This window comes from Erythrobacter sp. HL-111, assembly GCF_900105095.1.
Classification (GTDB): domain Bacteria; phylum Pseudomonadota; class Alphaproteobacteria; order Sphingomonadales; family Sphingomonadaceae; genus Erythrobacter.
Genome location: NZ_LT629743.1, coordinates 2,907,501 through 3,133,483, shown reverse-complemented (window position 1 = coordinate 3,133,483; position 225,983 = coordinate 2,907,501). Strand labels below are relative to the sequence as shown.

Genomic DNA, 225,983 nt, shown 5'->3' with positions numbered 1-225,983 from the left:
TTGTTCTTGACGTAGCGCCCGCCCGCGTTCTTTTCCGCCGAACCGGTCTTGCCGCCGACGCGGTAGCCCTTGGCATCGGCGCTGCGCCCGGTGCCGTAGAGCGCGATCATCCGCAGCAGCTGGCGCATCCGGGCCGAGGTCGAGGCCTTGAACACCCGCTTGCCGCGCGGCACCTCGCCCGCCTCGAGCCGGTGCAGCGTCGGCGGACGCCACAGCCCGCCGTTCACCATCGCGGCATAGGCGCCCGCGAGATGCAGCGGCGTCACCGCGATGCCGTGGCCGTAGCCGACCGTCATCGTCCGGATCCGGCTCCATTCGCCGTTCGGCCAGAACGGCAGCGCGCGCGCGGGCAGTTCGATCGTCGGGCGCTCATGCATCTTGAGGTCCATCAGCATCCGCCGCATCCGCTCCGGGCCGAGCTGGTCGGCGACCCGCATCGTCACCGTGTTCGACGAATAGGCCAGCGCTTCGGGGATGTTGAGCGCATCGCCCTTGTCGGTGTAATCCGCCAGCCGCCGGCTCCCGATCTCCACGGGCCGCGCGTCCCAGTCGCGCGACAGGTCGCGCACGACGCCCGCATCGATCGCGGCGGCAATGGTCAGCGGCTTGAAGGTCGAACCCAGTTCGGAAACCTGGTTGGTCACCCGGTTGAGCATGTTGGGCACGTCGCCCTTCGCGATCCGGTTGGGATCGAAATCGGGCAGCGAGGCCAGCGCCATGACCTCGCCCGTGTCGACGTCCAGCACCACGCCCGCCGCCCCGATCGCATCGGTCGCGAGCATCCCCGAACGCAGTTCGTCCTCGAGCGCGCCCTGCACCCGCAAATCGATCGAGAGCGCGGCGGGCAGGCCGCGCAGGGCAGGATCGGCGAGCCGCGCGTCGAGCACCTGCTCCATCCCCACGCGCCCGCCGAGCCGCCCGTCCTCCTCCTCGACCACGTAGCCCAGCACGTGCGCGGCGAGCTTGCCCTGCGGATAGTGCCGGTCGGGTTCGCGCGGGGTTTCCAGCGCGACTTCGCCGAGGTCGAACACGCGGTTGGCCTCTTCGGGCAGGATGCGGCGCCGGAGATAGGCGGGCCTGCCGCTGGCAAGGAGGCGCGTGGTGCGCTCGGCGTCGAGGTCGGGGAAGATCGCCGCGAGCCCCGCTGCGACCTCGGCGGGCGGGCGCACCAGCGGCGCGCCGCCATCGTCCATTGCCGCGGGGTTGAACCACAGGGCATAGGCCTCGAACGCGCGCGCCAGCGGGATGCCGTTGCGGTCGGTGATCTCGCCGCGATCGGGCAGCAATGCCGCATCGAGACTGGTGCGGCGCGGGCCGTCCCCCTCGAGCCCGAGCGCAGCGAGGCGCAGCAGCGCGACGCACGCGACCAGCACGAACACGAAGGCGACGAAAAGCAGCCGCGCGCGCGCCGTGAGCAGCCATTGGCGGCGCAGGCTGATGAGCTGGCCGCGCGCGGTCGGCAGCGGCGGGCGCGCGCCCGGCGGTGGAGCGGGCGACGGGGCGGGTGAACGCGCCGGCTCTGCGGCGGGCGGTGCGGCGGGCGCGGGCGGCGGTCCGGCGGGGCGCGCGCGGCCGCCGGGCGCGGCGCGGTCGAACCCGAGCGGCAGCTGCGGCTGGGCGCCCCCTGCAAACGAGCCCGTCCGTTCCCGCATGATGCCGGGCGCGAACAAGGGCCCGAAGCCGGAGGCCTCGGCGGTCATTCGGGGCGCCCTGCGCGCTCTGTCTCGCGCGCGGCCTGCGCGCGCGCCGGGCGGATCGGAGAAGCGTCGATCAGGAAGTCCCCGAAGGCCTCGGCGAAACGGGTTGTGGCAGCGGCATCGGCCGCGTTGCGCGCGGAAGCGAGCGTGACCGGCTTGCCCGTGATCGGCGAGACCATCGCCCGCTCCGCCCCGTCGTCCCCCGGCGTTTCCGCCTGCGAGGCGTCGGCGAAATCGCCCCGCGCGACCCGGATCGGGGCGGGCGCACCCGGCCCGCGCGGTTCGCCGAGGCTCGCGAGCTGGCGTTCCCCTTCGAGATACTGGTCGGCGCGCGGCGCTTCGTAGCCGAATTCGACCCGGTTCCATTCGGCCAGCTGGCGCTGGTTGGCGCGCGCCTGGAACTCGGTTTCGAGCCGGCGCGTCTCGCGCTCCAGCCGGATGATCTCCCGTTCGGCAAGCAGGACCTCGCTCTTCACCGCGTGGACGCGCAGGCTGAGCAGCACGAACAGGCCGAGGCACAGCGCCAGCACCGCGGCCCAGCCGAGCGAACGCATCCGGGCATTGGTCATGATCATGGCGTTTCTCCCGGGTTGGAACGGTCCGGCGCGCGCGCCGGCGCGGCGGTCCGCGCGCCGTGGCGCAGGACCGCGGAGCGCGCGCGCGGGTTCGCCTCCAACTCCGCCTCGCCCGGGCGGATCGCCTTCGACAGGCGGGCGAAGGTCGGGGCGGCGCCGGGCATTTCGCCCGGCAGGTGGCGCGAAACCGCACGGCCCGCGCCCGATGCCTCGCGCAGGAAGCGCTTGACGATGCGGTCCTCGAGGCTGTGGAAGCTGACCACGGCGAGCACCCCGCCCTCGCGCAGCAGGATTTCCGCCGCGGCAAGACCGGCGCGCAGTTCGCCCAGTTCGTCGTTCACGTGGATCCGCACCGCCTGGAAGGTGCGGGTCGCGGGGTCCTTCTTCTCGTGCGGCTTGTGCCCGAGCGCGCGGCGCACCACGCGGGCGAGATCGCCGGTCGTCTCGAGCGGGCGGGCGGCGACGATCGCGCGGGCGACCCGGCGCGACTGGCGTTCCTCGCCATAGTGATAGAGCACGTCGGCGATTGCGGCTTCGTCGGCAGTGTTGAGAAAATCGGCGGCGCTTTCCCCGTCCCCTCCCATTCGCATGTCGAGCGGCCCGTCGGCGGAAAAGGCGAAGCCGCGCTCCGCCCGGTCGAGCTGCATCGAGGAAACGCCGATGTCCATGACGACCGCGTCGACCTTTTCTACGCCGAGCGTGGCGAGTTCGTCGGCCATTTCGGAAAAGCGCCGGGGGTGGAGCGACAGCTGGCCCGCGTAACGGGCGACCATCGCCTCACCTTCGCGGATCGCGTGCGGGTCGCGGTCGAAGGCGAAGACGCGCGCGCCCGCCTCCAGCAGCGCGCGTGAATAGCCGCCCGCGCCGAAGGTCGCATCGACGATGGTCATGCCGGGCGCGGGCCCGATGGCCGCGACCACTTCGTCGAGCAGGACGGGCAAGTGGGCAGGGGCGTGCGACGGGTTCACTTCGCCCCTCCCCTCGCCTTGGCCATCAGCGCGCGGCAGGTCGCCTGCGCGCCCTTGAAGCTCGCGTCCATCCGCGCAAGTTCGTCCGGGTTCCAGGCGAAGAAGAACCTGCCCGCCCCGTGGAAATAGAGCGCGTCCCCGATCTTGCCCAGGTCCTTGAGGTGTTCGGGCATGACGAAGCGGCCCGAATCGTCGAACGGGATCTGTTCGAAGCCGAAAAGCTGCTGGGCGCGCACGTCGGGGTCGAAATCGCCCTGTCCCAGGCGGATCGCGCGCTCCTCCTCCCTTTCGAGCTGCTGGTGGAGCTCCTCGATGCGCGAGAGGCCGAAGCCGACGAGGCAGTCATACTTGTCGTGGACCGCGAGGCAGAGCGTGCGCGCGCCCCCGGAGCTTTCCTTCACCGCCTTGCGGAAGGTCGGCGGCAGGACGAACCGGCCCTTGTCGCCGGCGGGCGAGAAGGCCTGTCCGTTATATCCCGAAAAAGCCGCCACGCCCCTGCCCGATCCCTCTTGCGCTTGCCGTCTCCCGACACGCCTTCCCCCTCGCCCCCCGAGCGCGCGTTCGGGCGGCGCGCCGCGCTCGAAGGCGGGACGCGGGACAATGCGGCATGTTTGATGGATCCCGGTAATATCCGGGAAGCAGGCGGGTGAAAAGGGGATTTTGCGGGATTTCGCGGGATTAGATGGTAAATATATGATTTATATATCTTTTCTTCGCACCCCTTGGTATTCGCACTGAGCCCGAAGCGATCGGACCAGGTCAACAAAACCCCGCAAGCACCCTGAAAACCGGGCACGATTCCCGTTCATTCCCCGCCCTTCCCGGCGCAGCGCGCGGGCTTTCCCGTGAAATCCCCGGCAGGGTCGCAGGCAAAGGCGTGGTCGAACAGCGCGAGGATCGCGGAACCGCCCTGCCCCGCCTCGGCGGCGAGCCCGGCGTGTTCGAACAGGGTCGCATCGGCGAGCAGGGTCACGCTGCCCTCGCCGACCCGGCAGCGCGCCAGGGCCCGGTCGGCCGCGAAGGTGCAGTCCGCCCCCGCGCCCTCGCGCTGCTGCACCCTCCCCGCGAGCGCGAGCGGCAGGGTTCCGCCCGCAAACTCGGCGAAGCGCGGCGCGGCGGCCTGCGTCTCGTCGAACATGACCTTCATCCCCCAGCGCTCCACCACCGGCGGGATCAGCGCGACCGCGTTCGGCCGGCGCGGATCGCCGAGCGGGAGGTCATAGTCCCCGGTGAGCATCGGATCGAGCACCAGCAGCAGCCGCCCCCCGGCGCGCACCCAGTCGTCGAGCGCGACGTTGTCGGCCGGCGAAAGGCCGCGCGGCTGGATCACGGCGAGGCGCGTCAGGGCGGCGAGGGGATCGCTCGCCGGGTCCTCGCCGGTGAGGCCGGGGACGGGGGCGAGCGTGTCGAGCGGGACGATGCGATAGCCGCGCTCGATCGCCCGCCTTTGCCAGGGCACCTCGCCTTCCCCGCGGGCGAGCGCCTCGATCCCGAGGTCGAGCGGGCGGTGGAGCGGCAGGCCGGTGTGGAGCCCGAGTTCAGGGCGCGGTCCCACGCCCGCGGCAGGGGCGGCGGGCGGCTGCGGGGAGGCGGCGGGCGCATCCCCCGGCAGCAGAAACCGCGGCAGCAGCAGGGCGAGCCCGACAACCAGAAGCGCGGCAAGGCCGCCCAAGAGGAGGGTGCTGGCACGCATCGCCGCCATCCGTGCGAGGGCTAGCCCGGCCTCGCGCGGTGCAGCGGGACCATCACTCGCCCTCGTCGCGGCGCGGCCGGTCGGGCGCGGCCCGGCCCTCGCCGACCGGCGGGGTGGCGGACCGGGACGGGCGCTCGCTGCGCGATTGCGGCCCCGGCGATGGCTCGGGCTCGGGCTTGGGCTTGGTCTCGGTCGGGGGGACGACTCCCGCGTCGGCCAGCGGATCGCGCTGCGCGGAGGGCGCGGTCGGCTCCGTCGTGGGGGCGGCGTCGGGCGCGGCGGTTTCCTCGACCCGGTCGGCCTGGCTGCCGATGATGCTGGCGAGGCCCACGAGCAGGACCATCGCGCAGATCCCGAACACGCCGATCTGGAGCCGCTGCAGCGCTTCGGACCGGGTCCCGCCGAGCGGTGCGCCCCGGGGCGGTTCCTCGCCCCGGTCGCCGGGGTCGGCCGCGAAGAGCCTGCGCGCCATCATGCGCCGCCTGCCAGCCAGTCGAACACCGGCAGGCCCTTCGCACGCAGCCATTCCGCGTTGTAAAGGGTCGAGAGATAGCGAAAACCCGTGTCGCACAGGATCGTCGCGACCTGGGGATTCTCGCGGCCCTCGGCGACGAGTTGCCGGCCGAGTTCGATCGCGCCCGCGACATTGATGCCGGAGGACAGGCCGAGGCACAGGCCCTCCTTGCGCAGCAGGCGTTCCACCCAGACGAGGCCTTCCTCGTCCGAGATGCGGAACTGGGTGTCGATCGGCGCGCCTTCGAGATTGGCGGTGATCCGGCCCTGCCCGATGCCTTCCGCGACCGAGGAGCCCTCGGCCTTCAATTCGCCGTGCGCGAAGTAGTTGTAGAGCGCCGCGCCATGCGGATCGGTCAGCGCGATGCGGATGTCGGGGTTCTTCTCCTTGAGCCCCATGCCGACCCCCGCGATCGTTCCGCCCGTGCCCGCGGCGCAGGTGAAGCCGTCGATCCGGCCGCCGGTCTGGTGCCACAGTTCCTGCGCGGTGCCCTCGATATGGGCCTTGCGGTTGGCGACGTTGTCGAACTGCCCGGCCCACACCGCGCCCGCGGTCTCCTCCGCCATCCGGCGCGATACGTGCTGGAAATGATTGGGGTCGGCGTATTTCGTCGGCGGAACGAGGACCAGCTCGGCGCCCAGTGCGCGCAGTGTGTCCATCTTCTCCTTCGACTGGTTGTCGGGCATGACGATGACCGTGCGGTAGCCGAGCGCATTGGCGACCAGCGCGATGCCGATGCCGGTGTTCCCCGCCGTCCCCTCGATCACCGTGCCGCCGGGCTTCAGTTCCCCGCGCGCCTCGGCATCGCGGATCATGTAGAGCGCCGCGCGGTCCTTCACCGAGGAGCCGGGATTGGCGAATTCGCACTTGCCCCAGATGTCGCAGCCCGCCGCCCCGCTCGGCCCGCGGAGCCGGACGAGCGGGGTGTTGCCGATGAGCGAAAGCGTGTCGCCGATGGGAGCGGTGATGTTCATGCCTGCCGACCTAGGCCTTCCCGGCCCCGCCCGCAATCGCCGTTCAGTCCTCGGGCGCGATCGTCACCTTGAGCCCGTCGAGCGCGTCGGTGAACGGAATCTGGCAGGACAGGCGCGAGGTTTCGGTGCGGTGGTCGGAGCTTTCGAGCAGGTCGTCCTCGTCCTCGCTCATCGCCGGGAGCCTGTCGGAAAAGGCCGCATCGACGTGGACATGACAGGTCGCGCAGGAGCAGCACCCGCCGCACAGCGCCAGCAGTTCGTCGAAGCCATTGTCGCGGATGGCCTCCATCACCGTCAGACCGTCCTCGACGTCGATCTCGCTCGTTTCGCCTTCGCGATTGGTCACGACCAGCTTGGGCATGGGCTTTCGTTCTCCTGCCGTTCGAAAGGTTGCGCGCGAAGGGCATCGCGCTGTTCGGGAAACAAGCGGGCTGCTAGGCCAGTTTGAAACGCTAGGCAAGTTAGGGGATTTGAGAGTGAGCGGCGCTCGATGGGGCTGAACGAAGGGCAATTGCGGGCCGCCCTGGACGCGGTCGCTGCGCGCGACGAACGGGTCGCGCGCGCATTGGCGCGGGTCGGCCATCCCGCCCCGCGCATCCGCGAACGCGGCTTTCGCACGCTGCTTCGCACCATCGTCGGCCAGCAGGTCTCGGTCGCGGCGGCAGCTTCGATGTGGGCGAAGCTGGAGGCCGAGCTGGGCGGGGATTTCGCTCCGGCGAGCCTGCTGGCGCGCGATTTCGACACGCTTCGCGCCTGCGGCCTGTCGCGCCAGAAACAGGGCTATGCCCGCTCCCTTTGCGAACTCGTCGAAGCGCGCGCGATCGACCTTCATGCCCTGCCCCAGGACGACGAGGAGGCGATCGCGCTGCTGACCGGGGTCAAGGGCATCGGGCGCTGGTCGGCGGAGATCTACCTCCTGTTCGCCGAGGGGCGCGGCGATATCTGGCCGGCGGGCGACCTTGCCGTGCAGGAAGGCGTAAGGCGGCTCGTCGGGATGGAGGAGCGCCCCGGGGAGAAGGACACCCGTGCCATCGGCGAGATATGGGCGCCCCATCGCGGGGCCATGGCGATCTTCACGTGGCACTATTACTCGAAAAGTCGTGAACCGGTCTGAGCTGGTGTCCGAAATCCGCATTTTCCGTCGGAAAGCGAAACTTCCGCTTGCGACCCCGACGCCGGCAAACCCCTTTGCCGGAAAAGGGTGAAGGGCAGTTCACCACCCAAATTCGGTCATTCAGCTGCCTTTCGGATACATCAAGAAACCGCTTTCCAGGCGCTGCCGGAATGTCGCAGTAGCGAGCTCGACTGAGTGAGCTCGACCGAGTGACCTCCACCAACCTCCTGAAATCGCAGCATTATGCTCAATTCCGCGCGGCAATCTCTTTTTCCCGCAATTGCGCCAATCCGGCGCTTTGACCTTGCCGAACCGCTTGATCGCAAACGGCAATGGCGTATTGTCGACACAACACACCGGCTTGAAGGGGAGAGGAAAGCCGCCATGTCGAACATCTCGAACACCGTCCGCCTGCTGGGCACCGCCGTCGCGGCAACGGCCCTGTGCCTGCCGGGCCTCGTCTCGGCGGACCCGGCGACAAACCACAAGACCACGATTTCCGGAGCATCGATGACCACCACGCAAGAGCAAGCCCCGATCATCCCGCGCGACCACCTGTTCGGCAATCCCACCCGCGCGCAGGGGCAAATCAGCCCGGACGGCAAATGGCTGTCCTGGCTCGCGCCGAGCAAGGGCGTGCTCAACATCTGGGTCGCGCCGGCGGACGATCCCGACGCGGCGAAGGTCGTCACGAATGCCGTCGAACGCCCGATCCGCCAGCATTTCTGGGCCGCGGACGCGAAGAGCATCGGCTACATCCAGGACAAGGGCGGGGACGAGAACTTCCTGCTCTACCGGATCGACATCGCGACCGGCGAGGAACGGCTCATGACGCCGTTCGAGAACACCCGCGTCCAGATCGTCGGCGCCTCCGAGACGATCAAGGACAAGATCCTCGTCGGCCTCAACAACCGCGACCCGCAATTCCACGATGTCCACCTGCTCGACATGAACACCGGCGAGATGGAACCGGTGTTCGAGAACACGTCCTATGCCGGGTTCATGGCCGACGACACGCTCACCCTGCGCATGGCGATGCGCCAGAACGAAGCGGGCGGGACCGATTATTTCCGGGTGACGGACGGCAAGGTCGAGGAAGAGCCGTTCGAAACCAGCGCGATGGAGGATTCGCTCACCACCTCGCCCGTCGGCTACACCACCGACGGATCCGTGCTCTACTGGCTCGACAGTCGCGGGCGCAACACCGCGGCGCTTTACGCGCAGGATACCGCGACCGGCGAGCGCCGCCTGATCGCCGAACACGACAAGGCCGATATCGGCGGCACGATGCGCGACCCGAAGACCGGCGAGGTCGAGGCGTGGTCGGTCAACTACCTCAAGACCGAATGGACCGCGACCGATCCCGACATCAGGGCCTCGCTCGACTGGCTTGGCGAGCGGCTCGACGGCGAATTCGGCATTTCCAGCCGGACCGACGACGACATGACTTGGATCGTCTGGAACGACCCGCTGACCGCGCCGACGGCTACCTACATCTATGATCGCAAGGCCCAGACTCTGACCCCGTTCTACGTCTCGCGGCCAGAACTGGAGGGCGCGCCGCTCCAGCCGATGCACACGATCGAGATCACGAGCCGGGACGGGCTGACCCTGCCCTCCTATCTCACCCTGCCGCCCGGTTCCGACGAGGACGGCGACGGCCGCCCGGAAAGCCCCGTGCCGATGGTGCTGCTGGTCCACGGCGGGCCGTGGGCACGCGACAGCTACGGGTTCGATGCGATCCACCAGATGCTCGCCAATCGCGGCTATGCCGTGCTCTCGGTGAACTTCCGCGGCTCGACCGGGTTCGGCAAGGACTTCCTCAATGCGGCGAACAAGCAGTGGGGGCTGAAGATGCACGACGACCTGATCGATGCGACCCGCTGGGCGATCGGCGAAGGCATCGCCGGCGAGGACCAGGTCGCGATCATGGGCGGGTCCTATGGCGGCTACGCGACGCTGGCCGGGCTCGCCTTCACGCCCGAGACCTTCGCCTGCGGGGTCGACATCGTGGGTCCCTCGAACCTCGAAACGCTGCTTTCGACCATCCCGCCCTACTGGGCGCCGATGGTGAAGATCTTCCACGAACGCATGGGCAATCCCGAAACCGAGGAAGGCCGCGCCCTGCTGCGCGCCGCAAGCCCGCTCTACAAGGCCGACCGGATCACCAAGCCGCTGCTGATCGCGCAAGGGGCGAACGATCCGCGCGTCAAGCAGGCCGAAAGCGACCAGATCGTCGGCGCGATGAAGGAGGCGGGCATCCCCGTCACCTATGTCCTCTATCCCGACGAGGGCCACGGTTTCGCCCGGCCCGAGAACTCCATCGCCTTCTTCGCCATCGCCGAGAACTTCCTCGCCGAATGCCTCGGCGGCCGCGCGGAACCGCTGGGCGACGTGCTGGCCCCGTCGAGCGCGCAGATCGTCGAAGGCGAGGAACACGTGAAGGGCCTTGCCGGCGTGGGGGGCTGAACCCTGCTGACAAGAAGGGCCGGTGCTTCTAGAGGGTTGCAAAACGCAATCCACGGGAGAGGGACCGATATGGCCGAGCAGCGGCGCAGCATCTTCATCAGCGGCGGGGCCTCCGGCATCGGCCGGGCGATCGCGCGCCATTTCGGCGAGCGGGACTGGTTCGTCGGGATCGGCGACATCAACCGGCAGGGCATGGAGGACACGCTCGGCCTGATCCCGGGCGGGTTCAAATACGCCCACCGGCTCGACGTGCGCGACCGGGAGATGTGGGACGAGGCGCTGAATGCCTTTCGCACCGCCGCCGGGGGCCGGATCGACGTGGTGGTGAACAATGCCGGGATCGGCACGGGCGGGCCGCTCGCCGAACTGGAAACCGACGAGATCGAGCGCTGCCTCGACATCAATCTCAAGGGCGTGCTGTTCGGCGCGCAGGCGGCCTATCCGCATCTCCTCGACACCGCCCCCGGCTCTGCGCTGGTCAACATCGCGAGCGCGGCGGGCATTTCGGGCGGGACCGGCATGAGCGTCTATTGCGCGACCAAGTTCGCGGTGCGCGGGATCGCCGAAAGCCTCGATGCCGAATGGGCGACGGACGGGATCAAGGTTTCCTCGATCTGCCCGAGCTTCATCGAGACGCCGCTGCTCGACGGGACCGGCAACCGCCGCTCGAACGAGATGGTGCGCGACAGGGTGAAGGCCGCCGGGCTCGAGATCACGCCGGTCGAGGAAGTCGCCGAGGCCGTCTGGAACGCGGTGCACGGCGAGGACCTGCACTACCTCGTCGGCAAGACCGCCCGCCGGCTCAATTTCGCCAAGCGCTGGTTCCCGAACAAGGTCCGCAGGCAGAACCGCACGGGCACCGCGCTGCTCGGGAAATGACGGACCGTCAGACCAACCGGTCGATCGCCTGCGCCATGGTCGCATCGCGCATCGACAGTCCGCCGGCATCGTGCGTGGTCAGCGTGATCTCGACCTTGGCGTAGACGTTGAACCATTCGGGATGGTGGTCCTGCGTCTCGGCAAGCAGGGCGACCCGGCTCATGAAGCCCCAGGCCTGCGAGAAATCGTCGAACTGGAAGGTGCGGCGGATCGCCTTGCCCTCGTTCACCAGTTCCCAGTCGGGATGGTCCTTTAAAAGCGCCTTGCGGTCGTTCTCGTCGAGTTCGGATACGGCCATTCTTCGGCTCCCTGTTGGATGTTTCGTCGCTTGTGAGGAGGGGCTCTTTTGCCTAACGCACAAGGTCAATGGAAGGTTCTGTCCGATTTTCCCCCGACATCCGCCTTGCCGCGCGCGGCCTTGCCTGCCGCAGGGGTGACCGCCTGCTGGTGCGCGGGCTGGCGCTGGACCTTGCTCCCGGCACGGCGCTGCACCTCGTTGGAGCCAACGGGACGGGCAAGACGACGCTGATCCGCACGCTGGCCGGGCTCATGCGGCCCTATGCGGGCGAGGTCGAGGCGGCGGGCGCGATCGGCCTCGTCGACGAACGCCCGGCGCTCGATCCCGACCTCCCGCTGGGCCGCGCGCTCGGGTTCTGGCAGCGGATCGACCGGTGCCCGCACGCAGGGGAGATCCACGCTCGGCTCGGCCTCGCGCGGCTGCTCGACGTGCCGGTGCGCTATCTTTCGACCGGCCAGAAGAAGCGCGCCGCGCTCGCCGCGCTGATGGGGCGGGAAGCCCCGATCTGGCTGCTCGACGAGCCGCTTTCGGGGCTCGATGCGGGGGCCATCGGGACGGTCACCGACCTCGTCGCCGAACACGTCGCGCGCGGCGGCATAGCGCTCGTCGCTTCGCACCAGAAGCTCGCCGTGCCTGGCCTTCAGAGCCTCGCCATAGAGGATTACGCGCCGCGGGAAGAGCCTGCGTGATCGGGGCGCTGCTCCGCCGCGACCTTGCGCGCTTCTTCCCCTTCGCGGGCGGAGGGGCGGCGCTGCCGCTGGTGTTCTTCGTCGCGGTCGCGATGCTCTATCCCTTCGCGGTGGGGCCGGATGCCAACCTGCTTGCGCGCACCGGCGGGGGCGTGGTGTGGATCGCCGCCCTGCTTGCCGCGATCCTGCCGCTGGACCGGCTGGTGGCGGAGGATATCGAGCTTGGCACCTTCGACCAGCTGCGCCTGCGGGGCGTGTCCGAAGAGGGGATGATGGCGGTCCGCCTCTTCGCCCACTGGCTCAGCTTCGGCCCGCCGCTGGTGCTCGCGACCTTTCCGGCGGCCGCGCTGCTGGCGCTGGAGGGGCCGGTGCTCGACCTTCTCCTGCTCGGCCTGCTGGCGGGCACGCCGGGCCTCGCGGCAATCGGCCTCATCATCGCCGCGCTCACCGCGAGCCTGCGGGCGGGCGCCGCGCTGTCGGGCCTGCTGCTGGTCCCGCTTGCCCTGCCCATCCTCATCTTCGGAGCGGGCGCTCTGGCGCGTCAGGACCCGGCGAGCCTCGGCTTCGTTGGTGCGGCAAGCCTGCTGCTGGTCGCCATCGCGCCCTTCGCGGCGGGCGCCGCCATCCGCGCCGCGAGGGAGAACTGATGCGCGCCCCCGAAAGCCATCGCAACTCGAACCTGCTGCTGAGCCGCATCGCGCAGGCGCTGCTGGGCTTCACCCTGCTCGCCTTCGCGGCCAGGGCGGTTGCCGATCCGGCGGTGCAGGCGCGCTACACGCCGATCGTGGTGCTGCACGCAGGCAGCATGGTGGCATGGCTCGGCCTCCTCGCCTCGCAGGCCTGGCTCGCGGCGGAGCACCGGCTGGACCTCCACCGCGCCTTGGGACGCGCCTCGATGGCGCTGGTGGGTGCGATGGCGGTGTCTGGCGGCATCATCTCGGTCAATATCGGGCTGGAACTGGGCCGCCCGGAGGTGACGGTGGTGAACCTCGCCGCGTTCGTGACCTTCTTGCCCCTCTATTTCGCCGCGCTGCATTTCGCCCGGAGGCGCGACATGCACGCGCATCGGCAGGCGATGCTGATCGCAACGCTCGCGCTGATGACCCCGGCCTATGCCCGCGTGGTGCAGGTGGCGGGCCTGCCCGATCCCGTCGCGATCGCGGCGCAGGTGCCGATCACGCTGGGAATCGCGCTCGGCTATGAATGGAAGGTGCTGGGGCGGGTGTCGAAGCCGGCGGCGTGGATGCTCGGCTTTTCGCTCGGCGTGATTGGGGTGATGGTGGGGGTGTTGTTCGTGTGGTTCTTGTGAGATGAGTGGCGCGAGTTCGGGATCTGCGAGCTAGCCGTAGGCAATCGATACTAATTTGCATGGGCTTGCCGACGAAGGCATCATGCCCTGCCGAAATGAGTATTTCAGTTGATCCATGCCGTTCGAGGAAAATCCTTTGAAATTCCAGCTAGAGCCTTACCATCGAGACGTTCCAGACTCTGATCTCCTCGAAGAGCTGCGTTCAGTTGCAAATCGGCTTGGAACAAAGACTGTCACGATTGATCAGTTCAACGAAATTGGTCTTTACCATAGCTCGACGCTCGCCCGTCGTTTCGGATCTTGGCGTAAGGCTCTTGATGCAGCCGGTCTAGGCTCAGGACCCATTAAATCGCTTGCGCGGGAGGCAATCGGTTGATTCAATGGCGGCACCAGGGAGGTGTTGCTGTTGTCCGAGCTGTGGTTGTTGAGCGAGGCGCAGATGCGCCGGATTGAGCCCTATTTCCCACTGTCGCACGGCATTCCGCGGGTTGATGATCGGCGGATCGTGAGCGGCATCGTCTTTGTGATCAGGAACGGGCTGCGCTGGCGTGATGCGCCGGTCGGTTATGGTCCGCACAAGACGATCTATAATCGCTTCATATGCTGGAGCCGCCTGGGCGTGTTCAACCGCATCTTCGCCGAGCTAGCCGCCAAGGGCGGGAAGCCCGATCAGCTGATGATCGATGCCACCCATCTGAAGGCGCATCGGACAGCAGCAAGCCTGCTAAAAAAGGGGCTCTATCCCGACGTATCGGGCGCACCAAAGGTGGCTTGAACTCAAAGCTCCACGCCGTCTGCGATGGCAAGGGCCGCCCGCTGATCATGCTGCTCAGTGAAGGGCAGATGAGCGACTACAAGGGCGCTGCACTGATGATCGATGCCTTTCCGAAGGCAAAGGCGTTGCTCGCCGACCGGGGCTATGATGCTGACTGGTTTCGCGCCGCTCTGGAGCAGCGCGGCATTGCTCCGTGCATCCCGTCAAAGGCGAACCGCAAGGTGCCCATCCCGCACGACACGACCCTCTATCGCCAACGCTACAAGGTCGAGAACATGTTCGGCAAACTCAAGGACTGGCGCCGGATCCACACCCGCTACGATCGCTGCGCGCACACCTTCATGTCCGCCATCTGCATCGCAGCAACCGTCATCTTCTGGCTGCCGCAATGAGTCCTGAGCCTAGAGCGCTCACGAAATCTAAACATCCCTGAGAACGAATTATTCGAAAATCTAGTCAACGTCTGGCTGAAGCTTGGCAGACAACCCAAATATACGGACATTGATGGCCCCCTGTCTACCTACTCAGCAGGAACATATGCGAACCGGTTCGGCGGCTGGAGGAAGGCCCTAGCCTCTCTTATTCACGGCGATGCGGTTGGGCGCCTCTCGGCGCGAGCTTGACGCCACTGCTGCGTGCGGCGGCGTAGAGCGGGCGTGCGGCACCGCTGGCGTCTGTTTCACCGCGCTGTGATCGATGGGCTTTTCTGGTTGAAGGACTTGGCTCGGGGTTTCTGCGGCACTGCCGCGCCCGCTACGTCGGCGCAGGCTTGAGCGCGAGAACGATGGCACGCATCAGATCGGCATCGGGGCACGCAGAGGCGAACGCTACGCGGATTCGGGTGGCGCTTTCCATGACGCGGGCAGCAACCTTGAGCAGCCGCAGGCGCAGGGTCGTAAACTCGGCTTTTGCCAGAGCGGTGGTCTTTGGGATCGCCTGCTGAACGCGCCACAGCAGCCAGTAGGCAGCGGTGTGCAGGATCAGGCGCATCTGGTTGGCGTTCGCCGACCGGCACGAGGTGCGGTCACTGGCCAGCTGGGTCTTGTGCAGCTTGATCAGGTTCTCGGCCTGCCCGCGCGCGCAGTAGAGCGTGTCATAGATGTGCTCGGCCGAGCTTTCGGTGAGCGATGTGACGACGTAGCGGATATCCATTCCCAGCGTGCTGGCCTCGATCCTGGCGACGACGCGGCGCTGGCGGTTCCAGCTCTTCGCGCCGTAGCGGGTCTCGGCATAGCTGCGCAGGACCGGGAGTTGGCACTCGGCGCGGCGGACCGCGCAGGCATCGGCGGCAGTGACGATAACCGGATCAGCGCGCAGCGCGGCGTTGGTCGGCAGACCGAACACGTAATCGACATGGGCCGCCTCGCAGAAGGCCATGACCTCGGGCCGTCCATAATGCCCGTCACCGCGGATGGTGATGTGGGTATCAGGCCAGTGGCGGCGAAGATGGCGCACCAGACGCCGGATATGCCCTGCCGCCTCCTTGCCAGAAGGCGTCTTGCCCGTGCGCAGCAGCATCGCCACCGGCCGGCCCGTTGCCGTGTCGTAGACATGGATCGGCAGGAAGCAGCGCTCCCCATGATGTCCGTTCCAGAAGGAGAGTTGCTGATAGCCGTGCACGACGTCGCAGGTGTCATCGATATCCAGCGTCACCGCCGCCGGCGGAGTGGGGTAGCTGGCGCAGTAGATGTCGATCATGATCCCCAGCATCTTTGCCAGCTCGCGCGTGCTCGGCGCATTCTCCCAGCGGCTCATCGTCGGTTGGCTGGCCAACCCCGCACCCGATCCCGGCAGCTTGCCCAGCGCAAGGCGGAAGCCCGGATCATCGCGCAGAGCGTCGAGATCATCGGCATCCTCATAGCCGCAGGCGATCGCGAACATCCGCGCGCGCAGGATATCTTCAAGCCGATGAACCACCCGAGCAGGATCGCGCGGATCGGCAATACACGCCGCAAGCCGCTGGCAGAGCCCCATCATGCGCTCGGCCTGAGCCAGCACCAGGACCCCGCCATCCGAGGTCAGCCTGCCGCCGTCAAACGCAGCTGTGACCTTCTTGCCGCGCACTGCTGGAAACGAAAATACGGACGCGCTATCATCGCATCCGGCGGGTGTGGTCTGTGGCATATTTTGCCCCGTTGCAGGTCTGGCTTAAGCAACCACATTCCTACAACAATGCAAATGCTTACGCCACTCCCGCCAACCCGTCAGACCACTGCCGGTGAATAATCCGGGCTAGATTGTTTCGTCGAGTGGGCGAATGGTGCGGAGATCGCCGGCCCGGAAACGATCGAACGAACACAACGACAAGGAAAGAGGACGACCCGAAATATCAACTGGAGGCTCAGAGCCTTGGTTTTGATGAGAGATGGGGCGCGTTGCCAACTGTGCGGGGCGGACGTGGCAAGCGGCGCGAAGCTCCACGTCGACCATATCGTCCCGTGGAGCAAGGGTGGCGAAACCGAGCTGGATAACCTCCAGATTCTTTGCGAGGCCTGCAACATCGGAAAGAGCGATCAGTCTATGCCCGACATTGTGTAAAAAGCGGCTGAGAGAGTAGACACGCTAAGGACTCGCTCGCACCTCTCAAGAATAAGGCGGCTTGTCCCTTCCGGTCGGGCTCTTCGTGAAAATCTCCACCCCGTCCTCGGTGATCGCGAGGGAATGTTCGAACTGCGCGGAGAGCGACTTGTCGCGCGTCACCGCCGTCCAGCCGTCGCCAAGCACCTTGGCCCAGGGCTTGCCCAGATTGATCATCGGCTCGATCGTGAAGAACATTCCGGGCTTCAGCTCCGGCCCCGTCCCGGCCTTCGCCGCATGGACGACTTCGGGCGCGTCGTGGAACAGGCGGCCGAGGCCGTGCCCGCAGAATTCGCGCACCACGCCGTAGCGGAACTGCCGGGCGTGGGCCTCGATCGCGGCGCCGATATCGCCGAGCCGGGCGCCCGGTTTCGAGGCCGCCTCGATCCCGAGCATCAGGCATTCATAGGTGACATCGACCAGCCGCTTCGCCTTGATCGCCGGTTCGCCCGCATAGAACATCCGGCTGGTGTCGCCGTGCCAGCCGTCGAGCAGCGGCGTCACGTCGATGTTGAGGATGTCGCCTTCCTTCAGCACCTTGTCGCCCGGGATGCCGTGGCAGATCACGTGGTTGATCGAGATGCAGGACGAATGCGTGTAGCCGCGATAGCCGAGCGTCGCCGGAACCGCGCCCGCATCGAGCATCATTTCGCGGATGCGCGTGTCGAGGCTTTCGGTCGTGACGCCCGGTTCGACGTAGTCGGCGATCTCGTCGAGGATGGTCGCGGCGAGCCTCCCGGCCCGGCGCATCCCTTCGAAACCTTCCTCGGTGTGGAGCTTGATCGTGCCGTCGCGGTAGACGGTGTCGGTGCTGTCGACGAGCTGGTATTCGGTCATTGGTCCTACATAGCGAGGGCAGGCGTCACTTGCGAGTCCCCGCGCCCGGTCGTCAGGGCGCGGCGAAGGCGGCGCGGTATTCGGGCCTTGCCGCGGCGCGCACCGCCTCGGTGACCGGCAGCCGGACCGTGTAGGGCCCCTCGGCATAGGGGCCGGCGACATAGGGCGCGGCGAGCAGGTGGAGCGTGTCGAACGCCCCGCCCCCGACGCTCGCCGGGGCGATCACCAGTTCATCGAGGGCCGGGCAGTCGGCGAAGGGATCGGCAGGTTCGGTCGATCCTTCGCCGCGCCGCTCGTTCTGCTGCGCGAGAAGCGCAAGGCAATAGGGCGCGCGCACCGCTTCGGCGAGCGCTTCGGGCGAGGTGAACAGCTCCATCGCGTCGAGCGCCGCGCCCGCCTCGCGGTCCCACACCAGCGCATCGAAGGCGAGATTGCCGTGCGCGCCGCCGCTGAACAGGCTCGCCTCGCCCTGGAGCGAGAGAAAGCGCGGGGTGTCGGCGACGACCTCCCAGCCCTTGAGGAACCCGCGCGCCTTGCACGCGGCACAATCCTCGCCCGCGAATTCGGCGAGCGCCTCCTCCCATTCCGCCTTCTGCTCCGCAAGCGCGGCCTCGCGACGGCGCGTCAGCAGTTCGGCGAGCGGGGGAATGGCGGACACCTCTGCGGGCCAGGCATAGGAGAAGTCGCGCGTCCCGCCGCCGCGTTCCTCGTTGTCCTCGAAATCGACGGGACGCGGGTTCTCGCCCGCCGCGACGGGGCGGATTTTGCCGCTTTCGCCGGCCACCGCTTCGGCGACATCCTCGGGCGAGGAACAGGCGGCGAGCGCAAGACACGTTCCCGCAAACCAGACCGGACGCATCACCCGTCTCCCTTTCGGACCGAATTGCGACGTGACATGCGCCGAAGCGCGGTTAAGTAGGCTTGCAATATGACCGATACCAAGGACCTGATCCAGCCCGATCGCGGCCAGGACGCGATCGCCATCCACCTCGTCAACAAGGACGGCTTCGACGATTTCGCGCGCTCGCTTTCCGCCGGCCAGCGGGCGGCCCTCGCAGCGCAGAAATTCGACGGGAGCGGCGGCCAGGTCGGGATCGTGCCCGATGGCGACACTTTCTTCGCGGTCGGCGGGGTCGCCGGCCCCGACAGCCTTTTGAGCTGGTGCATGGCCGCACTCGCCGAGGCGCTGCCCGAGGGGACCTATCGCCTCGAAGGGCGCGAGCCGGGCGCCGCGATGTTCGGCTGGATGACCGCGCAATACCGCTTCACCCGCTACCGCGCCGAGGAAAGGCCGACCGGCCCGCGCGTGCTGCTCACCACCGAGATCGCGCGGGCGGAGGCCCTGCGGGCGGAGGCCGAAGCCGAAATGAAGGTCCGCGACCTCGTCAACACGCCGGCCGAGGACATGGGGCCGGCCGCGCTCGAGGCGGAATGCGAAGCGCTGGCGAAGGCCTACGGAGCGAACCTCAAGGTGGTGCGCGGCGACACGCTCGAACAGGAATACCCGATGATCCACGCGGTCGGCCGCGCCGCCGCGCGCCATCACGCACCGCGCCTGATGCATCTCGACTGGGGGGACGAAAACGACCCGGTCCTCGCCATCGTCGGCAAGGGGGTGTGCTTCGATTCGGGCGGCCTCGACATCAAGCCCGCCTCGGGGATGCGCCTGATGAAGAAGGACATGGGCGGCGCGGCCCATGCGCTGGCGCTGGCGGGCCTCGTCATGGGAGCGGGTCTGAAGGTGCGGCTCCACCTCCTCATCCCGGCGGTCGAGAACGCGATCTCCGGTTCCGCCTTCCGCCCCGGCGACGTGCTGGCGAGCCGCAAGGGGCTGACGGTGGAAATCCACAACACCGATGCCGAAGGCCGGCTGATCCTCGGCGATGCCCTGACCCGCGCGAGCGAGGAGAAGCCCGACCTGATCGTCGATTTCGCGACGCTGACCGGCGCGGCGCGCGTCGCGCTCGGCCCCGATTTCGCCGCGATGATGGCCCGGCGCGACGCGACGGCGGAGGCCTTCCTCGAAGCGGGCAAGGCGAACGACGATGCGCCCTGGCGCCTGCCGCTGCCCGATTCCTACCGCGAATGGCTGGCGAGCGACATCGCCGACCTCGCCAACGCCCACCAGAACGCCTTCGCCGGGGCGAGCGTCGCGGGCCTCTTCCTCGACCGTTTCGTCGGCGAAGGGCTGGACTGGGTGCATTTCGACACCTTCGCCTGGCGGCCGGCGGCCAAGCCCGGCCGCGCCAAGGGCGGCGGGGCCTATGGCCTGAGGGCGAGCTGGCACGCGCTCCGGAAACGCTACGGCGGGTAATCCCCGGCGGCTTGCTTGCCCGCGGCGTACCTTGCGGCTAAGCGCGCGGCTTCACCCGGACCCCCGGCGAGCGAGGAAGAGCGACACAGGAATGGACGGCACGGCAGCCGACAGCGTGACGGACGAGACGGCCTATGACGTGCCAGACGGGGTGATCGGCCTGCGCGGCCCGGTCGCCCGGCCCGAGCCCGGCACGCTCCCGCTGCGCGGCGACCTGGCCCACATCGCGCTCGCGGGACAGCATCTCGCCGCGCATTACGTGATCCCTGAGGTCGCCGCGATCGGTCCGGCGGGTGCCGATCTGCGGCTCCACCCGCGCGAGGACAGCGAGGTGCTGCACCGCCTCCCGGCGGGCACGCGCTTCGAAGTGCTCGACCGGGCGGGCGAATGGGTCTGGGGCTGTGTCGGTCCGGCGGGGCCCAGCGGCTATTGCCGCGCGCGCGAGGTCGCGGAGGCGTGAGCGTGCGGGTCTTCATCGACGGTGCGGCGGGCACGACCGGGCTCGAGATCCGCGACCGGCTGAAGGACCGCGCCGAATTCGAGCTGATCGTGCTGGATGACGCACGGCGCAAGGACGACGGCGCACGCCGCGACGCGCTCCACGCCGCCGACATCGCGATCCTGTGCCTCCCGGACGAGGCGGCGAAGGAGGCGGTGAAGCTGGCCGAAGGGGCGGACACCCGCATCATCGACGCCTCGAGCGCGCACCGCGTCGCCGAGGGATGGATCTACGGCTTTCCCGAGATCGTCGGGCGCGAGGCGATCGCGAACGCCCGCTTCGTGAGCAATCCGGGGTGCTATCCCACCGGGTTTCTTGCTCTGCTCGCGCCGCTGGTGCGTGCCGGGATGCTGCCTGCCGACTGGCCCTACACCGTCAACGCGGTGAGCGGCTATTCGGGTGGTGGCAATGCGCTGATCGAACGGTTCGAGGCCGATCCCGCCGTCGCCTTTCGCGCCTATGGCCTGGCGCTGGGGCACAAGCACCTGCCCGAAATGCGGGCCTATGCCGGGCTTACCCATGCTCCGGTTTTCTCGCCGGCCGTTGTTCCCGCCCATCGCGGCATGGTGGTCGATGTGCCGCTCCCCGCCACGCTGCTGAGCGAGCGCAATTCAGCGCCGATGTTCGAGAGCGAACTTGCAACCCACTACGCGGCAAGCGAGGTCGTGACGGTCCGCCAATCGCCCGACCTGCCCGGAGAGATCCTGCTGCGGCGCGACGCCCTGCCGTGGGACGGGATGGAACTCGCCGTGTTCGATGGCGGTCCCGATAGCAATCAGGCCCGCCTGATCGCCCGGCTCGACAACCTCGGCAAGGGCGCATCCGGCGCGGCGATCCAGAATCTCAACCTGATGTGCGGCCTCCCCGAAACCGCGGGGTTGCGCCTGTGAGCGAGGGCGCTGCCCAAAATCTGGGCAGCCTTCGGGAAGGTCACGAGTCCTGTTGCGCCGCGCGTCACAATCTTGCTAATTCCTTGGGCACACCAAACGATTCCTTGCGCTATCGCTTGGGTCGGAAATCGGGCCGCGAGCGACAGGGGACGACGTGAAAAAGATCGAGGCGATCATCAAGCCTTTCAAGCTCGACGAGGTGAAGGAGGCGCTGCACGAAATCGGCGTGTCGGGCATCACCGTCACGGAAGTCCAGGGCTTCGGCCGGCAGAAGGGGCATACCGAACTCTATCGCGGCGCCGAATATGTCGTCGATTTCCTGCCCAAGAAAAAGCTCGAGGTGGTCGTCGCCGACGACCAGGCGGCGCGCGTGGTCGAAGCGATCGCGGCGGCCGCCAAGACCGGGCGCATCGGTGACGGCAAGATCTTCGTCAGCACGATCGAATCCGCCCTTCGCATCCGGACCGGGGAGACCGACGACGACGCGATCTGAAGCGCGATGCAAGGGCGGCAGGGCCGACGGAATGAACACAACCCCGCCCGCCGGGCAGGCTGGCACCTCTCCAATCACCAGTAACGAACAGTGGAGGCAGTGACACTATGGCAAGCGTGAATGACATCCTCAAACGGATCAAGGACGAGGAAATCGAATGGGTCGACCTGCGCTTCACCGATCCCAAGGGCAAGTGGCAGCACCTGACCATGGCGGCGAGCGCGATGGATGAGGACGCGCTCGAGGACGGGCTGATGTTCGACGGCTCCTCGATTGAAGGCTGGAAGGTCATCAACGAAAGCGACATGATCCTGCGTCCCGACATGGACGCGGTCTACACCGATCCCTTCTCGGCGACCCCGATGCTCGCGATCTTCTGCGACATCGTGGAACCGTCCGACGGGCAGGACTATGAGCGCGATCCGCGTTCGACCGCCAAGCGCGCCGAGGCCTACCTGAAGGCCTCCGGCATCGGCGACACGGTGTTCGTCGGGCCGGAACCCGAATTCTTCATGTTCGACGATGTCCGCTTCGAGGACGGCTATGCCGGCTCGGGCTACGCGATCGACGACATCGAACTGCCGACCAACACGGGCAAGGAATACGAATCCGGCAACATGGCCCACCGCCCGCGCGCCAAGGGCGGCTATTTCCCGGTCGCCCCGGTCGACAGCGCGGTCGATATCCGCGGCGAAATGGTCGCGACGATGATGGAAATGGGCCTCAACATGGACAAGCACCATCACGAGGTCGCCGCCGCCCAGCACGAGCTCGGCATCACCTTCTCGACGCTCACCAGGACCGCCGACCAGGTGCAGGTCTACAAGTATGTCGTGCAGCAGGTCGCCCATGCCTACGGCAAGACCGCGACCTTCATGCCCAAGCCGATCAAGGCGGACAATGGTTCGGGCATGCACACCCACATGTCGATCTGGAAGGACGGCGCGCCGACCTTCGCGGGCAATGAATATGCCGGCCTGTCGGAAACCTGCCTCCACTTCATCGGCGGCGTCATCAAGCACGCCAAGGCAGTCAACGCCTTCACCAACGCCACCACCAACAGCTACAAGCGGCTCGTCCCCGGCTTCGAGGCGCCGGTCCTGCTCGCCTATTCGGCGCGCAACCGCTCGGCCTCCTGCCGCATTCCCTACGGCGCGGGCGAGAAGGCCAAGCGGGTCGAGTTCCGCTTCCCCGATGCGATCTGCAATCCCTACCTCGCCTTCTCGGCGCTGCTGATGGCGGGGCTCGACGGGATCGAGAACAAGATCCACCCGGGCGAGGCGATGGACAAGAACCTCTACGACCTGCCGCCCGCCGAACTGGCCGAGGTGCCGACCGTGTGCGGGTCCCTGCGCGAGGCGCTCGAGGCGCTCGAGGCGGACCACGAATTCCTCCTCAAGGGCGGCGTGTTCTCGACCGACCAGATCGAGGCCTACGCCGAACTCAAGTGGGAAGAGCAGCTGCGCTGGGAAACCACTCCGAGCCCGGTCGAATTCGACATGTATTACAGCGCCTGACCGGCGACGCATCGCGCGCGAAGGGCCGCCCGGAGGCATTCCGGGCGGCCTTTTTCGTGGATTGCCTTGCGCGCCCGCCCTCGCCTATCGTCTCATCAAAAGGGGAGAGGGACATGAAGGCAGGCATTGTCAGCGCGGCGCTCGCCGCAAGCGTCTTCGCATCGTCGGTCGCGGCGCAGGAGGGGCCGAAGCCCGCCTCCCCCGCGACCATCGCCGCCCAGCGCGAATCGGCAGCTTCGCTTCCGCCCGACGGCACGCGGGATGCGGACTTCGCCCGGCGCGGCTTTCTCGCGACCCGCGCGGACCCGGTGATCCGCGATGCGAGCGGCCAGCCGGTCTGGAACCTCGATGCCTATGCCTTCGTCGAGGGCGAGGCCCCGCCGACCGTCCACCCCAGCCTGTGGCGCCACATGCGCTACCTCAGGCACCACGGGCTGTTCGAGGTGACGGACGGCATCTGGCAGGTGCGCGGCTTCGATCTTTCCAACATGACCGTGATCCGCGGGCAAGCCGGCTGGATCCTGATCGATCCGCTGACGACGAAGGAGGTCGCCGCCGCCGCGCTCGAGCTCGTCAACGCCACGCTCGGCGAACGCCCGGTCAGCGCGGTAATCTACAGCCACAGCCATGCCGACCATTTCGGCGGCGTGCGCGGGGTCGCCAGCGCCGAGGACGTGGCGGCGGGCCGGGTGGAGGTGATCGCGCCGGAGCATTTCATGGAAGAGGCCGCTTCGGAAACCGTTCTTGCCGGGGGCGCGATGCAGCGCCGCGCCGCCTACCAGTTCGGCGCGGGGCTCGGCCCTGGCAAGACGGGGCAGATGGGCAGCGGGATCGGCATGGCGGTTTCGCGCGGGACCATCACCCTGATCGAGCCGACCGACATCGTCCGCGCGACCGGCGAACGACGCATGGTCGACGGGGTCGAGCTCGAATTCCAGATCGTTTCGGGCAGCGAGGCGCCGTCCGAACTCAACGTCTATGTCGTGCCGCAGCGCGCCTTCCTCGCCGCCGAGATCGCGACCTGCACCATGCACAACATCCTCACGCCCAGAGGGGCCAAGGTGCGCGACGCGCGGGCATGGGCGGCCTTCCTCGACGAGGCGGTGACCGACTACGCGCCGAGGAGCGACGTGGTCCTTTCGAGCCATTGCTGGCCGCAATTCGGGCGCGAGGCGGGGACCGCCTGGCTGGCCGCGCACCGCGACAACTACCGCTACCTGCACGATCAGACCGTGCGCCGGATGAACCGCGGCGCGACCATGGCCGAGATCGCGGAGCAGGTGTTCCTGCCCCCGCAGCTTGCGGACGAATGGGCGAACCACGGCTATTACGGGACCTACGCCCACAATTCGATGGCGATCTACCAGCACTACCTCGGCTGGTACGACGCGGTGCCGGCCAATCTCCACGCCCACCCGCCGGTCGAGCGCGCGCGCCGCATGGTCGCCGCGCTGGGCGGGGCGGAAAGGGTGATCGCGCTCGCCGAGGGCGCGATGGCGCAGGGCGATTACCGCTGGTCGTCGGACCTTCTCCAGCAGCTCGTCTTCGCCGAACCGGGCAACGCGGCGGCGAAGGAGCTGCTCGCGGACAGTTACGAACAGCAGGGCTACCAGTCGGAAAGCGCGATCTGGCGCAACCAGTTCCTCGCCGCGGCGAGCGAACTGCGGAACGGCCCGGCCGAAAGTTTCAGCGCCCAGAGCAAGGACCTGATCGCCGCCGTGCCGACCGGCCTGCTGCTCGATTCCGCGGCGACGCGCTATGATCCGGACCGGCTCGGACGGGACAGGGTCACGGTGCGCCTCGATCTCGTCGATCGCGGCGAAAGCGCGCTCGTCGAAGCGAACGAGAGCGTGCTGATCGCGCGGATGGAGGATGATCGCACCGCGCCCGACGTGACCGTGACCGGGCCGCGCCAGCTCATGCTCGGGCTGCTGTTCCTTAAGCTTCCGCTGGACCGGATGAAGGCAGCGGGGCTGTCGGTCGAGGGGGACGAGGCGGCCCTCGCGGCGCTGCTCGATGCGCTCGATCCGATGCCGGACGGCTTCGGCATCGTCACGCCCTGACGGCGGACGGGGCGGCGCAGGCGTCCTGCGGCCCGTGCGGGACATCCCGTGACGCGCGGGGAGCGGGTCCGCTTTTCATTTTCCTACTCGGTCCTCCCGTGCCTAATTCCGCGGCCCTTGCTGACAGACAAGCGAAGGAGCCCCCTCATGACCGGTCCCGATCCCCGCCCCTGCCCCCGCAAGCCGATCTTCGACACCATCCGCAAGATGATCGGGCGGGGCCTGCGTCAAAGCGAGGTCGACAAGCTCGACAATGACATTGACGGGGCGATCGGCGGCGGCCTGGCCGGGGCGGACCGGCCTGTGCTCCGGGTCGGACCGGAAGGCATTGCCCTCATCAAGCGGTTCGAGGGCTGCGCGCGGCTCCGGCCCGACAAGCTCGTCGAAGCCTATCCGGACCCTGGCACCGGGGGCGAGCCGTGGACGATCGGCTGGGGCGCGACGGGGCACGATCATGTCCACGGCGGACGCATCGGCCCCGGCACACTGTGGACGCAGGCCCAGTGCGACGCCCGGCTCGAAGCCGATCTCGAGCGGTACGGCGCCGAGGTCGCGGCGGCCATCGGCAGCGCGCCCACGTCCCAACGCCAGTTCGATGCGCTGGTCAGCTTCCACTACAACACCGGCGCGATTGCCAGGGCGACCCTGACGCGCAGGCATCGCGCGGGCGACCATGAAGGCGCCGCGCGCGAATTCGCACGCTGGAACAAGGCGGGCGGCCGCGTGATCCGGGGACTGGTGAGACGGCGGGCCGCAGAGGCGGCGCTTTACCTGTCGTGAGCGCGGCGGCGCAGCGCCCGAGGGTCATGGGTCGGTGCGAGCGGGCGAGGCGTTAAGCGCGTCCCCGCCGTTCATCGCCCTGCCGTTTAGAGGCCGGCTATCGTTCAGCGGCACGATCCGGGCCGACCCGTGAACCCGCCGAGGGCGCGAGGGCGCCCGTTCCCGCATCACTCCGGCGAGGGAAAGCGCAGCGGCTGGCCATCCTTGCCCCGCCCGGCGGCGACATCGTCCTTGCCCGTCTTGCGCGGCGCGGTCGCCGCGGCGATCAGGCGACCCTGTTCGTCCGCGTCCATCACCTGCCAGCCTTCCCGCGTGAGGCGTTCGAGCGGGCGGTAGCGGACCTTGTACTGCATCCGCGGGGAGCCTTCGACCCAGTAGCCGAGATAGACATAGGGCAGGCCCTGTTCGGCCGCGCGGCGGATGTGGTCGAGAATGATGTAATTGCCGAGCCCGGCGCGGGTCGGGTGCGCGGGATCGTAGAAGGAATAGATCATCGACAGCCCGTCGCCCTGACGGTCTGTCAGGCAGGCCCCGACGAGCGCGCCGGGTTCGCCGTTCGAATCGGGTTCGCGATATTCGACGACATTGGTGGTGACGGGCGTGTGTTCGACCATGTCGGCATAGTCGAGCTCGTCCATCTGCGACATCCCGCCGTCCGGATGGCGCACGCCGAGATAGCGCGCGAGCAGGTCGAACTGTTCGTCGGTCGCCCAGGGCCGGCATTCGGTCGCGACGAGATCCGAATTGCGCTTGATATCCCGTTTCTGCGTGTTCGAGGGCCGGAATTCGCCCGCCACGACCCGCACCGAAACGCAGGCCTGGCAGTCGAGGCAGCTCGGGCGATAGGCGACCGTCTGGCTGCGCCGGAACCCGATCCGGCCGAGCGCCTCGTTCAGCTGGTCCGCATGGGCACCCTTGAGTTCCGTGAACACCTTCCGCTCCTGCCGGCCCGGCAGGTAGGGGCATGGAGCGGGACTGGTCACGAAGAAACGGGGAAAGCGGATGGGGGCCGTCACGGGTCTCGTCGGGTCCTGTGCTGCGGATGAATCGGCGGGGCTTCGTTAAGACAATCTTATGCCTCCTCCTTGGGTCCGGTAAAAGTCCCTTAACCACGAAACAGGGTGAATAATGGCTTAGTATGCACAACCCGGCGCAACAAACCCGACCATGGCGGATCGATCCGCGCCATGATCGCGCAAGGATCTTGCGGGGTTGGCGGGCGCTCGATCGGCGTCGCGGCGGGGTCAGTTCAGCTCGACGACCTGCACGGTGTAGCCCGCCTCCCTCAGCGCGGAGACGAGCTGATCGACCTGCGCCGCATCGCGCGCCTCGCATTCGATGTCGGTGATGAGGCCCTTCGCCGGGAGCGAGGTGAAGATGCGCTGGTGGTAGATCTCGATGATGTTGACATTGTGGGCATCGAACAGCCGCATCACCTTGAACAGCGCGCCGGGCCGGTCCTGCAGCGTCACCCGCAACCGGGCGAGCCGGCCCTGCCGGGCAAGGTCGCGCAGCAGGACATTGGCGAGCAGGCGCGTGTCGATGTTGCCGCCGCACAGGACGAGCCCGACCGACTTGCCCCGGAAGCGGTCGGGATAGCTCATCACCGCGGCAAGCCCGGCCGCGCCCGCGCCCTCGACCACGGTCTTCTCGATCTGCAGCAGCAGCGAAACCGCCTTCTCCAGCGCCGGTTCGTCGACCAGCACGATGTCGTCGACCCTCTCGGCGATGACCTGCGCGGTGAAGGCGCCCGGCTTCTTGACCGCGATCCCCTCGGCCAGGGTGTCGCCGCCGCAATCGTGCTCCTCGCCCTTGATCCGGGCGAACATGCTCGGGAACAGCGCCGATTGCACGCCGACGATCTCGATCGCCGGATTGAACGCGCGCGCCACGGTGGCCACGCCGGAAATCAGCCCGCCCCCGCCGATCGGCACGACGAGGCAGTCGAAATCATCCTTCTGCTCGAGCATTTCGAGCGCGACGGTCCCCTGACCCGAGGCGATCAGCGGATCGTCGAAGGGATGGATGAAGGTGAGGCCGAGCTCGGCCTCGATCTCGCGCGCACGGGCATAGGCCTCGTCATAGGTTTCTCCCTCGAGCACGACCTTGCCGCCGACGCTTTCGGTCTGCATCACCTTTACCGTCGGCGTGGTGCGCGGCATGACGATCGTCACCGGTACGCCCAACCGGGTACCGTGATAGGACAGGCCCTGCGAATGGTTGCCCGCCGAAGCCGCGATCACCCCGCGCGCGCGCTGTTCCTCGGACAGCGCCAGCAGTGCGTTCAGCGCCCCGCGCTCCTTGTAGGCGGCGGTGAACTGGAGGTTCTCGAACTTCAGCCAGATGTCCGCCCCGGTGATCTGCGACAGCGTGATCGAATGCATCATCGGCGTCCGCACCACCGCGCCGTCGATCGCGCGCGCAGCGGCACGGACCGATTCAAGGGTCAGGGCTTCGGGTCCGGGCGTCGCCGCAGAGGGCGCGGGATCGGGCAGGAGCTGAGCAGTCATGACCCGGCGATCCCTAGGCCCTGGGCTCAGGGAGGGCAATCGCTTCCTTGCCCAAACGCCCTCGCAGGGGCGTCCGCGCAATGCGTTGGCAAGCGCGCGGCGAGCGACTAGTCACCCGTTCATGAACCAGACCCTGCAGCTTGCCTTCATCGGGCTCGGCGTGATGGGCGGGCCGATGACCGGCCACCTCGCGCGCGCCGGACACCGCGTCACCGCCTACAACCGCTCGCGCGAACGCGCCGCCCGGTGGCGCGCGGCGTGGGCGGACGAAGGCCTTGCCGTCGCCTTCGCCGAAACGCCCGCCGAGGCGGCGCGCGGGGCGGATGTCGCCTTCACCTGCGTCGGCAACGACGCGGACCTCGCCGCGGTCACGCTGGGCGAGGACGGGGTGCTGGCCGGGCTCGGCGAAGGGGCGCTGCTGGTCGATCACACCACCACTTCGGCCGCCATGGCGCGCGAGCTCGCCGCGGAGTGCGCGGGGCGCGGCCTGGGCTTCGTCGATGCGCCGGTCAGCGGCGGGCAGGCGGGCGCCGAGAACGGCAGTCTCGCGGTGATGTGCGGCGGATCGGACGACGACGTGGCGCGCGCCCGGCCGGTGATGGAGTCCTATGGCAAGGCAATCGTCCATGTCGGCCCCGCCGGCGCGGGACAGACCGCCAAGATGGCGAACCAGATGTGCATAGCGGGCGTGCTCGCGGGCCTTAGCGAAGCCGTGCGGCTGGCCGAGGCGGCCGGGCTCGACCTCGAAAAGACCTACGAGGCGATTTCGGGCGGGGCGGCGCAGAGCTGGCAGATGGACAACCGCTGGCAGACCATGTGCGAGGGCCGCTTCGATTTCGGCTTCGCGATCGACTGGATGCGAAAGGACCTCGGCTACGCGCTCGACGAAGCGAAGCGGCTCGGCCTCGCTGCGCCCGTGACGGCGCTGGTTGACCAGTTCTATGCCGACGTGCAGGCCGCCGGCGGCAATCGTTACGACACCAGCGCGCTGATCACGCGCCTCCCCAAGGGTAATCCGACCAGGTGACCATGTTCCGCTCGCTTTTCGCTGCCACCGCCGTCACCGCCGCCGCCGCGCTGCTCGCCGCGCCCGCCGCCGCCGACACGCTCGTCCACAATGTCGACGGCGTCACGATCGGAGCGGAGGGCGAGGTCGTGCGCTTCACCGGGCTGGTCTTCGACGACGAGGGCGTCATCACCGATATCGTCACCCGCGGCGAGGAGCGTCCCGAGGTCGATTACGCCGTCGACGGCAGGGGCCAGGTGATGCTGCCGGGCATGATCGATGCCCATGTGCACGCGATGGACATCGGCTTTGCCGCCCTGACGCTCGATCTGTCGGAAACCGGTTCGCTCGAGGAAGCGCTCGATGAGATCCGCCGCTTCGCCGAGGAGAACCCGGGCCGCCCGTGGATCCTCGGGCGCGGCTGGAATCAGGAGAAATGGGGGCTCGGGCGCTTTCCCACCGCCGCCGAGCTCGACGCCGTCGTGCCCGACCGACCGGTCTGGCTCGAACGCGCGGACAACCACGCCAACTGGGCCAACAGCCTGGCCATCGAGCGGGCCGGGATCACCGCCGACACGCCCGATCCCGAAGGCGGGCGGATCGTGCGCGATGCAAGCGGCGCGCCTGCCGGCGTGTTCGTGGACAACGCGATACCGCTGGTCGGCAAGGTCGTGCCCGCCCCCCGCCCGGAAGACCGCGACACCGCCTTCGCGCAGGCGCAGCAGGTGCTGCTCGGCCACGGCGTCACCGCGGTCGCGGACATGGGGACGAGCGTGACCGACTGGATGACCTTTCGCCGCGCGGGCGACGCCGGGACGCTGCGGATCCGCATCATGGCCTATGCCCGCGGGGTCGAGGCGATGGAGCTGATCGCCGGCCCCGCCCCGACGCCCTGGCTCTACGACGACCGGCTGCGCCTCGCCGGCGTGAAGCTCTATCTCGACGGCGCGCTCGGTTCGCGCGGGGCCAACCTCAAGCAGCCCTACGCCGACGAACCCGACACCCATGGCCTGCCGCTGCTCACGCCCTCGCAGCTCAGGAACCTGATGAGCCGGGCCGCAATGGACGGCTTCCAGACCGCGGTCCACGCGATCGGCGATGCCGCGAACGAAGAGGTGCTGCTGGCGATCGAGGAGCTTTCGGCAAGCTACAGGGGCGACCGGCGCTGGCGGATCGAGCACGCCCAGATCGTCGATCCGGTCGATCTCGAGCGGTTCGGGCGGCACGGCGCGATCGCCTCGATGCAGCCGCTCCACCAGACCTCCGACATGATGATGGCCGAAGCCCGGCTGGGCGAGGACCGGCTCGAGGGCGCCTATGCCTGGCGCAGCATCCTGGAGGCGGGCGGGCGGCTCGCCTTCGGGTCCGATGCGCCGGTCGAGCCGGCCGACCCCTTCGCCGGGATCGCGGTCGCGATCAGCCGGACCGATGCGAACGGACGCCCCTTCGGCGGATGGCGCGCCAAGGAGACGGTGAGCCGCGAACAGGCGCTCGCCGGGTTCACCGCGGACGCGGCCCATGCAGGTTTTGCCGAGGGCCGTTTCGGGCGGCTGCTGCCGGGCGAGCGGGCCGACTTCCTGCTGGTCGATCGGGACCCGCTGCTCGCTTCGCCGTCCGAGATTCGCGAGACGCGGATCGCGCAGGTCTGGGTCGGGGGGAAACTGGTGCTCGAAAACTGAAGCACGGCTCATCCCGCCGCGCGGAGTGCACGCATTGCTGCACCGCGCCTGGGTATTGCCCCCTATACGGTTGATTCGCGTGCTTTCTTTCATCATTTGGTCACCACGCGCAGGCATAGGCTTGCGCGAAGGGTGCGGGCGGTTCGTTCGTTACCCCTGTGGCCGGAGCGGATTTCCCGGTCCGGCCGGGCGGGTGCCCTCGGCAAAGGAGTGGCTTTCGTGCCACGCCTTGCGGATAATATGGCCCCGCCCCGGTCGTGCCCGGTGCCAGGAAGGGCGCCAGTACGCAATATGTTGATAAGGAACCGTCATTCGATGACCCCGGCGGGACCCAGGTAGAATTTCGGGGTTGTCAAGCAGCTATCTCTGACGTAGGCCAAGCGTCGAGAAAGTACAGACGAGATCTCACAGGAGACGAATCGATGAAGTTTCGGAATATCGCTCTGGCTACCGCAGCGGTTTCGCTCGCAGCCTCGCCCGCCATCGCGGAAGCCGCCTTCGATCGCTCGATCGCTCCGATCGAGGGTGAAAGCGAAGTGGCCGGCGGTTCGGGCATCATCCTCGCCGTTCTCGCTGCCGCTGCCATCATCGGCGGCATCGTGATCGCCGCCGACGGCGACGACGACGACGCGGTCAGCCCGTAAGTCGCATCCTCTTCAGGATCAAAGAGAGGCCCTCGCTCGCGGGGGCCTTTTTTGTGCCCGGCCTTTCTTGTGCCCGGCCTTTCTTGTGCCCGGCCTTTCTTGTGCCCGGCCCGGCGCAGGGCCGCTGCGCCCGGTTCGGCAGCGCGGGGCGAAAGCAATTCGCATCGAGGCACGCGCTCAGCCGGGACAGGCGCCCGATGACCACCTGCGATGGCGCCCGGCGGATGGATCGAGCGACTCGCGCCGCTCTCGCCGAAAGGAATTTTCCCGGGCAGACAGCTTGCCCGTCAGACCCCGCGTGCCTCGCCGTTCCGGATCAATCGCGGCCCGCACCGCCCGCATCGGGTCCGGCGGGCGTCGCCTCGCCCTCGACACTCCCGCTCGCCGTCGCTGCCGCGGGCGTTTCCGCCTCGGCCTCGGGTTTCCCGCGCTTGCCCATGGCACGTTCCTGCACCAGCATGAGCAGCAGCGAGCCTTCGAACAGCAGCAGGAGCGGAATGGCGAGAATGATCTGGCTTCCCGGATCGGGCGGCGTCACGATCGCGGCCAGCGCGACCACCCCCACGATCACGTAGCGCCGCGACCCTGCGAGCTGCGCACGGGTGACGATGCCGGCGCGATGCAGCAGCATCAGCAGGACGGGCAGCAGGAAAGTCACCCCGAAGGCGAGGATGAACTGCATCACCAGGCTGAGATAGTCGCCCGCCGCCGGCAGCGCCTGCACCGCCAGCCCTCCGGCCTCGCCGCCGAAGCCGAGGAACCAGCGAAACGCCGTCGGCATGACCACGAAATAGGCCAGCGCCGCGCCGCTCGTGAACAGCACGGGCGTCGCGATCAGGAAGGGCAGGAAGGCCTTCTTCTCGCGCGCATAGAGACCCGGCGCGACGAAGGCCCAGAGCTGGTTGGCGATGATCGGGAAGCTGACCATGAAGCCCGCGAACAGCGCGACCTTGAGCTCGACGAAGAAGATCTCGGGCAGCTTGGTGAAGATCAACTGCCCCTCCCCCTCGGGAAAGGCATCCTTGAGCGGCTGCACGAGGAAGCCGAGGATCGGATCGGCGAAATAGAGGCACACCGCAAAGCCGATCACCAGCGCGATCACCGAGCGCACGAGCCGGGTCCTCAGCTCGATCAGGTGGTCGAGCAGCGGGGCGCGAGTCTCGTCGATGTCCTTGATCTGGAACGCCATGGCGCGCCTATTCGCCCTTCCGTCCGGCGCCTGCCCCGTCGCCCGGCACGCCCGATCCGGCGATGTCCTCGGCGGTGGGCGGCGGAGACGGAGACGGGGACGGCGGTGGGGGCGGGTCGTCGTGGGTCGGATGGTCGGCTGCCGGCCGCTCGCGGCCATCGTCGATCGGAGGCGGCCCGGTCATGACCGGCTCACCGGCGCGCGATTCGGCGGAAAGCGAGGTTCGGCGCATGATCTCCTCGTTCTGCGCCTTCCACTTCTTTTCCATGTCCTCAAGCTCGGCCTCGCGCACCATGGCATCGATGCCGGTGCGGAAATGGGCCGAAACGCGGCGGACCTTGCCGATCCAGCGCCCCGCCGTCCGCATCGCGCGCGGCATGTCCTTCGGGCCGATCACGATCACGGCCACGATGATGATCACCAGCAATTCTGCAGCGCCGATGTCGAACATGGGAAAGCTGAGCGCGCCTCCTTATCGCGGGCTCGTGGGTGCCGCGCCCGGTCCGGCCGGCACGCGGGCACGGGTTCCCGTCAGGAGCCGGTCTTCTCGCTCGGCTCGCCCGTGCGCGTCTCGCCCGCCGGGACTTCGTTCGCCGGGGCCTCGATCCGCTTGGCATTGGCGGGGTCGGACGGACTGTCCTCCTCGCTCATGCCCTTCTTGAAGCTCGAAATGCCCTTGCCGAAATCGCCCATCATTTCCGAGATGCGCCCGCGCCCGAACAGGACGAGGACGACCAGCGCGATGATGAGGATTTGCCAGATGCCGATACCGCCCATGATGCAATGCTCTCTTTCCGCCCGCCTGGGGCAATAGTGGCGCATATAGGTGCGATGATCCGCTTGTGCCAGTACCCGCTTGGCCCGCCCGCCAAGCCGCGCCGGTGCGTGGCCCTTACGCGTTCCCGTCTTGCGCCGGGTCCGCGTCCGCCGCGTCTTCACCGCCCCCGCCGCCGAAGGCCTGCATCGCTTCCTCAAAGGCTTCGTCGACGGGATCGAGCAGGCCGGCGGCGCGCAATTCGTCGATCCCGGGCAGGTCGCGGCGCGATTCGAGGCCGAAATGGTCGAGGAATTCGGGCGTCGTCGCATAGATCACCGGACGGCCCGGCACTTCGCGCCGCCCGGCCAGCTTCACCCAGCCTGCTTCCATCAGCACGTCCAATGTCCCCGCGCTGGTCTGGACGCCGCGAATCGATTCGATCTCGGCCCGGCTGACCGGCTCGTGATAGGCGATGATCGCGAGCACCTCGGTCGCCGCGCGGCTCAGGCGGCGAACCTGCTCCTGTTCGCGCCGCAGCAGGTGGGCGAGATCGGGCGCGGTCTCGAAATGCCAGCGCCTGCCGCGCTCGACGAGGTGGACGCCGCGGCCCGCATAATGCGCCGCCAGCGCGCGCAGCCCCTCGCGCACCAGCCCGGCCTCCAGCCCGCCGAGATGGGCCGCCAACCGTTCCACCGTCATCGGCTCCTCGGCCGCGAAGAGCGTCGCCTCGAGCGCGCGCTCGATCTCGCCCGCCGGCGGCGGACCGTCCCCCGCCTCCGCCTCCCCCTCGCTCACGCGGCGCCGTCCTTCACCCGGCGGATGCGAAGCGGGGCAAAGGCCTCCTCCTGCGCCAGTTCCGCGCGGCCCGTCCGGGCGAGTTCCAGCGCCGCGACGAAGCTCGACGCGAGCGCCGAGCGGCGCAGGGCCGGCCCGGCATGGGGCGGCAGAAAGTCACGGATCTCCATCCATTCGAGCGTCACGCCGAGCATCGCCGAAACCCGTTCGAGCGCGCTGTCCAGGGTCATCACCGGGCGATTGGCGACGTGGTAGATGCGCGGGGCGGTGCGGGCCTTGACCTGGCCATAGGCGGCGATCAGCGCATAGGCGTCGCACTTCCAGACGGTCCTGCGGTCGGTCCTGAGCCCTTCGGGCGCGCCGCGCAGGAAAATGTCGCGCCCGATCCGGTCGCGCGCCATCAGCCGCGCAGCCGCCTCCCGCATCGCCGAGAGGCGCTGGAGGCGCAATTGCAGGCGCAGCGCGAGTTCCTCGGGGCTCGGGTCCTCCTGCTCGTCCCTGGGCAGCAGCAGCGCGGACTTGAGATAGGCGAGCCACGCCGCCATCACGAGGTAATCCGCCGCGAGTTCGAGCCTGAGCTGGCCGGCGCGCTCGATATGGGAGAGATACTGGTCGACGAGGGCGAGGATCGAGATCTGGCGCAGGTCCACCTTCTGGCGCCGCGCGAGGTCGAGCAGCAGGTCGAGCGGTCCCTCCCACCCGTCGAGTTCGAGGATCAGCGGGACGTCCCCCGCCTTCGCCCCCTTCCGCGCGGCCTCGTCCTGCGGCCATTCGGCGGTCGGTTCCGCCGCGCCCGCGGCCTCCCCGGCGAGCATGAAGCCCGCGGGGCGCGCCTGCCCGGCGCGTTCGGGCGCGTCCTCGAGGCCGGGGAGCTCCCCGCTCATGCCGCGTGGCCTGCGAGCGCGAGCAGTTCGTCGCGCGCCGCGATCAGCTCCGCGTGCTCCGGCGCCATGGCGGCGGCGACGCGGGTTTCCGCGAGCGCGCGGTCGAGCCGGGCGAGCGCCTCCTCGCCCATCGCCGGCAGCGCCGCGCAGACGCCGGCCATGTCGTCCATCCTGGCCCAGCAGTTGAGCACCACGTCGCAGCCCGCCGCGATCGCCCGGGCCGAGCGTTCGGGGATCGTGTCGGTCAGCGCTTCCATGTCGATGTCGTCGGTCAGCAGCAGCCCGGTGAAACCGATTGCGCCGCGGATCACGTCGCGGATGATCGCGGGCGAGAGGGTGGCGGGGTTCTGCGCGTCCCAGGCGAGGAACAGCAGGTGCCCGGTCATGCCGATCCGCGCGGTCCCGGCCAGCGCCCGGAACGGGGCGAGATCGCGCTCCAGTTCCTCCGCGCTGGCGCGGATGGTCGGCATTTCGCGGTGGGAATCGACCATCGAGCGACCGTGGCCGGGCATGTGCTTGATGCAGCCCGCGACGCCGCCAAGGGCCAGCCCGTCGAGCACCGCGCGGCCGATCGCGGCGACCTGGACCGGGTCTTCGCCCAGCGCGCGGTCGCCGATGACGTCGTGTGCGCCCGGCCGGCGCAGGTCGAGCGGCGGGTGATAATCGACCGTGATCCCCATGGCAGACAGTTCGAGCGCCATCGCGCGCGCGCTCAGCCGGGCGGCCTCGATCGCGCTCGCCGGAGCGATCCGGTAGAGCCGGTCGAACGCCTCGCCCGCCGGGTAGTCCCCCCAGTGCGGCGGCCGCAGGCGGGCGACCCGCCCACCCTCCTGGTCGATCGAGATCAGCAGCCGTTCGCGCCCGTGGAGCGCGCGCAGTTCGTCGGTCAGGGCGCGAAGCTGGTCGCGGTCGACGCAGTTGCGTGCGAACAGGATGTAGCCCGCCGGGTCCGCATCGCGGAAGAAGGCGCGCTCATCGGCCGTGAGCCGGGGGCCGGAGCATCCGAAAATCGCCGGGATCATGGCTCGAGCCTTGCACCGGGAGCCCCGCCGCGCAAGCCGGGCCAGCTCCCGCCATGGGGAAAACGACGCGCTGCGGCGCGGCTGCGGGTCAGGGCTTGACCTGGCAGTCGAGCCCGTCGGCCTTGAGCGCGGCGCACAGCCTGTCGGCGCTCGCGCGGTCGGCGGCCAGCGCCTGGAGACGATAGACCGTGCCGATGTCGATCCGCCCCTCGACCACGCGGTAGCGCAGCCCGGACAGGACATCGGTGCGGCGCGACAGCTCGTTCCAGCCCTGTTCGGCGCGGGCGCGGCTCGAATAGGCGGCGAGCTGGACCGCGACCCCGTCCGCACCGGCGGCGGGCGCCTGCGGAGCGGCCGGTTCGGGCTTCGCTTCGGGCTTCGGTCGGGGCGCCGCGGCGTCTTCGGCGGATTCCCCGGGCAGCGGCGGCAGCTCGGCCTCCGGCGTCGCCACCCGGCCCTCGCGCGTGCCGCCCTCGCCGACGACCGGGGCGACATTGCCGGTCCCCTCGAACTGCTTGCCGCCCGGATCGTCGGGCCGCACCTTCACCGGGGTATCGGGCGCCGCGATCGTGCTGCCGTCGGCGACGAACTCGCCGTCCCCCGCCCGGTTGGTGAAATACCAGATGCCGCCCACCACCAGCACCAGCAGGGCGACGAGCACGGCGGCGAAACCGATCACCTGCGCGGTGTCAATGCCGCCCGCGTCCTCTTCCTCCTCGTCGGATTCGAGCCACGGCAGGCTGTCGTCGGCGGGCAGGGCGAGTTCCTCGCCGTCATCCCCGATCTCTTCGTATTCGGCCTCGACCACCATCACCTTGTCGCTCACCCTGATTGTCCGGTCCCCGATCGTCCCGATTCCGGAGGCCAGGGACGGCGCGTCACATGGACTCGACCGCTTCCACCCCCAGCACGTTCAGCCCGTTGCGGATGACTTGCCCGATCGCCGCGCCGAGGAAAAGCCTCGCGCCGGTCAGCTCTTGGTCCTGTTCCACGATGAACCGTTTTCCGGGCGAATCATTGCCGAGATTCCAGAAGGCGTGGAGTTCGGCGGCAAGGTCATAGAGATAGAAGGCGATCCGGTGCGGCTCGCGCGCGCGGGCGGCGGCCTCGACCTCGCGCGGGAAACGCGCCGCGAGCCTGACGAGCGCGAGCTCCTCCCCGCCCAGCCTGCCGAGCGCCTGCGGCGAGGGCGCAAGGCCCGCCTCGTCCGCCTTGCGCAGCGTCGAACGGATGCGGGCATGGGCGTATTGCACGTAGAAGACCGGGTTGTCCTTGGATGCCTCGACCACCTTGGCAAAGTCGAATTCCATCTGCGCCTCGGGCTTGCGGGTGAGCATGGTGAACCGCACCACGTCCCGGCCCACTTCCTCGACCATGTCGGCGATGGTGATGAAATTGCCCGAACGCTTGGACATCTTGACCGGCTCGCCGCCGCGCATGAGCTGGACCATCTGGACCAGCTTCACGTCGAACGGGATGGCGCGCCCCTGCCCTTGCGAAAGGGCGGTGACGGCGGCCTTGATCCGCTTGACCGTGCCCGCGTGGTCCGCGCCCCAGATGTCGATCAGCTCGTCCGCCCCGGCCGCCTTCTGCATGTGATAGGCAAGGTCGGCGCCGAAATAGGTCCAGGCGCCATTGCTTTTCCGGATCGGCCGGTCCTGGTCGTCGCCGAAGCGGGTCGAACGGAACAGCGGGAGTTCGACCGGTTCCCAGTCCTCGGGCGGCGCCTTGCCCTTGGGAGCCTCCAGGACGCCGTCATAGACGAGATCGTGTTCACGCAGCCAGGCCTCCGCCTCGGCGGGCTTGCCCGCAGCGTGGAGCGCGGCTTCGGAAGCGAAGACATCGTGGTGGATGCCGAGCAGGGCGAGGTCCGCCTTGATCAGGTCCATCATCCGCCCGGTGGCCTCGGCGCGGAAGACGGGGAGCCATTCCTCCTCTCCCGCATCGCGGAACCTGTCGCCGAGCTCGCGCGCGAGCGCCTCGCCGACGGGCTTCAGGTAGTCGCCGGGATAGAGCCCCTCGGGGATCGCGCCGATGTCCTCGCCCAGCGCCTCGCGGTAGCGCAGGTGCGCCGACCGGGCGAGCGTGTCGACCTGCCCGCCCGCGTCGTTGATGTAGTATTCGCGCGTGACCTCGTGCCCCGCCCATTCGAGCAGGCTCGCCAGCGCATCGCCCACCACCGCGCCGCGGCAATGGCCCATGTGCATCGGCCCCGTGGGATTGGCCGAGACATATTCGACATTGACCCGCCGGCCCGCGCCCATGACGGAGCGCCCGTAATCCGCACCCGCCCCGGCGATCGCGCCGAGCTCGCCGAGCCACGCGGCGGGATCGAGGCGCAGGTTGATGAAGCCCGGCCCGGCGATCTCGGCGCTGGTGACGGTGGGATCGGCCGCGATCTTCTCGACGATCCTTTCGGCGAGCGCGCGCGGATTGGTCTTGGCCGGTTTCGCCAGCACCATCGCGGCATTGGTCGCAAGGTCCCCGTGCGAGGGGTCGCGCGGCGGCTCGAGGGTGACGTTGGCGAAGGAGGTTTCGGGGGGCAGCGCGCCTTCCGCGACGAGCGCCTTCAGCGCGGCTTCGATCCGCGTCGCGTATTCGGCGTATAGAGTGGTGTGTTCCATGGATCCTGTGCGCTCGAAAAGGGGCGTCCCACCCGGAGGATGGAGGTCCCCGCCTTCGCGGGGACTCGCGAAAGTTTCAAGTGCGGAAAGCCGGGCGCCCGCAGGCGCGCCGTAACGGAGCGCAGGGGCAACACGCCGGGAATGCGGCCCGGATGGGCTGGCGAAGATGCTATCTCGTCGCGTTGTAGGCGAGCTGGTCCTCGGACAGCTGGAAACCGATCAGCATCTCGAACCGGGTCCGCGCGATCGCCGCCTTGACCTCGGGATCGGCCAGCGGGTCGAGCGCGGCTTCGGGATCGCCGGGCCGGCGGCGGCGCGTGATCCGCTCGCGGATGTCCTGGGGCAGCGAGGAGGCGGCGCGATCGACATAGCTCGCCGCCTGCCCGCTCGCGCTCGCGCGTTCCTCGCCTTCGGCGAAGTCCAGCGTTATCTCGCCCACCCGCTTGGAGACGACCGCGCTGCCGGCCCGCACCACGGTCACGAAATAGGGGATCGTGACCGTCCGGCTCCCGCGCGCGTCGGCGCGGCGGGCGACCACGTCGAAGGTCGCGGTGGTGTAGACCTTGTCCCCGCTGTCGTCGCAGGTCGCGCGCAGGTTGGTCATCGCCGCGGTCACGTCGAGATCGGCCGCGGTCTTGCCCCCGCCGGAAAACAGCGTCACGTCGCCGGTGTAGTCGGGAATGCCGACAGCCGGGCAGGAGCTCAGGACCGAGGTGATGCCGACCCCCTGGTCGACCACCAGCTCGCCCTCGCCGCGACAGCCCGCCAGCGCGGCGATGGCGACGAGCGCGGCAAGGACAGGTTTGCGTTGGAACATTGTGAAGAAGCCGTCCTCGAATCTGCCGTCCGGATCATGCGCGCAGGCCCGCCGCTCCCGCGGAAGGCCCCGTAAAGTCGCGTGAGCCCTAGCGATGCGCGCGACAAAACGCTAGAGGGAGGGTCATGAACGCGTCCTTGCCCGAAAGCACGCTCGCCGAGAGCGCCCCGCCCGCCGCCGACCACGCTGCCGATGCGGCCCCGCTCAACCTGCTGATCGCCGCCCCGCGCGGCTTCTGCGCCGGGGTCGACCGGGCGATCGAGATCGTCGAGCGCGCGCTCGAACGCTATGGCGCGCCGGTCTATGTCCGGCACGAGATCGTCCACAACAAATACGTCGTCGAAGGGCTCGAGGCGAAGGGCGCGGTGTTTGTCGAGGAACTCGACGAGGTGCCCGACGACGCGCCGGTCGTCTTCAGCGCGCACGGCGTGCCGAAATCGGTCCCGGCCGAGGCGCAGCGGCGCAAGCTGCTCTATGTCGATGCGACCTGCCCGCTCGTCTCCAAGGTCCACCGCCAGGCCGAACGCCAGATCGAAAAGGGCCGCCACATCATCTTCGTCGGTCACGAAGGCCACCCCGAGGTGATCGGCACGATGGGCCAGGTCGCGCCCGGCCAGATGACGCTGGTGGAGACGATCGAGGATGTCGACAAGCTCCCCTTCGACAGCGACGAACCGCTCGCCTACCTCACCCAGACCACGCTTTCGGTCGACGACACGCGCGAAGTGATCGAGGCGCTCGAATGGCGCTATCCCAATATCGAGGGGCCGAAGGCCGAGGACATCTGCTACGCCACTTCCAACCGGCAGGCCGCGGTCAAGGAGATCGCGCAGGACTGCGATTTCGTGCTGGTCATCGGCGCGCCCAATTCCTCCAATTCGCTGCGCCTCGTCGAGGTTGCCGAACGGCTCGGCACGCCTTCGAAGCTGATCCAGCGCGCCTCGGAAATCGACCCGGCCTGGCTCGAAGGCGTCACCACGCTCGGCATCACCGCGGGCGCCTCGGCCCCGGAAGTGCTGGTGCGCGAAGTGGTCGAGGCACTGGGCCGGATGCGCCCGATCGCCGAGGAGACGATCACCGCGGCCGAGGAAAAGATGGTGTTCAAGCTGCCCCGCCAGCTCACCGATTAACCCCGCGCGCGAGGGGCAACCGGGGGCAACATGGCGGTCTACACCCATCTCGGCGCGGAAGACCTCGCCCGGCTGACCGGCGAATACGATGTCGGTGCGCTGGTCTCGGCCAAGGGGATCGCGGAGGGCGTTTCCAATTCGAACTGGCTGGTCGAGACTTCGGGGACGGGGGACGGCACGCGGCGCTTCATCCTGACCATGTACGAACGCCGGATCGAGCTTGCCGACCTGCCCTATTTCCTCGGCCTGCTCGACCATCTCGCGGGACGCGCCTGCCCGGTCCCGCGCACGATCCACGACCGCGCGGGCGCCGCCTACCGGATGGAGCGGGGCAAGGCCGTCGCGCTGATCGAATACCTGCCCGGCGTCTCCCCCACCCGCCCTTCCCCCGCGCAGGCCGGCGCGGTGGGCGAAGCCCTCGCGCGGATGCATCTTGCCGGCCGCGACTTCCCGCTCAGCCGCGCCAACACGATGGGCTTTGCCGACAATCTCGCCATCCTCGAGCAATGCGGACGGGACGCGCTGGCCGCGATCCACCCGGAGCTTCCCGCACTCCTCGAACCCGCCCGCGCCGCCGCGGCGCTCGACCTTTCCGGCTTGCCGCGCGGCAATATCCATGCCGACCTGTTCCCCGACAACGTGCTGATGCTGGGCGAGGAGGTGACCGGGATGATCGACTTCTACTTCGCCTGCACCGATTGCCTCGCCCTCGACCTTGCGACGACCCATGCCGCGTGGTGCTTCGAGCCGGAGACGGGCGCCTATGATCCCGCGCGGGGCGAGGCGCTGCTTTCGGCCTACCGGGCGGTGCGCCCGCTCGAGGAGGGGGAGCGCCGCCTGTTCGGGCGAATCGCGCAAGGCGCGGCGCTGCGCTTCGTCGCGAGCCGGGCGGAGGACTGGCACGGCACGCCCGCCGGGGCGCTGGTCACCCGCAAGGACCCGATGGAATTCGCCCGCCGCTGGCGTTTCTATGCCGAACACGGGGAGAGCCTTCTCGCCTGATCCCCTTGCCCTCGCGCCCGATCCCGGCAAGGAAGCTACCGCGATGAAACGCCATATGAAACAGGTCGAAATCTTCACCGACGGCGCGTGCAAGGGCAATCCCGGCCCCGGCGGCTGGGGCGTGCTGCTGCGCCTGGGCGAGCACGAGAAGGAGCTTTCCGGCGGCGAGGCGGAGACGACCAACAACCGCATGGAACTGACCGCCGCGATCCGCGGGCTGAGCGCCCTGACCGAGCCGTGCCGGGTCGAGCTCTATTCGGACAGCAAATACGTCCTCGAAGGGATGACCAGGTGGGTCGAGGGCTGGAAGAAGCGCGGCTGGATCAATGCGAGCAAGAAGCCGGTCCGCAACGCCGACCTGTGGCACGAGCTGATCGAGGTCGCCGCGCGGCACGAGGTGACATGGCACTGGGTGCGCGGCCATTCGGGCCACCCGGAAAACGACCGGGTCGACCGCCTCGCAAGCGACGAGGCGGAGCGGATCGCGCGCGAAAACGGCGGGTAGGGCGCGAACGGGGGTTTCGTTCGGTCAGGTCACGCGCGCACACCCCGTTTCGAGCGACGGCGCGCCATGAAATGTCGTCCGTCAGCCCGCCCCCGCGCGCAACGTCCGGCAAGCGTCAGCTGTTGTCTTCGACCGGCGCGTCGGGGCCGTTCTTCTTGATCGAATCGATCGCGTTCTGCGCGCTCGATTTCGAGGAATAGCCCTGGGTCGAGAACATCACTTCGGAATTGTAGCTGAAACGCACCCGGAATTCGCCGGCCTTGTCCTTGTAGATCTCGAACTTGTGAGCCATCGGTCATCCCCTTCCCTAACCGTGTCGGAACCGGGACCACCATACAGATCGAAACCCCCTTGGCTAGCCGGTTCGGGCCGTTTTTTCCGTGTCGAAACGCGCCGGGCCATAGGCGGCGGGGTCGATCCCGGCGGTCATCGTGTCGGCCTCCTGCCCCAGCAGCAGCTGCGCCCCCAGCCGCGCGGCGGCGGGCGCGGTCTGGATGCCGAAGCCGCCCTGGCCCGCGAACCAGAAGAAGCCCGCGACCCGCGGGTCCGGCCCGTAGACCGGCAGGCGGTCGGGGGCGAAGCTCCTTAGGCCCGCCCAGCGGTGTTCGAGCGCTTCGATCCGCCAGTTGGTCACCGCCTCGAACCGGTCGATCGCGCGCGCGACGTCGATCTCTTCGGGCGCGGCGTCGCAGGGCTCGCTCGGCACCTCGTCATGGGGCGAGAGCCAGAGCCGCCCGTTGTCGGGCTTGAAATAGAACCTCCCGTTGATGTCGAGCACCAACGGCAGGTCGTCGGGCGCGGTGGGGGAGACGCGCAGCTGCACGACCGTGCGCCGCTTGGGATCTATGCCGAGCGGCCTTGCGCCCGCGAGCCGCGCGATCGTATCGGCCCACGCCCCGGCGGCGTTCACCACCCGCGCGGCGCGGAAGCTGCGCCCGTCCTCGCAGGCGATGCGCCAGCCGCCGTTTTCCGGCGCGAGGGACGCCACGCGCGCTCTCACGGCCAGCTCCACCCCGGCTTCCCGCAACGCCTTGAGATAGTGCTGGTGCAGCCCCGCCACGTCGATGTCGGCGCAGGCCGGTTCCCAGATAGCGTCGACCCATTCCTCGCGCATCAGCGGGACCCGCTCGACCAGCCCCGCGCGCCCCAGCCGCCCGATCGTCACGCCCGTCCCGGCAAAGCTCGCCATGAAGGCGTCCATCGTTTCGCCGTCCCCCGCCTTGCCGACATAGAGCGCGCCGCGGTCCTTCAGGAAACCGTGTTCGCGCAGGTAGCGGCCCGAGGGCAGGGTCAGCGGGACGACGCCCGGCCCGCCATAGCATTGTTCCCAGAACGCGGCCGAGCGGCCGGTCGAATGATAGCCCGGCGCGTCCTCCGCCTCGAGCAGCAGCACCCTGGCGTGGGGGCCGAGTTCGGCGGCGAGGCTCGCGCCCGCCATCCCGGCCCCGATCACCGCGAAATCATACGTGGTCCCGGTCATGGCGCCTCAATCCCGCGCTGGCGCGACCTCGTCAAGGAAAGCGGCGATGGCCTGCATCGCGCGGGCGCGGACCGGATCGACCTCGCGCAGGATTTCGTGCCGCGCTTCAGCGCCGAATTCGACCAGCCGCGCGTTCGGCAGGCGCTCGGCCGCGCGGCGGTTGGCGGCATGGCTGACGAGCTTGTCGATGCTGGTCGAAAGGATCAGCACCGGCGTGCGCACGGATTCGAGGGCGCCCGCGGCCTCCAGCCCGCGCCATGAGGCATAGGCGCGCTCGACCCAGCGCCAGCTCGCCGGGCCGATGACGAGTTCGGGCCGTTCGCGCCGCCACCAGATCTCGTCGGCATAGCGTTCGTCGTCATGGGTGAGGAGGGCATTGCGCGCCGCGGGCAGCGCGCCCGGCTTTTCCGACCATTTCCACGCCTGCCGCGCGGGATCGCCGATCCGGGTCATGGTCCGCGCGATCGCGTGGAGCGCGCCGAGCGGCAGCGGCGGCCCGTTGATGCCGAGCATGGGCGCGGACAGCACCAGCGCCGCGGGATCGACGCGGCGTTCGACCACGGCGCGCATGGCGAGGTGCCCGCCCATCGAATGCGCGGCGAGCACGTGGGGGCCCGGCGTCCCTGCCTTCCACGCGGCCCACAGCGCGGCGAGATCGTCTATCCAGTGGGCGAAATCCTCGACATGGCCGGTCACCGCGTCCCGCCCGAGCCGCCCGGAGCCGCCCTGCCCGCGCCAGTCGGAAGCCGTGACGCGCCAGCCCGCGCGGTGCCATTCCTCGAGCGTCTCGAGATATTTCTCGTAATGGTCGCCGCGCCCGGGCAGGAACAGGATCGAGCCGCGCGGCCGCGCGGGATCGGCGCCGGGCCAGTCGATCCGGCGCACTTCGTGCCCGTCGGGTGCCTGCCAGACGGTCTCGCGCGCATGGGGCGGGATCGCCCGGCGGTCGATCGGCGCCGGCCGTTCCGTGTCCCTGTCCCGAGAGGCCGCGCCCCTACCCATCGTGCCGATCCGTCGCCTCTGCGGTTTGGTTACTATTTGGTAAGCCCTGACCTGTAGCACAGCCTCGAGCGAAGGCCGCCCGGACCTGCCGGGCGCCCAGAATTCGGGGGCAAGATGCTTGATTTCATCCACTACGGGCTGCTCGCCGGCTTGGCAATCGCGCTGCTTTTCGCCGCCTTCACCGACATCAGGCGGCGGCAGATCGACAACTGGCTGAACGCCGCGATCGCGCTGGGCGCGCCGGTGTTCTGGTGGTCGCAGGGCCTTTCGCCGTGGCCGGACATCGCACTGCAATTCGGCGTCGCGCTGCTCGCCTTCGCGATCCTGGCGGGACTGTTCGCCCTGCGCGTGATGGGCGGGGGCGACGTCAAGCTCCTCACCGCGCTCGCGCTGTGGATCGAACCGGCGCTGTTCGTGCAGCTGCTCGTCATGATGGCGCTCGCCGGGGGCGTGCTGACCGTGGTGATGGGCAGCTGGCACCTGATGCGCCGCCGGCGCGAGCGACTCGCCATTCCCTACGGCGTCGCGATCGCGATCGGCGGGCTGTGGGTGCTGGGCGCGCATTACCTGCCCGAAGCGGGGCGCCAAGCCGCGCCGGCTGTCGTCGCGCACGGAGCAGCCGCGGTAAGCGCCGAAACCGCCGCGTCTTTTCCAACCGGAGCGGCTGCCGGGTCAACCCGATCTTAACCCTTCCGGGCTTACCCGTCGAAACCATACCCGCCCGGCGACCAACCCCGGGCAATTACTAGGGGGCTGACAAGCCATGGATAGGAAGAAGCTGGTTCTGCTGCTCGGTGCGCTGATCATCGCGGTCGGCACGGCATTCGCCGCGCGGAGCATGTTCGCGGGCACCGCGGCGCCGGAAGCGGTCGCTGCCGCGCCCGAACCGACGGGGCCCAAGGTGCTGGTGGCGCAGCGCGCCCTGCCCGCGGGCACGATCATCACCGCCGACGCGCTGGGCTACCAGCAGTGGCCCGAGGAACTGGTGCGGGAGGCCTATTTCCTCGACGGCGAAAGCGACGTGAACCAGCTGCTCGGCACGGTCGTGCGCTATCCCGTCACCGCGGGCGAGCCGGTCACCCAGGGCTCGCTGGTGAGCCCGGGCGACCGCGGCTTCCTCGCCGCGGCGCTGGGTCCGGGGATGCGCGCGGTGACCGTGCCCGTCTCGGCCCGCACGGGCGTTGCCGGCTTCGTCTTTCCGGGCGACCGGGTCGATCTCGTGCTGACCCAGACCGTCGAAGGCGACGGCCAGCCGCTGCGCGCCGCGGAAACGGTGCTGCGCAACCTGCGCGTGCTCGCCACCGACCAGTCGACCGAACAGGTGACCGACGAGAACGGCAAGACCATGGTCCGCGCCTTCCGCACGGTTACGCTCGAAGTCACGCCCAAGATCGCGGAGAAGATCGCGGTCGCCCAGACGGTCGGCACGCTGAGCCTCGTGCTGCGCTCGATCGCGGACAACGAGGCCGAGCTCGAACGCGCGATCGCTGCGGGCGAGGTGCGGATCCCGGACACCGCCACGCCCGAAGAGGAGGAGCGCATCCTGCGCGCCGCCCTGGGCCGCCCGATCGACACCGGCGCGACCTTTGCCACGGGCGGCGACGTCTCGCGCTTCCAGCGCTCCTCGATCCCGCCGAAGGATGGTGGCGGCAAGTCCGACTACACGCCGCCCGCGCCGGGCGTCTCGGCCAAGGTCGGCGGCGCGCCCGCCACCTCCGGCCCGAGCGTGCGCGTCACCCGCGGCCAGAACACCATCGAAGTCCCGGTCGAAGGCAAGATCACCGCCGCCCGCGCGATGCGCGGGCAGAGCAGCCGGGGCATCGGCGAGGCGGGCCGGACCGTCCCCGCCGCCGCCATGACGGTGCGCTGACGCGTGCCGCGAGGAGAAAGACGATGACCGGGGCACTCACGAACAAAACCACGGCGCGCGCAGGCCAGACCCCGCGCCCGAACCGGACCGATTTGGGGGGTCGAAAAATGACTAGCCGCCTGAGAAAGACTTTGCTGCTGGCGGGCCTTGCGCTGGTGCCGATGCTCGCTTCGACGATGTCCGCCACCACCGCGACCGCGCAGCAGGTCGAACGGCCCAGCCAGGAGATCGTGCTGTCGATCGGCCGCGGCGAACTCGTCACCGTGCCGGGCGCGATGACCGATGTCTTCGTCGCCAACGAGGCGATCGCCGATGTCCAGATCAAGGCGCAGAACCAGCTCTACGTCTTCGGCCGCGCCGGGGGCGAGACGACGATCTATGCCAGCAATGCCGGGGGCGACGTGATCTTCTCGGCCAACATTCGGGTCGGCAACAACATCTCGAGCATCGACCAGATGCTCGCGCTCGCCATGCCGGATGCCGAGGTGAACGTCGCGACCATGGGCGCCAACACGGTGCTGCTGACCGGCACCGTCTCCGCGCCCGAGGACGCCGCCGAGGCCGAACGCCTCGTCCAGGCCTTCCTCGGCGAGGAAGCCAACGTCATCAGCCGGATGAAGACGGCGACGCCCCTGCAGGTCAACCTGCAGGTCCGCTTCGCCGAAGTCAGCCGCAGCCTCGTGCGCGAGATCGGCGGCAACCTCACCCAGATCGACGGGTCGAGCGGCTTCCGCTTCGGCGTCGGCACGGGCCGCCAGCTCGGCGGGCGCGACCAGTGGCTGACGAACGGCCCGCTCGGCGTCGGCAACGACGTCGCGCAGTCGGCCTTCATCCTGCCCGACGGGACCGAGATCCCCGGCCCGGCGATCGATTCGAACGACGGCACCTCGATCGCGGGGCTCGGCCGGCTGTTCGGGATCGACACGCTCGGCGCGCTCGACCTGTCGGAACGGCTCGGCCTCATCACCACGATCTCGCAGCCCAACCTGACCGCGCTGTCGGGCGAGACCGCGACCTTCCTCGCGGGCGGCGAATTCCCGATCCCGGTCGCGCAGGGCCTCGGCCAGGTCACGGTGCAGTTCCGCCAGTTCGGCGTGAGCCTGTCCTACACCCCGACCGTGCTTTCGAACGGCCGCATTTCGATGCGCGTGCGTCCGGAAGTGTCCGAGCTGTCGACCCAGGGCTCGATCACGCTGAACGGTTTCCAGGTCCCCGCGCTCACCACCAGGCGGACCGAGACCACGGTCGAACTCGGCTCGGGCCAGAGCTTCATGATCGCGGGGCTGATGAGCACCAATTCGCAGAACGCGCTCGACAAGGCGCCGGGCCTCGGCGACGTGCCGATCCTCGGCAACCTCTTCCGCAGCCGCGAATTCCGCCGCGGGGAGAGCGAGCTGGTGATCGTCGTCACGCCCTACCTGGTGAAGCCGGTCGATGCGAAGGACATCGCCCTGCCGACCGACGGCTATCGTTCGGCGAACGAGCTCGAACAGCTGCTCGCCTACCAGAACCACGCCGGCCAGTCGGGGGCGAAGCGCCCCGGCCCGACCGCGGCGGGCGAGGACGCGCCGACGCCCGACGTCAGCGATGCCGACCCGGCCGCGATCGTGCCCGGCAAGGTGCCGCAACTGCCCAAGCCGGCGAAGCGCGCCGACGATCGCGGACGCGGCCGGACCGACCGGACCGCCGACGCCGCGGCCCCCGGCTTCAGCCTGTAACGCGAGAGGAAAGGTGAACCCCATGACCCTTCAACACCGCCGCAAACGGGCTTTCGCCCCCGGCCTTGCCATCGCCGTCTCGCTTGGCCTCGCGCTCGGCGGCTGTGCCGGGATGCCGACCAACCGCACGCTCTATTCGGTCAAGCAGCCGGTGGTCGAGCGGACCAATTTCACGCTCGACGTGGACACCGGCTCGGGCGGCCTGCCGATCTCCGAACAGCAGCGGCTCAACGGCTGGTTCGAGGCGATGGACCTCGGCTATGGCGACCGCGTCTCGATCGAGAACCCGGGCAAGAACCCCGCGGTCGCGGGCGCGGTGAGCGACCTTGCCGGACGCTATGGCCTGATCGTGAGCGAGACCGCGCCGACGACCGAAGGCTATCTCGAGCCCGGCCAGGCGCGCATCGTCATCACCCGTTCCGAGGCGCGCGTGCCCGGCTGCCCCGACTGGTCCGGGCCGGCCGATGCCAACTACATGAACGCGACGAGCCCCAATTTCGGCTGCGCGACCAACAGCAACCTCGCCGCGATGGTGGCCGACCCGCAGGACCTGCTCGAGGGCAAGAAGGGTGACAGCGAAACGGTCGTGCAGACCTCGAACAAGGCGATCGAGGCGCTGCGCGAAGCCCCGCCGACCGGCGCGCAGGGGCTCATGAATGCCACTGCGGGCGGTGCCGGCGGCGGCGGCGGCGGCGGCGGCGGCGGCGGCGGCGGTGCAGGAGGAAACTAAGCCATGAATGCTCCCTGGAAAAACGGTCTTCCCGGCAATCGCGATCCCTTCGCGGCCTATATCTGCGACGACACCGCGCTCGACGTGCTGCGCCCGGTCGTGATCGAGATGGGCTGGCAGCCGGAGAAGTGCAACAAGGGCGGCCTGAGGAACGCGATCCAGTCGCTCTCCGTCAGCGCGAGCCCGGCGATCCTGGTCGTCGACCTGTCGGAAAGCGGCGATCCCCTGAACGACATCAACGCGCTCGCCGAGGTGTGCGAGCCGGGGACGGTCGTGATCGCGATCGGCCAGGTCAACGACGTGCGGCTCTATCGCGACCTGCTTGCGAGCGGGATCCACGACTACCTGCTCAAGCCCCTGTCGGCGCAGCAGGTCCATGATGCGCTGGGCAATGCGCTGACCGTTTTCACCGCGCCGCGTTCGGGCGATGGCGACAGCGTGCGCCGGCACATCTCGACCGCGGTGGTCGGCACGCGCGGCGGGGTCGGCGCCTCGACGCTCGCGACCTCGCTCGCCTGGCTGTTCTCCGACCAGCACAAGGCGCCGACCGCGCTGCTCGACCTCGACGTTCATTTCGGGACCGGCGCGCTCGCGCTCGATCTCGAACCGGGCCGCGGGCTGACCGATGCGATCGACAATCCGAGCCGCATCGACGGGCTGTTCATCGAACGCGCGATGATCCGGGCGAACGACAACCTCTCGATCCTGTCGGCCGAAGCTCCGATCAACCAGCCCTTGATGACCGACGGGTCGGCCTTCGTCCAGCTGGAGGAGGAATTCCGCCAGGCCTTCGAGATGACGGTCATCGACATGCCGCGCAACATGCTGATCAACTTCCCGCAGCTGCTGGGCGACGTGAACCTCGTCCTCGTCACCTGCGAACTGACGCTCGCCTCGGCGCGCGACGCGATCCGCATCCTGTCCTGGCTCAAGACCAACGCCGCGCACGCGCACCCGATGATCGTCGCGAACAAGGTCCAGCCGGGCGTGGCGGAGATCTCGAAAAGCGATTTCGAGGCCTCGATCGAGCGCCGAATCGACTTTTCCGTGCCCTACGACATCAAGGCGGCGTCGAACGCGGCCAAGCTGGGGCAGGTCTTCGTCGATGCCAACCGCGCGAGCAAGGCGACCGCGGCGATCAGGCAGATCGCCGAACGCATCGTCGGCGCGAGCCAGGACGATCTAGAAAGCGTCGGCCAGGAGAAGAAGTCCCTGCTCGGCGGGTTCGACTTCAAGTCGCTGCTGGCGAAGAAGGACGCGAAGAAGGCCGAGGCGGAAGCGGCCGAATGATCCGCCGCGCCGGGGCCGCCGCCGCGCAAGCGCGCCGGCGCCCCGCCCCGCGGCCGGGCGGTCGAACGCCGGGTAGACACACGAGGCAGGAGCCGATGGCATGAGTTTTCTACAGACCCTGCTCGTCACGGGCGTGATCTTCAGCGTGCTGGTGGTGATCTACCTCGCCGTGCAGGGCGCGGGCGCCGGCAAGGCGCAGAAGCGCCGGCTGGAGGCGCTGCGCTACCGCCATTCCGAAAGCCTCGACGCCAAGGTCGAAAGCCAGTTCAAGCGCGCGGTCGCGGCGCGCAAGCCCAAGCTCTACCGCAAGGCCGGATCGGGTTCGCGGCTGGAAGCGCTCGCGATGCGGCTCGACCGGACCGGCAAGGGCTGGACCCTGTCGCAATATCTCTACGCCAGCCTCGGCCTGTGGCTCGCAGTGGCGGTGGTGATCTTCATCCAGAGCGGCGCGCTGCTGCTCTCGCTCGGGCTCGGCCTGCTGGTCGGCGCGGGGCTGCCGCACATGGTGGTCGGCTTCTTCATCAAGCAGCGCACCAATGCCTTCAACGCCAAGTTCCCCGACGGGATCGAGCTGCTCGTGCGCGGGCTCCGCTCGGGCCTCCCGGTGACCGAAACGCTCGCCGTGGTCGCGCAGGAAGTGCCCGGCCCGGTCGGGATCGAGTTCAAGGGCGTCACCGAACGGATCAAGATCGGCAAGACGATGGAGGATTCGCTCCAGGAAACCGCCGACCGGCTCGACATCCCCGAATTCAACTTCTTCTGCATCACGCTCGCGATCCAGCGGGAAACCGGGGGCAACCTCGCCGAAACCCTGTCGAACCTCGCCGACGTGCTGCGCAAGCGCGCCCAGATGAAGCTCAAGATCAAGGCGATGAGTTCGGAATCGAAGGCATCGGCCTACATCGTCGGCTCGCTGCCCTTCATCGTCTTCGCCATGATCTACTGGATCAACCCGGACTACATCGGCGGTTTCTTCGTCGATGAACGCCTGATGGTGGCCGGTCTGGGCGGGCTCATCTGGATGAGCATCGGCGTGTTCATCATGGCCAAGATGGTCAGCTTCGAAATCTGAGTTCGGGACGAAACACCATGATCGCACAACCTCCCGGACCCACCCTGCTCGGCTTCGACGTCATCCTCGTCGGTTCGATCCTGGCCGGGATCGCCGCCCTCGCCGTGCTTTTCGCGATCTACGCCGCGATCACGATCAAGGACCCGATGGCGAAGCGGGTGAAGTCGCTGAACGCCCGGCGCGAGGAGCTGAAGGCGGGGATCGTCAACTCGGGCGCGAAGAAGCGCACCAGCCTCGTGCGGCGGACCGACACGACCGACCGGGTCAAGGACCGCCTAAGCCGGATGAACGTCCTGCAGCAGAGCCAGGTCGCGGCGGTGCAGCAGAAGCTCGCCCATGCGGGCTACCGCAACAAGGAACTCGCGGTCGTCATCATCGGCCTGCGCGCGGTGCTGCCGATCGCCTTCGGCCTCGTTGCCGGGATGATGATCTACGTGGTCGAATACTGGCCCGACTGGAGCCCGATGACACGCTCGCTCGCCTTCGGGGCGTCGGTCTTCCTCGGCTACAAGGGGCCAGAACTCTATCTCTCCAACAAGGCGCAGAAGCGCACGAAGGAGATCCAGAAGGGCCTGCCCGACGCGCTCGACCTGCTCGTCATCTGCGCCGAGGCCGGCCTTACCGTCGACGCCGCGTTCAACCGCGTGGCGAAGGAACTGGGCCGGGCCTATCCCGAACTCGGCGACGAATTCGCGCTCACCGCGATCGAGCTGTCCTTCCTCAACGAACGCAAGATGGCGTTCAACAACCTCGCCTACCGGGTCAACCTGGAAGCGGTGAAGGGCGTTGTCACCACCATGATCCAGACCGAGCGTTACGGCACCCCGCTCGCCTCCGCGCTGCGCGTGCTGTCGGCCGAATTCCGCAACGAGCGCATGATGCGCGCCGAGGAAAAGGCCGCGCGCCTGCCCGCGATCATGACGGTGCCGCTGATCCTGTTCATCCTGCCGGTGCTGTTCGTGGTCATCCTCGGCCCGGCCGCCTGCTCGATCTCGGACGCGCTGATCAAGTAGCGCGCGCCGCACGCACACGAACCGGTCGGACCCGCCACGCGCGGATCCGGCCGGTTCGCGCGTCCGGGCGGCGGGCCTCAGCCTTCGGGCGGGTCTTCCGACAGGGCGATCGCGCGCTCGTAGATCCGCCTGAGCAGGCGCTTCATCTGCTCCTGTTCTGCGGGCGCCAGCCCTTCGAACAACTCGGCCTCGGTCGCGAGCGCGAGCGGCATGATCTCGGCATGGACCGCGCGGCCCTCGCCCGTCAGTTCGAGCAGGTGCGAGCGCCCGTCCGCCTCGTTCGCGGCGCGCGCGACGAGGCCGCGCTGCTCGAGCACCTTGCACGCCCGGTTGACCGCCACCTTGTCCATCAGCGTCGCGCGGGTGAGGTCGCGCTGCGTGCGGCCCACGGGTCCGCCCGCATCGCCGAGCACCGCCATCACCCGCCATTCGGGGATCTTGAGGCCGAAGCGCTTGCGATACCGCTCGGCGATCAGGCTGCTGACCGCGTTGGAGGCGATCGACAGGCGATAGGGCAGGAAACCGCCCAGTCCCCAGGGTTCTTCGCTGGCGAGGGCAGCGGGCGCATCGGCGGCAAGGGTTCTGGTCATCGAAGATGGTTTCTAATGAAACCACCACGTCATGCAAGCGTCACCTCGCCGCCGCCCGTGCCGAACCGCCCTCGATACGCCCGCCTATTCGTAGGCGCGTTGTTCCCACCACGGATAGAAATCGGGCATGTCCTCGCTCACCTTGCCGGGATAGGCCGGGGGGCGCTTTTCGAGGAAGCTCGCGATGCCCTCCTTCGCATCGGCCCCGCGCGAAAGCCGGTAGATCGCGCGCGAATCGATCTTGTGCGCCTCCATCGGGTGATCCGCGCTCATCAGGCGCCACATCATCGCCCGCGTCATGGCGACCGAAATGGCCGAGGTGTTCGCGGCGATCTCCCCCGCGAGGTCGCGCGCGGCGGACATGAGGTCACCGGGCGCGTGGACCGAGCGAACGAGGCCGCCGGCCTTCGCCTCGGCCGCATCGAACACCCGGCCCGAATAGCACCATTCCAGCGCCTGGCTGATCCCGACGATGCGCGGCAGGAACCAGCTCGAAGCGGCTTCGGGCACGATCCCGCGCCGCGCGAAGACGAAGCCGTAGCGCGCCGTCTCGCTGGCGAGGCGGATGTCCATGGCGAGCTGCATCGTCGCGCCGACCCCAACGGCGACCCCGTTGCAGGCCGCGATCAGCGGCTTCTTCGCTTCGAACAGGCGCAGCGTGAGGAGCCCCCCGCCGTCGCGGACCCGCTCGTCCGAAAGGTCGGCGACGTCATCGCCGCTCGCAAAGACCTGGCCGCCGTTCTCGGGCGTGAGGTCGGCGCCCGCGCAGAAGGCCCTTTCCCCGCTTCCCGTGAAGATCACCGCGCGCACGCCGTCGTCGGCATCGATATCGTCCATCGCCGCGATGATCTCCTCGCCCATGGTGCGGGTGTAGGCGTTCATCTTGTCGGGGCGGTCGAGGGTGATGGTGGCGATGCCGTCGGCCTTGCTGACGGTGATCTGGGTGTAGTCGGTCATGAATGCTGCTCTCCTTCCGCAGGCACGATGGCACGCCCCTTGCGAAAGGAAAACCTGCCAGATTGGCGAAGGGACGGAGGCGGGAGAAACGCCGCCCCAAGGATTGGGAAAAATCCCCGACCTTTTGCATCGCGGGCTCGGCAGCCTTCGCGCCGGGTTCCCCCGCAAGCACGGATTCGCGCGCTTCGGCAGGTTTGGCACGGGCCGTGCAAAGCGTCGGGCATCGAGCGGAGGCCCTCGCCGCCGCCGCAGACGAACGAGAAGCAAGGAGACCCGCCATGTTCACCCCCGATACCAGCCGCAACCTCATCGCCGCCGCCATCTCGCTTTGCATGAGCGCGATCCTCTTCGCCTATGCGATCGTCCCGGCAACGCCCGGCCTCGCCTGACCTCGCAAAGAGCCGCGCAAGCCCCCTTACTTCATGAAACCTCCCCCGGCCGGCCCCGCCGCCGCGCGCGGGGTGCGGCGGGGATCGGGACCTATTCCGCCGCCAGTCCGCCCTGCCCCTGCCGGACCTCCGCCTCGCCGCCGGGCAGCGCGATCCGCCACAGGCTGCCTGCCTGGATCGCGAACAGCGCCGCGATCAGGAATTCGAGCAATTCGTCGTCGTAATGCGGCAGGTGGTCCGACCAGTTGATCGGCAGTGGCGTCGGGGTGCCGAGCGCCAGCCCGGTCACCGCGTAACACGCGACCGCGAAGGCATAGAGCCCCGCCGCAAGCGGCGGCGCGACCGGGAATTCGAGCGCGTCGAGCAGCCGTCGCATCGTCGGCACATGGCGGTGGACCAGCGGCAGCACGAACAGCAGCACCGCCGTCACCGCTAGGCCGGGATAGACGAACAGCGAATTCGACCAGACGTTGTGGAGCGTGAATTCGCCCTGCACGTTGACCGCGGCGAGGGCGTCGGGCGTGCCGAAACCCACGATGCGTTGACCCCAGCTTATCTCTTCCCCGCCGACGAACACGAACATCGCGGCAAGCCCGACGAGCCACAGGGCCAGCCGCCCGCGGCCACCTCCGCGCGCACGCACGGCAAGCAGGAGGCAGGCCCAGGCGGCGAAAAGGTAGAGCAGCGCCGAGCCATATTCGAACGGCCCGTCCTCCACGAACAGACCGGTGAAAGTGGTCGCATCGACGAGCGCAAGCGCGGTGAGCGCCGCCCCACCGAGCGCGAACAGCACCCCGGCGGCGCGTTCGCCCCGCCCCGCGCGGGCGCGGCGGGCGAGCGGCGTTGCCTGCCGGGCCTCGAGCTGCACGGAAAGGCGGCGGGCCAGCGCGGCGAGCCTCCGGCGCGCGAGCCATGACACGCTCACCCCGATGACCGCGCTCCAGATCACGGCCTGACCGAACAACAGCTTGATCCCGCTCGCCCCGGTCAATCCCGCCACGACGTCCTGCAGCCAAAGCCCGGCCCCGATCCCGGCAAGGACCACCGCAAGATCGGTCACGTTATCACGCATCATCACCTCCTTCGACGCGGGCCGCAGCGCAGGGCCGAAAAGGTGAAGTGTTAGCCCCGTCAGGTAAACGCCGGGTAAAGGCGCGCTTGCACGTGGAAACGCTGCCTGCCTCGATCCGCTCAAAGCGGCGACTCGAGGGCCGGCGGGCGATCCGGCTCCGGCGGGGCCCGCTCCCGGCGTAAGGCAGCGACGCCTAATGCGCGACGAGCCGCGGCCGCCGCCATCCCGATCGATCGCGCGCCCGCGCCGCATCGCACCGGGCTGTCCGGGTGGCGCAGGCGAAAAGGCCCCCGCTGCCCGGCAGGCGGCGGGGGCCTTTTCCCATTGCCGACAAGCGGTCGGCAAATTCGTGTGGCCGACACGCGGTCGGCAAAGGGGGCCGTGCGGCCCTGTCGATCGCGCCGATCCTAGCGCGGCGCCATCCGGATCGCGCCGTCGAGGCGCACGTCCTCGCCGTTGAAATAGCCGGTTTCGATCATGCACATGGCGAGCTTGGCGTATTCCTCCGGCTGGCCGAGCCGCTTGGGGAACGGGACCGATGCGGCGAGCGCTTCCTTCACCTGCGGCGGGGCGGCGTTCATCAGCGGGGTGTCGAAGATGCCCGGAAGGATGGTGTTCACCCGGATGCCTTCCTTCATCAGGTCGCGCGCGATCGGCAGGGTCATGCCGACGACGCCGCCCTTGGACGCGGAATAGGCCGCCTGGCCCATCTGGCCGTCCTCGGCGGCGACCGACGCGGTGTTGACGATCGCGCCGCGATCGCCGTCCTCGGACAGCGGGTCGAGCGTCATCATGCCCGCCGCCGACTTGGCGATGCAGCGGAACGTCCCGATGAGGTTGACCTGGATCACGAAGTCGAAGGCGGAAATCGGGAAATGCTTGATCTCGCCGGTCTGCTTGTCGCGGCTGGCGGTCTTGATCGCGTTGCCGATCCCGGCGCAGTTGACCAGGATCCGCTCCTGCCCGTGGGCCTCGCGCGCCTTGGCGAAGGCGGCGTCGACTTCTTCGTCGCTGGTCACGTTGACTTTGCAGAACACGCCGCCCAGTTCGGCGGCGCGCTTCTCGCCCTCTTCCTCCTTGAGGTCGAAGATCGCGACCTTGGCGCCCTTCGCGGCGAGCGCGCGGGCGGTGGCGAGGCCGAGGCCGGAGGCGCCGCCGGTGACGACGGCAGGGGTGTTGGCAGATACTTCCATGGTGGTTTTCCTCTCAGATGAAACTTCGGCGAGGCCCCGCAAAGGCGGGGACCTCGTGCGATTTGGCGGGAGGTCCCTGCCTGCGCAGGGACCCGCGGGAGATCACACGGCCTCCACGATGGTGACGTTGGCGACGCCGCCGCCTTCGCACATCGTCTGCAGGCCGTATTTCTTGCCGTGGCGCTTCAGCGCGTGGACCAGCGTCGCCATCAGCTTGGTCCCCGATGCGCCGAGCGGGTGGCCGAGCGCGATCGCCCCGCCGTGGACGTTGAGCCTGTCCGGGTCGGCGCCGGTGTGCTTGAGCCAGGCGAGCGGCACGGGGGCGAAGGCCTCGTTCACCTCGTAGAGGTCGATGTCCTCGATCTTCAGACCGGCCCGCTCGAGCGCCCGGTCGGTCGCGAACAGCGGTTCCTCCAGCATGATGACCGGATCGCCCGCGGTGACGGTGAGGTTGTGGATGCGCGCGATCGGGGTGAGGCCGTATTTCTTGAGCGCCTCTTCGGAAACGACCAGCACCGCGCTCGACCCGTCGCAGATCTGGCTCGACGAAGCCGCAGTGATCTTGCCCTCGGGCGAGAGCAGCTTGACCCCCGCAATCCCTTCGAGGCTCGCATCGAAACGGATGCCTTCGTCGACCGTGTGCATTTCGGTGCCTTCGGGCGTTTCGATCTCCACCGGAACGATCTCGCTTTCGAAGGCGCCGCCCTGCGTCGCGGCGATCGCCTTTTCGTGGCTCGACAGGGCGAAGCGATCGAGATCGTCCTTGGTGAAGCCGTGCTTCTGCGCGATCATTTCCGCGCCCATGAACTGGCTGAACTGCACGCCGGGGAATTTCTCCTCCAGCCGCGGCGACTTGTAGTGGCCGAGCCCCTCCTTCATGTGCAGCGTCGCGTTGGAACCCATCGGCACGCGGCTCATGCTTTCGACGCCGCTCGCGATGACCACGTCCTGCGTCCCCGACATCACCGCCTGCGCGGCGAACTGGATCGCCTGCTGCGAGGAGCCGCATTGCCGGTCGATCGTCACCGCCGGGGTCGAATCCGGCAGGTTGGAGGCGAGCACGCCCATCCGCCCGACCTGCATCGCCTGTTCGCCCGCCTGCGTGACGCAGCCGGTCACCACGTCGTCGATCGCGTTCGGATCGATCCCGCTGCGCTCGACGATCGCGTCGAGCGACGCCGCGAGCAGGTCGACCGGGTGCACCCCCGCAAGACGCCCGCCGCGCCGCCCCCCGGCGGTGCGGACGGCTTCGACGATGTAAGCTGTGCTCATCTCTCTCTCCTTTGATCCCCTTCGAAAAACCGGTTTCGGTTTGGAACTCGCCTATGAGAGGCCTTCGCCGGAATCAAGCGGGCAAAACGGACCGGCACGGCGCGCGCGGCTTGCCAGCGCGGCGCACGGCTGGCAGGCACTCGCGCCGTGAGCACCATGGAGACGACGACGCCTCTCGCGGGGAATCCCGCGCTCGAGCGCACGCGCGCCACGACCGGCCGGCTGCGCCCGGCATGAGCGCGGCCCCTTCCCTGTCGGCGCCCGAGGCGATGGTGCGCGTCCGCATGGCGCTGCAGCGCGGCCAGCTGGCGCGCGCGCGGGCCATCGTCGAGGAGGCGCGGCGCGCCCATCCCGCCGATGCCGCGCTGGCCGATGCGGCAGGCGACATCGCGCTGAGATCGAACGACGCCGAGGCGGCCGCCGCGCATTTCGCCGCCGCCTGCACCAACGCGCCCGCGATGGTGGATTACGCGCTCAACCACGCGATCGCCCTGCAGCGGCTCGGCCGGCACGAGGAAGCGCTCGCCGCGATCCGCCCGCACGAGGGCGCGGGCCGCACGCTCGCGCGCTATGGCAGCGTTGCCGCGCTCTCGCACCGCGCCTGCGGGCGTCCGGCCGAGGCGGCACGCTGGTACGAGGCGGCGCTCGCCCGCGAGCCGCGCCATCCGCGGGCGCTCCATGGCCGCGCGCGGGTCGCGCTCGAACGGGGCGAAGCCGATGCGCTCGCCCGGTTCGACGCGGCGCTCGCGGTCAATCCGGGCGATGCGGACCTGTGGCTCGGCAAGGCGCAGGCGCTCGAACTCGCCGGCGACGTCGCGGGCGCGCGGATCGTGGCCGAACAGATCTGCGCGCAGGCCCCGGGCTTCATCGCCGCGCTGACCTTCCTCGCCGGGCTGAAGCACGCCGCGGGCGAGGCCGACTGGACCGCCCCCTTCGCCGAGGCCGCGAGGAAGGCGCCGCAGGATCCCAACATCGCGCACGCCCATGTCGAGGCGCTGGCCGGGCTCGATCGCGCCGAAGAGGCCGCCGCCATCGCCGCCGAGGCCCGCGCGCGCTTCCCGCGCGAGCCGCATTTCGCCCTGCTCGAGGCGGTGCATTGCGGCTCGGCGGGCGACTGGGACCGGGCCGAGGCGATCTTCGCGCGGCTTGCCGACTCCCGCCCGATCCGGTTCCGCAACGAGGCGCGCCACGCCCTGCGCGCGCGCGACCTGCCGCGCGCCCACGCCTGCCTCGACCGCGCGCTCGCCGCCGATCCGCGGGACATCGGGGCCTGGGCGCTGCGCGGGATCGCCTGGCGGCTGGGCGAGGACGCGGCATCGCGCGAACGGGCGGCCTGGCTGCACGGGCAGGCGGGGCTGGTGGGCTTTCGCGAACTGGCCGGGCGGGACGGGCTGGTGGCCGACGCGGCGCAGGCCTTGCGTGCGATCCATGCCCGTTCGACCATGCCGCTCGGCCAGAGCCTGCGCGGGGGCACGCAGACGCGCGGCATCCTGTTCCACCGGACCGAGCCGGTCCTTGCCGAACTGCACGAGGCGATCCGCGCGACGCTCGAGCTTCACCGCGCGGGCCTGCCGCCGCGCGACGCGGCGCACCCGCTGCTGCGCCACCGCGAGACGCCGTGGCAGCTGCTCGGTTCGTGGTCGGTCCGGCTGGCGGGCGGCGGAGCGGGGGGACAGGGCGATTACCACACCGCGCACATCCACCCGCAGGGGATCGTCTCGAGCGCGCTCTACCTCGTCGTGCCGGAGGAAGCCCACGCGCCCGTCGGCGAGGGCGAGCGCCCGCCCGGCTGGCTCGAAATCGGTTGTCCGCCGCCCGAGCTCGGGCTCGACCTGCCACCGCTCGCCACGATCGAGCCGCGCGAAGGCCGGCTCGCGCTGTTCCCCTCCACGCTCTATCACGGCACCACCCCGTTCGGATCGGCCGAGCGGATGACGATCGCCTTCGACGTGACATCCGCGGGCGGCCGCGAGACCTAACGCGCCCTACGGCAGGGACGCGGCAAGGAACGCGGCGAGGGACGCACCGCAAGCCACGTTGCAATGGTGCAGCAAACGCATTGCGCGATGCAGTTCGCGCAAGCACGTCACAGTGTTGCAACATGGCGACACCGGCGCCCGAAATTGGCGGTTTTCCCTTGCTGAGCTTTTCTTGGACACCCGGAACGTTCATTCCACTTCACAGGCGATTCCTGTTCGCTTGTTGCGCCGCTTCGTCGGCGCACCTTGCGTTGGAACCTTGCCCGACGTGAGAGGGGAGTCCGGGCGGTCCGTATACCGCCCTCCGCTCCATCGAGGAAATGGCCCGACCCCGGGATGGGGGGGCGGAAACGAAAGGGTACAGATTACATGAGAAAGTCCACGCTATTGCGTCTGAGCGCCGGCTCCTTTGCGGTCGGCCTCGCGCTGGCGGCCTCGCCGACCCTGGCGCAACAGACCGACCTCGAGGAAGAGGACGAAGCCGTCGCGCAGGATGCCGGCACCCGTCCGCAGCCTGCCGCGACCGATGCCCCGGCGATCATCGTCACGGGTTCGCGCGTCACCGACCCCAACCTGCGGCTGTCGAGCCCGGTTGCCGCGGTCGACGAAGCGGAACTGACCCTGCGCGGTACGAACGTCGCCGAACAGTTCCTGCGCGAACTGCCCGGCGCGGTGCCGAGCGTGGGCGCCCAGGTCAACAACGGCAACGGCGGCGCCAGCTTCGTCAACCTGCGCGGCATCGGTTCGCAGCGCAACCTCGTCCTGCTCGACGGTCGCCGCTTCGTCCCCGCGGACGAATCCGGCCGCGTCGACCTCAACAACATCCCGATCGCGGTGCTCGAACGGACCGACATCCTGACCGGCGGTGCGACCACCACCTATGGTGCGGACGCCGTTTCGGGTGTCGTCAACTTCATCACCAAGCGCGACTTCGCCGGCATCCAGCTCGACCTGACCAACCAGATCACCGAGCGCGGCGACGGCGAGATGTATCGCGCCGAAATGACGATCGGTGCCAATTTCGACGACGGTCGCGGCAACGCGGTCCTCAGCGTCGGCTACCAGGACCAGGCCGAAGTCTTCCAGGGCGACCGCGACTTCTCGATCTTCAACGTCGGTTCGTTCACCGGCACGGCGGGCGGTTCGTCGGCAACGGTCCCGTCCTACATCGTGTTCAACGGCCCGGAAGGCAGCGTGAACGGCCAGATCAACGACGAAGGCACGGACATCAAGCCGGGCGGTTTCAGCGGCGTCGACCTGTACAACTTCAACCCGCTCAACATCTTCCAGACGCCGTTCGAACGGTTCAACATGTACGGCGCGGCCAATTACGAGATCAGCCCGGCGATCGAACTCTATTCGCAGGCCGTGTTCTCGAAGCAGACCGTGTCGACCATCATCGCGCCGGGCGGTTCGTTCTTCAACACCTTCGAATACAACCTCAACAACCCGCTGATCCCCGATGCCATCGCGCAGCGTTTCGGCGATGCGCTGGGTCTCTCCGCGGCCGATTACGAGGCGGCGCGCAACACGCCGTTCGGTTCGACACTCCCCGACGGCACGTCGAACCCCGCCTACCGCACTTTCGACGCGCAGGTGCGTCGTCGTACGGTCGAAATCGGCACCCGCGATTCGGACTTCACCACCACGCTGTTCAACATGGTCGTGGGTGCGCGCGGTTCGATCACCGACAACATCGACTATGACCTGTTCGCCACCTACGGCGAATCCGAGCGTATTCAGCGCCAGTCGGGCTTCGCGCGCGCCGATCGCCTGCAGCAGTCGGTCCTTGCCATCCCCGATGGCGAGGGCGGCGTGCAGTGCATCGACACCTCGCGCGGCTGTGAACCGGTCAACCTGTTCGGCACACAGGGCAACCTCGGCAGCCAGGCCGCGCAGGACTTCGTGTTCAACCTGACCCAGCAGATCATCGACCAGTCGTCGATCGGCACGGTGCAGGGCTCGGTGTTCGGCGACCTGCCGATCACGCTGTTCGCCGACAGTCCGGTGAACTTCGCGGTCGGTGCGGAATATCGCGAATTCTCGACCAGCCAGGTTTCGGACGAAGCCTCGCAGACGCCGGGTGCGATCGTCGGCGCGGGCGGTGCGGACCCGAACTTCAGCGGTTCGTACGACGTGTTCGACGTCTACGGCGAACTCGTGGTCCCGATTCTCGAAGGGCTCCCCTTCGCCGAAAACCTGACGCTCGACCTGGGCGGCCGCTATTCGAACTACGAGCTTTCGAGCAACGAGTTCACCTGGAAGGCCGGCCTGACCTGGGAACCGGTGCTCGGCTTCTCGCTGCGCGGCAACTACCAGCGGGCGGCGCGGGCGCCGACCATCGGTGAGCTGTTCTTCCCGCAGGTCACGGGCCTCGACAACCTGTCGCAGGATCCGTGCGCGGGCAATGCGCCGACCACCGACGCCCAGCTTGCGGCGGTCTGTATCGCCCAGGGCGCACCGGCCTCGATCGTCAACAACGGCCTGATCGGTCAGCCTCCGGCGGGCCAGATCAACGTCACCACCGGCGGCAATCTCAACCTCGACACCGAACAGGCCGAAACCTGGACGGTCGGCTTCATCGCACAGCCCGATTTCGTTCCGGGCCTGACGCTGACGGTCGATTACTTCAACATCGCGATCGAGGATGCGATCACCTCGCCCGCCATCGGCGACATCATCCGGGGTTGCTACAATTCGGACAATCTCGATTTCGCGACCAACACCAACTGCCAGCTGATCGAACGCAGCGCCAGCACCGGTGAGATCGCGGGGGCCCAGAACGAAGTTCGCGGGGTCCTGCTCAACCTCACCAATCTGGGTCGCATCCAGACCGATGGTATCGACGTTCGCGTGAACTACGGCTCCGACCTGACCGACGACATCCGGCTCAACCTCAACTTCGAGGGCACCTGGACCAACGAAAACCGCTTCCAGGCGAATGCGGGCGACCCGAATTCGTTGTTCCGCGATTGCGTCGGCTTCTACTCGGTCAACTGCAACGTCCAGCCGGAATTCGTGTTCAACCAGCGCACGACGCTCAGCTTCATGGACGATTACTCGCTGTCGCTGCGGTGGCGTTACCTCAGCGGGGTCGAGCAGGAACCGGAAGACATCGCGGACCAGGGTCCGGCCTTCATCGGCGACTCCCCGGTCTTCGGCGAGGTCGATTTCACGCAGATCCCTGCGGAAAGCTATTTCGACCTGACCTTCCAGTGGGACGTGATGCAGAACGTGCTGTTCACCGCGACGGTAATCAACCTGTTCGACAACCAGCCCTCCGTGGTCGGTTCGGACATTGGTTCGACCTCGTTCAACTCGGGCAACGTCTTCCCGTCGACCTACGATCCGCTGGGTCGTCGCTACAGCGCGAACATCCGCTTCAGCTTCTAAGCCGAAGCCGGTTCGGCGCTGCCGGGCTAAAGGAAGGGGCGAGCCTCGCAAGGGCCCGCCCCTTTTCCTTTTCGCCGCCATTTCGCCCGGAGGCCCGCTGTGCTAGGGCCTTGCCCTTACCACGGAAGCCTGCCGATGTTCACGACACCCCTGTTCCTTGCCGCGCTCATCCTGTTCCAGGCCGCGCCCGCCACCATGGCCGAGCCCGCAACTCCACCCGAAACCGGCGCCGACCCCGCGACCGGACAGGTCGATGCGGCAGCCGAGGCCGCGCCGGACGAAGCTGCGAAGCCGGAAAAGATCACCGACCGTTCGCATCCCGATTTCGTGCGCTGCAGGACCGAAGCCGTCATCGGATCGCGCGCCCGGCGCAAACGGACCTGCATGACCAATCGCGAATGGGAACTGCTCGCGCGCCGGGGCAACGCCGCCGCGCGCGAATTCGTGGGCGACAACCAGCCCGGATTTCTGCCCGAATGACCGGATCGCGCAGGGACGCGGGGACGCTCGCCCAGGCGCCCTCGCCTTCCCGCCCCATCGAGGAAAAGACACGAGCATGACGACCTTTCCAAGGCTGCGCCCGCTGGCTGTCCTGGCCGCCGCCCTCCTCGCTGCGCCCTTGGCGTCGCTTCACGCGCAGGACGAACCCCGCGCGCGCGACCGCATCGCCGACAGCCCGCTCGTCGGCACGCTCGCCGCCTGCCGCGAGATCGCCGAGGATGCCGAACGCCTCGCCTGTTTCGACCGGGCGGCCGGCGCGCTGGTGGATGCGGCGGAAGGAGGCGAAGTGAAGGTCGTCGAGACCGAGGAGATCACCGAGGCCCGGCGCGCCCTGTTCGGCTTCTCGGTCCCCAGAGGCGGCATCCTCGCGGTGGACGAGGACGAAGAGGAAGAGGCCGACCGCCTGGTCTCGACCGTCGCCCGCGTGCAGCAGGCAGGCCGCAACGAATGGTTCATCTGGATCGCGGACGGCGGCGCGATGTGGCGGCTGAAAAGCAACTCGATCCGATTCCGCGCGCCCGAAGTCGGCGACACGGTCGAGTTCAAGCCCGCGGCGATGGGAACCTTCTGGGTCAGCTTCAACGGCCGCAAGGGCGTGCGCGGCAGCCGCGTCGAGTAGGCCTGCGCCCGCGAACGGGGTGCGAAACGGGAGCGCAACCGCTTGCGGCGCTGCGGCCTGGCGCTACCGTATCCAACGTCGTTGACCCGGGTGGCGCTGCGGAATCCCATCGGATCGGCGGCGAGCCTGCGCGACAGCCCGCTGAGGTCGTCGGCCTTGTGGACCCGGAACGGGCAGTCGCCTTCGCGGCCGGGATTGACGTGGACGAACAGGTGCTTATCGTCGCGCGAGACGGCCACTTGTTGACAACGTCGCGCAGCGCCCATACCCCGATCGGGACCGGCCGCGTGGTGCAATTCGTGCAAGCGCGTCACAGTGTTGCAACTCGGCGACACCAACTCCCGAAATTGCCGGCTCCCCCTTCCTGAGCTTTTCTTGGACGTTGTGAAGGTTCACTCAACCGCACAGGCGATTCCCGTTCGCTTGTTGCGCCGCTTCGCCGGTGCACCTTGCGTGGGAACTCTGCCCGACGTGAGAGCGGAAGCCGGGCGGCCCGAAGGCCGCGCCCTCCGCTCCATCGAGGAAATCGCCCCAACCCGGGATGGGAGGGCGGAAACGAAAGGGTGCAGATTAGCCTCTCTTATTCACGGCGATGCGGTTGGGCGCCTCTCGGCGCGAGCTTGACGCCACTGCTGCGTGCGGCGGCGTAGAGCGGGCGTGCGGCACCGCTGGCGTCTGTTTCACCGCGCTGTGATCGATGGGCTTTTCTGGTTGAAGGACTTGGCTCGGGGTTTCTGCGGCACTGCCGCGCCCGCTACGTCGGCGCAGGCTTGAGCGCGAGAACGATGGCACGCATCAGATCGGCATCGGGGCACGCAGAGGCGAACGCTACGCGGATTCGGGTGGCGCTTTCCATGACGCGGGCAGCAACCTTGAGCAGCCGCAGGCGCAGGGTCGTAAACTCGGCTTTTGCCAGAGCGGTGGTCTTTGGGATCGCCTGCTGAACGCGCCACAGCAGCCAGTAGGCAGCGGTGTGCAGGATCAGGCGCATCTGGTTGGCGTTCGCCGACCGGCACGAGGTGCGGTCACTGGCCAGCTGGGTCTTGTGCAGCTTGATCAGGTTCTCGGCCTGCCCGCGCGCGCAGTAGAGCGTGTCATAGATGTGCTCGGCCGAGCTTTCGGTGAGCGATGTGACGACGTAGCGGATATCCATGCCCAGCGTGCTGGCCTCGATCCTGGCGACGACGCGGCGCTGGCGGTTCCAGCTCTTCGCGCCGTAGCGGGTCTCGGCATAGCTGCGCAGGACCGGGAGTTGGCACTCGGCGCGGCGGACCGCGCAGGCATCGGCGGCAGTGACGATAACCGGATCAGCGCGCAGCGCGGCGTTGGTCGGCAGACCGAACACGTAATCGACATGGGCCGCCTCGCAGAAGGCCATGACCTCGGGCCGTCCATAATGCCCGTCACCGCGGATGGTGATGTGGGTATCGGGCCAGTGGCGGCGAAGATGGCGCACCAGACGCCGGATATGCCCTGCCGCCTCCTTGCCAGAAGGCGTCTTGCCCGTGCGCAGCAGCATCGCCACCGGCCGGCCCGTTGCCGTGTCGTAGACATGGATCGGCAGGAAGCAGCGCTCCCCATGATGTCCGTTCCAGAAGGAGAGTTGCTGATAGCCGTGCACGACGTCGCAGGTGTCATCGATATCCAGCGTCACCGCCGCCGGCGGAGTGGGGTAGCTGGCGCAGTAGATGTCGATCATGATCCCCAGCATCTTTGCCAGCTCGCGCGTGCTCGGCGCATTCTCCCAGCGGCTCATCGTCGGTTGGCTGGCCAACCCCGCACCCGATCCCGGCAGCTTGCCCAGCGCAAGGCGGAAGCCCGGATCATCGCGCAGAGCGTCGAGATCATCGGCATCCTCATAGCCGCAGGCGATCGCGAACATCCGCGCGCGCAGGATATCTTCAAGCCGATGAACCACCCGAGCAGGATCGCGCGGATCGGCAATACACGCCGCAAGCCGCTGGCAGAGCCCCATCATGCGCTCGGCCTGAGCCAGCACCAGGACCCCGCCATCCGAGGTCAGCCTGCCGCCGTCAAACGCAGCTGTGACCTTCTTGCCGCGCACTGCTGGAAACGAAAATACGGACGCGCTATCATCGCATCCGGCGGGTGTGGTCTGTGGCATATTTTGCCCCGTTGCAGGTCTGGCTTAAGCAACCACATTCCTACAACAATGCAAATGCTTACGCCACTCCCGCCAACCCGTCAGACCACCGCCGGTGAATAATCCGGGCTGGGCTTCCTCTCCGGCACGACGGATGGTTTCTTCGAGCTTCCGGGCGGGCCCGTCGGGTACGTGGTCGGTGGCGAATACCGCCGCGAAGATGCGTTCTTCCAGGCAGACCAGGTCATCGAAGACAACCTGACCTTCACGAACCCGTTGACGCAGTTCAATCCGGAGCGCCCCTTCGAGGTCAAGGAAGCCTTCGCCGAAGTTGATTTCCCCATTCTCTCGGGCGTCCCGTTCTTCGAAGAACTCTCGTTTAGCGCCGCAGGCCGTGTTTCGGACTACACCGGTCCGATCGGCACGACCTACGCTTACAATCTCGGTGCGCGCTGGTCGCCGACCCCTGACCTTTTGTTCCGGGCGAATTACGGCCGAGCGGTCCGAGCTCCGAATTACACCGACACCGCCGGTGAACCCAACGTGACCTTCATCTCCGTTACCGACCCTTGTGCCTCCACGCGCATCGACCAAGGATCGGAATTCCGGCGGGCGAACTGCGAGGCTGATCTCGGTGCCATCCTCGATGACCCGGGGTTCCAGCAGGTGGCGAATGCGACCGTCTCCACCAGAGGCCTGAACGGGAACAACCCCGATCTTTTCGAGGAAGCTTCGATTTCGTACACGATCGGCGGGGTCTATCAGCCGAGCTGGCTACCCGGCTTCGCGGTGACCTTCGATTACTACAACATCGAAGTGGAAGATGTCATCGCATCGGTGGCGGGTAACACGATCATCGCGACCTGCTACGATCTTCCTGATCTCGACAACCCTTTCTGCGGCAACTTCGAACGTAATGGGACGGGTATCGGTCCGGAAGGCGAAGAGCCGGGGCAAGTTCTGCAGGGCTCGATCCTGCAGTCGCCGCTGAACTTCGCCAGCCGGATCCGCGAAGGAATCGACGTCGATGTTTCCTATAGGAAGTCGCTTTCCGAAGATGTCTTCGTGAACGCGCGCCTTCTCTACACGCATGTGATGACGTCGAGCAACTTCCAGGATCCGACTAATCCAAACTTCGAGAACCGTATTCTCGGGGAACTCGGTGACCCACAGAATCAGTTTGTCTTCGACTTGGACCTGACCTTCGGTGCGGTTACTTTCGGCTATGGTGCACGGTATATCGGACCGCAGCTTACGACCTCGTTCGAGGCTCAGAACCCGCTCAACGGTCAACCTCCGCAGAACCCGGATGCGAGCTTCCCGCTGGAGTATCCCGAAACCCTGTACCACGACATTCGACTGGCGTTCCAAATCGAAGATGCGGAGGGCGAACCCTCGTTCGAGTTCTTCGGGGGCGTCGAGAATCTTCTTGGTACCAATCCGCCGCTCGGCCTCACCGGCACTGGCGACGGAAGCGCGATCTTCGAGGTCTTCGGTCGGCGTTACTTCGCCGGGGTTCGCGCCCTGTTCTAAGTTCTGCATCGCATAAACATATAAGGGCCGGATCAGCGATCCGGCCCTTCTTTTTTGCGGGTGTCCAGCTTCAGGCCGAACCACCGTTGCATTTGCAAACCAAACTAGGCTCAGGACTCATTGCGGCAGCCAGAAGATGACGGTTGCTGCGATGCAGATGGCGGACATGAAGGTGTGCGCGCAGCGATCGTAGCGGGTGTGGATCCGGCGCCAGTCCTTGAGTTTGCCGAACATGTTCTCGACCTTGTAGCGTTGGCGATAGAGGGTCGTGTCGTGCGGGATGGGCACCTTGCGGTTCGCCTTTGACGGGATGCACGGAGCAATGCCGCGCTGCTCCAGAGCGGCGCGAAACCAGTCAGCATCATAGCCCCGGTCGGCGAGCAACGCCTTTGCCTTCGGAAAGGCATCGATCATCAGTGCAGCGCCCTTGTAGTCGCTCATCTGCCCTTCACTGAGCAGCATGATCAGCGGGCGGCCCTTGCCATCGCAGACGGCGTGGAGCTTTGAGTTCAAGCCACCTTTGGTGCGCCCGATACGTCGGGATAGAGCCCCTTTTTTAGCAGGCTTGCTGCTGTCCGATGCGCCTTCAGATGGGTGGCATCGATCATCAGCTGATCGGGCTTCCCGCCCTTGGCGGCTAGCTCGGCGAAGATGCGGTTGAACACGCCCAGGCGGCTCCAGCATATGAAGCGATTATAGATCGTCTTGTGCGGACCATAACCGACCGGCGCATCACGCCAGCGCAGCCCGTTCCTGATCACAAAGACGATGCCGCTCACGATCCGCCGATCATCAACCCGCGGAATGCCGTGCGACAGTGGGAAATAGGGCTCAATCCGGCGCATCTGCGCCTCGCTCAACAACCACAGCTCGGACAACAGCAACACCTCCCTGGTGCCGCCATTGAATCAACCGATTGCCTCCCGCGCAAGCGATTTAATGGGTCCTGAGCCTAGGTTGCCCGGAATTTCATAGCGGCGTCATTCGCAAGGCCCCGTCGCCCTCGTCGATGGCGAGCACCATGCCGTCGGTCACCTTCCCTTCGAGCAGCATCTCGGCGAGGGGGTCCTGCAGGTAGCGCTGCACCGCCCGCTTCAGCGGGCGCGCGCCATAGACCGGATCGTAGCCGACCCGCCCGAGCCAGCGCAGCGCGGCGTCGGACAGTTCCAGCGTGATCTTGCGATCGGCGAGCAGCTTCTGCACCCGCCCCACCTGGATCGCGACGATCGGGGCCATGTCCTCCTGTCCCAGCCGATGGAACAGGATGATCTCGTCGAGCCGGTTGAGGAACTCGGGCCGGAAATGGCCCCGCACCACGTCCATCACCTGCGGCTCGACATCGGTCACGGTCTGGTCGTCGGTCATGTTGGAGAGATACTGGCTGCCGAGGTTCGAGGTCAGGATGATCAGCGTGTTGCTGAAATCCACCACCCTGCCCTGCCCGTCGGTCAGCCGCCCGTCGTCCAGCACCTGCAACAGCACGTTGAAGACATCGGAATGCGCCTTCTCGACCTCGTCGAACAGCACGACCTGATAGGGCCGGCGGCGCACCGCCTCGGTCAGCACGCCGCCCTCTTCGTAGCCGACATAGCCCGGGGGCGCACCGATCAGGCGGGCGACGGCGTGCTTCTCCATGAATTCGCTCATGTCGATGCGGACCATCGCCTGGTCGTCGTCGAACAGGAATTCGGCGAGCGCCTTGGTGAGTTCGGTCTTGCCGACCCCGGTCGGGCCGAGGAACAGGAAGGAGCCGAGCGGCCGGTTCGGGTCCTGCAATCCGGCGCGCGCGCGGCGCACTGCCTTGGACACCGCGGTGACGGCCTGTTCCTGCCCGATCACGCGCTGGCCGATGATGCTTTCCATCTGCAGCAGCTTGTCGCGCTCGCCCTCCAGCATCTTGTCGATCGGGATGCCGGTCCAGCGGCTGACGATGCCGGCGATGTCCTCCTCGGTCACCTCCTCGCGCAGCAGGGCGTTCTCGCTCATCGCCTCGGCCTCGGCGAGCTGCTTTTCGAGCTGCGGGATACGCCCGTAGGACAGCTCGCCCGCCTTGGCGAGATCGCCTTCGCGCTGGGCCTGTTCGAGTTCGAGCCGCGCCGCGTCGAGCTGTTCCTTGATCCGCCCTTCCGCCTCGATCTTGTCGCGCTCGTTCTGCCAGCGGGTGGTCAGTTCGCTGCTCTCCTGCTCGAGATTGGCGAGCTCCTCGCGCAGCACCTTGAGCCGCTCTTTCGAGGCGTCGTCGTCCTCCTTGGCGAGCGCGCTCTCCTCGATCTTGAGCTGGATGATCCGCCGATCGAGCGCCTCGATCTCCTCGGGCTTGGATTCGACCTCCATCCGGATGCGGCTTGCCGCCTCGTCCATCAGGTCGATCGCCTTGTCGGGGAGGAAGCGGTTCTGGATGTAGCGGTCCGACAGCTTCGCCGCGGCGACGATGCTGCCGTCGGTGATCCGCACGCCGTGGTGGAGTTCGTACTTGTCCTTGATCCCGCGCAGGATCGAGATCGTGTCCTCGACGCTCGGCTCCTCGATATAGACCGGCTGGAACCGCCGCTGGAGCGCGGGGTCCTTCTCGACATATTTCTGGTATTCGTCGAGCGTGGTCGCGCCGATGCAATGCAGCTCGCCGCGCGAGAGCGCGGGCTTGAGCAGGTTCGAGGCGTCCATCGAGCCTTCGGACGCGCCCGCCCCGATCAGCGTGTGCATCTCGTCGATGAACAGGATGATGTTGCCCTCGGCATTCTTGACCTCGTCGAGCACGGACTTGAGCCGCTCCTCGAACTCGCCGCGATATTTCGCGCCCGCGATCAGTGCGCCCATGTCCAAGGCCATCAGCGTGCGGCCCTTGAGGCTGTCGGGCACGTCGCCGTTGGCGATGCGCAGCGCGAGGCCTTCGGCGATCGCGGTCTTGCCGGTGCCGGGTTCGCCGATCAGGGCGGGGTTGTTCTTGGTCCGGCGGGCGAGGATCTGCACCGTGCGGCGGATTTCCTCGTCGCGGCCGATGACGGGATCGAGCTTGCCGTCGCGCGCGGCCTGGGTCAGGTCGCGGGCGTATTTCTCCATAGCGTCATAGGCGCTTTCGGCATTGGCGCTGTCGGCCCTGCGCCCGCCGCGCAGGTCCTCGATCGCGGCGTTGAGCGATTGCGGGGTGACGCTCGCCGCCTTGATCGCCGCGCCCGCATCGCCCGGTGCCATGGCGAGCGCGGTCAGCAGGCGTTCGACCGTGACGTAGCCGTCGCCCGCCTTGTCCGCGAGCTGTTCGGCGCTGTCGAGCACCCGCACCGCGTCGTTGTCGAGTCCGGGCTGCTGCTGCGCCCCGCCGCCCGTCACCTGCGGCACCTTGGCGAGCGCCGCATCGACCGCGCTCACCGCGAGCGCGGGCTGGCCCCCGGCGCGCTGGAGCAGGCCCGCCGCCATGCCTTCTTCGTCCTCGAGCAGGGCCTTGAGGATATGCGTCGGGGAAATCCGCTGGTGATTCATGCGGATCGCGATGGTCAGCGCGCTCTGGAGGAAACCCTTGGCGCGGTCGGTGAACTTTTCGAGATTCATGAGAGACCCCTCATTGGATAACCGGATTGCCCTTTCCAGATAATGTTGCATTTCTGCAACACAAGTGCCGTTCTCCTCTTGTCGTGCCGCGCCGCCGATCCCGCTTGCGATGCCGCCCGGTGTATCGCCCGGATAGGTGGGCCCGCCCGCGGCGCTCGGCAAGACCCTGTCCCCTTGACCCGCCGCGAACGCGCCCGCATTGACACGACGCAATCGATCTCATGCTCCGGGAACCTTCATGAAGTGGCTGAAAAGAGGCGGGCTCGCGCTCGCCGCCGTGCTCGTCCCGGCCTTCGTCGCGCTGGCAACCTGGGAGCCGTTCTTCGCGCGCGAGACCACCGTACCTGCGCAGCGCACCTACACTGCCGAGATCGTGCGCGACGAATACGGCGTGCCGCACATCTACGGCCAAACCGATGCCGATGTCGCCTATGGCGTCGCTGTCGCCCATGCGGAGGACGATTTCGCCACCCTGCAGGACGTCATCGCCATGTCGAAGGGCCGTTACGGCGCGATCGCGGGCGAGGAAGGCGCGCAGTTCGATTACATCTACCACCTGCTCGACGCGCGCGGGACGGCGGAGCGCGAATACCCGGAATTGCCGGCGGACACCCGCGCCCTGTTCGAAGCCTACGCCGCCGGGCTCAACCGCTTCGCCGAAGAACACGCCGAGGAGGTCAAGCTCGGCAATCTCTTCCCGGTCAACGGCGAGGACGTCGCCGCCGGTTTCGCGCTGCGCCAGCCGTTCTTCTTCGGGCTCGGCAACATCATCGAGCCGCTGGTTTCCGGAAAGCCGCTGCGGCGCGAATTCGGGCCGGACATTCCCGGCTTCCCGCGCGAGATCGCGCCGCGCCAGCCCGAGGGCGAGAGCGCGCGGGAAGTCGCGCGCACCGCCCGCACCGTCCTGCCGCTGGGCGACGATGCGGGGCTGCTCGGCTCCAACGCCTTCGCGGTCGCGCCGGAGAAATCGGGCGGGCCGACGGTCCTCGTCTCGAATTCGCACCAGCCGCTGCGCGGCGGGGTCGCGTGGTACGAATTCAGCGTCGAAAGCGAGGAAGGCTGGCACTTCACCGGCGCCAATTTCCCGGGATCGCCCTTCCCCTTCCTCGGCCACAACGAGCATCTGGGCTGGACCAACACGGTCAACCGGCCCGACATGGTCGACATCTACGAACTGGTGCTGAACGAGGACGCGAGCGCCTACCGGCTCGACGGCGAATGGCGCGATCTGGAAACGCAGTGGGTGACGCTGCCCGTGCGCATGGGGCCGGTCGTCCTGCCGATCCGCCGCGCGGTCCATCGCAGCGTGCACGGCCCCGTCATCCTGCGCGAAGGCGAGGACGGCAGGCAGGAGGGTTTCGCGATCCGTTATGGCGGGATCGGCAGGATCGACCAGCTCGACGCCTATTACCGCCTCAACAAGGCGACCTCGCTGGAGGAATGGGAGGGCGAGCTTTCCCGCATGGCGATCCCCTCGACCAATTTCATCTATGCCGACCGCGAGGGCAACATCGCCTATGTCTACAATGCCGCGATCCCCGACCGGCCCGAGGACGTGGAGGCGAACTGGCGCGGCGTGCTGCCGGGGGACCGTTCGGACCTGATCTGGCACGGTCCGGTCGGATACGAGGAACTGCCGCGGCTGGTGAACCCGGAAAGCGGGTGGATCTACAACGCCAACAACGAACCCTTCACCGCCGCGGGCGCGGGCAGCGATCTCGATCCCGAGGCGTTCTCCCCCGTGCTGGGGATCGAGCGCAAGCAGACCAACCGTTCGCGCCGCGCCTACAAGCTGATGAGCGAGGCCGAGGTGCTCGACCGCGCCACGCTCGAGGCGATCAAGTACGACCGCGCCTATGAACGCGAGGGCTATGTCGCCGTGCTGTGGGACGCGCTCGAGAACCTCGAGGCGGACGGCGAACTCGCCGAAGCGCGCGACCTGCTGCTCGGCTGGGATTTCACCGCCGACAACGACGGGCCTGCCGATGCGCTCGCGCTGCTGATGATCCGCGACTTCATGTCGGCCGAATACCAGAACAAGCATGAATGGCCCGACGCGGGCGAGGAACTGGCGAAGCACGTCGCCCACCTGAAACGGCATTTCGGCCGGATCGACCCCCCGATGAGCGAGCTTCTCCGCCTGAGGCAGGGCGACAGGGACCTTCCGCTGGACGGCGGCTCCGACACGCTGCGCGCCTCCACCACCTGGGAGGTCGAGGAGGACGGCCGGCTAAGCCTCGTCCATGGCGATAGCTTCATCCAGTGGGCCGAATGGCCCGCGGACGGAGGCCGGGTGCGCTCGCGCTCGATCCAGCCCTTCGGCTCGGCGACGACGCGGCCCGACAGCCCGCACCATACCGACCAGATGGAACTCTATGCGGCCAAGCGCCTCAAGCCGGTCCGTTTCTGGCGCGAGGACGTGCTGGCCAATGCCAGGAGCCGGCAGACCGTCACCAACGCGCCGTGAACGCCCCGCGGCGCCGCTCGGCGCTGGTCGAGGAAACCGGACGCTCCGTCGAACGCGGCGCAAGCGCGCTTGATCGCCCCCGGCGCGGTTGTAGGGTGCGCGCAGCTAAACTCATGATTGGGAAACAGGATTCATGAAACCCAGGCTTTTCACCGCCAGCCCGCTTGCCTTGGGCGCGGCGCTCGCCCTCGCCGCCACCGCGCCCGCTGCGCCCCTGTTCGCGCAGGCCGCAACGGAAACGCAGGCGCCCGGGATCGAGGCCGGCGCCGACCTCGAAACCCTCGTCGAACAGGTCGCCATTCCCTATGAGCGCTTCGAACTCGACAACGGCCTCACCGTCATCGTCCACGAGGACCGCAAGGCCCCGGTCGTGGGCGTTGCCGTGTGGTACAATGTCGGCTCCAAGGACGAGCCCGAGGGCAAGACCGGCTTTGCCCACCTGTTCGAGCACCTTATGTTCAACGGGTCGGAAAACGCGCCGGCCGACTATTTCCAGTACCTCCAGGAAATGGGCGCGACCGATTACAACGGCACGACCAATTTCGATCGGACCAACTATTTCCAGACCGTCCCGCGCCCCGCACTGGAACGCGCGCTGTGGCTCGAAAGCGACCGGATGGGCTACCTGCTCGGCGCGGTCACGCAGGAAAAGCTCGATAACCAGCGCGGCGTCGTCCAGAACGAGAAGCGCCAGGGCGACAACCAGCCGGGCGGGCTGGTCTTCTACGAGGTGCTCGAGACGCTGTTTCCCGAGGGCCACCCCTACCGCCATTCGGTGATCGGTTCGATGGCGGATCTCGACGCGGCCTCGATGGAGGACGTGCGAGACTGGTTCACCGACAAGTACGGGCCGAACAACGCGACGCTGGTGCTGGCGGGCGACATTTCCCCCGCAGAGGCGCGCCCGCTGGTCGAAAAATGGTTCGGCGCCATCGATCGCGGGCCGGTCAACACGCCCGCCGCGGCCGACATCCCGGTGCTGGAGGAGGACGTGCGCAAGGTCATGAAGGACCAGGTCGCCGCGGCGTCGATCACGCTTTACTGGCCCGCGCCGGGCATCACCAGCGAGGAGCTGACCGCGCTCGACGTGGGCACCCGCATCCTCGGCGGGCTCGCTTCCAGCCGCCTCGACGAGATCCTCGTGCGCGACGAACAGCTCGCGGTGGGCGTCGGGGCGCGCAATTACGACTATCAGCGGGTCGGCATCCTCAATGTCAGCGCGACGCTGAAGGACGGCGTGCCGCTCGACCGGCTCGAGGCGCGGCTGAAGCAGCTGATCGACTGGTTCATCGAGACCGGCCCGACCGAGGACGAGGTGCGGCGCGCGGCGACCAGCCGGCTTGCGGGCACGATCCGCGGGCTCGAACAGGTCGGCGGCTTCGGCGGCAAGGCGGTGACGCTGGCGCGCGGCGAAGTTCTCGCCGGAACGCCCGAGTTCTACGCGAAGCAGTTCGAAACGCTCGCCACGCTTACCCCGGCCGACGTCAAGGCGGCGATGGAGAAGTGGCTGACGCGGCCCGCCCTGACGCTGGTGCTCGAACCGGGCGAGCGCGAGGAGCAATACGAGGAAGCCGCCAGCGTCGCCTCGGACGAGGGCACCGCCGGCGAGCGCGAGGGCGCAGCCGAGGCGATCACCGTCTCCAAGGAGCGCCCCGCCCCGCCGATCGACGCGGTCGCGACGCTCGACTTTCCCGAGCTCGAGCGCGCCACCCTCGCGAACGGGATGGAGCTGACCTATGCCCGGCGCGACGCGGTCCCCGCGACCTATGTCACGATGAGCTTCGACGCGGGCGGCGCGGCCGATCCCGCGGCCATGCGCGGCCTCGAAAACCTCACCCTCAACCTGTTCGACGAAGGCACGAAGGAACTGACCGCCCAGGAAATCGCCGAGACGCGCGAACGGCTGGGGGTCGACATCACGACCGGCGGGGACGACGATCGGTCGACCTTCACCCTGTCGGCGCTGTCGGCCAACCTCGCGCCCTCGCTCGAACTCTTCAGCCAGGTCATCCGCGAACCGGCCTTCGGCGAGAAGGACATCGCCCGCCTCAAGTCTCAGACGATCACCGGCATCCGCCAGCAGATGAAATCGCCGCAGGGCCTCGCCGGCCGCGCGATCGGGGTCGAACTCTTCGGCACCGACACGCCCTATGGCGGCGTCACCACGGTGGAGAGCGTCGAACGCATCACCCGCGATGACATTCTCGGCTTCAAGGACCGCTGGATCAGGCCCGACAACGGGGAGGTCTTCGTCGTCTCCGACCGGCCGCTGGCCGAGATCGTCAGCCGTCTCGACGCGGCCTTCGGCGACTGGGTCGCGCCGGGCGTGCCGAGGGGCGAGAAGGAATTCTCCACCCTCGCCGAAACCGAGGTCGAGGGCGGCCGCATCGTTCTCATCGACCGGCCCAATTCGCCGCAGAGCTTCATCCTCGCCGCGCAGCGCACCGATCTTTCGGCGCGCGATCCGGACTGGGTCGATTTCACCAATGCGAACAATTCGCTGGGCGGCAATTTCCTCGCCCGGCTCAACATGAACCTGCGCGAGACGAAGGGTTGGAGCTACGGCGTCAGCGGCTTCCCGCAGGCGCGCGAGAACGCGGTGTCCTATCTCGTCGCGGGCGGCGTGCAGGCCGACCGGACCGGGGATTCGATCGCCGAGATGATCCGCGAGACGAGCGAGTTCCTGACCACGCGCGGCGTGACCGAGGACGAGCTCGTCCGCAACGTCGCCTCCGAAGTGGGCGCACTGCCGGGCCGCTTCGAAACCTCGCGCGCCGTGCTCGGCGCGATGCAGTCGCTGGCGCTCTACGATCGCCCGGACGATTACTACGAAACGCTGGTCGCCCGCTACGAGGCGCAGACTCCCGAACGCCTCGACGCGGCGGCGCGCGCCGCGCTCGATGTGGAGGACTTCGTCTGGGTCGTGGTCGGCGACGCGGCGAAAGTGAAGCCGCAGCTCGAATCGCTCGGCCGGCCGATCGAGGTCCGCCCGATGGAGGGAAGCTCGCCCGAGGGCGACTGACGCCAAGGCCCGCCAGTGACGCTACGGCCTGCGAAGGACGGGCCGCGAAGGGGCCGACAGGGGCGCCTTTCGCGCCCCGTTTCGCGCCCGTTTCCGGTTGAACGCGTCCCCGCGCCGTGTAAGGAATTGCCGCGAGCCAGCAGGGCCGGGAAGGCCGGCCAGTTCGACATTCATCGCGGCGGGCGAAGAGAGGCCCTCCGCCCGACCCAAGGAGAACGAGATGTCCGTTGCAGGAACCTACAAGACCGTCGTGAAGAGCCCCATGGGCGACCAGACCGGCACCTTCACCGTCGTGCCCGGCGATGACGACGACAGCTTCACCGGCACGATGGCCGGCGGCATGGGCCAGATGGAGGTCGAGGACGGCAAGATCGACGGCAACACGCTGACCTGGAAGATGAACATGACCGTGCCGATGCCGATGACGCTCGAATGCGAGGCGACGGTCGACGGCGACCAGATGACCGGCACCGTCAACGCCGGCGCCTTCGGTGCGATGCCGCTGACGGGCCAGAAGGAAGCCTGACTTCCGCCTTCCCTTTGCGATCGGTGAAAGGGCCGCCGGAGCATCGCTTCGGCGGCCTTTTTCCTTGCAGGAGGCCGGCGCAAAGCGCCCGCGCGCGGTGATCGATCGCCGCAAAGGCGCTCAGCCGCGCGGCGGTTCGGCCCTGACCACCACCACGTCGCACGGCGCATCGCGCACGATCGCGCCGGTCTGCGTGCCGAGGACCATCCGCCCCAAATCCATCCGGTGCGCGCCCACCAGGATCGCGTCGACACCGAGCCTTCGGGCCAGCGCGCCAACCTCGCGCGCGACACTCCCCGCCGGGGCGAAGACGCCCGCGACCCGCTCCCCGCAGCCCGCCGCGGCGGCGAGCCCCTCAAGCTCTCGCTCGGCCGCCTGCTGCTGCTGGAGGTCCCAGGTCTCGGGCAGCGCGCGGGCGTAGGAGACGGGAAGATCGGGCCGCACGTGGACCAGCGTCAGCCGCGCGCCCGCCTCCTGCGAAAGCGCGGCGGCGCGGCCCATCACCACCGCGCTGCCCGCCTCGTCCTCCAGATCGATCGCCACCAGCACGTGTGCATACATCGCCTCACACCTCCTCGCTCGGCCGCTCCAGCGCGATCCGGCGCTGGATCACCGCCTCGTCGGTCCCGAAATCGCGCAGCAGCACCTCGGCGAGGCGCAAGGACCCCTCGACCGTCTCGGGCACCGCGAAGCTCGCCCCGAGATCGAGCAGCCGTTCGGCATGGCCCGTGTCGCGCGCGCGGGCGAAGATCGGGAGCGAGGGCGCATGGCGCCGGATCTCGCGCGCCAGCGCCTCGGTCGCCTCCTCGTCGCCGATCGTGATGACCAGCGCGCTCGCCCGGTCGAGCGCGCTTTCGCGCAGCACGTCGAGCCGCGCCGCATCGCCCAGCCGCACCGGGCGGCCCTCCTTCTGCGCCTTGCGGGCGAGGCCCGCGTCGCGTTCGATCACGAGATAGCGGATGTCCTGCCGGTCGAGCACCGAGGCGATGATCCCCCCCACCCTGCCATAGCCCGCGACGATCACGTGCCCGGCGATCGCATCGTCGATCATGTCGAGTTCGTCCTCGCTCAGCCCCTCGGCCGGTTCCAGCCAGCGCGCCGCGCGGCGGGCCAGCCAGTCGAGCCCCGGCGTCGCCAGCATCGTCAGCCCGACCACGATCAGCATGAACTGGGCGATGTCCGGCGCGAGCAGGTCGACCGTCACCGCGAGCCCGATGACGAGGAAACCGAATTCGCCCGCCTGCCCGAGCATGATCGCGACCTCCCCCGCGCGGTGCCGCGGCAGGCGCCAGGCGAGGCAAAGCGCGAAATTGACGGCGATCTTGAGCAGCACGAGGCTAACCGCCGAGGAGAGGATGAGGAGCGGCTGGTCGAGCACCACGCGCCAGTCGATCCCCATGCCGACCGACAGGAAGAACAGGCCGAGCATGAGGCCCTTGAACGGCTCGATGTCGACCTTGACCTGGTGGCGGAACTCGGTCTCGGCGATCAGCAGGCCGGCGAGGAAGGCGCCCAGCGCCATCGACAGCCCGGCATAGCCCGTCACCGCCGCCGTCCCGACCGCGATCAGGAGCGAGATCGCGACGAAGCTCTCGCGGCTGTCGGCCCGCGCGACCATGTGCAGCAGCGGGCGCAGCAGCAACCGGCCCGCGACATAGATGATCGCGACCGTCAGCACCGCTTCGCCGAGCGCGATGCCGAGGCCGAGCGCGGCGTTCTCCATCGCGACCGAGCCCAGCACGCTGACCGCGAACAGGATCGGGACCACGGCGAGGTCCTGCATCAGCAGGATCGAGAACGTCGCCCGCCCCGCGCTCGTCCCGAGCCTCCCGCCCTCGACCAGCAGGGCGGTGACGATCGCGGTCGACGACAGCGCGAGGCACGACCCGAGGATGAGCGCGGTGGCGAGCGGGTTGCCCCAGGCGTAGGCAATGCCCGCGATCACCGCCCCGGTGACGAGGATCTGCGCGCTGCCGAGCCCGAAGACCAGCCGCCGCATGGTCCACAGCCGCTCGAACGACAGCTCGAGCCCGATCACGAAGAGGAGGAAGATGACCCCCAGTTCGCCCAGCGCCGCGACCCCTTCGAGATCGGTGATGACGAACCAGCCGATCGGCTCCCAGCTGTCCGCCAGCAGGCCGAGGCCATAGGGGCCGATGAGGCTGCCGAGAAGGAAATAGCCGAGCACCGGGCTGAGCCTGCGCTGGAGGATCGGCACCAGCACCCCCGCGGCGACGAGGAAGACCAGCGTTTCGCGGATGTAGGGGATGTGGATGTGGGATTCCATTGGACCCTGTCTCAGCGAAAGCGGCCGCGCTGGCAAGCGACGGATTGCGCCGCGCCGCCGGCGCGAGGCGGCGCCGCGCGCGTCCTGTCCCTTCGCTACGGCAGGCCCGCAGGGCTCCCCGCGCGGCAGGCGCGCGGGAGCGCGAACGCCCCCGCCCGCCGTCACCTCAGCGCACGATGTCCATTTCCTCGATCAGGCGCCCGGCGCCGTCGATCTTGTCCATCACCCACAGCATGTAGCGCGTGTCGACATGGATCGTGCGGGTCGTGCGCGGGTCGAAATCCCAGTCGGAATTGACGCTTTCGAAGGTCCCGTCGAACAGCAGCCCGACCAGTTCCGCGCGCGCGTTGAGAGTGGCCGAACCGGAATTGCCGCCCGTGCTGTCGAGGTCCGAGAGGAAATTGACCGGGACCGAGCCGATGCTTTCGAGGGCATAGGGTCCGTAATCCTTCGCCTCGACCGCGTTCAGCAGATCGGCGGGTGCGTTGAAGGGGTCTTCGCCCGTGTCCTTTTCGGTGATGCCTTCCAATGTGGTGAAGGGATAATAGGCCATCCCGTCCCGCGGCGATCCGCCCAGCACCTCGCCATAGGTGACGCGCAGGGTCGAATTCGCATCCGGGTAGGTCAGCACGCCGCTTTCGCGCTGCCAGGCGGTGATCGCTTCCATGTAGGCCGGACGCAGCGCGAGCGCGCGGCCCGCGCGGGTCTTGGCCTCGGTCTCGAGCTGGAAGCCGTAATCGTAGAGCGCGACCGCGAGTTCGAGGAAGGGATCGTCCGACGCCTCGATCTGCCCGGGGGTGGCCTCCATCAGGGCAAGGCGCGTCTCGGCATCGTCGAGCGATGTCCCGGCATAGAAACGATCGATCAGGCCCGGCAGGTCCTCCGGCGCGGTCGCCTGCGTGATCCCGAGCGCGGCGTCGAACGCGGCGACGCGCTCGGCGGCGGGCTGGGCGAGGTAGCCGCGCAGGAAGAGCAGCCATTCGGCCTTGTCCACCGCAGGGTCATAGCGCCGCTCGAGCGCCTGCAGGCCCTGGCGGAAGAAGCCCATGTCGCGTTCCTGGTAGCCGGGTTCGCGCTGGGCGTTGTCCTTCTGCCGCTCCTTCGACAGGCGATAGAGCCGCTCCGCCACGCCGAGCAGCGCGGGCCGGGTCGCGTTGTTGTACCAGAAATTCGTCCGGATCGCCGCCGCGCTTTCCTCGGACAATCGGGCGAGCTGCGCGATCGCCTCGCCGTATTCGGCGCGCGCCGGGTCGGCGTCGATCCACGCCGCCAGCGCTTCCTCGCGCGCGCGGCGCCGTTCGACCAGGCCGACGCGCCGCGCGCCCTCGATCTGGCCGCGCAGGTTCTTCTCGAAATTATTGAGCCCGGCAAGACGGCTTTCGTACTTCACCCGCGCGTCGCTGCCCTCGGGCGCGACCTGTTCGATCGTGGCGATCCATTCGGTCAGCAGCTGCTGGAAGGTGGGATAGGTCCAGCCGAACGTGTTCTCGACCTCGGCCATCAGGGTGTAACGGCTGGTCGAACCGGGATAGCCTGCCGCCATCACGAAATCGCCTTCGTCCAGCCCCGCCGCGCTCACTTTCAGGTGGTGTTCGGGCTCGTAGGGGACGTTCTCCTCGGCATAGTCGGCCGCCGAACCGTCAGGCGCGACATAGGCGCGGTAGAAGGCGAAGTCGCCGGTGTGGCGCGGCCACATCCAGTTGTCGATGTCGCCGCCGTATTTCCCGATGGAATCGGCGGGCGCATAGACGAGCCGCACGTCGCGCACCTCGAGCCGCTTGATCAGCTTGTATTCCGCCCCGCCATAGAAGCTCGCGACCTGGCAGCGGTGGCCGGGGTCTTCCTCGCATTCGGCGGTGATGTCCTTGGAGCGCTGCTGGACGAGTTCGTAGCGTTCGAGCGGCTCCATCCCTTCCGTGCCCTCGCGCACGCGGCCGGTCACGTCGGTGACCTGCGTCGTCACGTAGATGCGCGAACCCGGAGCGGCGGGCAGCTCCTCGCCCAGCGCGTTCGCGAGGAAGCCGTTTTCGAGGTAGTTGTTCTCGGCGGTCGAATTGTACTGCACCGATCCGCGCGCGCAGTGGTGGTTGGTGACGACCAGCCCGGTGGGCGAGACGAAGCTCGCCGAACAGCCGCCGAGCGAGACGATCGCGCCCATCGGAAAGCCGGTAAGGTCGGCGAGTTCTTCCGCGTCGATTTCCAGCCCGGCCTGCTCGAGCGAGCCGGCGATTTCCTGCAACTGGTCGGGGGTGAACATGCCTTCCTTGGCAGAGAGCGGCGAGGCTGCAACCGACGCGAGGAGCGTCGCGGCAAGAAGCTTGCGGGTCATGATGGGGTAAGTCTCTCTTTCGCTTGTCTGTCGGAGCCCGGAGGTCAGCCGAGCTTGTCCTTGAGGATCCGGTTCACCACCGCCGGGTTCGCCTTGCCCTGCATCGCCTTCATCGTCTGGCCGACGAAGAAGCCGAACAGCTTGTCCTTGCCGCCGCGATATTGTTCGACCTTGTCGGCATTGGCGGCGAGGATTTCGTCAACTGCGGCCTCGATCGCGCCGGTGTCGCTGACCTGCTTCAGGCCCTTTTCATCGGCGATGGTTTCGGGGTCGCCGCCTTCGCGCAGGACGATTTCGTAGATCTCCTTGGCCTGGCCGCCCGAAATCTCGCCCCTGTCCTGCATCGCGAGGATGCTGGCCTGCGCCTCGGCGGTGGCGTTCGCCATGTCGGCTTCCTCGCCCAGCCCCTTGACGACGCCCGGCGCGACCGAGAGCGCCCAGTTGGCGACCGGGGTCGCGACTTCGGCTTCCGGCTTGCCGATCTTCGCGGCGGTCGCGGCGAGCAGGGTTTCGAAGCGGGCGAAGGTTTCGACCTCGGCGGTGAGTTCGCGCGCATTGTAGGGGGTGAGGCCGAGCTGTTCCTCGTACCGCCGCCGCTTGGCATCGGGCAGTTCGGGCAGGCTCGCGCGGCATTCCTCGAGGAAGCTGTCGTCGAGCACCAGCGGCAACAGGTCCGGGTCGGGGAAGTAGCGGTAATCGTGCGCGTCTTCCTTGGACCGCATGGTGCGGGTCGTGCCGGTGTTCGGATCGAACAGGCGCGTTTCCTGAACCACGGTCCCTCCGCTCTCGATCACGTCGACCTGGCGGTTCGCCTCGTATTCGATGACCTGCATGACGAAGCGCACCGAATTGACGTTCTTCGTCTCGGTCCGTGTGCCGAAAGCTTCGCCGGGGCGGCGCACGCTGACATTGACGTCGGCGCGCATCGAGCCTTCCTCCATATTACCGTCGCACGAGCCGACATAGCGCAGGATGCTCCGCAGTTTGCGGACATAGGCCCCGGCCTCGGCGGGGGAGCGCATGTCGGGTTTCGAGACGATCTCCATCAGCGCGACGCCGCAGCGGTTGAGGTCGACATAGGACATGGTCGGGTGCTGGTCGTGCATCAGCTTGCCCGCGTCCTGTTCGACATGGATGCGCTCGATCCCGATGACCTTGTCTTCCGGTATCCCGGCCTTCTCGTCCGCCTCGATCAGCAGGCTGCCTTCGCCCACGATGGGGTGGTAAAGCTGACTGATCTGGTAGCCCTGCGGAAGGTCGGCATAGAAGTAGTTCTTGCGGTCGAACCGGCTCCACTTGTGGATTTCCGCCTCGATCGCCATCCCGGTGCGGACCGCCTGCCGGATGCATTCGCGGTTGGGCACGGGCAGCATTCCGGGCATGGCCGCGTCGATCAGGCTGACCTGCGTGTTCGGCTCCGCCCCGAAGGCGGTGGAGGCGCCCGAGAACAGCTTGGCGTTGGAGGTGACCTGGGCGTGGACCTCGAGGCCGATGACGACCTCCCATTCGCCGGTTGCGCCGTGGATGCGATAGTCACTCATGGTCATCTGCCTTGCGGGACGGGTCGGTTTCGGACAGGCGCTGCGCGGGGCGCGCGGCGTCCTGCGGGTCTTCGGGTTCGTCGCGGATTACCTTCCCGCTCGAATCGAATCGCGCTTCGCCATGCTCGATCGTGCGCGAGAGGTATATCACGACGCCCGCCAGCGCCACGAAGCACAACAGGAAGATCGTCGCGAAGAGCATTGCTCACGCATCCTCCTTCAGCGCGAGGAGATATTCCTCCGCCGCGCGGATTTCGCGCTTGGCGAGCTCGTTGAACTTGCCCGTGCCGCTGACGTTGATCTCTTCGAGGAAGAGCACGGTCAGGTCGCGGTGTTCGGGATAGTTCCTGAGCTCGCGCACGGCGGCGATGAAGGAGGCACCGCTCTGCCCCTCGGCCGGGCCCTTGCGGCAGGCGCGATGGAGATAGTCCATGATCGCGTTGTAGCGCAGCACCCGCTCGGACGCGGGAACCTCGCCCCGGCGCGGCTCCTTCGACGCGCGGCGCAGGGCGATGACGGTCAGCGTCCAGAAGGGCAGGACCATGCCGAACAGGATCAACCCGATGGCCGCCCATTCGAAATGGCTCACCACCACTTCTCCGGCGCATGGTCGAACCCGGCGCGCTGTTCGATCGCGAGCCCCGCATCGAGTACGCCCTGTTCGTCGAACGGCCGCCCGACCAGTTGCAGCCCCAGCGGCAGACCGTCGGGGTTGAGCCCGGCCGGAACGCTCATCGCGGGCAGCCCCGCAAGGCTGGCGGGAACCGCAAAGACATCGTTCAGGTACATGGTCAGCGGATCGTCGTTCATCGAGCCCAGCGGGAAGCTCGCGGTGGGCGTGGTCGGGGCGAGGATCAGGTCGACCTCGGCAAAGGCGCGCTCGAAATCGCGGGCGACGAGCGCGCGGACCTTCTGCGCCTGGTTGTAATAGGCGTCGTAAAAGCCCGCCGAGAGCACGTAGGTGCCGATCAGGATGCGCCGCTTGACCTCGTCGCCGAAACCCGCCTCGCGCGTTTCGGCATACATGTCCTGCAAACCTGCGCGCTCCCCGTCCTTCATGGCCGGCAGTTCGCGCAGGCCATAGCGCACGCCGTCATAGCGCGCGAGGTTGGACGAGGCTTCGGCAGGTGCGATGATGTAATAGGCGGGCAGCGCGTATTTCGTGTGCGGCAGGGAGACGTCGACGATCTCCGCGCCCGCGTCCTTCAGCCACGCCTTGCCCTGTTCCCAGCTGTCGAGGATGGCCTGGTCGGTCCCCTCCATCCGGTACTCCCGGGGGATGCCGACTTTCCTGCCGCGCAGGTCGGAGGACAGCGCGCCCTCCCAGTCGGGCACGGGCAGGTCGAGGCTGGTCGCGTCCTTGGGATCGAAGCCCGCCATCGCGCCCAGCATGATCGCGCAGTCCTCGACCGAGCGCGCCATCGGCCCGGCCTGGTCGAGGCTGGAGGCGAAGGCGACCACGCCCCAGCGCGAGCAGCGGCCATAGGTCGGCTTGATCCCGCAGATGCCGGTGAAGGCGGCAGGCTGACGGATCGATCCGCCGGTGTCGGTTCCGGTCGCCGCCGGGGCGATGCGTGCCGCCACCGCCGCCGAGGACCCGCCGGAGGAGCCGCCCGGGCTCATGGCGGCGTTGCTGTCGGCCTTGCGCCAGGGCGAAGCGACATTGCCGAAATAACTCGTCTCGTTCGACGAACCCATTGCGAACTGGTCGAGGTTGAGCTTGCCGAGCATCCCCGCGCCCGCCTTCCAGAGGTTCTGGCTGACGGTCGATTCGTATTCGGGCCTGAACCCTTCGAGGATGTGGCTCGCCGCGCTGGTCTGGACGCCGCGCGTCGCGAAGAGGTCCTTCATCCCGATCGGCACGCCCGCCATCGGCCCGAGCTCGTCCCCGGCGGCGCGCGCCTGGTCCGTCTCGTCCGCCGCGGCGAGCGCGTGTTCGGGCGTCGTCACGATGAAGGCGTTGAGGTCCGCCGCCCCGGCGACGGCGGCGTTGAAGGCTTCCGCCACCTCGCGCGCGGTGAAGTCGCCGGCGCGCACGCCGTCGCGGATCGCCTTGATGCCCAGTTGGGTGAGTTCAGTCATTACCGTTCCACCGTCATCCCCGCGAAAGCGGGGACCCAGAATTCCGAGGTGCCGTGCCCGCTGCCCCGGGCTCCCGCTTTCGCGGGAAGGACAAGGCGGTGCGCGGGGGCCTTCGATGCGAGGTGACGGGTCATTCGATCACCTTCGGCACGGCGAAAAACCCGTGCTCCGCGACCGGGGCGTTGGCGAGCACGTCGTCGCGGCGGTTGCCGCCGGTGAGCGGGTCGGCATCGACCTCGTCGGCGCGCAGGCGCAGCGTGTTGGGGATCACCGCACTCATCGGCTCGATCCCGCTGACGTCGACCTCGCCGAGCTGTTCGACCCAATCGAGGATCTGCGAGAGTTCGGGCGCCATGCGGTCCAGTTCCTCCTCGCTCATGCGGATGCGGGCGAGGCTGGCGATCTTGGCGACCTGTTCGCGTGTGACGGACATCCTCGTGCCCCCTTACTCGCCTTGGGGAAGGGTCGGCGGGGGACCCTGCGGCCCGCCAGCGCCCGGAGGACCGCCCATCTGCGACTGCATCAGCCGCTGCAGCACAGCCATGTCGCGCTCGTATTTCTCCTGGCTCATCACGCCGGTGACCTCGATCTCGAAGACGAGATCGGCCCCCGGCGGGATCGGCGAGCCTTCGGGCGGCTGGTCGCCATAGGCCTGGTCGGCGGGGATGAAGAGTTCGTAGGTCCCGCCCTCGCGCATCTGCAGGAGGCCGTCGAAGAAGCCGGGGATCATCGTCCCTTCCTGCATTTCCCAGGGCGAGCCTTCGGGAAAGATCGAACGGACGACCTGCGCGATCTGCGGCGGGAGTTCCTGCGTCTGGTCGAACACCTCGCCGGTCGAGGCGAGCTTGCCGGTGTATTTGACCCAGGCGACGTCGCCGGCTTCGATCGTGTCGCCCTCGCCTTCGACAAGGGTTTCGACGTTGAGCCCGCGGGTCATGGCGGCCCAGGCGAGCCCGCCGCCGACGAGCACGGCGAGGATCACGCCGAGCCACAGCTTGGTGAGCGAGCCCTTGGCGACGGGCTGGATGGGAACGCGGGTAACTTCGGCCATTGAACGGGTTTCCTGGTAGCGAAAGGCGTATCGAAAGGCGTGCCGTCAGGCGCGCCGCCCCAAGCAAAAGGGCGCGGGATCTGCCGCGCCCTGATGGCTCAATCGGTTTGTGGATTCAAGCGCAAGGCGATCAGGGAGCCCGCCGTTGAAACCGGGCTAATCCGTCACCTCACCCCGTCAGTTCACCGGGTCACTTCGCCCCGTCGCGTTCGGCCCGCTTGCGTTCGAGCTTGCGCGCGCGGCGCACGGCGGCGGCCTTTTCGCGGGCGCGCTTCTCGCTCGGCTTTTCGTAATGACGCCGCAGCTTCATCTCGCGATAAACGCCTTCGCGCTGGAGCTTCTTCTTCAGAGCACGAAGGGCCTGGTCGACATTGTTATCGCGGACGATGATTTGCATAAACGGCTTCTACCTCTTTTCGCAAAACACACAGAGCCCGCCGCGAGTCGGCGGGATTGCGCGCAAAATGGACGCTAAAACAGGCGCGAATCCGCAGGTTTTGCACCGGGACACGCGCTGGCGATGCAGCGTAATACCGCAGGAGCGGCGGAATTGCAAGGTTTCCTACAGGCTTGCCGCCCGCCGCGCTAGGCAGGCAGGCGCTCTCTCGCTAAGGGGGCGGGAGCGATGAGCGCGATTGCCCCCACCCCCCTGCTCGCCTCGCTGCTGGTCATGGCCGGCGGCGCGATCGGCGCGCTCGCGCGCTACCAGCTCGGCCGGGCGGTCGTCCAGGCGCTCGGCCCGGTGCAGGTCGCCGCCTTTCCCTGGGCGACGCTCGCCGCCAACGTGATCGGCTGCGGCCTCATGGGCCTGCTGTTCGGCTGGCTCGCGCGGCTCGGCGGAAGCGGGGAGACGCTGCGGCTCCTGCTCGGCGTCGGCCTGCTCGGCGGGTTCACCACCTTCAGCGCCTTCGGGCTGGAGATGCTCCAGCTGATCGAGCGCGGGGCGACCGGCGTCGCCCTGGTCTATGCCGGGTTCTCGATCGCGGCGGGACTGGCCGCGCTGTGGCTCGGCCTTGCGATCATGCGGGGGCTGGCATGAGCCTTGCCGGGGGTCCATCGGGCGACGTGCGCCAGTTCACGATCGCGCCGGACGACGACGGCATAAGGCTCGATCGCTGGTTCAAGCGCAATCTGCCGCGCGTCGGCTTCGCCACCGTCTCGCGCTGGGCGCGCACCGGCCAGCTGCGCCTCGACGGCAGGCGCGTGAAGCCCGAAGACCGGCTGGCGGCGGGACAGGTCCTGCGCGTGCCCCCGGGAGGCGAGGCGAAGGGCGGCAAGCCCCCGCCGAAGCGGCGCGAGCTGACCGAGGCCGAGATCGCCGAGGCGCGCGGCCTCGTTATCCGCGAAACGCCCTCTGCCATCGTGCTCAACAAGCCTCCCGGCCTCGCGACCCAGGGCGGGAGCAAGACGACGAGGCACGTCGACGGCCTGCTCGATGCCTTCGTCGAACCGGGCGAGCCCCGGCCGCGGCTCGTCCACCGGCTCGACAAGGACACGAGCGGGGTCCTGCTGGTCGCGAAGACGCCGGGCAGCGCGGCGAGCTATTCCAAGCGGTTTTCGGGGCGCAGCGCGCGCAAGATCTACTGGGCGCTCGTCGTCGGGGTGCCCGAGGTGCGCGAAGGCACGATCGACGCCCCGCTCGCCAAGCAGCCGGGCACGGGCGGCGAGAAGATGCACGTCGACGAGGAGAACGGGCAGGTCGCGCGGACCCGCTACCGCGTGGTCGAACGGGCCGGGCAGAAGGCCGCCTGGGTGGAACTCGAACCGCTCACCGGGCGCACCCACCAGCTGCGCGTCCACATGGCCGCGATCGGCCATCCCATCGTCGGCGACGGCAAGTATGGCGGGCAGGATGCCTTCCTCACCGGGGCGATCAGCCGCAAGATGCACCTCCACGCCCGCCGCCTGATCATCGGCACGCCCGAAAGCAGGGGCAATGCCAGGGAGACGGGAGGCGGCAAGCTCGACGTGACCGCGGACCTGCCCGATCATTTCGCCGCGAGCATGGAATCCCTCGGCTTCGACCCGGCGCTGTCCGACGCAGCGCCGATCCGCGACGAACCGCAGGAGCGCACGCCCGCCGAAAAGAAGCTGGCCGCGCGTCGCCACTTCAAGCAGGCGAGAAAGGAAACCCGCGCCCCCCGCCGCGCGCGCGGCGATGCGAACAGGGCCGACAAGGACAAGGGCAAGGGCAAGGACTGGGGCAAGGACAGGGGCAAGGGCAAGGGGGCGCCGAAAGGCCTCGGCAAGCCTTCGGGCAGGCCTTCGGGCAGGCCTTCGGGCAAGGGCAAGGGGCGCCCGCGCTGATGCATCCCGATCCCGCCTATCGCAGCGACGACCGCGCCCTGTTCGAAAGCCTGATCGAGGAAATCGCCTTCGGCATGATCTTCGCCGCCACCCCCGACGGCCCGCGCGTGGCGCACACGCCCCTGCTCACCACATGCGACGGGCCGGTGCAGTTCCACCTTTCGCGCGGCAATGCCCTTACGCGGCATCTCGCGGGCGGGCGGGCGCTGATCGTGGCCAACGGCCCGGACGCCTATGTCAGCCCGCGCTGGTACGACGATCGCGACACCGTGCCGACGTGGGATTACCTCGCGCTCGAACTGGAAGGCCGGGTGCGGCGCCTGTCGGACGAAGAGCTGGAGGCCTTCCTCCACGCCGCGATCCTCAGGCACGAGGGGCGGCTCGGCGGGGAGCCGTGGCGGGCCGGGGAAGCGTCCGAGCGGGTCTGGGCGAACCTGTTCCGCGGCATCGTCGGGTTCGAGATGGACGTGGAGGCGTGGCGGCCGACCGTGAAGCTATCGCAGAAGAAAAGCGCCGCGGAGCGCGCGCGGATCGCCGCCGGGCTCGAGGATGCGGGGGCCGCGGCGCTGGCGCATCTGGTGCGGAGCCTTCCGGCATGAGCGGGGCGCGGCTCGCCGTGTTCGATTGCGACGGCACGCTCGTCGACGGGCAGGCCGATGTCTGCTGGGCGATGGAGCGCGCCTTCACCCGCGCGCAGCTCGCCGCGCCCGATCCCGCGCTGGTGCGCCGCATGGTCGGCCTTTCCCTGCCGGTCGCGGTGCGCGAGCTTTCCCCGGGCATCGAGGAGGGCAAGGCGCGCGAGGTGACCGAGTTCTACAGGTCGAGCTTCCGCGCCCGGCGCGAGGAAGGCCTGCTCGACGAACCGCTCTATGACGGGATCGCGGACCTCCTCGCGCGGCTGCGCGCGTCCGGGTGGAGCCTTGCGGTCGCCACCGGCAAGTCGGACCGCGGGCTCGCCGCCTGCCTCGCGGTGCACGGGATCGCGGATTTCTTCGTTTCGGTCCAGACCGCCGACCGGCACCCCTCGAAACCGCATCCCGCGATGCTCGAGGCGGCGCTGTTCGAGGCGGGGGCGGACCCGGCCGAGGCGGTGATGATCGGGGACACCAGTTACGACATGCAGATGGCGGCGGCCGCGCGGGTGCCCGCGATCGGGGTCGCGTGGGGCTACCACAGCCCGGACGAACTGATCGCCACCGGCGCGCGCGCCGTCGCGCAGACGGTCGAGGACCTGGCCGCCATGCTGGCCGACGGACCGGAGCGCGGCGCGTGAACGGCGCGGAGGAAACCGCGCGGCGGCGCTATCTAGCCATGAACGCGGTGCGGATCGGCGGCATCGCGGTGCTGCTGGTCGGCCTCGCGATGGCGCGGCAGGTGATCCCCGGTCCGTGGTCGCTCGGCGCGGCGCTGGCGGTCGCGGGCCTGCTCGCCTTCTTCTTCCTTCCCACGCTGATGGTGCGCCGCTGGAAACGCGCGGAGCGCGAGCGGTGAAACGGTTCTGGGACCGGGTCGCGCTCGAACGGGCCGAGGGCGGGTGGCAGGTCACGCTCGATGCGCGCAGGGTCCGCACGCCGCAGGGCCGGCCGCAGGTCGTGCCTTCCGAGCCGCTCGCGCAGGCGCTCGCGGAGGAATGGGACAGGACGGGCGAGATGATCGACCCCGGGGCCTTCCCGATGCGCGACATGGCCGACTACGCGATCGACGTCGTCGCGCCGGCGCCCGAGGCGGTGGCCGACAAGCTCATCGCCTATGGCGAGACGGACACGCTGTGCTACCGCGCCGACCCGGACGAGCCGCTGTTCGAACGGCAGGAACAGGTCTGGGAGCCGCTGCTGTCCGCTTTCGAGGCGCGCGAAGGTGCGGCGCTGGTCCGGGTCAGCGGGATCGTCCACCGCCCGCAGGGCGCCCGCCAGATGGAACGCCTGCACGCGCGGATGCTCGCCGAAAACCCGTTCCGCCTCGCCGCGCTCGAAGCGATGACCGCGCTCGCCGCCTCGCTCGTCGTCGGGCTGTCGGCGCTGGCGCGGGAGACGGCGCAGGAGGATGCGGCGCGCGCGCTGTGGCGGGCGGCGAGCCTCGAGGAGGAATGGCAGGCCGAACTCTGGGGCCGCGATCACGAGGCCGAGGAACGGCGCGCCCGGCGCGAGCGCGATTTCCTCGCGGCGTGGCGGTTCGCCCGGTTGGCGGCGTCGCAGGGGTTCGCAGCGCAGGGAGGCGCGGCCGGACACGGGAGCGTCTAGGGCGCCTTTTTCCGGCTCGCGCGGCGATCCCGCTGCGAGGAAAACCGCTTCAACCCTCGGTCGCGACCCAGTCGGCAATGTCGGCGGCGACGCGGTTGGCGGCACGGTTGAGCGCGGGGCCGACCGCGGCCGCCTCGGCCTCGACGCCGCTCTCGATCGCCTCGAACCGGCGGGAGACGGCGCCCCCGTCGATGTCGGTGCGGACCGCGTCGAAGCGCACCACCGCCGCGCGCGCCGACGCGTCGTAGCCCATGTCGATCAGCGTGCCCCTCAGCTTCACGCGCGGTTCGGTCGGGGTGTCGTCGCTGTCGATCACCAGCGCGTCGGTCCGGGTCCGCAGCGTCTCGCCCAGCAGGCGGCGAAACAGGCGGGCAGGCTTTTCGACCCAGTAGGCTTCCCTGAGGTAGGCGATCTCGGTCTCGCTGACCGCCACCGGCACGCGCAGCACGTCGAGCTTTGCCGGGGCCTCGGGCGTCATCACCAGGATCGCTCCCGCGCCCGCCCCGGCCCCGGCGCGCGCGCCCGCGCCTTCGGGCGCGCTGGCGGTCGAATGGAGGGTGAGCAGGCTTTCGGGCGGTTCACCCCCGCCAAGGCTGACGCAGCCCGCCAGCGCGAGCACGAGCGCCGCGGCGGCAGCGGCGAGCAGCGGGGGGCGGGCGGGGGAAAGGGGTCGCAGCATCGCGCTCTAGTCCTCGTAATCCGGCAGGGTGCGCCCGTCGACCAGCGAGCCGAGCCCTTCGCTTTCGAGCTTTTCCGAAATCGTTCGCAGGGATCGGCTGGTCGAGCGCAGGTCCTGCAGGGTCGCCTCGGCCGCCGGCAGCGTGCCCTCGCGCAATTGCCGGGTTGCCGGGCGCACTTCCTCCAGCGTGACCGCGAGCGCGTCCGCCGCCTTGGACGCGGAATCCAGCGTGACGCGCAATTCGTCGGCGAGCGAGCCGCCCTCGTCCTGCACCATTCGGTCGGTCGAGCGGGCAAGCTCCTCGATCGCGCGCATCGTCTCGTTGAATTCCTGGATCGAGACGCGGAATTCCTCGAGATTGGCCTTCAGTTCCGGCGTCGCATCGGCCAGCCCCGCGGTCAGCCGGTCGGTGTTGTAGAGGATGTTGGTGATCTCCCGCTGGTTTTCCGGACCCAGCAGGAGGTTGAGGTTCTCCGTCAGGGTCGCGAGCCGTTCGAGCAGCACGGGCGCCGAATTGAGCAGCGCGTTGATGCCCCCGTCCTTGGGCGGGATGACCGGCCTGCCTTCGGGGCAGGCGGTGGTCTCGCAGGTGATCGGCGGCGCGTTCTTGCGCGCGCCGTCGAGCAGGATCGAGGAAACCCCGGTGAAGCTCGACTGGATCGTCGCCGTGGTCCCGAGCAGGATCGACACGTCCTCCTGCACCCGGATCCGCACGCGCACGAATTCGGGATCGTCCTTCGACAGGGAGATGTTCGAAACCTGCCCCACGGGCACGCCGGCATAGGAGACCTGGCTGCCCCGCGCGAGGCCCGAGACGGTCTGGCCGTAGAAGATGTCGTATTCCTTCTGGCTGCCCTCGCCCGCGCGGGTGAGCCAGACGATGAAGGCCGCCAGCGCCGCGAGCAGCAGCAGCGTGACCGCACCGACCCAGAGGTGGTTCGCCCGCGTTTCCATCTAGCAGCCCGCTTCCATGCGCGCCCCTATGGACGGGGCGACGGGGGCTTGTCCATGCCCGCACTCTCGCATTGCCTGCATTCGCCTATCCTCCCGCCGCGTCGGTGTTGCGCCGATGCGCGCCCTGCGCCGCGCGCCCGCGCGGGCCGTTGAAATATTCCTCGATCCACGGATGGCCCGTTTCGACCAGTTCGGGAATGGTGCCGACCGCGATGATCCTCTTCTCCGCGATCACCGCCACCCGGTCGCAGGCCTCGTAGAGCGTGTCGAGATCGTGGGTGATGAGAAACACCGTCAGCCCCAGCGTGTCGCGCAGCTCCACGGTCAGCCGGTCGAACTTGGCCGCGCCGATCGGGTCGAGCCCGGCGGTCGGCTCGTCGAGGAACAGCAATTCGGGATCGAGCGCCAGCGCACGGGCGAGCCCGGCGCGCTTCTTCATGCCGCCCGAAAGCTCGCTCGGATACTTGTTGACCGCCTCTTCCGGCAGCCCGGAAAGCAGCACCTTGTAGCGCGAGATTTCCCGCCTCAGCTCGTCCGAGAGGTCGGGGTAGAACTGCTTGAGCGGCGCCTCGACATTCTCCCCCACGGTGAGCGTCGAGAACAGGGCGCCGCCCTGGAACAGAACGCCCCAGCGCGAACGCACGCCGAAATTGGTGTCGGGATCGATCCCGGTGATGGTGTGGCCGAGCACCTCGATCCGGCCCTCGGTCGGCACCTGCAGCCCGATGATCGAGCGCATCAGCACCGACTTGCCCGAACCCGATCCCCCGACCACGCCCAGGATCTCGCCCGGCCGGATGGTGAGGTCGAGCCCGTCGTGGACGGTGAAGTCGCCGAAGCGGTTGACCAGCCCCTCGACCACGATCGGCGGCTTGTCCGAATGGCGCGCGTGGCCCTTGTCCTGCCTGCCCGCCACGTTCAGCCCCACCCGATCTCGGTGAAGAACACCGCGAAAAAGGCGTCGAGCACGATCACCGCGAAGATCGCCGAAACCACCGCCATCGTGGTGCGCGCGCCGACTTCCTCCGAATTGCCGCGCACCTGCAGCCCGTGATAGCACCCGGCCAGCGCGACGATCAGGCCGAACACCGGTGCCTTGATCAGGCTTACCCACAAATCGTGCGCGGGCACGACCTCCTGAATCCGTTCGAGGAAGGTGAAGAAGGGAATGCCGAGCGCGAACTGGCCCACCGCCGCCCCGCCGACGATCGCGACGATCGAGGCGTAGAAGCCGAGCAGGATCATCATGAAGGTAGCCGCCATGATGCGCGGCAGGACCAGCGCCTCGATCGGCGAGATGCCGATGGTCCGCATCGCGTCGATCTCCTCGGTCAGCTTCATCGTGCCGAGCTGCGCGGCAAAGGCGCTGCCTGATCGGCCGGCCACCATGATCGCGGTCATCAGCACGCCGAGCTCGCGCATGGTGATCCGCCCGACGAGGTTTATGGTGAGCGATTCGGCCCCGAACTGTTCGAGCTGCACCGCGCCCTGCTGGGCGATGACGACCCCGATGAGAAAGCTCATCAGCCCGATGATCGGAAGCGCGGCGACGCCGACCAGTTCCATCTGCCGCACCAGCGCGCGCAGGGGAAAGCGCGAGGGTCGCAGCAGCAGGCCGAAGAAGGCGATCAGGACCTGCCCGAAGAAGCCGACCACGCCGTAGACGCCCGAACGCGCGGCATAGACCTTTTCGCCGGTCGCGACCGGCACGCGTTCCCACACCGGCACGCGGTGCTGCTCGACCGGCTCGCCCCGCATTCCCTCGACCGCGTCGAGAAGGTGGCGCGCGCCCTCGCTCTCGCCCTCGATCCGGGCGGAATGCTGCGCCGCGAGGCGGCAGGCCACCCAGGCGCCGACCGTGTCGATCTCGCTCACGCCCGACAGGTCGATCACCGCGATGTCGTCCGACAGCCGCCGCAATGCAGGCTCGAGCGGGCCCATGGTCGACACCAGCAGCGGCCCCGAAAGCGCCAGCCGGAGGCCGCCTTCCCCGCCGTCCCGGAGCTCGTAATGCGCTGCGTCCACCATCTGCCCAGCCTATGCGGCCAAAGCGGGCGCTCCGCAACACCCCTGGCGGCGAAGCGCCGGAGAGGCTGCCGGGCCGAGACGTGTTGCGCCCCAACAGGGGCTTTGGCATGGGGTCGGGACATTTCGCACCACCGGACGGGGCACGGTCCGGGCAACGACACGGGAAACCATGACCCTACCGACCACCTTCAACCCCGCCGAGATCGAGGCGCGCTGGTACGAACACTGGGAAACGCACGGCTGCTTTCGCCCCGCACGCCCGGACGCCGAGCCCTTCACCATCGTCAACCCGCCGCCCAACGTGACCGGCTCGCTGCACATCGGCCACGCGCTCGACAACACGCTGCAGGACGTGGTGATCCGCTACGAGCGCCTGCGGGGCAAGGACGCGCTGTGGGTCGTGGGGACCGACCACGCGGGGATCGCGACGCAGATGGTGGTCGAACGCCAGCTCGAGGCGCGGGGCGACAGGCGCACCAACTACACCCGCGAGGAATTCGTCGAGAAGGTGTGGCAGTGGAAGGAGGAGAGCGGCGGCACGATCACCGGCCAGCTGCGGCGCCTGGGCTGTTCGATGGACTGGAGCCGCGAACAGTTCACGATGGACCCGCATTTCACGCGCGCCGTCACGAAAACCTTCGTCGATCTCTACCGCGACGGCCTCATCTACCGCGACAAGCGGCTGGTAAACTGGGATCCCAAGCTCAGGACCGCGATCAGCGATCTCGAGGTCGAGCAGAAGGTGATCGCGGGCAATTTCTGGCATTTCCGCTACCCGCTCGCCCCGGATGAAAACGGAAACGCCGTGACGCTCGATGACGGGCGCGATTTCATCGAGGTCGCCACCACCCGGCCCGAGACGATGCTCGCCGACATGGCGGTCGCGGTCCACCCTGATGACGAGCGCTACAGGAGCGTCGTCGGCAAGCACGTGATCCTGCCGATCACCGGGCGGCGCGTCCCCATCGTCGCGGACGAGCATGCCGATCCGGAACTGGGCAGCGGCGCGGTCAAGATCACGCCGGGCCACGACTTCAACGATTTCGAGGTGGGAAAACGCGCCGGGATCGCGCCTGCCGACATGCTCAACATGTTCGATGCCGAGGCGAACGTGGTCCAGACCGCCGATGGCCTCATCCCCGACGAATTCATCGGCCTCCACCGCTTCCGTTCGGACAAGGTCCTGGGCGAGGCCAAGGGCGCCCGCGAACTCGTGGTCGAACGGATGAAGGAACTGGGCTGTCTCATCCCGCACAAGGCCAGGACGAAGCAGGGCGAGGAGGTCGAGATGGACGCCGAGCCGCGCCAGATCGCGACCCCCTTCGGCGACCGCGGGGGCGTGGTGATCGAGCCGTGGCTGACCGATCAATGGTATGTCGACGCGGCGAAACTCGCCGAAAGGCCGATCGCGCAGGTCCGTTCGGGCGAGGTCGAGATCGTGCCCGCTTCGTGGGAGAAGACCTTCTTCAACTGGATGGAGAACATCCAGCCGTGGTGCGTCTCGCGCCAGTTGTGGTGGGGCCACCGCATCCCGGCGTGGTTCAGTCTCGATGGCGAGGTGTTCGTCGCGGAGACCCGCGAAGAGGCGCAGGCCATGGCCGGCGAAGGCGTCGCGATCCAGCAGGACGACGACGTGCTCGACACCTGGTTCTCTTCCGCCTTGTGGCCCTTCGCCACGCTCGGCTGGCCGGAGGAAAGCGCGCTGCTCGCCAAGCACTTCCCCAATTCGCTGCTCGTCTCGGGCTTCGACATCCTGTTCTTCTGGGATGCGCGGATGATGATGATGGGGAACTACAACATGGGGGCCGCCCCGTGGCCGCGGCTCTACCTCCACGGGCTGGTGCGCGCGCCCGACGGGCAGAAGATGTCGAAGTCCAAGGGCAATGTCGTCGATCCGCTCGGCCTCATCGACCGGTACGGCGCGGATGCGCTGCGCTTCTTCATGGCGGCGATGGAAAGCCAGGGCCGCGACATCAAGATGGATGAAAGGCGGGTCGAGGGATACCGCAACTTCGCCACGAAGCTGTGGAACGCGGCGCGGTTCTGCCAGTCGAACGGGATCGGCGCGTCCTCCGCGATCAAGGCCCCGACCGCGCGCCTCGCCGCGAACCAGTGGATCATCGGAGAGGTCGCCGAGACCGCCCGCGCCATCGAAAAGGCGATGGCGGACCTGCGCTTCGACGCGGCGGCGAACGCGATCTACCAGTTCACGTGGAGCAAGTTCTGCGACTGGTATCTCGAACTCATCAAGCCGGTTTTCGCGGGCGACCCGGACGCCATGCCCGCGGTCGAAACGCGCGCCGTCGCCGGCTGGGCGCTCGACCAGATCCTCGTCATGCTGCACCCCTTCATGCCCTTCATCACCGAGGAGCTGTGGCATTCGCAGGCCGAAATCTCGGGCGGGAAGCGCCCCTACGAACTGATCGTGGCGAAATGGCCCGAGCCCGAGGCCGAGGTGAGCAAGGCCGCGACCGACGCGATCGACTGGGTGATCGACCTCACCACGAACGTCCGCTCGGCCAAGAACGAGCTCGGCATTGCGCCCGGGGCAAAGCTGGCTGCCTTCGTCCCATCGCCTTCGGACCTTGCCGCGAGCACGATCGAACGCTCCAGCGCCGCGATCGAGCGCCTCGCGCGGCTCACCCCGGTGACCGTGGGCGAGGCTCCGCAGGGCCCCGCGATGCAGGTGACCGCGCAGGCAGGATCGGAAGGGGCCGACGTCTTCGTCATCCCGCTCGAGGGGATCATCGACATCGACGCGGAAAAGACCCGGCTGGCGAAGGCCCTGGAGGCGAGCCGCAAGGAGGCGAAATCGCTCGAAGGCCGGCTCTCCAACCCCGCCTTCGTCGAGAAGGCCAAGCCCGAGGCGGTCGAAAAGGCCCGCGAGGACCACGCCCACCACACGGCCGAAATCGAACGGCTGGAGGCGGCGCTGGCGCGCTTGGGCTAGGTCCCGCGCGCAAGGATCAGGCGGTGCGGCACGTCCGCTTGCAGGCGCAAACGGCCTGCCCTGCCATGGCCGGGATTGGGTGGTTAGCTGCCATTCACCCTTTCCCGTCGCCCCGTGCTTGACACGGGGCTTGGCTTCTCTTTGGCTGGGTCGATGCGAAAGGGTGGCTGGCTCTACATCATGGCGAACCGCTTTCGCGGCGGCATGTATGTGGGCGTGACATCCGATTTGCCGCAGCGGGTTTGGCAGCACCGCGAAGGCCGGGGTTCCGAGCATGTCCGCGACTTCGCCAAGACCCGGCTTGTCTATGCCGAGCGGCACGAGGACATCGAACGCGCCATCGCGCGCGAAAAGCTCGTCAAGAAATGGAAGCGGGAATGGAAGTTCGCCCTGATCGAGGCGGACAACCCGGACTGGCACGATCTTTGCGGCCGATGGTTCGCGATCGACGAAGAAGAAAAATAGCCAAGCCCCGTGTCAAGCACGGGGCGACGAAGGGGTTTGACGGCAACGGGGTCGCTTCCAAAAAGTCCGCTTCCGCAAAAATGCCTGCCGAAAGCCGCCCTCCCTCGCGCCTCCGCGGCTTCCGCAAATTTCCTACGAGCGCGTTTCGTGCCATAGGCGGCGCATGAGCCTTCGTGCCGATCCCGCTTTCCGCCCCGCGCCCGGTGTCCGTCCGCTTGCGATTTTCGCAGGCAAGTATCTGTTCTTACGAATTTTTGCGGGTGCTCGAAAAGTTTACAGGGTGTCACCTTTGTCAACTTTTCATGGGGTGTCCGCTTGAGCCTCGTCCTCGCCACCGACGATGCGGGCGGTCCGGAGATCTTCGCCTCGCTCCAGGGCGAAGGGCCGAGCATGGGCGTGCCGGTCGCCTTCGTGCGGCTGTCGCGCTGCAACCTCGCCTGCACCTGGTGCGACACGGCCTACACCTGGCGCTTTACGGGCGACAACCGGCCGCACCGGGACGAGGCCGTGTTCGACCGCAAGGCGAACCAGGTGACGCTCTCGCCTGCCGAAACCGCCGAGCGGATCGCGGCGCTGGGACAGGACCGGCTCGTCATCACCGGGGGGGAGCCGCTGCTGCAGGGGGGCAGGCTCGCCGAGATGCTCGAACACCTGCCCGACATGGCGGTGGAGATCGAGACCAACGGGACGGTCAAGGCCCCGCCCCGGCTCGACGTGCGGGTCGACCAGTACAATGTCAGCCCCAAACTTTCGCACAGCGGCAACCCCGCGGACCTAGCCCTGATCCCCGAACGGCTCGACGATTACGCGACCGACCCGCGCGCCTTCTTCAAGTTCGTGATCGCCTCGCCCGGCGATGTCGAGGAGGTGCTGGCGCTCCACCGGCGCTACCGCTTCCGGCCCGGCCACGTCTTCCTGATGGCCGAAGGGACCGACAGCGCCACGCTGCGCGCGCGGCAGGAATGGCTCGCCCCCCTGTGCCTGGAACACGGGTTCCGGATGAGCGACCGGATGCATATCCACCTCTACGGGGATACGCGGGGGACGTGAGGAGGGACGCGAAACCCAGCCTGGGCTCGGAGTCCGATCAAGCGTGAATCCCAGCGCAGGCTGGGACCTCGTGAGGTTGCAGCAGGACGCCTGAGGTCCCTGCCTGCGCAGGGACTCACGAAGAGAAATTGGAAAGGAGAGCGAATTACCCCTGACTTCTCCACCGCAGCACGACGCGCTGGACGAGTTCCTCCTCGCCGCCGCTCCTGCTCCACAGGTCGACGAAGCTGGGGTCTTCCGAAGCCGGGCGCTTGTGTTCTTCGAGGGTGTCGAAGGTCACGCGGATCGGGATCGCCACGCCCTCGCCGCAGATGATGCATTCGCGGTTGCGCAGCGCGGGGATCGAATCGAGGAAGCCGCGCGCGCCTTCGGGCATGGCGGCCTTGACGAAGGCCTGGTCGCGGTCGTTGTTGAGGCGCATCGAGATGATCGTGCCGCACTGCGACAGCACGCCTTCGGCGAGGTCGGACGGGCGCTGGGTGATGAGGCCGAGGCTGATGCCGTATTTGCGCCCTTCCTTGGCGATGCGGCCGAGGATCTTGGCGACCGAGGAGCCGTCGGCGTGCTTTTCGGACGGCACGTAGCGGTGGGCTTCCTCGCACACGAGCAGGATCGGGCGGGTCTTCTCCTCCCGCCCCCAGATCGCGAAGTCGAAGACGAGGCGGGAAAGGACGGCGACCACGGTCGAGGTGATGTCCGACGGCACGCCCGACACGTCGATGATCGAGATCGGCTTGCCCTCGCCCGGCATCCGGAAGACCTTGGAGATGAACTGCGTCATCGTGTCGCCGACCAGCATCCCGGAGAACATGAACTGGTAGCGCGGATCGCCCTTCAGCTCCTCGAGCTTGCCCTTGATCCGCATGTAGGGTGCGGAGGAGGTCGCCTTGTCGAGCCGGCCCATCTCGTCCTGGAGGATGTTGGAAAGGTCGGAGAGGAGATAGGGAATCGGCGAGTCGACCGTGATCTTGCCCATCGTCTCGGCCAGCCGGTTCTTCGAACGCGCGCCCAGCAGGCACTTGGCGAGGATGTCCATGTCGACCTGGCGTTCGTTGCCGTCGCTGGTGAGCAGGACCTCGCAATGTTCCTCGAAGTTCATCAGCCAGTAGGGCATCTGCAGGTTGGACACGTCGAGGATCTGGCCCGTCGTGCGGAAGGCGGCGGAATATTCGCCGTGCGGGTCGATCATCACGATGTGACCTTCGGGCGCGGCCTCGCAGATGCGGTGGAGGATGAGCGCGGCGCTGGTCGACTTGCCGGTGCCGGTCGAACCGAGCAGGGCGAAATGCTTGCCCAGCATCGCGTCGATGTAGAGCCCGGCGCGGATGTCGCGGGTCGGGAAGACCTTGCCGATCGTGATGTTGGCGCGCCCGTCGCTGGCGTAGATCTGTTCGAGGTCGCGGGTGGTCGCGGGATAGACCATCGCGCCCGGGATCGGATAGCGCGTGACGCCGCGCTTGAAGCCGTGGATGCGGCCCGTCAGCCGTTCCTCCGAACCTTCGCCGAGGAAGTCGATATGGGCGATGATGCCGCCTTCGGTGCGGCGGTCCTTGCGCTGGTCGCGCACGCTGGCGAGCAGCCAGGCGTCGCCGACGCGGATCTTGACCTGGCTGCCGACCTGCCCGGCAAGCGCGACGGAAGGATCATCGTCCTCCATGCATTCGTTGATGCGCTGGAGATCGAAGGCGATCTGCGAGCCGGAGCCGGAAATCTCGAGCACGACGCCGATCGGGGCAGTGGCGTTGTCGAAGCCATCGTCCTCGCCGTGGTGATCGGGCGCGTCCCCCGCGTCCCCCGCGCCGCCCGACCCGAGCGGCTGCGTCCCCGTGAAGCGCTCGAAATCGTGCTTGCCCATGTCTGCCATGACGGCGTGTCCCTGCCCCTTGCTGTGTGCGACGACCCGGCGCTGCCAGGCCCTGCCGGCCAGCCGCCGGCGCGCCCAGCGTTAAGGGGATCGGGGTTAAGAACGCGTCAACGAAGGCCCGCCAGGCCGCGCGGCGGGCCGTGTTCAGGTGCGCGAGAAGAGCCGGCCCGCGATCCAGCCCATCGCCACCGACAGCACGATCGCGCCCAGTCCGTAGAGCAGCGACCAGCGCTCAGCCGCGGCCACCACCCGGCCTTCGAGCCCGGCCTTGACGACCGTGATCTCCGCGGTCGCCGAGGCCAGCACGCGCCCGCCCGCGATGGCGAAGGTTTCGGCGGTGTATTGCCCGGTGGTGACGTTGGACGGCAGCGCGATGCGGGCCTGGTAGAGCACGCCCTCGCTGATGCGGACCCCGTCCGGGTCCTGCTTGTAAAGCCCGTCGCGCCGCCGCATCTCGACCAAGCCGCGGGCGAAGCGGCGCTGTTCCTCGGGATCGATCTCGCCCGTGGGGGAAAGCTGGATGAAATCCGTGCCGAGTTCGTAGATCGCGGCGGTGAGCGGATCGACGATCTCCTCCACGGGCCGCGAGGAGGCGACCGCGAAGAAGGACGGAGCGGAGCGGAAATCGGTCGAGCCCGCGTTCATCCATATGCCCGCGATCCGCTCCTTCTCGCGGATGCGGAGCGGTTCGGTCGGCCCCTTGAGCACGACGACGATGTCGTAGCCCGTGCCGGTGCCGGGTCCCTCGGGGTCGATGATCGCGCCATAGAGCAGCAGGTTCGCGCCGGTGAAACCCTGCCTCACCTCGATCCGCGACTGGCTCACCTCGGGCACCAGCACCGGTTCGCGCTGGCCCATCAGGAACGGCGCTGCGAGCGCGAGCAGGAGGGCCGCCGATGATCGCCTCACAGCGGGTCGACCGTGTAGATCTCGTCGGGCTGCACGCCAAGGCCGTAGAGCATCCTGAGCGCGATGAAGAGCACGATCCCCGCCAGCACCAGCCGCAGCAATTCGGGGCGCGCCTTCATCGCGATCTGGGTCCCGAACTGCGCGCCCATGACCGAGCCGACGAGCAGGAGCCCCGCGAGCACGATGTCGACCGCCTTGGTCGTCAGCGCATGGGTCATGGTGGTCACCATGGTCACGAACAGGATCTGGAACAGCGAGGTGCCGACCACGACATTCCCGCTCATGCCCAGGATGTAGAGCATCGCGGGGACCAGCATGAACCCCCCGCCGACGCCCATCAGCATGGTCAGGATGCCGACCAGCATGCCCAGGATCAACGGCGCGAGGGGGGAGATGTAGAGACCGGAGGCATAGAAGCGCCAGCGGAACGGCAGCCCCGCGACGAGCGGGTGATGGCGGCGCTTCCTCGGCTGGGTATCGGCCGCGTTCCTGCCCGGCCGCAGCGCGGAGATCGCCTCGCGCATCATCAGCCAGCCGATCGTGCCCAGCATGAGGACGTAGAGCATGTTGATGACCACGTCGATCTGCCCCAGCGCCTGCAGCAGGCGGAACAGCAGCGCCCCGATCAGCGCGCCGATCACCCCGCCGCCGACCATCACCGCGCCCATCCGGTAATCGACCCCGCCCCGCTTTCCGTGGGCAAGCACGCCCGACACGCTCGCCCCCGTCACCTGCGTCGCCGCCGATGCCGCCGCGACCGTGGGCGGGATGCCATAGAAGATCAGGAGCGGCGTCGTCAGGAACCCGCCACCGACCCCGAACAGGCCCGAAAGGATGCCCGTCAGCCCGCCCAGCAGCACGATGAAAAGACCGTTCACCGAAAGATTCGCGATGGGCAGGTAGACGTCCATGCGCTTCGCCCTAGCCCAGCGGGAAGACGGTTGAAAGATGCCGGGAGCGGCAGGGATTGCGCCGTTTCGGTGTCGTCCGGGCGGGTGCGCGTCAGAACCGGGTCGAAAGCGTCGCGGCGACCCCCGAAGCGGGCGCGGCATCGCCGCCGACGCGTTCGCGCCACCCGACCGAAAGGCGCGCGGGCACCTCGCCGACCCGCACGTCGAGCTGCATGGTCGGGCCGACATCGACCCGGCTCGCCCCCTCCTGCGCGCCGCCCCAGGCGCCTGCCCCGAGGCTGAGGCGCGAGCGCCCGAAAAGCGCGGAATCGAACGCGGCGACCTCAGCGGCCAGCACCGCCTGCCCATCGGCAAAGGCGGTCGCCGCCTCCCCGCCGACATAGCCGCCCTGGGCATAGGCCTCAAGCGTGAGGTCGAACGGCAGGCGCAGCGGCGCGAATTCGGTCACGGCGAAGGCGGCCGGGCGCAATTCGGTCGCGAAGGGCCCGTCGGTGACTCGGACTTCGCCCGCGGCGCGCACCGGCAGGCGCGGCAGCGGCCGGGCCGAGACCCCGAGCGCAAGCTCGCTTTCGCCCCGGCGCACGAGCGCGCGATAGGCCCGGGCATAGGCCCGCGGATCGTGCGGCGAGGACGGGCGCGCGCGCCATTGCAGGTTCGCGCCGAGCTGGCTCGCGCCGTAGATCGGCACGCGCCCCTGCGAGATCGGCGCGGCGTCCGACCCCTCGCGCCAGAACGCCCAGGCATCGAGCGACCAGCGATCAGCGCGCACCGGGCGCGCTTCGGTGAGGTGCGCCGCCGCCGGTTCGTCGGCGCGGCCCGGCACGGCGGAGGGCGGCGCGAAAGGTGGCGGATTGCCGGTGGAACCCGCCCGCACCGGTGCGGCGAAGAGTTCGCGGTGGGCCGCGGCGGGCGCGGCATCGGAGGGCGCGCCCCCTCCCCTCGCGTCCCGCCCGAAAATCGACCTCGCGCGAGCCTTGCCGGCGCGCGCGGCGAGCGCGGTCGGCGGCGGCGCGGTCGGCCCGGCCGCGGCGGGCTGCGGTGTGCGCTCGGGGGACGCGATGTCCGCCGAAACCAAGGCTGCTCCGGTCGCGCCGCGTTCGGCCAGCACGGCGGACGGCGGCGCGCCGGGCACGGCAAGCGGACTTTCCCACACCGCCGCGCGGCCCGCCACCCACACCGCCAGCAACCCGGTCAGCACCGCGAGCGGGCGCCCGCGCCGGCGCGGGCGCCGCGCCTCCCCTGCGAAAGGCGCGCCCGTCACGAGGCGGCCAGCCCCGACGCATCCCCGCCCGCCTGCCGCGCGCGCGGGTTCGGCATCCGGCGCGGGCTGCGGGTCGCGGTGAAATGAGGCGGCCGTCCCGGGGTGCGCACGCCGGGATAGAACGCCGGGTGGGCGGCATGGGGCGTCTTGTCCCATTCGATCGCGCGCCCGGCGAGGGTCCGCGCATAGGCGGTGACCGCCCGCCGGCCGGCGATGATCGCGACCGCATTGGCGAGCGGAATCCGCAGCACCGCGCGCAGCCCCTCGCCCGCCCCGTAGGCCCGCGCGGTGAAGGCGAAGCGCCACGCGCCGCGCCAGGCGAAGGTCGCGAGATTGGCGATCAGCAGCGCCTCGAGTAGAGGCGTAAGGGTCAGCGGCCCGGCAAGCCCCAACGCCTGCGCGGTCCACAGCACGCCGGTCAGCGCGAGCAGGGCATAGCCGAGCGCCAGCACCAGCGCGGTGAGCGGACCGCGGCGGTCGCGGCCGCGCATCCAGATCTCGAGCCAGCGGTCGGTCCAGCCGATCCGGTCCCAGCCCTGCAGCGCGATGCCGTGAATCCAGCGCGTCTTCTGGCGCACGACATGGTCGAGCCGGGCGGGAAACAGCGCGCGCGTCGCGATCAGCCGCCCGTCCTCGCCGCGCGCCCGCACGAAGCGGCAGTCCCCGCCGCATTCGGCGATGCCGAGGCCGAGCTCGTAATCCTCGGTCAGCGAATCCGCGTTGAAGGGCGCCGCCTCCTGCCCGCTCCCGGCGCGGCGTTCGCACAGCCGCTCGAGCGCGTCGCGCGACACCGCGCAGCCGACCCCGGCCGCGGGCAGCGCCGCCCCGATCGCGTCGCGCACCACCATCGCCTTGCCGTGGGATTCGGCGAATTCCTCGCAGTAGTGGCTGCCGAGATGGCGGGCGAGGAACCCGCCCTCGCGCTGGACCAGCGGTTCGACCGGCAATTGCGCGCAATCCGCGCCCCGCGCGATCGCGAGGTCGAGCAGGCCGAGCGCGGCGGGATCGACCATGTCCTCGGCATCGTGAAAGACGATCATGGCGAAGCTTTCGCCCAGGCGCTGTTCGTCCGCACACAGCGCGCGATACAGGCGGTTGAGGCAATCGGCCTTGGTCGAGGGGCCTTCGCGTTCGTGGAGCACGATCCGCAGCCGGTCGTCGCCGGGCGCGGCCCGCATCGCGGCGGCCATGGTCGCCGGGTCGTTGGGGTAGCACCCGAGATAGACCCGCAGGTCCGCCTGCGGCCAGGCGGCGAGGAGGTGGGCGAGCGTTTCGCGGATCACCGTGGCTTCGGACCAGGCCGGGATGAACACCGCCGCCCGCCCGTGCAGCCGGCGCGCGCGCAGATCGTCCCGATCGAGCCGCGGCGTCGTCGCCCGACCGCGCAGCTTGAGCCGGAGCCAGAGCGCATCGACCGCAATGTCGTCGAGCGCACCGATCAGGAAAAACACCGCGGCGAACAGCAGCAACTCGTGCTGGAGCAACGCCAGCACCTGCCAGAAACCCAGCTCATCCAACGTCAAGGCGACCCTCCCCAACTTAGGTTAACTTACCGCCGCAATCCCGTGCTTGCAACAGGTTGGGTGATTCGGGCCTTTCGACTTGACACGAATTGCGCGAGGCGGCCGGAACCCTGCAAGTGCGCGTTGCATTATTCCCGCCTGACGCCGCCGGCCGGAGCCGGGACCAGGCCGGGGAAAGCGGAATTTGACTTTGACGCGGCAGATGCGATGCGCGAAGGACCACCCGGCGGAGGCGCGCCCACGCTCTTCCCGTCGCCCGTCACCCGAAGCAACCGACCCGACACCCGGAGCGTCATCTTGGACCTGCTGACGATTGCCCTCCTCCCCTTTCTCGGCGCGCTCGGGGTTGCGCTCGCGGGGGGTGCGACGGGGGGCGGGGCGTCACGCCGGGTGAACGGGGCGATCGCGGGTGGCTTCGCGGCGCTGGCGCTCGCGCTGGTGCTGCTGCGTGCGCCCGGCGTGCTCGGCGGCGAGGTGATCGCCGAGCGTTACCGCTGGATCCCCGCGCTCGGGCTCGATGCGAGCTTCTTCCTCGACCCGCTCGGCCTGCTCTTTGCCGGGCTCATCCTCGGGATCGGCGTGCTGGTGATCGCCTATGCCAGCTTCTACCTTTCGGACCGGGAGGATTCGGGCCGGTTCTTTGCCTTCCTGATGCTGTTCCAGGGGGCGATGCTGGGCATCGTCCTGTCGGACAACATCCTGTTCATGCTCGTCTTCTGGGAGATGACCAGCCTCTCCTCCTTCCTCCTGATCGGGTTCTGGGGGCACAAGGCCGAAGGCCGGCAGGGCGCGCGCATGGCGCTCGCGGTGACGGGCGGCGGGGGGCTCGTGCTGATCGGGGGGATGGTCCTGCTCGGCACGATCGCGGGGACCTACGACCTCACCGCGATCCTCGGCCAGCGCGAGGCGGTGCAGGCCTCGCCGCTCTATCCCGTGGCGCTGGTGCTGATCCTGCTCGGATGTTTCACCAAGTCGGCGCAGTTCCCGTTCCATTTCTGGCTGCCCCACGCGATGGCCGCCCCGACGCCGGTCTCGGCCTATCTCCACAGCGCAACCATGGTGAAGGCGGGCGTGTTCCTGATGGCGCGGCTGTGGCCGGTGCTCGCGGGGACGGACCTGTGGTTCTACCTCGTCGCGACGACGGGGGTGGTGACGATGGTGGTCGCGGCGGCGATCGCGCTGTTCAAGGACGACCTCAAGGGCCTGCTCGCCTATTCGACGGTCAGCCACCTTGGCCTGCTCACGATGCTCCTGGGCTTCGGCACCAAAATGGCGGCGGTGGTCGCGGTGTTCCACATCGTCAACCATGCGACCTTCAAGGCGGCCTTGTTCATGAACGCGGGGATCGTCGATCACGATGCGGGCACGCGCGACCTGAAACGGCTCGGCGGGCTCATCGGCCTGATGCCGATCGCGGGCGTTTCGGGCACGATCGCGGGGCTTTCGATGGCGGGCATACCCCCGCTCAACGGTTTCATTTCCAAGGAGATGATGCTGGAGGAGGCGACGCACACCGCCTGGGCCGGGATACCGTGGCTGCTGCCCGTCGCGGTGACGCTGGGCTCGCTGCTGTCGGCGGCCTATTCCCTGCGCTATGTCCACGGCGTCTATTTCGGGCCGCGGCGCGAAGACTATCCCAGGTCCCCGCACGATCCCGGCATCGGGCTGTGGGGTCCGCCCGCGGTGCTGGTCGCGCTGGTGGCGCTGATCGGCCTGTTCCCAACGACCTTCGCCGGAAGCCTCGTCGAAAGCGTTTCGCGCGCCGTCGTGCAGGACGAGAACCTGCCCTACTACTATCTCAGCCTCTGGCACGGCTTCACGCTCGCGCTCCTGATGAGCGTCTTCGCCGTCGCGGGCGGCGCGGTGCTGCTGTGGCGGCACGGCCCGGCCGAGCGGGTCTGGCGCGGCCTTCCCCTCCCCGTCGCCAAGCGGCTGTTCGACACCGGGATCGAACGGCTGGTGGGCGCCAGCCGGTTCGTCACCGACGGCATCCACACGGGATCGCTGACGCGGACCCTGTTCGTCTTCTTCCTCGCCGCGCTGGCGCTCGGGATCGAGGGGATGGGCGCGGGCGAGCACGCCGCCGGCACGCGCGCGACGCTCCCGGCCTCGCCGGTCGCGGTGATCGCCTGGGCGATCCTGGTCGCGGGCGCGGTGGCGGTGGTCCTGTCCGAGACGCGCCGCTTCCTCTCGCTTATCTACATCAGCATCGTCGGGCTCGTCGTCGGCCTCGCCTTTGTCTACCTCTCCGCCCCCGACCTCGCGCTGACGCAGATTTCGGTCGAGGTGGTGACGATCCTGCTGCTGCTGCTCGCTCTCAACCTGCTGCCCAAGGCCCCGCGTTCGATCAGTTCCCTTCCGCGCCGCGTGCGCGACGGGACGCTGGCGGGCATGGTCGGAGCGGGCGTGGCGTGGCTTGCCTATGAAGTCATGACCCGGCCTGCGAACGATCCGATCTCGTCCTACCACTGGGCGCAGTCGAAGCCCGGCGGGGGCGGGACCAATGTCGTCAACGTCATCCTGGTCGATTTCCGCGGCTTCGACACCTTCGGCGAGATCATCGTGCTGGGGATCGCGGCGATCGGGATCTATGCGCTGCTCAAGACCGCCGTTCGCGGCGAATCCGGCCAGCGGCTGCTCGCCTGGATTCCCGACCAGGTCCGTTCGCCCGAACGCCACCCGATGATGCTGGTCGTGGCCGGGCGACTGATCCTGCCGCTTGCGCTGGTCGTCGCGCTCTACATCTTCCTGCGCGGGCACAACCTGCCGGGCGGGGGCTTCATCGGGGGGCTGGTGTTCTCGATCGCGCTGCTCATCCAGTACATGGCGTCCGGCTTCGAGTGGGCCGAGGATCGCCGCCGGACCGAACGCCATGCGCTGATTTCGTGGGGCGTGCTGATCGCGGCGGCGACGGGGCTCGGCTCGCTCGTGTTCGGCAAGCCCTTCCTCACCTCCGCCTTCGACTATTTCCAGCTCCCGCTGGTCGGCGAGGTCGAGCTTGCCACCGCGCTCCTGTTCGACATCGGCGTGGCGCTGACGGTCGTGGGCGCGGTGATGCTCGCGCTTGCCCAGCTGTCGGGCGCGGCGCAGCGCGCGGAAAAGCTCGAACCTACCGAGCACCCGATGGACATCGACCCCTCCCGGCCAAAGGGAGAGCACGCATGATCCTCTCCCTCAGCATCGAATTCCTCGTCGCCAGCGGGATCGGCGTGCTGACCGCGGCGGGGGTCTATCTTACCCTGCGCACGCGGACCTTCCCGGTCGTGCTCGGCATCGCGATGCTGTCCTATGCGATCAATGTCTTCCTGTTCGCGATGGGCCGGCTGACGGTCAACCGCCCGCCGATCTACGGCAAGGACGTCGCCGAATACACCGATCCGCTGCCGCAGGCCCTGGTGCTGACCGCGATCGTGATCAGCTTCGGCATGACCGCCTTCGTCGTGGTGCTGGCGCTCAGGGCCTATCTCGAAAGCGGTTCGGACCATGTCGATGACGGACCGGACGAGCCACCGCCCCGCGAAGACGGCCTCGCCCTCCCGCGCGAGGACCGGGAATGAGCGACATCGTCCTCGTGCCCGTGCTGCTGCCCGCGGTGATCGCGGCGCTGTGCCTGTTTCGCGGCGTGCGCCTGTCGCACTGGGCAAGGCTGCTGTCGGGCGGTTCGACCCTGCTGATCCTCGCCAGCGCGATCGCGCTGTTCGTCTCCGCGCGGGACGGGACGGTCTCGACCTACGAACTGGGCGACTGGCCGGCGCCTTTCGGCATCGTCATGGTGCTCGACCGGCTTTCCGCGCTGATGGTGCTGCTCTCCAGCGTGCTCGGCGTCGTCGTGCTGGCCCATGCCGTCCTCACCGGGCTCGACCGGCGCGGGGTGCATTTCCACCCGCTGTTCCAGTTCCAGCTGCTGGGCATCAACGGCTCCTTCCTGACCGGCGACCTGTTCAACCTGTTCGTCTTCTTCGAGGTGCTGCTGATCGCCTCCTACGGCCTCATGCTGCACGGGCAGGGGAAACGGCGGCTTCATGCCGGGGTGAAATACGTCATCGTCAATCTGGTCGGTTCGACGCTGTTCCTCGTCGCGGTCGGCCTGCTCTACGGGGTCACGGGGACGCTCAACATGGCGGACATGGCGCTGCGCGTGGCCGAAGCCCCGGCGGGCGACCAGGCGCTGATCCGGGTGGGGGCGCAATTGCTGATCGCGGTCTTCGCCCTGAAGGCTGCGCTGCTTCCGCTCCACCTGTGGCTGCCGCAGACCTATGGTTCGACCAGTCCCGCGGTCGCGGCGCTGTTCGCGATCCTGACCAAGGCGGGCGTCTATCCGATCATCCGCGTGACGGTCCTGATCTTCGGCGCGGAAGCGGGCGCGGCGAGTTTCGCCCCGGCGGGCTGGATGCTGCCCGCGGCCATGCTGACGATCCTCGCGGGCTATCTCGGCGTGCTCGCGGCGGGCAACCTGAGGCGCCTCGCCGCCTTCGGCGTGATCGGCTCGACCGGGACGCTGCTCCTCGCGGTCGCCCTGTTCACGCCCGAGGGGATCGCCGCGGCGCTCTATTACATGCCTCATTCGGTGCTGGCCGGGGGGCTCGTCTTCCTCGTCACCGACCTCGTGCGGCGCGGGCGGGGCGAGGACGAGGACCACCTGCGCGCCTCCCGCCCGTTTGCCGGGATCGGGCAGGTCTCGGCGCTGTTCATGCTCGCGGCCATCGCGCTCGCGGGCCTGCCGCCGCTTTCGGGCTTCATCGGCAAGGTGCTGATCCTCGCTGCGAGCGCCGGGGCGCCGCTTGCCCCGTGGATCTGGGGCGCGGTGCTGGGCGGGAGCTTCTTCGCCATTCTCGGCCTCGCCCGCGCCGGGAGCACGCTGTTCTGGAAGGTCGAGGGCGAGCCCGGCGCACCCCCCCTGCGCCGCCGCCGGGCCGAAACTGCGCCTGCCTGGGGCCTCCTGGCGCTGGTCGCCGCGCTCGCGCTGTTCGCCGGGCCGGTGACCGATTACGCCGCCGCCACGAGCGCGCAATTGTTCGAGCGCACCTCCTATATCGAGGCGGTGCTGGGCGCGGGCGAAGAACGGGGAGCGGGGTACCGGTGATGCAGCGGCTCTTCCCCCATCCCGGGCTTTCGGGCCTGCTCGCGGTGTTCTGGGTGCTTCTGTCGAACAGCCTCACCTGGGGTTCGGTCATCATGGCGGCGATCGTCGCCGTGGCGATCCCGCTCTTCACCTCGCCCTATTGGCGCGAGAAGCCGCGGCTGAGATTCGGCTGGGCGATGGTCGAATACCTGCTGGTGGTGCTGTGGGACATCGTGGTCGCCAATTTCGAGGTCGCCTGGATCATCCTGACCAAACGCGACCGGGACCTGAGGTCCGCCTGGCTCGTCATCCCGCTCGAGGTCGAACAGCCCGAGGCGATCACGGCGCTTGCGGGCACGATCAGCCTGACGCCCGGCACGGTCTCGACCGACGTGTCCGCCTGCGGGCGGATGCTGCTGGTTCACGCGCTCGACATCGATGACCACGAACAGGCCGTCGCGCGGATCAAGTCCCGCTACGAGGCCCGGCTGAGGAGGATCTTCCGATGATCGATTTCGCCGTCTCCGCGGGGTTCTTCATCATCGCGTTCGCGCTGGTGCTGAACCTGTGGCGCCTGCTGCTGGGTCCGACGCGCGGCGACCGCATTCTCGCGCTCGACACCATGCTGATCAATGCGATCGCGCTGATCGTGCTCTACGGCATCCACGAAAGATCGACCTACTATTTCGAAGCGAGCCTGCTGCTCGCCATGGTCGGTTTCGTCGGGACGGTCGCCTACACCAAGTTCCTGCTGCGGGGGGACATCGTCGAATGAGCCCGCTGGCAATCCAGATCGCCGATGCCGTCATCGCCGCGCTGATCCTGATCGGGGCCGCGTTCGCCCTGGTCGGAAGCTGGGGGCTGGTGCGCCTGCCTTCGCTGATGACGCGGCTGCACGGGCCGACCAAGGCGACGACCCTCGGCGTCGGCGGGATCCTGCTTGCCTCGATGGTCTATTGGCCGGTCCACGAAGGGCGCTACACCTTCCACGAACTGCTCATCACCATCTTCCTGTTCATCGCCGCACCGATCACGGCGAACATGATCGCCAAGGCGCATCTTCACCGGCAGGGGAACTGCATCGACCCCAACCCTGCCGACGACATCCGCGAAGGCCTGCCGAAACGCGACCGCTGGGCGACCTTCACGAGGGACGACTAGGCCGGGTCAGTCATCGTCGTCGACATGCTCCGGCTTGCCCTTGCGCGGGCCTTCGGCGAAGTCCTTGAGCTCCTCCTCGCTCATGCTGTCATACATTTCCTTCGAGGCGCCCTGGAGCTCGGAAACCTTGGTCTCGCCGCGCTTGGCGGACAGGGCGGCTCCGGCCGCTTTCTGCTGGGCTTTCGACTTGGCCGGCATGGCATTTCTCCTCTCGCTTCTCCCGCCCCCCGCGACCGGAACGGACCATGCGAAGCACAGGTTCCGGCGCGGGCCGGGAGCGGCGCAGGCTACCACGTGCCGACATTCTCCATGCTGGCCCAGGGTTCACGCGGTTCGAGCCGGCCGTCCTGCAGCAGTTCGACAGAGATCCCGTCGGGCGATTTGACGAAGGCCATGTAGCCGTCGCGCGGCGGGCGATGGATCGTGTGGCCCGCATCCATCAGGCGCTGGCAGGTCTCGTAGATGTTCTCCACCCGGTAGGCGAGATGGCCGAAATTGCGCCCGCCGTCATAGGTTTCGGGCTCGCTCCCGTCCTCGGGCGGCCAGTTCCAGGTGAGCTCGACCTCGGCCAGCCCCTCCTGCCCGGGCGCCGCGAGGAAGATCAGGGTGAAACGCCCCTGCTCGACATCGAACCGGCGCACTTCCTCGAGTCCGATCAGCTCGAAGAAGGCGACCGTCGCTTCGGGATCGGTCACGCGGATCATGGAATGGAGATATTTGGTCATCGGCATCCTCAACGGTTTCGTCGGCCCTTCTAGCACGCGTTCAAAAACGGTTCATCGGCGATTGCGCACATCTCGTCGCACAGGCAGGCGGAGGGCAGGATGGCTGGGGAAACGGGTGCGCAGGCGGCGAACATGCGCTGGTTCGGGACGGCGGCGATCGCGGCTTTCGGCATGATCGCGGGCGGATACCTGCTCGGCGACGGGCTGCTGCGCGCGAAGGAGGCGGACCGCGCGGTCACGGTGCGGGGCCTTGCCGAACGCGACGTGACCGCGGACCTCGCGACCTGGACGATTTCCTATTCTGCCTCCTCCACCAGCCTCGGCGAGGCGCAGGCCAAGGCGCGTTCGGACACCGAGGCGATCGAGGCCTTCTTCGCCGACCTAGGCTTTCCGGCCGGGGAATTGCAGCCAACCGGCGCGAACGTGTCGAGCTTCGTTCAGGACGGCCGCACCACCTACACCGTGCGCCAGCGCCTCGCCTTGCGGACGGAGGACATCGAACGCGCCCGGCAGGCGGTTGCGCGACAGTTCGATCTCGTGCGGCGCGGCGTGTTCCTCGAGGAAGGCTCGGGCATGAGCTATGCCTTCACCGGGCTCAACGACATCAAGCCCGAAATGGTCGCCGAGGCGACCCGCGACGCGCGCGCCGCCGCGCAGCAATTCGCCGAGGATTCGGGCGCGAAGGTCGGCTCGATCAGGGAGGCGACGCAGGGCTATTTCTCGATCGAGGCGCGCGACGGCGAAAGCGGCGGCTGGGGCCAGTCTGACAGCCCCTACAAGAAGGTGCGCGTGGTGACGACGGTCAGCTTCTCGCTCGAATGAACGGGCTTCAGAAATAGGCCGTCAGCGTGGCGAGAACGGTCCCCGAGGTCGGATTGAAGGCGCCCGGCGGCGCGACATCGTCGGCCGCGTCGACATAGGCGACGCCGAGCACCAGCGGCGTGTCCCGGATCGCCCAGTCCGCGCCCAGCGACCAGTCGAGCGACACGTTCTCGCCTGCGAAATCCACGGCCCCGTCGGTGTAGCCGAGATGCGCGTTGACCGTCACCGGCGTCCCCGGAACGCCCGCCGACAGGTCGGTGTAGAGATAAAGGTTGTCGCGCCGCACCCCGCCGAAGGCGAGCCCGTCGCGGCCGACGTCCCACGCCCCGCCCACGACCGCGCGCGCCGGGCCGAGCGTGAAGCCGAGCGAGCCGTAAAGCTCGACATAATCGAAGTCGCCCGCCGGCGCGTCGGGAAAGGTGTAGGCGATGACGCCGAGATTGGCGTCGAGCCCCTCCGCCACGTCGCCGCTCCAACCGGCGTAGAGGTCGAGTTCGAAGCCGCCATAGCCGGTCGTGTCGTCGTCGATCGTGGTGGCGAAGGTGCCGGCGTAGAAGCCCGAATCGTGCGCGATGTCGATGCCGCCCTGCAACGCCGGGTCGCCGCCCGACAGGTCGATCCCGCGAAAGCGGTATGCGCTCGCGATCGTCGCGTTGGCGCTGACGGTGAGGCCCCCGCCCGAGATGGCGCTTGCCGCGCGCCCTTCGCCCCCTCCCGCGCCCCATCCCCCGTCTTCGCCGCCGATCGGCGCGCGGGCCGGAGCGACGAGGACCGGCGCGGCGCGTTCGTCCTGCTCCCGCGGCACCTCCGCCACAGGCGATTCGCTCCCCGAAGCGCCCGCGGGAGCGGCGGCGAGCGCGGCGAATGCCGCCGGAATGGACCACGTGAAGGCGCGCCGGCGCCCGGCAGGCTTGCGGCCTTCCGGGCGCGCCGGTCGTTCCATCCCCGCTCTCGTCGCTGTCCTCACGATCGGCATTCCCTTCCTTTTCGTCCCGCATCCGGCGGCGCATTTCGCCGGAACGCCCGATTCCGTCGACGAAGCGTGTCGCACGACGGAGCGCCCGTGCCCCTTGCTCAGTTGCCGTTCAGTCGCAAGCCGCTTAATGGCCGCTCATGAACAGACGCTCCGATCCGGCTGCATCGCTCTCTAGCCCGGAACGGTCCCGAAGCCCAAGGGTTGCCCACCCGTCCGCGGCGGCGACGATCGATCGATCCTTGCCGCTTCGTGCGTCCCCGTCCCCCCTGCACCGTCTGCCGATTCCATGCTGAACGCGCTCAAGGACTTCTTTCGCCCCGCCCCGGCCGTTCCCGCCCCGCGGGTCCCGGCCGGCACGCGCTATTACGTCATCGGCGATATCCACGGCCGGCTCGACCTGTTCGAGACGATGGTCGACGCGATCGAGGCGGACCTTGCCCGGGCCGACATCGACGAAGCGCGCATCATCCTCCTGGGCGACCTTGTCGACCGCGGGCCAGACAGCGCGGGCGTGCTTGCCCTGACCCGGGATTGGCAGGCCCGGCGCAACGTCCGCGTGCTCGCCGGCAATCACGAGGAAATGTTCCTCCAGGCCTTCGAAAAGCCCGAAATCCTGCGCCATTTCCTCAAGCACGGCGGGCGCGAGACGATCCTGTCCTACGGCCTTTCGCGCAAGCGGTTCAACACGCTCGAGCTGGAGGAATTGTTCGAATTCCTGCCCGAACTCGTCTCCCGGAAGGAGCGCGACTACATCGCCTCCTTCGAAGAGATGATCGTCGCGGGCGATTACGTTTTCGTCCATGCCGGGGTCGATCCCGCCCGCCCGCTCGACGAGCAGAAGCGCAGCGACCTTTTGTGGATCCGCGACCGCTTCCTCGACCACGAGGGCCCGCTGGAAAAGGTGGTGGTGCACGGCCACACGATTTTCGACCGGGTGATGGATTGCGGCAACCGAATCGGAATCGACACTGGCGCTTTCCGCTCGGGTGTGCTTACGGCCCTCGTGCTCGAGGGCGACCAGCGGCGGGTCATCCAGACCTGCCGCGAGGATTCGGGGCCGGTGGAAATCTTCCACGGGGACAGGGCGCGATAGCCCCGCCGCGAAAGGTCGCCGCGTGACAAGGATGGCAGGCTGGCGGCGCCGCGCGCGCCCGGGGGAACGGTACTGATGAAGATCGCGATGGTGGGTTCGGGCTATGTCGGGCTCGTATCTGGCGCCTGTTTCGCCGATTTCGGGCATGACGTGGTCTGCATCGACAAGGACCAAGCCAAGATCGACCGCCTGCACGAAGGCGTGATGCCGATCTACGAGCCCGGGCTCGACGCGCTGGTCGAAAGCAACGTCAAGGCCGGGCGGCTCGCCTTCACCACCAGCCTCGCCGAGGGCATCAAGGGCGCCGACGCGATCTTCATCGCGGTCGGAACGCCCAGCCGCCGAGGCGATGGCCATGCCGACCTCACCTTCGTCCACGCCGTTGCGAAGGAAGTCGGCGAGAAGCTTGCGAACGATGCTGTCGTCGTCACTAAGTCCACAGTCCCGGTCGGCACCGGTGACGAGGTCGAGCGGATCATCGGCGAGACCGGGACGCCGCACAAGGTCTCGGTCGTCTCCAATCCCGAGTTCCTGCGCGAAGGCGCCGCGATCGGCGACTTCAAGCGGCCCGACCGCATCGTGATCGGGGCCGAGGACGAGTTCGGCAAGCAGGTGATGAGCGAGGTCTACCGCCCGCTGTTCCTGAACGAATCGCCGATCCTGTTCACTTCGCGGCGCACCAGCGAGCTGATCAAATACGCCGCCAACGCCTTCCTCGCGACCAAGATCACCTTCATCAACGAGATGGCGGATTTGTGCGAGAAGGTCGGCGCGAACGTGCAGGACGTCAGCCGCGGGATCGGGATGGATGGCCGCATCGGCCCGAAATTCCTCCACGCTGGCCCCGGCTATGGCGGATCGTGCTTCCCCAAGGACACGCTGGCCCTCCTCAAGACCTCCGAGGATTACGACAGCCCCACCCGCATCATCGAGGCGGTGGTCAAGACCAATGAAAGCCGCAAGCGCGCGATGGGCCGCAAGGTCGTCGACGCGCTCGGCGGGGCGGAGGCGGCGCGCGGCAGGAAGGTCGCCCTCCTTGGCCTGACCTTCAAGCCGAACACCGACGACATGAGGGACAGCCCCTCGATCGCGATCGCGCAGACGCTGCACGATGCCGGGGTCGAGGTCGCGGCCTATGATCCCGAAGGCATGGAACTCGCCCGCCCGCTGATGCCCGAGGTCACGATGTGCAAGGACCCCTACGAGGCGATCACCGGCGCCGATGCGACCGTGATCGTGACCGAGTGGGACGCCTTCCGCGCGCTCGATCTCAAGCGGATGAAGGAGCTGGCCAAGGCGCCGGTGCTGGTCGACCTCAGGAACATCTACAACCCCGAGGACGTGCGCGCGGCGGGGTTCGCCTATACCAGCGTCGGGCGGGTCTAGACGCCCAGCCAGTGGCGGCGATTGGCGGGCCGGGCCAGCCCGAACAGCGCGGCCGCCAGGACCAGCGCGCCGCTCGCGAAGCAGGCGATGGCGATGCTCTCCGCCTCCTGCCCGCCGCGCGCATGGATCGCCGCCAGGGCCCAGCAGAACACCAGCGCGTACCAAGGATTGCCCCGGCTGCGTGCGACCGCCAGCGCCGCGACGAGACCGCCCACGCCGACCATCGCCGCCGCGGCGAGCGGGTTGGCGGAGCCTCCGCCGATACCGTGATAGACGAGGCTCGCCGAGATGTTGACGATGCTGGCCGCGGTCAGCCAGGCCGCCAGCGCGCTCAGCACCAGCGCGGCGAACCAGCGTTCGCCCGCCGACAGCCTTTCCGCTGCCGACAGCGCACGCAGGCAGGCGAGCAGTCCGGCGAGCGAGACGAGGATGATGAGCGCCGAGACGAACGTGAGATTGGCGAACTGGGTGTAGAGCGCCCAGACCCCCTGCGCGGCGAGCGCGACGGCCGCTGGCCAGGCGATCCGCGCGAGCAGCGGATTGTCGCGCTGCGCCGGGAGCGCCTGCCACAGAGCGAACGCCGCGCTGCCGAGGAAGAGCGGCCCCCAGATCGCGAAGGCCCAGCCCGACGGCGTGATCAGCGTGCGGACGCTGGCCGAACGATCGCCGATCTCCTCGCCGAGGCCGAGATCGGGCAGGAAGGTCGCACCGACCTGCACCACCACCGCGAACACCACCGCGAGGCGCTGGACAAGGGAGCGGGCGGGCTGGCCGGGACTTCTCATAGCGCCGTCATGCCGCAAGCGCGCCCAGCCCTCAAGCAGCGGTTGCGAAGCACAGCCGCAGGCTGAACCGGCAGGGAAGCCAAAACCACCCGAAAGCAGCCAAGCAGGAAACGTCAGGGGGCCAATAAGCCGGGTTCTGTCCCGCGCGCGGTATCCCTTGCGGGACCGGCGCCGCGGGGGCAGCCATTCATCTGGGCCGCCCGTTGCCGGACGGCTCTAGCAGCCAACCCGGGCCTCTCGGGGCGAAACTCCCCTGCCCGCCGCGAAGGACGGACGCGAGGCCCCTATTTGGCCTTGCTCCGGGTGGGGTTTGCCATGCGGACGCCGTTGCCGGCAGCCCCGGTGCGCTCTTGCCGCACCCTTTCACCCTTGCCTGTGCCCCCTGGCTCCCGAAGGAGCGCGGGCCATCGGCGGTATGCTCTCTGTGGCACTTTCCCTGACCTCGGGGCGGACCCTTCGGCCGGCGGGCGTTACCCGCCACCCTCGTTTCGTGGAGCCCGGACTTTCCTCGCGCCCTGCGGCGCGCGGCTGCCTGGCCCCCTGACCGGGCGGATATAGGCGCGAGGGACGGCGAAGGGTAGCCCTATCGCGTCAGGCCGCGGTCGCGGTCGAGCAGGAGCTGGAACAGGATCGCGCCGATCTGTCCGTCGATCGCCCCGTCGATCAGTTCGGGCCGCCAGCGCCGCTGGAACGCCTCGACCGCCGCGGTCGCATCGGTGATGTCGTAACCGAACCGCTCCAGCGCGAGCATGAAGGCCCCGTCGTTCTGGAACGGGTCGCCGAGGTCGAGCTTTTCCGGCTTGGGCAGGCACAGCCCGTATTCGGCCAGCCGGTCCCACGGAAACAGCTCGCCCGGATCGATCTTGCGCGCGGGCGCGACGTCGGAATGGCCGACGACGTTGGCGCGCGGGATGTCGTGATCCTCCACGATCGCGGCCAGCAGCGGGACGAGCGCCCGGAACTGGGCCTCCCTGAATTCGCGGTAGCCCCCGGCGTGGCCCGGATGGTCGAGCTCGATCCCGATGCTCGCCGAATTGACGTCGGTGATCCCGCGCCAGCAGGACACCCCGGCGTGCCAGGCGCGTTTCCTTTCGGGCACGAGCTGGGTGACGGTGCCGGTCTCGCTGATGAGGTAATGCGCCGAAACGCCGGATTCGGGATTGATGAGCTTGCCCAGGGCCTGTTCGACCGGCTGCATCTCGGTGTAGTGCAGCACCACCATCGTGATCGGCAGCGCGCGCTCGTTGAAATTGGGCGAGGGAACGATGGCATGGACCAGCTCGCCCCCGCGCATGCCTTCGGGCGGGATCCCGCGCGGGGCCGGTACCGGGCCGCCCGGGGGGACGCTCGGCGGGGCGGTCACCCGATCATTCCGTCGGGTTCGGGGATCACCGCGCCCAGCACCAGCGCCTCTTCGGTGAGGCGGTATTGCAGCCCGCCGCCGAGCTCGTCGGCGAGCAGCGCGATCATGTGCGCCGCCGCGGTGCGGCTGGTCAGCTCGCCCGGTTGCAGTTCGTCCTGCAATGCGCGGCCGATCGCCTCGTCGAAGGCGATGCGCGGGCCGGTGGCGCGGGCCACGATCTCGATATTGCCTTCCAGCCGTTCCGTCCCGATGTCGAGCCGGCCGCCGCGCACCAGCGCATCGAGCGCGATCTGGGAAAGGTTGAGCAGCACCTTGATCGCGGGCTTGGGCAGGCTGCTTGTCGCCATGGCCCACTGGATCTCCACCTTCCGCGCCTCGCCCGCGAGCGCGCCGATTACCTGCTGCGCCTCCTCGATCGGGACGCTTTCGCCAAAGCCCCCGGCGGCGCCGAAAGCGAGGCGGAAGAACTTGAGCTTGTCGGTGCTGATCTTCGCGCTCGCCTCGAGCAGTTCGATGCAGCGTTCGCGCATTTCCGGGTCCTGCTCGTCGGCGAGCAGTTCGAGCCCGTTCGAGAGCGCGCCGACCGGAGAGAGCAAGTCATGGCACAGGCGCGAACACAAAAGCGCCGCGAGATCGGTCTGCGAGGTCATGCGGGCGACCTTAGCCTTCGATTATCGCGCTGCAAAGCGTCTCGAAACCGTCTTGCGCGGCGCGGAAGAAGGCGAGGTCGCACACCCCCGCGTCCCCTCCCGCGATGGCCCAGATCCGCCCGTCCCCAGCCGCCATCGCGCGGTCGGTGGCGGACGGCGCGGCCGGGCCTTGCGGGTGCGAGTGGAAATAGCCGACGAGGGCGGGCCCGCCGGCGCGCGCGGCACGGTGGGCATCGATCAGGGCCTGGGGGTCGATCTCGAAACGGCGCGCGGGGTCGGGGTGGACATTGGCCGCAGGGACGAAGGCGTCGATCCGCGAGCCCGCACCGAGCAGGATCCCGCAGGCCTCGAACGGATGCGCCGCGCGCGCCGCCGCCAGCATCGCGTCCGCCGCCCGTCTTGTCACCTCACATCGCATGGCGCATGGCCCTACCCGTGTCAGAGCGCGAAATCATCACCGGCACCATTGCCGCTCCCGACCGGCTCGACAAGGCGCTGGCCGAAGCGAGCGGGCTCAGCCGCGCGCGGGTGCAGGCGCTGATCGGCCAGGGCGCGGTCGAGGTCGGCGCCGCAACGGCGAGCGGCGCCTCGGCCAAGGTCGCGGCGGGCACGCCCTTCCGCATCACGCTTCCCCCGGCGGCCCGGCCCGAGGCCCGCCCGCAGGCGATCCCGCTCGCCATCGCCTACGAGGACGAGCACCTCCTCGTGGTCGACAAGCCCGCCGGCATGGTCGTCCACCCGGCGGCGGGCAATCTGGACGGCACGCTCGTCAACGCGCTGCTGCACCATTGCGGGCCGGGTCTTTCGGGGATCGGCGGGGTCGCGCGGCCCGGCATCGTCCACCGGATCGACAAGGACACCTCGGGCCTTGTCGTGGTCGCCAAGACCGACGCCGCGCACGAAGGCCTTGCCGCGCAATTCGCCGAACATTCGGTCCATCGCCGCTATCTTGCCGTGACCGGAGGCGTGCCGCGCCCGGTCGAGGGCACGATCGCGGGCCGGATCGGCCGCTCGGACGCGAACCGCAAGAAGATGGCGGTGCTCGCCGAGGGCAGTTCGCGCGGCAAGCACGCGGTCACGCATTACCGTGTCCTGCGCGCGTTCGCCCACGCCGCGCTGGCCGAATGCCGGCTGGAGACCGGCCGCACTCACCAGGTGCGCGTTCACTGTGCGTCAATCGGCCACGCGCTATTGGGGGATCCGCTCTACGGGAGCACTCCGAAACCCCTCAGGCCCCTGATCGCCCGGCTCGGCTTCGCCCGCCAGGCGCTCCATGCGGCCGAGTTGGGTTTCATGCACCCGATCTTGCGCAAAAGGGTCCGTTTCGAGAGCATTCTGCCGCCCGACATGCAGGAACTGATCGACGAACTGGATCGTTTTGATCGATGAAAAGCGCACACGGATGCGCGCCCATCATGTATAAGCCAACCTGTGACCCGAACGGCCGGATGCCCATCAGGGGTCCGGCAAAAGCGGTCGACAACAGAAAGGTCCGTTGAAAGTGAGCATTACCAAGACCCCCTCGGTCCCGGCGCTCAGCGGAGAGCAGAGCCTCAACCGCTACCTGTCCGAGATCAAGAAATATCCCGTCCTCACGGCCGAGCAGGAATACATGCTGGCCAAGCGTTACCAGGAACATGAGGATCCCGAAGCCGCCGCGCAACTGGTCTCCAGCCACCTGCGGCTCGTGGCCAAGATCGCGATGGGCTATCGCGGCTACGGCCTGCCCGTGTCCGACCTCATTTCCGAAGGCAACGTGGGCCTGATGCAGGGCGTCAAGAAATTCGAACCCGATCGCGGCTTCCGCCTCGCGACCTACGCGATGTGGTGGATCAAGGCGTCGATCCAGGAATTCATCCTGCGCTCGTGGAGCCTCGTGAAAATGGGCACGACCGCCGCGCAGAAGAAGCTGTTCTTCAACCTCAGGCGGATGAAGAAGCAGCTCGAAGCCTACGAGGACACCGACCTCAGCCCTCAAGACGTGAAAAAGATCGCGACCGATCTCGGCGTGCCCGAACAGGAAGTGATCAACATGAACCGCCGGATGATGATGGGCGGGGACGGCTCGCTCAACACGCCGATGCGCGGGGGCGAAGAAGGCTCGGGCGAATGGCAGGACTGGCTGACCGACGACCGCCCGCTGCAGGACGAACTCGTCGCCGAGGCCGAGGAAGCCGACGTGCGCCACGAAATGCTGATCGAGGCGATGGAAGCCCTCAACGAGCGCGAGAAGCACATCCTCACCGAACGGCGCCTGACGGACAAGCCGCAGACGCTCGAGGAGCTGTCGCAGGTCTACGACGTGTCGCGCGAACGCATCCGCCAGATCGAGGTGCGCGCCTTCGAGAAACTGCAGAAGGCGATGCAGCGGATCGCGGGCGAAAGGCTGCTGCCGGGCGTCGCGTAAGCGTCAGAACGCAGAATCAATCGGAAGGGTCGGATGCCTCGGTGTCCGGCCCTTCTTCGTTTGTGTCCTCGACCCGTTCGAGTGTGCCGAGCGGCTTTTCGCGCAGCATCCGCTTGGCGAGCGCGAGCAATTCCGCCCGGCTTTCGACAGCGCAATAGCGAGTGGTCCAGACATCCATCCCGCTCGCCTCGCGCACGCTTCCGCGCGGGCAGCGGCGTTGCAGGATGGTGAAGCGCCGCACAAGATCGCCCCCCTCGGCCTCCCGAGCGAGCAGCACGTAGGCGCTGCCGGGCACGAAGCCCTTCTGCAGCACCCACAATTCCCATGCGCGCCCGTCCGTGCTGCCCTCGCCGATCATGGCGAACAGGCCGCGCGAAAATTCGCCTTCTCCGAGCTCCTCGCGCTCGTCCGCCTCCAGCAGGTTCGCCGCGCAATGGAACACGCCGTAGTTCCTTACCCTCAGCCACCACGGATCAGCGTATTCGTCCTCAAGGTTCGGCGTGAAGCGCCAGTCGCCGAAGGCGACCCGGCTGGCACAGCCGGCAATGGTATCGGCGTCCGGGACCATCCCGCGCGGCCAGACCTGCTTCCAGTCGAATGTGTAGAGCGGAACCGGCGCGTGGATAAGCTCGGCCTCGAACACGTATTTTTCGTCCTCCGCCAGCGCGGGCGCGGCAAGGAGCATCGCAGCGAGGACGAACATACGCCGCATCGCACATGGCATAGCCCGCCGCGCCGCACTCGCAAAGATCGCCGTTCCCCGCGCCGTGCCGCCGCGCTAAGGAAGCCCCATGCTCCTCACCCTCGCGCGCATTGCCGCGAAGATCATCGTCGGCTTCGTCGCGCTCACGGTGCTGCTGGTGCTGGTTTTCAAGTGGATTCCCGTCCCCGTCACCGCGACCATGGTGATGGACGAGAACGGCATCACGAAGGATTGGGAAAGCCTCGCGGGCATCGACCCGAACCTCGTCTATGCCGTCATCGCCGCGGAGGATTCGAAGTTCTGCGAACATTCCGGCTTCGACACCGAGGCGATCGAACAGGCGCTGCGCGAGCGCGAGGAAACCGGCCGCGTGCGCGGGGCCTCCACGATCAGCCAGCAGACCGCCAAGAACGTCTTCCTGTGGCAGGGCGGCGGCTGGTTCCGAAAGGGCCTCGAAGCGTGGTTCACCTTCTGGATCGAGCTTGTCTGGGGCAAGGCCCGCATCATGGAAGTCTATCTCAACGTCGCCGAAACCGGCATCGGAACCTACGGCGCCGAAGCCGGGGCGCAGCGCTATTTCGGCCATTCCGCCGCCCGCCTCACCCCCGACGAGGCGAGCCGCATGGCCGCCGCGCTGCCAGCTCCGAAAAAGCGCGAGGTGCGCTCCCCCTCCGGCTGGCTTGCCCGGCACGGCAACAGCATCGAACGGCGCATCGGGATCGTCAGGCGTGACGGGCTCGCCGCCTGCGTCTATGGATAGGCGCGATGGGTTTCGCGCATTCACATGACCATTCGCACGGCCACGCCGGCCCTGCCCATTCGCACGGGCACGGGCATGGGCACGGGCATTCCCATGCGCCGAAGGATTTCGGACCGGCCTTTGCGATCGGCGTCGCGCTCAACACGGTCTTCGTCGTGGTCGAGGCGGCGGCGGGCTGGCTCTACGATTCCATGGCGCTGCTCGCCGATGCGGGGCACAACCTGTCCGACGTGCTCGCCCTGCTGCTCGCCTGGGCCGCGTCCGAAGCCGCCAAGCGCCCGCCGCAGGGCCGCTTCACCTATGGTTTCAAGAGCTCGACCATCCTCGCCGCGCTCGCCAACGCGCTCCTCCTCGCCATCGCGGTCGGGGCGATCCTGCTCGAGACCGCGCATCGGCTGTTCGAACCGTCCGAACCGCAGGGCGCGGTCATGGCGATCGTCGCCGGGATCGGAGTCGCGATCAACTCGTTGACAGCCTTGCTGTTCATGCGCGGCCAGGAGGATCTGAACATCAAGGGGGCCTATCTTCACATGGCGGCCGATGCGCTCGTCTCGCTGGGCGTGGTCGTCGCGGGGCTCGCGATCTGGTGGAGCGGCATCGCCCTGATCGATCCGCTCGCCAGCCTCGCCATCCTCGCGGTGATCGCCTGGGCGACCTGGGGTCTCGCGCGCGACAGCGTGAAGCTCGGGCTCAACGCGGCGCCCGCGGGGATCGACGTCGAGGAAGTGCGTCGCCACCTCGGCGCGCTCGACGGGGTGACGGCGGTGCACGATCTGCACGTCTGGCCCATGTCCACCACCGAAACCGCGCTCACCGCCCACCTCGTCATGCCGCGGGGCGAAGGCTCGGACGCCTTCCTGCGCGACGCCGCCCGTTCGCTGCGCGCGCGGTTCGGCATCGGCCATTCGACCATCCAGGTCGAGCGCGACGAAACCGCGGCCTGCGAGCACCCCTGCTGATGGCCCGGCGCAACCCTTCCGAGGACGCGGCGAGCCAGGCCGCGATCGCCCGCGACCATCTGCGCGCGGCGATGGTGCGGCTGGCACGCGGCGACAGCGCCGCGCTGGAGGAGATTTACGCCGCCACGCACGTGAAGCTATACGGCATATGCCTGCGTATCTTGGGCGACAGGAAGGAGGCCGAGGACGCCTTGCAGGATGTCTATGTCAATCTCTGGCAGCGGGCCGACCGCTACGATCCCGACCGCGCGAGCCCGATCTCGTGGCTGGCGACCTTCGCGCGCAACCGCGCGGTGGACCGCCTGCGCGTGGGCCGCGTGCGGGGGGGCGCTGTCGGGATTGAGGAGGCCGCGCCCCTGCCCGACGAGGCGCCGCTCGCCGACGACCTGCTGATCGATGCCGAGCGCGCGGCGCGGGTCCATACCTGCCTCGGCACGCTCGACGACAACGCCGCGACCAATATCCGCGCGGCCTTCTTCGACGGGTTCACCTATGCCGAACTGGCGAGCCGCGCCGACGTGCCGCTGGGCACGATGAAAAGCTGGATCCGGCGCGGCCTGCTCAGGCTGCGCGAATGCCTGGACAAGGGCGAATGAGCGCCGGGCAGGACATGGCGAAAGGCGAACCGGGCGGCGGCCCGGTGCTGGCGGCCGAATATGCGCTGGGCCTGCTCGAAGGCGAGGCGCTGCTGACGGCGCGCGGTCGCATGGCGAGCGATCCCGCCTTCGCCGCAGAGGTGCGGCAATGGGAACAGCGGCTCGCCCCACTGCTCGACGAAGTGCCCCCCGCCATGCCGTCGAGCGAGGTGTGGCAGCGGATCGAGGCGCGGGTCAACGCGATCAGGGCCACCCGGGCCGAGGCGGACCGCCCCGGCGGCAGCGCATCGGACGTGAACGTCGTCGAACTGAAGGACAGCCTGCGCCGCTGGCAATGGACTGCCGGGCTGACCTCGCTCGCGGCGGCGGTGGCGCTCGCGCTGATGGTGTTCTCGCCCGAGAACACGCCTGCCCCCGCGCCGGGCGGCGCGGTCGAGACGCCGCCAGTCGCGCAGGCCGATCCGCTGGTCGCGACCGTGCCGATCGGCGACACCGGGCTGCGGCTCGACGTGACCTGGATCCCCGAAAGCGAGCGCATGGTGATCGCCGCGATCGGGCTCACCCCCGACGGCGTGCATGACCACGAGTTGTGGCTCGCCCCGCCGGGCGGCGGCGACCTGCTATCGCTCGGCGTGGTCGAACCGGGCGAGATCCGCAGCATGAAGCTCCCGCAGGAAATCGGTCGCAACCTCGCCGAAGGGGCGGGCCTGCTGCTCACCCGCGAACCGCTGGGCGGCAAGCCCGAAGGCGTCGATGCCGGCCCGGTCGTGGCCGAAGGCTCCTTCACCGAAGTCTGAGGCCCCGCGCCCCGCCCGAGGCCGCACGCCTCGACGTGGCTGAGGCACGAGGCATCGCGCAAAGCCGCAATCTCCCCCGATAAACGCCTTGGCGCCGCATCCGACCCTGCCCCCCGTGCGTAGTTTCGCGGCAAGATCGGGAGAGCTTGCGTCATCAAGGAGAGTTTGCACATGCGCCTGACCCCGAACAGTTTCAAAGCCGCCCTTCTCGCCGGGATCGCCTCGGCGACCGGCTTCGCCGCGCTGACCGCTGCCCCGGCCGCCGCCGATCAGCACAAGGTCGCCCAGATGGAAACCGGCACGATCGTCGACATCGCCAAGAGCACCGGGATGCACGACACGCTGGTCGAGGCGGTCGTTGCCGCCGAACTCGCCGAAACGCTGTCCGGCCCCGGCCCGATCACCGTCTTCGCGCCGGTCGACGACGCTTTCGCGGCGCTGCCCGAAGGAACCGTGGAAGCCCTGCTCAAGCCCGAGAACAAGGGCGCCCTGCAGGCAGTGCTGACCTATCACGCGGTGCCCGGCAAGGTGACCAGCGCCGATCTCATGAACCTCGTCCGTCAGGGCGGGGGCTCGGCCACGCTCGAGACCGTCCAGGGCGGCACGCTCACCGCCATGGCGATGGACGACGAGATCGTGATCACCGACGCCGCCGGGCGCCAGACCAGAGTCGTGAAGGCCGATGTCGAAGCCTCGAACGGCATGGTCCACGCGACCGATGGCGTGTTCCTGCCGGGCTGATCCCCGGTCTGGCGACAAGCTCGCGTCGGCCCCCATCCGCCTCCCACACGGGACGATGCGTCACGCGCCCCGTCCGGCTCCTCCTCCAGGCCGGGCGGGGCCTTTTCCTTCTCGCCAAGGGCGTCCTGCGCGTGCAGGCGGGGCGAATGGTGGTAGGTTCGCGGCAGGCCGCAGAGCGGCGCTGAACCCGAGCGGCAGGTCCGTGCATTGGTGAACTGAAGGGCGGCGCGAAGGCCGCCGGTCCGAAACACTGACAAGGGAACGCAACCGACTTGCTGCCCATCGCCGTCAAAACACTCTTCAATGCCGCGACCGTGGGCACGGTGTATCTCGTCGTCGATGCGATCTTCTGATCCGCGCGGCAGGCAATCGAACAAGGAACAGGCCAAAGGCGTCGTCCTGTTCCCCCCCTCCCCCCTGAGGGCGGCGCCGAATGCAGCCCCGTCCGGCCATCATGGCCCGGGCGGGGTTGTCTTTTGGGAGAGTTGCGAAAGCGCGCGATTCACGGCGGCCTCGGCATGGAGCGCGGTGGTGTCGAACAGCGGGAGCGCGCTGTCTTCCGGAGCGACCAGCAGCCCGATCTCCGTGCAGCCGAGCACCACGCCTTCGGCCCCGCGCTCCGCCAGCCGCGCGATCACGCCGCGATAGGCCGCGCGCGACGTTTCGAGGAAGCGCCCGGCGACGAGTTCCTCGTAGATCACCCGGTGGATTTCAGCCCGGTCGGCGGCCTCGGGCACGATCACCGCAAGACCCTCCGCCTCGAGCCGTTCGCGGTAGAAGGCCTGTTCCATCGTGAAGGCGGTGCCGAGAAGACCGACCCGCGCATGGCCCGCTCGCCGTATCGCCTCGGCCGCGGGGTCGCAGATATGCAGCAGGTCGAGCGAGGTGGCCGCCTCGATCCGGTCGGCGAGCTTGTGCATCGTGTTCGTGGCGAGGACGAGGAAATCGGCCCCGGCCGCCTCCAGCCGCCGCGCGCTCGCCGCCAGCATGTCGCCGAGCGCGTCCCACTCGCCCGCCCGCTGGAGCGGTTCGACCTCCCCGAAATCCACGCTGTCCATGACGATCCGCGCCGAATGCGGCGGGCCAAGGGCATCACGGATGCCGCGGTTGATGAGCGCGTAATAATGCGCCGAGCTTTCCCAGCTCATCCCGCCGATGATGCCGATCGTTCGCATGGTCGCTCTCCTAGGGCGCGATCCTGAAGCCTGCCAGCCGCTCGCGCCTTTCCCGCGTTTCGTAAAGCGCGATTGCCGTCGTGCTCGGCAAGGCGATGCAGGCCGATAGAGGCGCTCGTTGGTCGGCGGGCGAGCGGGCCGCTCCCCGCGCGCCCGGCGTTCGGCCAGCCACGGGACGAAGTCCTGCGCGCCGAGCAAGGTGAGACTGTCGATGTTCAACGAGACACGGCGAAGACCGCAGGCGTCGGCCGGAGACCGGACAGGACCATCCGCGCGGTCGGGGCGGCGGGGAGCGTCAGCGCGCCGCCCGCGAAAACCTCACGCAGCGGCTTCCTTCTTCTCGCCGCCGTGGACGAGGATCGGGGCCTTTTCGCCCTTCACCACTTCGGCGTCGATCACGACTTCGCTGACGCCTTCCATGTCGGGCAGGTCGAACATGGTGTCGAGCAGGATCGCCTCGACGATCGAACGCAGGCCGCGCGCGCCGGTCTTGCGCTTGATTGCCCGCTCGGCGATTTCGCGCAGCGCGTCGTCGGTGAAGGTGAGGTCGACATCCTCGAGCTCGAACAGCTTGCTGTACTGCTTGACGATGGCGTTCTTCGGCTCGGTCAGGATCGTGACCAGCGCATCGACATCGAGATCGTGCAGGGTCGCGATCACCGGCAGGCGACCGACGAATTCGGGGATCAGGCCGAACTTGAGCAGGTCCTCGGGCTCGCTCTTCTCGAGCAGTTCGCCGACCTTGCGCTTGTCCGGGTCGGCGACGTGCGCGCCGAAACCGATCGAGCGCTTCTGGAGCCTGTCGGCGATGATCTTGTCCAGACCGGCGAAGGCGCCGCCGCAGATGAACAGGATGTTGGTCGTGTCGACCTGGAGGAATTCCTGCTGCGGATGCTTGCGCCCGCCCTGCGGCGGGACGGAGGCGGTCGTGCCTTCCATCAGCTTGAGCAGGGCCTGCTGCACGCCTTCGCCCGACACGTCGCGGGTGATCGAGGGGTTTTCGGCCTTGCGCGTGATCTTGTCGATCTCGTCGATGTAGACGATCCCGTGCTGCGCCTTCTCGACATTGTAGTCGGACGCCTGCAGCAGCTTGAGGATGATGTTCTCCACGTCTTCGCCGACATAGCCCGCTTCGGTCAGGGTCGTCGCGTCGGCCATGGTGAAGGGCACGTCGAAAGTGCGCGCCAGCGTCTGCGCGAGGAGCGTCTTGCCGGTCCCGGTCGGGCCGACGAGCAGGATGTTCGACTTGGCGAGTTCGACCTCGCCCGCCTTGCCGGAATGCTTCAGCCGCTTGTAGTGGTTGTGCACCGCGACCGCGAGGTTCCGCTTCGCGGAGTTCTGCCCGATCACGTAATCGTTCAGCGTCTCGAAGATTTCCTTGGGCGTCGGGACCTCGCCCTCCTTCTTTCCGGCGATCCCGGCCTTGGTCTCTTCACGGATGATGTCGTTGCACAGTTCCACGCATTCGTCGCAGATGAACACGGTGGGTCCGGCGATAAGCTTGCGCACTTCGTGCTGCGACTTCCCGCAGAAGCTGCAATACAGGGTGCTCTTGCTGTCAGATCCGCTCAATTTGGTCATTCCTGTCGTCCTGGGCGCCGCACGCGAAAGCGTTTCTTTCCGCGAGGATTCGCCAACTGTATCTGTCCGCGCGGATGAATCAACACATGCGCCGACGATTTTGCATCCGCACAGGTTCGGTTGTTCCGCCTGAACCCGTGCTGAAACCGGAAGTTTCGCCCGCGCGTGCCGGGCCGGAACGCGCGGGTGGCCCTTCGTTCATGCCGACGCGTTTCACGCGGCCGGCCGGTTCCCGGGGCCGCGGCGCCGGTTCATTCCGGGGCGCCGCCCGATCCCTTTTCCGTCTCGTCTTCCGCGCCGCTTTCGGGGCGGGTTTCGAAGACCTTGTCGACAATCCCGAACGCCTTCGCCTCGCCCGCGTCGAGGAAGGTGTCGCGGTCCAGCGCCCGTTCGATGTCGGTCAGGCTCTGGCCGGTGTATTTCACGTAAAGGTCGTTCATCCTCTGGCGGATGCGAAGGATTTCGCGCGCCTGGATCTCGATGTCGGAGGCCATGCCGCGCGCCCCGCCCGAAGGCTGGTGCACCATGATCCGCGCATTGGGCAGCGCGACGCGCATCCCCGGCTCGCCCGCGGCGAGGAGGAAGCTCCCCATGCTCGCCGCCTGGCCGATGCAGACCGTCGAGACGCGCGGCTTGATGTACTGCATCGTGTCGTGGATCGCCATGCCGGCAGTCACCACGCCGCCGGGCGAATTGATGTACATGCTGATCGGCTTCGAGGGATTCTCGCTTTCGAGGAACAGCAGCTGGGCGACGATCAGCGAGGCCATCGTGTCCTCGACCTGGCCGGTCACGAAGACGATGCGTTCGCGCAGCAGGCGGCTGAAGATGTCGAAGGCGCGTTCGCCCCGGCTCGACTGTTCGACCACGGTGGGCACCAGCGCCCCCGTCAGCGGGTCGTGCGTGAACCGGCCCTGAGTGCCGAAGCCTTCGCCCGTGTCGCCGAACAGATCGATCATGGTCGTGAAATCCTTCCCTTGGTTCTGGCCCCGCTATGTCGGAGGGCGGGGGGCAATTTCAAGGGGCTTTACCGGGCCGCCTGCGACGATGCCACCGAAATGGTCTTGCCCGCCCGGCCGTTCCCGGCAATCAATGGGTCATGCGCTCCCGGACAACCCTCGCCATCGCCGCGCTCTGCGCGCTTCTCGCCGCACCCGCCGCCACCGCCGGGCGCGGTCCCGCGCCTGCCGATTTCGACGCGCTCGCGGACATCGGCGCGCGGGTCGAGCGGATCGAGCAGTACGACGACGGGACCGGGGGCATCCACGCGGTCATCGCCCATTCGCACACGGCGGGCTTCGCGGCGCGCGAGCAGGTCGGCGTCGGCATCCTCAAGGGCCGCAGCGTGCTGGTGAAGGACAATATCGAAACCGAGGAATGGCCCACCACCGCGGGCAGCCTCGCGCTCGCGGAGAACTTCACCCGCCGCGACGCGCCGCTCATCGCGCGGCTGCGGCGCAATGGCGGGGTGGTGCTCGGCAAGACGAACCTCTCGGAATGGGCCAACATCCGCTCGAACGATTCGACCAGCGGGTGGAGCGCGGTGGGCGGGCTCACGCGCAATCCGCACGCGATCGACCGCAATGCCTGCGGCTCCTCCTCGGGCAGCGGGGCGGCCGTGGCGGCGGGCATGGCCTGGGGCGCCATCGGGACCGAGACCAATGGTTCGATCACCTGCCCGGCCTCGGTCAACGGGATCGTCGGCTTCAAGCCGAGCGTGGGGATCGTCAGCCGCACGCACATCGTGCCGATCTCGGTATCGCAGGACACCGCCGGGCCGATGACGCGCACCGTTCACGACGCCGCGCTGCTGCTGTCGGCGATCGCGGGCGAGGATCCGGCGGACCCCGCGACGCTGGGCGCGGAGCGGGTCGCCGACTATGCCGAGGGGCTGGACGAAGCCTCGCTCGAAGGCGTGCGCATCGGCGTGCTGCGCCGGCAGGCGGGCGAGCGCGCCGATGTGCGTGCGCTGTTCGATGCCGCGCTCGCCGACCTGGAGCGCGCGGGCGCGGTGCTGGTCGAGGTGGATTACGAGACGCCGGACGATTTCTGGGCGAGCACGCTGCCGGTCCTGCTCCACGAACTGCGCGAGGGGATGGATGCCTATCTTGCCGGCCTTCCCGGCGAGCGCGGTCCGCGCAGCCTGGCCGATGTCGTCGCCTTCAACCGCGCCGAGCGGGAGCGCGAATTGCGCTGGTTCGGGCAGGACCTGTTCGAGCGGGCGCTAGAGACGACCGACCGCGCTCAATACGAAGGCCACCTCGAAAAGATCCGCCGCATGACGCGCGAGGAGGGGATCGACCGCCTGCTGGCCGAGCATGACGTGCGCTTCCTCGTCGCGCCGACCACCGGCCCGGCCTGGACCACCGATCTCGTCAACGGGGACAGTTTCGCGGGGCGCATCGGCGCGGGCTATCTCGCGGCCATCGCGGGCTATCCGCACCTCACCGTGCCGATGGGAGCGGTCGAACGGCTGCCGGTGGGCCTCAGCATCATGGGCGCGCGCTGGACCGACCACGCGGTGCTGAAGGCCGGCGCGGCCTATGAAAGGGCGCGCACGGCGGTGCTGCCGGAGCCTTCTTTCAAGCGGTGGAAGGCGGATTAAACCCCTTCCATTGAGGGAGGGGGGTCGGGAGCGGGCCCCGGGCCGATCGACGCCGACCCCCCGCCCCTCACCGAGGGAAGGGCGGGAGGGCGGTAAGAAAAGCGCCTTACTGGCGGTCGGCGGCCTTTTTCGCAGGCGCTTTCTTGGCGGCGGGCTTCTTCGTGGCGGCGGTCTTCTTCGGCGCGGCCTTCTTGGCGACGGGCTTGTCGCCCTCTTCCTTGGCCGCGGCCTTCTTCGCGGGCGCTTCCCCGGCTTCGGCTTCCGCCCCGCCCTCGTCCGCGGGCTTCTTCTTCGCGCCGGTCTTCTTGGCAGCCGCCTTCTTCGCGGGCGCCTTCTTCTTCGCCGGCTCGGCCTTGACCTTTTCCTTCTCGGCCTCGACGTTCTCGTCAGCCTCGATCGCGGCCTGGAGTTCCTCCTGCGTCACCTCGCGCTCGGTCACCTCGGCCTTGTCGAACAGGAAGTCGACCACCTTGTCCTCATAGAGCGGCGCGCGCAGCTGGGCGGCCGCCATCGGTTCGGACTGGATGTACTGGACGAAACGCTCGCGGTCCACCTGCCGGTACTGCGATGCCGCCTGCTGGATCAGCATCGACATTTCCTGGCTGGTGATCTCGACGCCGTTGGCCTGGCCGATCTCGGACAGCAGCAGGCCCAGGCGCACGCGGCGTTCGGCGATCGCCCGATAATCGTCCTTCTCGTCCTCGATCTGCTTCAGGGCGGCCTCGGGATCCTCCTCCTTCGCCGCTTCCTGCTGGAGCTGGGTCCAGATCTGCTCGAACTCGGCCTCGACCATGCCCTGTGGCACGGGGAAATCGTGGTTGGCGGCAAGCTGGTCGAGCAGGGCGCGCTTCATCTGGGTGCGGGTGAGCCCGGCGGTCTGCTGCTCGAGCTGGCCGCGCATGATCTCCTTCAGCATGTCGAGGTCGTCGAGGCCGAGGTTCCTGGCGAACTCGTCGTCGACCTTGGTCTCGCTCTCGACCTTCACCGCCTTCACGGTGACGTCGAAGGTCGCTTCCTTCCCGGCGAGGTGTTCGGCCTGGTATTCCTCGGGGAAGGTGACGGTGATCGTCCTTTCCTCGCCCGTCTTCACGCCGACGAGCTGCTCCTCGAAGCCGGGGATGAACGTGCCCGAGCCGAGCACCAGCGGGGCATCCTCGGCCGCGCCGCCCTCGAAGGGTTCGCCGTCGAGCTTGCCGACGAAATCGATCACGATCTGGTCGCCCTCGGCCGCCTTCCTGGTCTTGGCCGCGTCCTTGTAGCTCTTGTTCTGGCCCGCGATCCCCTCGATCGCTTCCATCACCTGTTCGTCGGTCACGGGCACGACCAGCTTTTCGAGCTTGAGCCCGTCGATGCTGGGCGCCTCGATCTCGGGCAGGACTTCGAGCTCGACCGTGATTTCGGCGTCTTTGCCCTCGTCATACCCTTCGCCGAGCGCGATCGCCGGCTGCATCGCTGGGCGCAGGTCTTCGGTGCGGAGGAGCTGGTCGACCGAATCGCGGATCGTGTCGTTGACGACCTGCGCGTGGAGCTGTTCGCCATGCATCTTCTTGACGAGATTGGCCGGCACCTTGCCCGGACGGAAGCCGTGCATCCGCACCTGCGGGGCGATCTTCCTGATTTCGGCGTCGATCCTGGCCGCGATGTCGGCGGCGGGAATCGTGATCACATAGCCGCGCTTGAGGCCTTCACTGGTGGTCTGCTTGGTCTGCATGGGGTCGGTATCGAAGCCTTCTTGAGCAAAACGTGACGGCTGCGGGCGATGGGCGAACTGGTGCGGGCGAAGGGACTCGAACCCCCACATCTTGCGATACCAGAACCTAAATCTGGCGCGTCTACCAGTTCCGCCACGCCCGCGAGCCTGAACGAAGCCGCGCGGGAAACCGTCCGGTCCCCCGCGCGTATCAGCGCGCCTCTATCCCTTGCCGGTCAAAAGGGCAAGCACTGGCTGGCGTGCGACCGGCGGCCGTGCCGCGCCGGAACGATCGGGCCGGGCTTCCGGTTGATCGGATGAAGGAGAAATGCCGCATGACCGATAGCGACAGCCAACCGCGATCCGATCGCCCCGCGCGCGGGCATCCGCGCGACTACGACACGCCCGAAACGCCGGAGGGCACGCCGCCCGTGATCCGGCCCGACCGGGAGGAGGAGCGTATCGAGCAGGCGCAGGGCACCGACCGGGAAGCGCGCGAGAAACTCGAGAAGCGCCAGCGCCGGCGCGCCGACCGCGAAGGCGCGGGCGAGCAGGAGCTCGATTCGATGCGGCCCGAAACCCTCTTCCCGCCTGACTGACCGCGCCCTTTGCATATTGTCAGCGCCCCCGCACCCGATTACGGGCGGGCACCGACATGACAGACGAAACCACCCCCGACAGCGGCGCCGACCAGGCCCGCGACGTTCCGCCCGACCACCTCTCGGTCCACCCGCACAGCCCCCATTTCGATGCCGAGGTGCTCCAGCGCGGCGTCGGCATCCGGTTCAAGGACCGGGTCCGCACCGACATCGAGGAATATTCGATCTCCGAAGGATGGGTCCGGGTGCAGGCCGGCAAGACCGTCGACCGCAAGGGCAATCCGCTGACGATCAAGCTGTCCGGCCCGGTCGAAGCATGGTTCGAGGATCTCGGCGAGAACCCGCCGGTCGCCCGCAAGGACGGCTGAGCCACCTTGCCAAGCCCGGGCCGAGCGGCCACTTGGGGCTGCAGGCATGGAACGCGCACAAACCCCCCCGGGAAAACCGACGGTCGTCATCATCGGCCGGCCCAATGTCGGCAAGTCCACCTTGTTCAACCGGCTGGTGGGCAAGAAGCTGGCGCTGGTAGACGATCAGCCCGGCGTCACACGCGACCGGCGGATGGGCGATGCCGAGATCGCGGGGCTGCGCTTTACCGTGGTCGACACCGCCGGGTGGGAGGACGAGGACGACCTCACCCTTCCCGGACGGATGCGCAAGCAGACGGAGGCGAGCCTCGAAGGCGCGGATGCGGCGCTGTTCGCGGTGGATGCGCGCGCCGGGATCACCCCGCTCGACACCGAGATCGCACGCTACCTGCGCGAACACGCGGTCCCGATCGTCCTCGTCGCCAACAAGGCCGAAGGCGCCGCCGGGGAGGCGGGCGTGCTCGAGGCCTATTCGCTTGGCCTTGGCGAACCGGTCGGGCTTTCCGCGGAACATGGCGAGGGAATCGCCGACCTGTTCGGCGGGCTGTGGCCGATCATCGGCGCCAAGGCCGAGGCGGCGGACGAGGCGGTCGAGCAGGCCGCTGACGCGGAGGACGCGCCCCTCGGCCCGCTCAAGCTGGCCATCGTCGGGCGGCCCAATGCGGGCAAGTCGACGCTGATCAACCGCCTGCTGGGCGAGGATCGCCTGCTGACCGGGCCGGAAGCCGGCATCACGCGGGATTCGATCGCGGTCGACTGGCGCTGGACCGATCCCAAGACCGGCGACGTCCGCGACGTGCGCCTGATCGACACGGCGGGAATGCGGAAAAAACGCAATGTCACCGAAAAGCTGGAAAGGCTCTCGGTCGCCGATGCCCGCCGCGCGGTCGATTTCGCCGAGGTCGTGATCCTGCTGCTCGACGCGACGCAGGGGCTCGAACACCAGGACCTCAAGATCGCCTCCGCCGTGCTCGAGGAAGGCCGCGCGCTGATGGTCGCGATCAACAAGTGGGACGTCGCCGAGGATGCGAGCAGCCTGTTCAACGGCGTGCGCCAGGCACTGGACGATGGGCTCGCCCAGGTCCGCGGCCTGCCGCTGCTGGCGGTCAGCGCGAAGACCGGCAAGGGGCTCGACCAGATGATCGGCGCCGCCTTCGACCTGCGCGACAGCTGGTCGAAGCGCGTATCGACCGCCGCGCTCAACCGCTGGTTCGACGATGCGCTCGCCGCCAATCCCCCGCCCGCGCCCGGCGGCCGGCGGATCAAGCTGCGCTACATCACCCAGGCAGGGACGCGCCCGCCGCGCTTCGTGATCTTCGGCACGCGGCTCGACGATCTGCCCAAGAGCTACGAACGCTATCTCGTCAATTCGATCCGCGAGCACCTGGGGTTCGATGCGGTCCCGGTGCGCGTGAACCTGCGAAGCCCGAAAAACCCGTTCGGCGGGGGCAAGGACAGGTGAACGCGTTCGGCATCCTCGTCGCCGCCCAGCCCTTCGCCTTCGACATTCTCGAGCGCACCGCCTCGACCCCGCAGGTGCAGGCGGTGGTGCAGCAGAGCCTCGCCCCGGCGTTTCTTCTGGGGGCGATCGGGGCGATCATGAACGTCATCATGAGCCGGATGATCTGGATCGCCGGGCGGATCGAGCGGATCGAGGAGATGCACGCCGAAACCCAGACCGAACGTGCCGCGCGCGAGCTCGCCTGGCTCGAACGGCGGCGCCGCGCGGCGCAGCGGGCGATCAGCTTCGCGACGGCGGCGGCGGTCAATATCAGCCTCGTCATCGGGCTCGTCTTCCTCGCCGCCTACATCAAGGCGAAGATCGGCAGCCTGATCGCCTTTCTGTGGGTGCTGACCATGGTGCTGCTGGTGACGGGCCTCGTCCATTTCCTCCACGAGACGCGGCTGGCGGCGAGAGGCTTCACAAGGGACGGATGAGACGAGAGTTTCCGGACATATGCTGGCAGCGGGGACGGCTGCGCTGCTCTGCTGCGCTCCGGCCATGGCTCAGGAACCGGAAGCAGAGGTCGCGGCCGAGGCCGATGCAGCGCAGGAAGGCCCGCTCGGTCCCGATCCCGCGCCGGACGAGGTGATCGAATTCTTCACCCTGTTCAGCGCCTCCGAACGGATCGGGGAAGCGCTTGCCCCGGTGTTCTCCGAAATCATGGAACCGGGCGCGGTCCGCGAGGGCCGGGAGGAAAGCGGCATCGACATTCTCGCCGAACTGGCTGCGAGGGAAGGGGCTGCGGAGGCCTTCCTTATGCGCGACACCGACCGGACAGCGAACCTAGAAACATGCATGGTCTACGAGCGCGCGGGCGATGGCGCCTTCCGGGTCCGCAGCTACCTTCCGACGGGCGAGACCCTGCCGGGGCTCGACGCCGATGGCACGCCGCTCGTTCCGATGCCCGCGAGCGACCTCGACGTCTTCCTGCAGGAGACCCCAGAGCCGGCTCCGGAAGAATAGGGCAGCGCAAAGGCGACCGGATGCGAAAAGGCCCGCCGCCGCTCGCGCGGCGCGGGCCTTTCATCGCGCCGCGGGCGGTCAATTGCCCGCGCCGGCCTCGCCCTCGCCCGCAGGCTTGCTCTGGAGCTGGCAGTAATTCTGCAGGCCCATCCGCTCGATCAGGTCGAACTGCGTTTCGAGGAAGTCGACGTGCTCCTCCTCGTTGCGCAGGATGTCCTCGAAGATCTGACCCGATGTGAAGTCCTTCGCCTCCTGGCAATAGGCCGCGGCCTCGCGCAGGAGCGGGATCGCCTCGTGCTCCAGCGCGAGATCGGCCTTGAGGATCTCCTCGACCGTCTCGCCGACCTTGAGCTTGTGGATCGCCTGGAAATTGGGCAGCGCATTAAAGAACAGGATCCGTTCGGCCAGCCGGTCGGCGTGCTGCATTTCCTCGATCGATTCGTGGCGCTCGTATTCGGCGAGCCTGGTGAGACCCCAGTCGGCCAGCACGCGGTAGTGCAGCCAGTACTGATTGATGGCGGTGAGTTCGTTGGTGAGCGCCTTGTTCAGGAACTCGACGATTTTCGGATCGCCCTGCATGGCGCGTCTTCCCCTTTGCATGGGCCGAGCGCCTGGCACGGCCCGTCAAAACGACGGGACGTTATATGGGGCGGAAAACCGCGGTTTGCAAGCCGAAGGGTTCAGAGTTTTTGTTGTGAAATCAGGGCCTTGAAAGCCACTCGCAATAGCGGCGCGGCAATTCAGACCGCGACTTTCTCGCAAGCGGACAGCGAACGCTCCTGTTCGATGATCTTGCCCGCTTCGCCGAGACACTGGCCGCAATTGGGGCGTTTGCCCAGCGTCGCATAGGTTGCCTCGGCATCGCCCGCGCAGCCGAGCGCCGCGCGCCGCAGCTCGTCTTCGCGGATTGCGTTGCAGATGCAGATATACATGCGAAGAACCTCTCCTGCGAGTCGTTTGCAGGCCAAAGATATGCGAGCCGTTCTCAATAGCAAGGAAAAACGTCACCGCTTCATCGCGAAGAGGCGTCCGTAGGTCAGGCTGCGCCACAGCCATTCGAGCGGCCCGTAGCGATAGCGTTCGAGCCAGGGCTTCGACCAGAGCAGCATCGCCGCCCAGGCAAGGACCACGACGACATAGAGCTGCGGGCGATCGAGCGCCCCGAACAGGCCGAGCCCCCAGCCGTGGAAGAGGAACAGCATGACGAGCGAGGTGCCGAGGTAATTGGTGAAGGCAACCCGCCCCGCCGCGCGCACCCTTTCGGCGAGTTCCCCGGTCCAGCGCGGCGAATATTCGACCATCAGCGCGGCGAGGCCGAGCACCATCGCGAGCCGCGGCAGCGGGCTCCAGCCGATGAAGGCCGCCTGCACGGTGTAGAAGGCGAACCCTCCCTCGCGCACGAACAGGCCGATGCCGAAGTGCATCAGCCCGCCCGCGATCACCCCCGTCCAGCCCCAGAACCGCATCCGCCGCGCATCGAACGCGCCCGAGAAGAACCCGAGCCTGTAGAGCGCGACGCCTAGGAACATCAGCGGCAGGGTCTCGAAGACGAACACCGCGAGGTTCGCCAGCGGCACGAACCATTCCTCGCGCACACGGTAAGCGACAAGGCCCGCGTAATCGCCCGAAAGCTTGAATTCGCTGATGACCGCATCATCGGCCAGCTGGCGCTCCTGGTCGGCCAGCATCTCCTCGCGCAGCTCGGCGAGGTCGCCGGTCTCGCCCGCCGCGGTTTCGACCACGGCAAAGGGAAAGGACAGCGCCGCCGCATACAGCAGAGCGCCGAAGACATAGCCGACAAGCCCGGTCCACAGCTGGGCCTTCACCCCCCACCTGAGGCAGGGCACGACGAGAAAGCCGATCGCGGCGTAATAGAACAGGATGTCGCCTGCCCACATCAGGAAGAAGTGGACGAGCCCGAACACCAGCAGCACGGCGAGCCGCCACATCTGCCGCCAGCGCGTGCCACCGCGCGCCCACACGCGCTCCATGAAGAGATAGAGCCCCGCGCCGAACAGCAGGGTGAAAAGCCCGCGCATCTTCCCGTCGACGAGCACGAACTGCGCGATCCACATCCATTCGGACGCCGCGCCGTGCTCGGTCAGGAAGGCGGCCGGGTAGAGGTAGGCGAGGAAAGGCTGGCCGAAGCCGACGATGTTCGCCGCGAGGATGCCCATGACCGCGATGCCGCGGATGAAATCGAGGCTTTCGATCCGTTCGTTCGCGGCGACGGGGGCGATCGCCCCGTCGCCCAGCCGCGCGTCCCCCGCACCGTCCGGTGTCGCATCGCCCCGCGCGCCGGACATCCCGCCCCGCCCCGCGCCGCTTTCCGCATAAGTGCCGCTCACCCTTCGATCCCCATCCCGTTGGCGTCCGGGAAGGGACACTAGCACCATGGCGACAGGGCGATAGCCCCGCGACCTGCGCGAACGAAAGGAGCGCGGGCGATGATGCCGGCGCGCGACACCCACCCTGCCCCGGCAGCCTGCGCCGCAAGGGGGAGGCCGGACACGGGCGAAACGCGGTTCGACCTCGCGCCGGCAGGAGGGAAGGGAGAGCGGCCGCGCGCGCTAGGAGCCGGGCGCGGCAACGATACAGGCCTGCCCTTCGCGCGCCAGCGCGGAGCAGGCGGCCCGGGCGTCCGACCGGCGGGCGAAGCCGACCGCCTGCAGCTTGGTCACCCGCCCGGCGGGCACGAGTGCGCGTTCGGTCCCGGCGAGCGCGGGATTGTCGGCAAGCTTCCTCCACAGCCGTTCGGCATTGCCCGGCACGCCGAACGCGCCGAGCTGGACCCGCCATTTCCCGCGCGGGCGGGCCGCCGCCTCGACCCGGACGGGTTGCGGGCGAGCCCGCGCCGCCGAAGGGGCGGCCTGCGCGCCCGCCCCGGAAGCCAGACCCGAAGCCGAAGCCGAAACCGCCGCCGGAACCGGCGCGGGCGGGGTGCGCGGCGGCGCGGCCTCGCGCGGTTCGGGCAGGGCCGCGACCAGCACGGGCGCGGGATCGGGCCGGGCCGATCGCTGCGGGCCGGGCTGCGGTTCGCGCCCGGTCTGCGGCTGGGATTGCGGCAGGGCCTCCGCCATCTGTGCGGGCGTGCCCGCCGCGGCCGCGACCGGGGCGGGCGCGTCCTTCGCCGCGCTCATCCGGCCGAGATCGGCTGCGGCCAGCTGCGCGGAGCGCCTGCGGGCCGATTCCTCTTCGAGCTGGCGGGCGAGCGATTGCGCCGCGCTTTTCTGGGCATCGGGCACGTAGCGATCCATCTGGGCCAGCGCCTCGGTCGCCTGCGGCAGTCCCTGCGACCGGGCGAGGGTGAGCAGGGCATAGGCGCGCACCCAGTCCTTCGGCGCATAGTCGGCGTTGAAATGGGCGAGGCCGAGCACGTATTGCGCGCGCGGGTCGCCGCGGTCGGCGGCGTCGCGGATCAGCGGCATCGCGCTTTCCTGTGCGCCCTGCTGGAACAGCAGCAGGCCGTAATTGTCGGCTGCTTTCGCATGGCCTTTCTGCGCCGCTTCGGCATAGAGTTCGCGCGCGCGGGCGATATCCGCCTCGACCCCGCGACCAAGGCGATAGGCCTGGGCGAGGTTGAAGAGGGCATCGGGATCGCCATTGGTCGCCGGTCCCTGCCATTCGGCGACCGCGCGGCCATAGTCACCCGCGCTCCAGGCGTCGACACCGTCCTTGACATTGGCGAGCCCGGGCGTCGCGGCCAGCGCCAGCAGGAGCGCCGCCGGGCCGGCAGGGGACCGCGCGAAGGCGCGAGCGAGCCGGCAGGGCGCCGGGCGCGCGGAAAGGCTGGTGTCGCTGGGCATCGCTGATCCTCGAACTCCTGACCGGTTGGGAAACATATCACGCTTCGCCCTCGGCGAGGGCTCACAAAAGCAAGTCTCGCGCGGGCACGTCCGCGCGTCCATCGGGGAAAGAACCATAGTGAATGAAGCGTTAGGATTTCCTTTCCGCTCCGGCCGCGTCGCGGGCGCCAAAGGGACCGCCCCTGCCGAGCGGATGGCTGCGGGTCGCGGGGCGGCGTCTTAACCCAAAATTAGGGGTATCCTGCGAAGCCTCGTTTCAACCCGCCGCAGACGCGCGGCATCACACGGTTCAATCCAGGGGGACCCTAGCGTTGCGTGTACTCGCTTTGGCATCGCAGAAAGGCGGATCGGGGAAGACCACCCTCTCCGGCCACCTCGCCGTCCAGGCCCAGCGCGCAGGCGCCGGCCCGGTCGTGCTCATCGACATCGACCCGCAGGGATCGCTCGCCGACTGGTGGAACGAGCGCGAGGCGGAATATCCCGCCTTCGCCCAGACCACCGTCTCGCGGCTCGCCAACGATCTCCAGGTGCTGCGCCAGCAGGGCTTCAAGCTGGCGGTAATCGACACCCCGCCCGCGATCACCATGGCGATCCAGTCGGTGATTTCGGTCGCCGAACTGATCGTGGTGCCGACCCGCCCCAGCCCGCACGACCTGCGCGCCGTGGGCGCCACGGTCGACCTGTGCGAACGCGCGGGCAAGCCGCTGGTCTTCGTCGTCAACGCCGCCACCCCCAAGGCCAAGATCACCTCGGAAGCCGCCGTCGCGCTGTCGCAGCACGGCACGGTCGCGCCGATCACGCTCCACCATCGCACCGATTTCGCCGCCTCGATGATCGACGGGCGCACGGTGATGGAAGTCGATCCCGAAAGCCGCAGCGCGGCCGAGATCACGGCGCTGTGGAAATACATCAACGACCGGCTGGAAAAGAACTTCCGCCGCACCGTCTTCGCTGCCGCCCCCAACGGGCAGGTCGCGGCGAACGGCGTCCACCGCCCGGCGGGCGGATTCGGCCGCCGGGTCGCGCAGTAAGGGAGCGGGAGAGGGGTATGCCCGAAGCCGGTTTCGCCTCGCTCGGTCCGACCCTGCTCGCGCGCAAGGGCGGGGCCAAGCCCGCCATGCGCCCGCAACTCGCGCCGCTCACCCAGAGCCCGGAGGAAATGGCCGCGCTCGCCGACGAACAGCTTGAGGATCTGGGCTGGAATGACATGGGTGACGATCGCGGCGACGACGCGGACAATGCCTGGGCTGGCCCCAACGCAGCGGGCGCGGGCGCGCAGGTCGTGCCGATCCTCCCGACCCTTCCCGAAGCCGCGGGCGACAGCCCCGCCCAGGCCCGCAGCCCCGTCGTCAGGCGCCAGCAGAAACAGCTCGCCGAGCGCGTCCTTGCCGATGCCGCGATGGACGGTTCGGAAGGCGAACTGGGCGACGAGGAGGAGGAAGACCTCTCCGCGCGCTATTTCGAGGACGACGAAAGCGAGGGGCACGAGGCCTTCGAGGCCCCCGCCCCGCCGCCGCCGCCGCCGCCGTCGCCGCGCAAGCCGGTCCGCCGGCCCGCGGCCCGCCCCGCCGCCCGAACCGCCGCCCGGCCTTCGGGCAAGCGCGCCGCCTTCACCCTGCGGCTCGACACCGAACGCCATCTCAAGCTGCGCCTTGCCGCGACCATGCAGGGGGTGAGCGCACAGGCCCTCGTGACCGAGGCGCTCGACGCGTTGCTCGCCGAATTCGAGGAACTCGACGCGCTCGCCGCCCGGATGCGCCGCAACTGAGCCGCGCCCTCGCCCGCACCGAACCAGAGCAACGACCAGCGAACCGCACCAAAAGGACCGACAGGGGAAACATCATGGATCGCACTGCCTTCATCCGCACCGGGGGTCCGAGAGTCGGGCTCTTCGTCACCACCGCGCTCGCCAGCGTGGTGCTGGCCGGTTGCAGCACGACCGGCGCCCCGCCCGCCGAAACCTCCTTCGCCAAGGCGCAGACCGCGCTGGAAAAGGGCAGGACCGACGAGGCGATCGCCCATGCCGAGGCCACCGTCCTCGCCGAACCGCGCAATCCCGCCTACCGCGCGATGCTGGGCGCGACCTATCTCGAGAACGGCCGTTTCGAGAGCGCGGCGACCAGCTTCGGCGATGCGCTCGCGCTCGGCCACGAGGACCCGCGCACCGTCCTGAGCTTCGCGCTCGCCAGCATCGCGATCGGCGATGCGAAGACCGCGGTCGCCACCCTGCGCGAATGGGAGAACGCCATTCCGGGCGACGATCTCGGCCTTGCCTATGCGCTTGCCGGGGAGCCGGAACGCGGCGTCCACGTGCTCACCAACGCGGTGCGTTCCGGGCTCGCCACCCCCAAGGCGCGGCAGAACCTCGCCTACACCTATGCGCTCGCCGGGAACTGGCGCGCGGCGCGGGTGATGGCGGCCGAGGACGTTTCCGCCGACCAGCTCGACGCGCGCCTGTCCGAATGGGCCGCGACCGCTTCGCCGGAGGACTACCGCGCCCGCGTGGCGAGCCTCCTGCGGGTGACACCGGTGGCCGACGGCGGCCTCCCCGCGATGCTCGCGCTCTCCAATTTCCCGAGCCAGGAGCAGATGGTGGCCGAAGCCGCCGCGGCGATCCCGGCCGAGGACAAGGTAGCGGAGCCGAAACTCGCCGAAGCCGCCGCGAGTATCCCTGCCGAGGTCAAGTCGGCGGAGCCGAAACGGGCCGAAGCCCCGGCCGAGCCGCGCGAGAGCGAACGGCCTGCCATGGCGCGCGGCGAATCGCGGATGGAACGGATCGATCCGACGCCCAGCCGCCTCGCTGCCGATGCGCCCGCCAAGCCCGCCGCGAAGCCCGCCGCGAAGCCAGCACCGCGCATCTCGGACAAGGCGCCCGCCGCCGCGATCGCCGCCGCCCCGGCAGCGAAGCCCGCGCCGGGTGCCCCGCGCTTCGTCTCGAACCCGGTGGTGCAGAACGTCGCCGCCGCGAAGCCCGGGCCGACCCGCGTCGCGGCGAACGCCTCGCAAGCCCGCATGGCCGCCACTGCCACCGCCACCGCCACCGCCGCCGCAGCGGCGCGCGGCGATGCCGCCCCCAGGCCTGCCGCACCGGCGCCGGCCCGCTCCTCCGCCGACACTCACCTCGTCCAGCTCGGCAGCTGGGACAGCCACGAACTCGCCAAGGCCGGCTGGGAAAACCTCAAGCGCAAGCACCCGAGCCTCAAGGATCACGACGTCGTCATCACCGAGGCGCTGGTCAACGGGAAGACCTATTTCCGCGTCGCCGCGGCGGGTTTCGACCTGCCCCGCGCGCGTTCGATGTGCCGCACCGTCAAGCAGGGCGGCGGCGGCTGCTTCGCCTATGCCAAGACCAACCCGCCCGCGGGCGCGGTCGATCGCGGCGTGCGGATCGCGGCGCGCACCGAATAGGCGCGGATCACGATTTCAGCGAGACTGCCCCCGGGAGCGAGCCGCTTCCGGGGGCATTTTTTCGTCACCGTCCAACGGCTGGCGCCTCAGCCCTTCGCACCGACCCGGATGCCACCCTTCAGCAGCGCCCTGACCCGACCCTGGGCGCCCTGCCGGTCGAACGGCGTGTTGTCGGCGGTCGCTTCCATCTTGCGGCGGTCGATCACCCAGGGCGCATCGGGATCGATCAGCGCGATGTCGCCTTCCAGCCCCGGCTCGAGCCGGCCTGCCGGCACGCCGAGCAGGCGCGCCGGGTTTTCCGCGAGCAGAGCGAAGGCGCGCGCGGTGTCGATCACCCCGTCCCGCACGAGGGTAAGGGTCATGGCGAGCAGCGTCTCCGCCCCGGCCATGCCGGGCGCGGCGTCAGCGAAGGGCAGGCGCTTTTCCTCCGGCCCGCGCGGGTCGTGCCCGCTCGCGATCACGTCCACCGTCCCGTCCGCGATGGCGGCGAGGGCGGCCTGACGGTCCGCCTCGCTCCGCAGCGGGGGGGAGAGGCGGGTGAAGGTGCGGAAATCGGCGGTGGCGAGGTCGGACAGCATGAAATGCGCCGGGCTGATCCCGCAGGACACGGCAAGCCCGCGCTGCTTCGCCTGCCGGACAAGGTCGAAGCCGCGCGCGGTCGTCACCTGCCGGATGTGGAGCCGCGCCCCCGCCATCTCGGCCAGCATGACGTCGCGCGCGATGGCGAGCGCCTCGGCCTCGGCCGGGGCGGCGGGCAGGCCGAGCCGGGTCGCGATCTCGCCCGCGGTGGCCGCCGCGTCCCCTGCCAGCCCCGCATCCTCGGCATGGGCCACCACGACGAGGTCGAGCATGGCGGCATATTGCAGGAGGCGCAGCATCACGCCGCTGTCCGCGATCCAGCGCCGGCCCGTGGCGACGCCGCGCGCGCCCGCCTCCCGCATCAGCGCGATCTCGGCGAGTTCGCGCCCTTCCAGCCCCCGGGTCGCGGCGGCGAGCGGGTGGACCCACAGGTCGGGCTTGCCGCTCTTGGCGATGTAGCCGACCCGGCTCGGGAAATCGAGCGGCGGGGACTGGTCGGGCATCAGCGCGGCGCGGGTGATGCCGCCGAAATGGAACGCCGGCTTGTCGACCGCGAAGACGCCGAAGTCAACGAGGCCGGGCGCGACGAGCAGCCCGCGCGCGTCGATCACCTCGTCGCCCTCCTGCGGACGCAGCCCGGCCCCGAGCGCCGCGATCACCCCGTCCGCGAGCCGCAGCGCACCTTCGACCACGCCCGATGGCGTGACCAGCCTGCCGCCGGTGATGGTGATGGGCCGGGCCTGCTTCATCGCTCGCCCTCCCACCCTTCGACCCCGCGCGCGGTCCGCGTGAGGATGTCGAGGCAGGCCATGCGGATCGCGACTCCCATCTCGACCTGCCGCGTGATCAGCGAACGCCCGGCAAGGTCGGCAACCTCGCTGTCGATCTCGACCCCGCGATTCATCGGGCCGGGATGCATCACGAGCAGATCGGGCGAGGCCCGTTCCAGCCGCCGCGCCGTCAGCCCGTAGAGATGGCGGTATTCGCGGGCCGAGGGGATGAACTGCCCCGCCATCCGCTCCGACTGGAGACGCAGCATCATGACGACGTCGCAGCCCTTCAGCGCGGCGTCGAAATCGTGGAACGGCTCCGCCCCCATCGCCTCGATCCCTTCCGGCATCAACGCGGGCGGCGCGCACAGGCGCACGGTCGCGCCCAGCGCCTGCAGGCACAGGAGCGAGGAGCGCGCGACCCGGCTGTGGCGGATGTCGCCGCAGATCGCGATGGTGCGGCCGGTGAAATCCTCCGCGCCCTCGCCCCGCTCCGCCAGCGCGTGCCGCAGCGCGAGCGCGTCGAGCAGGGCCTGCGTGGGGTGCTCGTGGCTGCCGTCGCCCGCGTTGAGGGCCGGGCAATCGACCTTGTCCGCGATCAGCTGCGTCGCCCCCGACGAGGCATGGCGGATGACGATCGCATCGGCCCGCATCGCGTTCAGCGTGATCGCGGTATCGATCAGCGTCTCGCCCTTCTTGAGGCTCGAGGTCGCGGCAGCCATGTTGACCACGTCCGCGCCGAGCCGCTTGCCGGCGATCTCGAAGGACAGCAGCGTGCGGGTCGAATTCTCGAAGAAGGCGTTGATGATGGTGAGCCCGGACAGAAGCTCGGCATGTTTCGAACGCTGCCGGTTCAGTTCCACCCACTGTTCCGCCTCGGCGAGCAGGTAGAGGATCTCGTGCCGCTCGAGCTGGCCGATGCCGGTGAGGTCGCGGTGCGGGAAAGCCGCCCTGCCCGCCGGAAAGCGGCTTTCGGACGGCGAAGGCGGCGGGCTGGTCATCGCGGCAACGCCCTTAGTCGAGCGCCATGCGCCGCTCAACCCATGGACCTTCGCTTTCCCGGGGAATCCCGACCATGGAAAGACCGGGCGATGCTTCCTATCTCGGGGCGAAGCACTCCAAGACAACCGGCCTGTTCGCTCTCCCGATGCCGTCGGGGCGTGCAAGGCCCAAACGCGCTGCCGCCGCAGCAAAGGGCTGAATATGAGTTTCGTGGGCAAGATCTGGAAGGTTCTGGTCGGGATCAAGGACGGGCTGGTGCTCGTCTTCATGCTGCTGTTCTTCATCGCCCTGTTCGGCCTGCTTTCGGCGAGCCCCGATCCGGGCAAGGTGCGCGAGGGCGCGCTCTACATCGAACTCGACGGGTTCGTGGTCGAGGAACGCGCCCCGCTCGACCCCTTCACGGCGATCCTGAGCGGCGAGGCGCCGGTGCAGGAATTCCAGGCCCGCGACCTGGTGCGCGCGCTGGACGCGGCGGCGACGGACGAACGGGTCAAGGCGGTGGTGTTCGACCTCACGCTGTTCGCCGGGGGCGGCCAGGTCCACCTGCAGGAAATCGGCGAAGCGATCGAGCGGGTCAGGCAGGCGGACAAGCCGGTCCTCACCTATGCCCTCGCCTATGCCGACGATCACCTCCAGCTCGCCTCCCACGCGAGCGAGGTGTGGGTCGATCCGATGGGCGGCGCGCTGGTAAGCGGGCCGGGCGGAACGAATCTCTATTACGCCGACCTCCTCGAAAAGCTCAGCATCAACGCCCGGATCTACCGCGTCGGCGAATTCAAGTCGGCGGTCGAACCCTATGAGCGCAATTCCATGTCGGCCGAGGCGCGCGAGAACCTCGAGTCGCTTTACGGCGCGTTGTGGGAGGAATGGCAGGCCAACGTCAAACGCGCGCGCCCCGCAGCCGAGATCGACCGCGTGACGAGCGATCCGGTCGCCTGGGTCGAGGCTTCAGCGGGCGACCTCGCCGAGGCGGCGCTCGATGCGAAGCTGGTCGACCGGCTCGGCAGCCGCGCCGAATTCGGCACGCGCGTCGCCGAGCTCGCGGGCGAGGACCGCTGGGACGAACGGCCCGGCGCCTTCGCCAGGAGCGATTATGCCCCCTATCTCGCCGATACCGCACCGGACGAGCCGGGCAAGGCGATTGGCGTCGTCACCATCGCGGGCACCATCGTCGATGGCGATGCCGGTCCGGGCACGGCCGGGGAGGGGCGGATCGTCGATCTGCTCGACCGCGCGCTCGACGATGATCTCGCCGGGCTGGTCGTGCGGGTCAATTCGCCCGGCGGCTCGGCGATCGCCTCGGAGAAGATCCGCATCGCCGTTCAGCGCTACCGCGACAAGGGCCTGCCGGTGGCCGTCTCCTTCGGCAATATCGCCGCGAGCGGGGGCTACTGGATCGCGACCGCGGGCGACCGCATCTTCGCCCAGCCCGAAACGATCACAGGCTCGATCGGGGTCTTCGCTGTGCTGCCGACCTTCGAGGACGCGGCGGAGCGGATCGGAGTCACTGCCGACGGTTTCCGCACCACCCCGCTGTCGGGCCAACCCGATCTCATCGCCGGGCTGACGCCGGAGGTCGACACGATCCTCCAGGCTTCGGTCGGCAACAGCTACAGCGACTTCATCGAGCTGGTCGCGAAATCGCGCGGCCTGTCGGTGGATCGCGTCGACACGATCGCGCAGGGGCGCGTCTGGGACGGCGGCACGGCGCGCCAGATCGGGCTCGTCGACCAGTTCGGCGGGCTCGACGACGCGCTCCGGTGGACCGCGGCGCAGGCCGAGCTTGATGAGGGCGACTGGCACCCGCGCTTCCTCGGCGAGGCCGCGCCGCGCTACGATTCGCTGATCCGCCAGATCGTGACCGAAGCCGCCGCACCTGCGCCCTCTGCGGCCGGCGGCGACCTTTTCGCGCAGGCCGCGCGCCAGCGCGAGGGCGTGCTCGCGCGGGTCGCAGGGGATGTCGAGCGGCTCTCGGGCGCGCGCGGGGTGCAGGCCTATTGCCTCGCCTGCCCGGGCGAGGACCGTCCGCAGGCCGCCCGCGCGGCGCGCGGCTGGGTCGAAACGCTCGCGCAGCTCTTCGCGAAGTAGGCGCGAGGACGCCGACACGGCGCTTGCCAAGCGCGCGGGCGCGCGGTAATGGCGCGCCCCTGTCCGACACGCTCCGGACGGGCGCGTAGCTCAGTGGTAGAGCACACCCTTCACACGGGTGGGGTCGCAAGTTCAATCCTTGCCGCGCCCACCATTTTCCCGGCCCATTTTCCCGGCCTATCTTCCAGGCGAGCCGGCACCTGTTCTCCATCGACATGGCCGGGGCACCGGCCCGGATGTCCGATCCCGGTGACGGAGGCTTGGGCAGCGGTATCGATGGCGGCCTAATCCAGCGCCACCGGCTTGGCGCTCATCATCTCTTCCATGACGAAATGCCCGGTGACGACCGAGAGGTCGAAGCCGTCGACGAGGCTCTGGTAGAACCGGTCGTAACCCGCGATGCCGCGGGTGACGACCTTGATGAGGTAATCCCATTCCCCGCCGATCCGGTAGAGGTCGACGACACCCGGCAGGCGCTCGACATGGTTTCTGAACCCTTCGGCCCATTCTTTCGAATGATGCGGGGTCTTGATCATCACCACGACGACGAGATCGAGGCCGAGCCGCGCCAGGTCGAGCTCGGCGCGCTGGCCGAGGATGACGCCTTCGGACTGCAGGCGGTTGAGCCGCCGCCAGCAGGCGTTCTGCGACAGCCCGACCTTATCGGCGAGCGCGCGCTGGCTGAGCGAGGAATCGGCCTGAAGGGCGGCGAGGAGCTTTCGATCGATTCGGTCGATTTCGATTGTCTGGGTGGTCATATGACACGCTCCATAGCCCAAATCGCCCGAAAGAGGTGCTGATAATCGATTCCGCCCGCGCGAATATTGTCGCATGACAACCGCCCCTGCCCGCTCCAAGGCGCCGCCTGCACCCGCTTCTCCCTTCGCCGCCTTCCGCGCGGCGATCGAAACGGCCCTGCATCACGGCACGCTGGCCAGGGATATCATCGGCAAGGGCCTCGTCTTCGACGGGCCGTTCGGGCCGGTCAGGCTGATCTATGCGGACTACGCCGCATCGGGCCGGGCGCTGATGCAGGTGGAACGCTTCGTGATGGAGGAGGTCCTGCCGGTCTATGCGAACCCGCATACGCAGGCTTCCTTCTGCGGGCGCTCGATCAACCGCCTGCGCCGCGAGGCGCGCGCGGAAATCGGGGCGTTCTGCAGCGCGGGGGCCGGGGATGCGGTGATCTTCGCCGGCAACGGCGCCACGGCGGGCATCCAGAAACTCGTCCGCCTGTTCGCAGCCGACCGGCGCGACGCGAAGGGCGAACGGCCGGTGGTGCTGGTCGGGCCGTACGAGCATCATTCCAACCTCCTCCCATGGCGCGAGAGCATGGCCGAGGTGGTCGAGCTTCCCGAAAGCGCTTCGGGCGGGCCGGACATGGGGGCGCTCGCAGCGCGGCTTGGCGAATTTTCCGGCCGGCATATCATCGGCGCCTTCTCGGCCGGCTCCAACGTGACCGGGGCGCTGACCGACATTGCCGCCGTCTCGCGGCTGGTGAAGGCGCATGGCGGGCGCGTGATCTGGGACCATGCCGGGGCCGGCCCCTATCTTTCGATGACCATGCGCCCGGCAGCGGACGTGCATGTCGATGCGCTGGTCACCTCCCCGCACAAGTTCGTAGGCGGGCCGGGAGCCTCGGGTATCCTCGTCGTGCGGCGCGAGGCGGTGATGCTCGACACACCCTCCGCCCCCGGCGGCGGCACGGTCAGCTTCGTCACGCCCGATGCGCACGACTATCTCGGCGATCTCGCGGCGCGCGAGGAAGCGGGCACGCCCAACGCGATCGCCGACATCCGCGCCGCGCTCGCGGTCATCGTGCGCGGCTGCATGATGCGCGCCGGGCTGGACGCGCGCGCCGAAGCGATGCGGCGCGCGGCGCTCGCCCGGTGGCGGGCGAACCCGCGGATCGAGATCCTAGGCCCCGACCATGGGGCGATGCTGCCGATCGTGTCCTTCCGCGTGCGCGGCGAGGACGGCGCGCCGGTCCATCACCAGCTCGTCACGCGCATCCTGTCCGACCGCTTCGGCGTGCAGGCGCGCGGCGGCTGCGCCTGCGCGGGGCCTTATGTCCACCGCCTGCTGGACATCGATGCCGCCCGTTCGGACGCGATCCGCGCGGCGGTGAGGGCGGGCGCGGAGCTGGAGAAGCCCGGCTTCGTGCGGGTCAATTTCTCGCCGCTGATGGACGAGGAGGAATTCGCCGCGCTGGTCGACGCGGTCGACGAGGTGGCACGCGGCGCCGCGCATTACGCGGCTCGATACGCGGCCGACCCCGCTACCGCCGTGTTCGAGCCGGTCGCGACCCCGGCGCCCTGACATCGACCCGTCCCGCAAGCGGCGCGGGATTGACCCGGGCATCCGGAACCGGCCAGGCGACTTTTCCCCGGGCCGAACCGCTCACGATGCCGCCCCCGCCGTGGCGGCGTGGACCACTTCGACCTCGTCGGCGCGCTTGCCCTTGAGGCGGCTCTTGATCGCCACCAGCGCATCGGCGTGCGCCTTCGCCAGCGCGGTCACCACGACCATCTGCACGAAGGTCGCGAACAGCACGCCGAAGGCGACGCTCGCCGCCAGGGGCACGAGAAAGCGCGCCTGCACGCTCTGCGCCGCGATCAGCGGGAGGATGCCGAAGAAGGTCGTCATCGAAGTCAGCAGGATCGGACGCCAGCGGCTCTTCGCCGCCTCGACGATGGCGGTTCCGATCTCCTCGCCTTCGATCCGGCGCTCGTTCATGAAATCGACCAGCAGCAGCGCGTCGTTGACCACCACGCCCGCAAGCCCGACGATCCCGATCAGGCTGAGGATTGTGAGGTCGAGCCCGAGCAGGAGGTGGCCGAACACCGCGCCGACCAGCCCCAGCGGCACGGCGGACAGGATCACCAGCGGCTGGGTGTAGGAACGCAGCGGCACCGCCAGCAGCGCATAGATCGCGAACAGCGCAAGCGCGAGATTGCGCAGCAGCGCCGGGACGACCTCGCCCTGTTCGCGCTGCTCCCCGCCGAAGCTCCAGTCGAGGCTCGGGATGTCCTCCCGCAGGGTGGGGAGCACGTCGCGCCGGAGCTTTTCGGTGACATCCGACCCGGTCGTCACGCCGGATACCACGTCGGCGCGCACGGTGATGATCCGCCGCCCGTCGCGCCGGTCGATGGTCGAAGGCGCGGAGCCGTATTCGACATCCGCGACTTCGCCGAAGGGAATGCTGGCCGGGCTGTCGGGCGGGCGGATGCGGTAATCGGCGAGGTCCTCGAGCGCGTCGCGTTCGTCCTCCGGCAGGCGGACATAGACCCTCACCTCCTCGCGCCCGCGCTGGATCCGGACCGCCTCCGCGCCGAAGGTCGCCGCGCGCACCTGCTGCGCGAGATCCTGCCGGGCGAGGCCGAAATTGCGCGCCTGCGGGAGGAGTTCGAGCTCGAGCTCGCGCTGGCCTTCGGACAGGTCGTCGCGGATTTCGACCACGCCCGGCTGTTCGTTCAGCGCGGCCCGCACCCGTTCGACCGCACGCTGCAATTCCTCCTCGGTGTCGGCGGAGAGTTCCGCGACCACCGGGTCGCCGACCGAGACGAGGCTCGCCGAATAGGACAGGCTGCGCACGCCCGCGAGATCGCCCACTTCCTCGCGCAGCTTCTCCCGGAAGCGCCGCGCGGAGATGTCCCGCTCGTCGGGCTCCGACAGCTTGAAGCGTATCGTGGCGACGCTCGGCTGGATGAAGGGGGTTTCCCCGCCGCCCGGCCCGCGGCCGCTCTGGGGCAGGCGGCCGATGGTGGTGTAGGTGCCTTCGAGCAGGGGCGGCGCCTCGCTCTCGTCGTTCCCGCGCTCCTCCTCGAACTGCGCGGCGACGCGCTGCCCCGTGTCGCGCACGTGATCGGCCACCGCCAGCGTCACCGGGGCGGGCGTGCCCTGCGGCATCTCGAGCTCGGCGGTGACGAACTGCCCCTCGATCTGCGGGAAGAACACGAACTTGATGTAACCGGCCGAAAACAGCACCGCGACGATCGCGAGCAGCCCCGCGAGCCCGGCCATGACGACCATGTAATGCGCGACCGCGAAGCGCACCGACTTGTCGAGCGGGCCGTCGCGGAACCGGGCGAGCCGCTCGTCGAACCAGGCGCGCAGCCGGCCATGCGGGCGCAGCACCGGGTTATCCGGCTCCCCCTCCTTCATACCCGACAGGTGATGCGGCAGGATCAGGAGCGATTCGACGAGCGAGAGGCCGAGCGCGATGATGACGATGACGGGGATGGCATAGAGGAACTTGCCCGTCGTGCCCGGCAGGAAGACGAGCAGCGAGAAGGCGGTCATTGTCGTCAGGACCGCGAAGACCACCGGGCGCACCACGCGCTGCGTGCCCTTGACCGCCGCATCGATCCCGCTCGCGCCCTTTTCCCGCGCGGCATAGATGTTCTCGCCCACCACCACCGCGTCGTCGACGAGGATGCCGAGTGCGAGGATGAAGCCGAACAGCGAGAGCTGGTTGATCGAAAGATCGGCAAGGCCCATCACCGCGAAGGTCCCGACGAAGGACACCACGATCCCGAAGGACACCCAGAAGGCGACGCGCAGGTCGAGGAACAGGGCCAGCGTGACGATGACGAGGATCGCGCCCAGCACCGCGCTCTCGATCAGCAGCGATAGCCGGCTGCGAAGCTCGTTCGCCTCGTTCTGCCAGATCATGACCGAAACGCCGGGGGGCAGGCTGTCCTCCTGCTCGTCGATGTAGCGTTCGACCTCGGCTGCAACGGCGAGCGCCTGTTCGTCGCCGACGCGGAAGACCTGCACCGCGGCGGCGGGCCTGCCCTCGAAGCGGGTGACGAGGCCGCTGTCGCGAAACCCGTCGGTGACGGTCGCAATGTCGCCGAGCCGGACCTGCGCGCCCCCTTCGCCCGCGACGAGCACGATGTCCTCGAACTCGCTGCGCGAATAGTTCTGTGCCTCGACCCGCAGCTGGATGTCCTCGCCCCGGGTCTCGACGCCGCCGGCGGGCAGGTCGACGCTGTTCTGCCCGATCAGCCGGGCGATCTCGGGGAGCGAGAGATCATAGGCGCGCAGCTGCTCCTTCGACACCTCGACCGAGATCTCGTCGTCGCGCACGCCCGCGACCTCGACCAGCGAGATCGCGTCGCGCGCGGCAAGCTCGTCCTCGAAACGGTAGGCGATCTCCTTTAGGCTGGCAGGCGGGACGTCTCCGTAGATGACGAGCTCGATGACGCGCTGGCGATTGTCGATTTCGCTGACCTGCGGGCGTTCCGCGCGGTCGGGCAGGTTGGTGATCCGGTTCACCTCGGCCTGGACCTCGTCGACCTTGCGCGAGACCGAGACGCCCTCCTTCAGCTCGGCTGTGACGATGCCGAGCCCCTCCGCAGCGGTCGCGGTGATCGCATCGACCCCTTCGACCGCCTCGATCGCCTCCTCGATCGGCTGGATCACCGAATCCTCGATTTCCTCGGGCGAGGCGCCGCGGTATTCGACTTCGACCTGCACCGCGCTCAGGGTGAATTCGGGGAAGACCTTGGTCGGGATCTGCTGCACGCTGACCGCGCCCGCGACCAGCAGGAGCATCATCAGCAAGTTCGCCGCGACCCCGTTCCTCGCCATCCAGGCGATCATGCCGTTCATGCGCCGCCCTCGTCTATCGCGGGCTCGACGCCCCCGCTTTCGCGCGCGTCGAGCGCGGGGGCGGAGCGGCCCTCGTCGGTGCGGACCTCCATGCCCTCGGTGGCGGAGGGAACCTCGCCGGTGACGATCCGCTCGCCATCGGCAAGCTCTTCGCCGGTGACGAAAACGCTCGCCCCCTCGCGCGCGACGACGGTGACGGGGACGAAGGCAAGGGCGCCGTCGCGCACCGCCCAGACGCGGTCCTCGGCGCGCAGCGCATCGCGCGGGATTTCGAAATAGGCAGGCGGGGTCCGGGCGAGGAATTCGACATCGGCGAAGAAGCCGGGAAGGAGCGGCGGGGGATCGCCGGCCTCTCCGCCATCCCGGACCGCGCGCGCGCCGGTCAGGGGACGGGCGACCCGCACCACCACGTCGAGCGTGCGGGTGGCGGGATCGATCGCGCCCTCTGCTCCCTCGACCATCGCTTCCCACGCCCAGCGCGTGCCGCCGAAATCGACCCGCACCGTCGCGGGGCCGCCCGCGGCCGTGCCGCTGGTGACGGGCGCGAAGACGCGCGGGATCAGTGCGGCCTTGCGCTGGATGAGGGGGACGGCGACCTCGATCGAGCCTGCATCGTAAAGCCCGGCCAAGACCTCGCCCGGGCGCACGAACTGGCCGCGCTCGACCGATTTGGAACGCACCACCGCATCGAAGGGCGCGGTCAGCCGGGTGCGCGCGACATCGCGCCGCGCGCTTTCGAGCCTTGCGCGCGCCCCGGCGAGCGCGGCCCTGGCGGCATCGACCTGCGGTTGGCCGAGCGCGAGCGGAGAGGGTTCCTCCGCCAGTTCGGCGGTCGCCTGCTCGCCTTCGCCGGGGCGGAGGAAATCGCTTTCTATCCCGTCCGGCGGACCAGCGCTTTCGCCCTCGATCCGATCGCGCAGGCGTTCGAATTCCTCCTCGCGCGTGGCGCCCGACTCCTCGGCCTCAGCCAGTTCGACGCGCGCGCGCTCGACTTCGGCGCGGGCCTCCTCGACGCGCACCGTGTAATCGCCCGGATCGACCCGCAGGAGCGTTTCGCCGCGCCGCACGCGCTCGCCTTCGCGCAGGCGCGGATTGACCCAGACCACTTCGCCCGAAACCTGCAGCGACAGGCCGACCTCGCTCGCCGGGCGCACGTCGCCCCGCCCGCTCACGCGCAGCGGTTCGCTTTCCCGTTCGATCCGGGTGACGCTGACCAGCGGCGGGCGATCGGGCGGTTCCTCCTCCTGCTGCTGCGGGCGCAGGAACCACAGGGCGGCCGCGCCGGCCAGCCCGACGAGCAGCACGGCGAGCGCGATCAGCCGCCACTTGCGCTTGTCCGGCGCGTCCTCGCGGGTGCCTGCCTCCTCAGCCATCGCGGTCGGCCCGCGCGAGCCATTCGCGCTTCCATGCGCCGCCCAGCGCGCGATGGACGCCGAGCCGCGCCTCGGCGACGGCGCGCTCGGCCTCGACCATCAGGCGGCGCGAATTCAGCACGTTGAGCCGGGCGTCGAGCCAGTCCGAATAGTTCCCCGTCCCGCGCTCGAACCGGCGCAGCTGGAGATCGGCGGCATCGCGCGCGCTGGCGAGATCGGCCTCGATCAGCCGCACCCGCTGCGCCGCCGCCGCGTGCCGGGCGAGCGCGGCCTCGACCTCGGCGACCGCGTCGAGCACGGTGCGGCCATAGGCGAGCGCGCGCTGGCGCATCTGCGCCTCGCTGATGTCGATCTGCGCCCCGATCCGTCCGGCATCGAATATCGGCGCGGTGAGCGCGCCCAGCAGGTTCACGAACCAGTTCTGGGGCTCGAAGGCGCCGGAAGGCTCGTTCCCCTCGAGCCCGCCGCTCGCGCTGAGGGTCAGTTGCGGCAGGCGCGCCGCCTCGGCCGCCGCGACTCCGAAACGCGCCGCGTCGAGCTGCGCGCGTGCCGCGACGATGTCGGGCCTTCCTGCGAGCAGGCGCGCCGGAAGCCCCGCCGGGACCGCCTCCATCGGCAGCGTGACCGCGAGCCGGCCGGCCTCGGCGAGATAGGCGTCCACCTCGCGCGGATAGCTGCCGAGGAGCACGCCGAGCCGCGCTTTCGACCGGGCGAGGTTCGCCTCGAGCAGCGGGACGTTCGCCTCCGCCTCGCGCCGGCTTTCGCGCAGGGTGATGAGTTCGAAGGAGGACCCGATCCCGCGCAGGAAGGCGCGTTCGGCAAGACCGACCCGCTCGGTCAGGATCGCCGCCTGCCGCTCGCTGAGCTCGCGCAACTGCTCGGTCTCGACGAGGTCGAAATAGTTTCGCATCACCTCGCTCGCGATGCGGATGCGGACCGCCTGCAGTTCGGCGCGGCTCGCCCGGTAGTTCGCGTCGGCTGCGCGGGCGCGGTTCCTGAGCCGCCCCCAGATGTCGGCCTCCCACGAGGCCTCGAGCTGGGCGGTGTAGGTCGAGAAGGAGAACCGCCTGGGGTCCGATTCGGGCGGAGGGGTTCCGCCGTCCGTCCCGTCCGCGGGAGGGTCCGCGCTCCCGTCCTCCCCCGGCTCGCCCTGCCCCAACTCGCCCAGCGCCGCGCCGAGCCCGGTCGCGGGCTGGTTCGCGTAATTCGCCTCGGCCCCGGCATTGACCTGCGGGAACCGGCCCGCCCGCTCGAGCGCGTAGCGCGCCTCGACCTCCTCGATCCGCGCGACCGCCTCGGCGATGTCGAGATTGCGGCGCAGCGCGCGCTCTACGAGGCCGTCGAGCGCCGGGTCCTCGTAGCTCTGCCACCATTTGACGGAGCGGTAGGCGCGGGGCGCTGCCGCGGCCTCGCCATAGGCTTCGGGAAGACTCGTCGCGGCGGCGGGGACGGGGGCGTCGGGAGGGCCGATGGCGCAGCCGGCGAGCATCGCCGGCGCGCCCAGCGCAAGGGCTGCCCGCATCAGCGCGCCGGGGCCCGCTCGTCGAATTCCCCGCTCGCCACGCGGGCGGGCTCGAACCCTTCCTCGGCGCTGCGGCGGAGCGCGACCTGCGACAGGATCACGCCGAACACCAGTTTGGAGGAGACATCGGCGACGGTGTAGATCACCTGCCGTACCACCACGCCATCGGCCGTGGGCGCGAACAGCGGCATGGCGTAGGCGAACGGGTAGATCGACCAGGTCGCCAGCAGGAACCAGAAGCAGAACTTGAGCCGCGAACGCACCTCGTCCGAGGGCGCGCCTTGCGGGTTGCGCACCGCATTGGCGAGGATCAGCAGCATCCAGACGAAGAACGCGGTCGAGATGATGCCCCAGATCCAGAACTGTTCGGCCCCCTCGTAGCCGGGGACGCCCGCCACCGCGGGCTCGAAATACTGGCCGACATAGCCGGTGAGGATCATCAGCACGCCCGCGATGGTCAGCTTCGCCCAGCGATTGCGCAGCTCGGTCCCCACGAAACCGCACACGACGACGAGCTGCGTCGCCAGCATCGGCACGTCGATCAGCCAGTTCATGTAGCGATAGCCGTTGGAGAACCGCTCGCCCGCGACCGGCACGAAGCTTCCTTGCAGCTCCGCCCATTGGAAACTCTCGTTCCACAGCAGCCAGAGCTGGCCGAGCTCCAGCGCGGCGGAGACCATGACGACGGCGGAGATATTGGCCGAGAGACGATAATTGGGCGCGGTCGTGCGCGCAGTCATCGCGAAATAGACGAGCCCGGCGAGAAAGACCGCGGTCGAGAACGCGAAAAGATGGCGGATGACGTCGTATTGCCAGAAGTCATAGGCAAGGAAATTCTCGATCGAGGGCATGGGTGCTCTCCGAAACGTGGATGCGGGGTTCAGGCGGGGATACCTGCACCCAACGTCGCCGGAGATTTTTCGGTTCCGAAATTTCTCATCTGGCAGCGCGGGCTTGTTGCAAATTTCTTTCACCCGAACTTTCGGCGGGACGAAAACAATATATGTTATTCTTCCGGCCCCGTTTCGGCACCGCGCGGCGGGCCTGTTTCGCCCTGTCCCTCTTCCGCGAGTTCGGCATCGATCGCATCGGCCCTTTCGGCGATCGCCTGTTCGGCCTCGTCATAGCGGGTGTCGAAATCGGGTTCCTCCGCACACCCCGCGGCGAAGATGGACAAGCCCAGCGAAACCGCGCGGAGCATCAGTAATCCCTGCTGTATTGGACGTTGACATTGGTCGCGCCCGAACCGCCCGCCTGGCTGAGGACCGACAGTGCCCGGGTGAGGCTGATCTCGATCTGGGTGGCGGTGAAGCCGCGCGCGTCGGTGATGAATTCGACGTAGATGTCATCGGTCAGGTACTGGCCCGCCGCGATCGCCGTGCCGCGCCCGGTCGCCTCGTCCGAGCCGAGCACGCGCAGGCGGTCGATGCCCGTCGCCGAGCGCAGCGTGCCGAGCGGATTGAACCCGCCGCCGGTCGCGCGCAGCGAATTGAGCGAGGCAGCAAGCTGCACCGCCTGGATCGCCGACAGGTTGGCGATCGAGGAGCCGAACAGGATGCGGCTGAGCACCTCGTCCTGCGGCAGCGAGGGCGTGCTGCCGAAGGTGATCTGCGGATCGAAGGCCCGTCCCTCGATGTTCACGTTGACGTTGAGATCGTCGATCTGCTCGGTCGCGGTCATCGAAATGGTCGGATTGATCTCGCGTCCGCCGACGAAGCCGAGCCGGCCTTCGCTGAGATTGAACGAGCGCCCGGCGAAACCGAGCGTCCCGCGAATGAGGTTGATCGTCCCCGACACCCGCGGATCGGCGCTCGTCCCGGCGAGCGAGAGGTCCGCGCCCCATTCGCTTTCGAGTCCCATGCCCGAGACATAGAGCTCGTCGGGTGCCCTCAACGCCACGTCGAGCCGGACCTTGCCGAACAGGCCCGGTCCCGGGCTTGCCCGTTCCTCGCCGGTGATGCGCGCGGGACCGCCGCGTTCCCGGAAACGGACGCCTTCGAGCGCGGGCACCTCCGCCGCGCTCTGGCGGACGATGCGATAGCGCGTTTCGCCGAGCCGGATCTCGCCCGCGAGGAGCGCGGTCTCGCCCGCCTGCTTGGTCAGGCGCAGGTCGCCGGTCGCGCGGGCGGAGACCGAATCGCTGCGGGCGAGGCGGGCGTTGCGCAATTCGGCCCTGAGGTCGATCGGATAGCCGCTTTCGGCCGACAGGCTGACGAAGCCGCTCGCCGAGACCGTCCCGTCGCCGGCATCGGCCGTCAGCCGCTCGATCTCGAGCCGCGAGCCGTCGAAGCGTGCCGAAACCGCCATGTCCGACAGGCGCGTGCCGTAGATCTGGTTGCGATAGTCGAGCGACTGCGCCCGCACGAGCCCGGAGATCCGCGGGTTGTCGACCCGCCCGTCGAAATCGGCCGCGATGCCGATCGTCCCCTCGAGCGTCTGGTCGGGCTGGCCGGCGAAGGAAAACAGCGTCGCGGACGGCCCGTTATAGCGCACCCCGCCGCCGAGCGGGGCTTCGATCAGGCGTTCGGTCCACGGCCCCGCGCCCGGCCCCAGCGGACGCAGCGAGGCGATCATGCGCCCGATCACCGACCCGCGCTGGCGCACCACCGCCCGCGCCTCGCCCCCGTCGGCGAGCAGTGCGCCGACGAAATTGATGTCGATCGGCTCGCTCACCGCGGCGGCGGTCGAGCGGCTGAAATCGTCGATCTTCAGGCGCGCATCGGCGCGCGGGAACGCCTCGGCGGAGCTTTGCGTGAAGTCGAGGCTGCCGCTCGCCGTCCCGGCAAGGCCGAGGCCGGGCACGAAGGCGTTGACGAGCGCGACGTCGAGCTCGTCGAGCCGGCTCCGCACGCGCAACCCCTCGCCATAGCGCCCGGCCAGCCGCAGGCTGCCCGATCCGACCTCGATCCGGGTCGGGAGCAGTTCGTAGCCCTCCTCGCCCGGCACGATCCGCGCCGGCGAGGCGGTGCTGAGCGCGATGCCGCGCATCCTGCCGGTGATCGCGGCGCGCCACAGGTCCGGCGCGAGTTCGGCGTTGGCGGCGATGCGGAAGGGCGCGCCTCTCGTCCCCTCGGCAAGGATGCGGGCGCTGCCGGTGCCGTCGCGGTAATCGATCCTGGCCTTGGCCGCGTTGATGCTGACCGGGCCGAAACCGGCGCGCGCGATGTCGGCATCGGCGACCACGCGCGGGCTGTCTTCGAGGACGATCCGAGCGTCGATGCGCGCCGCGCCGATCGAAAGGTCGAGCGGGCCGCCGAGATTGCTGTTCCGGGCGCGCAGGTTGACGAGCGCCTCCTGGTATTCGCCCCGCGCATCGAGCCGCACGACCCCGCCGATCCCGCGGCCTTTTGCATCGAGCCGCCCGACGAAGGGCCCCGCCGCGCTCTGTTCGAGCGCGCCCGAAAGCGCGATGCCCGCAAAGTCGGCTCGCGCGATGTCGAGGCTGAGGGTCTCGCCCGTGCCCAGCACGAAATCGGCATCGACCGGCCCGTAATCGGTCTCTCCGGTCGCGACGACGCGGTAGCCCCCCGGCGCGCCCTCGATCCCGGCGGTGAGGTTCACCAGGCCGACGCCGAGGCCCGGCCTTTCGGCGGTGAGGGTCGCATCGGGATCGGCGATGGTGCCGTCGACCGCGAGCGCGAAGGGACCGTAGGCCGCGCTTTGCCCGCTCGTATCGAGCGCGACCCGCCCGTCGAGCGCGTAGAGGCCGCTGCCGCCCGTCACCTCGAATTCCGGCGCGCGGACCCGCAGGTTGGCGAAGCGGAGCCGCCCGTCGGACGTGTAGACGATGTCGCTCGCCGCGACCGCCTGCCCGCCGAGGAAGTCGCGCACGCCGTCGCTGGCGATGCGCTGCGAGCGGGTGCGGACCCGGCCGCTTATGGTGAAATCGCCCTCGCCGGTCGCGGCCAGTTCGAGATTGGTGCCGATAGCGAAGATACCGACGCTTTCGATCCGGTAATCGTCGAGCGTGCCGTCGATCGAGCCCGAATAGCGCCCTTGGGCAAGGTTCGCGAGGACGGTCCCGCGCGCGTCGATCCGTCGCGAGGTGAGGCGCAGGTTGTCGGACAGCAGCCGGTCGCCCTCGAGCGCGAAGGAGCCGGTGAGGCGCAGGTCCGTGAGCGGACCTCCCGCGGCGGTGTCGATCCCCGTCGCCCGCGCCGCGCGGGCCTCGACGGGGATGGTCAGCACGCCCCCGTCGCGCCGCGACACGCCGGCCGCGGCGAAATCGACGAAGGTGACGGCCGCGATGCCGAGCCGCTCGGCGGTGACGCGGTAATCGATCGCGGGCGCGGCGAAGGCCCCGTCGAGCACGAGGTCGGCGGCGATCCCGCGGCCCGAGAAGACATCGGTCAGCGCCGCGGGTTCAAGCAGGCGGAAATCGAGCGCCAGCTGCTCGAACGTGCTCGCGCCGATGTCGATACCGCCCGCCGCCTCGAGCCGGAAGGCCCCGCTCGACAGCGTTCCCGCGATCTCGGCGAGGGAATCCTCCAGCTCGGCGGTCAGGTCGATCGCGAGCTCTGGCGCAAGCAGGCTCGCCGGACTGCCCTCGAACAGCCGCGCGGCCTGCGCCGTGCCCTCGATCCCGAACGTCCCGTCGCGGGCGGAAAGATCGAGCCGCGCGAGGTCTTCCCCCGCGAGGGTCGCGGCGAGCCGTCCGTCCCATGCGGTCCAGTCGCCCTCGCCCGTCAGCTCGGCGGTGAGCGGCTGTTCGATGCCCGCGATCGCGGCGATCACCCCGTCCTCGGGGGCGGCAAGGTCGAGTTCGATGGCAAGCCGGTCCTCCTCCGGCACGGCGTCGAGCAGCAGGGCGAGCCGGTCGCCCGCCACTGCTCCGCCCGGTGCCGTTTCACCCGGCTCCGCTTCGACCGGAAGCGTCGCGAGGTCGGCCATCACCTCGGCGCGCCCCTCCTCGACGTGGGCCTCGCCCTTCAGCGTCAGCACCCGCCGCGCGCCCGTCACCGCCTCGCCGACCAGGATGCGGTCGATCACCAGCCGGTCGACCTTGATGTCGAAGGAGGGCAGGAGCGGCGCGTCGTCGGGCGGGGTCTCGGCGAATTCGGGCAGGCGTTCGAGCCGCACCTCGGGGCTGGAGAGCGAGCGGATGTCGAGCCGGTTGCCGATGAAGGCGAAGGGCCGCCAGTCGAGCGTCACCCGCGACGCGGTGGCGAAGACGCCTTCCGGGTCGCTCAGCGCGAGGTCGCGGATGACGAGATTGCCGTAGAGCGAGCCCTCGATCCGTCCGATACCGATCTCCAGCCCGTTCTCGAATTCCAGCCCCTCGATCTGCCGCTTGACGAAATCCTTGCCCGGCGGCGTGTTGATGCCGATCAGAGCCAGCGCGGCCAGCGCCACCACCACGCCGAGCGCGATCGCGAGCCCGCGCAGGATCCGCACCGGCCAGCTGCGGTGCCCAGGCCGCTCGCCGGTCTCTTCGGCCATGTCGGCCTCGTGCGGGGGGGCGCCCTCTGCCATCAGAACGCCTGCCCGATGGAGACATAGACCGCGAAGGAACTTTCGCCGCGACGCCGGTCGATCGGCATGGCGATGTCGACCCGCACGGGTCCGAAATTGGTGTAGTAGCGCCCGCCGATCCCGACCCCGAACCGGATGTCGTCGAATTGCGGCATCGTCTCTTCATAGACCTGCCCCGCATCGACGAAGGCGGCGACGCCGTAATCGCCGAAGCGATAGCGCACCTCGCCCGCGGCCTCGAACAGGCCGCGCCCGCCGATCGGTCGTGAGCGGAAGGGATCGGGCAGGTCCTCGGGATCGGTGTCCGGTTCGATGTCCTCGGGATCGGGAAAATCCGGGTTGGGTTCGAGCACGCGGGGGCCGAGCTCCTGGAAACCGAAGCCGCGCACCGACCCGCCGCCGCCAGCGTAGAAACGCCGCGAGGGGGCGAGGTCGAAGCGGTCGAGACCCTGGATTGTCCCGAGCCGCACGCGCCCGGCAAGCACGATCGATTCCGTCGCCGGGAAATAGGCCGACCCGTCGATCTGGGCGCGGACATAGGGCTCGAACCCCTTGTTGAGCGAGGCCTCGGGCTCGACCAGCGCGGTCAGGCGGAAGCCTTCGGTGGGGTTCAGCAGGCTGTCGGTCGTGTCGAACCCGACTTCGCCCTTGACCCCCGCGACCATGAAGGTCCGCCGGTCGCGCCGGTTCCGGGCGATGTCGAAATCCTGCTCGTCCGAGACGAAGAACTGCACGCCATAGGCATAGGTCAGCCGCTTCTGCCAGATCGGGGTCGAGATGTAGCGCACCATCGCGGCGACGCGTCCGGTGAAGGCCTCGAACGCCTCGAAATCGGACCGCAGGACATCCGCGCCGAGTTCGAAGGAACGGTCGCGCCGCCCCGCGTTGGAGCGGCGGAAGGTCACGCCCAGCGCCTGTTCCTGCGTCCCGGCAAGGGCGCGGGCCGAGAGCGCGCCCTCGGGCGGGAAGAGGTTGCGGTGGGTCCAGCTGCCCTCGACGCTGAAGCCGCGCCCCGTGCCGAACCCGGCATTGCCCGCGATGGTGCGCGGCGGCCCGGCGTCCTGGGTGACCACGACGCGGGCATATTCGCGGCCCTCGCCGGTGTCCTCGCCGGTGGGCTGCGGATAGACCGCGACCGTGTCGAACAACCCGGTCGCCACCAGCGCCTTGCGAAGGTCGTCGAGCATCCGGCTGTCATAGGGCTCGCCGCGCTCGAAGCGGGCGATCTCGGCGATGTGATCGGCGTCGAAGGCGAGGTCGCCATCGGTCGTGATCTCGCCGAAGGCCGAGCGCGGTCCGGGATCGACCGGAAGGGTGTAGACCCCGCCGCCGGTGTCGCGGTCGAGCAGGATGTCGCGCTCCCCGACCTCGACGAAGGGATAGCCTTCCTGCGGCAGCACCACGGCGATGCGCGCCTCGGCCCCCTGCACCCGGGTCGCGACGATCGGCTCCCCGATCTCGAGGTCGAGGGTATCGCGGATCAGGTCCGGCGGGTCGATCGGCGGAGCCTCGACGATGATCTCGTCGAAGACGTAGCGCTGGCCCGGCACCACCTCGATCCGCGCCGTCAGCGGGCCGTCGTCCCGGTCGCGGTCCGGGCGGACCAGCCGTTCGCGCACGCTCGCACCGAACCAGCCCTGCGCGGCGAGCAGTCGCTTTGCCAGTTCCGCGTCCTCGGCCAGCCGGGCGTTCAGCTGGGCGAGGTTGGCGGCATCGCCATCGCCCGCCTCGAGCGAGGAAAGGTCGAAGAAGCGATCCCTGAAATCCGGCGGGACCTGCGCGTCCGCGTCATCGAGGCCGACCAGCTCGATCTCGTAGGCGATCTCCTCCGGATCGGCGGGCGGCGGCGCGTCGTCGTCGTCGAAGGTGACGGCTTCGAGTTCGAAGCTCTCGATCGGCGTGAGCGGATCGGTCAGCGCTGTGTCCTCGATCGGTTCGCCGTCGGCCGTCGCGGCCCCGGCGAGCGGCGCATCCCCGCTCGTCCCGCGCGACGCCCGCTCCTGCGCCCCGGCCATGCGGCGGTCGAATTCCTCGATCGTCTCGAGCGGCTCGTCGAGCGCGGGATCCTCCCCGGGGGCAAGTTCGGGCACTTCGCGCTCGAATTCCTCTTCGGTGATGATCGTTTCGGCTTCGGGCAGGTCGGCATCGGCGGGCGGTTCGGGTATGTCGAGGTCGGTTTCCCCCGCGTCTTCCGCCGCGGCCTCCTCCCGCTCGTCCGCCGCATCCTGCGCGGCGAGGGGCGCCGCGTGGCCGGCCAGGCCGAACAGCAGCACGGGCACGAGCTTGGCGGCCAGCGCCCGGCGGCGATCGCCCCGCCTGCGGGCGAGCGCTTCGGGCTTCATGCATGGTGACCCTCTCGGGTTCATTCCGGATCGTTCCCCTCGGCCTTGGCCCTGTCCCGCCGCGTGTCTTGCCCGGCGCGCAGCTCGCCGCAAGGAAGATAAGGTGCCGGGCGGTGCCAAGGTTCCGAGACGCCGCCAGCGCGCGGCGGGACGTGGCTGGCATGGGTTGCAAGGCCCCGGTTCAGCGCCGCCCCCACATCCGCAGGAGATTGGCGATCGTCTTGTCGAGGGTCAGCAATTCGGCCGACTGGCGCGGCAGCCGCGCGCGCAGCGAGACGCGCAGGTTCTCGAGATCGAACAGCATCTCGCGCTGAGCCCCGTCGGCGATCCAGCTTTCGATCCAGCCGACGCAAGCGATCCGCGCGCCGCCGGTAACGGGCCGCACTTCGTGGATGCTGGAGGAGGGATAGAGCACGAGGTCGCCCGCCTCGGGCTTGACCCATTGCGTCATCCCGGCGGCGTGGATGACGAGTTCGCCGCCCGCATATTCCTCCGGCGGGGAAAGGAACAGGGTGAAGGAAACGTCGGTCCGCAGGCGGTCCTCGCCCTTGCCCATCAGCGCGTTGTCGACATGGGCGCCGTAATGCCCCTCGCCCTCGGTCCGGCTGACGAGCAGGCGGGAGAAGCGGCGCGGCTGAGCGGCGGCCCGCACCACCGGGTTGTCGGAAATAATGGCGAGCAGGTCGCGGTGCAGTGCCTCCCCCGCGCTGCCGGAAAGCACCGCCTGGAGGTTGCGCTTGACCGCCTTCGCCGTCGCTCCGGCGGTTGTCCGGCCGTCACGCCATTCGAGCCGGTCGATGCGGCCCCTCAGAGCGTCGAGGACGGCGGCATCGTCGAGCGCGCGGATGGTGAGGATCATGCCGGGCGTGTCCGCGGGCGAATGGGGCAGGTGACGATGCGCAAAGGCCGACCTTCGATGGTTCTCCCTGTCGCGACTAGAGCCTGGCGAGGCAAAATGAAAGTCGCCCGGCGGCAACAGGCGGCAAGCCGGAACGAAACGGGCGGGATGCGGACCCTTGCCGCATCCCGCCCTGTTCGCCGGAGCCGGCGCCCGCCGGGCCGATCAGCCGCCGCTGCGCATGGTGCCCCGGTCGATCAGCGCTACGGCCTTGGCGCTCGCCTCTTCGGAGGCCATCTCGCCCTTCAGGAGCGCGTCGGCCATCTTCAGCAGCTCGCTCGCGATCGTGGTGCCGACCTCTGCGTTCTGCGGGATGCGGATGCCGCCGTTCTCGAGCGCGACGCGGTCCCACTTAGTGCGGATCGCTTCCCAGTAATCCTTGGTCTTCGACCAGTATTCCTCCGCCGCCGCGACTTCGTAGCCGTCATAGCGTTCATAGGTGTTGAGCACGTATTCCTGCACCACCGGGACCAGTTCGGCCTCGCCTTCGCCGGCGGGCTTCAGCTTGGTGTTGTCCTGCCAGTGGATCCAGCCGTCGGGCGTGAGCTGGTGGCGATTGACGCCGACATAGCGATCATAGACCGGGTTTCGCACCGCATCGCGCCGGGCGAGCGGGCGGGCGGTCGCGTTCGAGGTCCAGCTCTTCACGCCGTTCTTCGTCTCCCACCGGCCGTAGCCGGCGTAGCGCGGGCTGTCGTCGACCTGATAGACCGTCTGCGACCACGCGCCCTCGCGCTCCTCGGCGGACACGGGTTCGAGCTGCCAGGTGTCGCCGCCCTTGAAGTCGAGGATCGCCTCGGGCTCGTATTCCCAGTCCTGGCGCCAGTGCTTGACGACATAGGGGCCGTTGTCCGTGTCGACCACGAGGAGGTGCTGGAGCACGATCTTGTCGCCCGTGTCCTCGATCACGCGGACCGATTCGTACCCGCTCGACACCTTGCGTTCGAGCGGTTCGTAGCCTTCCATCCAGGGGGTCGATTCCTGCATGTCGAAGACGACGGCATAATCGCCCGCCATCGACAGGATGGTTTCGCGATCGGCCGTGAAGGCCGGGTCCTCGGCGGCTTCGCTGCGGACGGACGGTTCGTCGGCGAACGCCGGGACCGCAGGGATCGCGGCCAGCGCGAGGGCGGCGAAACCGCTGGCGAAAATGGTCCTGGTAAGTTTCTGCATCGAAAATCTCCGATTCACGTGACGGCATGTTATCGCAAACGATAATCAGAATTGGAAGCTTGCAGACACGCTGAAATTGCGGCCAGGCCGGGTGAACGCCCCCGCGATGTTCGAATCCGCCACCGAAAGCCCGCGCACGTCGGACCAGTAGATGTACCGCTCGTCGGTGACGTTGAAGAGGCCGGCGCGCAGCTTCACCGCATCGCTCAGCGCGACGAAGGCGGTGAGGTCGACGATGGTGAAGGCGTCGGGCCGGAAGAGGCCGTCCGGGGTGTCCTCGGCGTCCTTGCGGGCGTTGTGGGTCACGATGACCTCGCCCCCGAAGCGGCCGGCCGGATCGCGGTAGCCGAGCCCTGCGACGAGGTTGTAGGGATCGATCGTGTCGAGCGGGGTCTGGCTGCCGTCGGGCTCGATGATGTCGCCCTTGGCATAGGCCATGGCGAAACGCCCGGTGATGCCGTTGTCGAGCCTGAGGTCGGCGCGCGCCTCGAGCCCCTCGATCTCGACCGCGTTGAAGTTGACGAACTGGAACACCGCCGGGTCCTGCGGGGTGAAGGAACCGCTGATGACCTGCTGGCTGATGAAGTTGTCGTAGTCGCCCTTGAACCCGACCACCTGGACCGAGAAGATATCGGCCGTATAGCGCGCGCCCGCTTCGAAGCTTTCGCTGGTTTCAGGCTCGAGGTCGGGGTTGGGCGCGGAGATGTAGCCGCCAGCGGGGAACTGGTAGAAGTTGTTCACCTGGCTCGGCGTGGGCGCGAGGAACCCTTGCGCGTAATTGCCGAAAAGCAGGAATTCGTCGGTCAGGTTCACCGTCACGCCGAGCTTGGGCGAAAGCCGGCTGTCGCTCTGTCCCTCGGGCTGGAAGCCGACCAGCAGCGGGTCGTCGGTCGGGTCGAGGTCGTAGAAATCGAACCGCAGCGCCGGGAACAGCTTCACCGCCCCGTCCGCGAAGGTGATCTCGTCCGACAGGAACAGCCCGCCGAGCGTGAAGTCGGTCACCGGGAAGGCGCGCGTCGGGAAGGTTTCGCTGCTCGGCGGGAAGGTCCCGTCGCGCAGGCCTTCCTGCCGGGTGAAGCTGACATCGCCGCCGAATGCGACCTGGTGCCGCATACCGCCGAGGCCGAAGGAGGAGCGCGCCTCGCCGACCGCGCCGTAGACCCGGTTCTCGAAGGTGTTGAGCCGTTCGCGGTCGGGTGCGGGAATGAAGCCGAGCGGCGTGCGCTCCTCGAGGGCGAACTGGCGGTCCTCCGCGTCCTGCCAATAGGCCGAGAGGAAGGCGTATTCGATCGCGTCGTCCGCATCGCCGTCAAAGGTCCAGTCGAGCGAGACGCGCCCGCGCCGGTTGGTGTCGCGGGCGGTGACCGCATCGACGTTCCAGGCCGGCGAAGGGCCGAACAGGAAGGCCGGGCCGATCGCGGTCAGCACGTCGGTGCGGACTTCGGAATCGAGATATTCGCCGGTCAGGCGGATGCGGTGCGCGCCGCTGTTCCACACCAGCTTGCCGAGCACCGCGTCGCTCCGCCCGATCTGCGGGTTGGGCGCGGTGCGGTCCTCGCCCACGCCGTCGTTCTCGCCCCGGTTCTCGAGCTCCTCGAAATCGCGGCTGGTGTAGGCGATCATGGCCGACAGGTTGCCGCCGATCCGGCCCGCCATCGTCGCGGTGAGGGCGAATTCGTCGTCCTCGCTCGAATATTGGGAGGAGACGAAGCCGCCGAAATCGTCGGTCCCGACGAGGTCGACGGGGTCGGAGGTCACGAAACTGACCGCGCCCGCGAGCCCGTCGCTGCCGTAGAGCGCCGAAGCCGGGCCGCGCAGGATCTCGACCGACTTGACCAGGCTGACATCGGTGAAGCCGCCGCGCCCGGCGTCCTGCGCGCCGAAGGCGAAGCCCTGCGGCGAGCGGATGCCGTCGACCTGGATGAGCACGCGGTTGCCGCCGATCCCGCGGATGACGAAATCCTCGTTGCGCGCGCGGCCGGTCGAACCGAAGGCGGCCCCGAAGCGCGCCGGCGCGCGGCGCACGGTGACGCCGGGTTCGAAGCGCACCAGGTCCTTGATGTCGGTGGCGAGCTGGTCGGCGATCTCCTCGTCGGTGAGGACGGTGACGGTGGCGGGCACCTCCTGGATCTTCACCGGCGTGCGGGTGGCGGTAACGACGATCGTGGGGTCGTCCCTGACCTGCGGCGCGGCCTCTGCCTCTGCCTCGGCGGTTTCGGCGGAGGCGGGCATCGCGGCGAACGAGGCGGCGAACAGGGCGGCGGCGAGCGCCGCGAGAGAAGGCGATGCGTGTGGAGCTTTCACGGTCGATCCCATGTCACAATGTTACGAGAAACCTGCTGCCGAATGCCCTTGCTGCGAATGAGAGTCAATAGATTTGCGAATGAGAGTGCGAATAGTTCGCAGTGGGTCGCCGCGAACACGGCTTCGGCCCTGGCGGGAAGGGAGCCGAACGGCCCCGGTGGCGGGCTGGTGGGTGAGGCTGGCAGAGCGCCTGCGGGAAGGGCGGAACACGCGCAGGGGAGCGGGACCGGCCCCGGCCGGGTCTCAGCGGCGCGCGATGCCTTCGGCGATCAACCGGTTGACCGCCGCGGCGAGTTCGTCCGGATCGCGGGCGGCCCCGTCCTTCTCGCCCCACACGACATAGCGCAGCCCGACAAACACGTTCATTCCCATGATCGCCCATGCTTCGAGTTCGCCCAGCCCCTCGCGCAGTTCGCCCGCGGCGGCCCCGGCCTCGAGCCGCCCGCGGATGCGCTCGGCGATCGTCTCGTAATGGGCGCGGTAACTGTCCGGGTCGACGAATTCGGCCTCGTCGATGATGCGGTAGATTTCCTTGTGCTCTCGGGCGAAGGCGAGGAAGGCGGCGAGCGCGGCGCGTTCGATCTCGAGCGCGCCCATGCCCTCCTTCAGCGCCGAACGCGCCGAGGTGCGGACATTCTCGCTCATGTCGGCGACCAGCGCGCGGAACAGCGCGTCCTTGCTGTCGAAATAGGTGTAGAAACTGCCCAGCGCGACGCCCGCGCGGCGGGTGATCGAGCTGACCGAGGCTTCGTGAAAGCCCTTCTCGCCGAATTCGACCGCCGATGCGTCGAGCAGTTTTCGCAGGGTCTTGCGCCCGCGCTCGGTGCGGGGCGCCTTGCCCTCGCCCGCCGCGCCGTCGACCTGCGACGCGCTCTTCCCGCCCGCTCGCGAAGTTCCGCTACCTGCCATGACCATCTCCCGTGGACGCATCGGTAAGCATGGCGAAGGACCGGCACAAGAACAAACTTGAAAGCTGGTTCACCTTTCAATATTGAACCGGGAAACAACTGGAACCGGAGAGGACATATGAGGAATGACGTGATCGCGTGCCGCACGCTGCTGCTTGCGGGTGCAGCGGGGCTCGCCATGCTGGCGGCGCCCGCCGCCGCGCAGGACGGCGCCATCGACACCGCCGCCGAGGCCGACGCCGAAGCGGAACAGGATGGGGGCAACACCATCGTCGTCACCGCGCGGCGGCGCGAGGAGCGCCTGATCGACGTTCCGATCTCGGTGACCGCGCTGACCGGCGAAACCCTGCAGGAACAGGGCATCCTCGAGCTGACCCAGATCGGCCAGCAGGTGCCCAACATCACGCTCGAGGTGAGCCGCGGGACCAACACAACCCTCACCGCCTTCATCCGCGGGGTCGGCCAGCAGGACCCGGTCGCGGGCTTCGAAGCGGGCGTCGGGCTCTACATCGACGACGTCTATCTCAACCGCCCGCAGGCCGCGGTGCTCGACATCTACAACGTCGAACGGATCGAGGTGCTGCGCGGGCCGCAGGGCACGCTCTACGGTCGCAACACGATCGGCGGGGCGATCAAGTATGTCACCGCCCGGCTGCCCGACGATCCCAGCCTGCAGATCCGCGGCGCCTACGGCAGCTACGACCAGGCCGACCTCATCGTCACCGGATCGACCCCGATCACCGACAATCTCAGGATCGGCGCGAGCGGCGCGCGCCTGTCACGCGGCGGCTTCGGCGAGAATCTCACGCTCGGCACGGAGAACTACAACAAGGACGTGTGGGCCGCGCGCGGGACGATCGAGTTCGACAGCGGGCCGGTCTTCGTCCGCCTGTCGGGCGACTACATCAAGGACGACAGCGAGGCCCGCCAGGGGCATCGCCTGATCCCCGGCCTGGTTTCGGGCGCGCCGGTGCTCGACGACGTGTTCGACACCCGCGCCGGGCTCGACATCGTCGATCAGGAGGTCGAGGCCTATGGCGGCGCGCTCAACATCGAGGTGGAGGTTTCCGACAGGATCACGCTCAAGTCGATCACGGGTTACCGGGAGGACCGGTCCACCACCCCGATCGATTTCGACAGCCTGCCCGCGGTCGACGTCGACGTTCCGGCGATCTACGAGAACGACCAGTTCAGCCAGGAATTCCAGCTCCTCTACGAAGGCGACCGGCTGTCGGGCGTGGTCGGGTTCTACTATCTCAACGCCAACGCCTTCACCGCCTTCGACGTCGCGCTCTTCACCACGCTGGACGGCCTCACCGCGCAAACGCTGGGCGACGTGGACACCGACACCTGGTCGGTCTTCGCCGATTTCACCTACGACCTGACCGACACGATCAGCGTTTCGCTCGGCGGGCGCTACACCAACGACAAGCGGAGCAGCCGGGTGCTGCGGACGACCTTTCTCGGCGGGTTCTCCGACCTGTTCGGCGGGGCCGGCGCGCCGATCGCGGTCACGTCCGATTTCGAGGGCAGCGAAACCTTCGAGGACTTCAACCCGCGCGCCTCGATCAGCTGGCAGCCCAACCGCGACCACAACGTCTATTTCACCTATTCGCAGGGGTTCAAGGGCGGCGGCTTCGACCCGCGCGGCCAGACCACCGCGGCGCCCGATCTCGACGGCGACGGGGACGTGGATTTCGACGACCAGTTCGAATTCCTCCGCTTCGCGCCCGAGACGGTCGACAGTTTCGAGCTGGGCTGGAAGGCCTCGCTGCTCGACAACCGGCTCAACATCAGCCTCGCGGGGTTCCTCAGCCAGTACAGCGACGTGCAGATCCCCGGCTCGGTCGGGTTCGACAGCGACGGCGACGGGGTGAACGAAAGTTTCATCGGGATCACCTCGAACGCGGCGAGCGCGGACGTCAACGGGATCGAGTTCGAGGGCAATGCGCTGGTCGGCGAAAATTTCGCGGGCGACGGCAGCCGGTTTTCGGTCAACTGGTCGCTGGGCGTGCTCGATGCGGCCTTCAACACCTTCATCGACGCCTTCGGCAACGACGTGGCGGACGAACGGGTGTTCCAGAACACGCCCGACATCACCGGGCACATGGGCTTCAACCTCGGCATCCCGGCCGGCGGCGGGATGTTCGATTTCATCGGCCTTGCCTCGCTGCGTTCGGATGCGAGCCAGTTCGAAGTGCCCAATCCCTTCCTCGACCAGGACGGTTTCGTGCTGGTCGATGCGAGCGTGGTTTACACTTCGGACGACGGTTTCTATTCGATCGGCCTGCACGGCAAGAACCTGTTCGACAAGGAATATATCGTCGCGGGCTACAATTTCGTCGCGGGCGGGACGCCGCCGGGCACGCCCTTCGTCCCGACGCTGGGCCAGGAGGGCACGCTGACCGGCTTCTACGGCGATCCGCGCCGGATCTACGTCACCGCACAGGTCAATTTCTAGCTCGGCCCCTTGGACGGGAGCTGACACGGAAAAGCCCGGAAGGCCTGTGCGCTCTTCCGGGCTTTTCTCGCGGCGCTTCGGGCGCGGTCAGTTGACGGTGGGCGGGGTCTTGTCGGTCTTCTGCAGCGCGCCGCCCGGCGGGTTGTCGATGATCGTGCCGGTGTCGCTGTCCGGCCCGTCGGTCGGGCGCGCTTTCATGCCGCCGTTCCCGGCGCGGCTCTGGCCGCTTTCGGCGCCGTCCTGCTTGTCGAAATAGCGTTTCGCCAGGTAGCCGCCCGCGCCCATCGCGAGCATGGCGGGGATGCTGATGCGCTTGAGTATGAAGGGCGCCGCGCGCGCCACGACAACCCCGGTCGCCCCGCCGAGAACGGGATAGCGCTTCGCCATTTTCGAGCCGACGGTGGCTCCGATGAGTGATCTGAGCATTGGTGTCCTCCTTCACCCGACCAATCGTCGCACCGGCCCGGCGGTTCCTGCGCTTGTCGCGCGGACGGGGCGAATGGGCGGAGCGGGCGCCTGAGCACAAAACGGGTTTTCTTGGGGTGCGCGAGCGGGCATAGGCGCGGGCCATGCACGATATCCGCCTGATCAGGGAAGATCCCGAAGGCTTCGACGCGGCTCTCGCCCGGCGCGGCGCGGACCCCGTGGCCAGCGCCATCCTATCGCTCGACGAGGAGCGCCGCGCGCTCACCACCCGCCTGCAGGAAGCGCAAAGCCGCCGCAACGAGGCTTCGAAGGCGATCGGCAAGGCGATGGGCCAGGGCAATTCCGCAGAGGCAGAGACGCTCAAGGCCGAAGTGGCCGAGCTGAAACAGGCGATGCCCGAAATCGAGGAACGGCTGGCCAAGGTTTCGGACGAACTCGACCATGCGCTCGCCGTGATCCCGAACATCCCCGCCCCCGATGTGCCCGACGGCGCGGACGAGGAAGCGAATGTCGAGGTTTCGCGCTGGGGGACCCCGCGCGAGTTCGCCTTCGAGCCGAAGGAACACGCCGACATCGCCCCGGCGCTGGGCATGGAGTTCGAGACGGGCGCGAAGCTGTCGGGCGCGCGCTTCACTTTCCTGCGCGGGGACATGGCACGCCTGCACCGTGCGCTGGGCCAGTTCATGCTCGACCGGCAGGTGAGCGAAAACGGCTATATCGAGTGCAACCCGCCCGTGCTGGTCAGGGACGAGGCGATGTACGGCACCGACAAGCTGCCCAAGTTCGCTGAGGACAGTTTCCGCACGACGGACGAGCGCTGGCTCATCCCCACCTCCGAAGTCTCCCTCACCGCGAGCGTCATGGGCGATATTCTCGACGCCGCCTCCCTCCCCATCCGCCTGACCGCGCTCACTCAGTGCTTCCGCTCCGAAGCGGGGGCGGCGGGGCGCGACACGCGCGGCTTCATCCGCCAGCACCAGTTCGAGAAGTGCGAGCTGGTCAGCATCGTCAGGCCCGAGGATTCCGAGGCCGAACACGAACGCATGACGAAATGCGCGCAAGGAATCCTCGAAGCGCTCGGCCTGCCCTATCGCACCATGCTTTTATGCACCGGCGACATGGGCTTCGGCGCGCGCAAGACCTATGACCTCGAAGTCTGGCTTCCCGGACAGGGCGCGTTCCGCGAGATCAGCTCCTGCTCGAACACGGGCGATTTCCAGGCCCGGCGGATGAAGACCCGCTACCGCCCCGAAGGCGACGCGAAAAAGACCGAATTCGTCCATACGCTCAACGGATCGGGCCTTGCCGTGGGCCGCACGCTGGTCGCGGTGATCGAGAACTACCAGGAGGAAGACGGCAGCGTCACCGTTCCCGAAGCCCTCCACCCCTACATGGCGGGCACGACCAGGCTGGAGCCGACCGAGTAATGCGAATCCTTGTCACCAATGACGACGGCTACCACGCCCCCGGTCTTGCCGTGCTGGAAGAGATCGCGGCGCATTTCTCCGACGATGTCTGGGTCTGCGCCCCGTCCGAGGAGCAATCGGGCGCGGGCCATTCGCTCACCCTCAACCGCCCGGTGCGGCTCCAGGAATTCGGCGAGCGGCGCTTCGCCGTCACGGGCACGCCGACCGACGCCGTGATGATGGCCCTGCGCGAAGTGCTGGACGAGCCGCCCGACCTGGTGCTGTCGGGCGTCAACCGGGGCGCGAACCTCGGCGACGACATCACCTATTCGGGCACGGTGTCCGCCGCGATCGAAGGCGCGCTTTCGGGCGTCCGGGCGATCGCGCTTTCCCAAGTCTACAGCGGCGAGACGCGCGGGACCGACAGCGAATTCGCCGCGGCGCGGCACTGGGGGCCGAAAGTGATCGAGCCGCTGCTCGACGCCCCCTTCGCCGAGCGCACGCTGGTCAACGTCAATTTCCCGCCCCGCGCGCCCGGGGATGTCAGGGGCATCCGCGTCGCGCGGCAGGGATTCCACGATTACAAGCGGGGCACCGTCGTCGAGGGCCGCGATCCGCGCGGGCTTCGCTATTTCTGGTTCGGCCTCGACCCGATCGAGCACACCCTCGACCATGGCACCGACCTGGAGGCGATCGACGACGGCTATGTCTCGGTCACCCCGCTCCAGCTCGATTTCACCCATTACCCCACCATCGGCAACCTCGCCGAGCGGTTCGGGGACTGAGCCGGGCGGGCGCCAAAGGGGGCACGATGGCGAAAGACAGACCGCAGACGCTGACCACGGCGCAGTCGCAATCCGAGCCCAAGGCGCGTGCGAGAGAGCGATTTCAGCCACTAAGGCGCGCGGTCCGCATCCCGGTCTGGGGCGACCTGTTCATACGGGTCGGTTTCGCACTGGGCCTTATCTTCATCGTCATCCTGATCCACTGGTTCGACCGTGACGGGCTGGTCGATAATGTCGACGGCCATGTCAGTTTCCTCGACGTTATCTATTTCACCATGATTTCCGTCACCACGACGGGTTTCGGAGACATCGCTCCGGTCACGGACCGCGCCCGCTTCATCGAAGCGGTGATCGTGACCCCGGTTCGGGTCGCCGTGATCTTCATCTTTGTCGGCACAGCCTACAATTTCGTCATTCAGCGCAGCTGGGAGAAGTTTCGCATGGCTCGCATTCAGGAGAAGCTTTCCGACCATGTCGTCGTGCTGGGCTATGGCGTGTCGGGCTCGCAGAGCGTCGAGGAACTGATCGCACGCGGAACCGATGCAAGCTGCATCGTCGTGGTCGATCCGAGCAAGGACCGGCTCGCCGAAGCCGAGAAACTCGGCGTCAACGTCATGGCCGCCGATGCCACCCGCGACGAAACGCTGAAGGCGGTGCGGATCGGCAATGCCCGGACCGTCCTGGTTTCCGCAGGGCGCGACGATACCTCGATCCTGATCGTGCTGACCGTCCGCCACATGGCCCCCAAGGTGCCGATCAGCGTGGTCATCAGGGCCGAGGACAACGAGATCCTCGCGCGGCAGGCGGGCGCCAACAACGTCATCAACCCGGTGCGCTTCACCGGCCTGCTGCTCGCCGGCAGCGCCAAGGGCGCGCATATCTCGGACTATCTCGCCGACCTCGCCTCGGTCACGGGCCGGGTCCAGCTGGTCGAACGGGTCATCGACGAGGAGGAATGCGGCCGCCCGATCACCGATCTCGCCAGCGGGGGCAAGGGCCTCAGGATCTACCGCAATGGCCGCGCGATCGGCTATTGGGAGGAGGAATGCGAGAACCTTCAGAAGGGCGACGTCGTGGTCGAGATCGTCCCGACCGAGAACGGCTCGGCCAAGGGCGACGGGCACGGCGACAGGAACGCCTAGCCTCTCTTATTCACGGCGATGCGGTTGGGCGCCTCTCGGCGCGAGCTTGACGCCACTGCTGCGTGCGGCGGCGTAGAGCGGGCGTGCGGCACCGCTGGCGTCTGTTTCACCGCGCTGTGATCGATGGGCTTTTCTGGTTGAAGGACTTGGCTCGGGGTTTCTGCGGCACTGCCGCGCCCGCTACGTCGGCGCAGGCTTGAGCGCGAGAACGATGGCACGCATCAGATCGGCATCGGGGCACGCAGAGGCGAACGCTACGCGGATTCGGGTGGCGCTTTCCATGACGCGGGCAGCAACCTTGAGCAGCCGCAGGCGCAGGGTCGTAAACTCGGCTTTTGCCAGAGCGGTGGTCTTTGGGATCGCCTGCTGAACGCGCCACAGCAGCCAGTAGGCAGCGGTGTGCAGGATCAGGCGCATCTGGTTGGCGTTCGCCGACCGGCACGAGGTGCGGTCACTGGCCAGCTGGGTCTTGTGCAGCTTGATCAAGTTCTCGGCCTGCCCGCGCGCACAGTAGAGCGTGTCATAGATGTATTCAGCCGAGCCTTGGGTTAGCGATGTGACGACATAGCGGATATCCATGCCCAGCGTGCTGGCCTCGATCCTGGCGACGACGCGGCGCTGGCGGTTCCAGCTCTTCGCGCCGTAGCGGGTCTCGGCATAGCTGCGCAGGACCGGGAGTTGGCACTCGGCGCGGCGGACCGCGCAGGCATCGGCGGCAGTGACGATAACCGGATCAGCGCGCAGCGCGGCGTTGGTCGGCAGACCGAACACGTAATCGACATGGGCCGCCTCGCAGAAGGCCATGACCTCAGGGCGCCCATAATGCCCGTCACCGCGGATGGTGATGTGGGTATCAGGCCAGTGGCGGCGAAGATGGCGCACCAGACGCCGGATATGCCCTGCCGCCTCCTTGCCAGAAGGCGTCTTGCCCGTGCGCAGCAGCATCGCCACCGGCCGGCCCGTTGCCGTGTCGTAGACATGGATCGGCAGGAAGCAGCGCTCCCCATGATGTCCGTTCCAGAAGGAGAGTTGCTGATAGCCGTGCACGACGTCGCAGGTGTCATCGATATCCAGCGTCACCGCCGCCGGCGGAGTGGGGTAGCTGGCGCAGTAGATGTCGATCATGATCCCCAGCATCTTTGCCAGCTCGCGCGTGCTCGGCGCATTCTCCCAGCGGCTCATCGTCGGTTGGCTGGCCAACCCCGCACCCGATCCCGGCAGCTTGCCCAGCGCAAGGCGGAAGCCCGGATCATCGCGCAGAGCGTCGAGATCATCGGCATCCTCATAGCCGCAGGCGATCGCGAACATCCGCGCGCGCAGGATATCTTCAAGCCGATGAACCACCCGAGCAGGATCGCGCGGATCGGCAATACACGCCGCAAGCCGCTGGCAGAGCCCCATCATGCGCTCGGCCTGAGCCAGCACCAGGACCCCGCCATCCGAGGTCAGCCTGCCGCCGTCAAACGCAGCTGTGACCTTCTTGCCGCGCACTGCTGGAAACGAAAATACGGACGCGCTATCATCGCATCCGGCGGGTGTGGTCTGTGGCATATTTTGCCCCGTTGCAGGTCTGGCTTAAGCAACCACATTCCTACAACAATGCAAATGCTTACGCCACTCCCGCCAACCCGTCAGACCACTGCCGGTGAATAATCCGGGCTAGCGCGTCACCGGAACAGCAGGAACACCCCGCCCATCGCCGCCATCCCGACGAGGAAATGGCCCGCGTCGATCGCAAACAGCAGCCCGCTCCTGCGCTGGAAGAGATAGTTGATCCCCACCGCCGGGATCATCACCCCGACCGCGAAGCCGAGAGCCATCATCATCACCACGTGCGGGGCCGGGTTGGTGCGGGCAAGCAGGTGCCACAGGACCATCGCGACCAGCATCTCGAACAGGAAGACGAGCCCGAAGATCAGCGCCATGTTGCGCCCGCGCAGGGCCTCGTCCGACAGGCCGGCGGCGCGCTGCCACGCCTTCCCGAACAGCACCCCGTACCAGATCGCGCCAACGACGAAGAAGGCGGCGGTTCCGGCGAGCACCGGCCACAAGGCGAAATCATTCATGAATCGGCTCCGTATGGGTTTCGCATCCTGCTAGCGCATCCTCCGCTTTGCGTGTAGAGCGCCGCGCCAAATGAGCACCCTCGCCCCCTCCCCTCCCCGCAGCCTGCCCGACCAGAAGCGCGTCGGCATGGTCAGCCTCGGCTGTCCCAAGGCGCTGGTCGATTCCGAGCGCATCCTTACCCGCCTGCGCGCCGACGGCTACGCGATCAGCCCCGATTACGCCGGGGCCGACGTGGTGCTGGTCAACACCTGCGGCTTTCTCGACAGCGCGAAGGAGGAAAGCCTCGCCGCGATCGGAGAGGCGATCTCGCTCAACGGGCGCGTGATCGTGACCGGCTGCATGGGCGAGGAAGCCGACGCGATCCGCGCCGCCCATCCGCGGGTTCTGGCGGTGACGGGAGCGCACCAGTACGAACAGGTGGTCGAAGCGGTCCACACCCACGCCCCGCCTTCGCAGGGGCCGTTCGTGGACCTGATCCCGCAGCCGGACGTGAAGCTCACCCCGCGCCATTACAGCTACCTCAAGATTTCGGAGGGCTGCAATCATTCCTGCGCCTTCTGCATCATCCCGCAGCTGCGCGGGAAGCTCGCCAGCCGCCGGATCGACGCGGTGCTGCGCGAGGCGGAGAAACTGGTCGCGGCGGGAACGCGCGAACTCCTCGTCATCTCGCAGGACACCAGCGCCTACGGCCTCGACCTGCGCCACGAGAGCCGCCGGTGGAAGGGCCGGGAGGTGCGCGCGCACATGACCGACCTTGCGCGCGAGCTTGGGGGGCTGCGAACCGACGAAGGCCGCGCGCCCTGGGTGCGGCTGCACTACGTCTACCCCTACCCCCATGTCGACCAGGTCCTGCCTTTGATGGCTGACGGCCTGCTCACCCCCTATCTCGACATCCCCTTCCAGCACGCGAGCCCGAAGGTGCTGAAACTGATGAAGCGCCCCGCCAACGAGGCCAAGGTGCTCGATCGTCTGCGGAACTGGCGCGAGACCTGCCCCGATATCGCGGTGCGCTCCTCCTTCGTCGTCGGCTTTCCCGGCGAAAGCGAGGAGGATTTCGAATACCTGCTCGACTGGCTGGCCGAGGCGCGGCTCGACCGGGTCGGCGCGTTCCGCTTCGAACCGGTCGAGGGCGCGGCGGCCAATGCCCTGCCCGATCCCGTGCCCGAAGAGGTCAAGGAGGAACGTTACGCCCGGCTGATGGAACTCACCGCCCGCATCAGCGCGGAAAAGCTCGCCGCCAAGGTCGGCCGCACGCTTCCCGTCATCATCGACGAGGTGGGCGAGGCGGACGAGGACGGGGATATCGGCGCGACCGGCCGCAGCGAGGCCGACGCGCCCGAGATCGACGGCGCGGTGCACCTGCGCGATGTTCCTGCGGACCTTCGGCCGGGGGCGATCGTTGATGTCAGGATCGAGGATGCCGACGAACACGACCTGTTCGGCGTGATCGCCTCCTGAGCGGCCGAGGGGCCGAACGGCGGAGCGGCCACGTTGCCGCTTCCGGGGCGATCGGTTAGCATCCGCCACGCACGGCGCCTGCATGGCGCCCGCAAGGAGAGATGCGATTGACCCAGTTCGCTGCCGACCGGCTGCTCCTGTTCGGGGCCACCGGCGACCTCTCGCGGCGCAAGCTGCTGCCTTCGCTGTGCGCGCTCGATGCCGACGGGCTGCTGCCCGAACAGCTTTCGATCATCGGCACCGCCCGTTCCGGGATGGACGATGCGGGCTTTCGCGACATGGCCCGCCAGGCGCTCGAGGAACACCTGCCGGCCGAACGGCGCGGCGGAATGGCGGGCTTTCTCAACCGGCTGCATTACCAGCCGCTCGACGCGGCGACGCTCGAAGGGTTCGAACACCTCGCCGCGAAGGTCGGCCCGATCGGCGAGGGCGCGAACACGGGCGTCGCGATCTTCCTCTCGACCGCGCCGAGCCTGTTCGGCCCCACCATCGCCGGGCTCAAGCATTCGGGCCTGGTCGGGGAAAACGTGCGGCTGTGCCTCGAAAAACCGCTGGGCGACGATCTCGAATCGAGCCGCGCGATCAACGACGCGGTGGCCGAGGCCTTCCCGGAGGAGCGCATCTTCCGGATCGACCACTATCTCGGCAAGGAGACGGTGCAGAACCTCCTCGCCCTGCGCTTCGCCAACATCCTGTTCGAACCGATCTGGAACGCGACCTATATCGACCATGTCCAGATCACGGTCGCCGAAACGGTGGGCCTCGAAGGGCGGATCGATTTCTACGACGGCGCGGGTGCGCTGCGCGACATGGTGCAGAACCACATGCTCCAACTGCTCAGCCTCGTCGCGATGGAGCCGCCGACCGGGTTCGGCCCGACCGCGATCCGCGACGAGAAGGTCAAGGTCCTGCGTGCCCTGCGCCCGGCCAGGGCGGGCGAGACCGTCACCGGCCAGTACCGCGCGGGCGCCATCGCGGGCAAGGCCGTGCCCGGCTACGACGAGGAACTGGCCCGCCCTTCGGACACCGAAACCTTCGTCGCGATCAAGGCCCATGTCGACAACTGGCGCTGGAAAGGCGTGCCTTTCTACCTCAGGACCGGCAAACGCCTGCCCGAGCGCGTGACCGAGATCCTCGTGCAGTTCCGCTGCGTGCCGCATTCGATCTTCGACAGCGCGGGCGGGGGGAGCACGGTCGCGACCCATCCCAACCACCTGCTCATCGGCATCCAGCCGGAAGAGAACATCACGCTTGCCCTGATGGCGAAGGTCCCGGGTCTCGACGAGAACGGGGTGAGCCTGCGCGAGGTCCCGCTCGAGATCGCCATGCCCGACGCCTTCGTCGGCCGGTTCCGGCGGATCGCCTACGAACGCCTGCTGCTCGACCTGATCAAGGGCGACCAGACCCTGTTCGTGCGCCGCGACGAGGTCGAGGCACAATGGCATTGGATCGATGCGATCCGGGCCGAATGGGCGGCGAGCGGCATGGCGCCGCGCACCTACACCGCAGGAAGCTGGGGGCCGAGCGCGGCGATCGGCCTCGTCGAACGCGACGGAGTGAGCTGGCATGAATAAGCTCGACGACACGATCCACCGGGTCACGCAGCGCGTGATCGCCAATTCGCGGGACAGCCGCGCAGCCTATCTCGATCTGATGCGCCGCGAGGCCGACCGGCGGCCCGATCACAAGGACATCGCCTGCTCCAACCTCGCCCACGCCTTTGCGGGCGCGATGGAGGACCAGGAGGCGATGAAGCACCGGCGCGGGCCGAACATCGGCATCGTCACCGCCTACAACGATATGCTTTCGGCCCATGCGCCCTATTACCGCTATCCCGAACGGCTCAAGATCCACGCCCGCGAGGTCGGCGCGACGGCGCAGGTCGCGGGCGGCACGCCGGCGATGTGCGACGGCGTGACGCAGGGCGAGGACGGGATGGAGCTTTCGCTGTTCAGCCGCGACAGCATCGCGCTCGCGACCGGCGTCGCGCTCTCGCACCAGATGTTCGACGGCGTCGCGGCGCTCGGCATCTGCGACAAGATCGTGCCCGGCCTCGTCATCGGGAGCCTGCGTTTCGGCCACCTGCCCGCGGTCTTCGTGCCCGGCGGCCCGATGCCTTCGGGCATCTCGAACGCGCAGAAGCAGGAAACCCGCCAGAAATACGCCGCCGGGGAGCTCGGGCGCGACGAACTGCTCGAAAGCGAGCTGGGCAGCTACCATTCGCCGGGCACCTGCACCTTCTACGGCACGGCCAATTCGAACCAGATGATGATGGAGATGATGGGCCTCCACGTCCCGGGCGCCGCCTTCGTCCAGCCGGGCACCAGGCTGCGCCAGGCGTTCGACCGGGCGGCGATCCACCGCCTCGCCGCGCTCGCCGGGACCACGACCCGGACCCTCGCGCAGGTGGTCGACGAAAAGGCGATCGTCAACGCGGTGATCGGCCTTCTCGCCACCGGCGGATCGACCAACCACGCGATCCACATCCCCGCCATGGCGCGGGCGGCGGGGATCGTCATCGACTGGTCCGACATGGCCGAAATCAGCCGGGTCGTGCCGCTCATCGCGCGGGTCTATCCCAACGGCGCGGGCGACGTGAACCAGTTCCACGCGGCAGGCGGCATGGGTTACGTCATCGGCGAACTGCTCGATGCCGGACTGGCCCACGGCGACATCCCGACCATCTGGGAAGAAGGCTTCGCTGCCTATGCGAAGGAGCCCGTGCTCGAAGCGGACACGCTCGGCTGGGCGGCGATCGAGGCGAGCCGCGACGACACCATGCTGCGCCCCGTCTCCGACCCGTTCCAGCCCGATGGCGGGATGCGCCTGCTCACCGGCAATCTCGGGCGCGCCTGCTTCAAGAGCTCGGCGGTGGAGCGCGAGCGCTGGACGATCGAGGCGCCAGCGCGCGTGTTCGACGACCAGTCTGACGTGCTCGCCGCGTTCAAGGCGGGGGAACTCGACCGCGACGTGGTCGTGGTGATGCGCTTCCAGGGCCCGCGCGCCAACGGGATGCCCGAACTCCACGCGCTCACCCCCTCGCTCGCGGTGCTGCAGAACCGCGGCCACCGCGTCGCACTCGTCACCGACGGGCGCATGTCGGGGGCGAGCGGCAAGGTGCCGGCCGCGATCCACCTCACCCCCGAGGCGAAGGGGGGTGGGCCGCTGGCGAAAGTGCGCGACGGGGACGTCATCAGGCTCTGCGCCGAAACCGGCGAACTCACCGCCCGGGCCGATCTCGACGCGCGCGAACCCGCCCCCGACCGCGAGCCCGAATGGGGCGTGGGCCGCGAATTGTTCCGCATCATGCAGGCCCATGCCGACGGGGCCGAACGCGGCGCGTCCGCGATGCTCGCCGCAGCCGGCCTGTGAACCCGCCCGCGCGCGAAATCGCGGTCGCCGATATCGGCGGGACCAACGCCCGCTTTGCCCGTGCCCGCAGGGGCGCGGACGGGCGGGCGGTGCTGTCGGAACCGGTCGTGCTCGCCACCGGCGACTATCCCGACCTGCCGTCTGCCTGGCGCGCCTTCCGCGAGCGCGAGCCGGGCTTCGCCCCCGCCGGGGCCGCCTTCGCGCTTGCCGGGCCGGTCGGCGAAGGCCCGTTCAAGCTCACCAATGCCGACTGGCGCTTCGATCCCGACACCCTGCCGGACGAACTGGGGGTCGAACACGTCACCCTGCTCAACGATTTCGCCGCCATCGCCCATGCCGTCGCCGGGCTGGGGCCGGACCATCTCGCCCACCTCGCCGGGCCGCAGGGCGTGCTGCCCGAAAGCGGCACCGTGACCGTGATCGGTCCGGGCACGGGGCTCGGCATCGCGCATTTCCGCTGGCACGAGGGCCGCGCGCTGGTGCAGGCGACCGAGGGTTCGCACATCGACTTCGCCCCGGTCTCGCCGCTCGACGACGCGATCCTCGCCGCGCTGCGGCGGCGGTTCGGGCGCGTCTCGGTCGAGCGGGTGCTATCGGGCGAAGGGATCGTCCCGATCCAGTCCGCCCTTGCCGAGCGCGACGGCCTGAAGCCCGCCCACCGCGAAAGCCTTGCCATCTGGAAGGCGGGCATGGCGGGCGAGGACCCGCTCGCCCAGCGGGCGGTCGCGCATTTCATAGCGACGCTCGGCCGGATCGCAGGGGATTATGCCCTGGCCCACGGGGCGGGCGCGGTGGTGATTGCCGGCGGGCTCGGCCAGCGGCTCGAGCGGCACTTGTGCGAACCCGCCTTCCACGAGGCGTTCATCGACAAGGGGCGCTATGCCGCCATGATGAAAGCCATTCCCCTCGCCCTGGTGAAGCATCCCCAGCCGGGATTGCTCGGCGCGGCGCTCGCGCATGATGCACGATAGCCTGCAGGACTTCCCGCGGGGCGCCCATACGGGTCGGTGCCGTTAAGCATTGCGCTTAAGCATTGGCCGGGCGTCGTCCCCTGGGGGGACGCGGCCGCACAAGCCACTGGCGAACACGCGGTTAACGCGGCATAACCGGGGCCATGACCAAGCCTGCCCGTCCGCTCCTCCTTGCCCTCGCCGCTCTCGCCGTCCCCGCCGCGCTCGTCGCAGCGGCGGGCCACGCCGCCGCGCAGGACGCCGCCGCCGACCGGGCAGCAGCCGCCGCCGACCGGGCAGCCGCCACCGCGGACGAAGTGCGCGCCGAACTCGGGGAGATCCGCGCGATCGACCCGACGACGGGCGGTCCCTCGGTCGTCGTCGATCCTTCGCTTCCGATGCCCTTCGGAGCCGACTTCGCGCCGGAGGAGGAACCGGCGGTGGAGCTTCCGCCGCTTCCCGCGCCCGCCCTTTCCCCCGTCGCCCAGCGCGGCCCGGCGGCGCGCAGCATCGCCCGCAGCGTGGTGCAGCCGATCCCCGCGCCCGGCCCCGCACCGGAGGAGGAACCGGAACCGCGGGCCGAACCCGCGAACATCGCCTCGGACGATCCCTTCGTCATTCGCAGCATCCTGCCGATCGAGGGCACGATCCGCTACGGCGAATGGTTCTGGGACGAAAGCGCCGCGCCCGACGACGGCCCGCTGGTCATCACCGTCGATCTCGACGCGCGCGTCATCAGCGTGTTTCGCGGCGGGCACGAAATCGGCACCGCGGTCGCCCTGCTCGGCACCAGGCGCCACCCGACCCCGCTCGGCACCTTCCCGATCCTGACCAAGGAGAAGGACAACATCTCCGAGAAATACAACAACGCGCCGATGCCCTGGACGCTGCGGCTGACCTGGGACGGGATCGCGATCCACGGCTCCCCGGTGATCAACGGCTATGCCAGCCATGGCTGCATCGGCGTGCCCGACCCCTTCGCCGAAAAGCTGTTCGCGGCGGCGAAGCGCGGCGACAAGGTGGTGATCACCCGCGGCCGATATGTCGACGTGGGCGACAAGCTGCTGTCGTAAAGTCGGATTTGCGGGGGATCGGAACTCCCGCAGTCAATGGACCCGCCGCGCGGGCTCCGCCCGGAAGCGCCAGACGCGCATCTCGACCCCGATCTTCTCGACCCGCTCGATCCCCGGCACCGCCAGCACGCCGCCGAGCGAGGCGTTCTCGCCCCGCCACAGCCGGTCCGCTGCCCGTCCCGCTTCGGCGCGGGTGACCTGCCCGCCCAGTTCGGCGACGATCCGGCGCACCGTCTCGACCTGGATCGCGCGCGGGACATTGGCGTAATAACGCCACACCGGGCCGTCCGGACCTTCGCCCTCCCTGAGGACCATCTCCTCCCAGTCGATCTGGGCATACCATTCGATCGCGCGCCACGCCTCGGCAAGATGGCCCGCACTCGCTGCGAGCGCCGCTGCGTCGAGCCAGTCGTGCTTGGCCAGGTGGCGGCGCACCCGCGCCCGGTCGAAGGCCGCGTCCTCGTTGGTCGGATCGCGCGCGGGCTCGATCCCCGCCGCGAGGACAAGCGCCTCGAGCTCGGCTTTGCGCCAGCCGAGCAGCGGGCGGACGAGCGGGAGGTCGGTTTCGGGGACGAAGCCATGGTCGCGCACTCCGGCGAGGCCGGCCAGCCCGCTCCCCCGCGCAAGGCGCATCAGCAGCGTCTCGGCCTGGTCGTCGGCGTGGTGCGCGGTCGCGAGCGCGCCGCAGCCCGCCGCGTGCGCCCAGCGGGCGAGTGCGGCATAGCGCGCATCACGCGCGCGGGACTGAAGGTTGCCGGGGGGCACGCGCACGCGAAGCGCGGCGAAGGGGATGGCGCGCGCGCGGCAGGTCGCCTCGACCAGCGCGACCTCGCCCGCCGCCTCGGCGCGCAGGCCGTGATCGACGCTGGCGACCGCGATGCCGCCGGGCAGCGTTTCGTGGGCGAGCAGCAGGAGGGCGAGGCTGTCGGGTCCGCCGGACACGGCAAGGCCGAGCGGCCCTTCGCGCTCCTCCTCGGGCCAGAGCCGGGCAAGCTCCTCGGCGAAGCGGGTCACGCTGTCGGGATCGGGTGTCCTGGCAATCGCGCGCCTCCCCCACAATTATCCGGACCGATCCGGCCCGGGCCGCCTATTCGCAGGTCACCTTGCGGCGATTGCTTTCATACTGGTCGGCGAGCCGCCCGGTCGCGACCGCGGCATACGCCTCCCCGAATTCGGCGAGCGCGATGCAGGCGCGGCGATCGTCGCCCATGGCAATCATGCTTTCGGCGAGATAGAGCAGGCTGTCGGGCGCACGCCGGGCGGTGCGGTCGGCCTGGTAGTTCCTGAGGAACCAGCGCGCCGCTTCCTCGGCCATGCCATCGTCGAGGAAGGCGCGGCCGAGCAGGTTGCGCCCGAAGCTGATCAGCCGGTGATCGGGATAGGCTTCGACGAAGCTGGTGAGCTGCTGGCGCGCCTCGGGATAGAAGCCCGCGTTCCACAGGCGGAAGCCGTATGTGTATTCGTCCTCGCCCGGATCGCCGGTGTCGGGCTTGGTGATCGCCTGCACCGCGGCGAGCCTTTCGGGGCTGGGTCCGGTGGTGCTGTCGGCGTCGGCGTCGGCATCATCTTCGTCGGCGGCGGCGGTGCTGGCCGATGCGGTCTCGATCCGCTCTTCGCCTCCGCCGGGGATATCGACCGCGGCCCGGTCCGCGCGGTCCGTCAACCCGGCGGGTGCGGAAGCGGCGGGCGGCGCGGCTTCGAGAGCGGCGACCCGTTCGTCGAGCCGCGAGAGCGCGTTGTCGTTCTCTTCGGTCAGCGCGGTCAGCCGCTGGATCTGCAGTTCGAGCGCGTCGAGCCGGGCGAGGATGTCGGTGATGGCGCTGGTCGGGGGACTGGCCGGCTGCGGCGGCGCCGCGGCATCGCCGTCGCCTTCGCGCGTGATCTGCGGTTCGAAGAAGCGCCCGTCGCCGCCGGGAAAGACGTTGCGCTGGAGCGCGCGGATCTCGGCCTCGATCTTGCGAAGCCGCGCCTCGTTCCCCGAGTCCTGCGCCATCGCGGGCGCGGGCGAGGCCGCGAGCACGCAGGCTGCTCCAAGCGCGCCGATCAGGCTCCTGCCGGATTTCGGGAGGGGGCGCAAAACGCGGGATACGGGGGCGGTCGTCATGGGGCTCGGGCTCCCTTCCTGGTTTCGGTGGCGCGCCCGTCAGGAAAGGGGCGCGGGGTTGACGCTCGGGTCGCCCCTTGCGCGAAAGTTCATGAACGAGAGCCGAATCTCTGCCCGCTCGCTCGCCCCAAGTCGAGGGGCGAATAGGGCGAAAGTGGTGGGTAATCGGGCCGGAACCCGCCCCCGGCGGCGCGCTCAGTTGCTGGAGGGGCCGGCGCTCCCGCCGCGGGCGAGCAGGGCGCTCGCGGAGACCGGCTCGCCGCCAATCGTCGCGGGCCCTTCGGCGAGCGGGGGAACCTCGCGCCCGCCGACGGTGATCGCGAAGGCATCCGGCCGGCCGGTGTTTATCAGCGGCTCCTGCGCGCCCGCGGGCACGGTGAAGCTTTCCCCGCTTTCCATCCGCGCCTCGTAGAGCCGTTCGCCGCCGCGTTCGTAGAGCCGCACCCACACCCCGTCCTCGAGCGCGGTGAAGACCACCTCGCCCGACGGGTCGGCGCCGCCTTCGGGGTCGGGCGCGGTTTCGTTCGCGGCGACCGCGGGTGAAGGCGCGGGGGAGGCGGGCGCGGTGGTTGCGGCGGGCGCGGTGTCCTCGCGGGTGAGGGCGGGCAGGTCCGCGCCCTGCCCGAAATAGGAGCTCGAAAAGGCGATCACGCCGACCGCGAGGATGATCGCGGCGAGCGCGCCGAACCAGGCGAGGCCGGAGGAGGGAAGCTTGGCCGGATCGCCCGGTTCCATCGCGCCCGCCCCGTGATGGCGCCGCTCGCCCTCGTCCGACAGTTCCGCGCGGACCGCCTCGGCGATCGCCCCCTCGTCGAGGCCGACCACCCGGGCATAGGTGCGCGCGAAACCGATCGCGTAGGTGCGCGAGGGCAGTGCCTCGAATTCGCCCGCCTCGATCACCTCGAGATGGTGCATCGGGATGCGCGTCACCGCGGCGATGTGGGCGAGGTCCAGCCGCTGACTTTCGCGCGCGGCGCGAAGCGTCGCGCCGACCCCCTGGGGATGCCCGCCGAACCCGCCTTCGGGCCCCTCGGCGAGCGTCTCGCTCCCGATGTGAGTATCGCTTTTCATGATCCGGTCCACGTGTTTGCGGTGTTCTTGTCGAAAATGGTGCCTTCCCTTCTTCCAATCGGGGTTGATGTGCGCTGTCAAGCACGTGCCGCAGGCCAATGGCGCAGGCTGCCGCAGACGCGCGGCAGGTTGCCGGGCCCCTTGCGAAATCCGAAGGCCTCAGTCGGTTTCGATGTCCCGCGCCGTCGCCCAGGCGGAAAGCTCGGCGCGGATGTCGGTCGACGGGTCGGCGAGCCACCCGGTGAGCGCGGCGGACAATTCGTCGAGGTCGATCTTGCGGACCAGTTCCTTGATCGGGCCGACCGCGGCCGGGGTGATGGAAAGGCGGCGGAACCCGATGCCGAGCAGGGCCAGCGCCTCGAGCCGGCGCCCGCCCATCTCGCCGCACACGCCGACATCGACCCCGCTGCCGAGGCTGGTCTGGATCACCCGCCGCAGGAACCGCAGGATCGACGGGCTGAGCCAGTCGTAGCGCTGGGCGAGCTTGGGATTGGCGCGGTCGGCGGCGAACAGGAACTGGGTGAGATCGTTCGTGCCTACCGACAGGAAGCTGAGCCGCGGCAGGAGCAGGTCGAGCACTTCGGCCAGCGCGGGCACTTCGAGCATCGCGCCGTAATGGATGCGCTCCGGCGCGACGCGCTTCTTGGTCCGCAGGAAGGCGAGCTGTTCGTCGAACACCGCCTTCGCGGCGTCGAATTCCCAGACCTCGCAGACCATCGGGAACATGACGTAGAGCGCCCGCCCGCTCGCCGCTTCGAGCAGGGCGCGCGCCTGCGCCTTCATCAACCCCTCGCGTTCGAGCGCGAGCCTGAGCGCGCGCCAGCCCATCGCCGGATTCTCGTCGTTCCTGGCGATGTCCGAGGCGAGATAGGGCACCGACTTGTCGCCGCCGATATCGACCGTGCGGAAGATCACCGGCTTGTCGCCCGCCGCATCGAGCACGTCGCGGTAGAGCCGGGTCTGGCGCTCGCGCTGCGGCAATGTCGCGGAGACGAGGAACTGGAACTCGGTGCGGAACAGGCCGACCCCGTCCGCACCGGTCATGGCGAGGTTGCTCATGTCGTCCCTGAGCCCGGCATTCATCATCACCTGGATGCGGGTCCCGCAGCGGGTGAAGGGTTCGACATCGCGCAGCGAGGCATAGGCGGCCTGCCGCTCCTTCGACTTGGCGAAGCGCGCGTGGAAGGCGTCGGCGACCTGCTGGACCGGGCGCACGATCGCGTTGCCCGCGGTCGCATCGAGCAGGATCTCGTCGCCCTCGCGGATGACGCCGCGCACGCTCTGCGCGCGGCCCAGCACGGGGACGCCCATCGCGCGCGCGACGATCACGACATGGGCGGTGAGCGAGCCCTCCTCGAGGATGACGCCCTTCAGCCGCCGCTTGTCGTATTCGAGCAGTTCGGCCGGCCCGAGGTTGCGCGCAATCAGGATCGTGTCGCGCCGCAGCCCCTGCGAGGCCGCCGTGCCCAACTGCCCGGCGACGATGCGGATCAGGCGGTTCGCCAGATCCTCCAGATCGTGCATCCGGTCGGCGAGCAGGGGATCGTCGATCTCGCGCATCCGCATCCGCGTGTGCTGCTGCACCCGCTCGATCGCGGCTTCCGCCGTGAGCCCCGAATCGATCGCCTCGTTGATCCGGCGCGACCAGCCTTCGTCATAGGCGAACATCTTGTAGGTCTCGAGCACCTCCTCGTGTTCGCCGCCGACGCCGAATTCGGCCTGGTTCGCGAGGCTGTCGATCTGCTCGCGCATCTTGTCGAAGGCGCGGTAGACGCGCTGGCGCTCGGCCTCGATGTCCTCGGCCATGACCTGCGTGATCTGGACGCGCGGCTGGTGGAACACGGCCTGGCCCGCGCCCAGCCCCTTGACCATCGGCAGGCCGGTGATCGTGGCCGGCGCGGTCTGCTCCTCGGTCAGGCCGCGCGCCTCCTCCTCGTCGACCAGTTCGGCATTGGCGATGAGTTCGGACAGCACCATGGCGGTGGTCTGCAGCGCCTCGATCTCGACATCCTCGTAACGGCGCGGGTCGAGGTGCTGGACGCACAGCACGCCGACCGCGCGCTCGCGATAGACGATCGGCACCCCGGCGAAGGAGTGGAACTTCTCCTCGCCCGTTTCCGGGCGGTAGAGGAAGTCGGGATGGGCCTTGGCCTCGGCGAGGTTCAGCGTTTCGACATTGGCGGCGATGGTGCCGGTCAGCCCTTCGCCCACCGCCATGCGGGTGACGTGGACCGCGCTCTGGTTGAGGCCGCGCGTCGCGAAGAGTTCGAGCATTCCTTCGCGCAGGAGGTAGATAGAACAGACCTCGCTCGACAGGCATTCGGCGATGATCTCGACCACGCGATCGAGCTTGCCCTGCGCGTGGAGGCGCGAGGCCATGACCTCGGTCAGGCGGGTAAGGATCTGGCGGGCGGATGCGGCGGCAGTCATGGGCTCGGCCACGTCTACTGCGGACGGCGGGCAAAAGCAAAGCGCCCTCGCCCGAGCGTCCCCCGTGCCTGCCGGGCGCAGCAAGGGGCTCCGCCTGCACGTCCGGGAACGCCGCCGGGCGAGGCGCGAGCTGCAACGGCCCAGGCCGGCAATGGGCGCGCAGGGCGGGCTTCCTCGCCCTCCGCAACGCGCCCTGCGTAGCCCAGCCTTGCCGGTCAGTTCGGCTCGGGGATCGTTCGCGCCACGAGCCCCGCGCTCGCGTGCCTGGCTATCCGCGCGCGATTTCCTCCTTCAGGAGGAGCTTGCGCTTCTTGAGGTCCTGGACAATCGCAGCATCGGGCGCGGGCCGGGCCATTTCGTCGCGCAGGCGGGCTTCGAGGCCGGCGTGCTTGGACTGAAGAGCCTGGACGTGCGAGGTGGAAGCTGCAGTTGCCATAGTCGTTACCTCCTTCAAGTCGGGGGGCTGCCCCCAGGGAAGCGACTCGGGCATTTGCGGCCGAGCCGCAGGTTTGAAGCAAACCACAGGTAAGCTATCTTGCAAAGTCGTGAGAATCGGTGAATCGATGGCCGCGTAGCCATCCGCGGTGAAACGTTGGCGTGCTGGCGACGACGAGAGCCTGGCAGGGTAGCCCGCCGGTGCGGCAACGGGTTGGGACAGGCAGGCAGGCGGAATGACCGAGGCGGAGCTACGCAAGAAGCTCGAATTGCTGCGCACGGAGCATCGCGACCTCGACGCGGCCATCGCCGCGTTGACCGAGGCCGGGGAACGCACGGGCTTTGCCGACCAGTTGCAGATCGCGCGCCTGAAAAAGCGCAAGCTTCGCCTCAAGGACCAGATCGCGATAATCGAGGACGAATTGCTGCCCGATATCATCGCGTGATTCTTGCACAGCCCGGATGGGCTGCCGTATCCTCGCGCCTGCGGCGCTGCGGGCGCGCGGTCGCGCTTGCGGCGGACCAGTCCAGACCCCGCATAGGAGCGCCGGACCAATTTCAACCTCAAAAGGGAGCGCCAGCCCGGCCCGCGCAGCGGGTCGCAAGGCCGACCGGCCGCCCGCAGGCCCGCCAGGGCCGAGGATGCCGCAACCCCGATGGGCTGCGCCCAAAAAAACGTCCCGCCTAGGGACACTCCGATCTTTTGCCGGGAAAGTAACCATAGTTGAGTGGAGCATTCCGCAACCCCGGCCTAGCCCGGTGCCCGACTATGGCACGCACCAGCGATCTTTCCCGCCCGATCATCGAGGCGCTCTACACCGAGGCTCTGGTCCTCGCCGACGAGGTGCGCGCGGTCTTCGCCGCGGGGATACGGCCCACCGAGGATCTGCGCGCCGTACCTCCCGGCGCGCATGGCGCGATGCTCCGCCTCGCGCTCTCGACCGAGGGTTTGAAGACCACCACCCGCATGATGCACATCCTCGCATGGCTGCTGAACCAGCGCGCGTACTTTTCCGGCGAACTGACCGCGAGCCAGGTCCGGCGGCACGGCACGCTCCCGCCCGACCGCGAAGCGGACGCGGCGGCGCTCGCCCGGCTCGAACCGGAAACACGCGCGCTGATCGAGGAGACGGTCCAGCTCCATCGCCGCATCGCGCGGCTGGACGAAGCGTGGCGGCAGGGGTTCGCGATGCATTCCCCCGCGCGCGCCTTCCAGCAGCGCATCGGGCGCGAGCTCGGCGGCTGACGCCCGCGCCGCCAGCCGGGGTCAGGCTACCGGGTTCAGGCTGCCGCGAGCGCCCGCCGCCAGCGCGCCAGCCGTTCCTCGCGCACGTCGTCGCCCATCGCCGGCTCGAAACGGGTGAGCCTGCCCTGCATCGCCGCCGCCGCCGCCGCGAGATCGGGGTATAGCCCCGCCCCGGCCGCCGCCAGCATCGCCGCACCCAGCGCCGTCGTCTCGACGAAGCCGGGCCGCTCGACCGGGATCGCCAGCACATCGGCAAGATCCTGCGCCATCCAGTCGTTCGCCGCCATGCCGCCGTCGATCCTCAGCCCCGCCCAGGGCGTCCCGTCGGCGGCGAAGGCCTGCGCGAGGTCCCAGGTCTGGTGCGCCATCGCCTCGAGAGCGGCGCGGGCGAGCTGGGCCTTGCCGCTGGCGAAGCTCAGCCCCGCGATCACCCCGCGCGCCTCGGCCCGCCAATGCGGCGCGCCCAGTCCGGCGAGCGCGGGCACGATCGTCACCCCTGCGCTGTCGGGGATCGAGCGGGCGAGCGCCTCGGTCTCGTCCGCCACCTCGACGATGCCGAGCGAATCCCTCAGCCACTGCACGAGGCTGCCCGCGACGAAGACCGAGCCTTCGATGGCATAGGTGCGGCTCCCGCCGATCTGGGTCAGCACGGTCGAAAGCAGGCGGTGGGTCGAGCGCGGCACGGCGCTGCCCTGACTGGTCAGGATGAAGGCCCCGGTGCCGTAGGTCGCCTTGGTCTGGCCGGGCGCAAGGCAGGCCTGCCCGATCGTCGCCGCCTGCTGGTCCCCGGCGCAGCCGGTGATCGGGATCGGCCCGCCGAACAGGCGCGGATCGGTCCGGCCGATCTCGCCCGCCATGTCGATCACCTGCGGCAGGGCCGCACGGGGCACGCCGAAGAGGTCGCAGAGGCCTTCGTCGAAGCCGGGCGCCTCGAGATCCATCAGCAGCGTGCGGCTCGCATTGCTCGCATCGGTGACGTGCGCCCCGCCGGTGAGCCTGAACAGGAGCCAGCTGTCGACCGTGCCGAACGCCAGCGTCCCGGCCCCGGCCGCCGCCTTCACCGCGGGCACGTGGTCGAGCATCCAGCGCATCTTGGTGCCCGCGAAATAGGGGTCGAGCACGAGCCCGGTGCGGCGCTGCACCTCCTCCTCGTGGCCGGCTTCGCGCAGTTCCATGCAAAGCGGTTCGGTCCGCCGGTCCTGCCACACGATCGCGCGGGTCAGGGGCTCGCCTGTCGTGCGATCCCACGCCACCACGGTTTCGCGCTGGTTGGTGATGCCGAGCCCGGCGATCATCGCCGCCCCGCCCGCCTTCGGCACGACCTCGCGCGCGCAGGCCAGCGTCTTGTCCCAGATCTCCTGCGGATCGTGTTCGACCCAGCCGCTCTGCGGGTAATGCTGCGCCAGTTCCGCCTGGGCGCTCGCGACCAGCACGCCGTCGCTCGCGAAGAGCATGGCGCGCGTCGAGGTCGTCCCTTCGTCGAGCACGAGGATATGGTCGGACATCGGCGCTCCCTCTCTTCCTGCGCCCCGCTCCTAACGCGGGGCGCATCCCCAAGTCGAGGGGCCTGCCCGCACCCCTCGACAGGCCGGGCGCGCCCCGCCATATCCCTGGACATGGCAGAAATCCCCCCCAAGCCCTGGCCGACCGGCGAGGCCGAACAGGTCGAAGAGCTGGTCCGCCGCGTGCTCGCGCCGAACCCGTCGCCCTACACCTACACCGGCACGCAGACCTACGTGGTGGGCGAAAGCCACGGGCCGGACTGCGCGGTGATCGATCCGGGTCCGGCGGACGAGGCGCATATCGCGGCGATCCTGCGCGCCGTCGCGGGCCGCAAGGTCGCGGCGATCATGTGCACCCACACCCACCGCGACCACTCGCCCGCCGCCGCGCCCCTGTCCGAACGCACCGGCGCGCCGATCGCGGGCTGCGCGCCGCTGGTGCTGTCCACCGACCTGCCGCGCTCGGACGAGAGCTTCGATACGACCTATGCCCCCGACCGCGTGCTCGAGGAGGGCGAGGCGATGCGCGGGACCGGCTGGACGCTCACCGCCGTCGCGACGCCCGGCCACACCTCGAACCACCTGTGCTTCGCGCTGGAGGAATCGGGCGCGCTGTTCACCGGGGACCACGTCATGGGCTGGTCGACCAGCGTCGTCGTCCCGCCCGACGGCGACATGGGTGCCTACATGACGAGCCTCGAGAAGCTGCTCGCGCGCGAGGACACGGTCTACCACTCCGCCCACGGCGCGGCGATCACCAGGCCGCGCCAGCTCGTGCGCGGCATGATCGGCCACCGCCGCCAGCGCGAGAACCAGATCCTGCGCCTCTTGGGCGAAGAGGCCCGCGCGGTCGGCGAGTTCATCCCGGCCATGTACAAGGGCCTCGACGAGCGCCTCGTGCCGGCAGCGCAGATGAGCGTGACGGCGCACCTCATCGACCTCGAGAAGCGCGGCCTCGTGGCGCGCGAGGACGAGGCGGGGGTCGAAATCTGGCGCGGCGCCTGAAAAGCCTGTAAAATCGGTCGCCGGGTCGTGACTACACGCGAGTCGCGCGCTCCGCTGCGCGCGCGGAGGGGGAGCGATGGCAACCACGGCACCGCGCGCCGCGCCGGTCGAAGGCACGCGCTTTTTCACGATCATGGCTTTCGTCATGTCGGCAATCATCGTCACCGGGTTCACCGTGCAGGTCGCGCTCGGCCGTTCGACCTTCGCGGTGCCGTGGCCCTACCACCTTCACGGCGTGATCTTCATGGGCTGGATCGCGCTCTACCTGGCCCAGCACGTCACGATTTCCTCGGGCCAGCGCGAACTGCACGCCAGGATCGGCCAGCTCGCCCATGCCTGGGTCCCGGTGATGGTGATGGCGGGCGTTCTCGTCATGGTGACGGTGGCGCGGCGCACGGGCGGTCCATTCTTCTTCGCGGTCAACGAATTCCTCGTCAGCAACCTTGCGCTGCTGCTGTGCTTCGGCGGGCTGGCATGGTGGGCGCTCAGGGCGCGGCGCCATACCGGCTGGCACCGGCGGCTGATGCTGGTGGCGATGGCCGTGCTGACCGGGCCGGGGCTCGGGCGGCTGCTTCCGCTGCCGCTGATGATCCCCGACGCCTGGGTCATCACGACCTGCGCGACCTTCGCCTTCCCGGTGATCGGCATGATCGCGGACCTGCGGTCCTCTGGCCGGGTCCATCCCGCCTATTGGTGGGGGCTCGGCATCTATGCCGGGGTATTCGCGGCATCGATGGCGCTCGCCTACAGCCCGCTGGGCTATGCCTTCACCGACTGGGTGATCGCCGGGACCGCGGGGGCAGAACGCCCGATGGAGGCGTTCCTGCCGCCCGGCTTCACGATGTAGCGCGGCTCCTGCCGAAAACCGCTCGAAAATCGCGCGCTGCAACCTATATCGGCGGCAACGCACACAACAGGGTTTCGAGAATGAGCATCGCCACCAAAGTCCCGACCGGCAAGGATCTGCTCGGCGAGATCGACCGGCTGCGGAAGGAACGCAATGCCGTCATCCTCGCGCATTACTACCAGACCGCCGATATCCAGGACATCGCGGACTTCGTCGGCGACAGCCTCGAACTCAGCCGCAAGGCGGCGGACACCGACGCGGACGTCATCGCTTTCTGCGGGGTCAAGTTCATGGCCGACACGGCCAAGATCCTCTCGCCGGAAAAGACCGTGATCCTGCCCGACATGGACGCGGGCTGCTCGCTCGAAGACAGCTGCCCGCCCGAAAAGTTCAAGGCCTTCCGCGAGGCGCATCCCGATCACATCGCTCTGACCTACATCAACTGCTCGACCGAGGTGAAGGCGCTGTCCGACATCATCGTCACCTCCTCCAGCGCGGAGACGATCCTGCAGCAGATCCCGAGGGACCAGCCGATCATCTTCGGCCCCGACCGTCACCTCGGCGGCTGGCTGTCACGCAAGTTCGACCGCGAAATGCTGCTGTGGCCGGGCGTGTGCATCGTCCACGAGGCCTTCAACGAGACCGAGCTTCTGAAGCTCAAGGAACAACACCCCGGCGCGCCGGTCGCGGCGCACCCGGAATGCCCGCCGACCATCCTCGACCACGCCGACCACGTCGGCTCGACCTCGTCGATCCTCAAATACGCGCAGGAATTCGAGGGCGACACGCTGATCGTCGCGACCGAACCGCACATCATCCACCAGATGGAAAAGGCGCTGCCGGAAAAGAACTTCATCGGCGCGCCCGGCGCGGACGGGAACTGCGCGTGCAACATCTGCCCCTACATGGCGCTCAACACCATGGAAAAGCTCTACGTCGCCCTGCGCGACCTCGAGCCCCGGATCGAGATCGACGAGGACATCCGCCTGAAGGCGAAGCGCAGCCTCGACCGGATGCTGGAGATGGCAAGCGGTACGGTGGGCAAGGGCGACCTCGGCAGGGTCGAGATCGAGGACATGCCCAAGAGCGAGGTTCCGAGCGGGGACTAACCGTCCCCGGCAGCGGGCGCGGCCCTTCCCGCGCTCGCCCGCGCCACCGCCAGCGCGCTGCCCAGCAGCACCATCCCCGCCACGTCGAGCGGCGTGAGAACCTCGCCGAACACGCTCCAGCCGATCAGCGCCGCGACCGCCGGCTGGGTCAGCAGGGCGAGGCCGATGACGAGCGGCGGGAAATGGCCTAGCGAAAAGACCAGCAGGCCCTGCCCGACGAGCTGGCTCGAGACGAACAGGATCAGGATCGGGGTCCAGTCGGTCGGCCACACCGGCTCGCCCAGCACCAGCGCGAGCGCCAGCAGGACCGGGCAGGCGAAGACGCTCACCCAGACGAGCAGGCTCCACCCGCCGAAGCCGCCCCGCGCGCCCTGGAGGTTCAGCAGATAGACCGCGTAGAGCAGCCCCGCGGCAAGGCAGAACAGGTCGCCCACGAAGGTCTCCTGCGAGATTTCGAGGCTGCGCCCGAGCAATATCACCGCCCCGCCCAGCGCGCAGGCGATCGCGAGCCACTCCGCCCCGCGCGGCAGGCTGCGCGCGGCGATGAAACCCCAGAACAGCAGCACGATGCTGCCCGAATTGCCGAACAGGGTGGCGTTGGCGAGCCGGGTCATGCCGATGCCGGTGTGCCAGCTTGCAAGGTCGAGGGCAAAAGCGGTTGCCCCGATCGCCACCGCGATCATCGTCCGCCGCGGCATTCCGCCCAGCCGCTGGCCCGCCACCCGCGCGAACACCGCGAGGAAGGGAAGCGCCAGCAGCAGCCGCCAGAACGCCGCGGAGACCGGCCCGGTGTCGGCCAGCCGCACCAGCCACGGCCCTGTCGCCAGCGCAACATTGCCCGCCAGCAGCGCGGCGAGCAGCAGCCAGCCGCGCGCCCGCCCGGGCTGCCGCTTTCCAAGATATTCCGTCCCAGCCCCCTCTTTTTCCATGCTTGCGCCCTAGCTTCATCGCCTCCAAGTGAACAGCCAAGCGACAAGGCAACAGGAGAAATACGCCGATGCACGACGCCCTTTTCCAGCCGCTCACCATGGGCGCGCTCGAAGCGAAGAACCGCATCCTCATGGCCCCGCTCACCCGCGGGCGCGCGGCCGAACCGATGTTCGTGCCGAACGAGCTGATGGCGACCTATTACCGCCAGCGTGCCGGGGCGGGCATGATCCTGACCGAGGCGACCGGCATCAGCCGCGAAGGCCTCGGCTGGCCCAGCGCGCCCGGCATCTGGAGCGACGAGCAGGTCGAGGGCTGGAAGCTGACGACGAAAGCGGTGCACGAGGAAGGCGGGCTCATCGTCATGCAGCTCTGGCACATGGGCCGGCTCGTGCATCCCTGTTTCCTCGACGGCGAAGCGCCCGTCTCGGCGAGCGCGACGCAGGCGCCCGGGCAGGCGCATACCCCGGCCGGAAAGCAGGATTACGCCACGGCGCGCGCGCTTTCGAAGGAGGACATCGCGCGGGTCGTCGCCGACTATCGCCACGCGGCGGAGAACGCGAAGAAGGCGGGTTTCGACGGGGTCCAGCTGCACGGTGCGAACGGATACCTGGTGGACCAGTTCCTGCGCGATTCCTCGAACCTTCGGACCGACGAATATGGTGGCAGCCCGCAGAACCGCACCCGTTTCATGCGCGAGGTGCTCGAGGCGCTGGTCGATGTCTGGGGGGCGGACCGCGTCGGCATCCGCCTGTCGCCCAATGGGGAGACGCAAGGGGTGGACGACAGCGACCCGGCGGCGACTTTCGGCGCGGCGGCGCGGGTGTGCGAGGAGCTCGGCCTTGCCTTCGTCGAACTGCGCGAGCCCGGCCCCGACGGGACCTTCGGCGCGACCGACGTGCCGAAACAGAACCCCGTCATCCGCAAGGCCTATTCGGGGGCGCTGATCCTCAATTCGGACTACACCGCCGAGGCCGCCGAGGAAGCCGTCACCTCCGGCACCTGCGATGCGGTGAGCTTCGGGCGGCCCTATATCTCGAACCCCGATCTCGAAACGCGGATCGCGCGCGGGGCGCACTGGAACCCGAACAGGGACGTGCCCAAGAGCTGGTATTTCCCGATTCCGGAAGGCTACATCGATTACCCGACACTCGCCGAGGAAGAGGCCGAAAGCGCTCCTGCCTGAAGCCTAGTCGGGGGCGGGCGGGGCCACCGGCAGGGCGGTCGAAGCGGGCGCGGGCGCGGGGGTGTCGTCGCCCTCGCCTTCGCCTTCCGCCGCATCGTCCCCGGCCCTCGCGTCGGCATCGCCCCCGGGCGCGGCTCCGTTGCCGCCCTCACCCTCGCCCGGTTCGGGTTCGAGCGGCGGGGACTGCGAGCGCAGACGTTCGAGCGGCACCATCTCGTCGCTGATCGTCCCGCCCAGCACCTCGCCCGCGGCCTCGCCGCCCTGCCCGGTCTCGCGCGGGGCCTCGACCGCTTCGTCCTCGCAGGCGGCGAGCAGCAGGGCTGCCGCCAGCGCGCAGGCGGCGTGTCTCGAAAAGCTCAGCGGCATGAATTGCGTCCCGTCCTGTCCAGCGTGTCGAGAAATTCCCGCGCCCGCGCGATCAGCGCCGCGTCCCAGTCCTCGAGGCTCACCGGCCGGCCGAGCCGGGCGAGGCTGGTCACCCCGAATTCCTCGATCCCGCACGGCACGATCCCCGAAAAGTGCGAAAGGTCGGGGTCGAGATTGACCGAAAATCCGTGCATCGTGACCCAGCGCCGCACGCGCACCCCGATCGCGCCGATCTTCGCCTCGCGCCCGTCGATGTCGCGCGTCCAGATGCCGACGCGGCCCTCGCTGCGCCAGGCATCGACCCCGAAATCGGACAAGGTGGCGATCACCCAGCCCTCGATCGCATGGACGAAACAGCGCACGTCCTTGCCGCGGGTATTGAGGTCGAGCATCAGGTAGCCGACCCGCTGGCCCGGCCCGTGATAGGTGTAGCGCCCGCCGCGCCCGGCCTCGACCACCTCGAAGCGCGGATCGACCAGTTCGGCCGGGTCCGCGCTGGTCCCGGCGGTGTAGACCGGCGGGTGTTCGAGCAGCCAGACCAGCTCGCGTGCCCTGCCCGCGGCGATGGCGGCGTTGCGGGCCTCCATCCCGGCGAGCGCTTCCGCATAGGGAACTGCGGCCTGCGACACCCGCCACTCGATCGCCGGATCGGGTGCGAAACGGGCCGCGGAATCGGGAGCCGTGCTTGCCATGGGGCCTGCGTGGGGGCATTAGCGGCGCATATCAAGAGGCAAGCGGCGCGACCGGAGCGTGCCGGTTTCAGGTGAACGGGGATCGACATGACACGCACGGCGAGGAAACTCGACATGGGCAAGGCCTGGAACGACGCCATGGCGCTCCTCTCGGCCAATTTCGGGGTGATCGCGACCGTGGTCGGCCTGTTCTATTTCCTGCCCCAGTTCGCGGTCGCCATCCTCGCCCCCGGAACGATGGAACAGGGCGAGGTCGACCTGCCCGACGACGCCACGCCCGAGATGGTGATCGAGGCCATGAGCGCCGCGTTCCAGGAAGCCTATACCGAAAACTGGCCCTTCCTCCTGCTCACCGTGCTGCTCGGCTATGTCGGGGCGCTGGCGGTCCTCGCGCTGCTGCGGCGGGGCGGCAATCCGACCGTGGGCGAGGCGCTCAGGGCGGGGGCGATCGGCACGCCGAGCTATTTCGCCACCCAGATCCTGTTCGCGATCGGTGCCGGCCTCGTCTTCGGGCTGCCGGTCGCGCTGGTCGCGGCGGTCGCGCCGATCGGGGCGGCGTTTCTCGCCCTGCTGCTGCTGGTGGTGCTGGTCTATGCCGCGTTCAAGCTGATCCTCGTCCCAGCCGTGATCGGGATCGAGAGCGAGCTCAACCCCTTTGCCGTCATCGCCCGGTCGTGGCGCCTGACCAAGGGCAACACATTGCGAATCTTCGTCTTTCTCGTCCTGCTGTTCATCGTAATCACGCTCATCACGGTGATCGTGACGCTCGTCTTCACCCTCGTCTTCTCGGCGATGGGAGACGAGGTCGAAAGGATCGGGAACGGCTTCGTCGGCGCGCTCGCCAATGCAGCGACCGGCGCGATCTTCCTCACCGTGTTGGCGGCGATCCACCGCCAGCTTTCGGGCGACGGCGAGCGGGTGGCCGAAACCTTCGAATAGGGCCGCACGCGCCAGGGAGGGGGCAGGCCAAGCCCGATTGCGCGAATCCGCGCCCTCGCCTAGCGCAAGCGGCGATGGCCGATCCCGATCCCGCAGTCCTGAAAATGAGGCAGAGCTCGATCTCGCGCGGGCGGATGGCGCTGCTTTTCACCGTCATGCTGGTGACGGCGGCGGGCAACACCGCGATGCAATCGGTCATGCCCTCGATCGGCACGGCGCTGGGCGTTGCGGACGTGTGGATCAGCCTCGCCTATTCGTGGTCGGCGCTGCTGTGGGTGGTATGCGCGCCGATCTGGGCGCGGCGTTCGGACCGGCGCGGGCGCAAGGCGATGATGGCGCTCGGCCTGATGGGCTTCGTCGTGTCGATGACCTTGTGCGGTCTCGCCCTGTTCGCCGGCCTTTCGGGCTGGCTGGGGGCGCTGTGGACGCTGATCGCCTTCGCCGCGGCGCGCAGCCTCTATGGCGGTTTCGGCAGCGCGGCGCCGCCCGCGGTGCAGGCCTATGTCGCGTCGCGCACGCCCCGGGCCGAGCGCACGCAGGCCCTGTCGCTGATCGCCTCGAGCTTCGGGCTCGGCACGGTGATCGGCCCCGCGCTCGCCCCGTTGATGGTGCTGCCCTTCCTCGGGCTCGGCCTTGTCGGGCCGTTCCTGTGCTTCGCCGCGATCGGGCTGGCGGCGCTGATCGTGCTGCGCCTGCGCCTGCCCAATGACGAACCGCAATTCGCCGCGCGCGGGTTTGCCGCGCCCTATTCGAGCGGATCGGGCGCACCGAGCGATCCCGATGCGAGTTTCGAGGCGGAGGAGACGGGCGAGCCGGGGCGGCTCAGCTGGTTCGACGCGCGGCTCAGGCCGTGGGTGATCGCGGGCTTCTTCGGCGGTCACGCGCAGGCCATGGTGCTCGGCATTTCGGGTTTCCTCGTGCTCGACCGGCTGGGCCTGCGCGACACGCCGGCCGAGGGCGCGGGGCCGGTCGGCCTCGTCCTGATGAGCGGGGCGATCGCGACCCTGCTCGCGCAATGGGGCCTGATCCCGCGGTTCGATCTCGGCCCGCGCGCGGCGACGCTGTGGGGCCTCGCGATCGCCGCCTTCGGGACGAGCGTGCTCGCCGCGGGCGAGACGATCCACACCATTGCGCTGGGCTATGCCATCGCCTCTCTGGGCTTCGGCCTGTTCCGGCCGGGCACGACTTCGGGAACTTCGCTCGCCGTCACGCGGGCCGAGCAGGGGCAGGCTTCGGGCATCGTCGCGAGCCTTGCGGGGGCGAGCTACATCTACGCCCCGGCGTTGGGCGTGTGGCTCTACAACCATTCGGACTGGCTCGGCTTCGGCCTGATCGTCGCGCTGTGCCTCGGCGTGCTGGTGCACGGGTGGTTCGCGCTGCAATCGGACCGCGACCTTACAGGCGCGAGCGGGGACTGAGCCTCACAATATCTCCAGCACCTTGTCCTGCGGCCGGCACAGGCGCACGCCCTTCTCGGTTTCGACGAGCGGGCGTTCGATCAGGATCGGGTCGGCGACCATCGCATCGAGGATCGTGTCGATGTCCGCATCTGGCAGGCCGCGCGCGGCTGCATCGGTGCCGCGCAGGCGCAATCCGTCTTTCGGGCTGATCCCGGCATCGAGATAGAGCTGCACCAGCTTTTCGCGCGTCGGCGGGTCCTTGAGATATTCGACCACCGTGAGCTCGACCTCCGACAGGTTCTCGAGGATGGCGAGCGTCTTGCGGGAGGTGCCGCAATTGGGATTGTGCCAGATCGTCGCCTTCATGCCCGTTCTCCTGCCGCGTTTCGCCGATTCCGCATAGCCACGTCGCGGCGCAAAAGCCACCGGCGCGCGCCGCGGTGCGGGAGAAGGTCCGTTCCCTAGCGCGGCCCGACGGCGGGCCTCAGGGCCGGGACCGCTTCGGCCGCATCATCGGCGCTGATGCCGGGCGGCGGGGCGGCGCTGATGGTCTCGCGCCGCTGCTGCACGCGCCCCGCGCGCTGCACCGCCCGCACCAGCCGCGGATAGACCCCGCAGCGGCAGATATTGGGGATCGCCTCCTCGATCTCCTCCTTCGAGGGCGCGGGATTGCGCTGGATGAGGGCCGCGGCGGCGATCACGATGCCGGGGGTGCAATAGCCGCACTGGATCGCCTGTTCGGCGACCATCGCCTGCTGCACCGGGTGCGCGCGATCGCCCGACAATCCTTCGATCGTGGTGATGAAGCGCCCCTCGGCCTCGGCCAGCGTGATCCGGCACGAGCGCAGCGCCACCCCGTCGACCAGCACCATGCACGCGCCGACACAATCGCCGCCACAGGCCTTGGTGCCGGTCAGGTTCATCGCATCGCGCAGCGCGTGGACGAGCGGCATTTGCGGGTCGAGGTCGAACCGCACGGGGCGGTCGTTGACCGTCATGCTCGACATGGCGGGCTGTCCTCAGGTGCGCGGGGCCGCGCCGGGGGTCATTGGCGCCAGCTGTCGTCGATCCGGTCGATCCGGCGCTTCCACGCCTCGAAATCGAACACGCCAGCGCCGCCCTGACCCGCCATCACCGACAGGTCGCGCTGGTGGACGTCGATCACCTCCTGCGGGACAAGCTGCGGATCGCCCATGCCGAGCGTCGCGACCTGGATCTCGCAGGCGCGCTGCAGCGCCCACATCTTCACGAACATGCCGGCAATGGTCCTGTCCATCACCACCGGGCCATGGTTGCGCAGCATCAGGATCGAATGCTGCCCGAGATTCTCGACCAGCCGCTCGCCCTCCTCGGCGCGCACGGTGATGCCTTCGAAATCGTGGTAGCCGATCTGGCCCTGGAAATTGCAGGCGTAGAAATTGGTCGGCAGCAGGCCGTCCTTGTGGCTGCACACCGCCATGGTCGCGGTGGTGTGGACGTGGCAGATCGCCGCCGCCCGCTCGCCGAGGTGCCGGTGGAAATGGGCGTGCTGGGTGAAGCCCGCCTTGTTCACCATGTAGGGCGAACCGCCGACATTATTGCCCTCGACATCGATCTTGACGAGGTTCGACGCCGTCACCTCGTCGTAGAGCAGGCCGAAGGGGTTGATGAGAAAGGTGTTCTCCTCCCCCGGCACCTTGAGCGAGATGTGGTTGTAGATCGATTCCGACCAGCCGAGATGGTCGAAGATGCGATAGCAGGCGGCAAGGTCGAGCCGCGCCTGCCATTCCTCCTTGCTGCATTCGATCCCCGGTTTGAGCTGGGTTGCCATGGCGTCCTCCTCCGTCGCGTTTCGGGCATTGCCGCGCTTATCGCACGGCTTCGCGGATCACCGCAAGCGCGGCCACGGGGGCGAGTTGCACGCTTTGCCTTTGCCAAGCGGCACCCCCGCCATTACCTCGCTTGTCGCATGAGCGCGGCGAGCAAGGCGGAAACGGGAGAATTCGAGGCGGCGGCCGGCGGGCCGAGCGCGCCGGCCAAGCTCGTCACGGGGAGCATTGCGCGCCACCTCGTGACGCAGACCCTGCCGATGATCGTGGGCGTCGCGGCGATCATGTCGATCGGCCTCGTCGATGCCTATTTCGTCGGCAAGCTGGGGCCGGACGCGCTCGCCGCGGTTTCCTTCATCTTCCCGATCTCGGTCGCGCTCACCTCGCTTGGCGTGGGGCTGATGGTGGGGATCAATTCCGTGGTCGCGCGGGCATTGGGCGAAGGGGACGCCCACAAGGCCGCGCGGCGAGCCAATTTCGGCATCGCCTTTGCCAGCGGGGCGGGGATCGTGATGGGGCTCGGCCTGTTCCTGCTGCTCGACCCGATCTTCGCGCTGATGAACGCGGGCGCCGACACGCTTCCGCTGATCCGCACCTATATGCAGCCCTTCGCGCTGGGCTTTCCGCTGCTGTTCGCGATCATGGGCTTCAACGGCGTGCTGCGCGGGCAGGGCGAGGCGCAGAAGACCAGCCTCGTCTCGATCACCTATGCCGCGGTGAACTGGGTGCTCGATCCGATCCTGATCACGGGCGCCTTCGGGTTCGAGGGGCTCGGCATCGTCGGCGCTGCCTATGCGACGGTGGCGGGCTGGGCCTGCGGGGTGGCGGTCGCGGCGATGCTGGTGAGGCGCTGCGCGGTCCCGCTCGACCTGCGGGTGATCTTCGAGGGGCGGGTGCTCGACCCGGCGCAGGCGATCCTGCGGGTCGGCCTGCCCGCCGCCTTCTCCAACGCGATCAACCCCTTCGGCCTTGCCATCCTGACCGCGCTGGTCGCGCTCGAAAGCGAGGCGGCGGTCGCGGGCTTCGGCGCCGCGGGACGGCTGCAGAGCTTCGCCACGGTGCCGCTGCTCGGCCTGTCCGCCAGCATCGGCGCGATCGTCGGCCAGAACTGGGGGGCGAAGCAGTTCGACCGCGCGCGCGAGGCGGCGCTGCTGGCGGGCGGATTCTGCATCGCCTGGGGCCTGTTCATCGCTGTCGGCATGATCACGGCGGGGGACTGGTTCGCGGACCTCTTCACCGACGATCCGCCGGTGATCGAGGAATTCAAGACCTATCTCGAGATCGCCGCCTGGGGCTATGCCGGGTTCGGCCTGCTGATCGTCGGCAACGGCATCATGAACGCGATCGACAAGGCCGGCTACGCCCTCGTCCAGTCGATCGGGCGCGTCTTCGTCGTCATGCTGCCGGTCGCCTGGCTGCTGCAGGACAGCTGGGCGAGCGAGGCGGTCTATGCCGCCGAGCTCGCCGCCAACGTCTTCGGCGCGGTTTCGGCGATCGGGCTCGTCTGGTGGCTGTTCGACCGCGGCCAGGGGCGGACGCGGGACCGGCAGCGCTAGGCCTTCGTTAACCATCGCCCGTCATAAAGCGCGGACCGATGCAACTGGGGCGCGCAGGATGGACGATCTGCTGGCGGACTTCGTCGCCGAAACCCGCGAGATGCTGGAGGCGAGCGAGGGCGAGATCATCGCCTGGGAAGCCGATCCGGCCGACCGCGCGCGGCTCGACGCGATCTTCCGCTTCGTCCACACGGTCAAGGGCAATTGCGGCTTCTTCGACTTCCCGCGCCTCGCCGAACTCAGCCACGCCGCCGAGGACGCGCTCGCCGATTGCCGGGCCGGGCGACGCGTCGCCGACAGCGCGCTGGTCTCCGCCGTGCTCGCGATCATCGACCGGATCGCCGCCATGGTCGACGCGATCGAGGCGGGCGAGGATTTCCCCGAGGGCGGGGACGAGGCGCTGATCGCCGCCCTCGCCGAGGAACCCGAGATCGAGATCGACGCGCGCGAGGAAGCCGCCCCCGCCGGCGCAGCGGACCCGGCGGAAGAAGACGGCGCAGCAGAACGCAGCGAGACCCGCTCCGCCTCCGCCCACACCGCGACACAGCGCTCGATCCGCCTGCCGGTCGAACTGCTCGACCGGGTGATGAGCGGCGTGTCCGACATGGTGCTCGCCCGCAACGACCTCGCCCACCGCTTACGGCAGGCGGGCAACCAGCCGACCATCGACGGACCGTTCGAACGGCTGACCACGATCCTGTCCGACGTGCGCGACGCGATCACGCGGATGCGGATGCAGCGCATCGAGACCCTGTTCGCCTCGCTCCCCCGGCTCGTGCGCGACCTGTCGGGCGAACTCGGCAAGCAGGTCATGATCGATCTCGAGGGCGGCGATGTCGAACTCGACCGCGAGATGATCGAGGTGGTGCGCGACCCGCTCACCCACATCATCCGGAACGCGATCGACCACGGGGTCGAACCCCCGTCCGACCGGCTCGCGGCGGGCAAGCGCGAGATCGCGCTGCTCTCGATCGCCGCGCGCCAGTCGGGCAACACGATCTCGATCGTGGTCAGCGACGACGGGCGCGGGCTGGACGAGGCACGGATCGCGACCAAGGCCGTCGCCACCGGGCTCATCAGCGAAGCCGAGCGGCGCGAGATGGGCCGCGACAAGATCCTCCAGCTGATCTTCGAACCCGGCTTCTCCACCGCCGAGAAGGTCACCGGCGTATCCGGGCGCGGGGTCGGGCTCGACGTGGTGCGGCAGAATCTCGAACGCGTCGGCGGCTCCATCAAGGTGTCGAGCCAGCCGGGCGTCGGCACGCTCTTCACGCTCCAGATCCCGCTCACCCTGTCGATCATCGCGGGGCTGACGGTCGAGACCGGCGAGCAGCGCTTCGCGATCCCCCAAAGCTATGTCGAGGAGATCGTCCATTCCTCGGCCAAGGCGCTCGACTACACCCGCATGGGCGAAACCGCGCTCATCACCTTCCGCGGCCAGCGCGTGCCGTGCCTTCTCGCATCCGACGTGCTCGGGCTCGATTGCGGCGACATCGCAGAGGGCGACCACACCATGGTCATGCTGCGGCTTGCGAGCGGCGACCTCTTCGCGCTCGCGGTCGACCGGATCCACAGCCACGGGGACCTCGTCGTGAAACCGCTCGCACCCGCGGTAATGAAGAGCGGCTATTACGCCGGCTCGACCCTGCTCGACGACGGGCGGCCCGTCCTGCTGCTCGACGTGACGAACATCGCGGCCATGCACCACTTCGTCTCGGACGCGCGCACCCGCGTGCTCAAGGGGACGCCCGACAACGCCGGCCGCGGCGCGAACGAAGCGATGCGGGCGATGCTCTTCACCGATTTCGCCGGACGGCGCAGCGGCATCCGGCTCGAACTGGTCAAGCGGATCGAGACCGCGCCCGCATCCGCGGTCGACCGCAGCACGGGGCGCGCGCGGGCGGTGATCGACGGGGTGATCCTGCCGCTGGTCGGCCTGCCGGACGGGCCGCTTCCTGCCGACAAGGTGCGCCTGCTGCGCCTGTCGGACGGGGCGTGCGAACTCCTCCACGCGGTGGCCGAGGTCGACGACGCGGTCGAACTGACCGAACCGCTGATACCCGTCGCCGACGATCCGCTGATCGAGGCGGTGACGCTGGTCGCGGGGCGGACCGTGACCCTCATCGACGGGCACGATCTCTTCGCCCGGCACGGCGAACCGCCCGAACCCGCCGCGCGCCCGCTTGCCCGCCTGCCCGAAAGCGAATGGGCGCGCACCATCCTCGCCCCGCTCGTCGTCTCGGCCGGATACGAGATCGCCGAGCCGAACAGTGGCGGGGACGAGGTCGCCCTGACGATCATGTTCGAGGATGTCTACGAAGTCGCCGCCGCGCTCGACCGACCGGTCGCGGGGCCGGTGCTCCGCCTGAGCGACCAGCCCGACCGAGGCGGTGCGGAGACGATCTACCGCTATGACCGGGCGGCGCTGGTCGACGCGCTGCACCGGGCGCGCAACCGCCAGAACCGGGGAGACGCCGCGTGAACGACCTCCTCGTGATGACCCAGATCGCCGGGCGGCGCTGCGCGCTGCACGCGCATTACGTGAGTTCGGTGATCGAGATCGGCGCGGTCACGCCGGTCCCGCGCACCCCCGCTTTCATCGCCGGGATCACCGCCATGCGGAGCCAGGCGCTGACCGTCATCGACTGCCGCCTCGCGCTCGGCTTCGGGCGCGAGGGCTGGGCGACCGATCACCGCGCCGCGGTGGTCGCCGTGGCGGGCCATTCCTATGCCCTCAGGGTCGATGCGATCGTCGACATCACCACGGGTTCGGCCGAAGCGGGGCAGGTCCCCGGCGGGTTCGGCCCCGAATGGTCGCGCGTTGCGACCGGCATGATCGAGACCGCGATCGGCCCCGCCCTCCTGCTCGACCTGCCCGCCCTGATCGCGGGCCCGGCCGGCGGGCAAGAGCCTTTCGGTGCAGCGGCTTAATCCAAAACTTACCTCTTGTCCTTACGCTCGCCTGACGAAACCACGACCGGGGGTCCCATGAAAACGTGCCTGATCGTCGATGATTCGCGGGTGATCCGTAAGGTGTCGCGGCACATCCTCGAGACGCTCGGTTTCACCGTGAGCGAGGCGGAAAACGGCAAGGAAGGGCTGGAGGCCTGCGAGGCGGCGATGCCCGACGTGATCCTGCTCGACTGGAACATGCCGGTGATGACCGGCATCGAGTTCATCACCCGGCTGCGCCAGCGCCCCGGCGGCGATGCGCCCAAGGTCGTGTTCTGCACCACCGAGAACGACGTTGCCCACATCCGCGAGGCGATTTCGGCCGGGGCGGACGAATACGTGATGAAGCCGTTCGATCACGAAACGCTCCAGATCAAGCTCCAGCTGGTCGGCTTTGCATGAACCGGGTGCCGAAACCGGGTGATCGCAAGGCTCCCGAGCGGGCCGCCGAGATGCGCGGCGCGATCCGGGTGATGATCGTCGATGATTCGCTTACCGTGCGCACGATCTTCAAGCGGATGGTGGAAAGCGACCGCTCGATGGTCGTCACCGGCACCGCGAGCAGCGCCGAACGCGCGATCGTCCAGCTCGAAAGCACGCCCGCCGACGTGGTCCTGCTCGACCTCGAAATGCCCGGCATGGGCGGGCTCGAGGCACTGCCCCGGATCCTCGCGACCGCCGACGGCGTGCAGGTGCTGGTGGTCTCCTCGCTCACGCAGGACGGGGCCGAGCACACGCTTGCCGCGCTTTCGACCGGCGCGGCCGACACCATGCTCAAGCCGCGCCCGGGCGGTTTCAACGAGGATTACCGCAACCAGCTCCTCGCCAAGATCCGCGCGCTGGGCGGCAGCGCGGCCGAAGCGATCGCGCTCGAGGAGGCGCTCGTGCGCCCCGCGGCGGGCACTGGCGGCGGCCTGCCCAAGGGCGAGCGCCTGCTGCGCGCCAAGCGGCCCGAAGTGCTTGCCGTGGGCGCCTCGACCGGGGGCATCCACGCGCTCAACCTGATGCTGCGCGGCCTGACGGCGGAATTCGACCTGCCGATCTGCGTCACGCAGCACCTGCCCTCCTCCTTCATGCCGGTCTTCGCCCGCCAGATCGAGGTCGCAAGCGGGCGCCGCGCCCTCATCGCCGAGGACGGCACGCCGATCCGCCCGGGCGAGATCGCCGTCGCCACCGGCCACGGCCACATGGTCGTCGAACGGCGCGGCGAAGACCTCGTCGCGCGCGTCTGCGGAGAGCCCATGCCGAGCGGCTGCCTGCCCTCGGTCGACCCGATGCTCGCCAGCCTTGCCGAGGCCTGCGACGGCCGCGCGCTCGGCGTGATCCTCTCGGGGATGGGCCGCGACGGGGCCGAGGGCGCCGCCGCGCTGCACCGCGCCGGGGGCACGATCTTCGCGCAGGATGCCGAAACGAGCGCGGTGTGGGGTATGCCCGGCGCGGTCGCCAAGGCCGATCTTGCGACTCTCATCGCCCCGCCCGAGACGCTGGCCGAGGCAATCATGGGCCTGGTTCCCGCCACGCTTGCCCGCTAGGCCGGGACACGGCGGACGCATGATCGATTCCAGCAGGGCCTCGCACCAGATCGTCGCCGACCTGCTTGCCGAACGCACCGGCCAGCAGCTCACCGAAAGCCGCCGCTGGCGCGTCGCGAGCGCGCTTGCCGGCGTGTTCCGCGAATACGGCATCAGCAATGTCGACCAGCTCGTCTGCCTGCTCGACGAACCGCGCCGCCGGTCCTCCGACCGCGACCTCGCGACCGAAGTGGTCGAGGCGCTGCTCAACAACGAGACCTATTTCTTCCGCGACAAGGCGACCTTTGACCAGCTGCCGGCCGACATCCTCCCCCTGCTCGCCGAGCGGCGCCGCGAGACACGGCGGCTGACGATCTGGTCGGCGGGCTGCTCGACCGGGCAGGAAGTCCTCTCGCTCGCCATGCTGTTCGCCGAACAGAAGGAACGCTGGGCGGGGTGGACCATCGACATCCTCGGCACGGATGTCTCGCACAAGGCGATCGGCGCCGCGCGCACCGGCCTGTTCAGCCAGTTCGAGATCCAGCGCGGGCTCGGCGTCGCCCAGATGCTGCGCCATTTCGAGGAAACGCCGGCGGGCTGGCAGATCCACGAGGAGGTGCGCCGCATCACCCGCTTCCAGCAGCACAACATCCTGTCGGAGCCGCCGCTGCGCCAGCCGGTCGATCTCATCCTATGCCGCAACGTGCTGCTCTATTTCGACCAGGCGACGCGCCGCCGCGCCTTCGCGCGGCTTGCGGGCGCGCTGGCCCCGGACGGGTTCCTGATGCTCGGCGCGGGCGAAACCGTGGTCGGCCAGACCGAGGCCTTCGTCCCCGCCGACCGCCGGGCGAGCATCTACCGCCCCGCCCTGCCCGCCTCGCGTGCCGACTGCCCCGGCCCGGCCGCGACATCCCGCACGGGCTGGGTGGTTTCGCCGGGCTGAGGCAGCATGGTTTACGCTTCCTTAGCCCTTGGCTTCTAGGAAATTCCCCGTGCCCCGGCAAGATCGGGCCGCGGACACGAAGGCCTGACGGGGATGAACCAGTGCCTGTGAAGAGCAAACCCCTGCGACTGACCCCGGCGGGCCTCGTTCTCGTCCCCTTGGCGGTGTTGAGCCTGGTGTTCGGGCTCATCACCATGGTCGTCATCGCGAGCGACCGGATCGAGTTCCTGGGCGGCGGTTCGCTGCTCGTTTCCGGTCTCCTGGTCTATGCCGCGACGCTGGTCCTGCTCGGCAGCACGGGGATCGCCAATGTCCGCGAGCTCGAATCGCTCTCCTTCACCGACAGCCTGACCGGCCTTGCCAATCGCCGCGCGCTGCTGCGCGACATCGAGCAATCCGCGCGCGGGGACGAGGAAGTCGCACTCGCGCTGATCGATCTCGACAGCTTCAAGGAAGTCAACGACCATTACGGCCACGCGGTCGGCGACGAGCTGATCCGGCAATGCGCCGCCGCGCTGATGCGGGCCTGCGGGCGCGAGGCGACCTGCTACCGGCTGGGCGGCGACGAATTCGCGGCCCTGATGCGCGGCCGGGTCGCGGGCACCATCCTCGAAGGCATCTGCCGCGGCCTGCTCGAAACGCTGGCGAGCCCGATCACGCTCGATTTCCCGTTCGGCGGGCCTTCCGAAGGGCCTGCGGCGCGGCGGCAGATCTCGGTAGGGGCGAGCATCGGCCTCGCCCGTTCCGCGCCCGGGGAACGCCTCGAGTCGTCGGAGATGCTGCGCCGCGCGGATGTCGCGATGTCGGCATCGAAGCGCGGCGGCAAGATGCGCTGCACCTGGTTCAACCGCGCCTTCGACCAGCACCGCGAGGCAGTGCGCGAGATCGAGGACGACCTCCACCGCGCGCTGCTCGCGGAGGAATTCGAGCTCGCCTACCAGCCGCTCGTCTCGGCGCGCGACGGACGGATCGTGGCGGTGGAATCGCTGCTGCGCTGGAACCGCACGACCGGCCCCGTGATCGGTCCGAATACCTTCATCCCGGTGGCCGAGGAATCCGGCCTCATCAACCCGATCGGCCTGTGGGTCCTGCGCCAGGCGGTGACGGATGCCCTGGGCTGGGACGAGATCACCTTGTCGGTGAACATTTCCGCGGCCCAGCTGCGCAATCCCGAATTCCCGATCAAGCTCGGCGAGATACTCGAGGAGACCGGCTTTCCGCCGCACCGGCTGGAACTCGAGGTGACCGAGACCTGCCTCGTGCTCGATCCCGTTGTCGCCGAGCGCACGCTCGACGTGATCCGCGGCTTCGGTGTGCACATCAGCCTCGACGATTTCGGCACCGGCTATGCCTCGATCGGCTTCCTGCGCCAGTTCCGGTTCGAGAAACTGAAGCTCGACCGCAGCCTCGTGGTGAAGGCGGGCGAGGACGAGGGCAGCCGGGCGATGATGCTTTCGAGCATCGCGGTTGCCCGCGCGCTCGGCATGGGGGTGACGGCGGAGGGGGTCGAGACCGAACCCCAGGCCGACCTCGCCCGGGCCGCCGGGTGCGACCAGATCCAGGGCTGGCTCTATTACAGGGCCATGCCGGCCCATGAAATCGACCGGCTGGTCGAAACGCAGAACGCCTCGACGGGCATCACAGCAGCAAAGGGTGGTAACGCGGCATGAGCGCGCTCCAGGAACTCGCAGTCGATCTCGCAGCCGAACGATCGGGGGCCGAAAGGCGCCGCGGTGCCGGCCCGGTCCTGTCCGGTCTCCCGGCATGGTTCGGCGCGCTTTCGATCGGGCGCAAGATCTCGCTGTTCTTCTTCGTCAACCTCGGCTTCGCGCTGATCGCGGGCGTGTTCATCGTGTTCGGCTTCATGCGCCTCAGCGACCGGGCAGAAAGCATCAACACGATCCACGACCACGCGATCGCGGCCGAACGCCTGGTGGTCGACCTGTCCGAAGCTCAGCGCCACACCGAAATGCTCGTCGCCCGGGGCGAGGCCGACCGCGGCGAGGCCGCGCTGCGCCGCCTTGCCGATGCCGACAAGAAAGCCGGGGACTTGCGCGAAATGGTCCGCGACAGCAATCCCGCCGCGTTCGAGAAACTCGCGCTGGTCGAGGAAGGTATCGCCGATTTCCGCCGCCAGCTCGGCTCGCTCGGCTCCGTCGCGAACGACGCCCGCCGGGCGAGCCGCGCCGCCGAAGTCACCGCGACCGGCGGGCTGGTGCTCGAGGAAGCGGCCGGGATGGCCGCGCTGCTCGGAGTGGATGCCGACGCGATGTCGGATTCGGGCGCGGCGCTCTTGTCCTCGCTGTTCTTCATCGTCCTTGCGCTCGCCGGCGTCCTCACCGTGCTGACGCTGGCGGTTCAGCGCTATTTCGACCACAATATCGGCGGCACGCTCAAGCACATCACCGAACAGATGACCAAGCTCGCGCGCGGCGACCAGGACGTGTCCATCCCCGCCAAGGACCGCCGCGACGAGATCGGCGAGATGGCGCGCGCGCTCGAGATCTTCCACCGCGCGGGCAAGCGGCTCGAGAAGCTGAGCCGCGAACGGGCCGAGCGGGCGAAGCAGGAACTCGACGAACAGGCCCGGCTCCAGCTCCAGCAGGAGGAGGCGCGGCTCGAACGCGAGCGGGTGCTGCGCGACATCGCGGACCAGTTCGAACGCACCGTGGGAGACGTGGTGAGCGGGGTCGCCGCCGCTTCGACCCAGCTGCAATCGACCTCGCGCGAGATGGCCACCACCGCCGAGGAGACCAGCCGCCGCACGAGCGAGGTCGCCGTGTCGATGGAGGAAGCCAATGCCGGCGCGACCGCGGCCGCCGCCGCGAGCGACGAATTCGCCATGTCGATCGGCGAGATCAGCCGCCAGGCTGCCTCCAGCGCCGAACTCGCGCGGCAGGCCACGAATTCCGCGACCGAGGCGGACGCGACCATTTCCGCGCTGGCCGACAGCGCGCAGCAGGTCGGCCAGATCGTCGAACTGATCCAGACCATCGCCCAGCGCACCAACCTGCTCGCCCTGAACGCGAGCATCGAGGCGGCCCGCGGAGGCGAGGCCGGACGTGGCTTCGCGGTGGTCGCAAGCGAGGTCAAGGAGCTCGCCATGCAGACCAGCCGCGCGACCGAACAGGTCGCCGAACAGATCCGCGCCATGCAGGACACGACCGGGGCGAGCGTTTCGGCCCTGCGCGCGATCGCCACGCAGGTGCAGGAGCTCGAAAGCACGGCGGTTTCCATCGCCACCGCGGTCGACCAGCAATCGGTCGCGGGACAGGACCTCGCGCGCAGCATCGACCTTGCCGCCCGCGGGACCGAGAAGGTCGCCGGCCATATCGAGGACGTGCGCGACCTCGCGCTGTCCACCGGATCGGCCGCGAGCCAGGTGCTCTCGAGCGCGACCAGCCTCGAGGAACAGGCTTCCACCCTGCGCGCACAGGTCAATTCCTTCCTCGTCAAGGTGCGCGCCGGCTGACCCCGTGATCGCGCGGCACGTTGCGGGGACAAGGTTTTGGAAAGGGTTTTCCTTTAGGAATTGCACGTAGTCGCGCCCCTCGGGGGGACCGCCACGGGCTTTGGGGAAGCGCCATGAACATGATGTCTTTGCAGGAGCAGCGCGAGGAGAAGGCGGTGCCCGACCGGCTCGATCCCGCATTCCTCGACGGCGAGGACGACGTGTTCGACGAGGACCTGCTCGCCGACACCGATGCGGCGGGCACGGCCCGCGCGCCGCGCCGCACCCTGCTCGAACGAATCGGCTGGTTCCGCAACCTCAGCCTGTCGGCCAAGATCCACTCCGTCTTCGGCACCTTCTTCGCCGCCGGTTTCGCGATGGCGCTGGTGCTGGGCGCGGGGCTTACCGAATTGTGGTTCCGCTACAACACCTCGGCCGAGGTCCAGAACGCCGTCATCGCCTCGACCGAGCTTCGCAGCACCACCGGCGAACTGCGCTACAACACCGCCCGCTTCCTGTTCGAATCCGAACCCGAAATGCTGGTCCGCCAGCGCGAAAGCTACGAGGCCGCGATCGCGCAGGTCGATGCGATCGAGGCCGTCCTCGCCGAGCACGCCCCCTCGATCGAGGGCGAAGCCGACGCGATCCGCGAGGACATCGTCGATTACAACCGCACCTTCGAGCGCACCGTCGCCGTGCTCGGCAGCGAGGGGCGCAGCGAACGCGCGATCGCGCTCGCCTATGAAATCTCGGACAAGGGCGATGCGCTGTTCGACGCCTCGCGCGAATTCGCCGGCGACATCGAGGAATACGGCCAGAACCTGCAACGCACGGGGATCGACTATTTCTTCAGCATGATCGGCATCGTCGCCACGCTCGGCATGTTCGCGGCGGTCGTGCTGCTGTTCGGCCTCGCCTATCTCTCGCGCGATTTCTCGCGCAAGATCACCGAGATCACCCACGGCATGTCGCGCCTCGCGAAGGGGGACCGCCGCTTCGAGATCGAGGGCGCCGAGCGCCGCGACGAGATCGGCGAAATGCTCCGCGCGCTCGGCAAGTTCAAGCGTGCCAGCCGCCAGATGGAGCTGTGGGCACGCGAACGCGCCGAACGCGCCGACGAAGAAGTCCGCCTCCAGCAGGAACGCGCCCGCGAACGCGAGGAGGCCGAACAGCGCAAGGCCGCCCTGCTCGCGGAAGTCGCCAAGCAGTTCGAGCGCACCGTCGGCGAAGTCGTCACCGGCGTCGCCAGCGCGTCGAGCGAGCTGCAGACCACCGCCGCGCGCATGGCCGAGACCGCCGAGGAGGCGAGCGCGCGCTCGACCGACCTCGCGGCCAACATGGAAGAAGCCAACACCGGTGCGACCGCGGCCGCCGCGGCGAGCGACGAATTCGCCCTCTCGATCGAGGAAATCAGCCGCCAGGCGACCTCCTCCTCCGAACTCGCCCGGCTTGCGGCGGACGCCACGACCGAGGCGGACACGACCATTTCCGCGCTGTCGAGCTCGGCCGAACAGGTCGGCCAGATCGTCGAGCTGATCCAGACCATCGCCCAGCGCACCAACCTCCTCGCCCTGAACGCCTCGATCGAGGCAGCGCGCGGGGGCGAGGCCGGGCGCGGGTTTGCCGTGGTGGCGAGCGAGGTCAAGGAACTCGCCATGCAGACCAGCCGCGCGACCGAACAGGTCGCCGAACAGATCCGCGCGATGCAGGACACGACCGGGGCAAGCGTTTCGGCCCTGCGTTCGATTGCGGGCCAGGTGCGCGAACTCGAAGCCACCGCCGTCTCGATTGCCACCGCGGTCGACCAGCAATCGGTCGCCGGACAGGACCTTGCGCGCAGCATCGACCTCGCCGCCCGCGGGACCGAGAAGGTCGCCGGCAATATCGAGGACGTGCGCGCCCTGTCGCTTTCGACCGGCGCGGCGGCGAGCCAGGTGCTCTCGAGCGCGACCAGCCTCGAAAGACAGGCCTCGACGCTCAACGAACAGGTCCGCGCCTTCCTCGCCCGCGTGCGCGAGGCCTGATCGCGCGAGCCGTGGCCACCGGCAAAGTGCAAGAAAAGACGTGACATTCCGGCCGATCGTGAAACAATCGCGACGGACCGGGCGCGGCCATCGACAGGGCGCCCGGCAGGCAGGGAAAGGACACTTCTTGGCAATCGCGCGGCCCCGCACCGACACGTTCCCCAAACGCAGTTCCCTCGCGGCGCTGAAGGGCGCGCTCGCCGCGTCGAGCGGGCTCGCGCTCGCCGCGCCCGCGCTGGCCGGGGACGAGGTGGTCTACGCCCCCGCGCCCGACTGGGTCGAACCGGTCGATCTCGACGAGGTGGAACGCGACCCCGCGAATGCCATGGTGGTGCAGGACAAGCAGGTCCGCATAGAGAGCGGCCGCCTCTGGGAATATTTCGACAATGTCTACCGCGTTTCCTCGCTCCAGGAGATGACGCGGATCGGCACGATCACCGCCGAATGGCTGCCCGACAAGGGCGATCTCATCGTTCATGAAATCGCCATCCTGCGCGATGGCGAGACGATCGACGTGATCGCCGCGGGCGAGGAGATGGAGGTCCTGCGGCGCGAACAGATGCTCGAACAGCAGATCCTCGACGGCTCGCTCACCGCGACCCTGTCCGTCCCCGGCCTGCAGGTCGGCGACGAGCTGCGCGTGCGCTCTTCGGTGACCAATTCCGATCAGGCGCTGGGCGAGGAGGTGCAGTCCCAGACCATGCTCTGGCGCGAGCCGAACAAGTTCGCCGACTTCGGCCGGGTGCTGGTCTCGTGGGAGGACGGCCTGCCGGTCGAATACCGCGCCGGGCCGGATTTCGACCTGCCGCCGGTGGAGCGGCGGGAAGGCTTCGCCCGGCTCGACGTGAGGCTGCCCCTGCCCGAGGCGGAGGAATATCCCGCCGACGCGCCGGTGCGCTATCGCCAGCCGCCGATCCTCCAGCTCGGCACCTTCGCCGGCTGGAGCGAGGTTTCGAGCGTGATGGCCCCCTTGTACCGGGTCGAGGGCGCGCTCGCCGGGCTCGACGACCTTTCGGCGAGGATCGAGGCGATCCGCCGGGACGAAAGCGACGAACTCGGCCGGGCGGTCGCCGCGCTCAAGCTCGTGCAGGAGGATATCCGCTACCTCATGAACGGGCTCGACGGGGGCAATTACATCCCGCAGGACGTGGCGACGACGTGGGAGAGGAAATACGGCGACTGCAAGGCCAAGACGCTCATCCTGCTCGCCCTTCTCGATGAACTCGGGATCGCGGCCGAACCGGTTCTTGCCTCGATTTCGCGCGGCGCGGTGGTCGAAAGCTCGCTCCCCCTGCCCGGCGCGTTCGATCACGTGCTGGTGCGCGCCACGATAGATGGAAAACGCTACTATCTCGACGGGACCGGGATCGGCGCCAATGCCGCGATCGCGGGCAATGTCCCGCCCTTCCTCTACGCGCTGCCGATCCGGCCCGAAGGCGCGCAGCTGGAAGAGATCGTGCAGGACGTGCCGCGCGTTGCCGACGCGACGCTCGAATTCGCGCTCGACGCGCGCCTCGGCGGGGACCTGCCCATGCCCGGGACGATCACGATGACGCTGCTCGGCCCGGCGGCGGCGCAGATGAACGTTTCGGCGGAAAAGCTGACCGACGACAACCGGCGGGCGCTCGGCACGCGGATCGCGAATTTCGCCGGCAGCAACGTAAGCGTCGTCGACCTGCGGATCGAACCGGGCGCGGACGACAGCGAGGCGACGGTGATCGTCGAGGCGCTGTTCCCGAGCCTCGTCAGCTATGACGGGTCGGTCGGCCAGATCGAGCCGCGCCTCGCCTCGGGCTCGTTCCGTTTCCGCCCCGACCGCTCGCGCCGCGCGTGGCGCGACCTTCCGGCGAGCGTCCCGCCGCCGGGGGCCTCGCTCGGGACCTATCGCATCACCCTGCCCGAGACGCGCGGCGCGTTCGAGATCCGCGGCGAGCGGGAGCTCGACGTGACCGTCGCGAACCAGCGGTTCGAACGCGAGGTGAAGCTGGGGGACGGCGAATTGGTCGTGTCGGAAAAGCAGACCAGCCTCGGCGGCGAGATCGCGCCCGAGGATATTCGCGTCGAACGCCGCAAGGCGCTCGGCCTCGCGCGGGAAAAGCTCAAGGTGATCGTGCCAGAGGACATGCCGCGGCGCTGGCGGTTCGCGGGCGGCGGGGACCGCAGCGAGCTGGCCGGGATCGAGGCCATGTTCGCCCGGATGATCGCGGAGCAGCCCGACGACACCGACCCGCTGCTGCGCCGCGCGAATTTCCGGTTCATCACCTATGATTTCGAAGGCGCGCTCGCCGACATGGACGCGGCGATCGATATAGAGGCGACCGCGAAGCTGTTCCAGGACCGGGCCTTCGTCCATGCCGAACTGCGCGACCCGGAAAGCGCGGCGGCGGATCTCGAGGAAGCCTGGCTGCTCGACCCCACGCCGGAACGCGCGCTCGCGCTCGCCCGGACGCTGACCGAGCTCGGCCGGACCGACGAGGCGCGCGAGCTGCTGGCCGAGGTCGACGGCGACGAGGAGGTCCAGCGCCTGCTCGCCTATGCCCTCGCCGATGTCGAGGCGCTGGAAGGCGACGGGCTCGCCGGGCTCGACCGGTTCGCGGAATTGCTGCTCGATACGCCGAACGACGGCTCGGTGCTCAACGCCAAGTGCTGGTACATGGGAACCTGGCAGGTCGAGATCGCGGACGCCCTGCCGACCTGCACGCGGGCGGTCGAGAACAGCGCGAACACGGCCATGGCGCTCGACAGCCGGGCGCTGATCTTCCTTCGCAACGGCCGCTTGGACGAGGCGCTGGCCGATGCCGAGACGGCGCTCGACCTATCGCCGGACCAGACCGAAACGCTGCTGCTGCGCGGGCTGATCCGGCGGGCGATGGGGCGGGACGACGCCGAAGACGACATCGCCGCCGCTCTCGCCCGCAGCCCGCGGATCCGTGCGGATTACCGGCGCTGGGGCTTCGAGCTCTAGCGCGGCTTTCGACGCAGCGGGTTCGCTGCCTGACCCGGAGAATCGCGGGAAGGCGGGAGAATGGGCGCGTGGGGGTGCGGAAAGCGTGTCCCGCCATTTCATCGATTTTCGTGCAGGTTGCGGGCGCCGGCCATGCCGGGCAAGCCGCGTGCGAAGGTGGGCGAAGGTGCGCGACGATACCGGGGCGTCCGGTCTTTGTCGCCGGAGAGGCAACTCCTCGGCTCGCAGCCGCAGGGCCGAAGGTCGACGTTGATCGCGACTGAAGCGGCCCCCAAAATGACCGGACAGGACCTCACACTTATGTAAGAGTGAGGCATATGACCGACAGTAATCCCAGGAACTATGTGCATGCGGAGGTTCTCGGAGGGGTTCAGCGCCGTAGGCGCTGGACCCCGGAAGAGAAGCTCCGCATGGTCGAAGAGACCTTCCTGCCCGGCAACAGCGTGTCGCTTGTGGCGCGCATGCACGGGGTCGCGCCGAACCAGCTTTTTGGCTGGCGCCGGCAGGCGGCAAGCGGCGCCCTGTCCGCCACCCGCGCTGGCGGCGAGGTGGTTCCGGCGAGCGAGTATCGCGCGCTGGAGAACCAGGTGCGCGAGCTGCAGCGCATGCTCGGTAAGAAGACCATGGAGAACGAGATCCTGCGCGAGGCGATCTCGCGCGTGGCCGGACCCAAAAAAACAGCGTTGCGCACGCTCTCGTTGCCGGAGGGCGACCTGTGAGCGCGGTTGCGAGAGCGCTTGGCGTCTCCCGGCAGCATCTCTCGTCAGCCAGACGCAAGGCTCCTGCACGCCGCCGCGGCCGGCCTCCACTGCCTGAGGAGGAGCTCGTCGCGCGTATCCAGGCCCTGATCGCCGAACTGCCGACCTATGGCTACCGCCGGATCCATGCGCTCCTGCGGCGGCAGGCGCGCAATGGCGGGCCATCTGCGCCCAATGCCAAGCGGGTCTACCGAGTGATGAAGGTGCATGGCCTGCTGCTCCAGCGCCATAGCGGAAAGGGTGACGAGCGCCGCCACGATGGGCGGGTCGCGGTCGATACCCGCAACACCCGCTGGTGCTCCGACGGCTTCGAGATCGGCTGCGATAACGGCGAGAAGGTGCGGGTCGCCTTCTCGCTCGACTGCTGCGATCGCGAGGCGATGGGCTTTGTTGCCACCACCGCAGGCATATCCGCCGAGGACGTGCGCGATCTCATGACCGCCACCGTCGAGCACCGCTTCGGCCGCGTGAACAGGCTCCCTACTACCATCGAATGGCTGACCGATAACGGCAGTTGCTACACCGCCAGGGAGACCCGTCGCTTCGCCCGCGAGATCAACCTCAGGCCGCGCACGACACCCATCGAAAGCCCGCAGTCCAACGGCATGGCCGAAGCGTTCGTGCGCACCATGAAGCGCGACTACGTCCGCGTCGCCGAAAAGCCCAACGCCAGAGCCGTGATCAACCAGCTGCCCAGCTGGTTCCACCACTACAACACCGTCCACCCGCATCGCGCACTTGGCTACCTCGCCCCGCGAGAATACATCACCCAATCAACCAGTGAGGAACTGTCCGGGAATTAAGGGGCAACGACAGCGACGATGCAACGGGTCCTGTCGGCACGGCCTCCTTCGAGCAGGGAGAGCGCCTTCACCGTGAGGACGGCAAGGCACACCCCGGCACGCAAGCGTCCGACCGGAAACAGCCGGTTCGCCCGAGTGTTCAGGTGTCAAGATGCGCGCTGGTTGCGGGAGTTGGATTTGAACCAACGACCTTCAGGTTATGAGCCTGACGAGCTACCGGACTGCTCCATCCCGCGTCAGCATTTGTGTCGCCGATCCGAGTATGCGACGTTTCGTCGCATCGCTGCGGATGGCCTGCCCAAGGCATTTACCCTGGAGGTCTGACCCTCCGGGCCATGACCCCGGAGAGGCGGCATCAACGGGCACGTGCCCAGAGACGCCAAAAGGGCCGACCCGAAGGCCAGCCCTTTGACTTGCGAATGGGTTTCCCGCGCGCTCGCCGGCTGCAATGCCTGGCGGCGACCTACTCTTCCGTGCCTTAGGACACAGTACCATCGGCGCAGTCCGGTTTCACGGCCGAGTTCGAGATGGGATCGGGTGGGTCACGGACGCTATGGCCACCAAGCAATGAAGCCGGCGAAGCGCGGGTCTAAATCGATGGGCCCGCCGTCAATCCGGCAAGCCTGGTGCAAAGGGCGTATCTGGCCTCGACAATTCTCGTCATCGGCGAGCGGCCATTGCAGGCCTCTCGTTGACAGTGCGAATTCTCAAGCGCGATCAGAACTATTAGGACCGGTTAGCTCCACACATTACTGCGCTTCCACACCCGGCCTATCAACGTCATGGTCTATGACGGTTCGAAGATACCTAATCTCAAGGGAGGCTTCCCGCTTAGATGCTTTCAGCGGTTATCCCGTCCGTGCATAGCTACCCTGCGGCACCCTTGGCAGGATGACAGGTACACCAGAGGCACGTTCACCCCGGTCCTCTCGTACTAGGGGCAACTCCTTTCAAGTATCGACGCCCACGGCAGATAGGGACCAAACTGTCTCGCGACGTTCTGAACCCAGCTCACGTACCACTTTAATTGGCGAACAGCCAAACCCTTGGGACCTGCTCCAGCCCCAGGATGTGATGAGCCGACATCGAGGTGCCAAACGATTCCGTCGATATGAGCTCTTGGGAATCATCAGCCTGTTATCCCCGGCGTACCTTTTATCCGTTGAGCGATGGCCCTTCCACGAGGGACCACCGGATCACTATGACCGACTTTCGTCTCTGCTCGACTTGTCAGTCTCGCAGTCAGGCAGGCTTATGCCATTGCACTCTCGCAGACGGTTTCCAACCGTCCTGAGCCTACCATCGCGCGCCTCCGTTACTCTTTAGGAGGCGACCGCCCCAGTCAAACTACCCGCCACAGAGGGTCCCACTACCGGATAACGGTAGCTGGTTAGACATCAGAAAACAGCAGGGTGGTATTTCACCTATGGCTCCACGACAGCTGGCGCCGTCGCTTCAAAGCCTCCCACCTATGCTACACAACTCTTTCCTAATGCCACTCTGAAGCTGCAGTAAAGGTGCACGGGGTCTTTCCGTCTAACCGCGGGTACTCCGCATCTTCACGGAGAATTCAATTTCGCTGAGCATATCCTGGAGACAGTGGGGAAGTCGTTACGCCATTCGTGCAGGTCGGAACTTACCCGACAAGGAATTTCGCTACCTTAGGACCGTTATAGTTACGGCCGCCGTTTACTGGGGCTTCAATTCGGAGCTTGCACTCCTCCTCTTAACCTTCCAGCACCGGGCAGGCGTCAGACCCTATACGTCGTCTTGAAGCCGACTTAGCAGAGTCCTGTGTTTTTGATAAACAGTCGCTACCCCCTGGCCTGTGCCCCCCGTCAAGAGTTGCCTCGAGACGGGGCCTCCTTCTTCCGAAGGTACGGAGGCAATTTGCCGAGTTCCTTCAGGATACTTCTCTCAAGCGCCTTGGTATACTCTACCTGACCACCTGTGTCGGTTTCGGGTACGGTCTATATGGAGAGGCTATTTCCCGGGACGACTTGGCTGCATGCCCAATCCAATAAGGACACACAACTTCCGCAATCCGTCACACATCTCCAGGCCCACGAATATTAACGTGGTTCCCATCGACTACCCCCTTCGGGCTCGTCTTAGGGGCCGGCTCACCCTGCGCCGATTAGCGTTGCGCAGGAACCCTTGGTCTTTCGGCGAGAGGGCATCTCACCCTCTTTGTCGCTACTCATGTCAGCATTCGCACTTCCGATATGTCCAGAGTCGGTTACCCTTCTCCTTCATCCACTTACGGAACGCTCCGCTACCGCTGCAGTAAACTGCAACCCTAAGCTTCGGTGCGTATCTTTAGCCCCGTTACATCTTCGCCGCAGGAAGCCTTATTTAGACCAGTGAGCTGTTACGCTTTCTTTAAAGGATGGCTGCTTCTAAGCCAACCTCCTGGTTGTTTTGGGCTTCCCACATGCTTTCCCACTTAGATACGACTTGGGGACCTTAGCTGTAGGTTAGGGCTGTTTCCCTTTTGACGACGGACCTTAGCACCCGCCGTCTGTCTGCCAGACAAGACTCGATGGTATTCGGAGTTTGGTTAGGTTTGGTACCGCTCGCGCAGCCCTAGCCCATCCAGTGCTCTACCCCCATCGGCATACATCTGACGCTCTACCTCAATAGATTTCGCGGAGAACCAGCTATTTCCCGGCTTGATTGGCCTTTCACCCCTAAACACAAGTCATCCGAGCATTTTTCAACATGCAACGGTTCGGCCCTCCAGTGCGTGTTACCGCACCTTCAGCCTGCTCATGCCTAGATCGCCGGGGTTCGGGTCTAATCCAACATACTCGGTCGCCCTATTCAGACTCGCTTTCGCTTCGCCTACACCTAACGGCTTAAGCTCGCATGCTAGATTAAGTCACTGACCCATTATGCAAGAGGTACGCTGTCACCCCCTATGGGGCTCCAACTGATTGTAAGCATTCGGTTTCAGGTACTGTTTCACTCCCCTAATCGGGGTGCTTTTCACCTTTCCCTCACGGTACTGTGTTCGCTATCGGTCATGTACGAGTATTTAGGCTTGGAGGGTGGTCCCCCCATGTTCAGACAGGATTTCACGTGTCCCGCCCTACTCGAGGCCTTCATCATCACTTTCGCATACGGGGCTGTCACCCGCTATGGCCACACTTTCCAGAGTGTTCTGCTAGTTGAAATGAAGGCACTGGCCTGGTCCCGGTTCGCTCGCCACTACTACGGGAATCTCGGTTGATGTCTTTTCCTCCGGGTACTGAGATGTTTCAGTTCCCCGGGTTCGCTTCACCAAGCCTATATATTCAGCTCGGTGATACCTTATCCACCTCTCACCGACCATCACGAGTGATGACCGATAAGAAATGGTGAAGGTGGGTTTCCCCATTCGGAAATCGCCGGATCAAAGTTTGCTCACAACTCCCCGACGCTTATCGCAGCGTGCCACGTCCTTCATCGCCTGTACATGCCAAGGCATCCACCAAATGCTCTTACCTCACGCTTGAGAATCCACACCATCAACGACAGGCCTGCATAAAAGCCCGAACGCTTGAAGATGGTGGGAGAATTATCTCAGCCAGATAATCAATTTGATTGATTTGTGATGATATCGATCGCGTCGGACCGCGAGCCACAAGGCCCCGACCTTCACGACGATACCGCCACGGCATCGATTTAAAAACCCATTCACAATGTCAAAGAACGGCGGCAAATCCGCCTGACCCGTCCGAAGACGGGATCTGTTTTCGTTTCATCATCAGATGCTTGCCTGGTGGAGCCTATCGGGATCGAACCGATGACCCCCTGCTTGCAAAGCAGGTGCTCTCCCAGCT

At 68.5% G+C, this 225,983-nt stretch carries 201 protein-coding genes, 4 tRNA genes, 2 rRNA genes and 1 other RNA gene (2 of these 208 cut by a window edge); 104 read left to right on the top strand and 104 right to left on the bottom strand.

Translation table 11 applies throughout. The features are described from left to right. The 8 genes from BLU08_RS14735 to BLU08_RS14700 all read right to left on the bottom strand — a co-directional run. On the bottom strand, positions 1-1,700 hold the 5' portion of the coding sequence (locus tag BLU08_RS14735; RefSeq protein WP_233996013.1) for a penicillin-binding protein 2. The gene continues 241 nt to the left of window position 1, outside the view; 1,700 of the gene's 1,941 nt are visible here — the first part of the coding sequence; its start codon is at positions 1,698-1,700; the stop codon falls past the left edge of the window. Then, entirely contained in the window at positions 1,697-2,272 is a 576-nt protein-coding gene (locus tag BLU08_RS14730; protein WP_090200711.1) for a hypothetical protein, read from the bottom strand. The genes BLU08_RS14735 and BLU08_RS14730 overlap by 4 nt, the downstream gene beginning before the upstream one ends. Further along, a complete protein-coding gene (gene rsmH, locus BLU08_RS14725; RefSeq protein ID WP_090200709.1) occupies positions 2,269-3,240 on the bottom strand; it encodes a 16S rRNA (cytosine(1402)-N(4))-methyltransferase RsmH in 972 nt (323 codons plus the stop codon). Before rsmH ends, BLU08_RS14730 begins: the two co-directional genes overlap by 4 nt. Then, positions 3,237-3,731: a division/cell wall cluster transcriptional repressor MraZ gene (locus tag BLU08_RS14720; RefSeq protein WP_090200707.1), complete on the bottom strand. Its 495-nt coding sequence runs from the start codon at positions 3,729-3,731 to the stop codon at positions 3,237-3,239. The genes rsmH and BLU08_RS14720 overlap by 4 nt, the downstream gene beginning before the upstream one ends. Positions 3,732-4,045: 314 nt before the next feature. Next, a complete protein-coding gene (locus tag BLU08_RS14715; protein WP_157674579.1) occupies positions 4,046-4,933 on the bottom strand; it encodes a hypothetical protein in 888 nt (295 codons plus the stop codon). 52 nt (positions 4,934-4,985) lie between these two features. Next, on the bottom strand, positions 4,986-5,405 hold the full coding sequence (locus BLU08_RS14710) for a hypothetical protein (RefSeq protein ID WP_090200702.1): 420 nt from the start codon (positions 5,403-5,405) through the stop codon (positions 4,986-4,988). Then, positions 5,405-6,421: a cysteine synthase A gene (locus BLU08_RS14705; protein ID WP_090200700.1), complete on the bottom strand. Its 1,017-nt coding sequence runs from the start codon at positions 6,419-6,421 to the stop codon at positions 5,405-5,407. Before BLU08_RS14705 ends, BLU08_RS14710 begins: the two co-directional genes overlap by 1 nt. Positions 6,422-6,464: 43 nt before the next feature. Further along, positions 6,465-6,782, bottom strand: coding sequence for a 2Fe-2S iron-sulfur cluster-binding protein (locus tag BLU08_RS14700; RefSeq protein WP_090200698.1), 318 nt, complete (start codon positions 6,780-6,782; stop codon positions 6,465-6,467). Between the two features lie 129 nt (positions 6,783-6,911). Between BLU08_RS14700 and BLU08_RS14695 the strand changes: the two genes are divergently transcribed. From BLU08_RS14695 to BLU08_RS14685, 3 genes are all read left to right on the top strand, one after another. Further along, complete coding sequence (locus tag BLU08_RS14695) at positions 6,912-7,535, top strand: DNA-3-methyladenine glycosylase (RefSeq protein WP_090200695.1); 624 nt, start codon at positions 6,912-6,914, stop codon at positions 7,533-7,535. 384 nt (positions 7,536-7,919) lie between these two features. Further along, complete coding sequence (locus tag BLU08_RS14690) at positions 7,920-10,004, top strand: S9 family peptidase (RefSeq protein WP_090200694.1); 2,085 nt, start codon at positions 7,920-7,922, stop codon at positions 10,002-10,004. Positions 10,005-10,073: 69 nt separating this feature from the next. Further along, positions 10,074-10,883: an SDR family oxidoreductase gene (locus BLU08_RS14685; protein ID WP_090200692.1), complete on the top strand. Its 810-nt coding sequence runs from the start codon at positions 10,074-10,076 to the stop codon at positions 10,881-10,883. A 7-nt stretch (positions 10,884-10,890) separates the two neighbouring features. Here BLU08_RS14685 and BLU08_RS14680 read toward each other — a convergent pair whose 3' ends face one another. Continuing rightward, positions 10,891-11,181 (bottom strand): 4a-hydroxytetrahydrobiopterin dehydratase, encoded by a 291-nt coding sequence (locus BLU08_RS14680; protein WP_090200690.1) that lies wholly within the window; start codon positions 11,179-11,181, stop codon positions 10,891-10,893. Between the two features lie 68 nt (positions 11,182-11,249). On the opposite strand from BLU08_RS14680, the gene ccmA reads away from it, so the two are divergent. The 6 genes from ccmA to BLU08_RS15675 all read left to right on the top strand — a co-directional run bounded on the left by ccmA (position 11,250) and on the right by BLU08_RS15675 (position 14,577). After that, on the top strand, positions 11,250-11,870 hold the full coding sequence (ccmA, locus tag BLU08_RS14675; protein WP_090200688.1) for a heme ABC exporter ATP-binding protein CcmA: 621 nt from the start codon (positions 11,250-11,252) through the stop codon (positions 11,868-11,870). After that, positions 11,867-12,517 (top strand): heme exporter protein CcmB, encoded by a 651-nt coding sequence (locus tag BLU08_RS14670; protein ID WP_090200684.1) that lies wholly within the window; start codon positions 11,867-11,869, stop codon positions 12,515-12,517. The genes ccmA and BLU08_RS14670 overlap by 4 nt, the downstream gene beginning before the upstream one ends. Continuing rightward, positions 12,517-13,179 (top strand): hypothetical protein, encoded by a 663-nt coding sequence (locus tag BLU08_RS14665; RefSeq protein ID WP_233996012.1) that lies wholly within the window; start codon positions 12,517-12,519, stop codon positions 13,177-13,179. Before BLU08_RS14670 ends, BLU08_RS14665 begins: the two co-directional genes overlap by 1 nt. 115 nt (positions 13,180-13,294) lie before the next feature. After that, positions 13,295-13,555 (top strand): homing endonuclease associated repeat-containing protein, encoded by a 261-nt coding sequence (locus tag BLU08_RS15680; protein WP_157674578.1) that lies wholly within the window; start codon positions 13,295-13,297, stop codon positions 13,553-13,555. Positions 13,556-13,585: 30 nt separating this feature from the next. Next, a protein-coding gene (locus BLU08_RS14660; RefSeq protein ID WP_090201484.1) for an IS5 family transposase occupies positions 13,586-14,346 on the top strand; the annotation gives its coding sequence in 2 pieces (ribosomal slippage) (positions 13,586-13,925 and positions 13,925-14,346; 762 coding nt in all). A gap of 3 nt (positions 14,347-14,349) precedes the next feature. Further along, positions 14,350-14,577 carry a homing endonuclease associated repeat-containing protein gene (locus BLU08_RS15675; RefSeq protein ID WP_369816845.1) on the top strand — a complete coding sequence of 76 codons (228 nt, stop codon included), beginning with the start codon at positions 14,350-14,352 and terminating at the stop codon, positions 14,575-14,577. Between the two features lie 130 nt (positions 14,578-14,707). On the opposite strand, the gene BLU08_RS14655 is transcribed toward BLU08_RS15675, so the two are convergent. Next, on the bottom strand, positions 14,708-16,078 hold the full coding sequence (locus BLU08_RS14655; protein ID WP_090193782.1) for an IS1380 family transposase: 1,371 nt from the start codon (positions 16,076-16,078) through the stop codon (positions 14,708-14,710). 234 nt (positions 16,079-16,312) lie between these two features. Here BLU08_RS14655 and BLU08_RS15670 point away from each other — a divergent pair, with 234 nt between their 5' ends. Next, positions 16,313-16,492 (top strand): HNH endonuclease, encoded by a 180-nt coding sequence (locus tag BLU08_RS15670; RefSeq protein WP_090200682.1) that lies wholly within the window; start codon positions 16,313-16,315, stop codon positions 16,490-16,492. Positions 16,493-16,537: 45 nt separating this feature from the next. On the opposite strand, the gene map is transcribed toward BLU08_RS15670, so the two are convergent. Both map and BLU08_RS14640 read right to left on the bottom strand, forming a co-directional pair. Beyond that, positions 16,538-17,368 (bottom strand): type I methionyl aminopeptidase, encoded by an 831-nt coding sequence (gene map, locus BLU08_RS14645; protein WP_090200679.1) that lies wholly within the window; start codon positions 17,366-17,368, stop codon positions 16,538-16,540. Between the two features lie 52 nt (positions 17,369-17,420). Next, entirely contained in the window at positions 17,421-18,227 is an 807-nt protein-coding gene (locus BLU08_RS14640; protein ID WP_090200676.1) for a hypothetical protein, read from the bottom strand. A 69-nt stretch (positions 18,228-18,296) separates the two neighbouring features. On the opposite strand from BLU08_RS14640, the gene BLU08_RS14635 reads away from it, so the two are divergent. The 7 genes from BLU08_RS14635 to BLU08_RS14605 all read left to right on the top strand — a co-directional run bounded on the left by BLU08_RS14635 (position 18,297) and on the right by BLU08_RS14605 (position 25,924). Beyond that, positions 18,297-19,682, top strand: coding sequence for a M17 family metallopeptidase (locus tag BLU08_RS14635; RefSeq protein ID WP_090200673.1), 1,386 nt, complete (start codon positions 18,297-18,299; stop codon positions 19,680-19,682). Between the two features lie 91 nt (positions 19,683-19,773). Continuing rightward, a complete protein-coding gene (locus tag BLU08_RS14630) occupies positions 19,774-20,142 on the top strand; it encodes an SH3 domain-containing protein (RefSeq protein WP_090200671.1) in 369 nt (122 codons plus the stop codon). After that, entirely contained in the window at positions 20,139-21,071 is a 933-nt protein-coding gene (gene argC / locus BLU08_RS14625) for an N-acetyl-gamma-glutamyl-phosphate reductase (RefSeq protein WP_090200668.1), read from the top strand. The genes BLU08_RS14630 and argC overlap by 4 nt, the downstream gene beginning before the upstream one ends. A 154-nt stretch (positions 21,072-21,225) precedes the next feature. Continuing rightward, complete coding sequence (locus BLU08_RS14620) at positions 21,226-21,564, top strand: P-II family nitrogen regulator (RefSeq protein WP_090200665.1); 339 nt, start codon at positions 21,226-21,228, stop codon at positions 21,562-21,564. Positions 21,565-21,671: 107 nt separating this feature from the next. After that, positions 21,672-23,081, top strand: a complete 1,410-nt coding sequence (glnA, locus tag BLU08_RS14615) for a type I glutamate--ammonia ligase (protein WP_090200662.1) — start codon at positions 21,672-21,674, stop codon at positions 23,079-23,081. Between the two features lie 113 nt (positions 23,082-23,194). Further along, a complete protein-coding gene (locus BLU08_RS14610; RefSeq protein WP_090200660.1) occupies positions 23,195-25,144 on the top strand; it encodes an alkyl/aryl-sulfatase in 1,950 nt (649 codons plus the stop codon). Positions 25,145-25,291: 147 nt separating this feature from the next. Then, a complete protein-coding gene (locus BLU08_RS14605; protein WP_090200658.1) occupies positions 25,292-25,924 on the top strand; it encodes a lysozyme in 633 nt (210 codons plus the stop codon). A gap of 167 nt (positions 25,925-26,091) precedes the next feature. Here BLU08_RS14605 and BLU08_RS14600 read toward each other — a convergent pair whose 3' ends face one another. Then, positions 26,092-26,940 (bottom strand): arginyltransferase, encoded by an 849-nt coding sequence (locus BLU08_RS14600; protein WP_090200656.1) that lies wholly within the window; start codon positions 26,938-26,940, stop codon positions 26,092-26,094. Between the two features lie 228 nt (positions 26,941-27,168). Beyond that, the gene (locus tag BLU08_RS14595) at positions 27,169-28,434 is read right to left on the bottom strand and encodes a threonine ammonia-lyase (RefSeq protein ID WP_090200654.1); all 1,266 of its coding nucleotides are present in this window, start codon (positions 28,432-28,434) and stop codon (positions 27,169-27,171) included. 121 nt (positions 28,435-28,555) lie between these two features. Between BLU08_RS14595 and BLU08_RS14590 the strand changes: the two genes are divergently transcribed. From BLU08_RS14590 to BLU08_RS14580, 3 genes are all read left to right on the top strand, one after another. Continuing rightward, positions 28,556-29,461, top strand: coding sequence for an NAD(P)-dependent oxidoreductase (locus BLU08_RS14590; protein ID WP_090200651.1), 906 nt, complete (start codon positions 28,556-28,558; stop codon positions 29,459-29,461). Positions 29,462-29,463: 2 nt separating this feature from the next. Then, the gene (locus tag BLU08_RS14585) at positions 29,464-31,119 is read left to right on the top strand and encodes an amidohydrolase (protein WP_090200648.1); all 1,656 of its coding nucleotides are present in this window, start codon (positions 29,464-29,466) and stop codon (positions 31,117-31,119) included. A 422-nt stretch (positions 31,120-31,541) separates the two neighbouring features. Further along, complete coding sequence (locus tag BLU08_RS14580; RefSeq protein WP_090200646.1) at positions 31,542-31,763, top strand: hypothetical protein; 222 nt, start codon at positions 31,542-31,544, stop codon at positions 31,761-31,763. Between the two features lie 316 nt (positions 31,764-32,079). Here the strand turns inward: BLU08_RS14580 and tatC are convergent, their stop codons facing one another. The 9 genes from tatC to BLU08_RS14535 form a co-directional block, all read right to left on the bottom strand. Next, on the bottom strand, positions 32,080-32,952 hold the full coding sequence (gene tatC, locus BLU08_RS14575) for a twin-arginine translocase subunit TatC (protein ID WP_090200643.1): 873 nt from the start codon (positions 32,950-32,952) through the stop codon (positions 32,080-32,082). Positions 32,953-32,959: 7 nt separating this feature from the next. After that, complete coding sequence (gene tatB, locus BLU08_RS14570) at positions 32,960-33,403, bottom strand: Sec-independent protein translocase protein TatB (protein WP_090200641.1); 444 nt, start codon at positions 33,401-33,403, stop codon at positions 32,960-32,962. An 80-nt stretch (positions 33,404-33,483) separates the two neighbouring features. Next, positions 33,484-33,729: a twin-arginine translocase TatA/TatE family subunit gene (locus BLU08_RS14565; protein WP_090200637.1), complete on the bottom strand. Its 246-nt coding sequence runs from the start codon at positions 33,727-33,729 to the stop codon at positions 33,484-33,486. Positions 33,730-33,844: 115 nt separating this feature from the next. After that, on the bottom strand, positions 33,845-34,408 hold the full coding sequence (scpB, locus tag BLU08_RS14560; RefSeq protein ID WP_090201490.1) for an SMC-Scp complex subunit ScpB: 564 nt from the start codon (positions 34,406-34,408) through the stop codon (positions 33,845-33,847). 92 nt (positions 34,409-34,500) lie between these two features. Beyond that, positions 34,501-35,319, bottom strand: coding sequence for a ScpA family protein (locus tag BLU08_RS14555; RefSeq protein WP_090201488.1), 819 nt, complete (start codon positions 35,317-35,319; stop codon positions 34,501-34,503). Positions 35,320-35,384: 65 nt separating this feature from the next. Then, on the bottom strand, positions 35,385-36,410 hold the full coding sequence (gene nagZ / locus BLU08_RS14550) for a beta-N-acetylhexosaminidase (protein ID WP_090200636.1): 1,026 nt from the start codon (positions 36,408-36,410) through the stop codon (positions 35,385-35,387). An 88-nt stretch (positions 36,411-36,498) separates the two neighbouring features. After that, on the bottom strand, positions 36,499-37,236 hold the full coding sequence (locus BLU08_RS14545) for an SPOR domain-containing protein (protein WP_233996010.1): 738 nt from the start codon (positions 37,234-37,236) through the stop codon (positions 36,499-36,501). A 52-nt stretch (positions 37,237-37,288) separates the two neighbouring features. Next, a complete protein-coding gene (argS, locus tag BLU08_RS14540; protein WP_090200635.1) occupies positions 37,289-39,034 on the bottom strand; it encodes an arginine--tRNA ligase in 1,746 nt (581 codons plus the stop codon). 169 nt (positions 39,035-39,203) lie between these two features. Then, positions 39,204-39,851 (bottom strand): hypothetical protein, encoded by a 648-nt coding sequence (locus tag BLU08_RS14535; protein ID WP_090200634.1) that lies wholly within the window; start codon positions 39,849-39,851, stop codon positions 39,204-39,206. 125 nt (positions 39,852-39,976) lie between these two features. On the opposite strand from BLU08_RS14535, the gene ispH reads away from it, so the two are divergent. From ispH to rnhA, 3 genes are read left to right on the top strand one after another with little or no spacing between them, the layout of a single operon-like run. Further along, positions 39,977-40,981 carry a 4-hydroxy-3-methylbut-2-enyl diphosphate reductase gene (gene ispH / locus BLU08_RS14530; RefSeq protein ID WP_090200633.1) on the top strand — a complete coding sequence of 335 codons (1,005 nt, stop codon included), beginning with the start codon at positions 39,977-39,979 and terminating at the stop codon, positions 40,979-40,981. A gap of 30 nt (positions 40,982-41,011) precedes the next feature. Next, the gene (locus BLU08_RS14525) at positions 41,012-41,983 is read left to right on the top strand and encodes a homoserine kinase (RefSeq protein ID WP_090200632.1); all 972 of its coding nucleotides are present in this window, start codon (positions 41,012-41,014) and stop codon (positions 41,981-41,983) included. Positions 41,984-42,038: 55 nt separating this feature from the next. Further along, positions 42,039-42,488, top strand: coding sequence for a ribonuclease HI (gene rnhA, locus BLU08_RS14520; RefSeq protein ID WP_090200631.1), 450 nt, complete (start codon positions 42,039-42,041; stop codon positions 42,486-42,488). Positions 42,489-42,603: 115 nt separating this feature from the next. Here the strand turns inward: rnhA and BLU08_RS14515 are convergent, their stop codons facing one another. The 3 genes from BLU08_RS14515 to BLU08_RS14505 all read right to left on the bottom strand — a co-directional run bounded on the left by BLU08_RS14515 (position 42,604) and on the right by BLU08_RS14505 (position 44,970). Further along, entirely contained in the window at positions 42,604-42,780 is a 177-nt protein-coding gene (locus BLU08_RS14515) for a YegP family protein (protein ID WP_090200630.1), read from the bottom strand. A 63-nt stretch (positions 42,781-42,843) separates the two neighbouring features. Further along, positions 42,844-43,968: an FAD-binding oxidoreductase gene (locus tag BLU08_RS14510; RefSeq protein WP_090200627.1), complete on the bottom strand. Its 1,125-nt coding sequence runs from the start codon at positions 43,966-43,968 to the stop codon at positions 42,844-42,846. A gap of 6 nt (positions 43,969-43,974) precedes the next feature. After that, positions 43,975-44,970, bottom strand: coding sequence for an alpha/beta fold hydrolase (locus BLU08_RS14505; protein WP_090200625.1), 996 nt, complete (start codon positions 44,968-44,970; stop codon positions 43,975-43,977). A 114-nt stretch (positions 44,971-45,084) separates the two neighbouring features. On the opposite strand from BLU08_RS14505, the gene BLU08_RS14500 reads away from it, so the two are divergent. From BLU08_RS14500 to BLU08_RS14470, 7 genes are all read left to right on the top strand, one after another. Beyond that, positions 45,085-45,657, top strand: a complete 573-nt coding sequence (locus BLU08_RS14500; RefSeq protein WP_090200623.1) for a prepilin peptidase — start codon at positions 45,085-45,087, stop codon at positions 45,655-45,657. 76 nt (positions 45,658-45,733) lie between these two features. After that, positions 45,734-46,840, top strand: a complete 1,107-nt coding sequence (cpaB, locus tag BLU08_RS14495) for a Flp pilus assembly protein CpaB (protein ID WP_090200620.1) — start codon at positions 45,734-45,736, stop codon at positions 46,838-46,840. A gap of 107 nt (positions 46,841-46,947) precedes the next feature. Then, entirely contained in the window at positions 46,948-48,558 is a 1,611-nt protein-coding gene (locus BLU08_RS14490; protein ID WP_090200618.1) for a type II and III secretion system protein family protein, read from the top strand. 22 nt (positions 48,559-48,580) lie between these two features. Further along, positions 48,581-49,288, top strand: a complete 708-nt coding sequence (locus BLU08_RS14485; RefSeq protein ID WP_090200616.1) for a CpaD family pilus assembly protein — start codon at positions 48,581-48,583, stop codon at positions 49,286-49,288. A 3-nt stretch (positions 49,289-49,291) separates the two neighbouring features. Continuing rightward, complete coding sequence (locus tag BLU08_RS14480; RefSeq protein ID WP_090200614.1) at positions 49,292-50,578, top strand: pilus assembly protein CpaE; 1,287 nt, start codon at positions 49,292-49,294, stop codon at positions 50,576-50,578. Positions 50,579-50,678: 100 nt separating this feature from the next. Continuing rightward, entirely contained in the window at positions 50,679-51,650 is a 972-nt protein-coding gene (locus BLU08_RS14475; protein WP_090200611.1) for a type II secretion system F family protein, read from the top strand. A 17-nt stretch (positions 51,651-51,667) separates the two neighbouring features. Then, a complete protein-coding gene (locus tag BLU08_RS14470) occupies positions 51,668-52,663 on the top strand; it encodes a type II secretion system F family protein (protein ID WP_090200609.1) in 996 nt (331 codons plus the stop codon). Between the two features lie 77 nt (positions 52,664-52,740). Here the strand turns inward: BLU08_RS14470 and BLU08_RS14465 are convergent, their stop codons facing one another. Further along, positions 52,741-53,253, bottom strand: coding sequence for a MarR family winged helix-turn-helix transcriptional regulator (locus tag BLU08_RS14465; protein WP_090200607.1), 513 nt, complete (start codon positions 53,251-53,253; stop codon positions 52,741-52,743). A gap of 84 nt (positions 53,254-53,337) precedes the next feature. Then, positions 53,338-54,210: a crotonase/enoyl-CoA hydratase family protein gene (locus BLU08_RS14460; protein ID WP_090200605.1), complete on the bottom strand. Its 873-nt coding sequence runs from the start codon at positions 54,208-54,210 to the stop codon at positions 53,338-53,340. A 278-nt stretch (positions 54,211-54,488) separates the two neighbouring features. Between BLU08_RS14460 and BLU08_RS14455 the strand changes: the two genes are divergently transcribed. Next, the gene (locus BLU08_RS14455) at positions 54,489-54,599 is read left to right on the top strand and encodes an enoyl-CoA hydratase (RefSeq protein ID WP_090200604.1); all 111 of its coding nucleotides are present in this window, start codon (positions 54,489-54,491) and stop codon (positions 54,597-54,599) included. A gap of 91 nt (positions 54,600-54,690) precedes the next feature. On the opposite strand, the gene BLU08_RS14450 is transcribed toward BLU08_RS14455, so the two are convergent. The 3 genes from BLU08_RS14450 to BLU08_RS14440 all read right to left on the bottom strand — a co-directional run bounded on the left by BLU08_RS14450 (position 54,691) and on the right by BLU08_RS14440 (position 58,136). Beyond that, positions 54,691-55,674 carry a hypothetical protein gene (locus tag BLU08_RS14450; RefSeq protein WP_090200602.1) on the bottom strand — a complete coding sequence of 328 codons (984 nt, stop codon included), beginning with the start codon at positions 55,672-55,674 and terminating at the stop codon, positions 54,691-54,693. A 404-nt stretch (positions 55,675-56,078) separates the two neighbouring features. Then, the gene (locus BLU08_RS14445; protein ID WP_090200600.1) at positions 56,079-56,864 is read right to left on the bottom strand and encodes an SDR family NAD(P)-dependent oxidoreductase; all 786 of its coding nucleotides are present in this window, start codon (positions 56,862-56,864) and stop codon (positions 56,079-56,081) included. A gap of 102 nt (positions 56,865-56,966) precedes the next feature. Next, complete coding sequence (locus BLU08_RS14440) at positions 56,967-58,136, bottom strand: acetyl-CoA C-acetyltransferase (RefSeq protein ID WP_090200598.1); 1,170 nt, start codon at positions 58,134-58,136, stop codon at positions 56,967-56,969. Between the two features lie 233 nt (positions 58,137-58,369). On the opposite strand from BLU08_RS14440, the gene BLU08_RS14435 reads away from it, so the two are divergent. The 4 genes from BLU08_RS14435 (at position 58,370) to BLU08_RS14420 (ending at position 64,628) form a co-directional block, all read left to right on the top strand. Next, complete coding sequence (locus tag BLU08_RS14435) at positions 58,370-60,115, top strand: putative 2OG-Fe(II) oxygenase (protein WP_090200595.1); 1,746 nt, start codon at positions 58,370-58,372, stop codon at positions 60,113-60,115. A 369-nt stretch (positions 60,116-60,484) separates the two neighbouring features. Beyond that, a complete protein-coding gene (locus BLU08_RS14430; RefSeq protein WP_090200592.1) occupies positions 60,485-63,508 on the top strand; it encodes a TonB-dependent receptor domain-containing protein in 3,024 nt (1,007 codons plus the stop codon). 135 nt (positions 63,509-63,643) lie between these two features. Next, the gene (locus tag BLU08_RS14425; protein WP_090200590.1) at positions 63,644-63,988 is read left to right on the top strand and encodes a hypothetical protein; all 345 of its coding nucleotides are present in this window, start codon (positions 63,644-63,646) and stop codon (positions 63,986-63,988) included. Positions 63,989-64,064: 76 nt separating this feature from the next. Continuing rightward, positions 64,065-64,628 (top strand): hypothetical protein, encoded by a 564-nt coding sequence (locus tag BLU08_RS14420; RefSeq protein WP_090200588.1) that lies wholly within the window; start codon positions 64,065-64,067, stop codon positions 64,626-64,628. A 754-nt stretch (positions 64,629-65,382) separates the two neighbouring features. On the opposite strand, the gene BLU08_RS14415 is transcribed toward BLU08_RS14420, so the two are convergent. Next, positions 65,383-66,753 (bottom strand): IS1380 family transposase, encoded by a 1,371-nt coding sequence (locus BLU08_RS14415; RefSeq protein ID WP_090193782.1) that lies wholly within the window; start codon positions 66,751-66,753, stop codon positions 65,383-65,385. Between the two features lie 108 nt (positions 66,754-66,861). Between BLU08_RS14415 and BLU08_RS14410 the strand changes: the two genes are divergently transcribed. Continuing rightward, on the top strand, positions 66,862-68,265 hold the full coding sequence (locus BLU08_RS14410; protein WP_090200586.1) for a TonB-dependent receptor domain-containing protein: 1,404 nt from the start codon (positions 66,862-66,864) through the stop codon (positions 68,263-68,265). A 117-nt stretch (positions 68,266-68,382) separates the two neighbouring features. On the opposite strand, the gene BLU08_RS14405 is transcribed toward BLU08_RS14410, so the two are convergent. Next, a protein-coding gene (locus tag BLU08_RS14405) for an IS5 family transposase (protein ID WP_090201484.1) occupies positions 68,383-69,143 on the bottom strand; the annotation gives its coding sequence in 2 pieces (ribosomal slippage) (positions 68,383-68,804 and positions 68,804-69,143; 762 coding nt in all). 91 nt (positions 69,144-69,234) lie between these two features. Continuing rightward, positions 69,235-71,811, bottom strand: a complete 2,577-nt coding sequence (gene clpB / locus BLU08_RS14400; protein ID WP_090200584.1) for an ATP-dependent chaperone ClpB — start codon at positions 71,809-71,811, stop codon at positions 69,235-69,237. Between the two features lie 238 nt (positions 71,812-72,049). Between clpB and BLU08_RS14395 the strand changes: the two genes are divergently transcribed. From BLU08_RS14395 to BLU08_RS14385, 3 genes are all read left to right on the top strand, one after another. Next, complete coding sequence (locus tag BLU08_RS14395; RefSeq protein ID WP_090200582.1) at positions 72,050-74,278, top strand: acylase; 2,229 nt, start codon at positions 72,050-72,052, stop codon at positions 74,276-74,278. A 133-nt stretch (positions 74,279-74,411) separates the two neighbouring features. Next, positions 74,412-77,300, top strand: coding sequence for a pitrilysin family protein (locus BLU08_RS14390; RefSeq protein ID WP_090200580.1), 2,889 nt, complete (start codon positions 74,412-74,414; stop codon positions 77,298-77,300). Positions 77,301-77,520: 220 nt separating this feature from the next. Beyond that, positions 77,521-77,826 (top strand): hypothetical protein, encoded by a 306-nt coding sequence (locus BLU08_RS14385; RefSeq protein WP_090200577.1) that lies wholly within the window; start codon positions 77,521-77,523, stop codon positions 77,824-77,826. 120 nt (positions 77,827-77,946) lie between these two features. Here the strand turns inward: BLU08_RS14385 and BLU08_RS14380 are convergent, their stop codons facing one another. The 10 genes from BLU08_RS14380 to rpsU all read right to left on the bottom strand — a co-directional run bounded on the left by BLU08_RS14380 (position 77,947) and on the right by rpsU (position 87,513). Further along, a complete protein-coding gene (locus BLU08_RS14380; protein ID WP_090200574.1) occupies positions 77,947-78,387 on the bottom strand; it encodes a universal stress protein in 441 nt (146 codons plus the stop codon). Between the two features lie 4 nt (positions 78,388-78,391). Then, a complete protein-coding gene (locus BLU08_RS14375) occupies positions 78,392-80,113 on the bottom strand; it encodes a cation:proton antiporter (RefSeq protein WP_090200570.1) in 1,722 nt (573 codons plus the stop codon). Between the two features lie 166 nt (positions 80,114-80,279). After that, positions 80,280-82,442: a S46 family peptidase gene (locus BLU08_RS14370; protein WP_090200568.1), complete on the bottom strand. Its 2,163-nt coding sequence runs from the start codon at positions 82,440-82,442 to the stop codon at positions 80,280-80,282. A gap of 44 nt (positions 82,443-82,486) precedes the next feature. Next, complete coding sequence (gatB, locus tag BLU08_RS14365) at positions 82,487-83,983, bottom strand: Asp-tRNA(Asn)/Glu-tRNA(Gln) amidotransferase subunit GatB (protein ID WP_090200566.1); 1,497 nt, start codon at positions 83,981-83,983, stop codon at positions 82,487-82,489. Then, positions 83,976-84,185 (bottom strand): hypothetical protein, encoded by a 210-nt coding sequence (locus tag BLU08_RS14360; protein ID WP_090200563.1) that lies wholly within the window; start codon positions 84,183-84,185, stop codon positions 83,976-83,978. Before BLU08_RS14360 ends, gatB begins: the two co-directional genes overlap by 8 nt. Positions 84,186-84,188: 3 nt before the next feature. After that, positions 84,189-84,572: a hypothetical protein gene (locus tag BLU08_RS14355; protein ID WP_157674575.1), complete on the bottom strand. Its 384-nt coding sequence runs from the start codon at positions 84,570-84,572 to the stop codon at positions 84,189-84,191. Further along, entirely contained in the window at positions 84,569-86,065 is a 1,497-nt protein-coding gene (gene gatA, locus BLU08_RS14350) for an Asp-tRNA(Asn)/Glu-tRNA(Gln) amidotransferase subunit GatA (protein ID WP_090200559.1), read from the bottom strand. Before gatA ends, BLU08_RS14355 begins: the two co-directional genes overlap by 4 nt. Positions 86,066-86,195: 130 nt before the next feature. Then, a complete protein-coding gene (gene gatC / locus BLU08_RS14345) occupies positions 86,196-86,498 on the bottom strand; it encodes an Asp-tRNA(Asn)/Glu-tRNA(Gln) amidotransferase subunit GatC (RefSeq protein ID WP_090200557.1) in 303 nt (100 codons plus the stop codon). 12 nt (positions 86,499-86,510) lie between these two features. Continuing rightward, positions 86,511-87,116, bottom strand: a complete 606-nt coding sequence (locus tag BLU08_RS14340) for an FKBP-type peptidyl-prolyl cis-trans isomerase (protein ID WP_090200555.1) — start codon at positions 87,114-87,116, stop codon at positions 86,511-86,513. 190 nt (positions 87,117-87,306) lie between these two features. Beyond that, positions 87,307-87,513: a 30S ribosomal protein S21 gene (gene rpsU / locus BLU08_RS14335; RefSeq protein WP_047807610.1), complete on the bottom strand. Its 207-nt coding sequence runs from the start codon at positions 87,511-87,513 to the stop codon at positions 87,307-87,309. 228 nt (positions 87,514-87,741) lie between these two features. On the opposite strand from rpsU, the gene crcB reads away from it, so the two are divergent. The 6 genes from crcB to BLU08_RS14305 are packed head-to-tail and all read left to right on the top strand — an operon-like array spanning position 87,742 to position 91,663. Further along, complete coding sequence (crcB, locus tag BLU08_RS14330) at positions 87,742-88,155, top strand: fluoride efflux transporter CrcB (protein WP_090200553.1); 414 nt, start codon at positions 87,742-87,744, stop codon at positions 88,153-88,155. Continuing rightward, positions 88,152-89,423, top strand: a complete 1,272-nt coding sequence (locus BLU08_RS14325; RefSeq protein ID WP_090200551.1) for an RluA family pseudouridine synthase — start codon at positions 88,152-88,154, stop codon at positions 89,421-89,423. The genes crcB and BLU08_RS14325 overlap by 4 nt, the downstream gene beginning before the upstream one ends. Further along, entirely contained in the window at positions 89,423-90,022 is a 600-nt protein-coding gene (locus BLU08_RS14320; RefSeq protein ID WP_090200548.1) for an FMN-binding negative transcriptional regulator, read from the top strand. Before BLU08_RS14325 ends, BLU08_RS14320 begins: the two co-directional genes overlap by 1 nt. Continuing rightward, positions 90,019-90,696, top strand: coding sequence for an HAD-IA family hydrolase (locus BLU08_RS14315; RefSeq protein ID WP_090200542.1), 678 nt, complete (start codon positions 90,019-90,021; stop codon positions 90,694-90,696). The genes BLU08_RS14320 and BLU08_RS14315 overlap by 4 nt, the downstream gene beginning before the upstream one ends. Next, entirely contained in the window at positions 90,693-90,914 is a 222-nt protein-coding gene (locus BLU08_RS14310) for a hypothetical protein (protein WP_157674574.1), read from the top strand. The genes BLU08_RS14315 and BLU08_RS14310 overlap by 4 nt, the downstream gene beginning before the upstream one ends. Further along, entirely contained in the window at positions 90,911-91,663 is a 753-nt protein-coding gene (locus BLU08_RS14305; RefSeq protein ID WP_090200538.1) for an ATP12 family chaperone protein, read from the top strand. The genes BLU08_RS14310 and BLU08_RS14305 overlap by 4 nt, the downstream gene beginning before the upstream one ends. A 49-nt stretch (positions 91,664-91,712) precedes the next feature. Here the strand turns inward: BLU08_RS14305 and BLU08_RS14300 are convergent, their stop codons facing one another. The 4 genes from BLU08_RS14300 to BLU08_RS14285 form a co-directional block, all read right to left on the bottom strand. After that, positions 91,713-92,342: an ABC-type transport auxiliary lipoprotein family protein gene (locus tag BLU08_RS14300; protein ID WP_090200536.1), complete on the bottom strand. Its 630-nt coding sequence runs from the start codon at positions 92,340-92,342 to the stop codon at positions 91,713-91,715. Between the two features lie 6 nt (positions 92,343-92,348). Further along, positions 92,349-93,296 (bottom strand): MlaD family protein, encoded by a 948-nt coding sequence (locus BLU08_RS14295; RefSeq protein ID WP_090200534.1) that lies wholly within the window; start codon positions 93,294-93,296, stop codon positions 92,349-92,351. Positions 93,297-93,381: 85 nt separating this feature from the next. After that, positions 93,382-94,212: an ABC transporter ATP-binding protein gene (locus tag BLU08_RS14290; protein WP_172801046.1), complete on the bottom strand. Its 831-nt coding sequence runs from the start codon at positions 94,210-94,212 to the stop codon at positions 93,382-93,384. A gap of 2 nt (positions 94,213-94,214) precedes the next feature. Then, a complete protein-coding gene (locus BLU08_RS14285; protein WP_090200532.1) occupies positions 94,215-95,324 on the bottom strand; it encodes an ABC transporter permease in 1,110 nt (369 codons plus the stop codon). A 169-nt stretch (positions 95,325-95,493) separates the two neighbouring features. Between BLU08_RS14285 and BLU08_RS14280 the strand changes: the two genes are divergently transcribed. The 3 genes from BLU08_RS14280 (at position 95,494) to BLU08_RS14270 (ending at position 99,789) form a co-directional block, all read left to right on the top strand. Next, positions 95,494-98,274, top strand: a complete 2,781-nt coding sequence (locus tag BLU08_RS14280; protein ID WP_090200529.1) for a valine--tRNA ligase — start codon at positions 95,494-95,496, stop codon at positions 98,272-98,274. A 153-nt stretch (positions 98,275-98,427) separates the two neighbouring features. Further along, positions 98,428-98,739: a GIY-YIG nuclease family protein gene (locus tag BLU08_RS14275; protein ID WP_090200526.1), complete on the top strand. Its 312-nt coding sequence runs from the start codon at positions 98,428-98,430 to the stop codon at positions 98,737-98,739. A 315-nt stretch (positions 98,740-99,054) separates the two neighbouring features. Continuing rightward, positions 99,055-99,789: a 7-carboxy-7-deazaguanine synthase QueE gene (locus tag BLU08_RS14270; RefSeq protein WP_090200524.1), complete on the top strand. Its 735-nt coding sequence runs from the start codon at positions 99,055-99,057 to the stop codon at positions 99,787-99,789. A gap of 145 nt (positions 99,790-99,934) precedes the next feature. On the opposite strand, the gene BLU08_RS14265 is transcribed toward BLU08_RS14270, so the two are convergent. The 5 genes from BLU08_RS14265 to BLU08_RS14245 form a co-directional block, all read right to left on the bottom strand. Further along, a complete protein-coding gene (locus tag BLU08_RS14265) occupies positions 99,935-101,653 on the bottom strand; it encodes an ATP-binding protein (protein WP_090200521.1) in 1,719 nt (572 codons plus the stop codon). Between the two features lie 144 nt (positions 101,654-101,797). Beyond that, on the bottom strand, positions 101,798-102,511 hold the full coding sequence (locus BLU08_RS14260) for a TIGR02186 family protein (RefSeq protein WP_090200519.1): 714 nt from the start codon (positions 102,509-102,511) through the stop codon (positions 101,798-101,800). Positions 102,512-102,558: 47 nt separating this feature from the next. Next, positions 102,559-103,473, bottom strand: coding sequence for a sulfite exporter TauE/SafE family protein (locus BLU08_RS14255; RefSeq protein WP_090200517.1), 915 nt, complete (start codon positions 103,471-103,473; stop codon positions 102,559-102,561). 91 nt (positions 103,474-103,564) lie between these two features. Then, the gene (locus BLU08_RS14250; protein ID WP_090200515.1) at positions 103,565-104,734 is read right to left on the bottom strand and encodes a hypothetical protein; all 1,170 of its coding nucleotides are present in this window, start codon (positions 104,732-104,734) and stop codon (positions 103,565-103,567) included. Continuing rightward, the gene (locus BLU08_RS14245) at positions 104,731-106,257 is read right to left on the bottom strand and encodes a glycosyl transferase family protein (RefSeq protein ID WP_090200512.1); all 1,527 of its coding nucleotides are present in this window, start codon (positions 106,255-106,257) and stop codon (positions 104,731-104,733) included. The genes BLU08_RS14250 and BLU08_RS14245 overlap by 4 nt, the downstream gene beginning before the upstream one ends. 297 nt (positions 106,258-106,554) lie before the next feature. Here BLU08_RS14245 and BLU08_RS14240 point away from each other — a divergent pair, with 297 nt between their 5' ends. Genes BLU08_RS14240 through BLU08_RS14215 form a run of 6 tightly spaced genes read left to right on the top strand, consistent with a single transcriptional unit; the run spans position 106,555 to position 112,480 of the window. Continuing rightward, positions 106,555-109,422, top strand: a complete 2,868-nt coding sequence (locus BLU08_RS14240; protein ID WP_172801045.1) for a monovalent cation/H+ antiporter subunit A — start codon at positions 106,555-106,557, stop codon at positions 109,420-109,422. A gap of 14 nt (positions 109,423-109,436) precedes the next feature. Continuing rightward, entirely contained in the window at positions 109,437-109,814 is a 378-nt protein-coding gene (locus BLU08_RS14235; protein ID WP_090201480.1) for a Na+/H+ antiporter subunit C, read from the top strand. Next, positions 109,811-111,340, top strand: a complete 1,530-nt coding sequence (locus tag BLU08_RS14230; RefSeq protein ID WP_090200508.1) for a monovalent cation/H+ antiporter subunit D — start codon at positions 109,811-109,813, stop codon at positions 111,338-111,340. Before BLU08_RS14235 ends, BLU08_RS14230 begins: the two co-directional genes overlap by 4 nt. Beyond that, a complete protein-coding gene (locus tag BLU08_RS14225; protein ID WP_197676875.1) occupies positions 111,340-111,828 on the top strand; it encodes a Na+/H+ antiporter subunit E in 489 nt (162 codons plus the stop codon). The genes BLU08_RS14230 and BLU08_RS14225 overlap by 1 nt, the downstream gene beginning before the upstream one ends. Continuing rightward, on the top strand, positions 111,825-112,094 hold the full coding sequence (locus tag BLU08_RS14220) for a K+/H+ antiporter subunit F (RefSeq protein WP_090200503.1): 270 nt from the start codon (positions 111,825-111,827) through the stop codon (positions 112,092-112,094). The genes BLU08_RS14225 and BLU08_RS14220 overlap by 4 nt, the downstream gene beginning before the upstream one ends. Further along, positions 112,091-112,480 carry a Na+/H+ antiporter subunit G gene (locus BLU08_RS14215; protein ID WP_090200500.1) on the top strand — a complete coding sequence of 130 codons (390 nt, stop codon included), beginning with the start codon at positions 112,091-112,093 and terminating at the stop codon, positions 112,478-112,480. The genes BLU08_RS14220 and BLU08_RS14215 overlap by 4 nt, the downstream gene beginning before the upstream one ends. A 6-nt stretch (positions 112,481-112,486) precedes the next feature. Here BLU08_RS14215 and BLU08_RS14210 read toward each other — a convergent pair whose 3' ends face one another. Together BLU08_RS14210 and BLU08_RS14205 are read right to left on the bottom strand one after the other, a co-directional pair. After that, the gene (locus tag BLU08_RS14210; RefSeq protein ID WP_090200497.1) at positions 112,487-112,678 is read right to left on the bottom strand and encodes a DUF3008 family protein; all 192 of its coding nucleotides are present in this window, start codon (positions 112,676-112,678) and stop codon (positions 112,487-112,489) included. 89 nt (positions 112,679-112,767) lie between these two features. Next, positions 112,768-113,205, bottom strand: a complete 438-nt coding sequence (locus BLU08_RS14205) for a VOC family protein (RefSeq protein WP_090201478.1) — start codon at positions 113,203-113,205, stop codon at positions 112,768-112,770. A gap of 99 nt (positions 113,206-113,304) precedes the next feature. Here BLU08_RS14205 and BLU08_RS14200 point away from each other — a divergent pair, with 99 nt between their 5' ends. Continuing rightward, positions 113,305-114,027, top strand: coding sequence for an SIMPL domain-containing protein (locus tag BLU08_RS14200; protein ID WP_172801044.1), 723 nt, complete (start codon positions 113,305-113,307; stop codon positions 114,025-114,027). A gap of 7 nt (positions 114,028-114,034) precedes the next feature. Here BLU08_RS14200 and BLU08_RS14195 read toward each other — a convergent pair whose 3' ends face one another. After that, positions 114,035-114,994, bottom strand: a complete 960-nt coding sequence (locus tag BLU08_RS14195; protein ID WP_157674573.1) for a TorF family putative porin — start codon at positions 114,992-114,994, stop codon at positions 114,035-114,037. Positions 114,995-115,289: 295 nt separating this feature from the next. Between BLU08_RS14195 and BLU08_RS14190 the strand changes: the two genes are divergently transcribed. After that, complete coding sequence (locus tag BLU08_RS14190) at positions 115,290-116,096, top strand: metallophosphoesterase family protein (RefSeq protein ID WP_090200490.1); 807 nt, start codon at positions 115,290-115,292, stop codon at positions 116,094-116,096. 75 nt (positions 116,097-116,171) lie between these two features. Further along, positions 116,172-117,482: a UDP-glucose/GDP-mannose dehydrogenase family protein gene (locus tag BLU08_RS14185; protein WP_090200487.1), complete on the top strand. Its 1,311-nt coding sequence runs from the start codon at positions 116,172-116,174 to the stop codon at positions 117,480-117,482. On the opposite strand, the gene BLU08_RS14180 is transcribed toward BLU08_RS14185, so the two are convergent. The 5 genes from BLU08_RS14180 to BLU08_RS14160 all read right to left on the bottom strand — a co-directional run bounded on the left by BLU08_RS14180 (position 117,479) and on the right by BLU08_RS14160 (position 120,686). After that, positions 117,479-118,267, bottom strand: coding sequence for a hypothetical protein (locus tag BLU08_RS14180; RefSeq protein WP_090200485.1), 789 nt, complete (start codon positions 118,265-118,267; stop codon positions 117,479-117,481). The genes BLU08_RS14185 and BLU08_RS14180 overlap by 4 nt on opposite strands. Positions 118,268-118,376: 109 nt before the next feature. After that, positions 118,377-118,811, bottom strand: an RNA gene (gene rnpB, locus BLU08_RS14175) — RNase P RNA component class A. Positions 118,812-118,850: 39 nt separating this feature from the next. Next, positions 118,851-119,561, bottom strand: a complete 711-nt coding sequence (locus tag BLU08_RS14170; RefSeq protein WP_090200483.1) for an N-acetylmuramoyl-L-alanine amidase — start codon at positions 119,559-119,561, stop codon at positions 118,851-118,853. A 65-nt stretch (positions 119,562-119,626) separates the two neighbouring features. Continuing rightward, positions 119,627-120,280, bottom strand: coding sequence for a histidine phosphotransferase family protein (locus BLU08_RS14165; protein ID WP_090200481.1), 654 nt, complete (start codon positions 120,278-120,280; stop codon positions 119,627-119,629). 10 nt (positions 120,281-120,290) lie between these two features. Next, positions 120,291-120,686 carry a M67 family metallopeptidase gene (locus tag BLU08_RS14160; protein WP_369816801.1) on the bottom strand — a complete coding sequence of 132 codons (396 nt, stop codon included), beginning with the start codon at positions 120,684-120,686 and terminating at the stop codon, positions 120,291-120,293. 29 nt (positions 120,687-120,715) lie between these two features. Here BLU08_RS14160 and BLU08_RS14155 point away from each other — a divergent pair, with 29 nt between their 5' ends. Continuing rightward, positions 120,716-121,669, top strand: coding sequence for an RluA family pseudouridine synthase (locus BLU08_RS14155; protein WP_233996008.1), 954 nt, complete (start codon positions 120,716-120,718; stop codon positions 121,667-121,669). Positions 121,670-121,787: 118 nt separating this feature from the next. Beyond that, positions 121,788-122,687 (top strand): RNA polymerase sigma factor RpoH, encoded by a 900-nt coding sequence (gene rpoH, locus BLU08_RS14150; protein ID WP_090201475.1) that lies wholly within the window; start codon positions 121,788-121,790, stop codon positions 122,685-122,687. 16 nt (positions 122,688-122,703) lie between these two features. On the opposite strand, the gene BLU08_RS14145 is transcribed toward rpoH, so the two are convergent. After that, complete coding sequence (locus BLU08_RS14145) at positions 122,704-123,390, bottom strand: hypothetical protein (protein ID WP_090200474.1); 687 nt, start codon at positions 123,388-123,390, stop codon at positions 122,704-122,706. Between the two features lie 88 nt (positions 123,391-123,478). On the opposite strand from BLU08_RS14145, the gene mtgA reads away from it, so the two are divergent. The 5 genes from mtgA to BLU08_RS14120 all read left to right on the top strand — a co-directional run bounded on the left by mtgA (position 123,479) and on the right by BLU08_RS14120 (position 127,243). Next, positions 123,479-124,150: a monofunctional biosynthetic peptidoglycan transglycosylase gene (gene mtgA / locus BLU08_RS14140; protein WP_090200472.1), complete on the top strand. Its 672-nt coding sequence runs from the start codon at positions 123,479-123,481 to the stop codon at positions 124,148-124,150. Between the two features lie 5 nt (positions 124,151-124,155). Next, positions 124,156-125,109 (top strand): cation diffusion facilitator family transporter, encoded by a 954-nt coding sequence (locus BLU08_RS14135; RefSeq protein ID WP_090200470.1) that lies wholly within the window; start codon positions 124,156-124,158, stop codon positions 125,107-125,109. Further along, the gene (locus BLU08_RS14130; RefSeq protein ID WP_090200467.1) at positions 125,109-125,705 is read left to right on the top strand and encodes a sigma-70 family RNA polymerase sigma factor; all 597 of its coding nucleotides are present in this window, start codon (positions 125,109-125,111) and stop codon (positions 125,703-125,705) included. Before BLU08_RS14135 ends, BLU08_RS14130 begins: the two co-directional genes overlap by 1 nt. Then, positions 125,702-126,502, top strand: coding sequence for an anti-sigma factor domain-containing protein (locus BLU08_RS14125; RefSeq protein ID WP_233996007.1), 801 nt, complete (start codon positions 125,702-125,704; stop codon positions 126,500-126,502). Before BLU08_RS14130 ends, BLU08_RS14125 begins: the two co-directional genes overlap by 4 nt. Before the next feature lie 171 nt (positions 126,503-126,673). Further along, positions 126,674-127,243, top strand: a complete 570-nt coding sequence (locus BLU08_RS14120; protein ID WP_090200466.1) for a fasciclin domain-containing protein — start codon at positions 126,674-126,676, stop codon at positions 127,241-127,243. A 452-nt stretch (positions 127,244-127,695) separates the two neighbouring features. On the opposite strand, the gene BLU08_RS14115 is transcribed toward BLU08_RS14120, so the two are convergent. The 3 genes from BLU08_RS14115 to BLU08_RS14105 all read right to left on the bottom strand — a co-directional run bounded on the left by BLU08_RS14115 (position 127,696) and on the right by BLU08_RS14105 (position 130,958). Continuing rightward, complete coding sequence (locus tag BLU08_RS14115) at positions 127,696-128,418, bottom strand: aspartate/glutamate racemase family protein (protein WP_090200463.1); 723 nt, start codon at positions 128,416-128,418, stop codon at positions 127,696-127,698. Between the two features lie 318 nt (positions 128,419-128,736). Continuing rightward, positions 128,737-129,999 carry an ATP-dependent Clp protease ATP-binding subunit ClpX gene (clpX, locus tag BLU08_RS14110; RefSeq protein ID WP_090200461.1) on the bottom strand — a complete coding sequence of 421 codons (1,263 nt, stop codon included), beginning with the start codon at positions 129,997-129,999 and terminating at the stop codon, positions 128,737-128,739. A 251-nt stretch (positions 130,000-130,250) separates the two neighbouring features. Further along, positions 130,251-130,958, bottom strand: a complete 708-nt coding sequence (locus BLU08_RS14105) for an ATP-dependent Clp protease proteolytic subunit (protein ID WP_090200459.1) — start codon at positions 130,956-130,958, stop codon at positions 130,251-130,253. Positions 130,959-131,098: 140 nt separating this feature from the next. Between BLU08_RS14105 and BLU08_RS14100 the strand changes: the two genes are divergently transcribed. Then, on the top strand, positions 131,099-132,604 hold the full coding sequence (locus BLU08_RS14100; protein WP_090200457.1) for an amidase: 1,506 nt from the start codon (positions 131,099-131,101) through the stop codon (positions 132,602-132,604). A gap of 106 nt (positions 132,605-132,710) precedes the next feature. On the opposite strand, the gene tig is transcribed toward BLU08_RS14100, so the two are convergent. Continuing rightward, a complete protein-coding gene (gene tig, locus BLU08_RS14095; protein WP_090200455.1) occupies positions 132,711-134,315 on the bottom strand; it encodes a trigger factor in 1,605 nt (534 codons plus the stop codon). A 58-nt stretch (positions 134,316-134,373) separates the two neighbouring features. Next, a tRNA-Leu gene (locus tag BLU08_RS14090) sits at positions 134,374-134,458 on the bottom strand. Positions 134,459-134,629: 171 nt separating this feature from the next. Here BLU08_RS14090 and BLU08_RS14085 point away from each other — a divergent pair. From BLU08_RS14085 to BLU08_RS14065, 5 genes are all read left to right on the top strand, one after another. Further along, a complete protein-coding gene (locus BLU08_RS14085) occupies positions 134,630-134,893 on the top strand; it encodes a hypothetical protein (protein ID WP_090200452.1) in 264 nt (87 codons plus the stop codon). Between the two features lie 56 nt (positions 134,894-134,949). Then, positions 134,950-135,261, top strand: coding sequence for a DUF3297 family protein (locus BLU08_RS14080; RefSeq protein WP_090200451.1), 312 nt, complete (start codon positions 134,950-134,952; stop codon positions 135,259-135,261). 46 nt (positions 135,262-135,307) lie between these two features. Beyond that, entirely contained in the window at positions 135,308-136,723 is a 1,416-nt protein-coding gene (gene der, locus BLU08_RS14075) for a ribosome biogenesis GTPase Der (RefSeq protein ID WP_090200449.1), read from the top strand. Beyond that, positions 136,720-137,199, top strand: coding sequence for a DUF2721 domain-containing protein (locus BLU08_RS14070; protein WP_090200448.1), 480 nt, complete (start codon positions 136,720-136,722; stop codon positions 137,197-137,199). Before der ends, BLU08_RS14070 begins: the two co-directional genes overlap by 4 nt. Positions 137,200-137,263: 64 nt before the next feature. Next, positions 137,264-137,728 carry a hypothetical protein gene (locus tag BLU08_RS14065; protein ID WP_157674572.1) on the top strand — a complete coding sequence of 155 codons (465 nt, stop codon included), beginning with the start codon at positions 137,264-137,266 and terminating at the stop codon, positions 137,726-137,728. 78 nt (positions 137,729-137,806) lie between these two features. On the opposite strand, the gene bfr is transcribed toward BLU08_RS14065, so the two are convergent. From bfr to BLU08_RS14045, 4 genes are all read right to left on the bottom strand, one after another. After that, complete coding sequence (bfr, locus tag BLU08_RS14060) at positions 137,807-138,307, bottom strand: bacterioferritin (protein WP_090200444.1); 501 nt, start codon at positions 138,305-138,307, stop codon at positions 137,807-137,809. 161 nt (positions 138,308-138,468) lie between these two features. Continuing rightward, positions 138,469-138,660, bottom strand: coding sequence for a bacterioferritin-associated ferredoxin (locus BLU08_RS14055; RefSeq protein ID WP_090200442.1), 192 nt, complete (start codon positions 138,658-138,660; stop codon positions 138,469-138,471). A gap of 72 nt (positions 138,661-138,732) precedes the next feature. Further along, the gene (locus tag BLU08_RS14050) at positions 138,733-140,076 is read right to left on the bottom strand and encodes a DUF418 domain-containing protein (RefSeq protein ID WP_233996006.1); all 1,344 of its coding nucleotides are present in this window, start codon (positions 140,074-140,076) and stop codon (positions 138,733-138,735) included. Between the two features lie 222 nt (positions 140,077-140,298). Beyond that, positions 140,299-141,534: an SPOR domain-containing protein gene (locus BLU08_RS14045; RefSeq protein WP_090200440.1), complete on the bottom strand. Its 1,236-nt coding sequence runs from the start codon at positions 141,532-141,534 to the stop codon at positions 140,299-140,301. A gap of 311 nt (positions 141,535-141,845) precedes the next feature. Between BLU08_RS14045 and BLU08_RS14040 the strand changes: the two genes are divergently transcribed. From BLU08_RS14040 to BLU08_RS14030, 3 genes are all read left to right on the top strand, one after another. Then, complete coding sequence (locus tag BLU08_RS14040) at positions 141,846-142,565, top strand: ParA family protein (RefSeq protein ID WP_090200437.1); 720 nt, start codon at positions 141,846-141,848, stop codon at positions 142,563-142,565. A 17-nt stretch (positions 142,566-142,582) separates the two neighbouring features. Next, positions 142,583-143,302, top strand: a complete 720-nt coding sequence (locus BLU08_RS14035) for a hypothetical protein (RefSeq protein WP_090200435.1) — start codon at positions 142,583-142,585, stop codon at positions 143,300-143,302. 74 nt (positions 143,303-143,376) lie between these two features. Next, complete coding sequence (locus BLU08_RS14030; protein WP_090200434.1) at positions 143,377-144,942, top strand: lipopolysaccharide assembly protein LapB; 1,566 nt, start codon at positions 143,377-143,379, stop codon at positions 144,940-144,942. An 86-nt stretch (positions 144,943-145,028) separates the two neighbouring features. Here the strand turns inward: BLU08_RS14030 and BLU08_RS14025 are convergent, their stop codons facing one another. Together BLU08_RS14025 and BLU08_RS14020 are read right to left on the bottom strand one after the other, a co-directional pair. Next, positions 145,029-146,270 (bottom strand): dihydroorotase family protein, encoded by a 1,242-nt coding sequence (locus BLU08_RS14025; RefSeq protein WP_090200432.1) that lies wholly within the window; start codon positions 146,268-146,270, stop codon positions 145,029-145,031. Next, positions 146,267-147,292: an aspartate carbamoyltransferase catalytic subunit gene (locus BLU08_RS14020; RefSeq protein WP_090200430.1), complete on the bottom strand. Its 1,026-nt coding sequence runs from the start codon at positions 147,290-147,292 to the stop codon at positions 146,267-146,269. The genes BLU08_RS14025 and BLU08_RS14020 overlap by 4 nt, the downstream gene beginning before the upstream one ends. 202 nt (positions 147,293-147,494) lie before the next feature. Between BLU08_RS14020 and sppA the strand changes: the two genes are divergently transcribed. Then, a complete protein-coding gene (sppA, locus tag BLU08_RS14015; protein WP_090200428.1) occupies positions 147,495-149,381 on the top strand; it encodes a signal peptide peptidase SppA in 1,887 nt (628 codons plus the stop codon). A gap of 79 nt (positions 149,382-149,460) precedes the next feature. After that, a tRNA-Val gene (locus tag BLU08_RS14010) sits at positions 149,461-149,535 on the top strand. 130 nt (positions 149,536-149,665) lie between these two features. Here BLU08_RS14010 and BLU08_RS14005 read toward each other — a convergent pair. Further along, positions 149,666-150,139, bottom strand: a complete 474-nt coding sequence (locus tag BLU08_RS14005; RefSeq protein ID WP_090200426.1) for an Lrp/AsnC family transcriptional regulator — start codon at positions 150,137-150,139, stop codon at positions 149,666-149,668. A 73-nt stretch (positions 150,140-150,212) separates the two neighbouring features. Here BLU08_RS14005 and BLU08_RS14000 point away from each other — a divergent pair, with 73 nt between their 5' ends. Beyond that, on the top strand, positions 150,213-151,700 hold the full coding sequence (locus BLU08_RS14000) for an aminotransferase class V-fold PLP-dependent enzyme (RefSeq protein WP_090200424.1): 1,488 nt from the start codon (positions 150,213-150,215) through the stop codon (positions 151,698-151,700). Positions 151,701-151,781: 81 nt separating this feature from the next. Here BLU08_RS14000 and BLU08_RS13995 read toward each other — a convergent pair whose 3' ends face one another. From BLU08_RS13995 to BLU08_RS13945, 11 genes are all read right to left on the bottom strand, one after another. Beyond that, positions 151,782-154,997, bottom strand: a complete 3,216-nt coding sequence (locus BLU08_RS13995; protein WP_090200422.1) for an efflux RND transporter permease subunit — start codon at positions 154,995-154,997, stop codon at positions 151,782-151,784. Then, positions 154,994-156,370 (bottom strand): HlyD family efflux transporter periplasmic adaptor subunit, encoded by a 1,377-nt coding sequence (locus BLU08_RS13990; RefSeq protein WP_090200420.1) that lies wholly within the window; start codon positions 156,368-156,370, stop codon positions 154,994-154,996. The genes BLU08_RS13995 and BLU08_RS13990 overlap by 4 nt, the downstream gene beginning before the upstream one ends. Next, positions 156,363-157,892, bottom strand: coding sequence for an efflux transporter outer membrane subunit (locus BLU08_RS13985; protein WP_090200418.1), 1,530 nt, complete (start codon positions 157,890-157,892; stop codon positions 156,363-156,365). The genes BLU08_RS13990 and BLU08_RS13985 overlap by 8 nt, the downstream gene beginning before the upstream one ends. Next, positions 157,892-158,743, bottom strand: coding sequence for a bacteriorhodopsin (locus BLU08_RS13980; protein ID WP_090200416.1), 852 nt, complete (start codon positions 158,741-158,743; stop codon positions 157,892-157,894). Before BLU08_RS13980 ends, BLU08_RS13985 begins: the two co-directional genes overlap by 1 nt. Positions 158,744-158,898: 155 nt before the next feature. Continuing rightward, positions 158,899-159,069 carry a hypothetical protein gene (locus tag BLU08_RS13975; protein WP_157674571.1) on the bottom strand — a complete coding sequence of 57 codons (171 nt, stop codon included), beginning with the start codon at positions 159,067-159,069 and terminating at the stop codon, positions 158,899-158,901. 23 nt (positions 159,070-159,092) lie between these two features. Then, on the bottom strand, positions 159,093-163,364 hold the full coding sequence (locus BLU08_RS13970) for a translocation/assembly module TamB domain-containing protein (RefSeq protein ID WP_233996005.1): 4,272 nt from the start codon (positions 163,362-163,364) through the stop codon (positions 159,093-159,095). Continuing rightward, positions 163,364-165,706: an autotransporter assembly complex family protein gene (locus tag BLU08_RS13965; RefSeq protein WP_090200412.1), complete on the bottom strand. Its 2,343-nt coding sequence runs from the start codon at positions 165,704-165,706 to the stop codon at positions 163,364-163,366. The genes BLU08_RS13970 and BLU08_RS13965 overlap by 1 nt, the downstream gene beginning before the upstream one ends. A gap of 181 nt (positions 165,707-165,887) precedes the next feature. Then, entirely contained in the window at positions 165,888-166,565 is a 678-nt protein-coding gene (locus BLU08_RS13960; protein ID WP_090200410.1) for a Fe2+-dependent dioxygenase, read from the bottom strand. 204 nt (positions 166,566-166,769) lie between these two features. Continuing rightward, a complete protein-coding gene (locus BLU08_RS13955) occupies positions 166,770-167,777 on the bottom strand; it encodes a DUF6607 family protein (RefSeq protein WP_090200408.1) in 1,008 nt (335 codons plus the stop codon). A 45-nt stretch (positions 167,778-167,822) separates the two neighbouring features. Continuing rightward, a complete protein-coding gene (locus BLU08_RS13950; protein WP_369816800.1) occupies positions 167,823-170,081 on the bottom strand; it encodes a TonB-dependent hemoglobin/transferrin/lactoferrin family receptor in 2,259 nt (752 codons plus the stop codon). Positions 170,082-170,324: 243 nt separating this feature from the next. Next, positions 170,325-170,990, bottom strand: coding sequence for a TetR/AcrR family transcriptional regulator (locus BLU08_RS13945; protein ID WP_090200403.1), 666 nt, complete (start codon positions 170,988-170,990; stop codon positions 170,325-170,327). Positions 170,991-171,107: 117 nt separating this feature from the next. Here BLU08_RS13945 and BLU08_RS13940 point away from each other — a divergent pair, with 117 nt between their 5' ends. After that, positions 171,108-173,450: a TonB-dependent receptor gene (locus tag BLU08_RS13940; protein WP_090200401.1), complete on the top strand. Its 2,343-nt coding sequence runs from the start codon at positions 171,108-171,110 to the stop codon at positions 173,448-173,450. Positions 173,451-173,537: 87 nt separating this feature from the next. Here BLU08_RS13940 and BLU08_RS13935 read toward each other — a convergent pair whose 3' ends face one another. Beyond that, positions 173,538-173,876: a hypothetical protein gene (locus tag BLU08_RS13935; RefSeq protein ID WP_157674570.1), complete on the bottom strand. Its 339-nt coding sequence runs from the start codon at positions 173,874-173,876 to the stop codon at positions 173,538-173,540. Between the two features lie 143 nt (positions 173,877-174,019). Between BLU08_RS13935 and serS the strand changes: the two genes are divergently transcribed. Genes serS through BLU08_RS13920 form a run of 3 tightly spaced genes read left to right on the top strand, consistent with a single transcriptional unit; the run spans position 174,020 to position 177,209 of the window. Further along, on the top strand, positions 174,020-175,303 hold the full coding sequence (serS, locus tag BLU08_RS13930) for a serine--tRNA ligase (protein ID WP_090200397.1): 1,284 nt from the start codon (positions 174,020-174,022) through the stop codon (positions 175,301-175,303). Next, entirely contained in the window at positions 175,303-176,067 is a 765-nt protein-coding gene (surE, locus tag BLU08_RS13925) for a 5'/3'-nucleotidase SurE (RefSeq protein ID WP_090200395.1), read from the top strand. Before serS ends, surE begins: the two co-directional genes overlap by 1 nt. Before the next feature lie 26 nt (positions 176,068-176,093). Then, a complete protein-coding gene (locus tag BLU08_RS13920; RefSeq protein ID WP_090200393.1) occupies positions 176,094-177,209 on the top strand; it encodes a TrkA family potassium uptake protein in 1,116 nt (371 codons plus the stop codon). 180 nt (positions 177,210-177,389) lie between these two features. Here the strand turns inward: BLU08_RS13920 and BLU08_RS13915 are convergent, their stop codons facing one another. Together BLU08_RS13915 and BLU08_RS13910 are read right to left on the bottom strand one after the other, a co-directional pair. Further along, complete coding sequence (locus BLU08_RS13915; RefSeq protein ID WP_090193770.1) at positions 177,390-178,760, bottom strand: IS1380 family transposase; 1,371 nt, start codon at positions 178,758-178,760, stop codon at positions 177,390-177,392. A 116-nt stretch (positions 178,761-178,876) separates the two neighbouring features. Further along, entirely contained in the window at positions 178,877-179,275 is a 399-nt protein-coding gene (locus BLU08_RS13910) for a DUF1761 domain-containing protein (protein WP_090200390.1), read from the bottom strand. Positions 179,276-179,345: 70 nt separating this feature from the next. On the opposite strand from BLU08_RS13910, the gene rimO reads away from it, so the two are divergent. The 5 genes from rimO (at position 179,346) to BLU08_RS13885 (ending at position 186,129) form a co-directional block, all read left to right on the top strand. Then, on the top strand, positions 179,346-180,734 hold the full coding sequence (gene rimO, locus BLU08_RS13905) for a 30S ribosomal protein S12 methylthiotransferase RimO (RefSeq protein WP_090200388.1): 1,389 nt from the start codon (positions 179,346-179,348) through the stop codon (positions 180,732-180,734). A 107-nt stretch (positions 180,735-180,841) separates the two neighbouring features. Further along, positions 180,842-182,308 (top strand): glucose-6-phosphate dehydrogenase, encoded by a 1,467-nt coding sequence (gene zwf, locus BLU08_RS13900; RefSeq protein ID WP_090200386.1) that lies wholly within the window; start codon positions 180,842-180,844, stop codon positions 182,306-182,308. Next, the gene (edd, locus tag BLU08_RS13895; protein ID WP_090200384.1) at positions 182,301-184,106 is read left to right on the top strand and encodes a phosphogluconate dehydratase; all 1,806 of its coding nucleotides are present in this window, start codon (positions 182,301-182,303) and stop codon (positions 184,104-184,106) included. The genes zwf and edd overlap by 8 nt, the downstream gene beginning before the upstream one ends. Then, positions 184,103-185,077, top strand: coding sequence for a glucokinase (locus tag BLU08_RS13890; RefSeq protein WP_233996004.1), 975 nt, complete (start codon positions 184,103-184,105; stop codon positions 185,075-185,077). Before edd ends, BLU08_RS13890 begins: the two co-directional genes overlap by 4 nt. Positions 185,078-185,220: 143 nt before the next feature. Continuing rightward, positions 185,221-186,129, top strand: coding sequence for a L,D-transpeptidase family protein (locus BLU08_RS13885; RefSeq protein ID WP_090200380.1), 909 nt, complete (start codon positions 185,221-185,223; stop codon positions 186,127-186,129). 33 nt (positions 186,130-186,162) lie between these two features. Here the strand turns inward: BLU08_RS13885 and tilS are convergent, their stop codons facing one another. The 5 genes from tilS to BLU08_RS13860 form a co-directional block, all read right to left on the bottom strand. Further along, a complete protein-coding gene (gene tilS / locus BLU08_RS13880) occupies positions 186,163-187,143 on the bottom strand; it encodes a tRNA lysidine(34) synthetase TilS (protein WP_090200377.1) in 981 nt (326 codons plus the stop codon). A gap of 73 nt (positions 187,144-187,216) precedes the next feature. Next, positions 187,217-188,233: a tol-pal system YbgF family protein gene (locus BLU08_RS13875; protein WP_172801042.1), complete on the bottom strand. Its 1,017-nt coding sequence runs from the start codon at positions 188,231-188,233 to the stop codon at positions 187,217-187,219. Positions 188,234-188,428: 195 nt separating this feature from the next. Continuing rightward, positions 188,429-189,304 (bottom strand): helix-turn-helix domain-containing protein, encoded by an 876-nt coding sequence (locus tag BLU08_RS13870; RefSeq protein WP_090201464.1) that lies wholly within the window; start codon positions 189,302-189,304, stop codon positions 188,429-188,431. 159 nt (positions 189,305-189,463) lie between these two features. Continuing rightward, complete coding sequence (gene ptsP, locus BLU08_RS13865) at positions 189,464-191,734, bottom strand: phosphoenolpyruvate--protein phosphotransferase (protein WP_090200375.1); 2,271 nt, start codon at positions 191,732-191,734, stop codon at positions 189,464-189,466. 268 nt (positions 191,735-192,002) lie between these two features. Beyond that, entirely contained in the window at positions 192,003-192,170 is a 168-nt protein-coding gene (locus BLU08_RS13860) for a DUF465 domain-containing protein (protein WP_090200374.1), read from the bottom strand. Between the two features lie 235 nt (positions 192,171-192,405). On the opposite strand from BLU08_RS13860, the gene BLU08_RS13855 reads away from it, so the two are divergent. Further along, positions 192,406-192,615: a YdcH family protein gene (locus BLU08_RS13855; RefSeq protein WP_090200373.1), complete on the top strand. Its 210-nt coding sequence runs from the start codon at positions 192,406-192,408 to the stop codon at positions 192,613-192,615. 323 nt (positions 192,616-192,938) lie between these two features. Beyond that, positions 192,939-193,415 carry a DUF1465 family protein gene (locus BLU08_RS13850; RefSeq protein ID WP_090200371.1) on the top strand — a complete coding sequence of 159 codons (477 nt, stop codon included), beginning with the start codon at positions 192,939-192,941 and terminating at the stop codon, positions 193,413-193,415. Positions 193,416-193,450: 35 nt separating this feature from the next. On the opposite strand, the gene glpK is transcribed toward BLU08_RS13850, so the two are convergent. After that, entirely contained in the window at positions 193,451-194,920 is a 1,470-nt protein-coding gene (glpK, locus tag BLU08_RS13845; RefSeq protein ID WP_090200368.1) for a glycerol kinase GlpK, read from the bottom strand. Between the two features lie 111 nt (positions 194,921-195,031). Between glpK and BLU08_RS13840 the strand changes: the two genes are divergently transcribed. The 3 genes from BLU08_RS13840 (at position 195,032) to nadA (ending at position 197,878) form a co-directional block, all read left to right on the top strand. Beyond that, on the top strand, positions 195,032-195,922 hold the full coding sequence (locus BLU08_RS13840) for an MBL fold metallo-hydrolase (RefSeq protein ID WP_090200366.1): 891 nt from the start codon (positions 195,032-195,034) through the stop codon (positions 195,920-195,922). A gap of 76 nt (positions 195,923-195,998) precedes the next feature. After that, complete coding sequence (locus BLU08_RS13835) at positions 195,999-196,769, top strand: hypothetical protein (protein WP_090200364.1); 771 nt, start codon at positions 195,999-196,001, stop codon at positions 196,767-196,769. Between the two features lie 80 nt (positions 196,770-196,849). Then, a complete protein-coding gene (gene nadA, locus BLU08_RS13830) occupies positions 196,850-197,878 on the top strand; it encodes a quinolinate synthase NadA (RefSeq protein ID WP_090200362.1) in 1,029 nt (342 codons plus the stop codon). On the opposite strand, the gene BLU08_RS13825 is transcribed toward nadA, so the two are convergent. Further along, positions 197,875-198,807 carry a DMT family transporter gene (locus tag BLU08_RS13825; protein WP_090200359.1) on the bottom strand — a complete coding sequence of 311 codons (933 nt, stop codon included), beginning with the start codon at positions 198,805-198,807 and terminating at the stop codon, positions 197,875-197,877. The genes nadA and BLU08_RS13825 overlap by 4 nt on opposite strands. Before the next feature lie 68 nt (positions 198,808-198,875). Here BLU08_RS13825 and BLU08_RS13820 point away from each other — a divergent pair, with 68 nt between their 5' ends. Continuing rightward, positions 198,876-199,991: an alkene reductase gene (locus BLU08_RS13820; RefSeq protein ID WP_090200357.1), complete on the top strand. Its 1,116-nt coding sequence runs from the start codon at positions 198,876-198,878 to the stop codon at positions 199,989-199,991. Positions 199,992-199,994: 3 nt separating this feature from the next. Here the strand turns inward: BLU08_RS13820 and BLU08_RS13815 are convergent, their stop codons facing one another. Next, a complete protein-coding gene (locus tag BLU08_RS13815; protein WP_090200355.1) occupies positions 199,995-200,357 on the bottom strand; it encodes a hypothetical protein in 363 nt (120 codons plus the stop codon). Next, positions 200,348-201,049 carry a lipoyl(octanoyl) transferase LipB gene (lipB, locus tag BLU08_RS13810; RefSeq protein ID WP_090200353.1) on the bottom strand — a complete coding sequence of 234 codons (702 nt, stop codon included), beginning with the start codon at positions 201,047-201,049 and terminating at the stop codon, positions 200,348-200,350. The genes BLU08_RS13815 and lipB overlap by 10 nt, the downstream gene beginning before the upstream one ends. An 87-nt stretch (positions 201,050-201,136) precedes the next feature. Between lipB and BLU08_RS13805 the strand changes: the two genes are divergently transcribed. Continuing rightward, positions 201,137-201,988, top strand: coding sequence for a glycerophosphoryl diester phosphodiesterase membrane domain-containing protein (locus BLU08_RS13805; protein ID WP_157674569.1), 852 nt, complete (start codon positions 201,137-201,139; stop codon positions 201,986-201,988). 74 nt (positions 201,989-202,062) lie between these two features. Further along, positions 202,063-203,406 (top strand): MFS transporter, encoded by a 1,344-nt coding sequence (locus BLU08_RS13800; RefSeq protein ID WP_233996003.1) that lies wholly within the window; start codon positions 202,063-202,065, stop codon positions 203,404-203,406. 3 nt (positions 203,407-203,409) lie between these two features. Here BLU08_RS13800 and BLU08_RS13795 read toward each other — a convergent pair whose 3' ends face one another. From BLU08_RS13795 to BLU08_RS13785, 3 genes are all read right to left on the bottom strand, one after another. After that, complete coding sequence (locus BLU08_RS13795) at positions 203,410-203,754, bottom strand: arsenate reductase family protein (protein ID WP_090200348.1); 345 nt, start codon at positions 203,752-203,754, stop codon at positions 203,410-203,412. A gap of 95 nt (positions 203,755-203,849) precedes the next feature. Then, positions 203,850-204,395, bottom strand: coding sequence for a (2Fe-2S)-binding protein (locus BLU08_RS13790; protein ID WP_090200347.1), 546 nt, complete (start codon positions 204,393-204,395; stop codon positions 203,850-203,852). A gap of 38 nt (positions 204,396-204,433) precedes the next feature. After that, positions 204,434-205,198: a class II aldolase/adducin family protein gene (locus BLU08_RS13785; RefSeq protein ID WP_090200345.1), complete on the bottom strand. Its 765-nt coding sequence runs from the start codon at positions 205,196-205,198 to the stop codon at positions 204,434-204,436. A gap of 138 nt (positions 205,199-205,336) precedes the next feature. On the opposite strand from BLU08_RS13785, the gene BLU08_RS13780 reads away from it, so the two are divergent. The 11 genes from BLU08_RS13780 (at position 205,337) to BLU08_RS13730 (ending at position 222,159) form a co-directional block, all read left to right on the top strand. Further along, entirely contained in the window at positions 205,337-206,752 is a 1,416-nt protein-coding gene (locus tag BLU08_RS13780) for an MATE family efflux transporter (protein WP_090200343.1), read from the top strand. 58 nt (positions 206,753-206,810) lie between these two features. Then, on the top strand, positions 206,811-209,234 hold the full coding sequence (locus tag BLU08_RS13775) for a chemotaxis protein CheA (RefSeq protein WP_090200341.1): 2,424 nt from the start codon (positions 206,811-206,813) through the stop codon (positions 209,232-209,234). Further along, a complete protein-coding gene (locus BLU08_RS13770; RefSeq protein WP_090200339.1) occupies positions 209,231-209,683 on the top strand; it encodes a chemotaxis protein CheW in 453 nt (150 codons plus the stop codon). Before BLU08_RS13775 ends, BLU08_RS13770 begins: the two co-directional genes overlap by 4 nt. Before the next feature lie 57 nt (positions 209,684-209,740). After that, on the top strand, positions 209,741-210,106 hold the full coding sequence (locus BLU08_RS13765; protein WP_090200337.1) for a response regulator: 366 nt from the start codon (positions 209,741-209,743) through the stop codon (positions 210,104-210,106). A 5-nt stretch (positions 210,107-210,111) separates the two neighbouring features. After that, positions 210,112-211,236, top strand: a complete 1,125-nt coding sequence (gene cheB, locus BLU08_RS13760) for a chemotaxis-specific protein-glutamate methyltransferase CheB (protein ID WP_233996002.1) — start codon at positions 210,112-210,114, stop codon at positions 211,234-211,236. 19 nt (positions 211,237-211,255) lie between these two features. Next, positions 211,256-212,158 carry a protein-glutamate O-methyltransferase CheR gene (locus BLU08_RS13755; RefSeq protein WP_172801041.1) on the top strand — a complete coding sequence of 301 codons (903 nt, stop codon included), beginning with the start codon at positions 211,256-211,258 and terminating at the stop codon, positions 212,156-212,158. Positions 212,159-212,265: 107 nt separating this feature from the next. Further along, a complete protein-coding gene (locus BLU08_RS13750) occupies positions 212,266-213,828 on the top strand; it encodes a bifunctional diguanylate cyclase/phosphodiesterase (RefSeq protein ID WP_233996001.1) in 1,563 nt (520 codons plus the stop codon). Beyond that, positions 213,825-215,630 (top strand): methyl-accepting chemotaxis protein, encoded by a 1,806-nt coding sequence (locus BLU08_RS13745; RefSeq protein ID WP_233996000.1) that lies wholly within the window; start codon positions 213,825-213,827, stop codon positions 215,628-215,630. Before BLU08_RS13750 ends, BLU08_RS13745 begins: the two co-directional genes overlap by 4 nt. Positions 215,631-215,743: 113 nt before the next feature. Further along, positions 215,744-217,633 (top strand): methyl-accepting chemotaxis protein, encoded by a 1,890-nt coding sequence (locus BLU08_RS15540; protein ID WP_233995999.1) that lies wholly within the window; start codon positions 215,744-215,746, stop codon positions 217,631-217,633. Positions 217,634-217,760: 127 nt separating this feature from the next. Further along, positions 217,761-220,598 carry a DUF3857 domain-containing protein gene (locus BLU08_RS13735; RefSeq protein ID WP_090200334.1) on the top strand — a complete coding sequence of 946 codons (2,838 nt, stop codon included), beginning with the start codon at positions 217,761-217,763 and terminating at the stop codon, positions 220,596-220,598. A 317-nt stretch (positions 220,599-220,915) separates the two neighbouring features. Beyond that, positions 220,916-222,159 (top strand): IS3 family transposase gene (locus BLU08_RS13730; protein ID WP_090193779.1). Its coding sequence is split into 2 segments (ribosomal slippage): positions 220,916-221,254 and positions 221,257-222,159, totalling 1,242 coding nucleotides; the frame shifts between segments, so codons are not numbered across the junction. Positions 222,160-222,318: 159 nt separating this feature from the next. Here BLU08_RS13730 and BLU08_RS13725 read toward each other — a convergent pair. The 4 genes from BLU08_RS13725 to BLU08_RS13710 all read right to left on the bottom strand — a co-directional run. Then, positions 222,319-222,395 (bottom strand) — tRNA-Met (locus tag BLU08_RS13725). 214 nt (positions 222,396-222,609) lie between these two features. Then, positions 222,610-222,724: ribosomal RNA gene (gene rrf / locus BLU08_RS13720) — 5S ribosomal RNA — on the bottom strand. 141 nt (positions 222,725-222,865) lie between these two features. Next, positions 222,866-225,655: ribosomal RNA gene (locus tag BLU08_RS13715) — 23S ribosomal RNA — on the bottom strand. A 265-nt stretch (positions 225,656-225,920) separates the two neighbouring features. Beyond that, positions 225,921-225,983: transfer RNA gene (locus BLU08_RS13710), tRNA-Ala, on the bottom strand; it runs 13 nt beyond the window's last position.

Excerpts from the sequence above, each read along its gene's own strand:
- BLU08_RS14730 (WP_090200711.1), bottom strand. The coding sequence starts at position 2,272 with ATGATCATGACCAATGCCCGGATGCGTTCGCTCGGCTGGGCCGCGGTG.
- BLU08_RS14715 (WP_157674579.1), bottom strand. The coding sequence starts at position 4,933 with ATGCGTGCCAGCACCCTCCTCTTGGGCGGCCTTGCCGCGCTTCTGGTT.
- BLU08_RS14710 (WP_090200702.1), bottom strand. The coding sequence starts at position 5,405 with ATGGCGCGCAGGCTCTTCGCGGCCGACCCCGGCGACCGGGGCGAGGAA.
- BLU08_RS14705 (WP_090200700.1), bottom strand. The coding sequence starts at position 6,421 with ATGAACATCACCGCTCCCATCGGCGACACGCTTTCGCTCATCGGCAAC.
- BLU08_RS14700 (WP_090200698.1), bottom strand. The coding sequence starts at position 6,782 with ATGCCCAAGCTGGTCGTGACCAATCGCGAAGGCGAAACGAGCGAGATC.
- BLU08_RS14695 (WP_090200695.1), top strand. The coding sequence starts at position 6,912 with ATGGGGCTGAACGAAGGGCAATTGCGGGCCGCCCTGGACGCGGTCGCT.
- BLU08_RS14690 (WP_090200694.1), top strand. The coding sequence starts at position 7,920 with ATGTCGAACATCTCGAACACCGTCCGCCTGCTGGGCACCGCCGTCGCG.
- BLU08_RS14685 (WP_090200692.1), top strand. The coding sequence starts at position 10,074 with ATGGCCGAGCAGCGGCGCAGCATCTTCATCAGCGGCGGGGCCTCCGGC.
- BLU08_RS14680 (WP_090200690.1), bottom strand. The coding sequence starts at position 11,181 with ATGGCCGTATCCGAACTCGACGAGAACGACCGCAAGGCGCTTTTAAAG.
- ccmA (WP_090200688.1), top strand. The coding sequence starts at position 11,250 with ATGGAAGGTTCTGTCCGATTTTCCCCCGACATCCGCCTTGCCGCGCGC.
- BLU08_RS14665 (WP_233996012.1), top strand. The coding sequence starts at position 12,517 with ATGCGCGCCCCCGAAAGCCATCGCAACTCGAACCTGCTGCTGAGCCGC.
- BLU08_RS15680 (WP_157674578.1), top strand. The coding sequence starts at position 13,295 with ATGCCGTTCGAGGAAAATCCTTTGAAATTCCAGCTAGAGCCTTACCAT.
- BLU08_RS14655 (WP_090193782.1), bottom strand. The coding sequence starts at position 16,078 with ATGCCACAGACCACACCCGCCGGATGCGATGATAGCGCGTCCGTATTT.
- BLU08_RS15670 (WP_090200682.1), top strand. The coding sequence starts at position 16,313 with ATGAGAGATGGGGCGCGTTGCCAACTGTGCGGGGCGGACGTGGCAAGC.
- map (WP_090200679.1), bottom strand. The coding sequence starts at position 17,368 with ATGACCGAATACCAGCTCGTCGACAGCACCGACACCGTCTACCGCGAC.
- BLU08_RS14640 (WP_090200676.1), bottom strand. The coding sequence starts at position 18,227 with ATGCGTCCGGTCTGGTTTGCGGGAACGTGTCTTGCGCTCGCCGCCTGT.
- BLU08_RS14635 (WP_090200673.1), top strand. The coding sequence starts at position 18,297 with ATGACCGATACCAAGGACCTGATCCAGCCCGATCGCGGCCAGGACGCG.
- BLU08_RS14630 (WP_090200671.1), top strand. The coding sequence starts at position 19,774 with ATGGACGGCACGGCAGCCGACAGCGTGACGGACGAGACGGCCTATGAC.
- glnA (WP_090200662.1), top strand. The coding sequence starts at position 21,672 with ATGGCAAGCGTGAATGACATCCTCAAACGGATCAAGGACGAGGAAATC.
- BLU08_RS14610 (WP_090200660.1), top strand. The coding sequence starts at position 23,195 with ATGAAGGCAGGCATTGTCAGCGCGGCGCTCGCCGCAAGCGTCTTCGCA.
- BLU08_RS14605 (WP_090200658.1), top strand. The coding sequence starts at position 25,292 with ATGACCGGTCCCGATCCCCGCCCCTGCCCCCGCAAGCCGATCTTCGAC.
- BLU08_RS14595 (WP_090200654.1), bottom strand. The coding sequence starts at position 28,434 with ATGACTGCTCAGCTCCTGCCCGATCCCGCGCCCTCTGCGGCGACGCCC.
- BLU08_RS14590 (WP_090200651.1), top strand. The coding sequence starts at position 28,556 with ATGAACCAGACCCTGCAGCTTGCCTTCATCGGGCTCGGCGTGATGGGC.
- BLU08_RS14585 (WP_090200648.1), top strand. The coding sequence starts at position 29,464 with ATGTTCCGCTCGCTTTTCGCTGCCACCGCCGTCACCGCCGCCGCCGCG.
- BLU08_RS14580 (WP_090200646.1), top strand. The coding sequence starts at position 31,542 with ATGAAGTTTCGGAATATCGCTCTGGCTACCGCAGCGGTTTCGCTCGCA.
- tatC (WP_090200643.1), bottom strand. The coding sequence starts at position 32,952 with ATGGCGTTCCAGATCAAGGACATCGACGAGACTCGCGCCCCGCTGCTC.
- tatB (WP_090200641.1), bottom strand. The coding sequence starts at position 33,403 with ATGTTCGACATCGGCGCTGCAGAATTGCTGGTGATCATCATCGTGGCC.
- BLU08_RS14565 (WP_090200637.1), bottom strand. The coding sequence starts at position 33,729 with ATGGGCGGTATCGGCATCTGGCAAATCCTCATCATCGCGCTGGTCGTC.
- scpB (WP_090201490.1), bottom strand. The coding sequence starts at position 34,408 with ATGACGGTGGAACGGTTGGCGGCCCATCTCGGCGGGCTGGAGGCCGGG.
- BLU08_RS14555 (WP_090201488.1), bottom strand. The coding sequence starts at position 35,319 with ATGCTCGCCGGGGAGGCCGCGGGCGCGGCGGAACCGACCGCCGAATGG.
- nagZ (WP_090200636.1), bottom strand. The coding sequence starts at position 36,410 with ATGATCCCGGCGATTTTCGGATGCTCCGGCCCCCGGCTCACGGCCGAT.
- argS (WP_090200635.1), bottom strand. The coding sequence starts at position 39,034 with ATGGAACACACCACTCTATACGCCGAATACGCGACGCGGATCGAAGCC.
- BLU08_RS14535 (WP_090200634.1), bottom strand. The coding sequence starts at position 39,851 with ATGTTCCAACGCAAACCTGTCCTTGCCGCGCTCGTCGCCATCGCCGCG.
- ispH (WP_090200633.1), top strand. The coding sequence starts at position 39,977 with ATGAACGCGTCCTTGCCCGAAAGCACGCTCGCCGAGAGCGCCCCGCCC.
- BLU08_RS14525 (WP_090200632.1), top strand. The coding sequence starts at position 41,012 with ATGGCGGTCTACACCCATCTCGGCGCGGAAGACCTCGCCCGGCTGACC.
- rnhA (WP_090200631.1), top strand. The coding sequence starts at position 42,039 with ATGAAACAGGTCGAAATCTTCACCGACGGCGCGTGCAAGGGCAATCCC.
- BLU08_RS14515 (WP_090200630.1), bottom strand. The coding sequence starts at position 42,780 with ATGGCTCACAAGTTCGAGATCTACAAGGACAAGGCCGGCGAATTCCGG.
- BLU08_RS14510 (WP_090200627.1), bottom strand. The coding sequence starts at position 43,968 with ATGACCGGGACCACGTATGATTTCGCGGTGATCGGGGCCGGGATGGCG.
- BLU08_RS14505 (WP_090200625.1), bottom strand. The coding sequence starts at position 44,970 with ATGGGTAGGGGCGCGGCCTCTCGGGACAGGGACACGGAACGGCCGGCG.
- BLU08_RS14500 (WP_090200623.1), top strand. The coding sequence starts at position 45,085 with ATGCTTGATTTCATCCACTACGGGCTGCTCGCCGGCTTGGCAATCGCG.
- cpaB (WP_090200620.1), top strand. The coding sequence starts at position 45,734 with ATGGATAGGAAGAAGCTGGTTCTGCTGCTCGGTGCGCTGATCATCGCG.
- BLU08_RS14490 (WP_090200618.1), top strand. The coding sequence starts at position 46,948 with ATGACTAGCCGCCTGAGAAAGACTTTGCTGCTGGCGGGCCTTGCGCTG.
- BLU08_RS14485 (WP_090200616.1), top strand. The coding sequence starts at position 48,581 with ATGACCCTTCAACACCGCCGCAAACGGGCTTTCGCCCCCGGCCTTGCC.
- BLU08_RS14480 (WP_090200614.1), top strand. The coding sequence starts at position 49,292 with ATGAATGCTCCCTGGAAAAACGGTCTTCCCGGCAATCGCGATCCCTTC.
- BLU08_RS14475 (WP_090200611.1), top strand. The coding sequence starts at position 50,679 with ATGAGTTTTCTACAGACCCTGCTCGTCACGGGCGTGATCTTCAGCGTG.
- BLU08_RS14470 (WP_090200609.1), top strand. The coding sequence starts at position 51,668 with ATGATCGCACAACCTCCCGGACCCACCCTGCTCGGCTTCGACGTCATC.
- BLU08_RS14465 (WP_090200607.1), bottom strand. The coding sequence starts at position 53,253 with ATGACCAGAACCCTTGCCGCCGATGCGCCCGCTGCCCTCGCCAGCGAA.
- BLU08_RS14460 (WP_090200605.1), bottom strand. The coding sequence starts at position 54,210 with ATGACCGACTACACCCAGATCACCGTCAGCAAGGCCGACGGCATCGCC.
- BLU08_RS14455 (WP_090200604.1), top strand. The coding sequence starts at position 54,489 with ATGTTCACCCCCGATACCAGCCGCAACCTCATCGCCGCCGCCATCTCG.
- BLU08_RS14450 (WP_090200602.1), bottom strand. The coding sequence starts at position 55,674 with ATGATGCGTGATAACGTGACCGATCTTGCGGTGGTCCTTGCCGGGATC.
- BLU08_RS14445 (WP_090200600.1), bottom strand. The coding sequence starts at position 56,864 with ATGGAAGTATCTGCCAACACCCCTGCCGTCGTCACCGGCGGCGCCTCC.
- BLU08_RS14440 (WP_090200598.1), bottom strand. The coding sequence starts at position 58,136 with ATGAGCACAGCTTACATCGTCGAAGCCGTCCGCACCGCCGGGGGGCGG.
- BLU08_RS14435 (WP_090200595.1), top strand. The coding sequence starts at position 58,370 with ATGAGCGCGGCCCCTTCCCTGTCGGCGCCCGAGGCGATGGTGCGCGTC.
- BLU08_RS14430 (WP_090200592.1), top strand. The coding sequence starts at position 60,485 with ATGAGAAAGTCCACGCTATTGCGTCTGAGCGCCGGCTCCTTTGCGGTC.
- BLU08_RS14425 (WP_090200590.1), top strand. The coding sequence starts at position 63,644 with ATGTTCACGACACCCCTGTTCCTTGCCGCGCTCATCCTGTTCCAGGCC.
- BLU08_RS14420 (WP_090200588.1), top strand. The coding sequence starts at position 64,065 with ATGACGACCTTTCCAAGGCTGCGCCCGCTGGCTGTCCTGGCCGCCGCC.
- BLU08_RS14415 (WP_090193782.1), bottom strand. The coding sequence starts at position 66,753 with ATGCCACAGACCACACCCGCCGGATGCGATGATAGCGCGTCCGTATTT.
- clpB (WP_090200584.1), bottom strand. The coding sequence starts at position 71,811 with ATGAATCTCGAAAAGTTCACCGACCGCGCCAAGGGTTTCCTCCAGAGC.
- BLU08_RS14395 (WP_090200582.1), top strand. The coding sequence starts at position 72,050 with ATGAAGTGGCTGAAAAGAGGCGGGCTCGCGCTCGCCGCCGTGCTCGTC.
- BLU08_RS14390 (WP_090200580.1), top strand. The coding sequence starts at position 74,412 with ATGAAACCCAGGCTTTTCACCGCCAGCCCGCTTGCCTTGGGCGCGGCG.
- BLU08_RS14385 (WP_090200577.1), top strand. The coding sequence starts at position 77,521 with ATGTCCGTTGCAGGAACCTACAAGACCGTCGTGAAGAGCCCCATGGGC.
- BLU08_RS14380 (WP_090200574.1), bottom strand. The coding sequence starts at position 78,387 with ATGTATGCACACGTGCTGGTGGCGATCGATCTGGAGGACGAGGCGGGC.
- BLU08_RS14375 (WP_090200570.1), bottom strand. The coding sequence starts at position 80,113 with ATGGAATCCCACATCCACATCCCCTACATCCGCGAAACGCTGGTCTTC.
- BLU08_RS14370 (WP_090200568.1), bottom strand. The coding sequence starts at position 82,442 with ATGACCCGCAAGCTTCTTGCCGCGACGCTCCTCGCGTCGGTTGCAGCC.
- gatB (WP_090200566.1), bottom strand. The coding sequence starts at position 83,983 with ATGAGTGACTATCGCATCCACGGCGCAACCGGCGAATGGGAGGTCGTC.
- BLU08_RS14360 (WP_090200563.1), bottom strand. The coding sequence starts at position 84,185 with ATGCTCTTCGCGACGATCTTCCTGTTGTGCTTCGTGGCGCTGGCGGGC.
- gatA (WP_090200559.1), bottom strand. The coding sequence starts at position 86,065 with ATGACTGAACTCACCCAACTGGGCATCAAGGCGATCCGCGACGGCGTG.
- gatC (WP_090200557.1), bottom strand. The coding sequence starts at position 86,498 with ATGTCCGTCACACGCGAACAGGTCGCCAAGATCGCCAGCCTCGCCCGC.
- BLU08_RS14340 (WP_090200555.1), bottom strand. The coding sequence starts at position 87,116 with ATGGCCGAAGTTACCCGCGTTCCCATCCAGCCCGTCGCCAAGGGCTCG.
- rpsU (WP_047807610.1), bottom strand. The coding sequence starts at position 87,513 with ATGCAAATCATCGTCCGCGATAACAATGTCGACCAGGCCCTTCGTGCT.
- crcB (WP_090200553.1), top strand. The coding sequence starts at position 87,742 with ATGAGCGCGATTGCCCCCACCCCCCTGCTCGCCTCGCTGCTGGTCATG.
- BLU08_RS14325 (WP_090200551.1), top strand. The coding sequence starts at position 88,152 with ATGAGCCTTGCCGGGGGTCCATCGGGCGACGTGCGCCAGTTCACGATC.
- BLU08_RS14320 (WP_090200548.1), top strand. The coding sequence starts at position 89,423 with ATGCATCCCGATCCCGCCTATCGCAGCGACGACCGCGCCCTGTTCGAA.
- BLU08_RS14315 (WP_090200542.1), top strand. The coding sequence starts at position 90,019 with ATGAGCGGGGCGCGGCTCGCCGTGTTCGATTGCGACGGCACGCTCGTC.
- BLU08_RS14300 (WP_090200536.1), bottom strand. The coding sequence starts at position 92,342 with ATGCTGCGACCCCTTTCCCCCGCCCGCCCCCCGCTGCTCGCCGCTGCC.
- BLU08_RS14295 (WP_090200534.1), bottom strand. The coding sequence starts at position 93,296 with ATGGAAACGCGGGCGAACCACCTCTGGGTCGGTGCGGTCACGCTGCTG.
- BLU08_RS14285 (WP_090200532.1), bottom strand. The coding sequence starts at position 95,324 with ATGGTGGACGCAGCGCATTACGAGCTCCGGGACGGCGGGGAAGGCGGC.
- BLU08_RS14280 (WP_090200529.1), top strand. The coding sequence starts at position 95,494 with ATGACCCTACCGACCACCTTCAACCCCGCCGAGATCGAGGCGCGCTGG.
- BLU08_RS14275 (WP_090200526.1), top strand. The coding sequence starts at position 98,428 with ATGCGAAAGGGTGGCTGGCTCTACATCATGGCGAACCGCTTTCGCGGC.
- BLU08_RS14265 (WP_090200521.1), bottom strand. The coding sequence starts at position 101,653 with ATGGCAGACATGGGCAAGCACGATTTCGAGCGCTTCACGGGGACGCAG.
- BLU08_RS14260 (WP_090200519.1), bottom strand. The coding sequence starts at position 102,511 with ATGGGCCAGCGCGAACCGGTGCTGGTGCCCGAGGTGAGCCAGTCGCGG.
- BLU08_RS14255 (WP_090200517.1), bottom strand. The coding sequence starts at position 103,473 with ATGGACGTCTACCTGCCCATCGCGAATCTTTCGGTGAACGGTCTTTTC.
- BLU08_RS14230 (WP_090200508.1), top strand. The coding sequence starts at position 109,811 with ATGAGCGACATCGTCCTCGTGCCCGTGCTGCTGCCCGCGGTGATCGCG.
- BLU08_RS14225 (WP_197676875.1), top strand. The coding sequence starts at position 111,340 with ATGCAGCGGCTCTTCCCCCATCCCGGGCTTTCGGGCCTGCTCGCGGTG.
- BLU08_RS14220 (WP_090200503.1), top strand. The coding sequence starts at position 111,825 with ATGATCGATTTCGCCGTCTCCGCGGGGTTCTTCATCATCGCGTTCGCG.
- BLU08_RS14215 (WP_090200500.1), top strand. The coding sequence starts at position 112,091 with ATGAGCCCGCTGGCAATCCAGATCGCCGATGCCGTCATCGCCGCGCTG.
- BLU08_RS14210 (WP_090200497.1), bottom strand. The coding sequence starts at position 112,678 with ATGCCGGCCAAGTCGAAAGCCCAGCAGAAAGCGGCCGGAGCCGCCCTG.
- BLU08_RS14205 (WP_090201478.1), bottom strand. The coding sequence starts at position 113,205 with ATGACCAAATATCTCCATTCCATGATCCGCGTGACCGATCCCGAAGCG.
- BLU08_RS14200 (WP_172801044.1), top strand. The coding sequence starts at position 113,305 with ATGGCTGGGGAAACGGGTGCGCAGGCGGCGAACATGCGCTGGTTCGGG.
- BLU08_RS14190 (WP_090200490.1), top strand. The coding sequence starts at position 115,290 with ATGCTGAACGCGCTCAAGGACTTCTTTCGCCCCGCCCCGGCCGTTCCC.
- BLU08_RS14185 (WP_090200487.1), top strand. The coding sequence starts at position 116,172 with ATGAAGATCGCGATGGTGGGTTCGGGCTATGTCGGGCTCGTATCTGGC.
- BLU08_RS14180 (WP_090200485.1), bottom strand. The coding sequence starts at position 118,267 with ATGAGAAGTCCCGGCCAGCCCGCCCGCTCCCTTGTCCAGCGCCTCGCG.
- BLU08_RS14170 (WP_090200483.1), bottom strand. The coding sequence starts at position 119,561 with ATGCGCGGGGGCGAGCTGGTCCATGCCATCGTTCCCTCGCCCAATTTC.
- BLU08_RS14165 (WP_090200481.1), bottom strand. The coding sequence starts at position 120,280 with ATGACCTCGCAGACCGATCTCGCGGCGCTTTTGTGTTCGCGCCTGTGC.
- BLU08_RS14145 (WP_090200474.1), bottom strand. The coding sequence starts at position 123,390 with ATGTTCGTCCTCGCTGCGATGCTCCTTGCCGCGCCCGCGCTGGCGGAG.
- mtgA (WP_090200472.1), top strand. The coding sequence starts at position 123,479 with ATGCTCCTCACCCTCGCGCGCATTGCCGCGAAGATCATCGTCGGCTTC.
- BLU08_RS14135 (WP_090200470.1), top strand. The coding sequence starts at position 124,156 with ATGGGTTTCGCGCATTCACATGACCATTCGCACGGCCACGCCGGCCCT.
- BLU08_RS14130 (WP_090200467.1), top strand. The coding sequence starts at position 125,109 with ATGGCCCGGCGCAACCCTTCCGAGGACGCGGCGAGCCAGGCCGCGATC.
- BLU08_RS14125 (WP_233996007.1), top strand. The coding sequence starts at position 125,702 with ATGAGCGCCGGGCAGGACATGGCGAAAGGCGAACCGGGCGGCGGCCCG.
- BLU08_RS14120 (WP_090200466.1), top strand. The coding sequence starts at position 126,674 with ATGCGCCTGACCCCGAACAGTTTCAAAGCCGCCCTTCTCGCCGGGATC.
- BLU08_RS14115 (WP_090200463.1), bottom strand. The coding sequence starts at position 128,418 with ATGCGAACGATCGGCATCATCGGCGGGATGAGCTGGGAAAGCTCGGCG.
- clpX (WP_090200461.1), bottom strand. The coding sequence starts at position 129,999 with ATGACCAAATTGAGCGGATCTGACAGCAAGAGCACCCTGTATTGCAGC.
- BLU08_RS14105 (WP_090200459.1), bottom strand. The coding sequence starts at position 130,958 with ATGATCGATCTGTTCGGCGACACGGGCGAAGGCTTCGGCACTCAGGGC.
- BLU08_RS14100 (WP_090200457.1), top strand. The coding sequence starts at position 131,099 with ATGCGCTCCCGGACAACCCTCGCCATCGCCGCGCTCTGCGCGCTTCTC.
- tig (WP_090200455.1), bottom strand. The coding sequence starts at position 134,315 with ATGCAGACCAAGCAGACCACCAGTGAAGGCCTCAAGCGCGGCTATGTG.
- BLU08_RS14085 (WP_090200452.1), top strand. The coding sequence starts at position 134,630 with ATGACCGATAGCGACAGCCAACCGCGATCCGATCGCCCCGCGCGCGGG.
- BLU08_RS14080 (WP_090200451.1), top strand. The coding sequence starts at position 134,950 with ATGACAGACGAAACCACCCCCGACAGCGGCGCCGACCAGGCCCGCGAC.
- der (WP_090200449.1), top strand. The coding sequence starts at position 135,308 with ATGGAACGCGCACAAACCCCCCCGGGAAAACCGACGGTCGTCATCATC.
- BLU08_RS14065 (WP_157674572.1), top strand. The coding sequence starts at position 137,264 with ATGGCTCAGGAACCGGAAGCAGAGGTCGCGGCCGAGGCCGATGCAGCG.
- bfr (WP_090200444.1), bottom strand. The coding sequence starts at position 138,307 with ATGCAGGGCGATCCGAAAATCGTCGAGTTCCTGAACAAGGCGCTCACC.
- BLU08_RS14055 (WP_090200442.1), bottom strand. The coding sequence starts at position 138,660 with ATGTATATCTGCATCTGCAACGCAATCCGCGAAGACGAGCTGCGGCGC.
- BLU08_RS14045 (WP_090200440.1), bottom strand. The coding sequence starts at position 141,534 with ATGCCCAGCGACACCAGCCTTTCCGCGCGCCCGGCGCCCTGCCGGCTC.
- BLU08_RS14035 (WP_090200435.1), top strand. The coding sequence starts at position 142,583 with ATGCCCGAAGCCGGTTTCGCCTCGCTCGGTCCGACCCTGCTCGCGCGC.
- BLU08_RS14030 (WP_090200434.1), top strand. The coding sequence starts at position 143,377 with ATGGATCGCACTGCCTTCATCCGCACCGGGGGTCCGAGAGTCGGGCTC.
- BLU08_RS14025 (WP_090200432.1), bottom strand. The coding sequence starts at position 146,270 with ATGAAGCAGGCCCGGCCCATCACCATCACCGGCGGCAGGCTGGTCACG.
- BLU08_RS14020 (WP_090200430.1), bottom strand. The coding sequence starts at position 147,292 with ATGACCAGCCCGCCGCCTTCGCCGTCCGAAAGCCGCTTTCCGGCGGGC.
- sppA (WP_090200428.1), top strand. The coding sequence starts at position 147,495 with ATGAGTTTCGTGGGCAAGATCTGGAAGGTTCTGGTCGGGATCAAGGAC.
- BLU08_RS14005 (WP_090200426.1), bottom strand. The coding sequence starts at position 150,139 with ATGACCACCCAGACAATCGAAATCGACCGAATCGATCGAAAGCTCCTC.
- BLU08_RS14000 (WP_090200424.1), top strand. The coding sequence starts at position 150,213 with ATGACAACCGCCCCTGCCCGCTCCAAGGCGCCGCCTGCACCCGCTTCT.
- BLU08_RS13995 (WP_090200422.1), bottom strand. The coding sequence starts at position 154,997 with ATGAACGGCATGATCGCCTGGATGGCGAGGAACGGGGTCGCGGCGAAC.
- BLU08_RS13990 (WP_090200420.1), bottom strand. The coding sequence starts at position 156,370 with ATGGCTGAGGAGGCAGGCACCCGCGAGGACGCGCCGGACAAGCGCAAG.
- BLU08_RS13985 (WP_090200418.1), bottom strand. The coding sequence starts at position 157,892 with ATGCGGGCAGCCCTTGCGCTGGGCGCGCCGGCGATGCTCGCCGGCTGC.
- BLU08_RS13980 (WP_090200416.1), bottom strand. The coding sequence starts at position 158,743 with ATGCCCTCGATCGAGAATTTCCTTGCCTATGACTTCTGGCAATACGAC.
- BLU08_RS13970 (WP_233996005.1), bottom strand. The coding sequence starts at position 163,364 with ATGGCAGAGGGCGCCCCCCCGCACGAGGCCGACATGGCCGAAGAGACC.
- BLU08_RS13965 (WP_090200412.1), bottom strand. The coding sequence starts at position 165,706 with ATGAAGCCCGAAGCGCTCGCCCGCAGGCGGGGCGATCGCCGCCGGGCG.
- BLU08_RS13960 (WP_090200410.1), bottom strand. The coding sequence starts at position 166,565 with ATGATCCTCACCATCCGCGCGCTCGACGATGCCGCCGTCCTCGACGCT.
- BLU08_RS13955 (WP_090200408.1), bottom strand. The coding sequence starts at position 167,777 with ATGCAGAAACTTACCAGGACCATTTTCGCCAGCGGTTTCGCCGCCCTC.
- BLU08_RS13945 (WP_090200403.1), bottom strand. The coding sequence starts at position 170,990 with ATGGCAGGTAGCGGAACTTCGCGAGCGGGCGGGAAGAGCGCGTCGCAG.
- BLU08_RS13940 (WP_090200401.1), top strand. The coding sequence starts at position 171,108 with ATGAGGAATGACGTGATCGCGTGCCGCACGCTGCTGCTTGCGGGTGCA.
- BLU08_RS13935 (WP_157674570.1), bottom strand. The coding sequence starts at position 173,876 with ATGCTCAGATCACTCATCGGAGCCACCGTCGGCTCGAAAATGGCGAAG.
- serS (WP_090200397.1), top strand. The coding sequence starts at position 174,020 with ATGCACGATATCCGCCTGATCAGGGAAGATCCCGAAGGCTTCGACGCG.
- surE (WP_090200395.1), top strand. The coding sequence starts at position 175,303 with ATGCGAATCCTTGTCACCAATGACGACGGCTACCACGCCCCCGGTCTT.
- BLU08_RS13920 (WP_090200393.1), top strand. The coding sequence starts at position 176,094 with ATGGCGAAAGACAGACCGCAGACGCTGACCACGGCGCAGTCGCAATCC.
- BLU08_RS13915 (WP_090193770.1), bottom strand. The coding sequence starts at position 178,760 with ATGCCACAGACCACACCCGCCGGATGCGATGATAGCGCGTCCGTATTT.
- BLU08_RS13910 (WP_090200390.1), bottom strand. The coding sequence starts at position 179,275 with ATGAATGATTTCGCCTTGTGGCCGGTGCTCGCCGGAACCGCCGCCTTC.
- rimO (WP_090200388.1), top strand. The coding sequence starts at position 179,346 with ATGAGCACCCTCGCCCCCTCCCCTCCCCGCAGCCTGCCCGACCAGAAG.
- edd (WP_090200384.1), top strand. The coding sequence starts at position 182,301 with ATGAATAAGCTCGACGACACGATCCACCGGGTCACGCAGCGCGTGATC.
- BLU08_RS13885 (WP_090200380.1), top strand. The coding sequence starts at position 185,221 with ATGACCAAGCCTGCCCGTCCGCTCCTCCTTGCCCTCGCCGCTCTCGCC.
- BLU08_RS13875 (WP_172801042.1), bottom strand. The coding sequence starts at position 188,233 with ATGACGACCGCCCCCGTATCCCGCGTTTTGCGCCCCCTCCCGAAATCC.
- BLU08_RS13870 (WP_090201464.1), bottom strand. The coding sequence starts at position 189,304 with ATGAAAAGCGATACTCACATCGGGAGCGAGACGCTCGCCGAGGGGCCC.
- ptsP (WP_090200375.1), bottom strand. The coding sequence starts at position 191,734 with ATGACTGCCGCCGCATCCGCCCGCCAGATCCTTACCCGCCTGACCGAG.
- BLU08_RS13860 (WP_090200374.1), bottom strand. The coding sequence starts at position 192,170 with ATGGCAACTGCAGCTTCCACCTCGCACGTCCAGGCTCTTCAGTCCAAG.
- BLU08_RS13855 (WP_090200373.1), top strand. The coding sequence starts at position 192,406 with ATGACCGAGGCGGAGCTACGCAAGAAGCTCGAATTGCTGCGCACGGAG.
- BLU08_RS13850 (WP_090200371.1), top strand. The coding sequence starts at position 192,939 with ATGGCACGCACCAGCGATCTTTCCCGCCCGATCATCGAGGCGCTCTAC.
- glpK (WP_090200368.1), bottom strand. The coding sequence starts at position 194,920 with ATGTCCGACCATATCCTCGTGCTCGACGAAGGGACGACCTCGACGCGC.
- BLU08_RS13840 (WP_090200366.1), top strand. The coding sequence starts at position 195,032 with ATGGCAGAAATCCCCCCCAAGCCCTGGCCGACCGGCGAGGCCGAACAG.
- BLU08_RS13835 (WP_090200364.1), top strand. The coding sequence starts at position 195,999 with ATGGCAACCACGGCACCGCGCGCCGCGCCGGTCGAAGGCACGCGCTTT.
- nadA (WP_090200362.1), top strand. The coding sequence starts at position 196,850 with ATGAGCATCGCCACCAAAGTCCCGACCGGCAAGGATCTGCTCGGCGAG.
- BLU08_RS13825 (WP_090200359.1), bottom strand. The coding sequence starts at position 198,807 with ATGGAAAAAGAGGGGGCTGGGACGGAATATCTTGGAAAGCGGCAGCCC.
- BLU08_RS13820 (WP_090200357.1), top strand. The coding sequence starts at position 198,876 with ATGCACGACGCCCTTTTCCAGCCGCTCACCATGGGCGCGCTCGAAGCG.
- BLU08_RS13815 (WP_090200355.1), bottom strand. The coding sequence starts at position 200,357 with ATGCCGCTGAGCTTTTCGAGACACGCCGCCTGCGCGCTGGCGGCAGCC.
- lipB (WP_090200353.1), bottom strand. The coding sequence starts at position 201,049 with ATGGCAAGCACGGCTCCCGATTCCGCGGCCCGTTTCGCACCCGATCCG.
- BLU08_RS13805 (WP_157674569.1), top strand. The coding sequence starts at position 201,137 with ATGACACGCACGGCGAGGAAACTCGACATGGGCAAGGCCTGGAACGAC.
- BLU08_RS13800 (WP_233996003.1), top strand. The coding sequence starts at position 202,063 with ATGGCCGATCCCGATCCCGCAGTCCTGAAAATGAGGCAGAGCTCGATC.
- BLU08_RS13795 (WP_090200348.1), bottom strand. The coding sequence starts at position 203,754 with ATGAAGGCGACGATCTGGCACAATCCCAATTGCGGCACCTCCCGCAAG.
- BLU08_RS13790 (WP_090200347.1), bottom strand. The coding sequence starts at position 204,395 with ATGTCGAGCATGACGGTCAACGACCGCCCCGTGCGGTTCGACCTCGAC.
- BLU08_RS13785 (WP_090200345.1), bottom strand. The coding sequence starts at position 205,198 with ATGGCAACCCAGCTCAAACCGGGGATCGAATGCAGCAAGGAGGAATGG.
- BLU08_RS13780 (WP_090200343.1), top strand. The coding sequence starts at position 205,337 with ATGAGCGCGGCGAGCAAGGCGGAAACGGGAGAATTCGAGGCGGCGGCC.
- BLU08_RS13775 (WP_090200341.1), top strand. The coding sequence starts at position 206,811 with ATGGACGATCTGCTGGCGGACTTCGTCGCCGAAACCCGCGAGATGCTG.
- BLU08_RS13765 (WP_090200337.1), top strand. The coding sequence starts at position 209,741 with ATGAAAACGTGCCTGATCGTCGATGATTCGCGGGTGATCCGTAAGGTG.
- BLU08_RS13755 (WP_172801041.1), top strand. The coding sequence starts at position 211,256 with ATGATCGATTCCAGCAGGGCCTCGCACCAGATCGTCGCCGACCTGCTT.
- BLU08_RS13745 (WP_233996000.1), top strand. The coding sequence starts at position 213,825 with ATGAGCGCGCTCCAGGAACTCGCAGTCGATCTCGCAGCCGAACGATCG.
- BLU08_RS15540 (WP_233995999.1), top strand. The coding sequence starts at position 215,744 with ATGAACATGATGTCTTTGCAGGAGCAGCGCGAGGAGAAGGCGGTGCCC.